A 230,686-nucleotide genomic window follows, 5' to 3' on the forward strand; every position below is an offset into this window, starting at 1 on the left:
TCGAGTTCGGCCGCCAGCTGTTCCAGCGCTGCGGCCAGGCTGCCCGCAGCAGCCAGATCAGGGTAAAGGTCGGAGTCCACCTCCACAGTCTGCCGTCGCGACGTCACCAAGAGAACGGCGATCAGGCGTCGCAGCGAGGGCCGTAGGCACGTGACTCCGAGTGTCCGTTACTCACGGCCCGGGGAGCGTAGCTGCCAGTCGGTGGGGACCGAGAGCGGGGAACAGCCGGCCGCACCTGGGAAAACGATCTCGACCGCTGTCAGACCACATCATCAAGGGAGCCCGAAGCCTTGCGGCAACCCTCGGGACGCAGCCCGGAATCCCGCCGTCCGGTCGCTCCTGCCGCGAGGCGACGTCTCACGCGGCCGTCGGCGCAGGCGCAGGCGGCGGGGCGTACTCGGCGAGCAGGAGGGCGATGTCGTCCGCCTGTCGGCGGACTGGCCGGCATCGCTCAGCAGCCCGTCGGCCAGATCCTCCAGCGAGCCCCCGCCCATGCGGGCCAGCGATGCCCAAAGGCGGTCGATGCCGGAGCCGATGTCCGAGTCGCGCCTCTCGACCAGCCCGTCCGTGTACAGGGCCAGGACCGACCCGGGCACGAGGCGCAGCTCCGACTCCGGATAGTCGGGCGCCGCCTCGACGCCGAGCAGCGGGCCGCACGGCACGTCCGGGATCTCGGTACGGCCGTCGGGCAGGCGCAGCACGGGCGGGCAGTGGCCCGCGCGGACGAAGCGCACGACCCCCGAACGAGGGTGAGGCGGGCGTAGCAGCAGCTGGCGAGCAGCGACGGGTCGAGGTCCAGATGGAGCCGGTTGGTGCCGGCGACGATGTCGCTCGGCTGGTGGCCGGCGGTGGTGAAGGCCCGGATCGCGCTGCGCAGCTGCCCCATGGTGGCCGCGGCGGCGACGTCGTGTCCCTCGACGTCCCCGACGATCAGCGCGACCTCCTCACCGGTGGGGATGACGTCGTACCAGTCGCCGCCGACGTCCATCCCCCTGGTGCCCGGAAGATAACGCCCGGTGACGCGCAGGCCCGGCAGCGTGGGCAGCCGGTGCGGCAGCAGCGCGTTCTGCAGGCCGCGGGCGAGGGCGAACTCGGCGTCGTAGAGCCTCGCGCGTTCGAGCGCCTGGGCGATCAGGCCGCCCAGCGCCGTGAGCACCCCCCGCTCCTCGTCGGTGAACGGGTGGACGTCGTCGAAGGCGAGCATGCAGGCGCCCACCGGACGGTTGGAGGCGATCAACGGCAGGAACGCCCAGGAGCTGGTGTCCTCGCCTGCCGGGATTGCGGGATATGTCTCGTGGAGCTCCTCGCGGGACTCGACGAACAGCGGGGCCCCGGAGGTCAGCGTGTCCGTCACGGGCAGCCGGGCGTGCAGCGGGATGCCTTCCAGCCGGGCGAGAACCTCCTCGGAACAGCCGCGCTGCGCGAACAGCCGCAGACGCCGCTCCTCCACCACGCAGATCGCCAGCTTCTGGCCGCCGAAAGCGGGCTGCTCGTGTCGATCGTCGGCTTCGACGGATCCGGCAAGACCACCCAGATCGAGCGGGTCGCGGAGGCCATCCGCGCGCAGGGCCGGGAAGTGGTGGAGACCCGCCAGCCCGCCGACTGGTACCGGGAACTGGCCGAGGTGCAGGTCTTCCACGACCAGGGCGGCTCCGTGGAGACCGCGCACATCCTCGCCCTGCTGGCCGCCGCCGACCGCCGCCGGCACGTCATGGAGGTGATCAATCCCGCCCTGGAGCGCGGCGCGGTCGTGCTCTGCGACCGCTACGTCTACGCCACGTTCGGCGTCTTCGTGCACCGCGGGGTCGACTTCCGCTTCCTGGCGACGATCAACAGCGGGATCCCCCGCCCCGACCACGCCTTCTACCTCAAGCTGCCCACGGACGAGCTGCTCCGCCGACTGCGTCTGCGCGACGGCGACCGGCTGAAGCACGAGGAGAAGTCGGCGGAGCGGATCGAGTCCATCACCCGCACCTACGAGGAACTCGGCGAGGAACTGGTCCACATCGACGGGCGGGCCTCTCGCGAGGAGGTCACCGCCTCGATCCTGCGCCATATGAAGGACTCCCTGTCGGGCTGAGCCTGCCCGGCCGTGCCGGCCGGTGGAAGAGACCGCAGCAGCAGTGAGTCCCGACGGTCCGGGACCTGAAGTGAGTCCCGGCGCCCCGGACCGCGCGCCGCAGCCGACCGAACACGCCGGCACCCGGAAAACCTCCGGTGGCGAGTGAACCTCACGCGCGATTTGCCGCTCTGATGACACGACAGTGCCGAAGGGCCAACCCCCTTGCCAGGTGCGGTCGTTCGGCGTCCGTTATCAGAAGTGGAGACCAACCCCCATGAGAGTTTCCCCGACCCGTCACCGTGCCCGCCGAATAGCCTCCGTCGGGCTGGTGGCGAGTGCGGCCCTGGCCCTCGTCGCGTCGGCCGTCACCACGGCCGCCGCGCGGACCGCACCGGCGGAGGAGCGGACCAGGCCCAGCATCAGGATCATCGGCGGCGTGGAGCAGCCCGACTCCGCCCACCCGTGGATGGCCGCCCTCCTGAACAAGGGCACCGGAAGCCCGGTCGACCGCCAGTTCTGCGGGGGCAGCCTGATCAGTGCGAACGTGGTTCTGACGGCGGCCCACTGCGTCACGGACACCAAGCCGAAGCAGCTCGAGGTCACCGTCGGCCGGACCGTCCTGTCCGACAAGGACCAGGGGCAGCTGCGCAACGTGCGGAGCATCGTCTCGCACCCCCGCTACGTCAAGGGGGACGGGGCGTACGACCTGGCGCTGCTGGAGCTGGCCAAGCCGGTCACCGGCATCGCCGCCGTGAAGATGCCGACCGCGGGCACGGACGCCCTGCTCCGCCCCGGCGCGCAGGCGACGGTCATCGGCTGGGGCAACACCGACACCGAGCTGCCCAACTACCCCGACCGGCTGCGCGGTGTGCAGGTGCCGCTGCTCTCGCACGCCGAGTGCACGGCGACGTATCCGGAGTACAACAAGGCTGTCAACGTCTGCGCGGGCGTCGAGGGCAAGGACTCCTGCCAGGGCGACAGCGGCGGTCCGCTGTTCCGCAAGGTCGCGGGCCGCACCTACCAGATAGGCATCGTGTCGTACGGCGACGGCTGCGGTGAGCAGGGTGCGCCCGGCGTCTACACGTCCACCAGCTCGAAGAAGCTGTGGGACACCCTCGCCGAGTCCGCCGAGGGCAAGCGGATGAAGCAGCTGCTGCGCCGCTGACGCCACGGCGGTGCCGCCGGCCCCGTCGCCCCGGTGAGCCGCGTCCGGGCACAGGACCCGGACACCTCAACCGGCGGCGGGGCCGGTCCGCCCTGCGCCGACGTGAATCCGTCGCGGCGAGGCGCCGCTGCGAGCGCCCATTGGCCTCGCACAGCTTCGTCGTCCATACTGCCCGCCGTGGAGCAGCAGATAGATCCGAACATCAAGCCGGACTTCGCCGTGAGCACGGACCCGGCCTTCCTCCCCGGACTCGTCGGTGCCCGTCCCGCCCTCGCGGCGGCCGACGGGACGCGGGAGCGCGAGGACGGGAAGCCGGAGGAAGCCGGGGACGACACCCCGCAGGCCGTCTCCGACGACGAGGCCGAGGGCGCGATCGAAGCCGAGGACGAGGCCGAGGCCGAGGCCGAGGCCGGGGGCGACACGGAAGCTGACGACCCGACAGCGGACGAAGCGGCGGCGGACGGTGAGGACGACGCCGAGGGCACCGGGGACGGCGGACCCGTCTTCGAGGTCAGCGACCGCCGCGGCTCGATCACCGCGAACCGCGAGGGCGTCCGCTTCCGCCTCGACGACCAGGAGGCCGACTTCCGCTGGGACGAGATCGGCGCGGTCGAGGTCACGACCCCGCGGTTCGGCCGCCGTTTCACCGTCACGGTCCACATCGCGGCCAACCGCTGGTTCAACGCCGAGGTCGAGGCGGACGCCAGGAGCCGGCTCAAGGAGTGGACGGCGGGCCTGGACGCGGTGCTCGACGCCTACTTCGAGGGGTCCTGAGCACCGCGCCCGTCGCGCACCGCTAGTGCGCGATGCCGTCGATCAGCTCGCGCGCTCCCTGGCGCAGCAGGGCGACGGCCACCGAGGTGCCGAGTGTGGCCGGGTCCAGCCGCCCGGCCCACTCGTGCGCGTTGAGGACGGTCTTGCCGTCCGGGGTGAACACCTTCGCCCGCAGCGACAGGTCGCCGTTCCGCTCCGCCTGCGCGTAACCGGCGATCGGGCTGTTGCAGTGCCCCTGCAGGACGTGCAGGAACATCCGCTCCGCCGTCGTCTCCCGGTGGGCGTCGGGATCGCCGAGTGCGCTCACCACGTCGATCACGGCGTCGTCGTGCTCGCGGCACTGGAGCGCGAGGACCCCGGCGCCGATCGGCGGGCACATCGTCTCGACCGACAGGATCTCGGTGATCACGTCGGTGCGGCCGATGCGCTCGAGGCCGGAGACGGCGAGCAGCAGCGCGTCCGCGTCCCCCGCGTGCAGCTTCTCCAGCCGCCGGTTGGCGTTGCCCCGCATCGGCACGCACTCCAGATGGGGGTGGGAGGCGGCCAGTTGGGCCGTCCGCCGGACGGACGACGTGCCGATCCGCGTACCGGTCGGCAGCTCGTCGAGTCCCAGGCCGCCGGGGTGGATCAGGGCGTCGCGGATGTCGTCCCGCTTGAGGAAGGCCGCGAACGTCGTGCCCGCGGGCAGCGGCCGGTCGGCCGGGATGTCCTTGACGCAGTGCACCGCGAGGTCGGCCTCACCGGCCAGGAGCGCGGCGTCGACCTCCTTGGTGAACGCCCCCTTGCCCTCGACCTGCGCCAGGTCGCCCATCCACCGGTCGCCGGTCGTGGTGACGGGCACGACCTCCGTACGGATGCCCGGATGCAGCGCGGCCAGCTCGGCGCGTACGCGCTCCACCTGGGCGAGGGCCATCGGGGAGGAACGGGAGACGATGCGGATCAGCTCGGGCACAGTCATGACGACCACGATAAGGCGTCGGTGACGGGCCCGGAGACCGTTGCTCCCTCTGGGAGACCCGTTGCGCTGCATGGGGAAGAGTCGCGCGCGACACGACCGCGGACTGCCCGGGTATCTCCCGATTCGTCTGCTCCGGCGCATAGCTTCGGCTTATGACGAAACGACAAATCACCTGCCTCGCCGCCACAGCCATGCTCGCCGCCTCCGGAGTGGCCGCCGCGGCCCCCGCCCAAGCCGACGTCACCCACCATGTGAGCCCCGGCCAGTCGATCCAGGCCGCCGTGGACGCCGCCCGGCCCGGCGACACCGTCGTCATCGCCGCCGGTACGTACCACGAGAGCGTGCTGATCACCAGGTCCGACCTGACGCTGCGCGGGGCGGGCGCCCGTACCGTGATCAAGCCCGCGGCGGCCGCCGCGCGGGCGGGAAACGCCTGCGCCGCCGAGGGGAACGGCATCTGCGTGACCGGCACCGCCAAGCAGACCGCCAATGGCGTGAGCATCGAGGCGCTGTCCCTGTCCGGCTTCGCCAAGAGCGGGGTGTGGGCCTCCTGGACCGACCGGCTGACCGTGCGGGGCGTCACCTCCGAAAAGAACGGCACCTGGGGCATCGCCCAGCAGCGCTCCACCCGCTCCGTCCTGAGCGGCAACATCGTCCGGTCCAACGGCGACGCCGGCATCTTCGTGGCGAACACGGTCTCCGAGGAGGCCGGCGCCACCGACACCCTCGGCACGCGGATCAGCGGCAACGTGATGACGGACAACCGCATCGGCGCCACGGTCCGGCGGGTGCGCAACCTGGCCGTCCAGGGCAACACGATGACGTCCAACTGCGCCGGTCTGTTCCTCGTGGGCGACGAATCCAAGCCGCGCGCGGGTGACCTGACGGTGCGCCACAACATCGTGGCCCGCAACAACAAGGCGTGCGCCGCCACGGCCAGGCTGCCCGAGATCCAGGGAGCGGGCATCGTGCTCACCGGCACCGAGGACGTCGTCGTCGAGCAGAACATGGTGTGGAACAACGTCGGGGCCTCGCCGTTCTCCGGCGGCATCGTCCTCTTCAAGAGCGTCGTCGGCATCCCCGGCACGGACAACGTGATCCGCGACAACCTCGTCGTGAGCAACGGGGCGGCCGACCTGGCCGACCGCGACTCCGGCGGCACCGGCAACCGCTTCGTCGCCAACGTGTGCGGCGTCTCGGAGCCCGCCGGACTGTGCTGAGGGACGCCGTCGGGGACCAACCGGCCGGGCCGCCCGGCCCGGCCCCACTCACGAGAAGCGAGGCGGCATGACCACCACCGCATCCACCACGCCCACCGCGCCCGTCGAATCCACCGCGCCGACCGGATCGCCCGCATCCACCGCTCCCCATGCCTCCATGAAGCTGCGTGAGCTCGTCTTCGGCGCGGCCTGCGCCGCCGCCGTGCGCGCGGCGGCCAAGCTCGGCGTCGCGGACGCCCTGGAGGACACCCCGAGGACCGCCGAGGACCTCGCCGCGGCCGTCCGGACCGACGCGAAAGCGCTGCGGCGCATGCTCCGCGCCCTGACCTGCTACGGCATCTTCACCGAGGACACGGACGGCCGGTTCGCGCACACCGACATGTCCCGCCTGCTGCGCGAGGACGACCCGCACAGCCTGCGCTACATCACGCTGTGGTGCACCGAACCGTGGACCTGGGCCGCCTGGCCCCGGCTCGACGCGGCGGTGCGCACGGGGGGCAGCGTCTTCGGCGAGCTGTACGGCAAGGAGTTCTTCACCTACCTCCACGAGGACGCACAGGATTCGGCCCAGGTGTTCAACCGGGCCATGACCACCTCCAGCGTGCAGTCCGCGCGCGACGTCGCCGAACTCCTCGACCTCACCGGGGCGTCGACGGTCGCCGACATCGGCGGCGGCCAGGGCCACGTGCTGGCCAGCCTGCTGGAGAAGAACGCCGGCCTGAAGGGCACGCTGTTCGACCTGCCCGGCGTCGTCGAGAACGCCGACCCGCGGCTGCGCGACGGCGGCGCGCTCGCCGACCGGGTGACCATCGTGCCCGGCGACTGCCGACGGGCCCTGCCGGTCGACGCCGACGTCTACGTCATCAAGAACATCCTGGAGTGGGACGACGAGAGCACCGCCCGCACCCTGCGCAACGTCGTCTCGGCGGCCCGCCCCGGGGCCCGGGTCGTCGTCATCGAGAACCTCGTCGACGACTCGCCCTCGATGAAGTTCACCACCTCGATGGACCTGCTGCTCCTGCTGAACGTGGGCGGGGCCAAGCACACCAAGGAGAGCATGACCAGCCGGATGGCGGCCGCGGGCCTGGTCGTCGGGGAGGTCCGCCCGGTCAACTCCTACCTGCACGCGTTCGAGAGCGTCGTCCCCGGCTGAGCCGCCGGCCAGGACAGCGCACGACGCAGCAGCCGGCCCCGCGGTGATCCGCGGGGCCGGCTGCTGTGCGGTGCGCGCTCAGGCGCCCTTGCCGCTCTCCCAGCTGTAGAACTGCGTGGCCATCGCGTCCTTCGGACTCCGCCAGGTCTGCGGGTCGTAGGGACTGACGAAGGCCGCCAGGCGTTCGCTGACGTCCCGGAACGCGGCGTGCTCGGTCACCTTGGCGATCGCCGGCCCGGGCGGCCGGTCGGCCTCGATGAGGTGGAGGTACACGTCGCCGAACTGGAACAGGCTGCGCCGTCGGACGCCGACGAGGTGCGGCAGTTCACCGCTGTCGGAGGCCGCGAACACCTCGGCGATGTCCGGCGCCGACCCGGGTGCCATACGGGCGACGATCAGTGCTTGGTGCATCGGGGGCGTCCCTTCGGATGCCGTCGGGGGGGAGTGGGCCGTCAGCCCGGGGTGACCGGAGCGGTCTCGCGGACGCGGGCACGCTGTTCGATGCGGTCCCGGATCAGCGCCATCTGGGTGCGGGAGTTGCGGTTGATGTTGTCGGTCATCCACGCGTCGTCGACGGGGGCGTCCGGCTTCATCGCGAAGTCCTGCGTCCAGTGCATCCGCACGCCCTGGGGCGTCTCGGCGTACGTCCACAGGATCTTCATGTACTCGAACGGCCCCGTCTCCACGCGCTTGGCGCGCACCGTGAGGGCCGCCCGGTCCGCCTCCCGCTCCGAGACCCAGCTCCAGACCTTGCCGTTCTCGTCGGGGTACATGGTCAGCCGGAACACCGTCCGGTTGCCGTCCCGTTCGAGCACCTCCACGGAGGCGTACTCGGTGAACAGCTGCGGCCAGTGGTCCACGTCGTTGGTGACGTCCCAGACCAGGTCCAGGGGCGCGTCGATGATGATCTCGTTCTCGGTGTGCCCGGCCATTTCAGGCTCCTGCCATCAGTGAGTCGTTGACGAGGTCGAGGAACTCGCGCGGTGTCTTGCAGCGGTCGGCTTCGACCGGGAGCGCCCGGCCGTACCGGTTCTCCAGCTCACCGACGATGCCGAGCAGGCCGAGCGAGTCGAGGCCGTACGCCTCGAACGGGGTGTCCGGGTCGCTGGTCATCTGACCCGGGTCGACGGATATGCCGGCGCCCTTCTTCATCAGCGCGGCCAGCTCCTCGACGGTCAGTTGTGCGGTCATGCGGTCCTCCTTCACGAGAGGTTGTCGGCGTCGCGCCGGAGCACGAGCGCCGCGTTGGAACCCATCAGTCCCCGGCTCAGCACCAGTGCCGTGCGCAGCTCGGCGGGCCGTGCCGTGCCCGTCACCAGGGCGATGTCGTGACAGACGTCGAACACGTGGGGGGTGGGCGGGACCAGGCCGTGCTCCAGTGCGAGCACCGCCGCGGCGACGTCGAGCACCGGCGCTCCGCAGTAGGCCCGGCCGGTGCCGGTCTTGGGCGCCGTCACCGGCACCCGGCTGCCGTGCGGGCCGAGGGCGTCGGCGAGGGCCAGCGCCTCGGCGCGGTCCGCGTCGGGCAGCCCCAGCGCGTCCGCGAACACCACGTCGATCTCCTCGGGCGCGCAGCCCGCGTCGTCGAGCGCCCCGCGGATCGCCCGGGCGAGCCCCTCGCGGGACTCCTCCCACCGCGAGGCGCCGGTGAACGTCGCACAGTGCCCGGCCACCTCGGCGCGCGCGACGGCGCCGCGCGCGACGGCGGTGGACTCGTCCTCGACGACGAGCATGGCGCCGCCCTCCGCGGGCACGAACCCGCAGGCGTGCGCCGTGAACGGGCGGTAGGCCCGTTCCGGATCCTCGGACGTGCTCAGCTCCCGGTAACCGAGCTGGCAGACGAGCGAGTACGGCGCGAGCGGCGCCTCGGCCGCGCCGACGACCACGCTGTCGGTACCGCGACGTACGGCGCCCGCGGCGTGCGCCAGGGCGTCGAGACCGCCGGCCTCGTCGTTGGCGACGACACCGCACGGCCCCTTGAAACCGCCGCGGATGGAGATCTGGCCGGTGCTCGCCGCGTAGAACCAGGCGATGGACTGGTACGGGCCCACATACGTCGAGCCCTGGCCCCACAGCCGCTGCAGCTCACGCTGGCCGAACTCGCCGCCGCCCGACCCGGCCGCCGTGACGACCCCGACGGCGAACGGCTCCTCCTGTTCCCCGGGGTTCAGCCGCGCGTCCGCCAGCGCCATGTCGGCGGCCGCCATCGCGAAGTGGGTGAACCGGTCCGTCTGGACCAGGAACCGCTCCTCGACCAGCGCCTGGGGGTCGAAACCCCGGACCTCGCCGGCGACCCTCAGCGGCAGATGGCCGCAGCCCTCGCGGGTGACGCGGTCGAGGGCGCTGATCCCCTCGCGCGTGGCCTTCCAGAAGGCGTCGGTGCCCACGCCGCCGGGGGCGACGACACCTATGCCGCTGATGACCGAGCGACGGCTCTGACGAGGTCTCATGATGTCCTCCCACCTGGCTTGGTGAGCACCACCGCGGACTGGAATCCGCCGAACCCGCTGCCGACCGACAGCACGGTGCGCAGCTTCTTCTCGCGTGCCGTGCGCGGAACGTAGTCCAGGTCGCACTCGGGGTCGGGCGTCTCGTAGTTCGCCGTGGGCGGCACCGTCTGGTGGACGAGCGCCAGGACGCAGGCGACGACCTCGATCGCGCCGATCGCGCCCAGCGAGTGGCCCACCATGGATTTGATGGAGCTCATCGGCACCTTGTACGCGTGCTGCCCGAGCGACCTCTTGACCGCGGCGGTCTCGTGCCGGTCGTTCTGCTGCGTCCCGGAACCGTGGGCGTTGACGTAGTCGATGTCCGACCCGTTCAGCCGGGCGTGGTCCAGGGCGTGGTCGATGGCGCGCGCCATCTCCAGGCCCTCGCGCGTGAGACCGGTCATGTGGTGGGCGTTGCCGAAGGTGGCGTAGCCGCCGATCTCGCAGTAGACACGGGCGCCGCGGGCTCGGGCGTGCTCGAGCTCCTCCAGGATGAGGACCGCGCCGCCCTCGCCCATCACGAATCCGTCGCGGTTGGCGTCGAACGGGCGCGAGGCGTGCGTCGGGTCGTCGTTGTTCGGCGAGGTCGCCTTGATCGCGTCGAAGCACGCCACGGTGATCGGGGAGATCGGCGAGTCCGAGGCGCCGGCGACACAGATGTCGACCCGGCCCTCCTCGATGGCGTGGAACGCGTAACCCACCGCGTCCAGCCCCGACGTGCAGCCCGTGGACACGGTCTGCACCGGCCCGTGCGCGCCCGTCAGCTCGGCTATCTCCGAGGCGAGGGCGCTCGGTGAGAACGCCCGGTGGAGATGCGGCCCCGCCTCGCTGTGGTCGACGTCCCAGCGGCGGCCCGAGCTGCTGACCGCCACGTAGTCGTGCTCCAGCCGGGTAGTGCCGCCGACCGCGGTGCCCATGGACACCCCGATCCGCCACGGATCCTCCCGCGCCATGTCCAGCCCCGCGTCGGCGAGCGCCTCGCGCGTGGCGACCATGGCGAACTGCACGTACCGGTCGGCCCGTTGCGCCTGCTGGGCGTCGAGGCCGTGGACGGCGGGATCGAAGTCGACCTCCGCCGCGATACGGGACCTGAAGCCCGCCGGGTCGAACAGGGTGATGCCCCGCGTCGCGGTCCGGCCGTCCGCGAGCAGACCCCAGAATGCCGGGGCGCCCACGCCACCGGGTGCGACGATGCCGACACCGGTCACCGCCACACGTCTGTTCACGAAACCGCTCCCGTGGGCTCGGAGGGACGGTGCGTCGCGACACCCTCCGCGGCAGGGGTCTCCTCCGTGTCGACGTGCCCGAGCTCCGGGCGCGGGGCCAGCGGCCCCAGGTGGAACACCATGCGGGCCTCGGTGCGGCCCACGTTGCGGAACCGGTGGCGCACGTACGGGGGAATCATCAGACCCTGGTCGGTCCGGATCGGGTGCGTCTCGCCGTCCAGATCGACCTCGAGATCGCCGGCGACCACGTACACGAACTCCTCCGAGTACGGGTGGTAGTGCTCGCCGATGCGGTCTCCGGGCTCGACGATCGCGAGGCCCATGAAGCCGCTCGTCGCCCCCACCACGGTGGGCGTGAGCATGGCGCGCAGGTCACCGCCGCGCCGGCGGTTGGGCTGGGTCTCGCTGAGGTCGACGATGCGGTGCGTTGTGCTCATGACTGTTTCCTCCACAGGGCCGGAAGGCGGGAGCCGCCGTGTGCGGCGCCCGGCTCCGCTCGGACGGGCGCGGTTCAGGAAGCGCGGCGGTCGGTGATCAGACGCATGTCGGCGCTCTCCAGGAGGCGCGCCGCCACCTTGTCCTCGGTGGGCGACCCGTCCACACCGAGAGCTTCGAGATCGAGCAGGCGCGCCAGCACGGCGGCCTTGCGGGAACCGTGCGCGCCGAGGGCGAGCAGGGGGTCGGTGTCCAGCGGACCGCGCGCGTCGACGAGCCGTACCACGATGTCGTCGCGCTGGAAGACGGTGCTGCTGTCGACGACTCCCGCGGGAACGTCCGCGGCGGCCTCGTCGCGCTGGGCCAGGAGTTTGGCCAGCGTCATGCCGCAGCCCTTCTTGGCCGGGTAGAACAGACCGTGCCGCATGACGTCCTGGGGGCGGCCGCCGGTCGTGGCCAGGTGGTGGACGGCCGGGAGAGCCGCACGGGTGAAGAACACGCGCGCCGACTTCGGGTCGTCGAGGTCGCGGTCCTGCTCCAGGTACGGGTTGATGGCCTCTTCCACGGCCCGGACCTCGGGCTGGCGGGCCACGTGCCGCAGCGCCGCCAGCAGGTCGCCCTGCACCTCCACGGTCCGCACGACGCGGTTGCCGTGCATGAACAGGGAGGTGCGGCGCAGCCGGGTGGTGTCGTCGACCCGGGCCTCCGGCGAGGTGTAGCCCGCGAGGATCTGGGCGACCTTGTCCTCGCTGCCCGGCTTGACCGTGAAGGTGAGGGCGTGCCGTACGACGCCGTCGCCGACGCGAGGGGCCGGCTGGATGCCCGTACGGAGCCTCGTGGAGACCGGGGTGCGTGCCCCGTCCGTCTCGCGCAGGACGCTGTAGCGGAAGGACCGCGTGTCCCGCACGCAGTCGTGGAGCGGCTGCACGGTCTCCAGGTGCTCTTCGCTGTTCACCCAGGCGAGGAACGGCGGGGCGCTCTCCCATTCGCTGGTGATCAGCCACTGGGACGGGTTCTCTATGGACTGGCACAGCTGGTCGGAGATGTGGCCGGGGACGGACGCCACCTGGTGCCGCATGTGCTCGTAGGCGGCGAGGAACTGCTGCTGTGCCCCGTCGTAGAGGTCGAGCATCAGTACCACGCGCAGCCGGGAGCCGTCGAAGGCCGACTGGGATATACGTTCGGACAGCGTCGTCATGGTCACGCCTCTCCTTGGACAGTGAGCCCGCCACACCGGCGTACGGCATCGGTCCTCGGAGATCCCGAGATGAGATCCGGTGCGTACGGTCCGTCGATCGCCGTCAACGGCTGTGGCGGTCCGGTCTCGATCCTGACCACGTACCACCGGTGGCGCGAGATGTGTGAACCAGGCGGGTGAAGCGGCGACCCGAAACACCTTCGCGGGGGCATGGAAAACGTCGTCCGCTTTCCGGCGCCGCAGCAGGAGCTGATCCATGCAACAACACGCTGAAGTACGCGTACCCGTCCTCGTCGTGGGCGGCTCCCTGGTGGGCCTGTCCACGTCCCTCTTCCTCGGCCGGCTCGGCATCGAGCACATGCTGGTGGAGCGGCATGCGGGCACCTCGATGCACCCGCGCGGGCGCGGCAACAACGTCCGCACCATGGAGCTGTTCCGCACGGCCGGCGTGGACGATCCCATCCGCGAGGCCGGCCAGGTCCTCGCCGGCAACCACGGCATCCTCCAGACGCCCTCGCTCGTCGGCGGGGGCGGCGAATGGCTGATCAAGGAGGTGCAGCACAGCAGCGGCGCGGCCCGCTTCAGCCCGGCCCCCTGGTGCGTGTGCAGCCAGAACGACCTGGAGCCGGTGCTCCTCGAGTACGCCCAGAAGTACGGCGGCGACCTGCGGTACTCCACCGAGCTGCGCTCCTTCGAACAGGACGACGCCGGAGTGACGGCGGTCGTCGAGGACCGGATGACGGGCCGGCTCGGCACCGTGCGCGCGGACTACCTCGTCGCCGCCGACGGGCCGCGCAGCCCGATCCGCGAACGGCTCGGCATCGGCCGGTCGGGGCCGGGCGACCTGTTCCACAACGTGAGCATCACGTTCCGCTCGCACGGGCTCGCGGCCGTGGTGGGCGACCGCCGCTTCATCGTCTGCTACCTCACCGACCCGGCGGCCGACGGCGCCCTGCTGCCGGTGGACAACGCCGAGAGCTGGGTGTTCCACGCGCCGTGGCAGCCCCAGACCGGCGAGACGCTCGACGACTTCACCGACGAGCGCTGCATCGCGCACATCCGCCGCGCCACCGGCGTCCTCGACCTCGACGTCGAGATCACCGGCAAGGCGCCCTGGCACGCCGCCGAGCGGGTCGCCGAGCGGTACGCCGACGGCCGGGTGTTCCTCGCGGGCGACTCCGCGCACGAGATGTCCCCGACCGGTGCGTTCGGCTCCAACACCGGTATCCAGGACGCTCACAACCTCGCCTGGAAGCTCGCCGCCGTCCTGCGCGGCCACGCGGGCCCCGGCCTGCTGGAGACCTACGACGCCGAACGCAGGCCGGTCGCGGTGGCCACCAGCAAGCGGGCCTCCGCCCGCTCCGAGGAGCACAGCCACCCCGGCTACGCGCCCGCACCCGGCGGCGGCGGAAAGCAGAGCGGGATGCTGACCGTCGCGCTCGGCTACCGCTACCGCAGCGGTGCTGTCCTGGGCGCCGACCCGGAACTGCCCATCGTGCCCCAGGCGTTGCAGCTCACGGGCGAGCCGGGCAGCCGCGCCCCGCACCTGTGGGTGCGCCGCGGCGGCGAGAGCGGCATGGTGTCCACCCTCGACCTGTACGAGCGTTCCTTCGTCCTGCTGACGGACGCGGGCCCCGGCGGCGGCGCCTGGCACGCGGCCGGGGTGGACGCCGCCGCCCGGCTGCGCGTCCCGCTCGACGTGTACCGCATCGGTGAGGGCGCCGGCGCCGACCTGGTGCCCGAGACGGGCGTCGACTGGCGGGCTGCGCACGGCACGACCGGCGAAGGGGCCCTGCTCGTACGGCCGGACGGCTTCGTCGCCTGGCGCTCGCCGGGCTCCGTACCCGACCCCGAAGCCATGCTGTCCGACGTGCTGGAGACGTTGCTCCACCGTTCACCATCGGCTCGCGGCGCAGCCGCGAACGCCTGATAGCGTCCGAGGGGAGGCGGCTCACCGCCTCCCCTCTCCCGTGCCGGAGCCCGGCCGGAAGGGCACCCGGGGAGGAGCCGGGGCTGTCCCGCGGGTCCCGCCCCGCGTGAACACCCGGGGCCGTACGGCCGTACTCCTCGCCGGCAACGACACCGGACCACCGTCCCGGCCGGGCACCGACCGCGCCGGCCGGTCAGGAAGGGACACGCTGTGACAGCTTCACCCGTGAAGGACCGGCAGGCCGCTCTCCGCACCGAACTGGAGCGCCGCAACCCGGGCGAGCCCGAGTTCCACCAGGCGGCCCGTGAGGTCCTGGAGAGCCTGGGTCCCGTGTTCGCCGCGCGTCCCGAGTACGCGGAGCCGGGGCTCGTCGAGCGGCTCTGCGAGCCCGAGCGGCAGATCATGTTCCGGGTGCCCTGGCAGGACGATCACGGCGCGGTCCACGTGAACCGGGGATTCAGGGTGGAGTTCAACAGCGCGCTCGGTCCGTACAAGGGCGGGCTGCGCTTCCACCCCTCGGTCAACCTCGGTGTCGTGAAGTTCCTCGGCTTCGAGCAGATCTTCAAGAACGCCCTCACCGGACTCGGTATCGGTGGCGGCAAGGGCGGCAGCGACTTCGACCCGCACGGCCGCTCGGACGCCGAAGTCATGCGTTTCTGCCAGTCGTTCATGACCGAACTGCACCGGCACATCGGCGAGCACACCGATGTCCCCGCGGGAGACATCGGGGTCGGCACCCGCGAGATCGGCTACCTCTTCGGCCAGTACCGGCGCATCACCAACCGCTGGGAGGCGGGGGTGCTCACCGGCAAGGGACTCGCCTGGGGCGGCTCCGCGATCCGCACGGAGGCGACCGGCTACGGCAGCGTGCTGTTCGCCGCCGAGATGCTGACCCGGCGCGGCGAGGAGCTCGCGGGCCTGACGGCCGTGGTCTCCGGCTCCGGCAACGTCGCCGTCCACACCATCGAGAAGCTGACGAACAGCGGCGCGCACCCCGTCACCTGTTCCGACTCCCAGGGCTGCGTCGTCGACGAGAAGGGCATCGACGTCGAACTCCTCAAGGAGGTCAAGGAGATCGAACGCGGGCGCGTCAGCGACTACGCGGACCGCCGCGGGTCCTCCGCCCGCTATGTGCCGGGCGGCAGCGTGTGGGACGTCCCGGCCGACATCGCGTTCCCCTCGGCCACCCAGAACGAGCTGGACGCGCAGCACGCCCTCACGCTCGTCCGCAACGGTGTGCGCGCGGTCTCCGAAGGCGCCAACATGCCCTGCACGCCCGAGGCCGTGCGCATCTTCCAGGAAGCGGGCGTCGCCTTCGGCCCCGGCAAGGCGGCCAACGCGGGCGGCGTCGCGGTCAGCGCCCTGGAGATGCGCCAGAACGCCTCCCGCGACTCGTGGACGCCCGCGCGGGTGGCGGAGGAACTCGGCCTGATCATGGGCGACATCCACCGCATCTGCTACGAGACGTCCGAGCGTTACGGCGTCCCCGGCGACTACGTGGCCGGTGCCAACATCGCGGGTTTCGAACGCGTCGCGGACGCGATGCTGGCCCAGGGACTCGTCTGACCCATCCGGTGCACGAGGCGGGCACGGGGGGGCGGCTCGGAGGTGGTACGGGCCCGGCAGGGGCTCGGCGCTCCGGTCGCGGGAGGCGGCCTCGACGTCGTCGGCCGACCGGCTCGGCGCCGCCCGGCTGGTGGTCGAACCCCGCGCCCGTCGCCGTGGGACGGGCGCGGGGGCTCCTCGGTCGTGGAGCGCGCGACCAGCAGCAGGCGACGGCTGCCCGCCGGACCGGGGCGGCGGGCGCTTCAGCCCCGGGCTTCGGCGTCCGCGGCCTGCTCGGTGGTCGGCGTCCCCCGTTGCGCGACGAGCGCGAGTACCTCGGCCTCGGCCCGCGCGGCGGGCACTCCCGCCGCGATGAGCGTCGTGATGGCGGTGGCCCGCCCGTCGTCCTTCCAGGCACCGGTGTTGACGCTCTCCAGCAGCGACAGCGTCAGGCACTCGAGAGCCGCGCTCAGCGCGGGCGCGGGGACGGGGGAGCGGAACACCCCGGCCGCCTGGCCCCGTTCCAGGATCGCGTTCACCGCCGTACGCGTGGGGGAGAGGATCTCGCTCACGCGCTCGACACCCAGGTCGCGCCGGGCGAGGGCGATCAGCATGCGGTAGCGGTCGCCGACCGGCCACGTCGTGAGCACGAAACGGGCGAGCGCGCGCTCGGCGGGCTCGTCGGGGGCGCCCGCCGCCGTGAACGTGCCGACCGCGTCCCGCAGTGCCCCGGCGGCCTCGTCGGCGAGCGCCTCCAGGAGCGCCTGACGTCCGGGGAAGTGGCCGTAGACGGTGCGGCGCACAACGCCCGCGGCCCGCGCGATCTCCTCCAGCGTGGTGTCCGGGCTGAAGCCCAACTCGTTCCGTGCGACGGCGAGGATGCGGGCGCGGTTGGAGCGGGAGTTGCGCCTCTGCGGCTCGCGGGCGGCGGGCTTCGTCACAGCAGTACCTCGGGGCCAAGGTCGCGCGGCGGTCTCGCGGACGGATCCTCATGGTGGCACGGGCGGGGCAGCCGCCCAAGAGGCCCGAGGCGAGGCCGGGCGTCTTATGTGCCGTACCGGCGGATCAGCCCGGTGGGTTCCCCGTGCCCGCCAGGGGCGCGTCACTGGTCGGAGCTGGACCTCTTCGTTCCGGACGCGGTCGAGCCGCGGACCACCAGCTCGGGCATGAACACGAACTCGCTGTGGGGGGCCGGCGTCCCGCCGATCTCCTCCAGCAGCGCACGGACCGCGGCCTGCCCCATAGCCTGCACGGGCTGGCGGATCGTGGTCAGCGGGGGATCGGTGAACGCTATGAGCGGCGAGTCGTCGAAGCCGACCACCGAGATGTCCTTCGGCACGTGCAGCCCCTGCTGCCGCGCCGCACGGATCGCGCCGAGCGCCATCATGTCGCTGGCGCACACGATGGCCGTGCACCCGCGGGCGATGAGCCCGGAGGCCGCGGCCTGCCCGCCCTCCAGCGTGTAGAGCGAGTGCTGGATCAGCTCCTGCGACTCCTCGGGCGACAGGCCCAGCCGTTCCTGCATGGCCGCCTGGAAGCCCTCGATCTTGCGCAGCACCGGCACGAACCGCCGGGGCCCGAGGGCCAGGCCGATCCGGGTGTGGCCGAGCGAGACCAGATGGGTGACCGCCAGCTGCATGGCGGCCCGGTCGTCGGGGGAGACGAAAGGCGCCTGCACCTTGGGGGAGAAGCCGTTGACCAGGACGTACGGCACGCCCTGGGCGCGCAGCCGGTCGTAGCGCTCCATGTCGGCGGTGGTGTCGGCGTGCAGGCCGGAGACGAAGATGATCCCGGAGACGCCCCGGTCGACCAGCATTTCGGTGAGCTCGTCCTCGGTGGAGCCGCCGGGCGTCTGGGTGGCGAGGACGGGGGTGTACCCCTGGCGGGTCAGCGCCTGGCCGATCACCTGCGCCAGCGCCGGGAAGATGGGGTTGTCCAGCTCGGGGGTTATCAGGCCGACCAGGCCCGCGCTGCGCTGGCGCAGCCGGACGGGCCGTTCGTAGCCGAGCACGTCGAGTGCGGCCAGGACGGACTCACGGGTGGCCGCGGCCACACCGGGCTTGCCGTTGAGCACGCGGCTGACTGTGGCTTCACTGACCCCCGCCTGGGCTGCGATGTCGGCGAGCCGCGCGGTCATGTCAGTGGACTGTACCGGTCATACGGGGGATTGCCCACCACGTACGGGAATCAGTCGGTTCCGGGCGATGAGGGGAGGGTCCCGTCAGCAGCCTGCAAAGCTTTGCGGCACACTTGCGGAGGCCTTGCACGGGGGCCACCCTGTGTCGGGGCTGGTGTCAAGCGACCCTGCGGCAACTCTCCGGACACGCGAATGTAACGATCACCCGTCCTTGCAGAAATTTGCCGCAAGGTCTTTCCGATGGTTTTCAGCCCTGTTACGTTCCTGGCAACCCGGCGCCGCGAGGGAGCGGTCGGCGGGAGGCACGTCTTCGCCTCCGCCCTTCCGGGCACAGTTGAAGGAGTTCACATGCGGCGTGGCATAGCGGCCACCGCGCTGGCGGCGGCACTGGCCCTCTCGGCGACGGCGTGCGGTGGGGGCAGCGGCGAGGGCAAGGCAGACGGCCCGGTCACCATCACGTGGTGGGACACCTCGAATGCGACGAACGAGGCGCCCAACTACGAGGCGCTCATCAAGGAGTTCGAGGCGGCCAACAAGGACATCACGGTCAAGTACGTGAACGTCCCCTTCGAGCAGGCCCAGAACAAGTTCCAGACCGCCGCCGGCAGCAAGGGCGCCCCCGACGTCATCCGTGCCGACGTCGGCTGGACCGGTGCATGGGCCAAGCAGCAGTTCCTCGCCCCGCTCGACGGCACCGAGGCGCTGAAGAACTCCGAGGACATCACGCCCGCCCTGCTGAAGCAGGCGCAGTACGAGGGCAAGACCTACGGCGCGCCGATCGTCACCGACACCCTCGCGCTCATGTGGAACAAGGACCTCCTGAAGAAGGCCGGCTTCGACGCGCCGCCCACCACGTGGGAGGAGCTGAAGAAGGTCTCCAAGGCCGTCGCCGACAAGACCGACGCCGACGGATTCTTTCTGAACAAGGCCGGTTACTACCAGATGCCGTTCCTCTACGGCGAGGGCACCGACCTGATCGACTCCGACGGCAAGAAGGTCACCGTCAACTCGGACAAGGCCGCCAAGGCGATCGAGACCAGCAAGAGCCTGCTGGCCGCCGACGGAGTCGCGAAGCTGGACGTCTCCGCCGACGCCTACGCCCACATGCAGGACGCCTTCACGACCGGCAAGGTCGCCATGATCGTCCAGGGTCCGTGGGAGCTGACCAACATCTACAAGGGCACCGCGTTCAAGGACGCCAAGAACCTGGGCATCTCCAGGGTTCCGGGCGGCCCGGCCGGCGCCGGCGCCCCGATCGGCGGCCACAACCTGGCGGTCTACGCGGGCTCGGACGCCACGCACCAGAAGGCGGCCCAGAAATTCGTCGGCTTCATGACCTCCGCCGAGACCCAGGCGAAGATCGCGCTCAAGAACAGCACCCTGCCGACCCGTACCTCCGCCTACACCGCCGAGGTCAAGGCGCTGCCCGGCTTCGCCGACATGCAGACCGTGCTGGCCGAGAGCGGCAAGGCGCGCGGCTCGGACCCGAGCTACAGCTCCCTGTACACCGACTTCGAGACCAACGTCACCAAGGTCCTCCAGGGCAAGGTGAGCGTACAGCAGGGCCTGGACGACACCGCCGCGGCCTACAAGAAGCTGCTCCAGGACTACTCCTGAGCACAGCGGCCGGCCCGCCCTCCTGACGGGGCGGGCCGGCCGCACAGCCGCGTCCCGACCGACTCCCGCAGTCAACCGCCTCAACTGCCGAGAAGAACGCCGAGAAGGTGCCGAAGATGACCGTCGCCGCTGAGGGCGCAACCGCCGCCGAGCGCGGGCGCGCCCCGCGCCCCGGGCGCCCCGGGCTCTTTGCCCGGATGAAGCTGTCGTACGAGAAGAACTGGTACGCCTGGGCGATGGTGGCCCCGGTCGTCCTCGTACTGGGCGTACTGGTGCTGTATCCGCTCGTCCGCGGCATCTACCTGTCGATGACGAACGCCGACAGCACGAACATCGGCCGCACCATCGGCGTCAACGAGATCCCGGACTCCTTCTCCTGGGTCGGCCTGGACACCTACACGGAGATCCTCTCGGGCGCCGACGGCCGGTTCTGGCCGCACTTCCTCTGGACGATCGCCTGGACCGTCGTCTGCGTCGCCTTCCACTACGGCATCGGGCTCGGCCTCGCGCTGCTGCTCAACCGCGAGCTGCGCGGCCGCACCTTCTACCGGCTCGTGCTGATCCTGCCGTGGGCCGTGCCCACCTTCGTCACCGTCTTCTCCTGGCGGCTGATCCTCGCCGATGAGGGCGGCATCCTCAACACCGCGCTCGGCTGGCTGCAGTTGCCGCAGCCCGGCTGGCTCAGCGACGTCTTCTGGCAGCGGACCGCCGCCGTCATGGTCAACGTCTGGGTCGGGGTGCCCTTCATGATGGTCTCGCTGCTCGGCGGACTCCAGTCCATCAACGGCGACCTGTACGAGGCGGCCGAGATGGACGGCGCGAGCGCCTGGCAGCGCTTCCGCCACGTCACGCTGCCCGGTCTGCGTACGGTCAGCTCCACCGTGATCCTGCTCGGCGTCATCTGGACCTTCAACCAGTTCGTCGTGATCTTCCTGCTCTTCGGCGGGACCGGCGCCCCCGAGGCGCAGATCCTCGTCACCTGGGCGTACCGCCTCGGCTTCGGTCAGGACCCGCGCGACTACGCCGGCTCGGCCGCGTACGGCGTGATCATCCTGTCGATGCTCATCGTCTTCGCCTCCTTCTACCGGCGCTGGCTCGCGCGCAACGAGCAGTCCGCCGCCTGACGCCGACAAGGACACCACCGACATGAGCACCCTCACCGAACGCCCCACCGCAGCCCCGTCGAAGCGCGCCGCGGACCCCGACCTGCACAAGGTGGTCCGCCGGCGCGGCGAGCGCAGCAGCGGTGCCTCCATCGCCGTCCACGCCACGCTGATCGTCGCGAGCTTCATCGCCTTCTTCCCGGTCGGCTGGATCGCCTGGATCTCGCTCGGCCCGGACAAGACCGACTTCCTCCACCCCGAGGGGATCGCCGGGAAGATCAGCTTCGAGAACTACGCGGCCGTGCTCGCCGACACCCAGTTCCTCACCTGGTTCGGCAACTCGATGATCGTGGCCCTCGGGACCTGCCTGCTGGGCGTGTTCATCGCCGCCAGCTCCGGATACGCCGTGTCCCGGATGCGGTTCCCCGGCCACCGTCAGCTGATGTGGACCTTCCTGATCACCCAGATGTTCCCGGTCGCCATCCTGATGGTGCCGCTCTACAAGATCGTCGCCGACCTGGGCCTGCTGGACACCTACGGGGCGCTCATCCTCGTCTACTGCACCACGGCCGTCCCGTACTGCGCCTGGCTGCTCAAGGGCTACTTCGACACCATCCCGCAGGAGATCGACGAGGCGGGGCGCGTCGACGGCCTCACCCCCTTCGGCACCTTCTACCGGCTGATCCTGCCGCTCGCCCGGCCGGGCCTGGCGGTGGCCGCCTTCTACACCTTCCTCACCGCGTGGGGCGAGGTCGCCTACGCCTCCGTCTTCATGCTCAGCGAGGGCAAGTACACCCTGTCGATCGGCCTGACCACCTTCGTGAGCCAGTACGACACCCAGTGGGACCTGATGGCGGCCACCGCGGTCCTCATCGCCCTGCCCGCTTCACTCGTCTTCTACCTCGTCCAGCGCCATCTGGTCACCGGCCTCACCGCCGGCGCGGCGAAGTCCTGACGCGCCACCGACCTCTCCCGTCCGCCATCTCTTACTCAGGGAAGACATGACCCAGCACCTCACTGCCCCCGCGCACACCCTCGACAGCACCCGGCCGGGCTGGTGGCGCGACGCGGTGATCTACCAGGTCTATCCGCGCAGCTTCGCCGACGGGAACGGCGACGGCATGGGCGACCTCGAAGGCGTGCGCAGCCGGCTGCCCTACCTGAAGGACCTCGGCGTCGACGCCGTCTGGCTCAGCCCCTTCTACGCCTCCCCCCAGGCCGACGCCGGGTACGACGTCGCCGACTACCGTGCCATCGACCCCATGTTCGGCTCGCTCCTCGACGCCGACGGGCTCATCCGCGACGCCCACGCCCTGGGCCTGCGCATCATCGTGGACCTCGTCCCCAACCACTCCTCGGACCGGCACGAATGGTTCAAGCGCGCGCTGCGCGAGGGGCCCGGGTCGCCGCTGCGGGCCCGCTACCACTTCCGCAGCGGCAAGGGGAAGAACGGCGAACTCCCGCCCAACGACTGGGAGTCCATCTTCGGCGGGCCGGCCTGGACGCGCACCGAGGACGGCGAGTGGTACCTCCACCTGTTCGCGCCCGAGCAGCCCGACTTCAACTGGGAGCACCCGGCCGTCGCCGACGAGTTCCGCTCCATCCTGCGCTTCTGGCTCGACATGGGCGTCGACGGCTTCCGCGTCGACGTCGCCCACGGTCTGGTCAAGGCCGACGGCCTGCCCGACCTGGGCAGCCACGACCAGCTCAAGCTGCTCGGCAACGACGTCATGCCCTTCTTCGACCAGGACGGCGTGCACGCCATCTACCGCAGCTGGCGCACGATCCTCGACGAGTACCCCGGCGAGCGGATCGCCGTCGCCGAGGCGTGGACGCCGACCGTGGAGCGCACCGCGAACTACGTGCGCCCCGACGAGCTGCACCAGGCGTTCAACTTCCAGTACCTCGGGACGCCGTGGGACGCCGACGCGCTGCGCGCCGTGATCGACCAGTCGCTGGCGGCCATGCGGCCCGTCGGCGCCCCCGCCACCTGGGTGCTGTCCAACCACGACGTCACCCGGCACGCCACCCGCTTCGCCAATCCGGCGGGCCTCGGCACCCAGATCCGCACGGCCGGCGACCGCGAGCTGGGCCTGCGCCGGGCCCGCGCGGCGACGCTGCTGATGCTGGCGCTGCCCGGCTCCGCGTACCTCTACCAGGGCGAGGAACTGGGTCTGCCCGACGTCACCGACCTGCCCGACGAGGTGCGCCAGGACCCGTCGTTCTTCCGCGCGGCCGGCCAGGACGGTTTCCGCGACGGGTGCCGCGTGCCGATCCCGTGGACGGTCGAGGGCTCCTCGTACGGCTTCGGCAGCGGCGGCAGCTGGCTGCCGCAGCCCGACAGCTGGGCCGCGCTCAGCGTCGAGGCGCAGACCGGTGACCCCGACTCCACGCTGGAGCTGTACCGCAGCGCCCTCGCGGTGCGCCGTGCACGGCCCGAGCTCGGCGCGGGCGACGCGGTGGAGTGGCTGGACGCCCCCGACGGCGTGCTCGTCCTGCGCCGCGGCGGCTTCGTCTGCGTCGCCAACACGACGTCCGCGCCCGTCACCCTGCCGGCCCACGGGCAGCTGCTGCTGGCCAGTTCGCCGGTGCGCATCGTGGACGACGCGGCCGAGGTGCCCGCCGACACCACCGCCTGGTGGGCGGTGTGACGGTCCCTCCGCCTCGGGGCGACGCCGCGCACGCCGTCCCGAGGCTCGCCGACCTCGCCCTCCAGGCAGGGGTCAGCGAAGCCACCGTCAGCCGGGTGCTCAACGGCAAGGCGGGTGTCGCGGCCACGACCAGGCACCGGGTCCTGGCCGCGCTCGACGTGCTCGGCTACGAGCGGCCCGTGCGGCTCAAGCGGCGCAGCGCCGGTCTGGTCGGGCTCGTCATCCCCGAGCTGACCAACCCGATCTTCCCGGCGTTCGCCCAGGTCATCGAGCAGGTGCTGGCCGGGCACGGGTACACGCCCGTGCTGTGCACGCAGATGCCGGGCGGGGCCACCGAGGACGAGCTCGTGGAGCAGCTGGAGGAGCGCGGCGTCACGGGCATCGTGTTCCTGTCCGGGCTGCACGCCGACACCTCGGCCGACCCGTCGCGCTACGTCCATCTCGCCTCGAGGGGCGTGCCGTTCGTCCTCATCAACGGCTTCAACGAGCGGGTCGACGCGCACTTCGTCTCGCCCGACGACCGCTCGGCGGCGCGCATGGCGGTGCGCCATCTCGTGGAGCTGGGGCACGAGCGCATCGGCCTCGCCGTCGGCCCCACCCGCTATGTGCCCTCCCGCCGCAAGGCCGAGGGATTCACCGCGGCCCTCCACTCGCTGCTGGGAGTCCCGCACGAGGAGGCCCAGCACTTCATCCGGCGCACGCTGTTCTCGGTGGAGGGCGGCCAAGTGGCCGCCGGCGCACTGCTCGACGCGGGCTGCACCGGCATCGTGTGCGGCAGCGACCTGATGGCGCTCGGCGCGATCCGCGCCGTGCGCGGGCGCGGCCTCGACGTGCCGCGCGACGTCTCGGTGGTCGGCTTCGACGACTCCCCGCTGATCCCGTTCACGGATCCGCCGCTCACGACGGTGCGTCAGCCCGTCCAGGCGATGGCGACGGCGGCGGTGGACGCGCTGATCGAGGAGATCGACGGGAACCCCGTGCAGCGCACGGAGTTCGTCTTCCAGCCGGAGCTGGTGGTGCGGGGCTCGACGGGGGCACCTTCGGGTCCGCGCGACTGATGCCCGGGCTTCGCGGGCCGTGTACCTGCCTTCGGGAGATCCTCTCCGGTTGCCGGCCGGTCCGGACTACCCGCACGAGACGGTCTTCGAGGACCAGGACCACGTGGCGTTCCTCGACCGGTGGCCCACCGTGCGGGGGAAGGTGCATGTCGCGCCGAAGGCGCACATCGAGCACGTCGTCCGCGACCTGGACGAAGTGGCCTACCTCCGGCTCATGCAGGTCGTCCGCCTCCGCGCGGCCGTTGCCGCCCGTGGCGTCCTTCGCATGCCGAAGGCGCCCCGCAGCGTGTGACCATGCTGGCCGAGGAGGGCTTGAGGGGGCATCCCGCAGCGTGGTTTCGGACGCCGCGGGACGGCTGGGAAGCGGGTCATCAGGGTGTCACCACCGTGAGCCCGTCCGGCGCCACCACGCTTGCTGTGCCGTCAGCCGCGACGGTGATCTCCAGTGGACTGCGGGCGATCTGGAACCCTGTCAGCGTCAGCGGGCCGTACTCCCGAGCGAAGGTGGGTGCCACCGTCACCGTGCCTCCGGGCACGTCCGCGTCGAGGCCCAGGGCCGACTGAAGCACGAGGACCGACGCCGCTGCCGCCCACGCCTGCGGCCGGCAGGACGCCGGGTAGGGCGCGGGCCGCGCGGCTGCTCCGCGGCCGTGGCCTGCGAACAGCTCGGGCAGACGGGCGTCGAAGCCGGCGGATGCGGTGAGCAGGCCTGCCGCCAGCTGGGCCGCCGCTTGCGGGAAACCGGCCCGGACCAGGCCGTGTACGGCGATCGCCGTGTCGTGCGGCCAGATCGAACCGATGCGGTAGCCGTACGGGTTGAAGCCCACCGACTCGCTGCTCAGCGTGCGCAGCCCGTGGCCCGAATCGAGGTCCGGCGCGCTCAGCCGGGCCGCCAGCAGGGCGCTCTCCTCGTGGTTGAGCAGTCCGGTGCCGAGCAGGTGGCCGAAGCCCGAGGTCACGAAGTCCACCGGCCGGCCGTCACGGTCCAGGGCGACGGCCGGGTACGGGCCCCGGGCGTCCTGAACCCAGAACCGCTCACGGAAGCGGCCGGCCAGCCGCTCGGCCCACTCCTCCCACTCGTCGGCCCCCCGGCGGCCGAACGCGCGCAGCAGCGCCGCCCCGCCCAGCGCCGTTCTCCGCACAGCTGCGCGCCTCCTTCACCTACGACGGGAAGCTGGTGTGCCTGCCCAAGGACACCTCCACCCTCGCCCTGGCCATCAACACGGACCTGTGGAAGAAGGCCGGGCTGACCGCGAAGGACTACCCGACCACCTGGGCCCAGCTCAAGACGGTCGCCGCCGAGCTGACCAAGGGCGACGTCACCGGGTTGGTCATCAACGGCGAGTACGCACGGGCCGGCGTCTTCATGAAGCAGGCCGGCGGCTGGATCACGAGCGCCGACCAGACGAAGATGACCGCCGACAGTACGCCGAACGCCGAGGCGCTCGACTATGTACGGTCGCTGCTGAAGTCCGGCTCCCTGAAGTACGCCAAGCAGGTCGACACCAACTGGGGCGGCGAGGCCCTCGGCAAGGGCAAGGCCGCCATGGCAAGGGCACGCTCGCCTTCAGCAACTGCTGGGGGGTGGCCCAGGACAGCGCCCACCGGGCAGCCGCCGTGGAGCTGGTGAAGTACCTCACCACTACCGCGCAGATGCTGAAGAACGCGGACGCCTTCGGCGTGATGCCCTCCCGTACCAGCGGGCTTGCCGAGTACGCGAAGAAGAACCCGTCCGCCAAGGCATGGGCCGACGCACGCGCCTACGCGCAGGGCCCGGTGACCGTCGCGGGCTTCGACAAGGTCCTCACCCAGTTCAACACCGACCTCGCCGCACTGCGCACCGGCGACCCGAAGAAGATCCTCGCCGACCTCCAGCGCAACGGCGAACAAGCCCTGGCGAAGGGCCACTCAGCCGCCATGTCCCCGCGTACGTCACAGCACCCCCGCCCGGCTCCGCGCTCCCGCGCGGGCGGGGGTCCCCGAACGGCCGTCTCGCCGGGCGCACCTGACACGCCCGGCGGGACGGGCCCAGCCGCGGCGCCCTGGATCCCGACAAGCTGCCGGGCCCTCAGCGCTGGGCGCTGCGGGAGCGCGGCGGCCCTGCTGTCGACGCTGCCCGTGGCGGTGCTGTTCTTCTGCTTCCAGCGCTATTTCGTGCAGGGAGCCAACTCGGGGGCGGTAAAGGAGTAGCCGGGGGCGTGTCGTATGGATAGCGTCGCCGCTCGTGACTTCGACTCTGCGTACCGAACGTCTGCTCCTTGAGCCGTACGTCCCTGAGGATGAGGAGAGCTTCGTCGCCTTGTTCCAGGACACAAGGGTGTCTCGATGGTTGGGTGACGGCCCTTCTACTGAAGCGGACGACAGGGCCCTGTTCGGGCGGATCTTCACGAAGGTCTACGCGGAGAATCTGTTCGACGTCTGGGCCGTTCGTCGGGACGGACGTCTGGTCGGGCATGCCGAGATCAAGCCGACTGATGTGGTCGAGGGCCACGAGCTCGTCTATGCCTTGTCTCCTGAGCTCTGGGGATTGGGCCTGGGCCGCGAGTTGGCAGAGGCGATCGTCACCTACGGTTTCAACACCCTTGGACTGACCGAGGTGCACGCCACCGTGGCCGTATCGAACAAGGCCTCACTGGCTGTGCTGGAGAAGGTCGGTTTCGAGCATGTCCGGGACATCACAGAGGACGATGGCAGTACGACCCGGTTGCTGACCCGCTGCCTGGCTGCGACCGACAGGAACCGGCCGCACGGGCCCGGGTGAGCCTCACAACTCACTCAGCCCGTGCGGCCCTTCCCACGTCACGGGCCGATCGCGAGCTGTCGTCATGCGCCCGATCAAGGTGGAATTGACGCTGCCGCTCTCCTCGCAGGCGTGGCAGAGGCCCCGTGCCTGGTGCCCCTCCTCAAGCCTCGCGTGATGGTCTCGCACTCCGCCGCGAACCGGGGCGCAGGGCGAAGAGGGACCACATGGTTGCCGCCGTCAATGCGGCCATGGCCATCGCGCCCAGGACCAGCGGCTCGGGCTGCCATCCGAGCGAGAACCGGGTTCCGAGCAGCGTGAGTACCGCGGCGATCCGGCCCGGTGCGTAGACCGGCACCCGGGCGGCCGTGGCCCTCAGCACGGTGGCCATGGCCAGGCCGGTGCCGGTCCAGGCTGCCAGACAGGGCCACACCGGCCCCGGGGCGGCGCTGGGCAGGCCGTACTCCGCCGGGCCGAATCGGAACAGGGCGGTGGCCCAGCCCAGGCCCACACCGAGGGCGGTGATGCCCAGCACCCACACGGTGTGGCGCCACAGCGGGCCAGGTCTCACGGCCTCGTCGTCGTCGGCGATGGAAGGGTCAAGGAATTCGATCACGCATCAGAGGACGTTGCCTGTCCGCCCCGGGTTGTCCGGTGACCACCTTCGCCTCCTCTGGGCTGCGATCCCGTGGTGCCGCGGCCACGGGATCGCCCCGGTCCGGCGTGTCGTTGACACCGGCGTCCGGTGGGCCGGCCTGCCTTCCCGCCGTACCGACGGGTGCACGCCGTGGCCCGCCGCCAGCAGATGAAGGGGCCGCTCGCCGGGCGAGCCGCTGGGTGGGCGGTGCAGAGGTGCCGGAGATTCAGGTGGTGGCAAGGTGCTCGTCCAGGAACCGGAGAAGGCCGCCCCTCGCCTCGCGTCGAGCATCCGACGGAGCACGTGCGCGCCCCCGGAGCACGGCGGCGAGGCGGCCGAAGTCGCCGGCCCGTCGTGCCTGAACGCCTTCGCCTGACCGCTGCCGTCCATGGGCCTGCCTGGCTTCCGCCTGCGCGCCTTACGTCGCCCAGCCCGGGTCGGCCGGCGGCCCACACCACGGCCGCCGCCGATGAAATCCGTTCTGGGGGCAACACCCAGACCCTACCCGCGACAGCGGCTCCGGATCAGGCGAGCGGCGATGCGCCCCAAACCGCCCTGCCCGGTATGGCCGAACCGGTCCGGCCGGCCGGGCGCGTAAGGGCCCGGCACGGACCGGGACCCCCGGCCGGCCGGACGTCGTGGTTGAACGTAACACCGCTGCAATGACTTGCGAAAGAGTTTGCGGACACGGAACGGCCACGTTTCCCCGTTGTCATCCAGCCCTCCACGAAGCCCGGTCCGGAGGGTTGACCGGGTCGTGGGGTGGGTCGTACGGTCTCGACCGCAACGAGTTTCAGACTTCTTGCACAAGGATTCTCAAAGGCCTTGCGGGCACGGCGCGTTGACCGTACGAGGCTGCCCCCTCGCATCCGCACCTCCCTGAAGAGCAGGAGGGAATCATGGCCCGCAGAACCGTGGCCGCTGCACTCGCCGTCGTGGCGGGAGCCGCTGTGGCCGTCACGGCCCCCACCCCCGCCATGGCCGCACCGCCCGGCGACAAGGACGTCACCGCCGTGATGTTCGAGTGGAACTTCACCTCCGTCGCCAAGGCCTGTACGGACCAGCTCGGTCCGGCCGGCTACGGCTACGTCCAGGTCTCGCCGCCCCAGGAGCACATCCAGGGCCCGCAGTGGTGGACGTCGTACCAGCCCGTCAGTTACCGAATCGCCGGCCGCCTCGGCGACCGGACCGCCTTCAAGACCATGGTCGACACCTGCCACGCCGCGGGCGTGAAGGTCGTCGCCGACACCGTCATCAACCACATGGCCGCGGGCTCCGGGACGGGCACCGGCGGCTCCTCGTACGGGAAGTACGACTACCCGGGTCTGTACTCGTGGTACGACCTGAACAACTGCACCGCGCAGATCAGCAACTACCAGGACCGCTGGAACGTGCAGGAGTGCGAGCTCGTCGGGCTCGCCGACCTCGACACCGGCGAGGAGTACGTCCGCACGAAGATCGCCGGCTACATGAACGACCTGGCGTCGCTCGGTGTCGACGGTTTCCGCATCGACGCCGCCAAGCACATGGCGGCGGCCGACCTCGCGGCCGTCAAGTCCAAGCTGACGAACCCCTCCGTGTACTGGAAGCAGGAGGCCATATACGGCGCGGGGGAGGCCGTCTCGCCCGCCGAGTACCTCGGCAACGGCGACGTGCAGGAGTTCCGCTACGCCCGCGACCTCAAGCGCGTCTTCCAGAACGAGAACCTCGCGTACCTGAAGAACTACGGCGAGGGCTGGGGCTACATGGAGTCCGCCAAGTCCGCCGTCTTCGTCGACAACCACGACACCGAGCGCGGCGGCGACACGCTCAACTACAAGAACGGCGCCGACTACACCCTCGCCAACGTCTTCATGCTGGCCTGGCCCTACGGGTCGCCCGACGTGCACTCCGGCTACGAATGGTCGGACAAGGACGCCGGACCGCCGAACGGCGGGCACGTCAACGCCTGCTGGAGCGACGGCTGGAAGTGCCAGCACGCCTGGCGCGAGATCTCCTCCATGGTCGCCTTCCGCAACGTCTCCCGCGGCCAGTCCGTCACCGACTGGTGGGACAACGGCGGCGACCAGATCGCCTTCGGCCGCGGCTCCAAGGCGTACGTGGCCATCAACCACGAGACCTGGTCGCTCACCCGCACCTTCCAGACCTCGCTGCCGTCCGGCACCTACTGCGACGTCCAGAACAACAGGCCGGTCACGGTGAACGGCTCCGGCCAGTTCACCGCGACCCTCGGCCCCAACACCGCGGTCGCGCTGCACGCCGGCGCACGCTCCTGCGGCTGACGCCCGCCGCTCGCCACGCCGCCCCGCTCCTCCTCCCCGGAGCGGGGCGGCACTCCGTACCCGATCACCACCCTCATCCAGGAGATCCGCTGTGATACGCCCCCGTATCCGCCTGCGCCCGGGCGCGGCCGCCGTCGCCGCCGCGGCGACGGTCGCGGCGCTCGTCCCCGCCCTGCCGGCGGTGGCCGCGCCGAAGCCGCCTCCGCCGCCCTCGGACAGAGCCCTGGCCGCACAGCCGGCCCGCCACGACCTGACCCGCGAGCAGTTCTACTTCGTCCTGCCCGACCGTTTCGCGAACGGCGACATGGGCAACGACCGCGGTGGACTGACGGGATCCCGCCTCGCGACCGGCTACGACCCCACGGACAAGGGCTTCTACCAGGGCGGCGACCTCAAGGGGCTGACCGAGCGGCTCGACTACATCAAGGGGCTCGGCACCACCGCCATCTGGATGGCGCCGGTCTTCAAGAACCAGCCGGTGCAGGGCGAGGGCAAGAACGCCAGCGCCGCCTACCACGGCTACTGGATCACCGACTTCACCCAGGTCGACCCCCACTTCGGCACCAACGCCGACCTGGAGCGGCTGATCGACAAGGCCCACGCCAAGGGCATGAAGGTCTTCTTCGACGTCATCACCAACCACACCGCCGACGTCGTCGACTACCAGGAGAAGTCCTACGACTACCTTTCCAAGGGCGCGTTCCCGTACCTGACCAAGGACGGCGAGCCGTTCGACGACAGCGACTACGCGGACGGGGAGCGCCGCTTCCCCGCGACCGACCGGGACTCCTTCCCGCGCGTCCCCGTCGTGCCCGCCGCCAAGAAGGACGTCAAGGTCCCCGCCTGGCTCAACGACCCGCAGATGTACCACAACCGCGGCGACTCGACCTTCGCGGGCGAGTCAGCCGAGCACGGCGACTTCTCCGGTCTCGACGACCTGTGGACCGAACGGCCCGAGGTCGTCGAGGGCATGACGAAGATCTACCAGCGCTGGGTGCGCGACTTCGACATCGACGGCTTCCGCATCGACACGGTCAAGCACGTCAACATGGACTTCTGGACCCAGTGGGCGACCGCGCTCGACGCGTACGCCGCCCAGCAGGGCCGGGACGACTTCTTCATGTTCGGCGAGGTGTACTCGGGCGACCCGGCGATCACCTCGCCGTACGTCACCCGCGGCCGCCTCGACGCCACCCTGGACTTCCCGTTCCAGGATGCCGCCCGCGCCTACGCCTCGCAGGGCGCCTCCGCGGACAAGCTCGCGAACCTCTTCGCCCAGGACTACCGCTACACGACGGACAAGGCCAACGCCTACGAATCCGTGCCCTTCCTCGGCAACCACGACATGGGTCGCTTCGGGACCTTCCTGCGGCAGGACAACCCGCGAGCCGGCGACGCCGAGCTGCTGCGGCGCTACCGACTCGCCAACGAGCTCATGTTCCTCAGCCGCGGCAACCCGGTGATCTACTACGGCGACGAGCAGGGCTACACCGGCGCGGGCGGCGACAAGGACGCACGCCAGACCCTGTTCGCCTCGCGGACCGCCGACTACCTCGACGACGACCAGCTCGGCACCGACCGCACGCACGCCGAGGACGCGTACGACACCTCGCACCCGCTGTACCGGTCCGTCGCGACGCTGTCGAAGCTCACCAAGGCGCACCCGGCGCTCCGGGACGGTGTGCAGCAGCAGCGCTACGCGGAGGGCTCCGTGTACGCCTTCTCCCGCACGGACGCCAAGGCGAAGACCGAGTACGTCGTGGCCCTGAACAACGCGAACGCCGCGAAGACGGTCCGCATCCCGACCGGTTCGGCCGGCACGGACTTCACCGCGATCCACGGCGGCGACGCCACCGTCCGCAGCGGAGACGACCGGACCGTCGAGGTCACGGTCCCGGCGCTCTCGACGCTCGTGCTCAAGGCGGCGAAGCCGCTCGCCGCGCCCGTCGCCAAGCCTTCCGTCGTCCTGACGGCACCCGGGGCCGGTGCCACCGGCACCGTCGAGATCTCGGCCGACGCCGACGGCGGGCAGCTCGGCCGGGTCGTGTTCGCCGCGCAGGTGGGCAACGCCCCCTGGCAGGTCCTCGGCTCCGCCGACCACGCCCCCTACAAGGTCACCCAGCACATCACCGCCCCCGCGGGAACGGCCCTGCGCTACAAGGCCGTCGTCGTCGACTCCGAGGGCCGCACCGCGAGTGCCACGGCCGCCACGACCAGCGGCGCGCCCGCCGTCGAACAGCCCCCGACGGCGACCCAGCGGGACTACGCGATCGTCCACTACAAGCGCGCCGACGGGGACTACGCCGACTGGGGCCTGTACACCTGGGGCGACATCGCCGAGGGCGAGGGCACGACCTGGCCCGCGGGCAAGCCCTTCACCGGCCGCGACGCGTACGGGGCCTTCGCCTACGTGAAGCTGAAGCCCGGTGCCTCCTCCGTCGGCTTCATCGCCGTGAACAAGGACGGTGTGAAGGACACCGACGCCGACCGCACCATCGACCTGTCGAAGACCGGTGAGGTGTGGATCGAGCAGGGCAGGCCCGGCTTGTCGAACACCGCCCCCGAGGGCGCCTATCCGCCTCAGGACACGTCCAAGGCCGTTCTGCACTACCGGCGCGCCGATGGCGACTACGCCGGCTGGGGACTGCACACCTGGACCGGGGCGGCGAACCCGACCGACTGGTCCAAGCCCCTGGAGCCGGTGCGGACGGACGCGTACGGTGCTGTCTTCGAGGTGCCGCTCGCGCCCGGCGCCACCTCGCTCAGCTACATCCTGCACAAGGGCGACTACAAGGACCTGCCCGCCGACCAGTCCCTCGACCTCAAGGCGAACGGCCACGAGGTGTGGCTCCTGGCCGGCCAGGAGAAGCACCTGCTGCCGCAGCCCAAGGGCGGTGGCGCTGCCCTGGACCTCACCAAGGCGCACGCCGTCTGGATCGACGAGGACACCGTCGCCTGGAACGGCAGCGACGCCGCCGCGTCCAGTGCCCTGCTCTACTCCCGCGAAGGATCCCTCGCGGTCGAGAACGGCGCGCTGACCGGTGACGCGCGCGTGCTGCGGCTGACCAGGGCGTCGCTGACCGACGCACAGAAGGCGAAGTACCCGCACCTGAAGACGTACACGGCCCACCACGTCGACGCACGCGACCGCGACCGGGTGCGCGAAGCGCTGCGCGGCCAGGTCGTGGCCGCCCAGTACCTGGCCAACGGCGCCGTCGTCGCGGCGACCGGCGTACAGGTCGCCGGGGTCCTCGACGACCTGTACGCGCCGGAGGCCACCAAGGCGTCGCTCGGTGCGACATTCGACCACAAGGGCGTGCCCACGCTGCGGCTGTGGGCGCCCACCGCGCAGCACGTCACGCTGGAGATCGACGGGAAGACCGTCGCCATGCGCCGCGACGACGCGAGCGGCGTCTGGTCGGTGCGCGGGAAGAAGGGCTGGAAGGGGGACACGTACCGCTATGCCGTGCGCGTGTGGGCCCCGAGCGTGCAGCAGGTCGTGACCAACAAGGTCACCGACCCCTACTCCGTCGCGCTGACGGCGAACTCCGAACGGAGCATCGTCACCGACCTCTCCGACCCGTCCCTGGCGCCCGCCGGCTGGTCCGCGCTGAAGAAGCCCGCCGCCGTGCCGCTGAAGGACGCCCAGATCCAGGAGCTGCACATCCGCGACTTCTCCGTCGCGGACCCGACGGCCGACCACCGGGGCACGTACCTCGCCTTCACCGACAAGGACAGCAAGGGCTCGAAGCACCTGCGCGCCCTCGCCGGCGCCGGCACCTCCTACGTCCACCTGCTGCCCGCCTTCGACATCGGCACCATCCCCGAGAAGAAGGCCGACCAGCAGCAGCCCGAGTGCGACCTGAAGAGCTATGCGCCCGACTCCGAGGAGCAGCAGGCCTGCGTGGCGAAGGCCGCCGCGAAGGACGCCTATAACTGGGGCTACGACCCCCTGCACTACACGGTCCCCGAGGGCTCGTACGCCACCGACCCGGACGGCACGCGGCGCACGGTCGAGTTCCGGCAGATGGTGAAGTCCCTCAACGAGGACGGCCTGCGGACCGTCATGGACGTCGTCTACAACCACACCGTCGCGAGCGGCCAGGCGGACAAGTCCGTCCTGGACAGGATCGTGCCCGGCTACTACCAGCGGCTGCTCGCCGACGGTTCCGTGGCCACCTCCACCTGCTGCGCCAACACCGCGCCCGAAAACGCCATGATGGGCAAGCTCGTCGTGGACTCGATCGTGACCTGGGCGCGCGACTACAAGGTGGACGGCTTCCGCTTCGACCTGATGGGCCACCACCCGAAGGCCAACATCCTCGCCGTGCGCGAGGCGCTCGACGAGCTCACCGTCGAGCACGACGGCGTCGACGGGGAGAAGATCGTGCTGTACGGGGAGGGCTGGAACTTCGGCGAGATCGCCGACGACGCCCGCTTCGTCCAAGCCACCCAGAAGAACATGGCCGGCACCGGTATCGCGACCTTCTCCGACCGTGCGCGCGACGCGGTGCGCGGCGGCGGTCCGTTCGACGACGACCCGGGCGTGCAGGGCTTCGCCTCGGGCCTGTACACCGACCCGAACTCCTCGAAGGCCAACGGCACCGAGGCGGAGCAGAGGGCGCGGCTGCTGCACTACCAGGACCTGATCAAGGTCGGTCTCTCGGGCAACCTCGCCTCGTACTCCTTCACGGACACCCGAGGCCGTGCCGTCAAGGGCTCCGAGGTCGACTACAACGGCGCCCCGGCCGGATACGCCGCGGTGCCCGGTGACGCGCTCGCCTACGCGGACGCCCACGACAACGAGACGCTGTACGACGCACTCGCCTTCAAGCTCCCGGCCGGCACGTCCGCCGCGGACCGGGCGCGCATGCAGGTGCTCGCGATGGCGACCTCGGCCCTGTCGCAGGGACCCGCGCTCTCCCAGGCGGGCACCGACCTGCTGCGCTCCAAGTCGCTCGACCGCAACTCGTACGACAGCGGCGACTGGTTCAACGCCATTCACTGGGACTGCCGCGACGGCAACGGCTTCGGCCGCGGCCTGCCGCCCGCCGCGGACAACAAGCCCAAGTGGGGGTACGCGAAGCCGCTGCTGACGGGCGTGTCGCTCACTCCCGGCTGCGCGCAGATCGACGGCGCCTCGGCCGCCTACCGTGATCTGCTGCGGATCCGGACGACCGAGCCCGTGTTCGGCCTCGCGACTGCCGAGGACGTCCAGTCCGCACTGTCCTTCCCGCTGTCGGGCACGGACGAGACCCCGGGCGTGATCACCATGCGCCTCGGCGACCTCGTCGTGGTGTTCAACGCCACGCCCGAGCGGCAGACCCAGCGGGTCGCGGACCTCGCGGGCAGCGGCTACGCCCTGCACCCGCTGCAGCGTTCGGGCGCGGACGAGACGGTGAAGTCCTCGTCGTACGAACGGGGTTCGGGCACCTTCACGGTCCCGGCCCGCACCGTCGCCGTCTTCGAGCGCGGCTGACCGATCGCGATCCTCCGCCCCTCACCCGTGTCGCTGTTGGGCCGAAAGGGTGAGGGGCGGGAGGATGGTCCCATGAGTAGGTACGAGAGGTACGACGTCACCGACGAGCAGTGGGAGGGCCTGGCGCAGGTGGTGCCGCTGCGCGGTCGCGACGAGTGGCCGTCGCGGGTGGACCACCGGACCGTCCCGCGGGACTACGCGGCCGCCGAACAGCGTCGTTTCGTCGTGCTGCGGGTGCAGGTCTTCGCCGACGCGCGCGAGGTCGCCGAGTACCTCGTGGGCCGTACGCCCGTCCTGCTGGACCTGACCGCCGCCGACACCGAAGTGGCCAAGCGCATCCTGGACTTCAGCAGCGGTGTCGTCTTCGGACTCGGCAGCGCGATGCACCGGGTCGACCGCAACGTGTTCCTCCTCGCGCCGGTCGGCACCGAGGTGGAAGGGGCCGAGGCGGCCGCCGTACCTCATTCGTAGGACGGCCGGCAGGACGGAACGGTTCGGCGGTGATCACTGTGCGTACCGTCCCGCCCATGGACGCGAACGCAGAGATCACCGGTCCGATGACACTGCCCCAAGGGGCGGGCGCCGCCCGGCCCGCGGTCACCGAACTACGGCTCCCCGCCTTCCGGACGCACCGGGGGACGGTGCTCCGCCTCGGCCCCATGACACTGATCACCGGCGTCAGCGGCAGCGGCAAGTCGAGCGCCGTCGAGGCGTACGAGGCACTCGCGCTGCTCGGCGCCGGACACGATCTCCGGACCGCGTTCCCGCAGGCGGCCGAGTACGTGCCCGAGGGGGCCCGGGCCGACCGCCAGGGACGCCGGGGCTTTCGGATCGGGTGCACGGTGGACGGCCCCGCGGGCCCGGTGAGCCTCGATCTCGCCGTGGAGGCCGTGCCGCGCCTGCGCATCGCCGGAGAACGGCTGACCATCGGCGGACGGACCCTGCTCGCCACGGCCCTGGGCGACCCCGGCCGCACGGACGTGGAGGCCGCCTGGCACACCTCCGGTACGACCGGCGTCACCCGGGGCCGGCTGCCCGGCGACCGGCTCGGCACCGCCCTGCTGCCCCTGCACGTCGCCGGCCGGACGCAGGCGCAGCTGCGTGTGCTGGCCGCGGCCGAGCAGGTGGTCCTCGCTCTGAGATCCGTCTTCGTCTGCGACCCGCGGCCCCACCGGATGCGCGAGCCGGTCCCCGCGGGGACCGGCCGGCTGCGGCGCGGGTGCGACAACCTGGCCGAGGTCCTGCACCGCACGCGCAGCGAATGCGGCAAACGGCACGCGCGGCTCGCGGCGGCGGCGCGCGTGGGGTGCGCGGGGCCGGTGACCGACCTGTGCGTGGAGGAGTTGGGGGACGGCACGGTCCGGGCGCTGCTCGCCCGTGGCGAGGGCCGCGCCGGCACGCCGCTGGGGCGGCTGGGGGAGGGCGAGTTGCGGTATCTGGCCCTGGCCCTGGTGCTGCTCACCGGGCCGGGCGTGCTGTCCGTCGACCAGGTGGCCGAGGTGCCGGCCGCGTACCAGTCGCTCACGGTGCTCGCGGACGGGTTCGACCGGTGTCTGCATCCGGCACAGGCGCGCCGACTGGTGGGCCTCGCGGCCGAGATGTGCGCGCGGGGCCACATCCGGCTGGTGGGGGCCGTGTCCGACCCGTCGTGCGCACAGGGGGCCGACGGGGTGTCGGTGGTAGACCTGGTGCCGTGACGAGAGACGACGGGCTGGACGTGGCGGGACTCCAGCGCAGACTGGCTGAGTTCGCGGCGGCACGCGACTGGCAGCCGTACCACACCCCGAAGAACCTGGCGGTGGCGCTGAGCGTCGAGGCCGCCGAACTGGTCGAGATCTTCCAGTGGCTGACACCGGAGCAGTCGGCCCGTGTGATGGAGGAGGAGGACACGGCGCACCGTGTGCGCGACGAGGCCGCGGACGTGCTCGCCTACCTGCTGCAGTTCTGCGAGGTGCTCGGGATCGACGTGCTGCGGGCTCTGTCCGACAAGATCGACCGCAACGAGCGGCGGTTCCCGGCGGGGTAGCGGCGGGGCGTCGCGCATGGGGGGTGCGGAGGGGCGGGCCGAGGCTGCTTCGACACCCCTTCGTCACTCTTTGGAGTTGTCGAGTTATCCACAACAGCCTTGGTGTCCACAGATTTCCGAATTCCCCTGGCTTTTCTGGTCGATGACCTTCACTCTGGGTAATGAACTGAGTGGGCAGGAAGTCGTACGAACGGGGGTGCGGTCGTGGACGCGTTACGACTCATCGAGATCAGCCGCCACACGCTGGCGGAGAGCCGGTCCGTGCCGGAGATCGTGGCCGAGGCGTGGCAGGCGCAGGCGCTGGCCCAGGCGATCGGCAGCCGGATCGCGGCGAGCGGGCCCGCCGAGCTGAGAGGCGAGGCCCGGGGGCTGGGCGAGATCGGGGGACGGGGGTGCGGGGTGCTGGACCACCCGATGGTGCGCAGCGGCGGGGTGAGGGCCGCGCAGCTGACCGAAGTGGCCGATCCCGAGGCGGCGTTGACCGAGCTGAACGTCCTGCTGGGCGAGGTCGGCATCGCCCTCGTCGGGGTCGCCTGCGCCACGGACGACGAAGGGCTCTACTGGCAGTGCATCGAGACGATAGACGCCGCGGACGAGTCGAGCGACCGGGTGCGCGGCATGCTGCGCCGCCTCGCGGAGCACGAGCCCGAGCGCCCGCCCGAGACGATCCGCGGCCGAGCGGGCCCGGCGCACCCCGCCCCCGCGATGGACCCCGCGACGGGCCCGCCGTGACGGGGGCTTCGGGGTCACCCCGTGGGGCTGGCCTCCTGCAACGAGCGCGGGGTGGTGGTGGTTTGCTGAGTGGGACCCGCTGGGGCCGGCGCGCCCTTGCGTGAACCGCCCTCGGCGCGGTGGCCTCCCGCGCGGCGGGCCGGCTCGGTCGGCCCGGTGCGAGCGGGGCGCGCACGGACCCGCGTGACCGAGCGCCCATCCGCCCCCGCGCGACCGGATTGCCCGGCGGTGAAAGGTGCAGGATGGATGCATGGATCTGCGCATCTTCACCGAGCCCCAGCAAGGGGCGAGCTACGACACCCTTCTGAGCGTCGCCAAGGCCACCGAGGAGCTCGGCTTCGACGCCTTCTTCCGGTCCGACCACTACTTGCGCATGGGTGCCGCCGACGGACTGCCCGGCCCGACCGATGCCTGGATCACCCTGGCCGGCCTGGCCCGCGAGACCAAGCGGATCCGCCTCGGCACACTGATGACGGCCGGCACCTTCCGGCTCCCCGGCGTGCTCGCCATCCAGGTCGCCCAGGTCGACCAGATGTCGGGCGGCCGCGTCGAACTGGGCCTGGGCGCAGGCTGGTTCGAGGAGGAGCACCGGGCGTACGGCATCCCCTTCCCCCAGGAGAAGTTCGCCCGCCTCGAAGAACAACTGGAAATCATCACCGGCCTGTGGGCCACCGAGGTCGGCCAGACCTACAGCTTTGACGGCCGGCACTACCAGCTGACGGACTCCCCGGCCCTGCCCAAGCCCGCCCAGGCCAAGGTCCCCGTGCTGATCGGCGGCCACGGAGCCACCCGTACCCCGCGCCTTGCCGCGCAGTACGCGGACGAGTTCAACCTGCCGTTCGCCTCCGTCGAGGACACCGAGCGCGGGTTCGGCCGCGTCCGTGCCGCCGCCGAGAAGGCCGGCCGCTCCCCGGACGACCTGGTCTACTCGAACGCGCTGGTCGTGTGCGTCGGCAAGAACGACACGGAGGTGGCCCGCCGCGCGGCGGCGATCGGCCGGGAGGTCGACGAGCTGAAGACGAACGGTCTGGCCGGCTCCCCGGCCGAGGTCGTCGACAAGATCGGTCTTTACGCGGCGACCGGCTCGTCCCGGATCTACCTCCAGATGCTCGACCTGGACGACCTGGAGCACCTGGAGCTCATCTCCTCCCAGGTCCAGTCCCAGCTCAGCTGACCCCGGGAGCCGCTGTGAGACCCGCCCGCACACTCGCCGAAGCGCTCGCCCGGGACGTCCTCGTCCTCGACGGCGGCCTGTCCAACCAACTGGAGGCGCAGGGCTGCGACCTGTCCGACTCCCTCTGGTCGGCACGGCTGCTCGCCGACGATCCGCGGCAGATCGAAGCGGCGCACACGGCGTACGTACGGGCGGGTGCCCAGGTGCTCATCACGTCGAGCTACCAGGCCACGTTCGAGGGGTTCGCCCGCAGGGGCGTCCGGCCGGAGGCGGCAGCGGGCCTGCTCGGCCGCAGCGTCGCCCTGGCGCGCGCCGCCGCCGACGCGGCACCCCACGAGGTGTGGGTCGCCGCCTCGATCGGCCCGTACGGGGCGATGCTCGCCGGCGGCAGCGAGTACCGGGGACGGTACGGGCTCGGCACGGCGGAGCTCGAGCGCTTCCACCGGCCGCGTATCGAGGCCCTCGTCGCCGCCGGGCCCGACGTGCTGGCCCTGGAGACCGTGCCGGACGCCGACGAGGCGAAGGCGCTGCTGCGCGCGAGCGAGGGGTGCGGTGTGCCGGTGTGGCTCTCCTACACGGTCGCCGGCGGGCGGACCCGGGCCGGCCAGGACCTGGCGGAGGCATTCGCCCTGGCCGCGGGCCGGGACCACGTGCTCGCGGTGGGTGTGAACTGCTGCGACCCGCGCGACGTGGCCGCGGCGGCCGGGACCGCCGCGGCGGTGACCGGCAAGCCCGTCGTCGCGTACCCCAACAGCGGGGAGGGCTGGGACGCCGCCGAGCGGCGCTGGCAGGGCGGCAGCGCGTACGACCCGGCCGCGGCGCGCACCTGGTGCCGCGCCGGCGCGCGGCTCGTCGGTGGCTGCTGCCGCGTGGGACCGGAGGAGATCGGCGCCCTCGCCCGGCTGCTGGGCGAGGACTGAACCGCCCGTGCGTTCCGGCGCCCGCTTGTGATGAAAACCGCTGGTCGGGGCAGACGAACCGGACGATACTCAAACGCGTGATCCTGACGATCAGTACGACCGGCACCCCAGAGCGTCCCGCGACCGACCTCGGCTTCCTGTTGCACAAGCACCCCGACAAGGCGCAGACGTTCTCCACGTCGCACGGCACCGCGCATGTCTTCTACCCCGAGGCGTCCGCGCAACGGTGCACGGCAGCACTGCTGCTGGAGGTGGATCCGGTGGCGCTCGTACGGCGCGGCAAGGGCAAGGGCCGCGGCGGCGCGCCCGACACCGCGCTCGCGCAGTACGTCAACGACCGCCCCTACGCGGCCTCGTCGCTGCTGGCGGTGGCGCTCAGCACCGTGTTCAAGAGCGCCCTGCGCGGGGTGTGCGCGGCGCTGCCCGGACGGGCCGAGGCCCCGCTGCCGCTGCGCATCGAGGTGCCCGCCGTCGCCGCCCGCGGCGGTGCCGAACTGGTCCGTAAGCTCTTCGGACCGCTCGGCTGGACCTCGGTCGAGGCCCAACCGATCGCCCTGGACGAGCAGTTCCCCGAGTGGGGCGCGTCGCGCTATGTACGGCTGGTGCTCAAAGGGGAGCTGCGGCTCGCCGACGCGCTGCGCCAGCTGTACGTCCTGCTCCCCGTCCTCGACGACGCCAAGCACTACTGGGTCGCTCCCGACGAGGTCGACAAACTGCTGCGCGCGGGCGAGGGCTGGCTCGCCGAGCACCCCGAGCACAAGCTCATCACCAGCCGCTACCTGTCCCGCCGCTGGGGCCTGACCCGGCAGGCCATGGAGCGCCTGGAGCTGGTGCGCCTCGCCGAGACCGACGACCTCCGGGTCGAGGACGTGGACAACGCCGTGGACGAGACCACGGACACCGCGGAGCGCCCCATTCCGCTCGCGGCGCAGCGCCGGGAGGCCATCCTCGACGCGCTGCGTGCCGCCGGCGCGACCCGTGTGCTCGATCTGGGCTGCGGACAGGGCCAGTTGGTGCAGGCGCTGCTGAAGGACGTGCGGTTCACCGAGATCGTCGGCGTCGACGTGTCGGTGCGTGCCCTGACCATCGCGGGACGCCGGCTCAGGCTGGACCGCCTCGGCGAGCGGCAGGCCGCCCGCGTCCAGCTGATCCAGGGCTCGCTCACGTACACCGACAAGCGGCTCACGGGCTACGACGCCGCCGTGCTCAGCGAGGTCGTCGAACACCTCGACCTGCCGCGGCTGCCCGCCCTGGAGTACGCGGTCTTCGGCTCGGCACGCCCCCGGACCGTGCTCGTGACGACGCCCAACGTCGAGTACAACGTGCGCTGGGAGACGCTGCCCGCCGGACATGTGCGCCACGGCGACCACCGGTTCGAATGGACCCGCGAGGAGTTCCGGACCTGGGCCGAAGCCGTCGCCGGACGCCACGGCTACACCGTGCGTTTCGTGCCGGTCGGCCCCGACGACCCCGAGGTGGGCCCGCCGACCCAGATGGCGGTGTTCGAGATGACGACGACCGACACGACCACGACCGACACGACCACGACCGACACGACCACGACCGACACGACCCCGAAGGAGGCGACCGCGGCATGACCAGCACCACGGAGACCACTGTCACCGCCCCCGGCCGCCGGCTCCCCGTGACCGACCTGTCCCTCGTGGTCCTCGTCGGCGCCACCGGGTCGGGCAAGTCCACGTTCGCCCGCAAGCACTTCAAGCCCACCGAGGTCGTCTCCTCGGACTTCTGCCGGGGCCTGGTCGCAGACGACGAGAACGACCAGAGTGCCAGCGGCGACGCGTTCGACGTCCTGCACTACATCGTGGGCAAGCGGCTCGCCGCCGGGCGGCTGACCGTCGTCGACGCCACCAACGTGCAGACCGAGAGCCGCCGGCAGCTCGTACGCCTCGCCCGCGAGCACGACGTCCTGCCCATCGCGATCGTCCTGGACCTCCCCGAGGACGTCTGCGCCGCGCGCAACGCGACCCGCCCCGACCGCGCCGGCATGCCCCGCCACGTCATCGCCCGCCACCGCCGCGAGCTGCGCCGCTCGCTGCGCGGCCTGGAGCGCGAGGGCTTCCGCAAGGTCCACGTCCTGCGCAGCGTGGCGGAGGCGGACGCCGCGGAGGTCGTTCTCGAGCGCCGCTTCAACGACCTGCGCCACCTCACCGGACCGTTCGACATCATCGGCGACATACACGGCTGCAGCTCCGAGCTGGAGACCCTGCTCGCCAAGCTCGGCTACGAGGACGGCGCCCACCCCGAGGGCCGTACCGCCGTCTTCGTCGGCGACCTCGTCGACCGGGGCCCCGACAGCCCCGGAGTGCTGCGCCGCGTCATGGGCATGGTCGCCGCAGGCCACGCCCTGTGCGTCCCGGGCAACCATGAGAACAAGCTGGGCCGCTACCTCAAGGGCCGTAACGTCCAGCCCACGCACGGCCTCGCCGAGACCATCGAGCAGCTGGAGAAGGAGGACGCCCGCGATCCGGCCTTCCGGGAGCGGGTACGGGAGTTCATCGACGGCCTCGTCAGCCACTACGTGCTCGACGAGGGCAGGCTCGTCGTCTGCCACGCCGGCCTGCCCGAGAAGTACCACGGCCGCACCTCCGGCCGCGTCCGCTCGCACGCGCTGTACGGCGAGACGACCGGCGAGACCGACGAGTTCGGGCTGCCCGTCCGCTATCCGTGGGCCGAGGACTACCGGGGCCGTGCGGCCGTCGTCTACGGCCACACGCCCGTGCCCAACACCTCGTGGATCAACAACACCATCTGCCTCGACACGGGCGCCGTCTTCGGCGGCCGGATGACCGCGCTGCGCTGGCCGGAGCGCGAACTGGTCGACGTGCCCGCCGAGAAGGTCTGGTACGAGCCGGTCCGGCCGCTGCTGGTGGAGGCGCCCGGCGGACGCGAGGGGCGCCCGCTGGACCTCGCCGACGTCGCCGGCCGCCGGGTCGTCGAGACGCGGCACATGGCGCGCATCGCCGTCCGGGAGGAGAACGCGGCCGCGGCGCTGGAGGTCATGAGCCGCTTCGCCGTCGATCCCCGCCTGCTGGTCTACCTGCCGCCGACGATGGCCCCCACCGCGACGTCGCGGGAGGAAGCCGGCGGAGCCGCTGACGGACCCTTTCTGGAGCACCCGGCCGAGGCGTTCGCGCAGTACCGGGCCGACGGCATCGGCAGGGTCGTGTGCGAGGAGAAGCACATGGGGTCGCGGGCCGTGGCACTGGTGTGCCGCGACGCGGCGGCGGCCCGGGAACGCTTCGGCGCGGAGGGCGTCACGGGCGCTCTGCACACCCGTACCGGGCGGCCGTTCTTCGACGACGGCGAGGTCGCCGAGGAGATCCTCCAGGGCCTGCGCGCGGCCGTCACCGCGGCCGGCCTCTGGGACGAGCTGGGCACTGACTGGCTGCTGCTGGACGGCGAGTTGATGCCCTGGTCGCTGAAGGCGTCGGGCCTGCTGCGCTCCCAGTACGCGGCGGTCGGCGCCGCGTCCGGCGCGGTGCTGCCCGTGGCGGGCGCGGCACTGGAGGCGGCGGCCGCGCGGGGTGTCGACGTGGCGGGTCTGCTCGCGGCAGCGCGAACGGGCCACCGACGCGTCCGCGTTCACCGACGCCTATCGCCGATACTGCTGGCCGACGGACGGACTCGACGGCGTGCGGCTCGCGCCGTTCCAGATCCTCGCCTCCCAGGGCCGCTCGCTGGCCGCGGTCCCGCACGACGAGCAGCTCGCCTGGCTGGACCGGCTCGTGGAGCACGACCCGACCGGTCTGCTGCAGGTCACGCGGCGGCTCGTCGTCGACACCGGTGACGAGGCGTCCGTGCGCGCGGGCGTGGACTGGTGGCTGGAGCTGACGGGGCGCGGCGGCGAGGGCATGGTCGTCAAGCCGCTGCAGGCGCTCGCCAAGGACGAGAAGGGCCGGCTGGTGCAGCCGGGGATCAAGGTCCGCGGCCGGGAGTACCTGCGCATCATCTACGGCCCGGAGTACACCCGTCCGCACAACCTGGAGCGGCTGCGCCGCAGGTTCCTGAACCACAAGCGCTCGCTCGCCCTGCGCGAGTACGCCCTGGGGCTCGAGGCCCTGGACCGGCTCGCCGACGGGGAACCGCTGTGGCGCGTGCACGAGGCGGTCTTCGCGGTGCTGGCCCTGGAGTCGGAGCCGGTCGACCCCCGCCTGTGACCCGCCGGCGCGGCCCCGCCGGGCGCGGCTCCTTTCCCGGGGGGCCGGCCGCGCCGGGGCGCTGGAGCCCCCAGGAGACGCGGACGTGGCCGTCGGACACGGGCCTCGCTTGACCTCCTGCACGAGATCCGCCATCTCCATCCGGAGGACGCACCACGCGACGGCGCTGTTCGCGCTGCTGCGCGCCTGAGCGAAGGCCGCCGCCAAGCCCGGCGGGCCACGGCCCGGGTGTCGTGGCGGATACCGGAGCTGGGGTACGGGCCCGCCGTCCCGGCCCCGACCGAGGCGCTGCACGCGACGCCCGGCAGGAGGTGCTGCGCCGGCGGGCCCCGTCGACGGACGGTGACGACGTCGTCGTTCTCGCCCGGCGGGCGAGGCTCCGGCGGTTCGTCCGGTGTCGGAGGCGGCAGCGTCTTCGCCTGACGGCGAGGCTCCGGTGAATCACCGGCGGCGGAGGCCGCAGCGTCCTGGCTCGGGGGTCGGAGGCGGCAGTGTTGTCGCCTGGCGGCGAGGCTCCAGTGTCAACCGACGGTGGAGGCCGCGGCGTCGTCGACGGCGGCGTCCTCGCCCGGGGCCAGAGGCCCCACGGTCCTCGCCCGGCGGCGGCAACCCCCGGCGGCATCCTCCCCCGCGGCGGACGCCGCCGTCATCCGGCCGACCCCACCCAGTCGGCCGTTCGCCGGGTGAACGGGCGTCCGGGCGACGAGGATGGAGGCATGGGATTCCATGTCGACTCCGAGACCGGGCGACTGCGCCAGGTCATCCTCCACCGGCCCGATCTGGAGCTGAAGCGGCTCACGCCGAGCAACAAGGACGCGTTGCTCTTCGACGACGTGCTCTGGGTCCGCCGGGCCCGTCACGAACACGACGGCTTCGCCGACGTTCTGCGCGACCGAGGGGTGGAGGTGCATCTCTTCGGCGACCTGCTGCGCGAGTCGCTGGAGATCCCCGAGGCCAGGAAGCTCGTGCTGGACCGCGTCTTCGACGAGAAGGAGTACGGGCCGCTCGCGACCGACCACCTGCGGGTCGCCTTCGACGAGCTGCCCACGTCCGACCTCGTGGAGGCGCTGGTCGGCGGGATGACCAAGCGGGAGTTCCTGGCAGGGCACTCCGAGCCGACGTCGGTCCGCTTCCACGCGATGGACCTGGACGACTTCCTGCTCCAGCCGCTGCCCAACCACATCTTCACCAGGGACACATCGGCCTGGATCTACGACGGCGTCTCCATCAACGCGATGCGCTGGCCCGCCCGTCAGCGGGAGACCGTGCACTTCGAGGCCATCTACAAGCACCACCCGCACTTCGTGGGCCCGGAGGCCGCGTCGTTCCACCACTGGTCGGAGGGGCAGGACGACTACCCGTCCACCATCGAGGGCGGCGACGTGCTGGTGATCGGAAACGGCGCGGTGCTGATCGGGATGAGCGAGCGCACCACACCGCAGGCCGTGGAGATGCTGGCGCGCGGGCTGTTCGCCGCCGGTTCCGCCCGGACGATCGTGGCGCTGGACATGCCCAAGCGCCGGGCGTTCATGCACCTGGACACCGTGATGACCATGGTCGACGGGGACACGTTCACGCAGTACGCGGGGCTCGGGATGCTCCGCTCGTACACCATCGAACCGGCCGACGGCTTCGGTGGGCTCAAGGTCAGCGACCATCCGCCGGAGCAGATGCACGACGCGATCGCGGCGGCGCTCGGGCTGAAGGACATCCGGGTGCTGACCGCGACCCAGGACGTGCACGCGGCGGAGCGCGAGCAGTGGGACGACGGCTGCAACGTGCTCGCCGTCGAGCCGGGCGTCGTCGTGGCCTACGAGCGCAACGTCACGACCAACACCCATCTGCGCAAACAGGGCATCGAGGTGATCGAGATCCCCGGCAGCGAACTGGGCCGGGGCAGGGGTGGTCCGCGCTGCATGAGCTGCCCTGTGGAGCGAGAGTCTGTATAGCGATGCGAATGTTCGTATAGACTTCCATCGTCACCGCCTTTCGCGACCCAGGAGCAGCCGTCATGGCGATACAACTCGAAGGCCGCCACTGCCTCAAGGAGCTGGATTTCACGGCCGAGGAGTTCCGTGGCCTGATCGGCCTGGCCGCCGACCTCAAGGCCGCGAAGCGTGCGGGCACCGAGGTCCAGCGGCTGCGCGGCAAGAACATCGCACTGATCTTCGAGAAGTCGTCGACCCGTACGCGCTGCGCCTTCGAGGTTGCCGCGGCCGACCAGGGCGCGTCCACGACCTACATCGACCCGGCCGGCTCCCACATCGGCAGCAAGGAGTCGGCCAAGGACACCGCCCGGGTGCTGGGCCGGATGTTCGACGCGATCGAGTTCCGCGGTGACGCGCAGGACACCGTGGAGCAGCTCGCCGCGCACGCGGGCGTGCCCGTCTACAACGGGCTCACCGACGACTGGCACCCCACCCAGATGCTCGCCGACGTGCTGACCATGACCGAGCACACCGACAAGCCGCTGGAGGCCGTCTCCTTCGCCTACCTCGGTGACGCCCGCTTCAACATGGGCAACTCCTACCTGGTCACCGGTGCCCTGCTGGGCATGGACGTGCGCATCGTGGCGCCCGAGGCGTACTGGCCGGCCGAGGAGATCGTCGCCACGGCCCGCCGGCTGGCCGAGGAGAGCGGGGCGCGGATCACGCTCACCGAGGACATCGCCGAGGGCGTGCGCGGCGCGGACTTCGTCGCCACCGACGTCTGGGTCTCGATGGGCGAGCCCAAGGAGGTCTGGGACGAGCGGATCAAGGCGCTCGCTCCCTACGCGGTGACCATGGACGTGCTGCGCGCGACGGGCAACGCGGACGTCAGGTTCCTGCACTGCCTGCCCGCCTTCCACGACCTCGGCACCACGGTGGCGCGCGAGATCCACGAGCGCCACGGCCTCGCGGAGCTCGAGGTGACCGACGAGGTCTTCGAGTCAGCCCACTCCGTCGTCTTCGACGAGGCGGAGAACCGTATGCACACGATCAAGGCGGTCATGGTGGCCACGCTGGCCGACGCTGAATAGCATGCGCACGATTGGGTGATCATGCGTGGGCGGCGGTTAGTATGCCGCCATCGATGGGGTCCGGGCTCGTACGTCCGGGCCCCACTTCCTTGTGTGCGGCCGCGCATGACCTGCGCGCCCCCACGACCCGCTCGCCCACCGCACGACAGCACGACGCGTGCCCCAACCTCTTTCCCCGAAGACCTCGACCCCGGTCGCGAACACCTGGATCGTCGCCGCGACCTTCGCCGTCCCCGCCGCCGTCGTGCCCCTCGACGTCGTGATGAACCTGACCACGATCGGCACGCTCGCGATCATGGTCGCCGTCAACGTCGCTCTGATCTCGCTGCGCCGCCGCTATCCGGGTACGGAGACGAAGTTCCGGGTGCCGCTGTACCCGCTGACCCCGGTGTTCGGCGTGCTGTGCTGCCTCTACCTCATCTGGGGCACCTGCCGGCCGACCTGGGTGCAGTTCGCGGTCTTCCTGCTGGTGGGCGCGGTCGTCTACGCGCTCTACGGCCGGCGTCACTCGTGGCTGGCCACCGGCCCGCGGGCGGACGCCGGCACGTCGCACAGCAGGAACGACCTGGTCGGCACCGCCTCCGCGGAGTGAGACCCGGCCGTGCCGGTCAATCAATACCGGGCGGGCAGGGTGAACCGGACCGCCTTGCCGCGGTCCGTCGGGCGGCGCCCTCAGTCCGAGCTCAGCGCACGGACCAACAGCAGTCCGCGGCCGTGCTCCTGCCGGCGGTCGGGTGCTGGAAGCGGTGCCGCCGGTGAGAGATCGCCGGGCGGTGCCGGATCGGCGTCGTGCACCTCCACGTGACAGCCCGTGGGCAGCAGCTCGATCACCAGCTGTATGGGGACGCCGCACGGGGTGTGCTCCACCGCGTTGGCCACCAGCTTCGCCGTGAGCAGCTCGGCCGTGTCGCAGTCCGCGGACGCCTCGATGTCCGCCAGCGCGGCGCGGACCATCGCGCGCGCCATGGGCACGGCTGCCGGGTGGTGCGACAGCGCGATGCGCCAGGAGGCGATCTGGGCGGAGTCGGCGGCTTCGGGCAAGGCGGATGTCCGTTCGGTGGTGATGGTGTGTTCACCCTACGAACAGCCGGAGAACGGACAGCGGCCCCGCGGGCCTGCCGCCGCGACCTGTGCCAGAACCGGGACGGGATCCCAGCACTGTCACAACGCGGGTATAGCGCACTCGTGACGGCAGTCACGGATGGGTGATAACTTCGAGAGGCAGGCAGCAGGCCGACCGCCCGCCGAAGGAGGCCCCACTCCATGAGCCCCTTTTCCGGTTCCGCGACGCGCACCGAGCGCTGGCACCATCTGCGGCTGACACTCCACGACGGCGTGGCGAGCGTCACGCTCGACCGGCCCGACAAGCTGAACGCCCTCACCTTCGGCGCCTACGCCGATCTGCGCGATCTGCTCGCCGAGCTCTCCCGCGAGCGGTCCGTGCGGGCCCTCGTGCTCGGCGGCGAGGGCCGCGGCTTCTGCTCGGGCGGCGACGTCGACGAAATCATCGGCGCGACCCTGTCCATGGACACCGCGCAGCTCCTCGACTTCAACCGGATGACGGGCCAGGTCGTCCGCGCGATCCGCGAATGCCCCTTCCCGGTGATCGCCGCGGTGCACGGCGTCGCCGCCGGGGCGGGAGCGGTGCTGGCGCTGGCCGCCGACTTCCGGATCGCCGACGCGTCGGCGAAGTTCGCCTTCCTGTTCACCAAGGTGGGGCTGTCCGGCGGTGACATGGGAGCGGCCTACCTGCTGCCCCGGGTGGTCGGGCTGGGCCACGCCACGCGGCTCCTCATGCTCGGCGAGCCGGTGCGCGCCCCCGAGGCGGAACGGATCGGCCTCCTGAGCGAGCTCGTCGACGAGGGCCAGGCGGACAAGCGCGCCGCCGAGCTGGCCCGGCGTCTCGCCGACGGACCGGCCCTGGCGTACGCCCAGACGAAGGCCCTGCTCACCGCGGAACTGGACATGCCGCTCGCCGCGGCGGTCGAGATGGACGCGGCTACGCAGGCGCTCCTGATGAACGGCGAGGACTACGCGGAGTTCCACGCGGCGTTCACGGAGAAGCGCCCGCCCAAGTGGCAGGGCCGCTGACATGACTGCCGCCTCCGCCCCGCCCCACGTCGGCGCGCCGGGTGCGCCCGGCGCACCCGCCCCCGGCCCGGCGGCCGTGCCGCTCCGGGCACGCCCGGACTCCGTGTTGTCATCCGACCCGGCGTCGGGCGGGGCGCCCGCCGGCGTGGTCTTCGCCAGGCCCGCAGACGCCGTCGACGCCGTGCCGCTCCGGGCCCCCGGCCCGGCCCCCGTCAGCGCGGCCGATGCCGCTACGCCCGTGCCGCCGTCGGTGTCGGCAGCCGACCCGGCTCCCGCCGAGGCGGCCCCCGGCCCGGCGGCCGTGCCGCTCCGGGCACGCCCCGACTCCGCCGGCATGCCGCCGTCGGCGTCGGCGTCGGAACAGGCTCCCGCCGACGCGTCTGCAAGCCCGACCCCCGCCGGTCCGCCCCGAGCCGACGCACCCGACGCATCCGGCCCGCCCAGCGCCGACGCACCGGGCGCGCCCCGTGGCGATGCGCTCCCCGGGTGCCTCGGGCAGCGGCGGTCCCTGAGCGTCGCCGTCATCGGGGGCGGGCCCGGGGGGCTGTACGCCGCCGCGCTGTTCAAGCGGCTCGATCCGGGCCGCGACGTCACCGTCTACGAACGCAACGCGCCCGACGACACCTTCGGCTTCGGCGTCGTCCTCTCCGACGAGACGCTCGGCGGGATCGAGCACGCCGACCCCGTGGTCTACGGCGCCCTCCAGGACGAGTTCGTCCGCTGGGACGACATCGACATCGTCCACCGCGGACACACGCTCACCTCCGGCGGCCACGGCTTCGCCGCTCTCGGCCGGCGCCGCCTGCTGGAGATCCTCCACGAGCGCTGCGCGGACCTCGGCGTCCGTCTCCGCTTCCGCACTCCCGCCCCGCCCGCCGCCGAACTCGCCGCCGGCCACGACCTCGTGATCGCCGCCGACGGCGTCCACAGCGCGACCCGCGGCGCCCACGCCGACGTCTTCGGGCCCCGGATCACCACGCACCGCTGCCGCTACATCTGGCTCGCCGCCGACTTCGGCTTCCCCTCCTTCCGGTTCGAGGTCGCCGAGACCGAGTACGGCGTCATGCAGCTGCACGGCTACCCGTTCTCAGCCGACGCCTCCACCGTCATCGTCGAGATGCGCGAGGAGGTCTGGCGCGCCGCCGGCTTCGACGAGCTCGACGAGCAGGAATCCGCCGCACGCTGCGCCAAGATCTTCACCGAGGCTCTCGACGGCCGCCCCCTGCGCGGCAACTCCTCCGCCTGGATCGCCTTCCGCACCGTCGTCAACGACCGCTGGTCGCACGGCAACACCGTGCTCCTCGGCGACGCCGCCCACACCGCGCACTTCTCCATCGGCTCCGGCACCAAGCTCGCCGTCGAGGACGCCCTCGCCCTCGCCGCCTGCGTACAGGAGCAGCCCGACCTGCCCGCGGCCCTCGCCGCGTACGAGAGCGAGCGCCGCCCCGTCGTCGAGTCCACCCAGCGGGCGGCGGCCGCGAGCCTGCGCTGGTTCGAGGAGCTCGCGACCTACCTCGACCAGCCGCCCCGGCAGTTCGCCTTCAACCTCCTCACCCGCAGCCGCCGCGTCACCCACGACAACCTGCGACTGCGCGACCCCGCGTTCACCGAGGCCGTCGAGCGGGACTTCGGCTGCCCGCCGGGCACACCGCCCATGTTCACCCCCTTCCGCCTGCGCGGACTGACCCTGCGCAACCGGGTCGTGGTCTCGCCCATGGACCTGTACGTCGCCGAGGACGGACTGCCCGGCGACTTCCACCTCGTCCACCTCGGCGCCCGAACACTGGGCGGCGCGGGCCTGGTGATGACCGAGATGGTGTGCGTGAGCCCCGAGGGCCGGATCACCCCGGGCTGCACCGGGCTCTACACTCCCGAGCAGGCCACCGCCTGGTGCCGCGTCACCGACTTCGTCCACCACCGCGCCCCGGGCACCGCGATCGGCGTCCAACTCGGCCACTCCGGCCGCAAGGGCTCCACCAAACTCATGTGGGAAGGCATCGACCAGCCCCTGGAACAGGGCAACTGGCCCGTGTCGGCCGCGTCCCCGATCCCGTACCGGCAAGGGATCAATCAGATCCCGCACGCACTCGACCGCGCCGGACTGGCCGAGATCAGGGCCCAGTTCGCCGCGGCCGCCCGGCGCGCCGCCCGCAGCGGCTTCGACCTGCTCGAACTCCACTGCGCCCACGGCTACCTGCTCTCCGGCTTCCTCTCGCCGCTGACCAACCACCGCACGGACGCCTACGGCGGCTCCCTGGAAAACCGGCTCCGCTTCCCCCTCGAGGTCTTCGACGCCGTGCGGGAGAGCTGGCCCGAGGAACGGCCCATGACCGTCCGCATCTCCGCCACCGACTGGGCGCACGGCGGCACCACGGCGGAGGACTCCGTGGCCGTGGCCCGCGCCTTCGCCGCCCATGGCGCCGACGCCATCGACGTCTCCACCGGACAGGTCGTACCCGACGAACGCCCCGCGTACGGCCGCTCCTACCAGACCCCGTATGCGGACCGCATCCGCAACGAGGCGGGCGTGCCGGTCATCGCGGTGGGCGCCATCTCCTCATGGGACGACGTCAACTCGATCCTGCTCGCGGGCCGGGCCGATCTCTGCGCCCTGGCCAGGCCCCACCTCTACGACCCCCACTGGACCCTGCATGCGGCGGCCGACCAGGACTACCAGGGCGACGCGGCCCCCTGGCCACTGCCGTACCGCGCGGGCAGCCGCAAGCCCCCGACGGGCCGCACCGACGCGCCCAAGCCCCGGCTCACGCTCGACTGATCAGGCCCGGCGCCGTGCGCGACACGCGGATGAGGCCGGCCGTCGTGCGCGACACGCGGATGAGGCCGGCCGCCGCGCGACACGCGGATCAGGCCCCGCCGCCGTGCGCGACACGCGGATCAGGCCCCGCCGCCGTGCACGAACGCCGCCCCGGCGTCCCGCAGCCGCGCGTGCAGCCGGGTGAACACGTCCGCGGAGCGTCCGCCCGGCCAGCCCTGCGGCAACAGCTCGGCGGGCAGCCCCGGGTCCGCGTACGGCAGCCGGCGCCAGGAGTCCAGAGCCGGTAGGTAGTCCCGGTAGGCGTCCTCGGCCGGGGTGTCGTCCCGGGCCTCCCAGGAGCGCAGCACCGGCTCGTGCAGGTCGAGGAACTCCTCGTGCTGCTTGGCGATCGCCGCCAGGTCCCACCAGCGCGAGACCGCCTCCGCCGTCGGGCTGAAGCCGAGGTGTTCGCCGCGGAACAGGTCCACGTACGTGTCCAGCTGGAGGCGGCGCAGGGTGTGCTGCGTCTCGTCGAAGAGGCGGGCGGGAGCGATCCACACCCCCGGAGCCGCCGCCCCGAAGCCCAGCCTGACCAGCCGGGAGCGCAGCAGATGGCGCTTGTGCCGCTCGGCCTCCGGCACCGAGAACACGGCGATGACCCAGCCGTCGGCGAGGTCGGCCGCTGTGCCCGCGTAGATCCGCCGGTCGCCGTCGTCGAGGAGCTGACGGGCGTCGGCGGACAGGGCGTAACCGGCGGCGCCGTCCGCGGTGCGCTCGGGCACGAGCAGCCCGCGGCGCTTGAGCCGGGACACCGAGGACCGGACCGACGGCGGGTCCACGCCGAGGACGCCCAGCAGCCGGATGAGCTCGGCCACGGCGAGGGAGCCCCTGTGCTCGCGCCCGTAGGCACCGTACAGGGTGACGATCAGGGATCGGGGGGTGTGCTGCTCGGCCACGCGATCACTCTAGAGCGCGCAGGCGGAAGCGCTGCAGCTTGCCGGTCGGTGTACGCGGCAGGGCATCCAGGAAGACGATCTCGCGCGGGCACTTGAACGGCGCGAGGCGCTGCTTGACCGACGCGGTCAGCTCCTCGGCCGTGCCGTCGCCCCGCACCACGCCCTCGCGCAGCACCACGTAGGCGACCACGATCTGGCCGCGCAGCTCGTCCGGGCGTCCGACGACCGCCGCCTCGGCCACGTCCGGGTGGTGCAGCAGGGCGTCCTCCACCTCGGGGCCCGCGATGTTGTAACCGGCCGAGATGATCATGTCGTCGGCGCGGGCGACGTAGCGGAACCAGCCGTCCGCCTCGCGCACGTAGGTGTCGCCCGTGATGTTCCAGCCGCCCCGGACGTACTCGGTCTGCCGCGGGTCGGCCAGGTAGCGGCAGCCGACCGGGCCGCGCACGGCGAGCAGCCCCGGCTCGCCGTCGGGCAGCGGGTCGCCCTGTTCGTCCACCACGCGGGCCTGCCAGCCCGGCACGGGGATCCCGGTGGTGCCCGGCCGGATCGCGTCGTCGGCCGCGGAGATGAAGATGTGCAGCAGTTCGGTGGCGCCGATGCCGTTGATGAGGCGCACTCCGGTCCGCTCATGCCAGGACTGCCAGGTGGCCGCGGGCAGGTTCTCCCCGGCCGACACGCAGCGCCGCAGCGAGCGGACGTCGTGCCCGTCGAGGTGGTCCAGCATCACGCGGTAGGCGGTGGGCGCGGTGAACAGGACCGACACCCGGTGCTCCGCGACGGCCGGCAACAGCTGCAGGGGTCCGGCCTGTTCCAGCAGCAGCGTGGACGCCCCGGCCCGCATGGGGAACACGACGAGCCCGCCGAGGCCGAAGGTGAACCCCAGCGGCGGACTGCCCGCGAACACGTCGTCCGGCTCGGGCCGCAGCACGTGGGCCGAGAAGGTGTCGGCGGTGGCGAGGACGTCCCGGTGGAAGTGCATGCACCCCTTGGGGCGGCCCGTGGTCCCGGAGGTGAAGGCGATCAGCGCCACGTCGTCGGCCGCCGTCGCGACCGCCTCGTACGGCTCCCTGGGGCGCGCCGCGGCCAGCCGCAGCAGGTCGTCGGGCGCTTCCCCGCCGTACGTGGTGATCCGCAGCCCCGGCGCCTCGGCCTTGACCAGGTCGTCGACCGACCGGATGTCGCACAGCGCGTGGCTCACCCGCGCCATCTCGCACACCGTGGCCAGTTCCTTCGCGCGCTGCTGGGCCAGCACGGTGACCGCGACGGCGCCCGCCTTGAGGACGGCGAGCCAGCAGGCCGCGAGATACGGCGTGGTCGGGCCGCGCAGCAGGACCCGGTTGCCGGGAACCACGCTCAGCTCGGAGGTGAGGACGTGCGCGATGCGGTCGACCTGTTCGCGCAGTTCGCCGTACGTCCAGACCTCGCCCTCGCCCGTACGGAAGACGGGCCGGCCCGCGCCGTGGCGTCCGATCATGCCGTCCAGGAGCTCCGCCGCGCAGTTGAGGCGCTGCGGATACCGGAGCGAGGGCAGATCGAAGACGAGGTCCGGCCACTGACCGCGGGGCGGTAGATGGTCGCGCGCGAAGGTGTCCAGGTGGGCCGAGGGTGTCAGCTCCATGGGTTCGCCCCTCTTCTGGTGGTGGGGTCGCGAAACGAGCGTATCGTGATGGTGACGACAGTCAACGGTGCGCGATACTGTGCTTTTCGCCGGGGAACACCCCGTGCCTCCGGCCGTCCGAGGTGGGGAGCGAATGCCCGTATTCTCACTCGATCCGGTACAGACCGCCTGGTGCGCCGAGCTGCGCGCCACGGCTATGACCCGATTGGCCCCGCTCGCCGAGAAGGGCGAACCGGGCCGTGTCAACCGCCCCTTGGTCGCCGCCCTCGGCGAACTCGGCCTGCTGGAACGCCTCTTCACGGCGGGCGCCCTCGAACTGTGCCTGCTGCGTGAGTCCCTGGCGTACGGCTGCACGGAGGCCGAGACCGCCCTCGCGCTCCAGGGGCTCGGCACCTTTCCCCTCCTCCAGGCGGGTGCCGAGGAGCAACGCCGGCGCTGGCTGCCCGAGGTGGTCGCCGGACGGGCGGTCGCGGCCTTCGCGCTGAGCGAGCCCGACGCCGGTTCGGACGCCGCCGCGCTCACCCTGAAGGCGGTGCCCGACGGTCGCGGCTGGCGCCTGAGCGGCGAGAAACGCTGGATCTCCAACGCGCCCGAGGCCGACTTCTACAGTGTCTTCGCGCGGACCACCGAAGGCGCGGGAGCCCGCGGCGTCACCGCGTTCCTCGTCCCCGCCGACCGCCCCGGACTGACCGGCACGCCGCTCGACATGCTCTCCCCGCACCCGATCGGCGCCCTCGCCTTCGACGACGTCCCCGTGACCGCCGACGACCTGCTCGGCGAGCCCGACTGCGGCTTCCGCGTCGCGATGAACACACTCAACCTCTTCCGGCCCAGCGTCGGGGCGTTCGCGGTGGGCATGGCGCGCGCCGCCCTGGACGCGACCCTCACGCACACCGCCCACCGCAAGGCCTTCGGCGGCACGCTGGGGGAACTGCAGTCGGTCGCCCACACGATCGCCGACATGGCCACCCGCACCGAGGCCGCGCGCCTGATGGTGTACGCGGCGGCCTGTGCGTACGACGAGGGGGCAACCGACGTGCCGACGCGGTCCGCGATGGCCAAGCTGCTCGCAACCGAGACCGCCCAGTACGTCGTCGACGCGGCCGTCCAACTGCACGGCGCCCGCGCCCTCCAGCGCGGTCACCTGCTCGAACACCTCTACCGGGAGGTCCGCGCCCCCCGGATCTACGAGGGCGCGACCGAGGTCCAGCGCACGATCATCGCCAAGGAGCTGTACGCCGAGGAGGCCGCCCGATGAGCCTGCAACGGCACAACCCGGCCGAACTGTCCCCGCCGACCGGCTTCTCCCACGCGGTCACCGCGTCCGGTACGCGGCTGGTGTTCCTCGCCGGGCAGACCGCTCTGGACACCGATGGCAAAGTCGTGGGGGTCACGCTGCCCGAGCAGTTCGAGACGGCCCTGACCAACCTGCTCGCCGCTCTCGCCGCGGCCGGCGGCACCCCGCACGACCTGGCCCGCGTCACCGTCTACACCACCGACGTGGCCGACTACCGGGCCCACGCCGTCGAGTTGGGCCGCATCTGGCGCCGGCTGGCGGGGCGCGACTACCCGGCGATGGCCGTGATCGGCGTGGTCAGGCTGTGGGACGACGCCTGCCTGGTCGAGGTGGACGGGACGGCCGTGCTGCCCTGACGACGACCCTCGGCAGGCGGCCGTGCGAAGACCCCGGCACATTCTCGTGCCGGGGCCCTCGATCCAGGGGTTGCGACAGGGCTCAGGTCATCGCAGAGGGACCTCGGCCGCGTCCGCGTACGCGCTCGCCCCGAGCACCGGCTGCCATCGCCAGGGCGCAGAGCAGGGCGACAACGCCGACGATCACGTTGTTGACGACGGTCCGCACGGTGTCGACGTTTCCGGCGACGACCCACGGCGCGATGATCGTGAAGAGGCCTATGGCGCATGCTGCCCACGCCATGGCGTGAGTGCGCTCGTATGCCGATCCCAGGCCGCTCATGCAGACCGCGTAGGCGATGCCGAGGATCAGGTTGGTCACCGCCAGTGCGGTGAGGCCGCTGAATCCGGCTATCCACGGCGACGCCGCGAGGTATACACCGGTCAGCAGTGCGAGTGCTTCGACGGCCTGGGCCGCGGGATTCGTCGTCGCCCGCTCGAAGCGGGAACGCATCTCGGCCAGGTCCGGGTGTTGTGTGATGTCTGAACGGGTGGTCATGGTGGGCCGCCTCCTGTCAGCAGCCTTATCTGTCCTTTATATCCATGGAACGCCTGTCGGTTCCCTAGGTCAATGGGAAATTTCCCGACCCCGACCACCAGCGCCGCTTGGCGGCCGCCCCCTCACCGGAGGGCCGGCGCCGGTCGCGTCGCCGCGCCGACGGGCGAGCGTCGGTGTCGAATGTCACGCTGGGATCCCACGTATCTACGAAGGGTAGTCACCTTGATCACCACCGACTTCGTCCCGGGCTCCCCCTGTTGGCTCGACCTCGGAGCCCCCGACGTCCGTGCCGCCGCGGCCTTCTACGGCGCGGTGCTCGGCTGGGAGTACGAGTCCATGGGGGAGGGGGAGGAGATGGAAGGCGGGATGTTCCGGAGGGACGGCAAGATCGTCGCCGGGCTCGGCAAGCTCACCGAGGAGGGCGCGCGCTCGGCCTGGATGATCTACCACTGCATCACCGACGCGGATGCCACGACCGAGGCCGTGCGGCGCGCGGGCGGCACGGTGCGGGTGGCGCCGATGGACCTCGACGACTGGGGCCGCATGGCGCAGTACAGCGATCCCCTGGGGGGTCAGTTCGCCGTCTGGCAGCCGGGGACGAACAAGGGCGTGGAGCTGGTGGACCAGCCGGGCTCGCTGTCCTGGACCGAGCTGTTCACGAGTGACGCCGCGGCCGCGAAGGACTTCTACGGCGGCATCTTCGGCTGGCAGTTCAGTGACATGGAGCTGCCGGGCGGCGGGGGCACGTATGCCCTCATCACGCCCGCGGGGCTGTCGGAGGACCGCATGCACGGCGGCATCATGGAGCTCCGCACGGAAGACCTCTCGCTGGCGAACGGGCGGCCGTACTGGCACCCGGTCTTCGCCGTCGCCGACTGCGACGCCGCGGTCGCCGAGGTCACCGAGAAGGGCGGCAGCGTGCAGATGGGGCCGGAGGACGTCGAGGGCGTCGGCCGGCTGGCCGTCTGCCTCGACCCCTCGAAGGCCGACTTCGTGGTGCTCACTCCGACCGAGAGCTGAACCGGGGCGACCTGGGAGGTGGCAGCGGTGTGCCCACTGCACCGCTGCCGGATTCCTGGGCGAGGCTCCGTCACCAGTCGTGGTGGGTGACGGAGCCTCAGGCGCCTGGAGCGACACTCTGTCCGGCACATCGGTCATGTGCCGACGTGCCCGGTTCTCAGATGTCGCGGAAGATCTCGATCTGCGCCCCCACCGTGTTCAGCCGCTCCGCCAGGTCCTCGTACCCGCGGTTGATGACGTACACGTTCCGCAGCACCGACGTGCCCTCCGCCGCCATCATCGCGAGGAGGACGACCACCGCGGGGCGCAGTGCCGGCGGGCACATCATCTCCGCCGCGCGCCAGCGCGTGGGGCCCTCCACCAGGACCCGGTGCGGGTCGAGCAACTGGAGCCGGCCGCCCAGGCGGTTGAGGTCCGTGAGATAGATCGCACGGTTGTCGTAGACCCAGTCGTGGATCAGCGTCTGGCCCTGCGCCATGGCCGCGATCGCCGCGAAGAACGGCACGTTGTCGATGTTCAGGCCGGGGAACGGCATGGGGTGGATCTTGTCGATCGGCGCTTCCAGCTTGGACGGCCGCACGGTCAGGTCCACCAGACGGGTGCGGCCGTTGTCCGCCGCGTACTCGCCGGAGCGGTCGTGGTCGAGGCCCATCTCCTCCAGGACCGCCAGCTCGATCTCCAGGAACTCGATGGGCACCCGGCGGATCGTCAGCTCCGACTCGGTCACCACGGCGGCGGCGATCAGGCTCATCGCCTCGACCGGGTCCTCGGAGGGTGAGTAGTCGACGTCCACGTCGATGTTCGGCATGCCGTGCACGGTGAGCGTCGTGGTGCCGATGCCCTCGACCTTGACGCCCAGCGCCTCCAGGAAGAAGCACAGGTCCTGGACCATGTAGTTGGAGGAGGCGTTGCGGATGACGGTCACGCCGTCGTGCCGCGCGGCGGCCAGCAGCGCGTTCTCGGTCACCGTGTCGCCGCGCTCGGTCAGGACGATCGGCCGGTCCGGCGATGTCGAACGGTCCACCCGGGCGTGGTAGATGCCCTCGGTCGCCGTGATGTCCAGTCCGAAGCGGCGCAGGGCGATCATGTGGGGCTCGATGGTCCGCGTCCCGAGGTCGCAGCCGCCGGCGTACGGCAGGCGGAAGGTGTCCATCCGGTGCAGCAGCGGCCCGAGGAACATGATGATGGACCGCGTACGGCGGGCGGCGTCGGCGTCCATGGAGTCCATCTCGAGACCGGCGGGCGGCACGATCTCCAGGTCCATGCCGTCGTTGATCCAACGCGTACGCACGCCGATCGAGTTGAGCACTTCGAGCAGCCGGTAGACCTCTTCGATGCGGGCCACGCGCCGCAGCACGGTCCGCCCCTTGTTGAGCAGCGAGCCGCACAGCAGAGCCACGCACGCGTTCTTGCTCGTCTTGACGTCGATGGAGCCGGAGAGACGGCGTCCGCCGACGACTCGCAGATGCATGGGCCCCGCGTAGCCGAGCGAGACGATTTCACTGTCGAGCGCCTCACCGATGCGCGCGATCATCTCAAGGCTGATGTTCTGATTACCGCGCTCGATACGGTTGACGGCGCTCTGACTGGTGCCGAGCGCCTCGGCAAGCTGACTCTGTGTCCAGCCGCGATGCTGACGGGCGTCACGGATGAGCTTGCCGATGCGTACGAGGTAGTCGTCTGCCATGGCTGGAGGCTATCTCACATATGAGATGTGATCGTGCGGGGGTGGGCTGTTGGAGTGATGTCACCTCCCTGTGGTGGCTGTTCGCCTGTTGGTGTATGTCCAGAGGGAGTTCATCCTCTTGTGCCCGAAATGCGGCACAGTACTCGCGGCCGATCCCTTCGGGGGTCGGATCGGGTCCGCCGGAGGGTCGCCTCGGGTCCACCTCCCGGTTGAAGCGCAGGAGGAAGGTGTCCGGGCATGACCGAGCCGCGGTCATGTACTAGAGTTATCTCGACATCGAGATATCTGCCGAAGGCGTACCGCAAGCCGCCTGTCGGTAAGGGTTACCTAACTAAGCCTTACCTTAGCGGATCGGCGAGGAGCCGTGGCGGCAGCATTGAGGTAGTACGCGCACATTGATGAAGGAGACTGTCGTGTCGGCGAACAGCTTCGACGCCCGCAGCACGCTGCGCGTGGGCGACGAGTCGTACGAGATCTTCAGGCTGGACAAGGTCGAGGGCTCCGCGCGCCTCCCCTACAGCCTCAAGGTCCTCCTGGAGAACCTGCTCCGCACCGAGGACGGCGCGAACATCACCGCCGACCACATCCGGGCGCTCGGCAACTGGGACTCCCAGGCCCAGCCCAGCCAGGAGATCCAGTTCACGCCGGCCCGCGTGATCATGCAGGACTTCACCGGCGTTCCCTGTGTCGTCGACCTCGCCACCATGCGCGAGGCCGTCAAGGAGCTCGGCGGCGACCCGGCGAAGATCAACCCGCTGGCCCCGGCCGAGCTGGTCATCGACCACTCCGTCATCGCCGACAAGTTCGGCACCGCCGACGCCTTCGGCCAGAACGTCGAGCTCGAGTACGGCCGCAACAAGGAGCGCTACCAGTTCCTGCGCTGGGGCCAGACCGCCTTCGACGAGTTCAAGGTCGTCCCGCCGGGCACCGGCATCGTCCACCAGGTGAACATCGAGCACCTGGCCCGTACGGTCATGGTCCGCAACGGCCAGGCCTACCCCGACACCCTCGTCGGCACCGACTCGCACACCACCATGGTCAACGGCCTCGGTGTGCTCGGCTGGGGCGTCGGCGGCATCGAGGCCGAGGCCGCCATGCTCGGCCAGCCGGTCTCCATGCTCATCCCGCGCGTCGTCGGCTTCAAGCTGACCGGCGAGCTGCCCACCGGCACCACTGCCACCGACCTGGTTCTCACCATCACCGAGATGCTGCGCAAGCACGGCGTCGTCGGCAAGTTCGTCGAGTTCTACGGCGAGGGCGTCGCCGCCACCTCCCTCGCGAACCGCGCCACCATCGGCAACATGTCGCCGGAGTTCGGCTCCACCGCCGCGATCTTCCCGATCGACGGCGAGACCCTGAAGTACCTCAAGCTCACCGGCCGCTCCGAGCAGCAGGTCGCGCTCGTCGAGGCGTACGCCAAGGAGCAGGGCCTCTGGCTCGACCCGGCCGCCGAGCCCGACTTCTCCGAGAAGCTCGAGCTCGACCTGTCCACGGTCGTCCCCTCCATCGCCGGCCCGAAGCGCCCGCAGGACCGCATCGTCCTCGCGAACGCCGCCGAGCAGTTCAAGCAGGACGTCCGCAACTACGTCGACTCCGTCGACGAGGCGGGCATGGAGTCCTTCCCGGCCTCCGACTCCCCGGCCATGGGCAACGGCGTACCGTCCAACGCGGTCCCCGTGACCGCCCCCGACGGCTCGACCTACACGCTCGACCACGGCGCCGTCACCGTCGCCGCGATCACCTCCTGCACCAACACCTCGAACCCGTACGTCATGGTCGCCGCCGCGCTGGTGGCCAAGAAAGCGGTCGAGAAGGGCCTGACCCGCAAGCCGTGGGTCAAGACCACCCTCGCCCCGGGCTCCAAGGTCGTCACCGACTACTTCGACAAGGCGGGCCTGACCCCCTACCTCGACAAGGTCGGCTTCAACCTCGTCGGCTACGGCTGCACCACCTGCATCGGCAACTCCGGCCCGCTGCCGGAGGAGGTCTCCAAGGCGGTCAACGACCACGACCTCGCGGTCACCTCGGTGCTGTCCGGCAACCGCAACTTCGAGGGCCGGATCAACCCCGACGTCAAGATGAACTACCTCGCCTCCCCGCCGCTGGTCGTCGCGTACGCCCTCGCCGGCTCGATGAAGGTGGACATCACCAAGGAGGCGCTCGGCACCGACACCGAGGGCAACCCGGTCTACCTCAAGGACATCTGGCCGACCGAGGCCGAGGTCAACGACGTCGTCGCCAACGCCATCGGCGAGGACATGTTCTCCAAGTCCTACTCCGACGTCTTCGCGGGCGACGCCCAGTGGCAGGCGCTGTCGATCCCGACCGGCAACACCTTCGAGTGGGACCCGCAGTCCACCTACGTCCGCAAGCCCCCGTACTTCGAGGGCATGGAGATGGAGCCGGCCCCCGTCCAGGACATCGCCGGTGCGCGCGTCCTGGCCAAGCTCGGCGACTCGGTCACCACCGACCACATCTCCCCGGCCGGCGCCATCAAGGCCGACACCCCGGCCGGCAAGTACCTCACGGAGCACGGCGTCGAGCGCCGCGACTTCAACAGCTACGGCTCCCGCCGCGGCAACCACGAGGTCATGATCCGCGGTACGTTCGCCAACATCCGGCTGCGCAACCAGATCGCGCCGGGGACGGAAGGCGGCTACACCCGCGACTTCACGCAGGAGGGCGGCCCGGTCTCCTTCATCTACGACGCCTCGCAGAACTACCAGGCCGCCGGCGTCCCGCTGGTGATCCTGGCGGGCAAGGAGTACGGCTCCGGCTCGTCCCGTGACTGGGCCGCCAAGGGCACCGCGCTCCTCGGCGTCAAGGCCGTCGTCGCCGAGTCGTACGAGCGCATCCACCGCTCGAACCTCATTGGCATGGGCGTCCTGCCGCTGCAGTTCCCGGAGGGCGCGTCGGCGTCGTCCCTCGGCCTGACCGGTGAGGAGACCTTCTCCATCTCCGGCGTCACCGAGCTCAACGAGGGCACCACGCCGCGCACGGTCAAGGTCACCACCGACACCGGTGTGGAGTTCGACGCGGTCGTCCGCATCGACACCCCCGGTGAGGCGGACTACTACCGCAACGGCGGCATCATGCAGTACGTGCTGCGCAACCTCATTCGCGGATAAGCACCGCCGCGGCTGACGGACCAGGCGCGAAGCAAGAGGGCCGCACCCCCGGCAACGGGAGTGCGGCCCCTTCGCGTGACGGATCAGAACATCAGCCGGTACGTGTTCCAGCCGGCGGTGCCGATCTTGACGCGCGGCTTGAAGGGGAACATGGCGATACCAGTGCCCGAGTAGCGCCACAGCGCGCCCGCGGTGTCGCGTGCGATCAGGTCCGTCGTGCCGTCGAGGTCGATGTCACCGACGGAGACGAGGCTGTTGAACATGTTCCAGCCGGTACCGATCTTGGTGCGCGCGCTGAACGGGGTCGTGCGGCTGCCGGTGCCCTTGTAGAGCCACAGTGTGCCGCCACCGTCACGGGCGACGATGTCGGCCTTGCCGTCACCGGTCAGGTCGCCCTTGCCGGTGATCTGGTTGTAGATCTGCCAGCCGGAGCCGACCTTGGAGCGGCCGGTCAGCTTGCCGTTGCCGTAGCCCAGGTAGAGCCACAGGTTCCCGCTGCCGTCACGGGCGAGCAGGTCGTCGGCGCCCGCGCCGGCGAGGTTGCCCGTGGAGAGCACCCTGTTGTAGATGCCCCAGCCGGTGCCGACGGTCACCGGGTCCTCACCCCAGAAGAGGTGGTACAGGGCGCCGGAGCTCTCGACCGTCCAGATGCCGTCGGACGAGCCGTCCGCGTCGTGGTCGGCCTGCGTCATGTGCCTGCTGCTGGTCCAGCCGTAACCGACGTGTTCCCGGCTGTCGAGACCGCCGGAACCGTTCGGCGCGTAACCGTACATGTTGCCCGCGCTGTTGACGCCGTACAGCGCGTTGACCGGGGCGTCGGCGGCCGTGGACTGGATGCCGAAGGTGTTCCCGCTCGTGGCGGGCGCCTGGGAGGCGGCGGTCGCGGCGGGCGCCGGGTCCGCGGCGGACGCCGATCCGGCGGCCACCCCCGTGACGAGCAGTGCCGCGGCGGTCGCCGCGGCAACGAGGCGGGCACGCGCCCGGCCGCGCTTGGGGCCAGAGAGTTCGGCCACGTAAGTCTCCATGAGAGTGTCTCGATGACGTGGCCCGCCCCGCTCGACGGGGCAGGCCACAGATTCACCCTGATCCTTTCATGCGACCTTCACAGGCTCACTGGTTTTTCGTGTAGCGGAATCGCTACAACCGCTCACCGTGCCACGCTGTTTCAACCAAGCAGCTCCACCTCCGCGAGCGTGCCCTGTTCCGCCAGGACGAGCCGGTAGTGCGCGTACGCCCCCGGCTCGTCGAGCGTGAACACCCGCGTCTGCCGGTCCCAGGCGAACGACTCGCCCGACCGCTTGTCCAGGTCCGTCCACGACCGGCCGTCGGCCGAGCCCTGCAGGACCCAGGACTTCGGCGCCTTCTCCTTCGCCGCCGAGGTCAGCGTGTACTGCACCGCCCGGGTCCCCTGCGCCACCGGCAGGTCGGCCGACGTGACCGCCGCGGATGTGGCCGAGGAGTTGTCGAGGAGCGGGCCGCTGGCCGTGGTCAGGTCGTGCCGCGGAGCGGGGGCCTTGTCGTCCTGCGTGATCGAGACGGGCGCGGCGTCCTTGCCCGTGCCCCACGCGGACGGCCTCGGGCCCATGGCGAACTCCAGCGTGCCGCCCCTGGCGACCACCTCGTGCGGCAGCGACGTGGAGTTCCACTTCTTGCCGTTGACCTTCAGGCCCTGCACGTAGATGTTCCGCGCGCTGTTCCTCGGGGCCTTCACCACCAGCTCACGCCCGTTGTCGAGGTGCACGGTCGCCTTGGTGAACAGAGGCGAGCCGATGGTGTACTCCCCGCTGCCCATCACCAGCGGGTAGAACCCGAGCGCGGAGAACAGGTACCAGGCGGACTGCTCGCCGTTGTCCTCGTCGCCGTGGTAGCCCTGGCCGATCTCGCTGCCCGTGTACAGGCGCGAGAGCACCTCGCGCACCTTCTCCTGCGTCTTCCACGGCTGGGACGCCGCGTTGTACATGTAGGTGACGTGGTGGGCGACCTGGTTAGAGTGGCCGTACATGCCCATCCGCACGTCGCGCGCCTCGGTCATCTCGTGGATGACGGAGCCGTACGAGCCGACGAACTCCGGCGACGCCGTCTCGGGCGTGGCGAAGTAGGTGTCGAGCTTCTTGCCGAGGGCCGAGCGGCCGCCGTAGAGGTTGGCGAGACCGCGCGAGTCCTGGGGCGCCGTGAAGGCGTAGCCCCAGCCGTTGGTCTCCGTGTAGTCGTAGCCCCACACCCGCGGGTCGTACTGGCCCGACGGAACCCGCCAGTCACCCTTGAGGTTGCGGCCCTGGAAGAAGCCGGCCTCGGAGTCGAAGAGCGTGACGTAGTTGCGGGCGCGGTTCAGGAAGTACTCCGCCTCCTCCCGGTAGCGCGCCTTCTTCGTCTTCTCGTACAGCGCCTTGCCCATCTCGGCGAGCCCGTAGTCGTTGAGGTAGCCCTCCAGCGACCAGGACAGGCCCTCGTGGGTCGCGGTGGAGGCGTAGCCGAGGAACGGCGAAATCTCCATGCCCTTGCGGCCCACCCCCGACGACGGCGGGACCACGGTCGCGTTCTTCAGCGCCGCCTCGTACGCCGCCTCCGCGTCGAAGTCCACGCCCTTGACGTAGGCGTCGGCGAAGGCCACGTCCGAACTGGTGCCGGTCATCAGGTCCGCGTAGCCGGGGGAGGACCACCGGGAGATCCAGCCGCCGTCCTTGTACTGCTGGACGAAGCCGTCCACCAGCTCGCCCGCCTTCTTCGGCGTCAGGAAGGAGTACGCCGGCCAGGTCGTGCGGTAGGTGTCCCAGAAGCCGTTGTTGACGTACACCTTGCCGTCGACGATCTTCGCGCCGGTGTGGGTCGGGGTGTCGGGCCCGGGCATCGGCGAGAAGGGGCTCGCGTACTGGTACCGGGGGTTGCGCTTGGTGCCGGTGTTCTCGAAGCCCGAGTTCGGGTAGAGGTAGAGCCGGTACAGGCTGGAGTAGAGCGTGGTCAGCTGGTCCCACGTGGCCCCTTCGACCTCGACCCTGCCCAGCAGGTCGTCCCACGCGTCCTGCGCCTTGCCGCGGACGCGCTCGAAGCCGGTGCCCGCCGGGATCTCGTCGGCGAGGTTCTTCTTCGCCTGCTCCACGCTGATCAGCGAGGTGGCGATGCGCAGGGTCACCGTGCGGTCGTCGCCCGCGTCGAAGCGGAGCCTTCCCTTGACGCCGTCGGCCGCCGAGTCGGTGACCGGCGCGTCGAAGACGCCGTGGACGAACAGCCGCGTGGCACCCGTGGACAGACCGCTCTTGACGTCGGAGAAGCCGGTGAAGGACCGGTTCGCGGGATGGAGGGTGAGACCGCCCTGCTCGGTCACGTTGTCGAAGATGACGCTCGCGTCGTCACCGGGATAGGTGAACCGCATCATCGCCGCGTGGTCGGTCGGCGTCATCTCGGCCTTGAGACCGTTCTCGAACGTCACGCCGTAGTAGTGCGGGCGAGCGGTCTCGTTCTCGTGCCGGAAGGGTAGCGCCCGGCCGGTGCGCGAGGTGTCCGGGGTGCCGGCCGCGGCGGACGGCATCAGCTGGAACGTCTGCCGGTCGCCCATCCACGGGCTCGGCTCGTGGCTGGTGCTGAACGCCTGCACCGTGGGCAGGTTGTCCGCGTTGTTGCCGCGCGCGTACTCGTAGAGCCAGCTCCGGGAGCCCGCGTTGGTGACCGGCGTCCAGAAGTTGAACCCGTGCGGGACGGCGGTGGCGGGGAAGGTGTTGCCGCGGGAGAAGGAACCGCTGGAGTTGGTGCCGCGCGTCGTGGAGGCGTAGTCCGACAGGTGCGTGAGCCGCTTCTCGGGCGCCTTGGGCCGGATCGTGATGTCGTCGATCCAGCCCTGGAACTTCGCCGGGCCCTTGGGGGAGTCGTACGCCACCAGGACGCGGTCGACGGTCTTGCCGGCCGCGACCGTGCCGATGCCGGAGGCGACGGCGTTCCACTGGTTGACGTACAGCCGCTTGGCGGCGCCCTGGCCCTGGGGTGTCAGCAGGCCGCCGTGCGCGTCGACGGCCTTGAGGTCGCTGAGGTACGTGCCGTCGGTGAAGGTGAGGTCCACTGCCACGTTCGTGGCGGGGTAGCCGAGGTCGGTCTCCGCCATGGCGGGGAAGACCTTGTACGACAGCTCGGTGTCGCGCCGCACGGCGATGTCGACGTCGAAGACCTTGTTGTACGAGTAGGCGCGGCCGTCCGGCGTGTGGGTGCCCGCGTACCGCAGCGCCCGCTTTCCGGTGAAGCCGGCCCCGGCCTTGGCGGTGGGGGAGCCGCTGGGGCCGCGGTCGACCTGGGTGCGCATGTCGTCCGGGACGGGTGTGCTCGTGTCGCCGTTGGAGAATTGGACGTCCGCGAGCTGGGTGATCCCGGACGCGCCGTTGTTCTTGGTGATCTCCAGGCGGTAGTGCGCGTACGCCGTCACCTCGGACGGCGAGCCGATGTCGTACGTCCTGGTCTCGAAGCGCTTGGCGAAGGTCTCGCCCGCACGGGTGTCGAGGACAGTCCACGTCTTTCCGTCGGCCGAGCCCTTGAGCGTCCAGTCCCTCGGGTCGCGCTCGGCGAAGTCGTTGGCGGACGTCAGCGCGTAGGTGGCGACCTTGACCGGCTCGTCGGTGTCGAACTCGACCCAGCCGGTGGGCTCGAAGGTAAGCCATTTGCTGCCCGGCAGGAGGTCGACGAGGTTTTCCTTCGTCTCGCCGGCGCCGGTGTTCTCGCCGCTGGCGCGCAGTCCGGTCACCTTGTCGGTGACATTGCCCGGAATTCCGCTCGAGAATCCGCCGTCGACGCCCGAAGACCGCTTCTTTCCGTCCGTGCCGACTTCGACGGTATTACGCCAATTGGGCTGTTTTTCATCCGCTTCGAAGGACGACGTGAATTCCTGGTCGGCAGCGGGTGATTGGGCGGTGTGTGCGGGAAGGGCGACGGCGACGGAAGGGGCCGTCAACATGAGGAGTGAGGCGCTCACCGCCAGGGTGACCGCATGGGCTGGTCTCTGCCAGGGTCGGAGTCTGGGCTGCATCCCGGGTCATTCCTCCAGGGGAAGGCGCGTTGGACAACGTTGTCAGGCGCGAGGCGCAGGATCCAGTAGGGAGCCAAGCTTCCTTCGGTGTCAAGGGTGTTGGCGTTGCAGGCGGGTCGGAATATGGTGTTCCGCGAAGAATGCAGCGGTCGTCGGCGGCCGCACGGGTCCTTTGTGTCCGCGAGGTCTCAACTCGGGAAAGACTGCCGTCCAACCTTGCATTCGATCTTGCTCAGTTGGCGGGAAGTGGACTATACCTGTCGGCGTCCGTAGAGGAGTTACAGATTGCGGGCAGGGGGGACGACCGGCGGTCGGGCCACGTGGACCGGCGGCCGGAAAAGATCCGTTCCCGCTGCCGGCCGGTGCACGATGCGAGCTTCACTGGGTTTCCCTTCGGGAAAACGCAGCAACCGACCGCGGTAACGGGGCCCTTCGCCTGAGGCGAGCAGTACGGGCGACCGGTACACCGCCTGAGTCCTGGAGAAGGCGAGGACTTGAGCATGGGATTCACCTCCGCCCACGACAACAATGAGGGCCTCAGCCGTCGAAATCTGATCAAGCGGTCGGCCGCACTCGGGCTGATTGCCGTCCCGACGATGAGTTTCCTGTCCGCTTGTGCGAGCGGTGACGGCGGCACGGACAATCAGGTCGAGAAGGGCGAGAAGAGCGCTCAGAACCCGCTCGGCGTCAACGAGACGGCCCAGCTGGAGGTCGTCATCTTCGACGGCGGCTTCGGCACGCAGTACGCCAAGGACGCCGTCGCGGTCTACGAGAAGAACTTCCCCAAGGCCCCCAAGGTCAAGTTCTCCGCGACGCAGAAGATCCAGTCCGTCCTGCAGCCGCGCTTCAACCAGGGCAGCCCGCCCGACCTGATCGACAACTCCGGCGCGGAGCAGATGGACATGGGCGTCCTGGTCGGCAAGAAGCAGCTCGCCGACCTCACCCCGCTGCTCGACGCCCCGTCGGTCGACGACCCGAACAAGAAGGTCCGCGACACGCTGCGGCCGGGCATCGTCGAGATGGGCCAGTTCGACGGCGATCCCGTCTGGGTCTTCTACTACGCCTACACCGTGTACGGCGTGTGGTACTCCCAGAAGGCCCTGGACGGCCTGGACGCCACGTACCCGGAGACCTGGGACGACATGCTGGCCCTCTGCGAGAAGGCCAAGAAGAAGGGCATCGCGGGCTGGACGTACGCGGGCAAGCACCCGTACTACATCCCCTTCTCGCTCTACCCGATGATCGCCAAGGTCGGCGGCCGCGAGGTCCTCGACGCCATCGACAACCTCGAGCCCAACGCCTGGAAGCACCCGGCCGTCAAGGCCTGCTTCGAGGCGTACTACGAGCTCTACAAGAAGGGCTACATCCTCAAGGGCACCCCGGGCCTGGACCACATCCAGTCCCAGACCGCCTGGACCGAGGGCAAGGCGCTCTTCATCCCCAACGGCTCGTGGGTGGAGAATGAGGCGGCGAAGACCATGCCGAAGGACTTCGACCTCGCGGTCTCCGCGCCCAGTGGCATCGACAGCTCGGACAGGATGCCGTTCGGCACCATGTGGGCGTCCGGCGGTGAGCCCTTTATCGTCCCGGCGAACGCGAAGAACCCCGACGGCGGCATGGAGCAGCTGCGCATCATGCTCAGCGAGGCGTCGTCCAAGAACTTCACCTCACAGGTCAAGTCGCTGACGGCGTTCAACGGAGGCACCGACGGCATCGAGCTGACGCCGGGTCTGAAGTCCGGTGTCGCCGCGCTCCAGAAGGCCGGCGAGAACGTGGTGAACCCGCGACTCCAGGACTGGTACGTCGCCCTGCAGAAGGAGAAGATCGGCGTGGCCGGTCTCGGCGAGATGATGGCGGGCCGCCTGACCCCGGCCGAGGCGATCAAGAAGATCCAGGGCTTCGCCGACGAGGCCGCCAAGGACGACTCCATCAAGCACTACAAGCACCAGTGAGCACGCGTCACCAGCGGCGGCTGCGACGACAAGATCGGGGTCGGTAGGCATGCAGCACGGCAAGTACCGTTTCATCGTGGGGTTCCTGGCCATGCCCCTGGCGTTGTATGCACTCTTCGTCATCTGGCCGTTCATCCAGTCCATCTACTACTCGTTCACGGACTGGACGGGACTGAGCCCCGACTTCGAGATGGTCGGTTTCGACAACTTCAGCAGGATGCTGGACGACGAGATCTTCTGGAAGTCGCTGCAGCACAGCCTGATCTTCGCACTGCTGCTGCCGCTGGTGACGCTGAGCCTGGCACTGTTCTTCAGCTTCATGCTCAACGTCGGCGGCCGGCACCGCAGGAACGGCAAGGCCGCCGGCGCCGTGAGCGGTGTCCGGGGATCGTCCTTCTACAAGATCGTGTACTTCTTCCCGCAGGTGCTCTCGATCGCGATCGTCGCGCTGCTCTTCCAGTTCGCGTACAACCCCAACAGCGGCGCGATCAACTCGGCCCTCAAGGCCGTCGGCCTCGACAGCGTCCAGCCGGTCTGGCTGGGCGATCCCGATCTGGCCCTGTGGTGCGTGATGGCGGTCCTGGTCTGGAGCACCGTCGGTTTCTTCGTGGTGCTGTTCTCCGCCGGAATGGCTTCGATCCCCAGCGACTTCTACGAGGCCGCGCTGCTCGACGGCGCGAGCCGTGTCACCACGTTCTTCAAGATCACCCTGCCGCTGCTGTGGGACACCGTGCAGTCGGGCTGGGTCTACATGGGCATCCTCGCGCTGGGCGCGGAGTCCTTCGCGGTCGTACAGATCATGACCGTCGGCCCGAACGGAGGCGGCCCCGACTACTCGACCATCGTGATGCCGCTGTACGTGTACCAGAAGGCCTTCCGCGACGGTCAGGCCGCCTATGCAACGACGATCGGTGTCGCCCTCCTCATCGTCACGCTGCTCTTCGCGGCGATCGTGATGCGGCTGGGCCGGCGCGAGCGGCTGGAGTACTGACTATGAAAACCACTCAATCCCCTCCGGTCGGCATCGAGGAGGGCGGCGGCGACGGCCCCGTGGCCACGACGGCCGGTGCCGCCCCGCAGTCGCGCAAGCGCGGCGGTGAGGGCAAGGTTCTCAACGTCTTCTCGCACGGCATGCTGATCCTCTGGGCGTTCATGGTCGTCATGCCGCTGCTGTGGGCCGTGATGACGTCCTTCAAGGACGACCGGTCCATCTTCACCTCGCCCTGGGCGCCGCCGGACAAGCTGCATTTCGAGAACTGGTCGCGCGCCTGGACCGAGGCGCACATGAGCGACTACTTCCTGAACACCGTTCTGGTGGTCGGCGGCTCGCTGGCCGGCACCCTGCTGCTGGGCTCGATGGCGGCCTATGTGCTGGCGCGCTTCGACTTCCCCGGGAACCGCTTCATCTACTTCCTCTTCATCGGAGGGATGAGCTTCCCGATCATCCTGGCCCTGGTCCCGTTGTTCTACGTCCTGAACAACATGGCGCTGCTCAACACGATCCACGGGCTGATCCTGGTCTACATCGCCTATTCGCTGCCGTTCACGGTCTTCTTCCTGACCGCCTTCTTCCGCACCCTGCCGACCTCGGTGGCGGAAGCGGCGTTCATGGACGGAGCCTCGCACACCCGGACCTTCTTCCAGGTGATGCTCCCGATGGCCCGGCCCGGGCTGATCAGCGTCGGCATCTTCAACTTCCTGGGCCAGTGGAACCAGTACATGCTGCCGACGGTGCTCAACACCGACGAGAGCAAGAAGGTCCTGTCCCAGGGGCTGGTCCAGCTGGCGGTGAGCCAGGGCTACAAGGGCGACTGGTCGGGTCTCTTCGCCGGCCTGGTGATGGCGATGCTCCCGGTGCTCGCGGCGTACATCATCTTCCAGCGCCAGGTGGTGGCGGGGCTCACCGCGGGGGCGCTCAAGTAACGGCCGCCGTTCCCCGCCCGCCCGCCGCACAGTTGTGCGGCGGGCGGGCGTTTTCCGTGGTGGCTGTGCGCTCATCGGAGTTTGGCCCCGCTCAAGGTCTTGACGGAATTAGCCCCAAAAGGTTCAGCTTAGGGTTCATAAGTTGGAGAGAAGCCGGGCCCCCTGGGTGCCCGGCCGGGGGCGGTCGTCGTACCGCCCACCGGGGGCAGGAGTGGATGGGTCAATGGAGACTCCGGGGTCGCAGACATCGCTGCACCGGGCCAACCTCGAGCGGGTCGTGCGTGCGGTGCGCATGGCCGGCTCGCTCACACAGGCGGAGATCGCCAGGAGCACCGGCCTCTCCGCGGCCACGGTCTCCAACATCGTCCGTGAGCTCAAGGACGGCGGCACGGTCGAGGTGACGCCCACCTCGGCGGGCGGCAGGCGCGCCCGCAGCGTCTCCCTCAGCGGTGACGCGGGCATCGTGATCGGGGTCGACTTCGGCCACACCCACCTGCGGGTCGCGGTCGGCAACCTCGCCCACCAGGTGCTCGCCGAGCAGGCCGAGCCGCTGGACGTGGACGCCTCGTCGGCCGAGGGCTTCGACCGGGCGGAGGCGCTGGTCAACCGGCTGGTCGAGGCCACCGGCATCGGTCCCGGGAAGATCATCGGCGTCGGTCTCGGCGTGCCCGGTCCCATCGACGTGGAGTCCGGCACGCTCGGCTCCACGTCCATCCTGCCGGGCTGGACCGGCATCAACCCCAGCGACGAGCTCTCCGGGCGCCTGGGCGTCCCCGTCCACGTCGACAACGACGCAAACCTCGGCGCGCTCGGCGAGCTGGTGTGGGGCAGCGGACGCGGGGTCAAGGACCTCGCGTACATCAAGGTGGCCAGCGGTGTGGGCGCCGGGCTGGTCATAGACGGCCAGATCTACCGCGGGCCCGGCGGCACCGCGGGGGAGATCGGGCACATCACGCTCGACGAGTCGGGCCCGGTGTGCCGCTGCGGCAACCGGGGATGCCTGGAGACCTTCGCGGCCGCCCGGTACGTGCTGCCGCTGCTGCAGCCGAGCCACGGCGACGGTCTGACCATGGAGAAGGTGGTGCGGCTCGCCCGCGAGGGGGACCCCGGCTGCCGGCGCGTGGTGGCCGACGTGGGCCGCCACATCGGCAGCGGCGTGGCGAACCTGTGCAACCTGCTGAACCCGAGCCGGGTGGTGCTGGGAGGCGATCTGGCGGACGCTGGAGAGTTGGTACTGGGGCCCATCCGCGAGTCCGTCTCCCGCTACGCGATCCCCAGCGCGGCGCGGCAGCTCTCGGTGGCCCCGGGAGCGCTCGGCGGGCGCGCCGAGGTCCTTGGAGCCCTCGCCCTCGTGCTCAGCGAGATGGGCGATTCGTCCCTTCTGGAGAGTGCGTTGCCGACCAGGACTCCTGCCTTCACTTAGATAACGGATGGCACCGTTGTCATCTCGTTAAGGATTTACTCCTTGACGCTGGCGGCGGGGCCGAGTTGACTTCCAGCCACCTCGGCCGCAGCGACGCGGCCTCGTCAGGGAGGTTTACAACGTGAACGCACATCTGCGTCGTGCCGCTATCGCTGCCGCTGCCGCCGCCATGGCCGTCTCGCTCGCCGCCTGCGGCCAGGCGGGGGAGGCGGGCGACGCCGCCGACGAGACCGGCGCCAAGAAGGGCGACGACCTCACCATCGGTCTGCTGCTGCCCGAGAACCAGACCGCTCGTTACGAGAAGTTCGACAAGCCGCTCATCGAGAAGAAGATCAGCGAGCTCACGGGCGGCAAGGCCAAGGTCGTCTACGCCAACGCCAAGCAGGACGCCACGCTGCAGACGCAGCAGGTCGACACCATGATCACGAACAAGGTCGACGCCCTGATCGTGGACGCGGTCGACGCCAAGGCCATCGCCGGCAGCGTCAAGAAGGCCAAGGACGCGGACATCCCGGTCGTCGCCTTCGACCGCCTGGCCGAGGGCCCGATCGACGCCTACACCTCGTTCGACAACGAAGAGGTCGGCCACGTCCAGGGCAAGGCCCTGCTGGAGGCCCTCGGCGACAAGGCCAAGGACGGTCAGATCGTCATGATGAACGGCGCGATCACGGACCCGAACGCCGCGCTGTTCAAGAAGGGCGCCCACGCCGAGCTCGACGGCAAGGTGAACGTCGGCAAGGAGTACGACACCAAGGAGTGGAAGCCGGAGAACGCCAACGCCAACATGGAGGCCGCGATCTCGGCCCTCGGCAAGGACAAGATCATCGGCGTCTACTCCGCGAACGACGGCATGGCGGGCGGCATCATCACCGCCCTCAAGGCCGGCGGCTTCGCCAAGCTCCCGCCGGTCACCGGCCAGGACGCCGAGCTCGCCGGTGTGCAGCGGATCGTCGCGGGCGAGCAGTTCATGAGCGTCTACAAGCCGTACGCGCCGGAGGCCGCCGCCGCGGCCGAGATGGCCGTGGCGCTCGCCAAGGGCGAGTCGCTCGACTCCATCGCCAAGGAGAAGGTCGACAGCCCCACCAACAAGGACATCCCGTCGGTGCTCGTCCCGGTCGTCTCGCTGACCAAGGACAACATCAAGGACACGGTCATCAAGGACGGCGTCTACACCGTCCAGGAGATCTGCACCCCGAAGTTCAAGGCCGCGTGCGACCAGCTCGGCCTGAAGTAAGGCCCTCTCCCCCGGATCGCGCACGGCACGATCCGGGACGAAGGCCCTGGGGCCGCACGCCGGACCACCGGTCCCCGGCGCTCCGGTCCCTGCCCGGCACGGTCCCGTCCCCGCAGTGACGGACGGTCCCGTCCCCGCAGAAACCTTCCGGTGCCCCCTCCCGCCATCCAGCCCCCGCTGCGGGAGGGGCACCGGTCGGAACACTCACGCATAATCTGCTCTGCTCAGCCTCCGCGCCGCCTACCCCGCGGCGCGGCATCCCCGCCGGTCAGGCGGCGAAGGAGATGGTTCACGTGTCCGCTACGCCCGTGTTGGCGTTGCGCGGGGTCTCCAAGCGGTTCGGTGCCGTCCAGGCGCTCACCGACGTAGAGCTTGAGGTCCACGCCGGTGAGGTGGTCGCCCTGGTCGGCGACAACGGCGCCGGAAAGTCCACGCTGGTCAAGACGATCGCCGGCGTGCATCCCATCGATGAAGGCGTCATCGAGTGGGAGGGCAGGGGCGTGTCGATCAACCGCCCGCACGACGCCCAGAATCTCGGCATCGCGACGGTCTACCAGGACCTCGCGCTGTGCGACAACATCGACGTCGTCGGCAACCTCTACCTCGGCCGCGAGCTCCGCAAGCGCGGTGTGCTCGACGAGGTCGAGATGGAGCGCCGCGCCCTCGAACTGCTGAAGACGCTGTCGATCCGCATCCCCAGCGTCCGCATCCCGATCGCCTCGCTGTCCGGCGGTCAGCGCCAGACCGTGGCCATCGCGCGTTCGATGCTCGGCGAACCCAAGCTCGTCATCCTCGACGAGCCCACCGCCGCCCTGGGCGTCGAGCAGACCGCACAGGTGCTCGACCTCGTGGAGCGGCTGCGGGAGCGCGGCCACGCCGTGATCCTGATCAGCCACAACATGGCCGACGTCAAGGCGGTCGCCGACAAGGTCGCCGTCCTCCGGCTCGGCCGGAACAACGGCGTCTTCGAGGTCAAGTCGACCTCGCAGGAAGACATCATCTCCGCCATCACCGGCGCCACGGACAACGCCGTGACCCGCCGTGCGGCGCGCAACGCGGAGGTTCAGAAGTGAGCACCGAGAAGACCTCCACCCCCGTCGAGGCGCCCGTCGTCAACCCGGACGCGGCGCACGACGCGGTCACCGCGGTCGACCCCCGCCTGCTGGTGCGCGAGCAGGGCCTCAAGGGCTACGTCTCCGAGTTCCGGCGGAAGATGCACGCCGGTGACCTGGGCTCGATCCCGGTCGTCCTGGGCCTGGTGATCATCGCGATCATCTTCCAGAGCCTGAACTCCGCCTTCCTCTCGGCGGAGAACCTGAACAACATCGCCGTCACCATGGTCGGCACAGGCATGATGGCCGTCGGCATCATCTTCGTCCTGCTGCTCGGCGAGATCGACCTGTCGGTCGGCTCCGTCAGCGGTGTCGCGGGCGCCATCGTCGCCGTCATGAGCGTCACCCACGGGATGAACGAGTGGCTCGCCGTCCTCGTCGCCCTCGCCGGGGGCGCGGCCATCGGCGCCCTGCACGGCTTCTTCTTCGCCAGGATCGGCGCCCCCGCGTTCGCCGTCACGCTGGCGGGCCTGCTGTTCTGGCTCGGCTTCATGCTCCAGCTCCTCGGCGACGCCGGAACGATCAACCTCGACTCCGAGGGCGTCGTCGGCAAGCTGACCACGTACTACTTCTCGGACATCGCGGCCGCCTACGGCCTCGCCGCCGTGGCCGTGGCCGTGTTCTTCCTGACGTCGTTCTTCGACAACCGACGCCGGGAGGCCGCGGGCGTGCCGTCCCGGCCGGTGTCCGACATCGTGCTGCGCACGGTGCTCCTCGGGATCGTCGCCTTCGCGGCGGCGGCCATGTTCAACCAGTACAAGGGTCTGCCGCTGGCGCTGGTGCTGTTCCTCGCGGTCCTCGTGATCACGGACTTCGTGCTGCGCCGCACCGGGTACGGCCGCAAGATCTTCGCGCTGGGCGGCAGCGTCGAGGCGTCCCGCCGTGCCGGTATCAACGTCACCGCGGTCCGCATCTCGGTGTTCGCCCTGGCCGGGTTCTTCGCGGCGGTCGGCGGCCTGTTCTGGGCCTCCAAGATCGCCGCCGCCAACCAGAGCGCCGGCACCGGCGACCTGCTGATGAACGTCATCGCGGCGGCCGTCATCGGCGGCACCAGCCTCTTCGGCGGCCGGGGCCGCACCTGGAACGCCCTGCTCGGCGTCATGGTGATCGTCTCGATCCAGTACGGCCTCGCCCTGGAGGGTATCGCGACACCCGTCGTCTACATGATCACCGGCGGTGTGCTGCTCGCCACGGTCGTGATCGACTCCATCACCCGCAAGACCCAGAAGACCGCTGGTCGCGCTTGATACACCCCCCAGTGCCCGGCACCGCACGGCGGTGCCGGGCACTGCCGTGTGCGGCGGCCGGCGTGACCGACAACGCACGGCCGCGCGTCGTAGTTCGCGACCGGAACATTAGACTCGGGCAATCGGCAAGGCTCGATCAGCTCGAACGCAGCTCGAAGCAAGGAGGCAGAGTGACGCAGCCGCGCGAAGCGCGCCCTACAGGGGTGGTGGGCGACGGGTGGGGTCTGCTTTCCCGTATCAAGGGACCGCGCGACCTGGACCGGCTCGGCCCCGAGCAGTTGGAGCAGCTGGCCGCAGAAATCCGGACCTTCCTGGTGGACGCCGTATCCAAGACCGGCGGACACCTCGGCCCGAACCTGGGCGTGGTGGAGCTGACGATCGCGCTCCACCGGGTCTTCGACTCCCCTAAGGACAAGGTCCTTTGGGACACCGGCCACCAGAGCTATGTGCACAAGCTGCTGACCGGCCGCCAGGACTTCTCGAAGCTGAAGATGAAGGGCGGCCTGTCCGGCTACCCCTCCCAGGCGGAGTCCGAGCACGACATCATCGAGAACTCGCACGCCTCCACCGTTCTCGGCTGGGCCGACGGCCTCGCGAAGGCCAACCAGGTCCTGAAGAAGGACGACCACGTCGTGGCCGTCATCGGCGACGGCGCGCTGACCGGCGGCATGGCCTGGGAGGCGCTGAACAACATCGCCGCGGCCAAGGACCGCCCCCTGGTCATCGTCGTCAACGACAACGAGCGCTCCTACGCCCCCACCATCGGGGGCCTCGCCAACCACCTGGCCACCCTGCGCACCACCGACGGTTACGAGCGCTTCCTCGCCCGCGGCAAGGACATCCTGGAGCGCACCCCGGTCGTCGGCAGGCCGCTGTACGAGACGCTGCACGGCGCGAAGAAGGGCCTGAAGGACTTCATCGCCCCGCAGGGCATGTTCGAGGACCTCGGCCTGAAGTACGTCGGCCCGATCGACGGCCACGACATCGAGGCCCTGGAGTCCGCGCTCGCCCGCGCCAAGCGTTTCGGCGGGCCGGTCATCGTGCACTGCCTCACCGAGAAGGGCCGCGGCTACCAGCCCGCCCTGGCGGACGAGGCCGACCGCTTCCACGCCGTCGGCAAGATCCACCCCGACACCGGCCTGCCCATCGCCAGCTCGGGCCTCGACTGGACCTCGGTCTTCGGCGAGGAGATGGTCAAGCTCGGCAGGGAACGCGAGGACATCGTGGCCATCACGGCGGCGATGCTGCAGCCGGTCGGCCTGGACCGGTTCGCCAAGGAGTTCCCGGAGCGGGTCTACGACGTCGGCATCGCCGAGCAGCACGGCGCCGTGTCCGCGGCCGGCCTCGCCACCGGCGGCCTGCACCCGGTCTTCGCCGTCTACGCGACCTTCCTGAACCGCGCCTTCGACCAGGTCCTCATGGACGTGGCCCTGCACAAGTGCGGCGTCACGTTCGTCCTCGACCGGGCCGGCGTCACCGGCACGGACGGCGCCTCCCACAACGGCATGTGGGACATGTCGATCCTCCAGGTCGTCCCCGGCCTGCGCATCGCCGCCCCCCGCGACGCCGACCAGGTCCGCGCCCAGCTGCGCGAGGCCGTCGAGGTCGACGACGCACCGACCGTGGTCCGCTTCTCCAAGGGCGCCGTCGGCCCCGCCGTGCAGGCCGTCGGCACCGTCGGCGGCATGGATGTCCTGCGGTACGCGGACAGCGAGCGCCCGGACGTGCTGCTCGTCTCCGTCGGCGCGCTCGCCCCCATGTGCCTGGAGATCGCCGACCTGCTCGACGCGCAGGGCATCTCCACCACGGTCGTCGACCCCCGCTGGGTCAAGCCCGTCGACGAGGCGCTCGCCCCGCTCGCCGAGCGGCACCGCGTCGTGGTCACTGTCGAGGACAACAGCCGCGTCGGCGGTGTCGGCTCCGCGGTCGCGCAGACCCTGCGCGACGCGGGCGTGGACGTGCCGCTGCGCGACTTCGGCATCCCGCCGCGCTTCCTCGACCACGCCTCCCGCAAGGAGGTCCTCGCGGAGATCGGGCTGACCGCGCCCGACATCGCGCGCCAGGTCACCGGGCTGGTCTCCCGGCTGGACGGCCGCATCGACAGCGAGGCGGTCGAGCCCGCCCGCGACTGAGCTCACCCATCCGGCGCACACGTGGGCCGGTCGGAGCACCCCTCGGGGTTTCCGGCCGGCCCTTTCGTGTGAAACGCACTGGGAGGGCGGGCGCGGTCCCGCACCCCTCTCGATCATGGGTATACGGCCATGGCTACGGAGGTACGCCGGTGAGCACAGAGCAGCAGCACTCCGCGAGCACCGGGGTGTTCCGCACCAAGACTGTGGAACAGTCCATCCGCGACACCGAGGAGCCCGAGCATGCGCTGAAGAAGAGCCTGTCCGCGTGGGATCTCACGATCTTCGGTGTCGGCGTCATCATCGGCACGGGCATCTTCGTCCTCACCGGCATCGCGGCCCGCAACAACGCCGGACCCGCCACCGCACTGTCCTTCGTGGCCGCGGGCGTCGTCTGCGCCCTCGCGGCGCTCTGCTACGCCGAGTTCGCGTCCACCGTGCCCGTGGCCGGCTCGGCGTACACGTTCTCCTACGCCTCGATCGGGGAACTGCCCGCCTGGATCATCGGCTGGGACCTCGTCCTCGAATTCGCTCTCGGCACCGCCGTGGTGGCGGTCGGCTGGTCCGGCTACGTCCGCAGCCTCATCGAAACCAACCTCGGCTGGGACGTACCCCTCGCCCTGTCCGGGCCGGACGAGGGAGGGGCCTTCGACCTGCTGGCCTTCCTGCTCGTCCTGGCGCTGACCGCCATCCTGGTCATCGGCACGAAGCTCTCGGCCCGGATCACCGCGATCGTGGTCGCCGTCAAGGTCACCGTCGTCCTCATGGTCATCGTCGCGGGCCTGTTCTTCATCAAGGCCGACAACTACTCGCCGTTCGTCCCCCCGGCCGAGCCGCAGGAAGCCGGCGGCGGCCTCCACGCGCCGCTGGTCCAGGTGCTCTTCGGCTACGAGCCCACCAACTTCGGCGTCATGGGCATCTTCACCGCGGCCTCTCTCGTCTTCTTCGCCTTCATCGGCTTCGACGTCGTGGCCACCGCCGCCGAGGAGACCAGGAACCCGCAGCGGGACATGCCGCGCGGCATCATCGGCTCGCTGTTCATCTGTACCGTGCTCTACGTGGCCGTGACGGTGGTGGTCACCGGTATGCAGTTCTACCGGGAGATGTCGCCGACCGCCCCGCTCGCCGACGCCTTCAAGTCCGTGGGCCAGCCCTTCTTCGCGGGTGCCATCAGCCTCGGCGCCGCCGTCGGCCTCATCACCGTGTCCATGATCCTGCTGCTCGGCCAGACCCGGGTGTTCTTCGCGATGAGCCGGGACGGGCTGCTGCCGCGCTTCTTCTCCATCACCCACCCGAAGTACCGCACCCCCTACCGGGCGACGCTGCTGCTCGGTGTGGTGATCGCCGTCATCGCGGGTTTCACCAGCCTGGAGAACCTCGCGGAACTGGTGAACATCGGCACGCTCTTCGCCTTCGTCGTCGTGGCGCTCGGCGTCATCATCCTCCGCCGCACACGGCCCGACCTGCACCGAGCCTTCCGCACCCCGTGGGTGCCGCTGATCCCGATCCTGTCGATCGCGGCCTCGCTCTGGCTCATGCTCAACCTGCCGACCGAGACCTGGCTGCGGTTCGGCATCTGGATGGCCGTCGGCGTCGTCGTGTACTTCGTCTACGGACGGTCCCGCAGCCGTCTCGGGCGGCTCGGACGCGACGCCACCTTCTGAGGACGGTTCCCGCCGGTTCCGGCCCCGTACGCCTCCGGGTGGACGGGGCCGGAACAGTCACGTGGTGGGGGCACGGCGTCAGGTGACGCAGGATCAGCTCACCGGTCCGTCAGAAGGCGCCTGCTCCGCCCAGATGATCTTGCCGGTCTTCGTGTAGCGGGTGCCCCATCGCCTGGCGAGCTGCGCGACGATCAGCAGTCCCCGGCCCCCCTCGTCCGTGGTCCGGGCGTGGCGCAGGCGCGGTGAGGTGCTGCTGGCGTCGGAGACCTCGCAGATCAGGGCGTGGTCCCGGATCAGGCGCAGCGAGATCGGTCCGGCCGCGTGGCGGATGGCGTTGGTGACCAGCTCGCTGACGATCAGTTCCGTGGTGAACAGCAGCTGGTCCATGCCCCACTCCGACAGGGTCCGACCGGCGAGGCCGCGGGCATGTGAGACGGCGGCGGGGTCGGAGGGCAGGTCCCAGGAGACGACCCGGTCCGAGCCCAGGAGGCGCGTCCGGGCGAGGAGCAGGGCGACGTCGTCGGACGGCGGACCGGTCAGCAGGGCGTTGACGGCGTTGTCCCCGATCTCCTCCAGCGTCGGCCGCGTCACCGCGAGGGCGTTGCGGAGCCGGGTGAGTCCGACGTCGATGTCGCGATCGCAGGTCTCGATGAGGCCGTCGGTGAAGAGACCGATCAGGCTGCCTTCGGCCAGCTCCAGTGTGACGGATTCGAAGGGCAGGGAGCCGAGACCGAGCGGCGGTCCGGCGGGCAGGTCCAGGAAGTCAACAGCCCCCTCGGGGCCCACGATCACAGGCGGGAGGTGGCCGGCCCGGGCCAGCGTGCACTGTCTGCTGACCGGGTCGTACACGGCGTACAGGCAGGTGGCGCCCATCATCGCGGCGCCGACGCCCTCGTTCTCGGCCGCCGCCGACCGGTCTCGGCCGTGCGCCTCCATGAGGCCGATGACCAGGTCGTCCAGGTGGGCCAGCAACTCGTCGGGAGGCAGGTCGAGATTGGCGAGCGTGCGCACTGCCGTGCGGAGCCGCCCCATGGTGGCCGCGGAATTGATGCCATGTCCGACCACGTCCCCGACGACCAATGCCACCCGGGTCCCGGAAAGGGGGATCACGTCGAACCAGTCACCCCCCACACCGCTCGGCGCGTCCGCCGGGTAGTACCACGACGCCACCTCCAGAGCGGATCCGCCGGTCAGCTCCTGTGGCAGCAGATAGCGCTGCATCGAACGGGCCGCGGTGTGCTCCCGGGTGAACCGGCGTGCGTTGTCGACACACAGCGCCGCACGGGAGACCAGCTCCTCTGCGAGACGTACATCGTCCTCCTCGAAGGGGCCCAGACGCCCGGACCGCACGAATGTCGCCACGCCCAGGGTGACGCCGCGCGCCCGCAGCGGCACCACCATCACCGAGCGGAAGTCGAACTCGCGGATGACGCCACCCAGCGACGGGTCCATGGCCACCCACGAACCGGCGGTGGAGTCCAGGTCCTCCACCAAGGTCCTGCTCTCCAGAAGGCAGCGGGCGACGGGCGAGGACGGGTCGCGCTGGACCGCTTCCCCCACGGCCAGTCGCGCCTCCGGGTTGCCCGCACGCACCGACTTCTGCCCCGCGCGACGAATGACGGGGCCGGTGTCGACCGGTCCGGGGTCCGGCTCCTCGCCTCTGATGACCGAGTCCAGCAGGTCGACGGCGACGAAGTCGGCGACGGACGGCACCGCGTGGTCGGCCAGTTCCTGCGCGGTCAGCGGCACGTCCAGCGCGCTGCCGATCCGGGCACTGGCGTCGTTGAGCAGGGCAAGGCGCTCCTGGGCCCGCCAGCGCTCGGTGACGCTGATGATCATGTACCAGACACCAACGGTCCGCCCGTGGCGGTCCTTCATCCCGAAGAAGGAGGCCGAGTACGCATGCTCCCGGTGGGGATCCGCGTACGTGGGGCCGCGGAACTCGTAGTCCATCACCGGAGCCCCGGTCCGCAGGACCGTCTGCATGTTCTTCTCGAACGCCTCCGCCTCCACCTTCGGCAGCACCTCCTCCACCCGCCGCCCCAGCCGCTTTTCGAGGGGGATCAGGCGCGCCAGGATGTCGTTCACCCAGACGTAGCGCAGATCCGCGTCCAGGACGGCCACACCGACCGGTGCGTGCGCGAGGAACGATTCGAGCCTCAGCTGGCTGACCCCGCCTCCCGGCATCCGCCAGAAGGCACGTTCCGGTGGCCGGCCGACGAACCTGCCGAAGACCAGCGCGGCGACCGTGGCGACCAGCACGCCCGGGACCATCTCGTAGATGCCCGACTCGAACGGCCCGAGCAGCGGATTGATCCTCTTCCACAGGAGCACCGTGGCCGCGCCCGACACGATTCCGGCCATGGCCCCCGCCCATGTCATACGCGGCCAGTACAGCGACAGGAGGACGACCGGCCCGAAGGCCGCTCCGAAACCGGCCCAGGCATAGGCGACGATGTTCAGCACTCCGCCACCCCTGAGGGCGATCAGGCAGGCGACCAGAATCACCACCACCACGGCGCCGCGACCGACCCACACCAGCGACCTGTCCGAGGCCCGGCGGCGGAGGAACGCCCGGTAAAAGTCCTCCGTGAGCGCGACGGACGACACGAGAAGCTGGCTGTCCGCGGTCGACAGGATCGCGGCCAGCACGGCGACCAGCATCACCCCGGCGACCCAGGGGTTGAGCAGCGCCTCGCTCAGGGCGATGTAGACGGTCTCCGGGTTGTCCAGCGGTGCGCCGGGCCGGCCCGCTCCCACGAGGCCGACGAGGATGGCGCCGGCGAGCACGACGAGCACCCAGCCCGTTCCGATGCGCCGGGCCGCCGGGACGGCATGGGTGCTGCGGATGCCCATGAAGCGGGCCAGGATGTGCGGCTGACCGAAGTAGCCGAGGCCCCAGGCAAGCAGCGAGACGATGGCCACAGCGCCCAGGGGGCTGCCTGCCGTCCACTGACCGTCGGCGAAGCGTGCCTCGGCCCCCACGTCCAGCAGGGCCGGCGTCTTGCTGTCGAGGGCGTCCTTCAGCGGTCCGAAGCCACCGAGCGCCCCGATACCGATCGCCGGGAGCACGATGAGGGCGAGGAACATCAGAATGCCCTGCATCACGTGGGTCAGGCTCACCGCGAGGAAGCCGCCGAGGCACGAGTAGACCACGATCACCAGGGCGGTCAGGGACACCGCGAGCGCGAAGTCGACGTCGAAGACCTGCTCGAACAGCAGCCCGCCGGCCACCAGACCGCTGGCGACGTAGACGGTGAAGAACACGATGGTGACCGCCGCCGAGACCAGCCGGAGCATCCGGGTACGGTCCTCGAACCGCTCCTCCAGGTAGGCCGACAGGCTGACGGCGTTTCCGGCGCGCTCGGTGTAGGTGCGCAGTCTCGGTGCGACGAACAGCCAGTTGAGGTAGGTGCCCATCGCCAGGCCGACGGCGATCCAGCCGGCGCCGATGCCCGCCGCGTACACGGCTCCGGGGAGTGCCAGGAACAGCCACCCGGACATGTCGCTGGCACCTGCGGACAGGGCGGCGGCCGGCGGGCTGAGTCGGCGGCCACCGAGGGCGAAGTCGGCGAACGTGCGGGTGCGGGGGTACGCCCAGACACCCACTGCGATCATGGCAAGCACATAAACGACAAATGTGGCCAGGATCGGCGCGCTCAGGTCGGACATGTCTTCCTCGCCTGCGAGGCTGGTGAGCACAAGCACGGCCAGTGGCAGGTCTGCACCTTGCCCTGTCATACAAATCTACAGATTCTGCGCCGGCCGGGCCTGTACGCGGTCCGGAACCGAACTGACGACTTTGGTGCTGTCCACGATCATGACGGTGTCCACGGGGCCGCATCCGAGGGCCGCGGCACAGCGGCCGGAACCGTACTGAGACAATGACCGCGGTATGAACGACTCGGTACGCGATCGGTTGGGACGCACGGGACCTGCCATGACTGCTATGGGTGCGCCGGCGCTCGGAGAGCCGGAGGGGATCAGCCTCGAACGGCTCTCGGGCGACTGGCTGACCCGGGGCAGGGACGGACTGCTCACCGCGTTCGCGCCCGCGGAGGGCGCGGTACTGCGCTGGACGCAGCGGGGAGCGGGCTGGACCGGCCCCGACCGGCTGCCCGCAGCCGGACTGCTGCCCCGGCTCACCGTCGCCCAGGGGGCGGACGGCTACATCCACCTGGTGGGCATGCGCCCGGCCGGCTCCGGCGACGGTGTCGAGCTGGTGCACGCGGTGCAGTTCCAGACCGGGCGTCCCCTGCTCGGCTGGGACGTGATCGGGCACCCCAACAAGGATCCGCGGTGGACGGGCAACCCGGTGGCCGTCGTCGACGGCGAGGGCCGCCTCTGCGTCGCTCTGCGCAACGGCGGCTCCGGCGTCAGCTGCCGGACCCAGGGGCCCCGCGGTGGCTGGGGGCGCTGGCAGGACCTCGGCGGCTACGGAGTCCAGGAGTCCTTGGCCGCGGCCGTCGACAGCGCGGGGCTCGTCGAGCTCTTCGTGCCCGACCACAAGAAGATCACGCGGTACACGCAGGAGAAGCCGGGCGCCCCCTTCGCCCTCGCGGACCGGTTGGAGATGCATGCTGTGCCGGGCACGCTCTCGGCGCTGGCCACAGCGTCCGGCTCTGTCTCTGTGTTCTTCGTCGACGACGACGGAGTGGTCCAGGTCTGGGCCCCGCAGCGGGACCCTCTGCCCCGGCCGCTGACGAGGGCGGTCGGTACCGGTCCGCTCCACCTCGCGCCGTTGTTGATCGAGGGTTACCCCTGCACGGTCCTCGCCCAGGAGACGGGCGAGGGGTCCGAGGTCGCGTTCGCGGCGTACCCGGCGGAGAACGAGGAAGCGGGCGCCTGGTGGACCTCCACCTCCACCGGTGCCGCCACCGGCACGGACGGCCCGATGCCGCTCGCCCTGCAGGAGCACGGTGACGGCGGGCTGATCGCCATGGCGCTCATCGGCGACGGCGTACCGATGGCCACGCGCCAGAAGACGGCGGCCGGCGGATTCGCGCTGGGCCGCTGGAAGCCGCTGGTGTGACCGGGCGGCGGCGACGGGCCGGATGACGCGCGCACTGTGTGGCGCGCCGACCGGGCGGCACGCGGAAGGGGCCGTACACGCGGAACGGGCCGTACGGATACCTCCGTACGGCCCGTTCGTCTGACGGTGACCCCTTACGCGGGGACGCTGGCCACGCCCGGCGCCAGGAACCGCTTGCCGTTCACGCGCTCCGAGACGCCCTCACGGTCCAGGTACGGCGTGATGCCGCCCAGGTGGAAGGGCCAGCCGGCACCCGTGATCAGGCACAGGTCGATGTCCTGCGCCTCGGCCACGACGCCCTCGTCGAGCATGAGCCCGATCTCCTGGGCGACGGCGTCCAGCACCCGGGCGCGCACCTGCTCCTCCGTCAGGACGGTGTCGCCCTGCTGGAGCAGAGCGGCGACCTCGGGGTCGAGCTCCGGCTTGCCGCTGTCGTACACGTAGAAGCCGCGCTTACCGGCCTCGACGACCGCCTTGAGGTTCGGGGAGACCTTGAAGCGGTCCGGGAAGGCCCGGTTGAGGGTCTCCGAGACGTGCAGACCGATCGCGGGGCCGACCAGCTCCAGCAGGACCAGCGGCGACATCGGCAGACCGAGCGGCTCGACGGCCTTCTCCGCCGTGGCGACCGGGGTGCCCTCGTCGATGACGTTCTGGATCTCGCCCATGAAGCGGGTCAGGATGCGGTTCACGACGAACGCCGGGGCGTCCTTGGTGAGGACCGCGGTCTTCTTCAGCTTCTTCGCGACACCGAACGCGGTCGCGAGCGACGCGTCGTCCGTCTTCTCACCGCGGACGATCTCCAGCAGCGGCAGGACCGCGACCGGGTTGAAGAAGTGGAAGCCGACCACGCGCTCCGGGTGCTTGAGCTTGGAGGCCATCTCGCTGACCGACAGCGAGGAGGTGTTCGTGGCGAGGATCGCGTGTGCCGGGGCGACCGCCTCGACCTCGGCGAACACCTTCTGCTTGACGGACATCTCCTCGAATACGGCCTCGATGACGAAGTCCGCGTCCGCGAAGCCCTCGGCCTTGTCGAGCACGCCGGTCACCAGGGCCTTGAGGCGGTTGGCCTTGTCCTGGTTGATGCGGCCCTTGCCGAGCAGCTTCTCGATCTCGGCGTGGACGTAGCCCACGCCCTTGTCGACGCGCTCCTGGTCGATGTCGGTCAGCACGACCGGCACCTCCAGGCGGCGCAGGAACAGCAGCGCCAGCTGAGAGGCCATCAGACCGGCGCCGACGACGCCGACCTTGGTGACCGGGCGGGCCAGGCTCTTGTCGGGTGCGCCGGCCGGGCGCTTGCCGCGCTTCTGGACCAGATTGAAGGCGTAGATGCCGGAGCGCAGTTCGCCGCCCATGATGAGGTCCGCGAGGGCGGTGTCCTCGGCGTCGAAGCCCTTCTGCAGGTCGTCGTCCTTGGCGGCCTCGATGATGTCGAGGGCGCGGTAGGCGGCGGGCGCGGCGCCGTGCACCTTGGAGTCCGCGATGAAGCGGCCGCGGGCGACGGCCTGGTCCCAGGCCTCGCCGCGGTCGACGTCGGCGCGCTCGACCGAGAGCTCACCGGTGAGGACCTTGGCGGTCCACAGCAGGGACTGCTCCAGGAAGTCGGCGCCCTCGAAGATCGCGTCCGCGATGCCGAGCTCGAAGACCTGCGCACCCTTGAGCTGCTTGTTCTGGTTGAGCGAGTTCTCGATGATCACCGAGACCGCGCGGTCCGCGCCGATCAGGTTCGGCAGGATCGTGCAGCCGCCCCAGCCCGGGACGAGACCGAGGAAGACCTCGGGCAGCGAGAAGGCCGGGATCGCCTTGGAGACGGTGCGGTAGGTGCAGTGCAGACCGACCTCGACGCCGCCGCCCATGGCCGCGCCGTTGTAGTACGCGAAGGTCGGCACGGCCAGGCCCGCGAGGCGCTTGAAGACGTCGTGGCCGCCCTTGCCGATGGCGAGGGCGTCCGAGTGCTGCTTGAGCAGCTCGACACCCTTGAGGTCGGCGCCGACGGCGAAGATGAACGGCTTGCCGGTGATGCCGGCGCCGACGATCGCGCCCTCGGCGGCCTCCTTCTCGACCTGGTCGAGGGCGGCGTTGAGGTTCGCCAGCGACTGGGGGCCGAAGGTGGTCGGCTTGGTGTGGTCCAGGCCGTTGTCCAGCGTGATGAGCGCGAAGCGCCCGGCGCCGTACGGCAGGTCGAGGTGGCGGACGTGCGCGGACGTCACGACCTCGTCGGGGAACAGCTCGGCCGCACCCTTCAACAGCTCAGCGGTGGTGCTCACTTGTTGCCTCCGGCGTCCTTGTGGTGCGGGTTCTCCCAGATCACCGTGGCGCCCATGCCGAAGCCGACGCACATGGTGGTGAGGCCGTAACGGACCTCCGGCTGCTCCTCGAACTGCCGCGCGAGCTGCGTCATCAGACGCACGCCGGAGGAGGCCAGCGGGTGGCCGAAGGCGATGGCGCCGCCGTACTGGTTGACGCGCGCGTCGTCGTCCGCGATGCCGTAGTGGTCGAGGAAGGCCAGGACCTGGACGGCGAACGCCTCGTTGATCTCGAAGAGGTTGATGTCCTCGATCGTGAGGCCCGCCTTGGCGAGGGCCTTCTCGGTCGCCGGGATGGGACCGTAGCCCATGACCTCCGGCTCGACGCCGGCGAAGGCGTACGAGACGAGGCGCATCTTGACCGGGAGGTTGTTCTCGCGGGCGAAGTCCTCGGAGGCGATGATCGACGCGGTGGCGCCGTCGTTGAGGCCCGCGGCGTTGCCGGCGGTGACGCGGCCGTGGACGCGGAACGGCGTCTTCAGACCGGCCAGGCTCTCCAGGGTCGTCCCCGGGCGCATCGGCTCGTCGGCGGTGACCAGGCCCCAGCCGGTCTCGCCGGCCTCCGGGTTGGTGCGGCGGACCGAGATCGGCACGAGGTCCTGCTGGATCTTGCCGTCGGCGTACGCCTTGGCGGCCTTCTCCTGCGAACGCACGGCGTACTCGTCGGCGCGCTGCTTGGTGATGTGCGGGTAGCGGTCGTGCAGGTTCTCCGCGGTCATGCCCATGAAGAGGGCCGACTCGTCGACGAGCTTCTCGCTGACGAAGCGCGGGTTCGGGTCGACGCCCTCGCCCATGGGGTGACGCCCCATGTGCTCGACACCGCCGGCGATGACGGCGTCGTACGCGCCGAAGGCGATGGAACCGGCGACGCTCGTCACGGCGGTGAGGGCACCGGCGCACATGCGGTCGATGGAGTAGCCCGGCACGGACTGCGGCAGCCCGGCGAGGATGCCGGCGGTGCGGCCGAGGGTCAGGCCCTGGTCACCGATCTGCGTGGTCGCGGCGATGGCGACCTCGTCGATCTGCTTCGGGTCGAGGGCCGGGTTGCGCCGCAGCAGCTCCCGGATGGCCTTCACGACGAGATCGTCGGCGCGGGTCTCGTGGTAGATGCCCTTCGGGCCCGCCTTGCCGAACGGGGTGCGGACGCCGTCGACGAAGACGACGTCCCTGACGGTACGAGGCACGATGGCTCTCCTCCAGGGTGCGGGGTTGCACTGCTGCGGCGCACACGCCTGAGCGTGCGCTTGCTTCCCCCATGCTACTTGCGGGTAACCAGGCTGCCCAGTCCCCCGGCGGCGGGGCGGTGAAGGTCACACGTCAGGGTGCGTATGCGCGGGCCGCGTGGACGGGACGGGGCGGCGTCGCCGCGCGTCGAGCGCTCGTTCCTGGCCGCCGGATGCGCCCGCCGCCCTCGGCGCGCTGGCCCTGGCCGGCTGCGCCGGGCGGCCTGCCACTGCCGCGCGCACAGCCACGCGCCCCTGCCCAGGCACCGAGCGGGCGGCCCGCACCGGACGAACGGGATGTCGACCACCGGTGCACGGCATGGCGTACCGTCGGCGCACTCCCGCGGAGCCGACTGGGAGAGCGGCTGCCGAACGCGGTGGTGTTGCGGCACCGGGCGGGCCGTGCAGCCCGCCCGGCACGGGGGTGTGGGCCGCTCCGCGCCGGTGCGGTCATCAGCCGGGCCGGACGGCGCGGCCGGGGCGGGCCGACCGGTTCCAGCGGCGTGCGCCGTTCGGTGCGGCGCGCCGGGGCTTGCCGCCGCCCTTGGCCGCGTCGGCGGCCGGTCCCGAACCGGCGCAGCCGGCCAGAGCCAGCGGCGCCTCCGTCGGCGGCCGACCCGGCCATCAGCCGGACCGGGACGGCGCACTTGGGCGGGCCGACCGGCGTCGGTGCGGTCTTCAGCCGGACCGGGACGGCGCGGCCCGGGCGGGCCGACCGGTTCCAGCGCCACGCGCGCCCGCCACGCGCGCCCGCCACGCGCGCCCGCCACGCGCGCCGCTCGGCGCGGCGCGCGGCCGCTCCGCGCCGGTGCGGTCTTCAGCAAGACCTGGATGGCGCGGCCGGGGCCGGCCGACCGGCGCGCGCGGCGCGCCCTCCGGCGCTTGACCCGGCCCGGCGTTACGCCGGGGGCGTCAGGAGCGCGGTCGACAGGAGAGGGGACACCAGGTCGATCTGCCACTGCCTCGCGCCCAGCGAGCGCAGCATCTCCGCCACCGACTCCGGAGTGACCGGCGACGGCGGTTCCCAGCAGGCCCTGCGGACCGTGTCCGGGGAGATCAGGTTCTCCTGGGGCACGTTCAGTTCCTCGGCCAGCGCCGATACCGCCGCGCGCGCGGCCGACAGGCGGGCCGCCGCCGCGGGGTCCTTGTCGGCCCAGGCGCGCGGCGGCGGCGGGCCCGTCACCTGCTGGCCCGGCTGCGGAAGCTCGGAGTCGGCCAGGGCCTTGGCCCGGTCGACGGCCGCCTGCCACTGCTCCAGCTGACGCCGGCCCATCCGGTGCCCGAAACCGGGCAGCGCCGTCAGGGCGTGCACGTTCGCCGGCAGTGCGAGGGCCGCCTCCACGATCGCCGCGTCGCCGAGCACCTTGCCGGGCGACACGTCACGCCTCTGCGCGACCTTGTCGCGGGCCGTCCACAGCTCCCGTACGACCGCCATCTGACGGCGTCGGCGCACCTTGTGCATGCCCGACGTCCGCCGCCACGGGTCCTTCCGCGGGGGCGCCGGCGGGGCCGAGGCGATCGCGGCGAACTCCTGGAGCGCCCACTCCAGCTTCCCCTGGCGCTCCAGCTCCTTCTCCAGCGCGTCGCGCAGGTCGACCAGCAGCTCCACGTCGAGCGCCGCGTAGCGCAGCCACGGCTCGGGCAGCGGGCGGGTGGACCAGTCGACCGCCGAGTGGCCCTTCTCCAACGCGAAGCCGAGGACGCCCTCCACCATGGCGCCGAGCCCGACGCGCGGGAAGCCCGCGAGACGGCCGGCCAGCTCGGTGTCGAACAGCCGCGTCGGCACCATGCCTATTTCGCGCAGGCAGGGCAGGTCCTGGGCGGCGGCGTGCAGGATCCATTCGGCGTCGGCGAGGGCCTCGCCCAGCCCGGACAGATCGGGACAGCCCACCGGGTCGACGAGCGCGGTGCCCGCGCCTTCGCGGCGCAGTTGCACGAGGTAGGCCCGCTGGCCGTAGCGGTAGCCGGAGGCCCGTTCCGCGTCGACAGCCACGGGGCCGGTGCCGGCGGCGAAGGCCGCGATCACCTCGGCGAGCGCGTCCTCGTCGGCGACCACGGGCGGGATGCCGTCACGGGGCTCCAGCAGGGGGATCGGCAGCCCGTCGGCGGGTACGCCGTCGTCCGGAGGAGCGCCCCCGGTGGTTCGCAGTGATGTCTGCGCTGCGGTCTCTTGGGCGTCGGTCACGTGTCAAGGGTATCTGTGAACGGAACGCGCCCGCCGACGGAACGTTCCGTCGACGGGCGCGGAAGAGGTGTCAAGTCGTTCAGTGGATGATGCCGGTCCGCAGGGCCACCGCCACCATGCCGGCCCTGTCACCCGTGCCCAGCTTGCGCGCGATACGGGCAAGGTGGCTCTTGACGGTCAGTGCGGACAGCCCCATCGAGACGCCGATCGCCTTGTTCGACTGGCCCTCCGCCACCAGACGCAACACCTCGACCTCGCGGCCGGACAGCTCGCGGTAGCCGCCCGGGTGGCTCGGGGCACCCGGGGGGCGGCGGTGCATACGGCCGGCCGCGGAGCCGATGGGGGCGGCGCCGGGCCGGGCGGGGTGTCCGATATTGGTACGCGTACCGGTGACGACGTAGCCCTTGACGCCTCCGGCGAGGGCGTTGCGCACGGCGCCGATGTCGTCGGCGGCGGACAGCGCGAGGCCGTTCGGCCAGCCCGCGGCGCGCGTCTCGGACAGGAGGGTCAGCCCGGAACCGTCGGGCAGGTGGACGTCGGCAACGCAGATGTCGCGGGGGTTGCCGACGCGGGGACGGGCCTCCGCGATGGACGACGCCTCGATCACGTCACGGACCCCGAGTGCCCACAGGTGGCGGGTGACGGTGGAACGAACGCGCGGGTCGGCCACGACGACCATGGCCGTCGGCTTGTTGGGGCGGTAGGCGACCAGGCTTGCGGGCTGCTCGAGAAGAACGGACACCAGGCCTCCTGGAAAGGTGCGGGACGGAGCCGGCTCGGGGATGAAGCCGGGGCGAACCGTGCAGTTAGGTCATTGACCTCTTCGGCATCAAACCCGCCCGCCTTTAGAGAATGATCACGATTTGGTGAGCATTTATCGGGGCAATTCGGACAGGCGATCGATCATCCTACTAGCGGGCAGGGGCTACTTCGTCCGCCCCTGTACCGGGCAGGACAGGGGTGGCATGGCCCGTGTCAGTGTCCCGGGGCCGAGTCGCCGCGCTGCTCAGGGCTGCTGCGGTCCGCGCCGCTGCGGAAGGCTCACCACACCCGTCGTGCCGTCCGCCGCTCCGGACGGCGACGGGGGCAGTCCGGCGACCTGGCACAGGAGATCGCACCAGGCCACGAGGTGTGCGGCGGTGTCCGGGACGCCCCCCGCGCCCTCCCGCGGAGTCCACGACGCACGGATTTCGATCTGGGTCGCGGGACGGCGGTCGGCGAGTCCACCGAAATAGTGAGAACCCGCGCGGGTGACGGTGCCGCTCGGTTCCCCGTACGCCAGCCCGCGGGCCTCCAGCGCACCCGTCAGCCAGGACCAGCAGACCTCCGGCAGCAGCGGGTCGGCGGCCATCTCCGGCTCCAGCTCCGCCCGCACCAGCGTGACAAGGCGGAACGTGCCGTGCCATGCCTCGTGGCCCGCGGGCTCGTGGAGCAGGACCAGCCGGCCGTCCGCGAGATCGTCCTCGCCGTCGACGACCGCGGCTTCCAGGGCGTAGGCGTGCGGGGCGAGCTTCTGCGGCGGCCGGGTCGGGTCGATCTCGATCTCCGCCCGCAGCCGGGCGGACCGCAGGGCCTCGACCGCTTGGCGGAACGCACGCGGCACCCCGCCCTGGTCCGTGCCTTCCGACGCTTCGACGCCGTTGGAATGATCGGAAAAATGTCCCTGAGCCGCAGCCATGCGGGGAAGAGTAGGCGGAACGAGGCCGTCGCGCAGGGAGAGACACCCGGCCCGGGGCGGCCACTTCTTCCTCACGTGCGAAGATTCTGGGCGTGAGCGCCAACGACCTTCCCCTGTCTCGAGGCTCAGCCCGGGCCGGGGACACCCCATCCACGGGCCGGCAGACGAAGACGTACGACTCCGCGTTCCTGAAGGCGTGCAGGCGCGAACCCGTGCCGCACACGCCGGTCTGGTTCATGCGGCAGGCCGGGCGCTCGCTTCCCGAGTACCTGAAGGTGCGCGAGGGCATCCCGATGCTCGAGTCGTGCATGCGGCCCGACCTCGTCACCGAGATCACGCTGCAGCCGGTGCGGCGGCACAAGGTCGACGCGGCGATCTTCTTCAGCGACATCGTGGTGCCGCTGAAGGCCATCGGTGTCGACCTGGACATCAAGCCCGGCGTCGGCCCGGTCGTCGCCGAGCCGATCCGCACGCGCGCCGATCTGGCCCGGCTGCGCGACCTGACGCCCGACGACGTCGCGTACGTCACCGAGGCGATCGGCATGCTCACCGAGGAGCTCGGCGCGACCCCGCTGATCGGCTTCGCGGGCGCGCCGTTCACCCTCGCCAGCTATCTGGTGGAGGGCGGGCCCTCCCGCAACCACGAGCACACCAAGGCCCTGATGTACGGCGACCCGCAGCTGTGGGTCGACCTGCTGGACCGGCTCGCGGACATCACCTCCGCCTTCCTGAAGGTCCAGATCGAGGCCGGGGCGTCCGCCGTGCAGCTCTTCGACTCCTGGGTGGGCGCGCTGGCCCCCGCGGACTACCGGCGCTCGGTCATGTCGGCGTCGGCGAAGGTCTTCGCGTCCGTGGCGTCGTACGGCGTCCCGCGCATCCACTTCGGTGTGGGCACCGGGGAGCTGCTGGGGCTGATGGGCGAGGCGGGCGCGGACGTGGTCGGCGTCGACTGGCGCGTCCCCCTCGACGAGGCCGCCCGCCGGGTGGGTCCGGGCAAGGCGCTGCAGGGCAACCTGGACCCGGCCGTGCTGTTCTCCTCTCCCGAGGCGGTGCGCACGAAGACCCGTGAGGTCCTGGAGGCGGCCGCGGGTCTGGAGGGGCACGTGTTCAACCTCGGGCACGGGGTGCTTCCGACGACCGACCCCGACGTGCTGACGCGTCTGGTGGCCGACGTCCACGAGACCACCGCGCGCTGACCGTGCCCGGACACGGTGCTCGCCGCGGGGCCGGCCGGCCCCGCGGCGAGCACCGTCCTCTCTATCCCTGCGCCCGCACCGCCGCCGTCGCCTTGCGCGCGGCCACCAGGACCGGGTCCCACACCGGCGAGAACGGCGGTGCGTACCCCAGGTCCAGCGCCGTCATCTGCTCCACCGTCATCCCCGCGGTCAGCGCCACCGCCGCGATGTCCACGCGCTTCGCCGCGCCCTCGCGGCCCACGATCTGTACGCCGAGCAGCCGGCCGGTGCGGCGTTCCGCGAGCATCTTGACCGTCATCGGCGCCGCTCCCGGGTAGTAGCCCGCGCGGCTCGTCGACTCGATCGTCGAGGTCACGTACTGCAGGCCCACCTCCTGCGCGTCCTTCTCCCGCAGCCCCGTGCGGGCGATCTCCAGCTCGCAGACCTTGCTCACGGCAGTGCCCACCACGCCGGGGAAGGTGCCGTAGCCGCCGCCCGCGTTCGCGCCGATGACCTGGCCGTGCTTGTTGGCATGGGTGCCCAGGGGGACATGGCGCTCGCGGCCCGAGACCAGGTCCAGCACCTCGACGCAGTCCCCGCCCGCCCAGATGTTCTCGTGACCGCGCACCCGCATCGACAGGTCCGTGAGCAGACCGCCGTACCGGCCCAGCGGGAGGCCCGCGGCACGGGCGAGGGCCGTCTCCGGCTCGACTCCTATGCCCAGGACCACCACGTCCGCCGGGTACTCGGCGTCGTCGGTCGCCACCGCACGGACCCGGCCGTCCTCACCCGCGAGGATCTTGGTGACGGCCGAATCCGTCACCGTGGTGATGCCCAGCCCGTCCATCGCCCGGTGCACCAGGGCACCCATGTCGGAGTCCAGCGTCGCCATGGGCTGCCGGCCGCGCGTCACCACGGTCACCTCGTAGCCGTGCTTGAGCAGCGCCTCCGCCATCTCCACACCGATGTACCCGGCGCCCACGACCACCGCGCGCCGGCCATCGGTGCGGTCGAGCGTGTCCAGCAGCGCCTGCCCGTCGTCGAGCGTCTGCACCCCGTGCACGCCGGCCGCGTCGATGCCGGGCAGCGGGGGCCGGACCGGGCGGGCGCCGGTCGCAACGACCAGCTTGTCGTAGCCCGTCCACGCCTCCTCGCCCGTCTCCAGGCCGCGGGCGCGCACCCGGCCGCCCGCCGGGTCGATCTCCGTCACCTCGGTGCGCATGCGCAGATCGATGTCACGGGCGCGGTGCTCCTGCGGCGAGCGGGCGATCAGTTCGTCCCGCTCGGCCACGTCGCCGCTCACCCAGTACGGGATGCCGCACGCCGAGAACGAGCTGAAGTGGCCGCGCTCGAACGCGACGATCTCCAGCTCGTCCGGGCCCTTCATCCTGCGTGCCTGCGATGCGGCGGACATGCCCGCCGCATCGCCCCCCACGACCACCAGTCGCTCCGTTGTCATGAGGAACACGCTACGGCGCAGGGTCCGTTCAGTCCTGTGCCCCGGAAGGAGATGTCACCTCCGCCGCGGTCACCGAAGGGCGCGTCCGCACCCGCAGCCGGGGCCGCACCAGCCACCGCCACACCGCGTACAGCAGGCCCAGCAGCGCGGCGAACGGCGCCACTGCGCCGATCGCCACCGCGATCCACCTGAGCGTCGCCACCAGCGCGTCCCAGCCCCCGCCGAGCGCGTCCAGGAAACCGGGGTCGTCCTCCTTCACCTCCGGCGTCTCGGCCTCGGTCAGCGTCAGCGTGATCGTCGCCAGCGTCGTCCGGTCCTTCAGCGAGGCCTGCCGCGCCAGCAGCGACTCCAGCTCCGCCTGACGGCTGCTCAGCTGCCCCTCCAGGGTGACCACGTCGGACAGTTCCGTCGCCCGCTCCATCAGCTCCCGGACCCTGGCCACACTGGCCCGCTGCGTCGCGATACGGCTCTCCACGTCCACCACCTGGTCGGTGACGTCCTTCGCGTCGGCCTTGCGGGAGAGCAGCTTCCCGGCACCCGCGAGTTCCGTGAGGACCGGACCGTACTGCTCCTGTGGGACGCGCAGGACGACATGCGAGGTCACATGGGTGTCGTCGACGCGCTCGGTGGTCTCGTTCTCGACCCGGCCGCCCGCCCGCTCCGCCACCGCGCGCGCGTTCGCGAGCGCCTTTCCCGCGTCCTTCACCTCCACGCCGAGTTCGGCGGTGCGGATGATGTGCGTCGCGGCCGGCGGCGCCGAGGGCTTCGACGCCTCGTCCCTCGCCGCCCCCTCGGCGGGCCGCTCGGCGGACTCGTCCGCCGTGTAGCCGGATCCGGCGGCCCCCTTGCCGGCGTCCAGCGCGGCCGGCTTGGCGTCGCCGGACGTCGAGTCGTTCGCGCCGCAGCCGACGAGGCCGAGCGACGCGGCGAGCAACAGGACCGCGAGCGTTCGTCGTGCATCCATGAGACCCCCCAGGGTTGGAATGGTGAGCGGTTGCCGGTTCGACGGCTCACCCCTGGTGGCGGGTTGCCCGGATCGGGTCCCGAACCGGTCACGGTCCGGACTCGTTACGGGAGTCGTGCGGGCGTTTGAGAGAGTTGCCTCATGAACGTGGACACAGCGGCGCGTCATGTCGTCGTCATCGGGGGCGGTATCGCCGGTCTGGCCGCCGCCCACCGCCTGGTCGCCGCCGGCGTGCGCGTCACCCTCGTCGAAACCACCGACCGCCTCGGCGGCAAGCTCCAGGGCGGCGAGATCGCGGGCGTCCCGGTGGACCTCGGCGCCGAATCGATGCTCGCGCGCCGCAGCGAGGGCACCGACCTGGCGCGCGCGGTCGGCCTCGGGGACCGGCTCCAGCCGCCCGCTGTCGCGACCTCCGCCGTGTGGACCCGCGGCGCGCTGCGTCCCATGCCCAAGGGCCATGTCATGGGCGTGCCCGGCACGCAGGAGGCCCTCGCCGGACTGATCTCCCCCGAGGGGATCGACCGCATCGGACGCGAGAGGGACCTGCCGCCCGTCGAGGTCGGTGACGACGTCGCCGTCGGCGCGTACGTCGCCGAGCGCATCGGCCGCGAGGTCGTCGACCGGCTCGTCGAACCGCTGCTCGGCGGGGTGTACGCGGGCGACGCCTACCGCATCTCGATGCGCGCCGCGGTCCCCGGCCTCTTCGACGCCCTGCACCGCCACGCCACGCTGCTCGACGGCGTACGCGAGGTCCAGGCCAGGGGAGCGGCGCAGCAGGGCGCCGGGCCCGTCTTCATGGGACTCGACGGCGGCATGGGCACGCTGCCCGCGGCCGTCGCCGCGTCCGTACGCGAGGGCGGCGGCGACATCCGCACCTCCACCGCCGTGCTCGGGCTGACCCGCACCGGCACCGGCTGGCACATCCGCACCGACCGCGAGCCGCTGACCGCCGACGCCGTCGTCCTCGCCACCCCCGCCTGGTCCGCGTCCGCGCTGCTGGCCGCCGAATCCCCGGCCGCGGCGGCGGAACTCGGCCGCGTCGAGTACGCCTCCATGGCCCTGGTCACCCTCGCCTTCCGGCGCGCCGACCTCGGCTCGCCACCACCCGGCAGCGGCTTCCTCGTCCCGCCCGTGGACGGCCGGGCGATCAAGGCGTCCACCTTCTCCTCCAACAAGTGGAGCTGGGTGGCCGAGGGCGGGGGAGACCTGTTCGTCCTGCGCACCTCCGTCGGCCGTTACGGGGAGGAGCAGGCACTGGAGCGCGAGGACTCCGAGCTGGTCGACGTGTCCCTGACCGACCTCGCCGAGGCGATCGGTCTCACGGCCGCGCCGGTGGCCTCGGAGGTCACCCGCTGGACCGGCGGTCTGCCCCAGTACCCCGTCGGGCACCTCGCCCGTGTCGCCCGCATCCGCGACGAGGTCGCCAAGCTGCCCGGCCTGCGGGTCTGCGGAGCGGTCTACGACGGCGTCGGCATCCCCGCCTGCATCGGCAGCGGACAGCGCGCGGCGGACGAGATTCTCGCCACGCCGACCCTGGCGCGGGGCACCGAACCGGACGCGGGACAATAGCCGTATGAGTGCGCCCGAAAAGATCCCGAACGCAGGCAAGAAGGCCAAGGACCTCAACGAGGTCATCCGGTACACGCTGTGGTCCGTCTTCAAGCTGCGCGACGTGCTGCCCGAGGACCGGACCGGCTTCGCCGACGAGGTCCAGGAGCTGTTCGACCAGCTCGCCGCCAAGGACGTCACCGTGCGCGGCACCTACGACGTCTCCGGGCTGCGCGCCGACGCCGACGTGATGATCTGGTGGCACGCGGAGACCGCGGACGAGCTCCAGGACGCGTACAACCGCTTCCGGCGCACGCGTCTGGGCCGCGCACTCGAGCCGGTCTGGTCGAACATGGCGCTGCACCGCCCCGCCGAGTTCAACAAGTCGCACATCCCGGCCTTCCTGGCCGACGAGACGCCCCGCAACTACGTCTCGGTGTACCCCTTCGTGCGCTCCTACGACTGGTACCTGCTCCCCGACGAGGACCGCCGCCGGATGCTCGCCGACCACGGCAAGATGGCCCGCGGCTACCCGGACGTGCGCGCCAACACGGTCGCGTCGTTCTCGCTCGGCGACTACGAGTGGATCCTCGCCTTCGAGGCGGACGAGCTGTACCGGATCGTCGACCTGATGCGCCACCTGCGCGCGTCCGAGGCCCGCATGCACGTGCGCGAGGAGGTCCCCTTCTTCACGGGCCGCCGCAAGAGCGTGGCGGACCTGGTGGCGGGGCTCGCGTAGTCCCGCACGATCCCGACGGCGAGGTTTCGCCGCGTCCCACGCGGAAACCCAGCCGTCCGCGACCGGGCCCACGGCCCGGTCGCCCCGGCCGAGCCCGTGGAAACCGGCCACCGGCGGGACCGTCAACGGCCCCTGCCCTGGTCGGCCACGGACCCGGCGGCACCACGACCCGGAAGATCAGACGGCGTGCCGCAGCCTCCGCTGCTCCGCTTGCCGGTCCAGCGACACCGGGTCCGGCTCCGGGTGCGGCGCGCACGATGCGCGCCGCACCGGCGTCTTCCCGTGCAGCAGGTAGTCCTCCAGGTGCGTGTTGACGCACCGGTTGCTCCCGCCGCCGATGCCGTGCGTGCCCGCGTCATCCTCCGTGATCAGCACCGAGCCGCGCAGCCGCCGGTGCAGCTCCAGCGCGCCCTCGTAGGGCGTCGCCGCGTCCCGCTCCGCCGCCAGGATCAGTGTCGTGGGCAGCGCGCCCCGCTTCGTGCCCACGTCCACCGGCTGCTGCCGGGGCGCCGGCCAGAACGCGCACGGCAGGTTCATCCACGCGTTGTCCCACGTCTCGAACGGCGCGATCCGGGCGAGCAGCGTGTTGTCGCGGTCCCAGGTCTCCCAGTCCTCGGGCCAGGGCGCGTCGTTGCACTCCACCGCCGTGTAGACGGCGTTGGCGTTCTCCGCCGCCTTCTCGGTGCCCGGCCGCGGGGCGGCCTGGGCGATCAGCGGCTTGGGGTCGCCGTTCAGGTACGCCGACAGCGCCTTCGCGCGCAGCGGCCAGTAGTCGTCGTGGTAGCCCACGCTCAGCAGTGCCGCGTGGAGCTGGCCCGGACCGACCTTCCCGCCCGCGGGCTTCTCCGCCAGCGCGGTGCGCACCCGTTCGTAGCTGCCGGCGACCTCCTGTGGGGTGGCGCCCAGTTTGTACGTGGCGTCGTGCTTGGCCACCCACGCACGGAAGTCGGCCCAGCGGCTCTCGAACGCCGCCGACTGAGCGAGGTTGTTGCGGTACCAGATCCTTCCCGGGTCCGGGTTGACCGCCGAGTCGAACACCATGCGGCGCACATGGCCGGGGAACAGGGTGGCGTACAGCGCGCCGAAGTACGTGCCGTACGACGCGCCCATGAACGTGAGCTTCTTCTCGCCGAGCGCCGCGCGCAGCACTTCGAGGTCGCGCGCGTTGTTGAGCGACGTGTAATGGCGCAGCGCCGCACCGGCCTTGCGCGCACACCCCCGCGCGTACGCCTTCGCCTGCGCGATCCGCTCCTGCTTGTACGCGGGGGAGGGGTGTGTCGGGGCGGCCGTCGGTGCCTTCACGAAGTCGGCCGGGTCCTGGCAGGACAACGGCGCGGAGCGGTCCACGCCCCGGGGCGCGTAGCCCACGATGTCGTACGCCCCCGCGATCTTCTTCCACTCGGGCAGCTCGGCGGCCATGGGGAAGTACATGCTGGACGCGCCGGGGCCGCCGGGGTTGTAGACGAGCGCGCCCTGCCGCTCGGCCGGCCGGCCGCTCGCCCGCACGCGGCTGACGGTCAGCGTGATCTGACGGCCCGAGGGCTTCGCGTAGTCCAGCGGGACCTCGACCGTGCCGCACGTGACCGGTTCGGCCAGGGCCTCCTCCTCCGGGCAGGCGCCGAAGGCGATGCCGGCGGCCGCGGCACGCTCGGCGGCCACCGCGGTCCCCTGGGCCTCGGCGGACGCGACAACGGCGCCGTCGGTCGGGTGGACGGCGCCGGCCGGAGGGACGGCGAGCGTCGTGAGGACCAAGGAACCGAGGCCCGCCACGGCCCCGAACTTCGCAACTGCTCTCATCGCGTTCCCTTCGTGCACGTAGGGGGCGGCCCGACAGCCGCGGGACGAATTCTTGAGCAGTTGACTGTGCAAAGCACCGATGTGCGTCGCGTGTCGGCAGCGGTGGCCGGAATCAGCGGATCCGGTCGGCTGTCCGGCCGTTCTCGAACGCCGCCCGCAGTTGCGCGTCGTCGAGTGCGCGGACCCCGTGGACGGCGACCCTGGTGAGCTGAGCCCGTTCACCGGCGCCGGATGCGGCGTGCTCGGCGGCCCGTTCGGCGAGGGCGTCGAGCAGCCGGTTACCGGCGGGGGAGGCCCAGCCGAGGTAGGTGTACACCTCGAACCGGGCCAGGGCCAGACAGCCCAGTGTCATGACGAGCGGCAGCGCGAACCACGCCACGACCGGGCCCGGCCGTTGCCCCTGAGAGAGCGTCAGCACGGCCCCGGCGGCGAGCACCACGGTCAGGACGCTCGCCGCGCGGACGGCGCGGATCGCGGAGACGACGGGATTCCTGGCCGTGTCGGGGACGGCGAGCCCGGCGCGGACGAGCCGGTCGGCGAGGGAGCGTACGGCATCGGCAGCGGACACGGCCGTCCGTACCGCCGCCGTGCGGGCCTGGCCCGATGGACCGATCGCGCCGATGACCGAACGCTCCAGGTCGTTCTCGCCGTCGGGGTCCACGACCGTCGCCCAGCCCGTGTGCGCCAGCAGGAGCCGGCGGCCGTGGTGCATCGACACGAGCGTCAGGTCGGTGACGCGCTCCGGACCGCCGGCCAGGAACGCGGCCTCGGGGAGCGTGAGCTCGTACGCGGTGCGCACCTCGTCGCGCCAGGCCTCCTCGGCTTCCTCGTCCAGGTGGCGGGGTGCGTCGGCCGCGGCCAGGCACAGCCGCAGACAGCTGACCGTCGCGACGGCCCAGGCCAGGAAGACGAGGATGAGCCAGAGCATGGGCGAGTTCTACGCGAGGAGTGGGGCTTGCGCCACCGGCTGTTCGCCATGTGGACGTGCGCCGGTGACGCGTGTCAGGAGCTGCTGGACGATCCGCAGCTCGAACCGGAGGAACTGCCGCAGCTGGAGCCGGAGGAACTCCCACAGCCGGAACCGGACGATCCGCCGCAGCTCGAACCGCCGCCGGATCCGCCGCTGCCGGCCCCGCAGCCCGAGCCGGAGCCCGGACTCGCGCACCACAGGGGCTCGGAACAGGCGGCGGAGTCGGGCCCGCCGTCCGCGTACGCGGTGTGCGACACGGTGGAGCGCGAGCCGCTGCCGAGCCGGGCCGCACCGGTCAACTGGGCCCGCAGCTGTGAATCCGGGAGCGCCCGCACCCCGCGGAGGGCGACGAACGCGACGACGCCCGGAGCGGCGTGGGCGTGCGCGGCGCTGTAGGCGCGCAGGGCCCGGCGGCCCTCGGGGGAGACGCGACGGCCCGCACGGTTGGCCTGGTTGAAGCCGATCACCATGCCCGTCACCAGGGCGGGCAGCGCCGTCAGGAAGAACGGCAGGCCGACCGGCTTGTGACCGGAGCCCATGAACTGCACGACGGTCGCGAAGAACGACAGGGGCAGTCCGATGAGGCAGAGGACGCCCTGGGTCACGCCCCAGGCCGAGTGGCCGCGGTGCTGCCGGGGAGGCGTCATGAGCCCCCGCGCGGCAAGGGCGTGGCCGATCTCCTGCACGGCCGGGCTGCGCATGACGTCCTGCCGCAGGACGGGGAGCGCGCCGCCGGGAGCGGCGGCCAGTGAGCTGAACACCTGGCGTTCCACGGGGTCGTGGGCGACCTGGCGCACTGCCGTGACCACGCCCGGGCCGCCGATGACGACCCGGCCGTCCGTGTGCAGCGCGGCGAGCGCCGCATCGGCGACACGGGCCGGGCCGCCGGCGAGGAACGCGGCCTCGTACGGGGCGTGGATGCGTGCGTCGCAGTGCGAGGCTCCGCGGAGGGCGGCGGAGACCTTGACGACGAGCAGCGTGGAGGAGAGTCCGACGGCGAGGTAGAGGGCGAGGGTGAGAGGGACCACGGGGCTCACCTTCCGATCCCGGCGAGGGCGGTGCGCGCGGCGCGAACGAACCGTACGGTCCGCCGCGGGGGCTCGGGCGCGGCGCGCTCCTGCCACCAGAGCGTGAGCCGCCGCCGGACGGCGGCGTCCTCGGGGCGGCCCGTCGCGAGGAGGTGCCCGACGAAGTCGAGCGCGTCCCGCCGGTAACCGGCCTGCAGGGGACGGTTCCTGGCGTAGGAGAGGAACGCGGGGCGGTAGGCGTCGCCGAGGAGCCGGGGCAGCTCGGGCGCGACCTTGCCGACGACGTCGGCGCGCTTGGCCGCGAGGGCCCTGCTCTGTACGCGCAGCCGGCGCGGGTCGAACCCCTCGGGAACGGGGGCCCCCGCGACGAGCGCGGCCACCAACGCGGCCTGCGCGATCCCCACCCGCTCCCGCACGGCACCGTCGGTCGCGGCCCGCATGGCCGGGGTGGCACGTACGGGCGCGACGGGTGCGGGCCTGGCCTGCTCGGGCACGCCACCATCGGGCATGGTCTGCTCGGGCACGCCACCTGCACCGGCCCGCCCGAGCGCGGCGGCCCGTCCCGGCGCGGCCGGTCCGGGGGTCGCGCGGAGCGTCTCGCGGATCCGGGACAGTTCGGACGACAGGGCCTCCGGCGGAGGGAAGTCGTCGTCCCGTTCCAGCAGGACCCCCGGCGGGCACACCCTCGCGCGGAGGTCCGCGAGCACGTCGAGGACCGGCTGCGTCACGGGGTGCGCGTGGGTGTCGTGCCAGACGCCGTCCCGTTCGACGCCGCCCGCCACATGGACGTACGCGATCGCCTCCACCGGTAGCGCGTCCAGCGCCGCCGACGGGTCCTCGCCCCGGTTCACATGGTTCGTGTGCAGGTTCGCGACGTCGATCAGGAGCCGGACGCCCGTCCGCTCGACCAGCTCCGCCAGGAACTGGCCCTCCGTGAGCTCCTCGTCCGGCCACGCGACCAGCGCCGCGATGTTCTCCAGCGCGAGCGGCACCGGCAGGGAGTCCTGGGCGATGCGCACGTTCTCGCACAGCACGGACAGCGCGTCCCACGTGCGCGGCACCGGCAGCAGGTGGCCCGCCTCCAGCACCGGGGACGCGGTGAGCGCGCCCCCGGCCCGTACGAACGCGATGTGCTCGGTCACCAGCGGCGCGCCCAGCGCCTCGGCCCGCTCCGCCAGGTCGGCGAGGCGGGCCGCCGACGGCCGGTCGGCGCCCCCGAGGCCGAGCGAGACGCCGTGCGGGACGATGCGCGTGCCGCGCTCCCGCAGCCGGGTCAGCGACGCCGGCAGGTGCCCGGGGCAGACGTTCTCCGCGACGACCTCGACCCAGTCCACGCCGGGCAGGCGCTCCACCGTCTCCGCGATCTCCTGCCGCCAGCCGATTCCGATGCCGAGTTCCATGAAGTCCCCCTCCTCTGCCCGACAAGCCTCTTCCCGAGCTGATGTGCAGAGGTCATGGCCCCGTCAGGCACCGGTGAATCCGCAGAGGGGGACGTTCAGAGCTACATCTGAGGTTCCGCCGGGTCCTCACCCGGCCGGCGGCACCTCGGGACGGTTCGTGTTCACCGTGCCCGGCGCCCCGGGCGACGGCTGAGACGTGACGGTCACGTCGCCGGTCGGCTCGGCGGGCGCCGGCGCCGGCGGCAGGTTCCCGTCCGGGGCCGGCGGACCGCTCGGGCTCGCGGTCGCCTGGCCCGCCGCCTCGTTCGCGATCGCGTCGAAATCGACCATCCCGGTCGCCTCCAGCATGGTGATGTGGTCGAGCACCGTCTGGTTGGCGTCGCTCGCGAGCTGGCGTATCAGCGTGTTGCGGGTCGTGTGCCGGACCTCCGCTATGGCCGCGAAGACCTTGCCGTGCGCGTTGCGCAGCAGGTTGGCGAACTTGCGCTCGTACTCCTGCCCGCTCGCCGCCGACAGTTCCTGCAGCCAGCCCTGCTGCTGCTCCGTGGGCTGGTTGGGCAGTTCGACACCCAGCTTCGCCGCCACGTCCCGCGCCCGCCGGTCCAGGTCGGTGTGGCCGACGATGAGGTGGTCGCCCGCCTCCTTGATCGCCTGGCTCGGCGCCCGTTCGATGGCCTGCTGGCCCGCGGGCAGTTCCCACAGGCCGGCCAGCCGCACCTTCACCAGCAGGTCGCGGTCGGCGGCCGAGAGCGGGCCCCACTGTGTCGCGACGGTCGAGGCGTTGAGGTTCGCCTGCCCCGTACCCGAGCGGTCGGCGTAGGACCAGACGGGAAACGCCAGCGCGCCGACCGTGACGACGAGAGCCGCGATGATGAGTGCTGTCCCGTTGATGCGCCGCAACAATGTGCCTCCAGAGCCGATGCGTGACACGGCAGGCGAAACCGCCCCCCAACTGACTGGCCGGTCAGTCACCCGGCCGTTCCGCCGGTCGAACTTAGCCGGTCAACCTACTTGGCGGTACCGGTGAATACGCATCCGGGGGCCGGGTTGTTCAGCCCCGCAGCGACGGATGATCGGCGATCACCGTGCACGAGCCCGGAGCGATCTCCGTGAACCCCGCGTCGCGCACCACGGGCAGTCCGGCGGCAGTGAGCGTCCGCCAGTGTGCCGGATCGGCGGTGCGCACCGACAGGCGGTACCCGGCCGTCCGCCACGCCTTGCGGTCCGTCTCGGAGAGCTCCCACCAGGCGAGTTGGGCACCGTGGCCCGCCTGGGCCATCGCCTTGCCCGCCGACATCTCCACGTCCGGGCTCAGCCACAGCACCGGACCGTCGAGGTCGGGGGCGGCGGGCGGCGCGGAATCGTCGAGATCGGTGCCGGACACCTGCAGCTTGGCGAGTTCCTTCGGCCAGCCGTCGAGCGGGACGGGCGGGAAGACCCGTACCTCCGCCCGCTCGCCGGTCACCGTGATGCCCGGCAGCGTGCAGGCGCGGCGCCACTCCGCGCCGCGCGCCCGGCGCACGACCTTGCGGATACGCGCGTCCTGCCAGTCCCGCATCGCCCGGGCCCACTCGCCCTCGCCCACGGACCGCTCGTCGCCGAGGATCTCCAGGACGGCCCGGGCCGCGGTCTCCAGGGCGTCGGTGCGGGCGGGCGGTTCGGCCTTCTCGATCCGTACGACCAGCGGCAGGACGAACTGCGGCGCCGCGTCGCGCAGGCGGTTCTCGTGCCGGAAGGGACTGTCCGCGGGCCGGGTGGCCTCGGTGCCGGTGTTCTCGCTGCTCACCCGATCAGTGTGCCAGCCGCCGCGCCGGGGCATTCGGGGGGCAGTTGGCGGAACGGGTGGCTCCGGGCGACGATGCCTGCCATGAAGAGCGATCTGTTCAACAGCGACAACATGGCGCAGCAGGCGACGGTGCCGGGGATGACCCTGCAGAACGCCAAGTCGGTCAAGTACGCCGTCAACGGGGAGATGTACGCGCGCCAGGGCTCGATGATCGCCTTCCGCGGCAATCTCCAGTTCGAGCGCAAGGGCCAGGGCATCGGCGGCATGCTCAAGCGCGCCGTCACGGGCGAGGGTCTGCCGTTGATGGCGGTGCGCGGCCAGGGCGAGGCGTGGTTCGCGCACGAGGCGGCCAACTGCTTCATCGTGGACATCGAGCAGGGCGACGCGCTGACCATCAACGGCCGCAACGTGCTGTGCTTCGACGCGACCCTGTCCTACGAGATAAAGACGGTGAAGGGCGCCGGCATGACGGGCGGCGGCATCTTCAACAGCGTCTTCACCGGCTACGGGAAGCTCGGCGTCATCTGCGAGGGCAACCCGATCGTGATCCCCGTCAGCCACCAGCAACCGGTGTACGTGGACACCGACGCGGTCGTCGGCTGGAGCGCCCGCCTGAACACCTCGCTGCACCGCTCGCAGTCCATCGGTTCCATGATCCGCGGCGGTTCGGGCGAGGCGGTCCAGTTGAAGCTGGAGGGCGAGGGCTTCGTGATCGTCAGGCCCAGCGAGGCGACTCCGCACAAGGCGACGCAGGGCTGAGGCCGCAAGCAGGCGCCGCCGTGGCCTGTGCCGGGGTGGCCGTCGCCGACCACGGGGTCGCGGTCCCTGCTGCCCGCCGTGGCCGCCGGGCTGCTCGCGTGCGCGGTGAGCGTCCTCGTCGGCGCTGCGGTCGCCGCACGCGGTGAGGGGCCTGGTCACCGGCTCGCGGACCGGGACGGTCCACCTGCCGGTGCTCGCCCTGCCGGCCGCGATCACCTGCCTGCTGGGTGCTTGCGGGCGGGGCGGACGCGGGGGCCGCGTCCGCCCGGAACAGGGACCGCGGCGTCCCCGGCCGCGGACTACAGTCGTACGTATGGACGAGCACGAGCCGTACTGCGATACCCCGACCGACCCCGGCAACGCCGCCGGACCGGCCGCGGACGCGGCGCCCGACGAGGAGTTCGCCGAGTGCGTGCTGTGCCGCGAGCCGACCGAGTACCCCGCGTCCGTCAAGGGCGCTCCGCTGTGCCCCGTCTGCGAGTGGCGAGAGGCCGAGAAGTGGGCTTGCTCCGGCTGACCCGCGGCGGGCGGACGCCCTACGAGCGGCGCATCAGGTCCGAGACCTTCACGAACCGGTAGCCGCGGCGGCGGAGCTCAGGGACGATCCGGCGCACCGCCTCCTCGGTGACCGGCGCCGCGCTGCGCGTGCAGTGCATGACCACGACCGATCCCGGCCGCACCCCCCTGAGGACCTCCGCCACGACGGCGTCCGCATCGGTCGCGAAGGCGTCGCCGCTGACGACGTCCCACTGCACGGCTGTGACCTGGGTGGGCGCGATCGCGCGCAGCGCGTGGTCGTCGTAGCAGCCGCCGGGGAAGCGGAAGTACGGCACCGCATTGCGCACGCCGGCCTTCTCGAACGCCGTGAAGGCGCGTTCCACGTCCGCCCGCATGTCGTTCGCGGCGACGACCGGGAGCCCGTAGCAGTCCGCCGTGAAGGCGTGGTGGCTGTAGGAGTGGTTGGCGGTCTCGAAGAGCGGGTCCGTGCCGATGGCCTTCGCCTGCGCGGGGTACTCCTCGGCCCAGCGGCCGGTCATGAAGACGGTGGCGGGGATCTTCAGCGCGCGCAGCGCCGCGATGAGCCCGGGGTTGTCGAAGCGCTCGCCCTGTGCGGCGCGCGGCCCCTGATCGGCGGTCATGTCCGCGTCGAAGGTGAGCGCGACGGTCCTGGCGGCCGGCGCCGCGGCACGCCGGAAGAGGGGGGTGAGTCCGTGCGGCCCGGGAGCGAGGGTCGGCGCCTGCGGCAGCTGCCGCCCGCCCGGTCCGCGGGTGTTGCCCGGCTGCGGCGATACGGCGTCCAGCTTGGAGGCGGTGGGGGAGGTAGACGCCCCCAGCACGGCGGCGCGGGGATCGGCTCCCGACGTGGTGCCGGGATCGGCGCCGCATCCGACAAGTACGGCACCCAAGGCAGCGATTGCCGCACATCTTCGTGCAGAAGTGGTCACTGGCGGAAAATATACGATCATCAGCACGGTGAGCCGTCGGGAGGGCTCCTGCGTTCGGGTTGCCTCGCGCGGCAGAGCGTTCTGCCCTGTCCGTTGCACCCTGCAATGATGCCTCCGGTTCGATCCGCGGTCCGCCGCGCGGATCTCGCGTTCAGGAGGAATGGCATGACCCTGCCCCCCACGGCCGGTGTGCTCGCCACCATGGAGGACCTGCTCGCCGGGCCGGAAGGCCGGGGCGGCGCCCTGTGGCGACTGGAACAGGCCGCCCGACAGCTGGACGCCAACGTCGTCCGCGTCGTGCCCGGCGACAGCGTCCCGCGCCATGTCGAGCCCGACCTGGACGTCCTGCTGTGCGTGCTCGGGGGGAGCGGCGAACTCACCGTCGGCGACGAGACCCACTGGCTGGCACCCGGCTGCGTGGCCTGGCTGCCCCACGGCACCGCCCGCGCCCTGGCCGCCGGCCCGGACGGGCTCGTCTACGTGACGGCGCATCGCCGGCGGCCCGGCCTCTCCATCAAGCCGGCCGCCCCGGCCGCCTCCACCACCCCCGCCCACCCGGCCGCGGAGGGCGGGGAGGCCGCCTGCCTGCTCCACCGGATCTGCCCCGGCTGCGACCGTTCCGCCGAGGACATCGGCGCACGGTACTGCAGCCGCTGCGGCACCGAACTGCCCCAGGCCAACGCCTTCTGACGCCTCGTCGGCAGTGCGCAACGCGTTCTTCACGACGGGTGCCGATGAGCACAACGCCCGCCTCCTCCGTATCAAGGGTTCGGACGCGTCCCCCGGTTCCCTCCGGCAACCGGATTCCGTACCCCCCGCAGGAGGCAGCGAGTTGAGTCACAGGCGAATACCCAAGCGAAAGGCCGTGCTTGCAGGAGCCGGGGCGGTGGGCATCGCCGCGGCGGCCGTCCTGCTGCCGCAGGCCAACGCGTCGCAGTCGGATTCCGGCGCCGACGCGTCCCCCCGGGCGATGAGCGCCGCTTCCGCCCAGAACCTGCTGTCGCGGCTGGGCCCCGAACTGGGCGACGCGTACGCAGGCGCGTACTACGACGCGGGAAAGAAGCAGCTCGTCGTCAATGTCGTCGGTGCCGACGACGAGGCGACGGACCGGGTCACCGAGACCGGTGCCGTGGCCAGAAGCGTCGAGAACAGCATGGGCGAGCTGAGGTCCGCGGCGGGCACCCTGGCCGCGAAAGCCACCATTCCCGGCACCGCCTGGGCCGTCGACCCGAGGACCAACCAGATCCTGGTCACGGCCGACCGCACCGTTCGCGGCGAACGCTGGGACAGGCTGGAGGCGGCCGTCGGGTCGCTGGGCTCCGGCACGGCCCGTATCGAGAAGTCGGCGGGCGAGTTCAGGACCTTCCTGGAAGGCGGCGACGCCATCTTCGGTGGTGGAGCGCGCTGTTCCCTCGGCTTCAACGTGACCGCCCAGAACGGTGCGCCGGGCTTCCTCACGGCGGGGCACTGCGGTGTGGCCACCGCGCAGTGGTCCGAGAACCAGGGCGGCGCCCCGATCGGTACGGTCCAGGCCGCGACGTTCCCCGGCGAGGGCGACTTCGCGCTGGTCACGTACGACGACCCGGCGACGCAGGCGCCGAGCACGGTCGACCTCGGGAACGGCCAGACGCTGGACATCGTGGGCGTGGGCGACGCGGCGGTCGGCCAGCAGGTGTTCCGCATGGGAAGCACCACCGGCCTCGACGACGGCCAGGTCACGGGGTTGAACGCGACCGTGAACTACCCCGAGGGCACCGTCACCGGGCTGATCCAGACCGACGTCTGCGCGGAGCCGGGCGACAGCGGCGGCGCGATGTTCACCCGTGAAGGGCTCGCGGTCGGCCTGACATCGGGGGGCAGCGGAGACTGCACCTCGGGCGGCGAGACGTTCTTCCAGCCGGTGACGACGGCGCTGGCCGCGGTCGGCGCACAGATCGGCGCGGGCGCGGGCAACGGCAGCGGCGCCGGCAGCGGCGCGCAGGACGCCGCAGGCGCGCAGGACGCCGCAGGCGCGCAGGACGCCGGAGGCGCGAACGACGCGGGCGCGGTCAACGGCGTCGGCGACGGGCAGGACGGCGGCGACGACGGGTTTGCGCGTCGGCAGGGCTGACCACCACCCGACACAGGGGAGCGCACCCGATACAGGGGGGCGGCGGAGCTCCGGGCGGCCTTCCGGCCCCCGGAGCTCCGCCGTGTCAGTCCGTCTCCGGCCCGTCCGCCGCACAGTCCCCGCCCCCGGCGCCGCTCCCCGCCGTGTCCAGCGTGGCGGTCAGCTCGTCCAGGTCTGCGCGTAGCGCCCGCAGCCGGTCGAGCGACAGACCCGTGGCCGCCGCGATCCTGCGCGGCACGCCCCGCGCCCGGTCACGCAGCGCCTCGCCCTCGGCGGTGGGCCGCGCCGTCACCGAGCGCTCGTCCGCAACGCCGCGCCGGCGCTCCACGTACCCCGTCGCCTCCAGGCGCTTGAGCAGCGGGGACAGCGTGCCCGAGTCGAGGCGCAGATGCTCGCCGATCTGCTTGACGGGCAGTTCCCCGTGCTCCCAGAGGACCAGCATCACCAGGTACTGCGGGTAGGTGAGGCCCAGGTCCCTCAGGGCCGAGCGGTAGACGCCGTTGAACGCGCGCGCCGCCGCGTGCAGCGAGAAGCAGATCTGGCGGTCGAGGCGCAGGAAGTCCTCGTCAGCCACATCGCGCAGTGTCGTGTTCTCCGTGCGTTCGTCGCGTCCGTTCATGGCTCCAGCGTACCAGGCTGTGCGCGATTGAGTTGTGTACAACTTAATCGTGTGCTTTATTGGTGCCCGGCCCGCTCCACGGCGGACCTGCCACCGCACCACCGGACGAAGAGGGATGGACTCATGGACGCGCTCTACACCGCTGTCGCCACCGCCAACGGCCGCGAAGGCCGCGCCGTCAGCTCGGACGGCCAGATCGACCTGCCGCTCGCGTTCCCCGCGGCCCTCGGCGGCAACGGACAGGGCACCAACCCCGAGCAGCTGTTCGCCGGGCTACGCCGCCTGCTTCGCCAGCGCGATGGGCGCCATCGGCCGCCAGGAGAAGATCGACGTCAAGGACGCCTCGGTGACCGCGGAGGTCTCCATCGGCAAGGACACCGACGGCGGCTTCGGCCTCTCCGTGGTCATGCGCGTCGAGCTCCCCGACCACCTTCAGGGCGAAGCGGGCCGCGAGCTGCTGGAGAAGACGCACGCGTACTGCCCGTACTCCAAGGCGACCCGCGGCAACCTGCCGGTCGAGCTCGTCATCGAGTGACCACCGGTCCGCGAGGCGGCGGGGTCAGGCCCCGGCCAGCAGCCACTCGCGGCACTGCGCCGCGTCGAAACCGCCCGGGGGGAACCGCGGGTCCATGGCTTCGAGGTGTTCCAGCAGCAGCTTGCTGACCGCCCAGTTGCGGTACCACTTGTGGTCGGCCGGCACGACGCACCAGGGCGCCGCCTGCGTCGAGCACCGTTCCAGGGCGATCTCGTACGCCTCCTGGTAGGCGGGCCACAGAGCGCGTTCCTCAAGGTCGCCCGGATCGAACTTCCAGTGCTTGTCGGGGTTGTCGATCCGCTTCAGCAGGCGGCGGCGCTGCTCGTCGAAGCCGATGTGCAGGAAGACCTTGACCAGGGTGACGCCGTCCTCGGCGAGCTCGTTCTCGAAGCGGTTGATCTGCTCGTAGCGGCGGGTGAGCTGCTCGCGGGGGACGAGCTCGCGCACACGGGCGATCAGCACGTCCTCGTAGTGCGAGCGGTCGAAGATGCCGATCTCGCCGGGGTGCGGCAGCGCCCGGCTGATACGCCACAGGAAGGTCTGGCCGCGCTCTTCCGGGGTGGGCGCCTTGAACGCCTTGATGCGGCAGCCGACCGGGTTGAACAGACCCACGACGTGTTTGAGCGTGCCGCCCTTGCCGCTGGTGTCCATGCCCTGGAGCACCAGCAGCACGCGGCGTCGGTCGCCGGCCGTGGCCGCCGCGTACAGCCGTTCCTGGAGATCGGCGAGTCGCGGGCCCAACAGGGCGGTGGCCGCCTGGGCGGCCGCCTTGTCGGACGGCCCGCCCGGGGTGGCGGACGGGTCGTGGCGGGACAGGTCGACACGGTCGCCCGGCGGGATCCGCAGCAGCTCGCTCAGAGTGACGGGCTGCCGCGGCTCGTCCCCGTGTCGCTCCTTCGCCTCGCCCTTGCCCACCGCGTGCCCCTTCCGCGTCCGTGCGCCTCCCCCGATGGTGCGCCGCACGGCGCGCCGCCGCGAGCCCGCCGCCCCCCGGGCGCGGGGCGGGCACGCCCGCGGTGAGCGGGGAACCCCCTGGAACCGACGGCCGCCGCCGCGAGCGCTGCGCCTGTGGGGTGCGGCCGACGCGCCTGTGTTGCGGAACGCCCCGCGGCGGGAACGCCCCCAGGGCCGGTGCACGCCGACGGCGAAGGTGACGCCCTGGGGCGGGAACACCCCGGGGCGGTCGACGTGCCCGTGTTGCGGGAACGGCCCCGCCGGCGACCGGCGCCCGCGACGGCGAGGGTGACGCCCCCGGGCGGGAACGCCCCCCGAGGGCGGTCGAGTGCCCGTGTTGTGGGAACGGCCCCCGTCCGGGACCGGCGCCGCGACGGCGAGGGTGACGCCCCCGGGCGGGAACGCCCCCCAAGGGCGGCCGACGTGCCCGTGTTGTGGGAACGGCCCCCGTCCGGGACCGGCGCCCGCCACGGCCAGCGTGACGCCCCGGGACGGGAACGCCCCCGGGGCGGACGCCGCGCCCGCGGGCGCCGGGGCGGGGCGGTCAGCGCCAGGGGCCCGTGACCGCGAACGTCGTGCCGGGCGTGTAGCAGTTCACGTACATCGTCTCGCCGTCCGGCGAGAACGTGACGCCCGCGAACTCACCCCACTCCGGCTCCTCCGGCGTGCCGATGTTCTGCGCGTTCCGTGCCGTCGGATACACCTCGCCGCGCCTGGTGACCCCGTACACGTGCTGCGTGCCGCCGCCGTCCTCGCACACCATCAGGCCGCCGCTCGGCGCGAGGCAGATGTTGTCCGGGGACTCGCCCGGCAGCTGGACGTCCGTGTCCGGGCCGAAGACGATCACCAGGGTGAGGCGCCGCCGCCCCGGCTCGTACCGCCACACCTGTCCGAAGTGGTCCGCCGCCGACCCCTCCGCACTGCGCGCGTAGCTGGACACGAAGTAGACCGACCTGCCGCCCCAGTAGCACCCCTCCAGCTTCTGGGCGTGCGTGATGCCCCGGGGGCCGAAGTCCTGGTGCCTGATCGGCGTCTGCTTCGCCTGACTGTCGGGTACGGGCACCCACTCGATCCCGTCGAAGCGTGCCCCGGTCTCCTGGATCTCCGACAGGTCGGGCACGCCCGGCACCCGCATGGCCTGGAGCTCACCGCCCGCCCGCAGCGAACCGGTGCCGCCCATCGGCTTGTTGGGCAGGAATCGGTAGAACAGCCCGAAGGGGCGCTCGAAGGCGTCCTCCGTCTCGTACACGATCCCGCTCGACGGGTCGACGGCGATCGCCTCGTGCTGGAAGCGGCCCATCGCGGTGAGCGGCACCGCACCCGTGCGCCGAGGGTCGGCGCCGTCGACCTCGAAGATGAAGCCGTGGTCCTTGGTGTACCCGTTGGTGCCGGCCTTGTCCTCGGTCTCCTCGCAGGTGAGCCAGGTCCCCCAGGGGGTGGGTCCGCCCGCGCAGTTGACGGCGGTGCCGGCGATGGCGACCTGCTGCGACAGGACGTTGTTGCGGCTGTCGAGCTCCAGAACCGTACAGCCTCCCTTGCCCATCGGGTCGTAGGTCAGGCCGCTGACGGTCGGCACGGGGATCCGGGCGCTGCGCCGGTTCTCGTGGTTGCGGACGAGGTGGACGCGGCCGCGGCGGCCGGCGAACGCGGCCATGCCGTCGTGGTTGCTCGGCACCCGGCCCTGCCCGTGGCTCAGCGGGTCGCCCTCCCGTGACAGGACCTTGTAGTGGAAGCCTCTCGGCAGATCGAGCAGACCGTTCGGGTCGGGCACGAGCGGGCCGTACCCGCGGGTGCCGCGGGCGGCGGCTGTGCCCGCGAAGAGTTCGGAGAACGCACCGGTGAACGCGATACCCGCGCCGACCGCACCGGCACCGGCCAGAACTTGACGTCGTGAAGCGGTCATGAGGCAGCAACTCTCTGTTGGCGGACAGGAGATGTGACCCGCATGTGTGTATCACGCAGACGGTCGTTGCGTAACCATGCGGGCCACTGTGCCTTGTGGTGCTCCTGCTCAGCCCAGCTCGGCGGTCAGCGTGATCTTCGTGCCCGTCAGGGCCTGGCTGACCGGGCAGTTGGTCTTCGCGTCCTCGGCCGCCTTGACGAAGCCCGCCTCGTCCAGGCCCGGGACCGTGCCCACGACGGTGATGTGGATGCCGGTGATGCCCTCGCCCGGCTGGAAGGTCACGTCGGCCTTCGTCTCCAGACGGGCCGGCGGGGTGCCCGCGCCCGCGAGACCGTGCGAGAGGGCCATCGAGAAGCAGCTGGAGTGGGCGGCCGCGATCAGCTCCTCGGGGCTCGTCCGGCCGCTGGCAGGCGCCTCGGCACGGGCGGCCCAGGTGACCGGGTACTCGCCGATGCCGGAGGAGTCGAGGCTGACGACGCCCTTGCCGTCGAGCAGACTGCCTTCCCAGACGGTGTGGGCCTGACGCGTGGTGGCCATGGTGGTTCCCTTCAGATCGGGTTTTACCGCCCCAACCTACTGCGCCACCAAGGCCTTCGCGTCCCGTGCCAGTGCGGTGAGCCGGGAGATCGCCCGGAAGTACTTCTTCCGGTAGCCCCCGTTCAGCATCTCGTCACTGAACAGCCTGTCGAACGGCAGGCCCGAGGCGAGCACCGGGACCTCCCGGTCGTACAGCCGGTCGGCGAGGACGACGAGCCGCAGCGCGGTCGACTGGTCGGGCACCGGCTGGACGTCGGTGAGGCACACCGCCCGCACGCCTTCGGTCAGCGCGCCGTAGCGGCTCGGGTGGACCCTGGCCAGGTGCTCCAGCAGTTGCGGGAAGTCGTCGAGCGAGGCGCCCTCGGTCGCGTACGCGGCCTTGGTGACCTGCTCGTCGGAGTACGGGGGAGGGGCCTCGGGCAGGCCGCGGTGACGGTAGTCCTCGCCGTCGATCCGCAGCGGGCGGAAGTGCGCGGACAGGCCCTGGATCTCGCGCAGGAAGTCGGCGGCGGCGAACCGGCCCTCGCCGAGCTTGCCGGGCAGGGTGTTCGAGGTGGCGGCGAGCGCGACGCCCGCGTCGACCAGCTTGCCGAGCAGGGTGGAGACGAGGACGGTGTCGCCCGGGTCGTCGAGCTCGAATTCGTCGATGCACAGCAGCCGGTGCCCGCTGAGCGTCCGGACGGTCTGCTGGAAGCCGAGCGCGCCGACCAGGTTCGTGAGCTCGACGAACGTGCCGAACGCCTTGAGCGCGGGCTCCGCGGGAGTGGCGTGCCAGAGCGAGGCGAGGAGGTGGGTCTTGCCGACGCCGTAGCCGCCGTCGAGGTAGACGCCCCGGGGTGCGGTGGGCGCCGTGTTCTTGGGTGCCCTGGAGAACCAGCGCCGCTTGCCGCCGCCCGCGGCGTGCGCACCGCCGAGACCCGACGCGAAGTCGCTCAGCACCTTGACGGCCTCGACCTGGCTCGGCTGCTGGGGATCGGGGACGTACGTGTCGAAGCGCACGGCGTCGAAGCGCGGCGGCGGCACCATCTCGGCGACCAGGCGGTCGGCGGGGACGTGCGGCTCACGGGCACAGAGCGACAGGGGCGCGGCTTCGGTTATCGGGCTGGTCGGCACAGTACCCAACTGTAAGGGGCATGTAAGACTGCACAGCATGCGACGCCTGTTCCCTGTGACCGACCAGACACCGCCCGCCGACGTCCGGGAAGACCGGGAGTGGTCGCTCGACGAGTTGGCCGAGGCCTACGCGTACCCCGCGAGCGAGGAACGGGAGGGTGCCTGGCTGCGGGCGAACATGGTCTCCTCGCTCGACGGCGCGGCTCAGCACGATGGCCGCTCGCAGCCCATCTCCTCCGACGCGGACATGCGGATCTTCGGCACCCTGCGGGGTCTCGCCGACGCCGTGGTCGTCGGCGCGGAGACCGTGCGGCTCGAGGGCTACCGGCCCGCCCGTGCCCGGGCGGCCTTCGCCGACCGCAGGGCCGCCGCCGGTCAGGGGCCCGCGCCCGCGATCGTCGTGGTCAGCGCCTCGCTCGGCCTGGACTTCTCGCTGCCGCTGTTCACGGAGCCCCTGGTGCCCACGCTCGTCCTGACGGGCGCCGCCGCCGCTCCGGACCGGATCAGGGAGGCGGAGAAGGCGGGGGTGGAGGTCGTCGTCGCGGGTGACGGGCCGGGTATCGAGCCCGCGAGGGCCGTACGGGCACTCGCGGAGCGCGGCCTGGTGCGGCTGCTGACCGAGGGCGGACCGCGGATGCTGGGCCAGTTCGCGGCGGCCGGGGTGCTGGACGAGCTGTGCCTGACCGTGTCGCCGACGATGACGGTGGGCGACGCCCAACGCATCGCCGGCGGCCCGCAGCTCCCCGACCCGTCCCGCTTCACCCTGACGTCGGTCCTGGAGGAGGCGGGCTTCCTCTTCACCCGCTACCGGAAGGCGTAGGGGCCGGGCCCCGCCCGGCCCCGACGGGGCGGGTGTGAGGCCGGCCCGGGGCGGGCAGCCGGAGCCTGGGGCGGACAGGCGCGGCGCGGGCGGCCGAACACGCGCCCCTGGCGCGCCCCCGCCGAGGGCAATCACGGAATTTACCGTTCCGCTTAGCTTCGGAAGGGCACAATTATCTCGCAGACCCCGTGCCGCCACGGGGGAAGGATGGTTTCCGCAGAAGGGCTCCTGAACGTGTTCACAAGCGTACTCATGATCGAGAAGCCCCTGACCTCCGAGGACGTGGAGTTCGTCACCACCCTGCACGGGGACGAGGCCGTCTCTTTCATCCTGCTGATGCAGCCGCGCGGTGACCAGGCCGACGTGCTGCTGCGCGCCATCGACGACGTCGCGCTCGGAGAGCTGAAGGAGGCCGTCCGGGAGGGCGAGGAGCCGGCGGGCGAGGCGGCCAAGGCCCCGGCCCAGCGCGGCCTCGAACACTCCCTGACCGCCCTGCGCGCCGCGGGCTGCGAGGCCGTGGGCCAGGTCGTCGAGGACCACCCGCTGGACAAGCTGAAGGCCGTCGTCGACGAGGCCGGCGCGGACGAGGTGATCGTGCTGACCGAGCCGCACTACGTGGAGGAGTTCTTCCACCGCGACTGGGCCTCCCGTGCCCGCCACAAGGTCGGTGTGCCGGTGCTCAAGCTCTTCGCGCACAGCAAGTAGCACGGCACGCAGCGGACCAGGGGCCCGCCCGCAGGCAATAGGGTGGGCCCCTGCACGTGTACGCACACCCCGGGAGACAGACACATGGCACCCGCCGTTCCCAGCGCCATGGAGCGCCCGCACTTCATCGGCATCGGCGGAGCAGGCATGTCGGGGATCGCGAAGATCCTCGCCCAGCGCGGCGCGAAGGTCGCGGGCAGCGACGCCAAGGAGTCCGCGACCGCCGAGTCGCTGCGGGCCCTGGGCGCGACCGTGCACATCGGCCACGCCGCCGAGCACCTGGCGTCCGACGCCAGCTGCGTCGTCGTCTCCAGCGCCATCCGCGCCGACAACCCGGAGCTCGCCCGGGCCGCCGAGCTGTCCGTCCCGGTCGTGCACCGCTCCGACGCGCTCGCGTCCCTGATGACCGGCCTGCGCTCGATCGCCGTCGCGGGCACGCACGGCAAGACCACGACCACGTCCATGCTGGCCGTGGCCCTGACCGAGCTGGGCCTGGACCCCTCGTACGCGATCGGCGGCGACCTCGCGGGCCCGGGCACCAACGCCCGGCACGGCGAGGGCCAGATCTTCGTCGCCGAGGCCGACGAGAGCGACCGCAGCTTCCAGAAGTACGACCCCGAGGTCGCGATCGTCCTCAACGTCGAACTCGACCACCACGCCAACTACGCCTCGATGGACGAGATCTACGAGTCCTTCGAGACGTTCGTCGGCAAGGTCGTCCCGGGCGGCACCCTGGTCGTCGCCGCGGACCAGCCCGGCGCCGTCGAGCTGACCGCCCGCGTCCGCGACCTGTCCTCGCTGAAGGTCGTCACCTACGGGGAGTCCGAGGACGCGGACGTCCGCATCCACAAGGTCACCCCGCGCGGTCTGACCAGCGAGGTCACCGTCCTGCTGGACGGCCGCCTCCTCACCTTCACCGTCTCCGTCCCCGGCCGCCACTACGCGCACAACGCGGTGGCCGCGCTCGCCGCCGGCGTCGCCCTCGGCATCCCGGCGCACAACCTGGCCTCCGCCCTCGGCAAGTACACCGGCGTCAAGCGCCGCCTCCAGCTCAAGGGCGAGGCCGCGGGCGTCCAGGTCATCGACTCCTACGCCCACCACCCGACGGAGATGACCGCCGACCTGGAGGCCATGCGCGGCGCCGCCGCGGACTCGCGCCTGCTCGTCGTCTTCCAGCCCCACCTGTTCTCCCGGACCCAGGAACTGGGCACGGAGATGGGGCAGGCCCTCGCGCTGGCCGACGCCTCGGTGGTCCTCGACATCTACCCGGCCCGCGAGGACCCGATCCCCGGCATCACCAGCGAGCTGATCATCGACGCCGCGCGCAGCGCGGGCGCCGAGGTCACGGCCGTCCACGACAAGGCGGCCGTCCCGGACGTGATCGCGGGAATGGCCAAGCCCGGCGATCTCGTTCTCACGATGGGCGCGGGTGACGTGACGGACCTCGGTCCGCACATCCTGGAGAAACTGCGTCCGGCCCGCCTGTCGAGCTGAGGGAGCGGTTGATGTCGTACGAGGTCGAGAAGCCGGACGAGCAGTGGCGGGCGGAGCTGAGCCCCGCGGAGTACACGGTCCTGCGCCAGGCCGGGACCGAGCCCGCATTCGTCGGTGAGTACACGGACACGAAGACGGCCGGCATCTACTCCTGCCGCGCGTGCGGGGCGGAGCTGTTCCGCTCGGACACGAAGTTCGAGTCCCACTGCGGCTGGCCCTCCTTCTACGACCCGAAGGACACGGACGCGGTCGAGCTGATCGAGGACCGCTCCCACGGCATGGTCCGCACCGAGGTCCGCTGCGCACGCTGCGGCTCGCACCTGGGCCACGTCTTCGAGGGCGAGGGCTACCCGACGCCGACGGACCAGCGGTACTGCATCAACTCGATCTCGCTGCGCCTGGAGCCGGACGCGTCCTGAGGCGCCGGGTGTCCGCCGCCGCCCCCGCCGTGCCGGAGGGCGGTGGACGGCCTTCCCGCGGCGACGGCAGGTGAGCCCCGCCGCCGCGGGTCACAGTTGCCTCTGCGCGGCCCGGTCGAGAGTGATGATGATCCACTCGGCCAGGTCCCGGCCGTCGCGTTCGGCCGCGTCCGCCCACACGCTCTCGCGCTCGGGGGTGGTGCGCAGCTGGAGGCGGACCTCGTCGCGCTTCGGCTCGTCGGCGGTGCCGGAGACCGCTTGCCGCAGGTGCTGGCGGAGGGCGTTCCTGGACCAGCCCTCCTGCGCGGCGCGTTCCAGCCACACCCTGCGCTCCGCGGGCTCCAGAGACGCGACCTCGGCGTGGTGCTGGAAGCTGAGCTGCGGGTGCCGTTCGGGCGCGGGGAACCGCCGGGCGATCCAGGCGTAGTTCCGCAGGGTCTTGTAGTCGAGGCCGGTCTCCTCCATGGCCTGGCGATACCGTCCGGGGTATTTGTCCTGGCCGAAGACGAGCCAGTCGCCGTGCCACCAGGATGAGGAGTCGGATATCAGGAAGAGCTTCCTGCCGAACCGTTTCCATTCCGTCAGGGAGAAGTTCGACGGCAGAGAGAGGCCCGTGCGCCGTGTGAGGGCCGCTCTGTCCAGGGAACGCGCGGACCCGTCGCGAACGGAGGGCGTGCTGAGGGAGTTCTCCATGCTGGTCACTTCTCGTCAAGGGGTGGGGGGTGTGAACGCAACGTCGACGAAGGCGCGCTGCTCCGGTCCGCGGGCACACGCCGGTCCGACGCCGGCGCTGTCCGCCGCGCCCCGGGGAGGAGGTGAGGTGTGGCCTCCGCACCCCAGTGGCGCGAATGAGTCACCGACTCGATCGAGGACGGCCGATGGCCATGCCCTGTTCTGCGCCACAACCGGCCGACGTGCGAAGGCTCATGAAGCTGCCCCGTTCCCCTGGGCGGGAGCAAATGCTCTGGTCAGGAGGGAGTTTGGCATCGGGTTCAGGGTGTGGTCCAGAACCTTCAACTGGCATAAATCAGCCTGGCAGCAGGGTGCCAGCTCCTGGGCGGCGCGCAGGGCGGGCGGCATGGAGTGGTCGCAGTTCTTACGGTCGGACGGCGGCCCCGCGAAGGAACTTGCCGTGACGGCGGCGACAATCTTGATAAGCTGCGCCAGCTTGTTCGGGGGCGATGATGGTGCGAGGCAAGGCGAATGACGTACGGCAGGCCGAAGGGGGCGCTTCGCAACTCGGGCGCCGACCGCGCGAGTCGGGCCCCGACGCGGCGGCCGAGGCGTCACCGGCCGGTCTGAGCGTGCCCATGGCGCTGGGTCAGGAAGCCGCGATGCGCCGGATGATCGAGCAGACCGCCATGGTGCTGCGCGACATGGCCGAGGGGTTCGACAACCTCGGCGACTCCGTCGGCCGCCACTCGGCCCTGCCCGAGGCGGGGCATTCGCCCCGGATGTCCGCGTACACCGTGGAGTTCCTGACCGATCCGGTGGAGATCGCGGCGGCGCTGCTGGACGCCGCGGCCGTCGCCACGAACCTGATCATCAGCATGCACCCGGGCCCGGTCGCGAAGCGCGCGGAGCTCGACGAGGAACTGGAACGCACACGCCACGCACTCTCGCGGGGCGTGGCCGTGCGGAGCATCTACGCGGAATCCTTTCTCAAGTCCCCTGTCGGCGCCAAGCACCTGCGCGCCCTGGCGGAGTCCGGCGTGGACATCCGGCTCCTCGGGTCGGTGCCCTTCCAGCTGATCGTGAGCGACACCCTGACCATGTTCTCGGGGGCGGGGCAGGAGGACGCCCGCTCGCTGGCGGTCCTGCGTCCCGCGTTCGTGGCCAGGGCGGCGCAGCAGGCCCTGGAGCACTGGTGGACCACCGCCACTCCACTGGACGATCTCGCCCGGCATGTGAACGACAGCCCCACCCCTCAGGAACAGGCGATTCTGCGGCTGATGTCGGCCGGTGTACGCGACGAGGCAATCGCGAGGGAAATCGGCGTCTCCATCCGCACGTTCCGCCGGAATCTCGCGAACCTTTTGAACAGGCTCGGCGCCGAGAACCGGTTCCAGGCGGGCGTCAAGGCGTCCGCAAAGGGCTGGTTGTAGCGCCGACGGGCATGGGTGCCCGGTGCTCGGAACGCTTTCACGACGTGCCGTCTGGTGGACGGCCGGCATGTCCGGTCCCTGTGTCGGATGGCGGCAAGCCTGCGGACGGGAAAGTCCTTTGTCAAGGCTGTCTCCGGAACGGTCGGGGAAGTCGCCGGAATTCCGTGCGGGAAATGCGTATCGCGCCTGGACGGCGGGCCGTGGTGTCCCGCCGGCGGGACACCACGGCCCGCCGGCACGGGCCCGTCGACAGCCTTCGGCAGCGGGTGTCGCGGGCCCTCGGGGGCCTGTGGCGGCGAAGTGTTGGCCTGCGGAAGGCTTTCCTCCCGTGCGTCATTGAGATATAGGGCCGGCATTTCCTCGTGCACCAGAATCGCACTCGACAACCGTTACGCCCTGTTGCATGATCCTTCCGTCGAGCGGCACGGGGGGCTGGCGCGATATCGCCGCTGTCTTCCTCTGTGTGAACGCATGAACGCGGGAACGCGTAAAAGCGTGAAGTGAAGCGGAATTTGACGCTCTGTTGAATTCCGTCCTGTGCGGTTCGGCTGCCTGCCCTGCCAAGTCTTCAGTGCCGCCGGCGATTTCCGTCGGCAGGCCGGCGCACGATTCCTCGTGACGGGCCGACCCGTCCTCGTCGAACTTCCTTCACGGAGCCATGAGCCCCATGTCCCATGCCTTGCCCCTCTTGTGCCTGCCCTTTGCCGGAGCCGGTGCCAGCTTCTACATGCCCTGGCGGTCCCTCGGCGTCGAGGGCCTCGACGTCCGGCCCGTCCAACTGCCCGGCCGGGAGCGCCTGGTCGACCAGGCGCCGTACACCGACGTGCAGGCCGCGGCCGACGGACTGCTGCCCTCCGCCCTCGAGGCCGCGGGGGAGGGACCGGTGCTCGTGTTCGGTCACAGCCTCGGCGCGATCCTCGCGTACGAGCTGGCGCACCGGATCGCCGACCACGGCGCGAACGAGGTGGTCCACCTGTTCGTGAGCGGTTCACAGGGGCCGTGGAACGGTCGGACGGAGCGGGCGACCGGACTGGACGACGACGCGTTCCTCGCACGGGTCCAGGAGTTCGCGGGCTACCGTCACCCGGCCTTCGACATCCCGGAGATGCGCGAACTGCTGCTCCCCACGCTCAGGGCGGACGTGGAGATGCACGAGGCCTACGTCCCCACCTCCGACCGCAGGCTCGCCGCCCCCATCACCTCGGTCCGCGGCGTCGACGACCACCTGGTCTCGGCCGAGGCGGCCGACCGCTGGCGCGACGCCACCAGCGAGACGTTCACCGCCGTGGACGTCCCGGGCGGCCACATGTACCTCGACACGGATGCCGCGTCCCTGCTCGAGTTGATCGCCTCGCGGGTCCGGTCCGGACGGACGGGGAACTGACGTGAGACTTTCCCGCAAGACCGTCCTCGTGACCGGCGCGGCCCGCGGTCTCGGCCGTGCCTGCGCCCTGCGGTTCGCCGAGGAAGGCGCCGACCTTGCGCTGCTCGACGTGGCCGCCGACATCGCCGACGTGCCGTACCCGCTCGGCACGGCCGGCCAACTGGAGGCCACCGCACGGCTGTGCCGTGAACGCGGCGCCTCCGTGCTCGCCGCCCGGGCCGACGTGCGCGACCAGAAGGACATCGACACCGCCGTGGCCGCCGCCCTCGACCGGTTCGGCCGCATCGACGTGCTGGTCAACAACGCCGGAATCGCGGCGCCTTCCGGCAAGGCCAGCCACGAGATCACCGAGGACGAGTGGCGCGTCATGCTGGACGTCGACCTGTCCGGCGCCTGGCGCATGATCAAGGCCGTGGCGCCCTCCATGGCCCGGCAGCGCTCCGGCAGCATCGTGAACATCTCGTCCACCGCCGGGCTCGTGGGGTACCGCTACTTCGCCGGCTACGTGGCCGCCAAGCACGGCCTGATCGGACTGACCAAGGCAGCGGCGCTCGACTACGCGGCGCTGCAGATCCGCGTCAACGCCCTGTGCCCGGGACAGGTGCGCGAGGAGCCCGTACTCGAAGGCCGGATGCTCTCGGAGGTCGCCCGCTCCCTCGGCATGGCGCCGGAGGACCAGGAGACCGCGTTCCTGGAGTCCCAGCCGCTGAACGCCCTGGTCGACCCCGAGGACGTCTCCTCGGCCGCCCTGTGGCTCGCTAGTGACGACGCCCGCCAGGTGACCGGCAGCGTCGTCACCGTCGACGGCGGATTCAGTACGCGATGAGGGCCCCGCACCGCACGGCCGTGCCCTCGGCCGGCACCAGCCAGGAGAACAGCATGTCAACCCGGATCAGCCCGCCCACTCCGTCCGCACCCATGGGAAGCGCTGCCGGCTTCTTCGCAGGCGCGCTCTTCGACTCCCGGCCGGCGCGCGCGTGTCACAGCCCTTGTGCGCCGACTGCCCGAGGGGCTCACGGCCGAGCGGGTCGCCGAGCGGCTGGCCGCCGCGCAGGCGTCGGGCGCCCTGCCCACGGACCTCCGGCTGTGGGTCGAGGACGTGATCACCGCGGCCGACGCCCCTGCCTCTCAGGCGCTGCTCGCCCGCGAACGCTCCCGCGCGCTCGGCCACGGCACGTGGCTGCGTACGGTCCTGCTGGCCTACGCCGAGGGCGGGGCGGACCTGGTCCTCGTGGCCCACCGCCGCGCCGTGGACAGCGCCGGGCTCGACCTCGTCGGCGACATCCTGTCCGGCACCGACGACGGCACGGCCCGGCTCGCCGGCCCCGGCGACCTGCCCCGGCACACCGCCGCGGACGCCGAGCCGCCGGCCTGGGGCCTCGGGAACGCCCGCCGCGCCGGGGCCACGGGCGTGGTGCCGATCGGTCCCGTGGAGATCGCTCCGGAACCGGCGACCCCCGTTCTGCTCGCCGCCACCGCCGTGGTCCTTGCCCGCTACGGGGACCAGGGGCAGCCGATCGGTCTGCTCACCGCCGACCGCACGGGCGGTGACCGGTTCGGCACGGTGACGGTGCCCGTCGACGACGGCACACCGGTCGCCGACCTGGTCCTCCACGCCGAGCGCGCCATGGCCTCGGCAGCGCCCGCCGGCGCCGACCGTCCGGTCCCGGCGGTGGGCGTCCTGGAGCGCTCTCGCCAGGACGACGCGTACCTGCCCTTCCTGGAGCTGCCGTTCCCGGTGACGTTCGTCTGGGAGCCGCGCCAGGACGGCACCTTCGCCGGCAGCCTCCACTACGACGAGTCGGCGGTGGACCCGGCGGTGGCCGCGCAACTGGCCCGGCACGTCGGCCGGCTGGTGGCACTGACCGGCTGCAAGCCGTCGGCCCAGAACCTGCCGAGCGCGGACGTCGAGCTGACCGACGCGGAGGAGAACGCGCGTCTGCTGGCCCTCGGACGCCCGCACCCGTCGCCCGCGCTCACGCCGACCACCGTGCACGCCGCCTTCGCGCGGATCGCCGCGGTCCGGCCCGACGCGACGGCGCTCTCGGACGCCGAACGGGAGCTGACATACGCACAGCTCGACGACGCGGCCACGCGGATGTCCGCCGGACTGAGCGAACGGGGCGTCGGCCCGGGATCCTTCGTGGGCGTCTGCCTCGACCGTGAGACCGACCTGGTGGTGACCCTCCTGGCGGTGCTCAGGACGGGGGCGGCGTACGTCCCGATGGACCCCCGCTACCCCGTCGAGCGACTGCGGTACACGACCGAGGACGCGGGACTCGCCCTCGTGGTCACCACCCTCGGCGACTTCCCCGTCGTGCAGGGCACCACCGTGGTCCATCCGCGCACGCTGGCCGGATCCTCCGCCGAGGCGCCCCGGCCCGCGGCCGACCCCGACGCGCCGGCCTACGTCATCTACACGTCCGGATCGACCGGCAGGCCGAAGGGCGTGGTCGTACCGCACCGCAACGTCGGTGCGCTGATCTCGGCGACGGCCGAGGACATGCGGCTGGGGCCGGACGACGTGTGGACGCTGTTCCACTCCAGCGCCTTCGACTTCTCCGTGTGGGAGATCTGGGGTTGCCTGCTCACCGGCGGCCACCTCGTCGTGGTCCCGTACTGGGTGTCCCGTTCCCCCGAGGAGTTCCACGCGCTGCTCGTCCGGCGCGGCGTCACCGTGCTCAGCCAGACGCCCTCCGCCTTCGCCTCGCTGCGGGACGTGCATCTGGACCAGCAGAAGGCGCTCGCTCTGCGGCTGGTGGTCTTCGGCGGCGAGCCGCTGGACGTGCGGGCCCTGGAGCTGTGGTTCCGGCGCGTACCGCACGACCGGTGCCGGCTGGTGAACATGTTCGGCATCACCGAGACCACCGTGCACGTCACCACCCAGACGGTCACGCCGGTCGAGGTGGCCGCCGGCTCGTGCTCGGTGGGAACGGCGCTGCCCGGCTGGTCCCTCTCCGTGCGCGACACGCGGGGCCGTATCCAGCCCATCGGCGTCCCCGGCGAGATCTACGTGGGCGGCGCCGGTGTCGCAGACCGGTACCTGAACCGTCCGGAGCTCACCGCCGAGCGCTTCGTCGACGATCCGCCGACCGGTGAACGGGTCTACCGGAGCGGCGACCTGGGCCGCCTGCGTCCTGATGGACGGCTCGACCACCTGGGCCGGATCGACGACCAGGTGAAGGTGCGGGGCTACCGCATCGAACTCGGCGAGATCAGGTCCGTCCTGCTCGACGATCCCGCGGTCTCCGCGGTGGCCGTCGTGCTGAGCAAGGGCGACGGCGACGCGGCCGATGTACGCCTGGACGCCTACGTGGTGCTGCGGCCCTCCGGATCGGTGACCGAGGTCCGGCGCAGGCTGCGCGGTGTCCTCCCGGAGCACATGGTCCCGGCCACCCTCACCGCGGTGCCCGAGATCCCGCTCACCGTGAACGGCAAGACGGACACGGACAGGCTGCCGAAGCCGGAGCTGCCGTCCGCCGCGGACACCGACACCGACGCCGGCACCGCGCCGGCGGCCGACGTGGCCGTGGCCGAGGAGCAGGAGAGTCTCACCGACCTGATCCTCCGCGCCTGGCGGGCGACGCTCGGCCCCGAGGTGGGGCCGGACGACGACTTCTTCGAGCTGGGCGGCAACTCGCTGCTCGCGGTGCGTCTCTCCGCGGCGCTGCGCCGGGAGGGCCTGCCGCCCGTGCCCCTGCGCGATCTGTATCTGCATCCGACGGCGGCGCGTCTCGTGGAGCACCTGACGGCGCAGCAGCCGGCCGCCGGTACACGGGCGGAGGGCTCGTGACCGGCCACGCACGGCGTACGCCCCGGGTCGCGGTCCTCTACGACCTCGGCTCCGCCACACCGAACGACATCCTGGCCGGCGCCCACCGGCTCTGCGAGATCGTCTTCGTCGCGGACTTCGACCGGCCCGGGGCGGCCGCCGCCCGTGCGGCGATGCTCGACCTCGCCGAGGTCGTCGACGTGACCGGGCTGGACGCGCAGGAGCGGCTGAGGCTCCTCGCGGACGCCGCCGTCGACGGCGTCGTGACCTTCAGCGAGTACCGGCTCGCGGAGACCGCGTGGCTGGCGCAGGGTCTCGGACTGCCGTACCACGACGTCGAACTGATCCCGGCGCTGGTGGACAAGCTGGTGCAGCGCCGGATCCTGGCCGAGGCCGGGGTCCAGGCCACGCGCTGCGCGGTGATCGGTGACGATCCGGCCGAGGCGCTCGAAAGGGTCGGCGTTCCGGCGGTGATCAAGCCGCGGATCGGAGCCGGGAGCCTGCACACCACCCGGGTGGACTCCGCCGAGGAGTTCCTCGCCACGGCGGCCGCCCGCCCGGCGGGCATGGAGTTCGTCGCCGAGGAACTGCTGGAGGGCGATCCCCGGGTGGCCGGCGAGTTCTGGGGCGACTACGTCTCGGTGGAGTCGGTCCACACGCCGGCCGCTTCCCGGCAGGTCTGCATCACGGGGAAGTTCGCCCTCGCCGAGCCCTTCCGGGAGACGGGGATGCTGCTGCCGGCCACGCTGCCGCCGGAGGCGACCGCCGAGGTGCTGACCCTGGAGGCCGCCGCCGTGCGGGCCCTGGACATCGCCCACGGCGTCACCCACACCGAGATCAAGCTGACCTCCGACGGCCCCCGCATCATCGAGGTCAACGGCCGCCTGGGCGGATACGTCCCGGAGATCCTCCGGCGGGCCACCGGGATCAACCTGGTGCGCGTGGCGCTGGAGGTCGCCCTCGGCCGGGAGCCCCGCATCCCGGCCCCGCGCCACCGGGGCGTCACCTACCAGTACTTCCTCACGCCGCCGGCCGTGGCGGGCACGCTCACCTCGGTCAGCGGGGTGGCCGAGCTCGCCGGGCTGCCCGGTGTGCGGAACGTCGAGACACACGCCGAACCGGGGCGGCTCGTGGACTGGCGCGAGGGCACCCAGAGCCACCTGGGCGTGGTCTACGGCTCCGCCCCGGACCACGACGCCCTGCGGACGGTCGCGGAGTCGATCAACGCCACGTTCCGCCCCGCCTTCGCGTCGTCGGTCGGCGCGGGCGCATGAGGCACGAGCGCACGAAGAGATGGAACCGACGATGAAACCTGAGCTGTCCCGCCCGGACGAGCCCGGCGCCGAGCCCGCGCGCACCGCCACCGGAGCGTCACAGGGCTACCGGCGCGACGCCACGATCCACGAGCTGTTCCTCCGGCGCGCCGCCGCAACGCCCGACGCGCCCGCCGTGATCAGTGCCCGGGGCACCCTGACCTACCGCCGGCTGGCCGAGCGCTCGGCCCGGCTCGCCGCCCGTATCACCGCGTACGGAGTGCGCCCCGGCGAACTCGTGGCGGTACGTGCCGAGCGGAGCCCCGAGTGGGTGATCGCCAACCTGGCCGTCCTGCGCGCCGGGGCCGGGTACCTGCCGATCAGCCCCTCCGGGCCGGAGCGGAGGGTCGCGTACCTGCTCGCCGACGGCGGGGTGCGGCTGCTGCTCGGCGACCGTGAGGGCGAACTGCCCGACGGCCGCGGGGCGCAGATGGCGATCGGCGAGGAACCCGCCGTCGGTGCCGGGGAGTTGCCCGCCCAGGCGCCGACCGGTGTGGGAGCCGAGGGCCTCGCCTACGTGATGTACACCTCGGGCAGCACCGGACGGCCCAAGGGTGTCATGGTGTGCCACCGCAATGTGGTGCGCCTGGTCACCGGTACGGACTTCGTCACGTTCTCCGACGGGATGCGGGTCCTGCAGACGGGTGCCGTCTCCTTCGACGCGAGCACGTTCGAGCTGTGGGGCCCGCTGCTGAACGGCGGCGCACTCGTCCTGCCCGAGGAGGACACCATCCTGGACGCGGGCCGGCTCGGCGCCGCGCTGCGCGAGCACGCCGTCACCACGCTGTGGCTCACCTCGCCCCTCTTCAGCCGGATCGCCCGGCAGGACCCGTCGGTGTTCGCCCCGCTGGCCGATCTCGTCGTCGGCGGGGACGTGGTCGCCGGTGAGCACGTGGCCGCCGTCCTGGCCGCCTCCCCCGGGATACGCGTCGTCAACGGCTACGGCCCCACGGAGAACACGACCTTCTCCACCACCCACGCCGTCGGCCCGGAGGAGACCGGCGGGCCGCTGCCCATCGGACGCCCCATCGCCCACTCCACCGCCTACGTGCTGGACACAACGGGCGCTCCCGTCCCCCCGGGCACCGAGGGCGAGCTGTACGTCGGCGGCGACGGGGTGGCGCTCGGCTACCTCAACCGCCCGGACCTCACCGAGCAGGTCTTCCTGCCCGATCCCTTCCTGCCCGGCGGCCGCATGTACCGCACGGGCGACCGGGCGCGTCAGCGCCCGGACGGCGTCATCGAGTTCCTGGGCCGGGCCGACGGTCAGGTGAAGATCCGGGGCTACCGCATCGAGCCCGGCGAGATCGAGGCGGCGCTGCGCGGCCACCCGTCCGTCGGCGAGGCCGTCGTCGTACCGCGGGTCCGCGACGGCGGGGACGCGACCGACCGCTACCTCGCCGCCTACATCACGGAGAGCGAACCGGTCGACGTGCGCGAGGTGCGGGAGTATCTGGCGGAGCGGCTGCCCCGTCATCTGATTCCCGGCCACCTCGTCGTGCTCGACTCCCTGCCGCTGACGGCCCACGGCAAGGTCGACCGGTCGGCGCTGCCCGATCCGGCCGGTCTGCACGACCTGCCGGTGGAGCACGTGCCGCCGCGCGACGGCGTCGAGGAGCGGCTGGTCGCGATCTGGGAGAGCGCCCTGCCGGGCGCCACCGTCGGCGTCCTCGACTCCGCCTTCGACCACGGTGTCGACTCGCTGATGGCCGCCGGTCTCGCGGCCGCCATCGGCGAGGAGTTCGGCCTGCCGGTGACCGTCGCGGACATCTTCCGCAACCCCACCGTCGAGGAGCTCGCCGCGCTGCTCGGCAGCCGGGCGCCCGAGCCGGAGCGGCCCGTCGCGCTGCCCGCCGCACCGCCGGCCGAGCACTACCCGCTCGCACCGCAGCAGTACCCGCTGTTCGTGGCGCAGCGCAAGGACGAGACCTCGGTGCAGTACAACGTGCCGGTGCTGCTGGAGCTTCCGGCCGGGACCGACGAGGAACGGCTCGCGGCGGCCTGGCGGGGACTGATCCGCCGGCACGAGGTCCTGCGCACCTCCTTCGTGCTGAAGGACGAACCGGTGCAGGTGGTGCACGCCGTCGCCGACGCGGAACTGCGCGTCGTCGAAGGGGAGCCCCGTCTCGACGCACTGGTCCGGCCGTTCGAGCTGGGGAACCCGCCGCTGGCGCGGGCCGTCCTCCACCGAACCGGCGACCGGTCCGTGCTGTTCGTGGACCTGCACCACCTGGTGGTCGACGGGCTGTCCCTCACGCACCTGTTCGGCGACCTCGACGCGGTGTACCACGGCAGGGAGCTGCCGCCGGTCGCGCACCCCTACCGCGACTACGCCCACTGGGCCGCCTCCGGGGACGGGAAGGGCGTCACCGAGGAGCAGCGCGCGTACTGGACCTCCGTGTTCCGCGGCCGGCCCGCTCCGGCCGAGCTGCCCACCGACCGGCCCCGGCCCGCCGTCCGGAGCAACGCCGGTGATCTGTTGCCCTTCGGGCTCGGTACGCAGCGCACGGCGGCGCTGCGCACCTTCGCCGCGCAGCGCTCCGTCACGCTCTTCGCACCGCTGGCGGCCGCGTACGCGGTCTTCCTGTCCGCGGTCACCGGGCAGGACGACGTCACCGTCGGGGTGCCGGCGTCCGGCCGGACCGCTCCGGGCCTCGACACGGCCGTGGGCATGTTCGTCAACACCGTGTGCCTGCGTCTGCGGCCCGCGGGGGACAAGGAGTTCGGCGCACTCGTCGACGAGGTCGCCGTCACCGCGCGCGAGGCGTTCGAGCACCAGGACTTCCCGTTCGGCGAACTCGTCCGCGAGGCCGCCGGGGACCCCGTGCCCGGCCGGAACCCGATCTTCGACACCATGCTCGCGCTGCAGGCGGCCGCACTGCAGTCCGTCGACTTCCTGGGGGAGCGGGTCCTGCTGCGGCCCCGCCACACCGGCCAGGGCATGTTCGACCTGAACATGCAGGTCTACGAGGAGCAGGACGACCTGCACATCGAGTGGGAGTACTCGACGGAGCTCTTCGACCGTGCCACGGTCGCCGCGTTCCGCGACACCCTCCTCGGCATCCTCGACCGGGCGCTGGCCCACCCCGGTACGACGGTCGCCGCCCTGGCAGGGGCGGCCGGCCCCGGCGGCACCGAGACCACGGCCGCGCCGGACCTTCCCGGCATCGCATTCGACTTCTGATCCACACGCCGAGGAGCACCTTTTTCATGAGTTCTCACCTGACCGTCGGGCAGCGGAAGATCGCTGCCGCACAGCGGCCCGCCTCGGCTGCGTTCTGGGCCGGCTTCCTGCAGGGCGCCCGTGCCACCGGGTTCCCCGCCGACCGCCCCGCCGCCGCCCGTACCGGACGCACCCGCCCGGCCGCGGTGCTCGATCTCGACACCGCGCTGGCCGAGCGGCTGGCAGCCGTCAGCCGCGACGACGACACCACCCTCCACACGCTGCTCACTGCGGCCGCTTTCGCCCTGCTGAACACGTACAGCGGCGAGAGCGACCTGGTCGTCGGGCAGCCTCCGACCGCGGCCGAGCCGCTGGCCGCGGTCCTTCCGACCCGTCTGGAACTGCGGGCCGACGACACCCTCAAGACCCTCCTGGGCCGGCTGCGCGAGGCCACCCTGGAGGTGCTCGCCCACCAGGACTACCCCGTCGAACTGACCGGCGCCGAGGTCGAGGTGGCCGTCGCGCTGGAGGGCCTGCACAGCGCCGAGGCGGCGGACGCGGTCGCCACCGACGTGCTGTTCCACGTCCGGCGCACCGGGACCGGGCTGGCTGTCGGCGTACGCGTCGAGGCGGAACGATTCTCCCCGGAGAGCGCCACCCGCCTCGCCACGCACTACGCGCGCCTGCTCGCAGCCGCCGTGGCGGCGCCGGACGCCCCGCTCTCGGGCCTGGACCTCGGCGACGAGACGGACGCGGCCGTCGTCGCGGCGGCCAACGACACCGCCGTGCCGTTCCCCGACGACGTGACGCTCCCCGAGCTCTTCGCCCGCACGGTGGCGGCGACGCCCGACGCCGTCGCCGTCGTCTCCGGCGACGTCTCCCTCACCTTCGCCGAACTGGACCGCGCCACCACCCGGCTGGCGCGGACCCTGCGGGAGCAGGGGGTGGGCCGCGAGATCATCGTCGGTGTCCTGGCCGAGCGGTCGGTCGAGATGCTGGTCGGCATCCTCGCCGTCCTGAAGGCCGGCGGGGCCTACCTGCCGCTCGACGTCTCGCTGCCGCCCGCCCGCATGTCGTACATGCTCGAGGACAGCAAGGCGGCGGTCGTCCTGGCCCAGCCCTCGCGCGCCGGGCAGTTGCCGCCGTCCGTCACCGTGCTGGAGCTGTCCCCGGACGCCGCCGGGGACACCGGCCCGCTCGAGCCCCTGGAACCGGGCTCCGCGACCGACGCCGCCTACGTCATCTACACGTCGGGTTCCACGGGCGCGCCCAAGGGCGTGGTGGTGGAGCACCGCAGCGTCGTCAACCGGCTCAACTGGATGCAGCGCGCCTACCCGATCGACGGCGCGGACACGATCCTGCAGAAGACGCCGGTCTCCTTCGACGTGTCGGTGTGGGAGCTGTTCTGGTGGCACATCGACGGTGCGCGCGTCGCCCTGCTGGAGCCGGGCGGCGAGCGTGAGCCGGAGGCCATCGTGGCCGCCGTCGAGCGCCACCGGGTCACCACCCTGCACTTCGTGCCCACCATGCTGGGCGCGTTCCTCGACTACGTGGCGGCCACCGGCGCCGCGGAGCGGCTCTCCTCGCTGCGTCAGGTCTTCGCCAGCGGTGAGGCCCTCGGCGTCCACCACGTCCGCCGCTTCGCCGACGTGCTGGGCCACGCCGAGCTGATCAACCTCTACGGGCCCACCGAGGCGACCGTGGACGTCAGCCACCACCGCACCGCAGCCGACGCCACCGTGGTGCCGATCGGCCTGCCCATCGACAACACCCGGCTCCACGTGCTCGACGAGCAGCGCCGCGAGCGGCCGGTGGGGCTGCCGGGCGAGCTGTACATCGCTGGTGAGGGTCTCGCCCGCGGCTACCTCCACCGCGCGGAACTCACGGCGGAGCGGTTCGTGGCGGACCCCTTCGAGGGCGAATCCCGCGCCTACCGCACCGGAGACCTGGTCCGGCGTCTGGCGGACGGCTCGCTGGAGTACCTGGGCCGCAACGACTCCCAGGTCAAGCTCCGCGGCTACCGCATCGAGCTCGGCGAGATCGAGCGGCAGCTCCTCGACCACCCGCGGGTCAACGACGCCGCGGTCGTGGTGCGCACCGGCGCGGACGGCCGGCAGCAGCTGCTCGGCTACGCCGTGGCCGCCGAAACGGCCGGGGAGCGGCCGACGGAGCAGCAACTGCGCGATCACCTCGCCGGGATGCTGCCCGAGTACATGGTGCCGGTCCGCGTCGTGGTGATGGACGCCTTCCCCCTCTCACCCAACGGGAAGCTCGACCGGGCCGCCCTGCCGGAGCCCGTCACCGAGGCCGCGGGCTATGTGGCGCCCCGCACCGAGAGCGAGAAGGCGCTGGCCGGCCTGATCTCCGAGGTGCTCGGCCACGACCGGATCGGCGTGCACGACAGCTTCTTCGCGCTCGGCGGCACCTCGATCCACTTCGTCACCGTGCTCGCCAAGGCCCGCAAGCTGGGCCTGGCCTTCACCTTCCAGCAGCTCTTCGCCAACCCCACCGTCGCGGCCCTGGCCGCCCTGCTGGACGACGGCGGCACCGAGGAGGGGCTGCGTCACGAGTTCGCCCCGTTCGAGCTCATCAGCGAGGAGGACCGCAGCCGTCTGCCGGAGGACGTCGAGGACGCGTACCCGATGTCGATGCTCTCGGCGGGCACCATCTTCCAGAGCGAGATGACCCGGGGCAGCTCCCAGTACCACGACATCATCGGGTACCTCATCAACAGCAGTTTCGACGCCGAGGCCTTCACCGAGGCCGTACGCATCCTCGTCGACCAGAACCCCATCTTCCGCACCAGCTACCGGCTGACCGGCTTCAGCGACTACCTGCAGCTGGTCCACAAGTCCGTGGACCCGCCGCCGGTGTTCGTCGCCGACATCCGCCACCTCGACGAGGCGGCCCAGGAGAGCTGGTACGAGGAGTGGGAGCGACAGGAGAAGGCCCACGCCTTCGACTGGGAGTACCCCGGCCTCATCAGGCTCCACGTGCACATCCTGCGCGACGACCTGTACCGGTACAGCATCAGCCAGCACAACTCGGCGCTGGACGGCTGGAGCATCAACCTGGTGCACACCAAGCTGTTCGAGATCTACCACGCCCTGTGCACCGACGGCGCCTTCACCGGCGAGCCCGTCCCCAACCACCTGCGCAACTTCATCGGCCTGGAACAGCAGTCGATCAATTCGGAGACCGACCGGGCGTACTGGCTCGACCTCCTGGAGGACCGGCCGCAGACCGTCGTCCCCCGGCTGCGTCCGAGGGACGAGGAGGCCGCGTTCCACGTCGTCCTCCAGGACGTACCGCTCCCGCGCGGGCTGTCCGACCGGATCGTGGCACTGGCGGGGCGCCTCGGCGTGCCGGTGAAGTCCGTTCTGCTCGCCGCCCATATGAAGGTGCACGCCGTGGTGACCGGCGAGCGGGACGTGGTGACCGGCTACGAGCACAGCGGCCGCCCGGAAGCCGCCGACGCCGAAAAGGCGTGCGGTCTCTTCCTCAACTCGGTGCCGCTGCGGGTGGAACTGGCCGACGGCAGCTGGGAGGGGCTGATCCGGCAGATCTACGACGCCGAGACCTCGTTCCTGCCCCACCGCCGCTACCCGATGGCCAAGATGAAGCAGGACCTGCAGACCCAGGCCCCGCTGTTCGAGACCGTCTTCAACTTCACGCACTTCTACTCCTTGAAGAAGCTGCGTGAGCTGCCCGAGTTCTCGCTGCTCGACGTGCGTGCCGTGGCCATCACGGAGTTCCCGCTCCGCTCGGAGTTCTCCCGGCACTTCTACACCGACGAGGTGCAGCTGAGCCTCCACTACCACGCCGACGCGTTCGACAACAGCCACATCGTCCGCATCGGCGGCTACTTCGTCGCCGCACTCGACCGGATGACCGCCGACCCGTCGGAATCGCACACGGCCCGGCCGCTGCTGGAAGACGACGAGCTGGCCGAGCTCGCGGAGTTCGGCTCCCGCCCGCAGCGGGCTGTCCCCGGCACGGAGGGCGTCGCCACCGTGGAGGTCCTCGACCCGGCGGGTCTGCCGGCGCCGATCGGCGCCCCGGGCGACGTCGTCCTGGTCCGCCCGGACGGCACCCGCTCCCCGGCCGGCCGGGGCCGCTGGCTGCCCACCGGCGTACTGGAGCCGGCCGGTGCCGGCGGTGCCGGCGCCGACGCGCCGCAGGTGCCCGCAGCGGCCGGCGACGCCGAGGCGCCGGACGTCGGGGCGACCGACGGCGAGCTGTCCTCGGCGGCGCTGCGCGTGGCGGCCGTCTGGGGCGAGGTCCTCGGCATCGACCCGACGTCGATCAAGCTCACCGACGACTTCTTCGAGCTCGGCGGCAACTCACTGGCGGCGATGCGCGCCGTCATGATGCTGAACGGCCTGGTGACGATCAAGGACGTGATGCGCAACTCCCGTCTCGGCGAGCAGGCCCGGCTCGCGGAGAAGCTCACGCAGGACGAGGGATCCGGCGTCCTGGTGCGGCTCACGCCCCCCGACGACCGGCCGGCTGCGACCCTCGTCTGCTTCCCCTACGGTGCCGGTCACGCGGTGCACTTCCGCCCCGTCGCCGACGCGATGCGGCGCAAGGACCCCTCCTTCGCCGTGCTGGGCGTCGAACTGCCCGGCCACGACCCCAAGTCCGGTGCCGACGAGCTGATGCCGGTCACCGAAACCGCGGCCCTCGTGGTCGAGGAGCTGCTCCGCCAGGAGCGCGGCAGGATCGTCCTGTGGGGCCACTGCGTCGGCTCCGCGCTGGCCATCGAGGTGGCGCGACTGCTGCGGGGGCGGGACGTCGAGGTGGCGCACCTGTTCATCGGGGCCAAGCTGCTGTACGACGCCGACGCCCTGCACGAGTCCATCGACTACGTCTCCTCGATGACGTACGAGGACATCAGGCATTGGCTCACCGTGGAGACCGGCTTCACGGGCTTCGACGAGCTGGGAGCCTCCTACGCCGACCTGCTGGTGCGCACCTTCCGCCACGACTCGACCAGCGCCAACGCCTACTACCTGAACGCGGGCGGGGACGGCGGGACGGCGGCAGGGCCGGTCACAGTGCCGACAACGGCCGTGTACGCCGCTGACGATCCGGTCACCGACGGCTTCGCGGAGCGCTACCGGGACTGGGAGCCGCTCACCGGCGTCCCGCGGCTGCTGGAGATCCCCGGCGGCGGTCACTACTTCACGCGCACCCGGCCGGCCAAGGTCGTCGAGATCGTCCTCGAACAGCTGGAGTCCGCCACCGAGCCGAAGGACGAGACCGATGACCACTGACGCACCGGTCGGCACCGGCCTCACCGACGCCGCGGAGGCCCCCGTGGACCTCGCCTCCGTCGACCTGTCCTCCCCGGCGCAGTTCGTCCCCGATCCGCCCTACCGGGCCTGGGCGGCGATGCGGGACCTGCCGGAGCTCTTCTGGCAGGACCGGCCCGACGCGCCCGGCTTCTACTCCGTGACCCGGCACGACCACACCCGGACCGTCCTGCGCGACGTCGCCACGTACAGCTCCGAGTGGGGCATGACGCTGGACAGCACGCTCGGCGTCCGCGACCCCGCGGCCGGGCTGATGATCGAGCTGACCGACAAGCCGCGCCACGCCCGTCTGCGCAAGCTGGTCACCGGGGCCATCACACCGCAGTTCGTCCACTCGCTCACCCCGGTCATCGAGGGGCACGCCCGGCGGCTGGCCGAAGCGGCCGTACGGGAGGGCGCGGTGGACGCGGTCGCCGCGCTGACCGCCCCGATGCCGCGGCTGACCATCGGCTCCATCCTCGGCATCCCCGAGGAGGACCAGGAGAACGTCGCCTCCATGGCCAGCCGCGCCATCACCGGCACCGAGGCGGCCGGCGCGGCGGCGCCCACCCTGGCCGAGCGCCGCCGGTGCAGCGAGACCGGCAACAACGACCTGCTCATGTACTTCGTGGAGATCATCGAGGGGGAGCCGCACCGGCTCGATCCAGGCGGCATGGTCCGCCGCCTGATGGACATCGAGCTGGAGGGTGCGCGCCTGACCTCCGACGAGGTGCTGCTCAACTGCCTGAACCTCGCCATCGGCGGCTACGAGACCACCAAGAACGCCGTGGCGGCGGGCCTGTTCCGGCTCGCCACCCGGCCGGGTGCCTGGCAGTGGCTGCGCGAGGACCACGAGTGCATCCCGGCGTTGATCGAGGAGATGCTCCGCTTCGACACGCCCGCCATGCACCTCATCCGCACGGTCACCCGGCCGGCCGTGCTCGGCGGTACGGAGCTGAAGGAGGGGGACACGGTCTGCGTCTGGCTCTCGGCGGCCAACCGCGACCCGGAGATGTTCGAGGCGCCGGACGAGTTCCGTATCGACCGGACGCCCAACAACCACCTGTCCTTCACCATCGGACCGCACTTCTGCCTGGGTGCCGTACTGGCCCGGCTGGAGATGCGCTCGCTGTTCACCGAGCTGCTCACGCGCGTGGAGTCGGTGGAGGCCCTGTCCGGTCTGATCCGCAGGCCGTCGAACTTCATCGCCGGAATCGACCGGTTCGACATCGCGCTGCGTCCGGCCTGAGCACCATGCCCCGGAGCGATCGCTCCGGGGCGTCTGGCCCGTCACCCCCCCCGCCACCAACAGAGAGAAGAATTAATGGAAATGGAACTGCCCGCCGGCCGGGTGGTCATGGTCGGCTTCGGCAAGCTGCTGCTCCACCAGATGGACGGGTTCCTGCCGCAGGACAGCGTCGTGGTCGTGGAGGACCCGGACATCGTCCGCAAGCGCGCGGTCCACGACGCCGCGGCCGGTCTGCGCTGTGTCGGGTCCGTCGTCGCCGCCCCGTACCACCAGGACCTCGCGTTCGTCGCGGCCGTCGAGGAGCACCTGGCGGGCGAGCCCGTCGCGCTGGTCGTCGCCGGTCTGGAGTACGGCGTCCACGGCGCGGCCGTCCTGGCCGAGCGGTGGGGGAGGCCCGGTGCGGGCGCGGACGCCGCGGCCGCGCTGACGGACAAGCTCAGGCTGCGCGCCGCCGCGCGGGCGGCCGGGCTGCGCAATCCCGAGTGGACCGAGGTGCACGGGCCCAGGGACGTCGAGAAGTTCGCCGCCGGCGGGCCGGTCGTGCTCAAGCCCGCCAACCGGCACGCCTCCTTGGGGGTCCAACTGCTGGAGCCGGGCGACGACATCGACGCCGCGTGGGAGCTCACCGTCTCCGCCCGCGACGACCTGATGCTGCCCGACAGGGAACTCACCTGGCGCTACATGGCCGAACGGCGGCTGCACGGTCACGAGTACAGCGTCGAGGCCCTGGTGCGCGGCGGACGGATCGTGTTCCTGAACGTGACCGACAAGCTCACCGCCGGCGGCCGGTACCCGGTGGAGCTCGGCCATGTCGTGCCGGCCGCCCTGCCGGACACGGTCCGGGAGGGCTTCGGCGAGGCGATGGCACGGCTGGTGGAGGCCACCGGGTACGACACCGGCATCCTGCACGCCGAGTGGATGCTCGGCGAGGACGGCCCGGTGCTCATCGAGTGCGCGGGACGGGTTCCCGGCGACTCGATCACCTTCCTCCTCGACGCGGCGTACGGCGGCAACGTGATCCGCACCCTGGTGGAGCTGCTGGCCGGCGGCGATCCGCGCCTGCCGGGCGACGCACCGATGGCCGCGGCGATCCGGTTCCTCACGGCGCCCGCGGGCACCGTCACCGACGTGACGGGCGTCGAGGAGGTGGCACAGCGGCCCGGTGTGCTGCGTGCCTCCGTCACCGTGGCCCCGGGAGACCGCGTGGCCGAACTCCGCTCCTCGTGGGACCGGGTCGGCGAGGTCATGCTGCTCGCCGCCGATCCGGCGGCGGCCCGTGCCGCCGCCGAGGAAGCGGCCGCCGCCGTCCGGATCACCGCCGACCGCGAGGCCGCGCTGTGACGGCCGGCGGGACACAGGCACGCGGGATACGCCGCCTGCGGGAGTCACTGCTCGGCCCGGCCGCCGTCAAGGGCGGCGTCGCCTTCCTCGCGATCGGGCTGATCGACGCCGTGGGAACGGGCCTGTATCTGGCGGGCTCGGCGCTGTTCTTCACCACCGTCGTGGGACTGACCGCGGCCCAGGTGGGCATCGGCCTGTCGGTCGCCGGAGTCCTGGGGCTCGCCGCCCAGCCCGTGATCGGATGGCTGGCGGACCGTTGGACACCGCGCCGGCTGCTGGTGATCCTCAACCTCTACCGGGCCGTCGGCTTCACCGCGTACGTCTTCGCCGACGACTTCCTCAGCTTCCTGCTGATCGCGGCCTTCCTCGGCGTCGGCGAGCAGGCGGTCTTCCGATCTACCAGGCCCTCGCCGAGCAGATGGCGGGTGCGGACGGGCGCGTCGCGATGATGGCGCGCATGCGCGTCGTCTTCAACGTGGGATTCACCCTCGGCGGCCTGCTCGCCAGTGTCGCCATCGCGGTGGGCACCCGCGCCGCGTTCAGCGTGATCGTGCTGGGCAACGCGGCGTCGTTCGTCGTCGCGGCACTGCTCCTGAGCAGGCTCCGGCTGCGCCACCCGGCAGCCCCCGCCGAGCCGAAGGCCAAGACCTCGCCGCTGCGGCTGGTCGCCCTGCGCGATCTGCGGTACGTCGCCGTGGCCGCGGTCAACGGCGTACTGGTGCTCCACATGGCGCTGCTCAGCATCGGCGTACCGCTGTGGGTGAGCGAGCACACCAGTGCGCCGAAGGCACTCGTCGGGCTGCTGCTGGTCGTCAACACCGTGCTCGCCGTCGTCTTCCAGGTGCGGGCCTCGGCCGGCACGGAGAACGTCGCGGGCAGCGTCCGGGCGATGCGCAAGGCGGCGGTCGCCCTCGTGGGCGCCTGCGCGTTGTTCGCCGTGGCGGGCTTCGGGATGTCCGTCGTCCTCGTCGTCGCCTCGCTGGTCCTCGGGCTGGTGCTGCTGACCGCCGGTGAGCTGTACCAGTCCGCGGGTGGCTGGGGCCTGTCGTACGCGCTGGCACCGGACCGCTCGCGGTCCGAGTACCTGGCGACGTTCAATCTGGGAACGAGCGCCCAGTTCGTGCTCGGGCCCACCCTGGTCACGGTCGGTGTGATCGGCAACGGCACCGCGGGATGGGCGGTGCTCGGCGGCGTCTTCCTCGTCGCCGGCGCAGCGGTGGGCCCGCTGGCCAGGACGGCCGAGAAGCGGGCCGCGCTGCGCACCGACGCGCAGGCGGCCCCGGTCGCGGCGAGCGGGGCCTGACCGCTCACGAGACGGCCAGGGGCGGAAGGAAACCCCCGACCTTCCGCCCCTGGCGCACCCCGGCCTGTCACTCGGCGGCGACGAGCTCCGCCAGCTGGACCGCGTTGAGAGCGGCGCCCTTGCGCAGGTTGTCCGACGAGCAGAAGAACGCGATGCCGTGGTCCGCGGTCTCGTCACGGCGCAGCCTGCCGACGAAGGTCACGTCGTCGCCCGCGGCCTGCCGCGAGGTCGGCAGGTCGGTCAGCGCGACTCCGGGGGCGGCGGCGAGCAGCTCCCGTACCCGGCCGGGCTCCAGCGGCCGCCGGAACCGGGCGTTGACCTGAATCGAGTGTCCGGTGAAGACCGGCACCCGGACACATGTCCCGGAGACCTTCAGGTCCGGGATTCCCAGGATCTTGCGGCTCTCGTTGCGGAGCTTCTGTTCCTCCTCGGTCTCGCCGAGGCCGTCGTCGACCAGGGCACCGGCGAGCGGCAGGACGTTGAAGGCCATGGGACGCGGGAAGACGCCGGTGCCGGCGCGGGCGGTGCCGCCCCCGGTACGGACCAGCGCGGGCACGTCGCCGAGGGCCTCGCGTGCCTGCTCCTCCAACTCCGTGATGGCCGCGATCCCCGCACCGGACACGGCCTGATAGGTGGCGGCCACGAAGGAGACCAGCTCGGCCTCCTCGTGCAGCGGCCGCAGGACCGGCATGAGCGCCATGGTCGTGCAGTTGGGGTTGGCGATGATGCCCTTGGGCCGGTGGGCCAGTGCCCTTGGGTTGACCTCCGACACCACGAGCGGCACGTCCGGGTCGTGCCGCCAGGCGGAGGAGTTGTCGATGACCACGGCGCCCTGCGCGGCGACCTTCTCGGCGAGCGCCCGCGAGGTGGCACCTCCCGCCGAGAAGATCACTGTGTCGAGGCCCGTGAAGTCCGCGCTCCCCGCGTCCTCCACGACCACGTCACGGTCCCGCCAGCGCAGCGTACGGCCGGCCGAGCGGGCGGAGGCGAACAGCCTGATGTCACCGTCGGCGACATCACGCTCGGCCAGGATGTCGAGCAGCACCGTGCCGACGTTGCCGGTGGCACCGACGATTCCCATTCTCATTGCGGTGATCTCCGATCCGGCGCGCCCGGCGCTGTGACGTGCGGGCGCGCGCAGTGGGTTGACGGCCCATCGGTGATGGGCGGGAAAGTGGTGCGGGCCTACTTCGCGGGGGCCGGCCGCGCCCTGTCGAAGACGACGACGCAGAGGAAGACACCGCCGATCACCAGCAGTCCGCCCCAGAACTCCTGCGGAAGGGGCATGCGCCCCTCCCACAGCAGGTAGAACAGCGCCCCGAACACCGCTTCCATCCCGATGATCGGTCCCATGACCGTCGACGGCAGACGCTTCGACGCGATGTTCCAGAACCAGGTGGCGCACCAGGACCCCAGGACGGCCAGCGCCACGCACCAGGCCAGGAACGGCCACAGGGTGCCGGCATCGGCGAACGGGGACGTGCCCCCGGCGGACGCGGCCGCCGGAAGCAGGACCAGCGAGCCGCAGAACGCCCCGAACCCGATGCAGGCTGTCCATGTCGTGTTGTCGACGACAGAGCCGGCCCGCTTCATGACGATCCGGTTGGCGATGACGAAGTAGGACCACACCAGGCTCGCGGCGAAGCCCAGCAGCGCCCCGGCGAGCCGGTCCCCTCCGCCGCCGTCCGAGGTGAAGGCGGCGACGCCGCCGTTCACCAGGAACAGTCCGACGGAGATGACCGCGATGGGCAGCAGGCTGCTGCGCCACCGGAGCACCTTCTCGATGACGTTGGACGCCAGCGCGACCATGACCGGGATGAGCCCCGTCATGGTCGAGGCGAGGACGCCGCCGCCGGCGGACGCCGACATCGACAGCAGCAGGTAGAAGCCGATGTACCCGACGACGCCCAGGTGCAGCGCCTTGAGGACGTTGCGCGTCCCCAGGGCACGCAGCCGGTCCGTACGGGAGGCCAGCACGGCGACGGACATCAGCCCGAAGACCGCGTACCGGCCGAGCACGAGGTAGTAGATGTTCACGGGGGCGACGGCTGCCGGGCCCAGAAACGTGAATCCCCACAGAGCCGTCGCCGCCAGCGCGGCCGACAGCCCGACGAGGACCGGTGCGGAACGCCGCAGCCGACCCGGTTGCTCCATGTGCCTCTCCCGTCCTCGGTGGTTCGTGCCGCGTACGTGGCCCGTCACCGTGACGACGCGATCAGGTCGTCGCCGATCGACAGGACCTGCTCGACGAGGAAGTCGAAGTCGGAAGCGGCCGACCGGTGATTGTTGTTGGCCACCCGCAGGACGAACTTGCGGTCGATCACCGTATGGGACGGCATGGCCAGTCCCTCCATCTGGAGCCGGGACAGGATGTCCTGGTTGACACGGTCGAGTTCGCCGGGCGTGGCACCCGGCCAGACGTAGCGGAAGCACGCGATGTTGAGGTCGCTCCGGGAGACCAGCTCCAGCCGGTCGCAGCCGTCGACCAGGTGCACCAGGTGCGCGATCTGGCCGATGTTGCCCGCGATCGAGTCGGCGAACGCCCCGATGCCGTGCGTCTTGAGGGCGAACCACACCTTGAGCGCCCGGAACCGCCGGGACTGCTCTACGCCGCGGTCGGAGAACGCGAGGGAGTACGCGGCGGGCCCCTGCGCCGTACTGCTGATGTAGTCGGCGCTGGAACGGAACGCGCTCTCCAGCGCGCCGGACTGCCCAACGAGGACACAGCTGACGTCGAAGGGCATGTACAGCCACTTGTGCAGGTCGAAGACGAGGGAGTCGGCCTCGCCGAGCCCGGCCAGCAGCGGCCGGTGGCTGGGGAGGAGCTGGGCGAAGGCGCCGAAGGCACCGTCGACGTGGAACCAGAGGTCCTCCTCCCGCGCCGTGCGGAGCAGCTCCTCCAGGGGATCGACGGCCCCGGTGTTGACCGTGCCGGCGTTCCCCACCAGACACAGCGGTGTGAGTCCGGCGCCGCGGTCCCGCCGGATGGCGGTCCGCAGGGCGTCGACGTCGATCCGGAACTCCCGGTCGACCGGGATCTGCCGGAAGAACCGCCCCCCGATCCCGAGCAGTTCCACCGCCTTCTCGACCGAGTGGTGTGTCTCCGTCGATCCGTAGACGGTGAACCGGGACGTTCCGTCGCCGGCGCCCAGGCTGCGGATGTCCGCCGTCGCGCTCTTCGCCTCACGCGCGGCGGCCAGGGCGATGACCTGCCCCATCGACGCGCCGCTCGTCAGGATTCCCGAACCGGTGGCGGGCCAGAGCATGGCCTCCTTCATCCACTCGATCACCTGCTGCTCGACCATCATGGCCGCGTTCTCGCCGGAGCCGAGGGTGCAGTTGACGACAGAGGCGAGCAGGTCGGCGTAGGCCGCGACGGGGACGCCGGAGCCGTTCGCCCACCCCCAGAAGCGCGGATGGATGTTGCCGCGCGGGTACGGCAGGACCGAGGCGCGGAACTCCTCGTACACCTCCTCCATCGGTGTGGCGGTCCGGGGGAGAGGGGTGCTCAGCGACTCCCGGACGGCATCGGGAACCGGTTGCCACACCGGCCTGTCACGGATGCCGGCCAGGTAGTCGGCCATGTCGTCGATGATGCGCTTGCCCAGAGCCCTGAACTCGTCCCAGTCCGCGGGCTCGAGGGGGGTGGTTGCTTCGTGCGGGGACACGGTGCGGTGCCTCCATGCTCGTGTCGGCGGCGGTCAGTTGAGGGGAGCGGGAGTGTCCGCCGTGACGGGGGCGGCCTGCGCCTCGTCCGTCATGAAGGCGCTCAGGCGCTCGGGGTGGTACAGCGCGTGCATCGCGTGCGCCTGGCCGCGGAGAGAGGCGAGCACGGCTCGTGCGATCGCGGGGGACTGCGCGAAGCCGCCGGTGTTGTGGCCGCCGTTGATGACGAAGAGGCGGTCGTGTGCGGTCTGTTCGGCGTGGTAGAGACCGAGCGACGTCGCGGTCCACGGCCTGACGCAGTACCGGAAGTCGTCGGCGCCGCCGTGCCCCTGCGGGTCCGGCAGAACGGTCCGGCCGGGGAAGAGCCGCTCGACGGTGTCGAGGATGCCGCGTCTCATGGCGGCGAGCTGCTCCCCGTCGGCGTGGACACCGGCTCCCGTGTAGCCGTAGCCGGAACCGACGATCAGGATTTGCCGGCCCGCGTCGTCCACGGCGACCGTCACATTGGCGTCCTCGGTCACATGCCCCCTGCGGCCGACCTTGAGCGAGTGCGGGAGCCGATCCGTCTCGTTGCCGACCCGCATCCAGCCGCCCAGCACACCGTGGATCCTGCCCGCGCAGGGGGAGCCTTCTAGCAGCGCACGGCCGTCGACACCGGGGGACGCGACGACGTGGGCCGTGTCCGGGATCGGTGTGGCGCAGTCGAAACCGGTCACGGCTCCGGAACCGTCCCGCACGACCCCGAGCACCGGGGTCTCCCAGTGGAACACCACCCCCCGGGCCTGAAGGAACGAGACGATCCGGCGCGAGAACGCGTGGACCGCCAGCGTGAAGCCGGGCACCAGGAATCCGCCGGCCGGCGTCCCCGTCGCGAGGGAGTGGGCCAGTGCCGGGAACTCCTCGGCCAGCTCCGCCGGGGTCGGCTCGCGGGAGACCGCGCCGAGGGCGCGGTGCCGGGCCAGCGCGGCCCGGAGGTGATCGGGGTCGCCGTACAGCCGCAGGATGCCCTCGGTGAGGACGACGTTCTCGAAGAGCCCGGGGTACTGCCGGCGCAGGGAGTTCCACTCGTCGAAGGCCTCGGCGGTGAACGCGAAGATGTCCTCGTTGTAGGTCCGGGCGAGCCAGGACGGGACCCGTTCGAAGTCCTCGATCCATGCGCACTCCTCCTCGGACAGCTGCCGGTCCCCGGTGGCGAGCCAGCCGGTCTTCTCGACCGGAAGCCGGAAGTACTCCGGTGCGCTGCCGTGGAAGTCCCGGTTGTTGTAGCTGTCCATCTCGGTGAAGGTGAACATGCGCGCGTCGTCGCCGGCATGGGTGCAGCCGTACCTGCGCCAGTCGTCGCCGCCCGGCGTGGGGGACCGGTCGAGGACCGTCACGCGGAAGCCGGCCTCCGACAGGTACAGCGCCGTCACGAGGTTGACGATGCCGGCGCCGACCAGGACGACCTCGCGGCTGTCCGCCGCGGGCGGCGCGGGCCGTGGGGACACGGCCCGGTCCAGGGCGAACCGGCGCTCGCAGTGACCCAGGGCCGCCGCGATCTCCTCGATGCCTCCGTCGGCCAGCCGGTGCTCGACGGGGCCGGGGTCCGCCGACGGGCCAAGGACCCCGGTCACGTAGGCGACGAAGAGCGGGCTGGACACGCTTTTCGGCCATCGTCGCAGCAGCGACTCATGAGGCCGTCTCGACGCGATCAGACCCTGCGCGCGATGGGCGAGGAGGGCTTCCAGCACCTCTTCGGCCGGTGCGGTATTCAGCCAGGGTGCGTGGACGACGTTTCCGGAGCGCAGGAAGTCCGAACTCCCCAGATCGGGGTTCGGTATGGTGATCAGTATTTTCAACGCCATGTGCTTTCTGTACGGACGGTGGGGAGGTGGCCAGAACTGCCCGTCACACAAAGGGAAGTGCCTGGCGGCGCATCACCAGCTGTGCGCCCTCGCGCCCGTCCCGGATGACGCGGATTCCGGTCCATCCGTTGTGGAATGCGTCTTCCAGCGCGGTGATGTCGGACAGGTCGACGACCCGGTCCGTCCCGCCGGCGGACGCCGTGGTCCATCCCGTAAGGGCGGGGCGGTAGAAAAGGAACCGGAGTTTTCCGCCGAATTTGCGGACGAGTTCGACGGGCCGGAATCCCGCCTCCAGCAGCGACCTGACGCCATGGGGATTCTTCGGTGAACTGGTCGCGAACAGGTGCCGGATGTCCGTGTCCGTCAGATCGGCCAGCGCTCTGGTGTTCATCAGCCGCGCCAGCCCGTGGCCCCGCCACTCGGGCAGGACCGCGATGGTGTCCCAGTGCCCGACACGGGTGTGTTCGGCAGGCGGGAGCGAGGTGTCCTTCGCGAGGTTGAAATCACGCTCGCGAGGAAAGTAGACCATCCGGTAGGCGACCGTACGGGAGCCGTGGGTCACGCCGTAGCAGTTTCCGCCGTCGGCGAGACAGTACGCGATGAACTCGGGCGTACTCGGCTGGAAGATGTCCTGGTCCGCGAGGGACGACCGGATGCGCTCCTGCAGGTCCAGCACGAGGTCGAGGTCCCCCGGGCCGAGAGGGCGGATGTCGAACATCAGCGTCCTCCCGCCGCTGCCGACACGAATGCGGAGATCAGCGGGTCCGCGAGCCCTTCGGCGGGATCCACGGGCAGTTCCGGATGCCACAGGACACCCACCGCCCATGCGTCGCCCACGTGCTCGATCGCCTCGGCGAGCGTGTCGTCGGAACGGGCCGTCACCTGCCACCGGTAGGCGCCGCTCCCCTGATCGCCGAGGCCCTGATGGTGGTACGAGGTGACCTCGACGGACCGCTCGCCGTACGCGCGGGCGACCTTGCTGCCCTCGGTGAGGGTGACGCGGTGCCGGGAGGTCTCGGAGATCGACGTCCGGTGGGCGACGAGGCCCGCGTTCACGTCCGGAATATGGGGTATGAGCGGGTTGCCCGTGGCGGTGTAGAGGATCTGGCAGCCGCGGCAGATGCCGAGGGTGGGCAGTCCCGCCGCGAGTGCCGCCTCGGCGAGCGCCAGCTCGAACGCATCGCGGGTGGGGTGGTACTGGTATCCGCTCTGCCGGGTGGTGCCCGTGCAGTGGGCGGGATCGATGTCCTCGCCTCCCGTGAGCAAGAGCCCTTCGAGAGACGACAGAAGAGGTGCGCAGAGCGACTCGTCGACGCAGGGAATGACGACCGGTATACCGCCTGCACGGATGACGTGATCGACGTAACCCCGATGCAGACTGTGGCTTTGAATTGCTGTGCGGAATCGCGCGGTGATTCCGATCCGCGGTTTCATGGCTGGTCCTTGTCGGATGCCCGGTATGGCAAGTGCCGGGCATGCTAACCGAGGCGCTCGAGGCGGCGCAAGATCGTCATCGGTGACGGGTGTTGTCCCGCCGGCGGGACACTTTGACGCCATGTCAGGTGCGTTCGCGCCGGTGCGGGCCCTTTCGGTCGCCGGGCAGATTTCTGTTGACAGCCGCAAGGGTCGTGCACAAGATCGATTCGGTGTCGGGCGGCCGTTTGCCGTCGACAGACCGAGGCGGACACAAAGACAGGGGGATGCGAATGCCGGTGCCCGAGCACGGCCGTGTCGCGCCGACGACGCAACAACAGCGAGCGGTATGGGCGGCGCAGAAAATCAACCCCGCCGGCGACGCTTACCACGTTCCTGTGGCCTATCGGCTTTCGGGGAATACCGATGTCGCCGCTCTGCGTTCGTCGCTTCGGCTTCTGCTGCACCGTCATCCCGTTCTCCGGACCTCCTTCGACGACGAGGACGGCGCGCTCGTCCAGCGGGTTCACGGCGTTCCCGAGGACGTGCTCGCCGTGCACGACGTGAGCGACGGGGACTGGGCGGAGCATGTGGAACGGGCCGCCCGCGCGCCGTTCGCGACCGACTCCGGACTCCGGGTGCAGGCCCACCTCTTCCGCCGCGGACCGCAGGACTCGGTGCTCCTGCTCAGCCTCGATCACACCGCTGTGGACGCCCCGTCGATCTCCCTGCTCCTGGCCGACCTGTCGGAGTTCTACGCCGCCGCCCGGGACGGTGGCGCGGCGCTCACGCCGGGTCCCGTGGAATCCGGGTACTTCGACTACGCCCGCCGGCAGGGTGAGTTCGTGTCGTCGCCCGAGGGCGGCGAACACGCCGACTTCTGGGCCGGATACGTGCGCGGTCTCGACGGCATGCCCGGCGGATGGACGGCAGCCACCCCCTCCGGTGCCCCCGGCAGGACCGCGTCGGTGGCGGTGGAGGTGCCGGACAGCTTCGCGGGCGGCTGCGACAGCCTGGGCATCACACCGTTCTGCGCCCTGCTGGCCGCCTGGTCCCTCACGCTCCAGCACTACTTCCGGTCGGACGACCTCCTGATCGGCTATCCGGCCGTCGACTGGCGCAGAAGCCGGTATCCGCGCGTGGTGGGCCTCTACTCGGAGATGCTGCCCTTCCGCCCGCCGCACAGAAAGGGCCTCAGCGCCGGCGACTACGCCGGACAGGTCCAGGACGCGGTCCTGGACTGCCTCGCCCGTCAAGGCGCTTCCCTCTCCTCCATGTGGGCCGCCCTGCGGGCTTCCCAGCCCCCGGGCGCGGCGGCCGGTTTCCCGGCACTCGTGTCGTTCAACGACACGCCGGACGAGGGCCTTCGCCTGCCGGGTGTCGTAACCGAGCGGATCCCGCTGCTGCCCAGGGACGGCAAGGCCGGGCTGCTGCTGTCCGTCAACGCGCGCGGCGGCGGTTTCACGGGCCGGCTGGACTTCGTCGCCGCACAGCACCCGCCGTACGTCGCCGAGCGCCTCGCCCGCGCCTTCGAGCGGGTACTCGGCCAGCTGCTGTCCGAGCCCGCGCGTGCGGTCCTGGAGCTGGAGCTGGCCTGCCCGAGCGACCGGGACAAGGCGCTGGCGGGCGCGGTTGCGGACACCGGCACGCACCCCGCACCGCTCGTCACAGAGGCGTTCCTCGCCCGGGCCGCGGCCCGGCCCCATGCCGTCGCCCTCGTCGAGGACGGGCGGGAGACCACCTACGGCGAGCTGGAGGAGACGAGCCGCCGGCTCGCCGCGCGGATCGGTGCCCTCGGCCTTCCGGCGCGGAGCACCGTGGCGCTGTGCCTGCCGCGCTCCGCCTCCTTCGTGACGGCCGCGCTCGCGGTGCTCCGCAGCGGCATGGCGTATCTGCCGATCGACATGGAGCAGCCCGCGCGCCGCCGTTCCTTCGTGATGTCGGACGCGGGCGCGGCGGCGGCTCTCGTCGTGGACGACGATGCGCGCGCCCAACTGCCCGCGGACCTGCCGGTCGTCGACGTCCGTACGGCAGACGACCCGGACGGTACGGCAGACGGCCCGGACGGCACGGCCGACAACCCGGACGCGGCACCGCGGTTCGCGGAGTCCGTGCCCGACGTCGACGCACCGGCCTACCTCATCACCACGTCCGGCAGCACCGGTCTGCCCAAGGCCGTCGTCGTCCCGCACCGCGCCATCGCCAACAACCTGGCGTGGAAGAGACAGCAGTTCGCGTTCGGGCCGGAAGACCGCTTCTACTTCAAGACCCCGCCGGTCTTCGACGCCTCCCTGTGGGAGTACCTCGCGCCCCTCACCTGCGGCGCCTCGGTCGTCGTCGCGCACCGCACCGCGCACCGGGACCCGTCACGTCTGCTGCACGACATGCGCCACCACTCGGTGACCGTGGCGCAGTTCGTACCGACCCTGCTCAAGGCCCTTCTGGCCGAGGGCACTCTCGGTGAATGCACCGCACTGCGCTGGATTTTCGCGGGCGGGGAACAGCTCGACCGGGCCGTGGTGGAGGCCCTCGGCCGGGTGAGCACGGCCGGGGTGGTCAATCTCTACGGCCCCACCGAGGCCACCATCGATGCCACCTTCCACATCTGTGCGCCCGACGACGCGTCAGGACCCGCGATGCCGATCGGCCGCCCCGTCGACGGCGCACGGGCCCATGTCCTCGGCGCCGGCGGCCAGATACTGCCGCCCGGGTTCGTCGGCGAACTCCACCTGGGCGGAATCGTCCTCGCGGACGGCTACGTCAACCGTGACCAGCTCACCGCGGAGCGGTTCGTCCCCAGCCCGATCCGCGAGGACCGGCCCACCGAGGGGGAGCCGCCGCGGCTGTACCGCACCGGTGACCTCGCCCGCCTCCGCGACGACGGCCTGCTGGAATTCCTGGGACGCGAGGACGGCCAGGTCAAGGTCCGCGGACTGCGGGTCGACCTCGACGGCATCCGGAGCCTGCTGCTGGAGCACCCGCGGGTGTCCGACGCCGCGGTGACGGTGCACCCCGAACAGCGCGACACCCTCGTGGGATATGTCGTGGCCCCGTCGAGCACGGGAACCGGGGACATCCGCGCGCATCTCACCGAACGGCTGCCCGCCGAACAGCTTCCGGCGCATCTGGTCTGCCTCGACAGGCTGCCGGTCACCGCCACGGGCAAGGCCGACATCCGTGCCCTGCCCGTGCCGCAGGCCGGACAGCAGGCCGCGGCGGACGCGCGGCCGCGCACGGCGCTGGAGCACCTGCTCACCCGCCTGTGGGCCGAGGCCCTCGGCGTGCCGGAAGGACGCGTGCCGAGATCAGTGAGCCTGTTCGAGCTGGGCGGCAGTTCGCTGACGCTGATCCGCCTGCACAGCAGCATCAGGAGAGAGGTGTCGGCGGACGTCCCGATCACCGACCTCTTCAAGTACCCGACCGTATCGACCCTGGCCGGTGCGCTGAGCCGCAGCGGCCGGACACAGCACGAAGGGGGACGCACGTGAGCGCGCAGCGCGACCGGCGGTCCGTCGCGGTGATCGGCATGGCCTGCCGCTTCCCGGGAGCCCGCGACATCGACGCGTACTGGAGGAACCTGCTCGACGGCGCCTCCTTCCTGGCCCCGCTCGACGAGGACGACCTCCGGGCCCGGGGCGTCCCGGACGACGTGCTCACGCGCGAGGGCTACGTGCCCGTCTCCGGCGAACTCGACGGCGTGGACGAGTTCGACGCCGCCTGGTTCGGCATAGCGCCGGCCGAGGCCGCCGCCATGGACCCGCAGCACCGGCTCTTCCTCCAGGAGGCGGTCCACGCCCTGGAGCACGCCGGCTGGGCGGGCGGCGCGGCCGGGAGCCGGGTCGGCGTGTTCTGCGGCAGCGGCGAGAACCGCTACGCCCGTCTCCTGCCGGCGCCGGGCAGCGGCGCCGGGAGCCACCGCAGCATGTCGGACGCCCCGGCCATGCTGCCGCTGCGCGTCTCGTACCACCTCGACCTGCGCGGTCCCAGCGTCTTCGTGAGCAGCCTCTGCTCCACCTCCCTCACCGCGGTCCATCTGGCCCGGCAGTCCCTGCTGGCGGGCGACTGCGACATCGCCCTGGCCGGTGCCGTGTCGGTGCAGCTTCCCCAGGACCACGGGTACGTGGCCCAGGACGGCGGCGTCATGTCGCCCGACGGCGGACTGCGGCCCTTCGACGGGTCGGCGCGGGGCACGGTCCCCGGCAGCGGCGTGGGCGTCGTCGTGCTGCGGCGGCTCGAGGACGCCCTCGGCGACGGCGACCACATCCACGCGGTGCTGCACGGCACCGCGCTCAACAACGACGGCGCGGACCGGCAGAGCTTCGCGGCGCCCAGCGTCGGCGGACAGCGCGAGGTCGTCTTGGCCGCGCTCGCCGAGGCCGGGGTCGACCCCGGCACGATCGGCTTCGTGGAGGCGCACGGCACCGGTACCCCGCTGGGTGACCCCGTCGAACTGGCCGCCCTGCGCGAGGCACGCGAACGGCTCGGCGTGACCACTCCCTGCGCGATCGGCACGGTCAAGTCCTCGATCGGCCACCTGGACAGCGCGGCCGGGATGGCCGGGCTGATCAAGGCGGTGCTCGCCGTCCGTGAGGGCGTCGTACCGGCCACGGTCGGGCACCGCGAGCTCAACCCGGCTGCCGACCTGACAGGCAGCGGCCTGTACGTCGCCACGGAGCGGCGGCCCTGGCCCGACGACGCGCACCCGCGGCGTGCCGCGGTGTCCGCGCTCGGCGTGGGCGGTACCAACGCCCATGTCGTCGTGGGCCAGTTCCGCCCCGGCCCCGAGCAGAGCGGAGGCGCGGAGGCCGACCTGCCGGGCCCCGAAGTCTTTCCCCTCTCGGCCCGCACTTCCGCCGCCTTCCACCGGCTGCGCGAGCGGCTCGCCGAAGCGCTCGGCGAGCGGCACGAGGTGTCGGGCGCTGACGTGGCCCGCGCCCTCCAGGACGGCCGTCGGCCCCGCGAGCTGAGGCGCGCCTGGGTCGCCGCCTCGCCGGACGAGCTCGGCACCGCGCTGAAGGAGGACGCCGATCCCACGCCCACGGGCCCCGTGGAACTGGTCGTCGACCTCGCGAAGCCGGTCGACCCCGCACCGTCCGTCACGGAGCGGCTCCCCCTGCTCGGCAAGGCCCTCGGTCATCCGGAGGAGGCGGAGCGCGCGTTCCTCCTCGGGCACGCGGCCCTCGAGTCACTGGCCGCGCTCGGCGTGGCACCCGACGTCCTCCACGCCGCCGGCGCGGGGGAGTACCTGGCGGCGGCGTTCGCCGGAGCGCTGGACCACGACGTGGCCCTGCGGTGCGCGGTCCGTCACGAGCGCATCCGCGAACTCGTCACGAGCAGCGGTGACCTGAGCGCTTGCGAGGCGGAACTCGCCGCCATCGAGCGCGAACTCGACACCAGCCCGCCCGCTCCCGCGGCTGTCGCCCTGCGGTCCGCGGCCCTGGGCATCACGGTCCCCGCCGGATCGGCACTCTCCGCCTCGCACTTCCTGCAGGTGTCGCAGGCGGCCGCGATGGGCGACGACGTCACCGCCGGCCGGCCCGGCCTCCCGGACGTGCTCGACGCCCTCTCCTCCTGGCGGAGCTGGCTGACCCTGGCCGCGTACTGCTGGGAGCGCGGAGCCGACGTCGAATGGGCCGCGCTGCGGGGCCCCGCGGGGCGCAGGGTGCCCCTGCCGCTCTACCCGTTCGAACCCGTACGCCACTGGGCGGCGGCCGAGCCGGCGCGGCCCGCACCGCATGCCGCGCTTCCGGACGAGGCACCCCGCACGGGCACGGGCACAGCCGTCGACGTGGACGCGGACACGGACGTCCTGGCCGAGGTCATCGCCATCTGGGAAGCGGTGCTCGGTGTGTCGGACGTCGACCGGGAGGCCGGCTTCTTCGTTCTCGGCGGGCACTCCCTGGTGGCGGCGCAGATCGTCGCGCGCCTGCGGGAACGGTTCGGGGTCCGTGTCCCCGTCGGCGACCTCCTCGACGCCGAGACGCCCGCCGGCATGGCCGAACTCGTCGCGGAACGCGTGGCCTCGGCGCGTCTGTACGAGGAACTGACCACCACCGGGGACGACGACACCACGGGGACGTTCGAGCTGTGACCACCACCACCTTCGGACTCCTCCAGCGGCTGGCGGACTCGGGGATCCGGCTCGCCCTGCGGGACGGCCGGCTGTCGGTCACCGGTCCGCGGCACGCCCTCACCGACGAGCTCCGCCGCACACTCGGCGAGCACCGCGACGACATCGTGCGCTTCCTGAGGGAACAGGACGGCGAGGCCGACGGCTCCCTGGAGATCCGCCGCGCCGACCGCTCCGGACGCATCCCCGCCTCTCGCGCCCAGCAGCAGCTCTGGCTGAGCGAACAGCTCGCGAGCGGCCTGCCCGTCTACAACATGTACTTCGCGGTGGAGCTGCGCGGCGACCTCGACGTCCCCGCACTGCGCGGCGCCGCCGGTGATCTGATGGAGCGCCACGAGATCCTGCGCACCGCCCTCACCGAGGACCACGCCGGGCTCGTCCAGACGATCGCGGCACGGTGCGAGGTGCCCTTCCGGGAGCACGAGGCGGAGCCCGACGGCGTCGCGGACCTGGTGCGCTCGATCGTGTCGACGCGGTTCGACCTGTCCCGGGCCCCGCTGACCCGGTTCGACCTGATCCGCGTCGGCCCGCGACGCTGGACCTTCGTCGTCACGCAGCACCATGTGGTCTCCGACGGCTGGTCGACCGGCATCCTCAAGCAGGAACTCTCCGAGTTGTACCGCGCCAGGACCGAGAACCGCCCGCCCCGCCTCGCCGAACCAACCCTCCACTATGCCGACTTCGCGTGCTGGGAGGAGCAGTGGCTGGCCGGCGAGGCCGCCGAGCGGCAGCGCGCGTACTGGCGCGGCGCGCTCGCCGACCTCCCGCCGGCCCTCGACCTCGCCCAGCGGACGGCCCGCGAGGCGGCGCCGAGCCACCGGGGAGCGGGGCTGGAATTCCGCTACGACGCGGACCTGCTCGACAAGGTGCGCGCCCTGTGCGCCGAGACCGGATCGACCCTCTACGGGGCCCTGGTCTCCGCGTACGCCCTGCTGCTGGCGCGGACGGCGCGGGAGAAGGACGTCCTGGTGGGCAGCCCGCTGGCGCATCGCCCGCATCCCGACCTGGAGCGCTCCCTCGGGCTCTTCTTCCATTCGATCGCCCTGCGCACGCGCGTCGACGAGCAGCAGACCGTACGGGAATTCCTCGCCGCGAACCGGCGCACGGCGCACGACGCCTTCGCCCATCGCGACCTGCCCTTCGACCAGGTGGTGCAGGCGGCGGCGCCCCGGCGCAGCGGCGCCCACGCACCGGTGTTCCAGACCGTCTTCCTGTTCCAGACCTTCCCGGACACCGAGCTGGAGCTGCCGGGAGTCGACGTGTCGACGGTTCCCGTACCGACGTACTCCGCCCAGTACGACCTCATGTTCCGGCTCCGGGAGACCGACGGTGAGCTGCACGGCCTGCTGACCTACAGCGAGCACCGGTTCGACGAGGACGACGCCCGCCGGCTGGTCACCGCCTACCGCAGCCTCGTGGAGAGCATGTGCGAGGCGCCGGACCGCCCGCTGGCCCGGCTCCGGCTCATCCACGCCGACAGCAGCCGGCAGATCGAGGAGTGGAACTCCGCGACGGCCCGTCAGGTCCCGGCACGCCCGGTGCACGAGGACATCCTCGCCCGCATGGCGCAGGATCCCGGGAGCCCGGCGCTCACCTTCCGCGGCAGGCAGGTGACGCGCGGGGAGGTGGCACGCGGCGCCGCGTCCGTCGCCGGCGGGCTGCGTGCGGCCGGTCTGCGCACCGGTCAGCGCGTCGGAGTGCTCATGCCCCGGTCGCCCGAGCTGGTGGTCGTCCTGCTCGGCATCATGGCGGCGGGACTGGTCTACGTGCCGCTCGACGGCGCCGCTCCGCAGAGCCGCCTGGAGACCATGACCGGTACGGCGGAGTGCGCGGCGCTCGTCCTCGACGACGCCTACGAGGACCGGTGCCCCGGCTTCACGGGACAGCGGCTGCGGGCGACCGGACTGCTCGGCGCACCCGACCGCGCCCCGGCCGGGGACACGGCCGAGTCCGCCTACGTCATCTTCACCTCCGGCTCAACCGGAGTGCCGAAGGGCGTCGAGGTCACCCACGCCAACCTGGCCAACCTCTTCGTCGCCCTGGACGAGACCGTACGGCCCGACGACGGCACGGTATGGCTCTCGGTGACCGCCGCCACCTTCGACATCGCCGTCGTCGAGCTACTGTGGACCCTGGCCCGGGGCATACCCGTGGTCCTGGCGGAGAACATGGAGACCCTGCGCCACGGCGCGGCGGACCCGGACGCGCCCGAACCGGTCACCATCCCCCAGCTCGTCCTCGACGCAGGCGCCACCGCGATGCAGGCCACCCCCACACTGCTGCGCAGCGTCCTGAGCCTGCCCCGCGCCGAGGAGGCCCTGAGCAGGCTGCGTCTGCTGATGGTGGGCGGGGAGGCCCTCGACCTCACCCTGGCGCGCAGGCTCAAGGGACTGGGCATCCCCCGCGTCCTCAACATGTACGGCCCCACGGAGACCACCGTGTGGTCCACCGCGTGGGAGGTCCCCGAGGATCCCGACCGGGTCCTCGTCGGCCGCCCGCTCGCCAACACCTCGGTGCACGTCGTCGACGAACAGCTCGCCCCTCTCCCCGTCGGTATGCGGGGCGAACTCCTCATCGCGGGCGCCGGAGTGGCCCGCGGTTACGTGGGCAGACCGGACCTCACCGCCGAGCGCTTCCCCGAACTCCCGGAGCTGCACGCGCACGGCCCCGTCTACCGGACCGGTGACATGGCGCGCCTCGGGGCCGACGGCACGCTGGAGCTCTCCGGCCGCCTCGACAACCAGATCAAGCTCCGCGGGCACCGGATCGAGCTGGAGGACGTCGAGCAGGCCGTCAACGCCGTCCCCGGCGTGGCCCAGTGCGTCGTCGTCCTGCAGGACGACGACGGCCACCAGGCACTGGTGGCCCACTACGTGCCCCGCCCCGGGGCGACGCCCGACGACGACACGCTGCGCACCGCACTCGCGGGCCGGCTGCCCGCGGTCATGGTGCCCTCCGTCTTCGTGGCGACCGCGAGCCTGCCCACGACCAGCAGCGGCAAGGCGGACCGCAAGGCACTGCCCGCGGTGGCGGCCGGCCGGCCCGCCGCCGCCTCGGCCCGGCCCGCACACGCCCTCGAAGGGCGGCTGCTGGAGGTGTGGCGCAGGGTCCTCGGCGACGACGGCGTGGGTGTCACGGACGACTTATTCGAGGCCGGCGGTACGTCCGTCCTCGTCGCCCGGCTGCTGTCGGAGGTGCGCGAGCACGTCCACCCCACGGCGCGCATCGTCGACTTCTTCAGCTTCCCCAGCGTCCGCGCCTACGCCGCCCACATCGGCGGCCCGGCCGAGGCCGGGCGCACCGCGCCGGAGCGCACCGCACCCGACGCCCCCGCCCCCACCGCCGGCGCCGCCGGCCGGCGGGCGCGGATGCAGCAGGTCGCGCAGCGCCGCAGAGCGCACGCGAACGGCGGACGCGGGGGCGGCGCGGCCTGACCCGCCCCCGGCACCACCACCGCCCCGTGCCACCACCCCACCACCCCACCACCCCACCACCCCCCATCTGTTCACCGGACACACCGGACGGAGTTCGCAGGATGAGCGACGCCGCAGAGCGGTACGACGACGACATGCCCACCATCGCCGTGACCGGACTGGCGTGCCGCTTCCCGGGCGCCGACTCGGCCGAGGAGTTCTGGGAGCTGCTCCGCGAGGGCGTCGATCCGCGCGAGGACGTGCCGCACGAGGACCTGCGCCGTGCGGGCCGCCTGGAACGGGCCCTGTCCGACCCCTCCTACGTCGCCGTCCGGAAGCGCTTCGCGGATCCGTCGCTCTTCGACGCCGCGTACTTCGGGATGACACCGGCCGAGGCGCTGGTCACCGACCCCCAGCAGCGGTTCCTCCTGGAGACGGCCGTGCACGCGCTGGAGGACGCCGGACTCGACCCCGCCTCGCCGCCCGGCCGGACAGGCGTCTACCTCGGCGTCAACATCTCCGACTACCTGCTCCAGAACGTGCTGCCTCACCCGGAGGCGATCGAGCCGCTCGGCTTCCACCGCGTCCTGATGGGCAACGACCGCGGATACACGGCGACCCAGCTGTCCTACCGGCTCGGCCTCACCGGGCCGAGCCTCGCCGTGGACTGCGCCTGCTCCTCCAGCCTGGCCGCCGTGCACCACGCGTGCCGCGCCCTGATGGAGTACGAGGCGGACGCCGTGCTCGCGGGCGGCGCCGCCATCAATCCGACGGACGTCGGCTACGCGCACGTCGAGGGCGGAATCTCCTCACCCGACGGGCACTGCCGTCCCTTCTCCGCGGACGCGAAGGGCACTGTGTTCTCCAGCGGAGTGGGGCTCGTGGTGCTCCGCAGGCTCGACGAGGCCCTGGCCGACGGCGACCGCGTCCTCGCCGTCATCCGGGCCGGCGGGCTCAACAACGACGGCGGACGCAAGAGCGGCTACACGGCGCCCAGTGCGCGCGGCCAGGCCGAACTCATCTCGGAAGTCCATCAGTTGGCGGGCATCACCGCCGACCGCGTCTCCTATGTGGAGGCCCACGCGACCGGCACCCCGCTCGGCGACCCGATCGAGGTGAGCGCCCTGACCCAGGCGTTCCGGGAGACGACGGACGCCGTCGGCCACTGCGCCATCGGCTCGGTGAAGTCCAACATCGGCCACCTGGACTCCGCCTCCGGCATCGCCGGCCTGATCAAGGTCGTCCTCGCGCTCCGGCACCGCGAGATCCCGCCGTCGCTCGGATGCGAACGCACCAACCCGCACATCGACTTCGCCTCCTCACCCTTCCGGGTCGCCACCGGGCTGAGCGCCTGGACCGGCCCGCGGCCCCTCATCGCCGGGGTCAGCTCGCTCGGCGTCGGGGGCACCAATGTGCACCTGCTCGTCGAGGAGCCCCCGGCCGAGGCTGCTCCGACCGCCGGCATCGCCGAGGCTTCTCCCGTGGCCGGCACTGCCGATGCCGCTCCGGTCGCCGGCACCGCCGGGGCGAGCCGCTCCACCGCGTACCTGCTGCCCTTCTCCGCCCGGTCCGCCGCGTCCCTCGACGTCCTGGAGGAACGGCTGCAGGCCCGGGTCGCCGGGAGCGCCGCGGACGACGCCCGGGACGTCGCCTTCACGCTGGCGACGCGCCGCACGACGCACCCCCTGCGGCGCGGGCTGCTCTGGCGGGCCGACGGCGAGCCGATGACGCTGAACGCCCAGGCCCCCGAGCCGGAACTTGCCGAGCGCGCGCCCGCTTTCGTCCTCACCCACGACGCTCTGCCCACCGACGCGGTCGTCTCACTGCTGGAGCACCAGCCGGCGTTCCGGGAAGCGGTGGAACGGCTCACCGGGCGGATCCGGGCCGTGCGCCCCGCGCCGTCCGCCCACGAGACGCTCGCGCGGCTGGAGACCGTGGCACCGGACGCGGCCGCCTCCGTCACGATGCTGGCCTGCGCGGCGGTGTGGGAGGGCCACGGGGTGCGCCCCGGCGCCGTCGTGGCCACGGCCGGAAGCCGGCTCGCCGCCGCCGTGCTCGCCGGGGTCGTGGCGGACGCCGACGTCCCCGCCGTCGTGTCCGCGTTGGCGGATGGGACGGACCTGGGCCGGGCGCTCGCGGGCGTGGCGCTGCATCCCGCCGTGATCCCCTGGTACGACGCCGACGGGGCCGAACTCTGCCCGCCCGGCACACTGCCCGATCCCGCGGTGGCCTTCGGCGGGCGACCGGCCGTGCCGGGACGGCGCACGCTGCCCCCGCGGCTGTCGGCGCTCGTGCGCCTCGCCCCGGTGCCCGGGCTGCCCGACGCGCTGCCCGACGTCTTCCCCGAGGCCGTGCCCCTGGCCGTCCCGAAGGACGCCCGGCCCGGCCAGGAGGCCCTGCTCGCCTCGCTGGGACAGGCATGGGTGACAGGTCTGTCGGCGGACGCGGCGGGCCTCGCGCCCGCGGACGACCGGGCGGCGTTCACCGACGTCCCGCGCTACCCCTTCGACCACCGGCGGTACTGGCTGGAGCCGGGCGGCGCCCAGGACACGCAGGACGCGCAGGTACGGCCCACCGGACCCGAACGGGCCACGGCTGCCGGCCCGGAGAACGCCGACGGGGCTGCCCCCGACGCATCGCACGGCGACTTCGCGCGGACCGCCCTGCGGATCTTCACCGACGCGCTCGGCACCGACGACGTGCGCCCGGACCAGGACCTGTTCTCGCTGGGCGGTGACTCGCTTCTGGCCACCCGCATCGTGGCGCTGGCGCGGGCACGGTGGCTGCGCAGCATTCCGCTCGGCTCCTTCTTGCAGAGCCCGACGCCGGCCCGGCTGGCGGAGCTCGCCGCGCAGGCCCGGCCGGGCGATGCGGACGGCGCCGGACGCCCGGCCGGCGCACACCTGATGCCGCACTCCGCCGTACCGGTGGCGGACGACGCCGACGGGCCGGTCCCCGTCACCGCGATCCAGGAGGGCTTCCTCTTCCTCAGCGAGATCGAGGGTGCCGCCGAGGCGTACAACGTGCCTGTCCTCGCGGACCTGCGGGGTCCGCTCGACACCGGGGCACTGGAGGGCGCCCTCGCCGACCTCGTGGCCCGGCACGAAACGCTGCGCACGGTGTTCCGTACCGGGTCCGGCCGCCCGGTCCAGACGGTGACGGCGCACGCCCCGGCCGACCTGCCGGTCGTGGACGTCGCCGATGAGAGCGCCCTGACGGCCGCGATCGCCTCCCTGCTGGCCACCACCGTCCCCACCGACCGGGCCCCGCTCTTCACCGCCCGGCTGTTCCGCACCGGCCCGCAGCGGCACGTCCTCGCACTCGCGCTGCACCACCTCGTCGCGGATGCCACGTCCAGCGGTCTCCTGCTCCGTGACCTCTACGCCTTCTACAACCACCGCCACCGCGGCGACGCGCCCGCGCTGCCCCCCGTCGAGGGACTGGCGGCACGGCACGCCCGGCACGAGGCGCGCTGGCTGTCGTCCGCCGAGGCCGACCGGCAGCGTGCGTACTGGCACCGGGAGCTGGCGGACCTGCCGGCGCCCCTCGAACTGCCGGGTGACCGGCCGCGGGGAGCACGGCGCGGCTACCGGGGCGACAAGCTGACGTTCACGCTGCCGTCCGGCACCGCGGACCGGGTCCGCGCGCTCGCCGCGGCCGAGTCGACGACTCCCTTCGTCGTCGTCCTCACCGCGTTCTCCGTGCTGCTGTCCACCCTGTCCGACCAGGACGACATCGTGGTGGGCTGCCCGGTCTCCGGCCGTCACCGGCCCGAACTCCGCGGTCTCATCGGCAACTTCGTCAACACGCTGCCGATCCGCTCCCGGATCGCGCCGGACCACACCTTCCGGTCCCTGCTGCGCGACACGGCGCGCCGGGTGACCGGCGCCATGGACCACCAGGACCTGCCGTTCGAGGTCGTCGCCCGCGAGCTCGCGCACGGCGGAGACGGGGAGAACAACGGATCCGCCGTCTTCCGCGTGCTGTTCAACATGCTCGATCCGGGCGGCCTGGCCCCGGTACCGCCCGCCGGACTGGAACAGCGCCCCTTGCCGTTCGAACGCTTCACGAGCCCGTACGAGCTCCAGCTGGACTGGTGGACCGACGCCGAGGGCCGCATCGGCGGCCGGTTCGTCCATGACACCGAGCGCTTCGCACGGGAGACGGTCGCCGACTGGCAGGAGTCGTTCGCGTTCCTGCTCGACGCCCTGACCCGGACGCCCGACACCACGGTGGACACCGTCCCCGCCGAACCCGACGCCACCGCCCGCCGCACGGCCGAGGTCCTGACCGGCCCGTCCGTCGACGTACCGGACCTCCCGGTGCACGCGGTGTTCCTGGAGCAGGCCGCGCGCCACCCGGACCGGGAGGCGGTGGCAGACGACCGGGAGTCCCTGACGTACCGGCAGCTCGCCCGGCTCTCCGCGGGCACGGCCGATCTCCTGGCCTCCCGCGGTGTGCGGGCCGGCGATCCGGTGGGCATCGCCATGCCGCGCGGTGTGCCCCTGGTTGTCGCCCTGCTCGGTGTGCTGCGGGCGGGCGCCACTCCGGTCGTCCTCGACCTGACCTACCCCCGGCAGCGGCTCGTCTCGATCGCCGCCCACTGCGGGGCGGCGGTGACCCTCTGCGGCAGCGCCGAGGACGCGGACTTCCTGCCGGCGGACCGGGTCGTCGTCGTGCCCGGCCCGGCCGAGGCACCCGCACGGGACGGTGCGGCCGCGGGCGACCGTGTCGACCCGGCCGTGGGCGCGTACCTGACGTACACCAGTGGAACGACCGGCAGGCCCAAGGGCATCCACTTCCCGCACCGGGCGCTGGCCAACCTGATCCACTGGGAGACGGACGGACACGCGACGGCCCGCCGCTGGCTCCAGCTCGCGTCGTTCGGCTTCGACGCGGCCTTCCACGAGACGTTCGCGGCGCTGTGCTCCGGCGGTTCACTCCGCATCGCCGACGAGGAGACCAAGCACGACCACGACGCCCTCGCCGCGTTCGTCCGGCGCCACCGGGTGGAGAAGGCGATCCTGCCGGTGTCACTGATGCACGCCCTCGCCGCGCGCTTCGAGAAGGACCCCTCCGCCTTCTCCTCCCTGCGGGAGATCGCGACCACGGGCGAACAGCTCCGGCTCAGCGAACCCATGCGGACGTTCTTCGAGCGGCTCGACGGCTGCCGGCTGATCAACAACTACGGTCCGGCCGAGACCCATGTCGTCACCTCCTACACCTTCACCGGGCCCCCGCGTGACTGGCCGAGGTACGCGCCCATCGGCAGGCCCCTCCAGAACGTGACGCTCCGTGTCGCCGGCTCGCGCGGCCGACGGGCCATGCCCCGTGGCGCCGTCGGCGAGCTGGTCATCGGTGGCTGCTGCGTCGCCACCGGCTACCTGGACGAACCCGCCCTCACCGGCGAGCGGTTCGTCACGTCCGGGGACGGGCTGCGCGAGTACCTCAGCGGCGACCGGACACGGCTGCTGCCGTCGGGCGACCTCGCGTTCCTCGGCCGCCGTGACCAGCAGGTCAAGATCCGCGGACACCGTGTCGAACTCGGCGAGATCGAGGTCGCCGTCCGCAGGAGCCCCGACATTGCCGACGTGGCGCTGGTGGTGCGCGGCGCGGAGGGGGAGCGGCGCATCGACGCGTACCTGGTGCCGTCGCCGGGAGCCGGACCGCTGGTCCGGCCGACCCGCGAACGGCTGTCCGAGGAGCTGCCCGCGGCGCTCGTACCGGCCACGTTCACCGTCGTCGAGCGGCTGCCCGTGAACGCCAACGGCAAAGTCGACCACGCGCGGCTGCCCGCCCCGGACACCCGCGACCGCGAGGCAGGCGCGCCCGAGGAGCCGCGGGAGTACGGCGACGAGATCCTGAGCGGAGTCCTCGACGCCTTCCGGCGCGTCCTCGACCAGCCCGGACTCGGGCCGGCGGACGACTTCTTCCACGCCGGCGGACACTCGCTGCTGGCCACCCGCCTCATCCACACCGTGCGGGAGGAGTTCGGCGTCCGGCTGTCCGTCGCCGACTTCTACGAGTGCGGCACGGCCCACCGCGTCGCCGGCCTCGTCGCGGACCGGCAGGCGCTCGGCACCGCCTACCCCGACGAGGAACTCCCCGCGGCCGATCCCGCTCCGGCCCTGCCGCCGGGACTCGCCGGGTACGCGGACCGCCCCGGCGCGGACCATCAGAAGACCGCCGTCTACGACACTGGGCAGCGACTGGACCCGACGCGGCTGCGGGCCGCCGTCACGGAACTTCTGGAACGTCAGCCGGCGTTGCGGACACGCGTCGTCGGCACGGACGGCACCCGGCAGGCGCGGGCGGAGGAGGCCGCGGACGCCGCGGTGACCGCGTACCGGCTGCCCGCCGGCGTCGCCCCGGACGACGCCGTGGCATGGCTGTACGAGCGGGGCCAGGAAAGCCTGATCGACCCGCGCACGCAGCACCTGGTGCGGGTGGCCGCCCTCGACCTGCCGGACGGACACACCCTCCTCGCCGTCAGCGTCCACCTGCTGGCCCTCGACGGACGCGGACTCGACAATCTGTGCCGGACCCTCGGCGAGGCGTACGCCGGCCCGGCGGCGCACACCGCACCGGACGACGGCTTCCTGCGCTATCTGGCGTGGCGGGGCGCACTTGAGGCCGACGAGCGCTCCACCGAGGCGTCCGCGCTCTGGCACGACCTGCTCGCCGCCATGCCGCACACCGGCACCGCGGCGGCCCCCGTCCCCGCGGCGGAACAGGCCCGGCGGTACTGGACACCCGACGCGGGTCTCCAGGCGGCGCTCCGGGCGCGCTGCGCCCAGCAGCGCACGACCCCGTTCACGCTGCACGTGGCCGCGTTCGGCCTGGCGCTGTCCTGGCTGCGGGGCGAGGAGACGGCCTGTCCGGCGGTACCGCTCGACGGACGCTTCCAGCAGCGGTTCGACACGACGGTCGGCGCCTTCGCCAACATCGTGCCGGTGCCGCTGCGGATGCCGTCGGACCAGCCTCTCGAACGTCTCCTGGACGGTGCCCGGCAGGTCGTCGACCAGGTTCTCTCCGTCAGCGCCGTGCCGTACGGGGACCTTGCCGCGGCGCACCCCCGCCTCGCGGACTTCCTCCAGTCACCTGTGGTGTTCAACTACGTCCGCGACGACGACGATCCGCTGCGGTTCGGGACAGGGGCGCTGCGCGACGTCGGCCCGGACCCGCTCGCCCCCGGACGCCGGCTGCACCTGACGGTCGTCGACACCAAGGAGTCGTTCCGCGCGCTGCTCCGCCACGCGGACGACAGCGCCGGCAGGGACGAGGCCCGCCTGCTGGACCTGTACCGGCAGGCCCTGTACGCGATGGTCTTCGAGCCCGCGGCGACCGCGGCGTCGCTCCAGCCGTACGGACCGCACGCGTGACCGGCCGCCCGTGCCCCGTCGCCGGGGCCGTGTGCCCCGCGCGGTGGGCGCCGCTGTCCGCGGCGCCCACCTGGCGTCCGTCACACGAGGGCTACGTTCAGCTTCTCCACCGCCTGGCCGATCTGCCGTTCGGTGCCCGCCGTCATGGCGGCCACCGCCGGGTGCTCGGCGCGGGCGAGGTTGGTCAGCACCCGTCCGGGACCGGCCTCGACGAACGCCGACACCTCCTCCGCGGCGAGCAGGGCGAGCGTCTCCTGCCAGCGCACGGGGGAGGAGAGCTGACGGCGCAGCAGTTCCCGGGCCTCCTCCCCGGAGTGCACATATCCGGCGGTCGCGTTGGCCACGACCGGGAGGCAGGGTGCCGTGAACGTCACGGCGTCCAGGTGCTCACCGAACTCCGCCGCGATGTCCGCCATGAGGGAACAGTGGAAGGGGGCGCCGACCTTGAGCGCGGCCACATGGCTCGCGCCCTCCTCGCCGGCCCGGCGGGAGACCTCGTCGACCCCGTCGGCGACGCCGGAGACGACGGTCTGCCGCGCCGAGTTGTAGTTGGCGACCTCGACGACCAGCTGCCGCGTGCGGGACACCTCGTCGCACAACTCCCGGACCCGGTCCGCGGGAAGCCCGATGACCGCAGCCATCCGGCCGGGGGTGCGGCGGTTCACCTCGGACATCAGCAGCCCGCGGGCGCGCACCAGTCGGAGGGCGTCCACCCAGTGGAGCACCCCGGCGCACACCAGCGCGGTGTACTCGCCGAGGCTGTGCCCGGCCACCACGGCCGGCCGGACGCCCCTGTCGCGGAGTACGGTCGCGGCGGCCAGACTCGCCAGGTACACGGCCGGCTGGGTGACCGACGTGTCCCTCAGCTCCTCGGGATCACCCTCGAAGCACAGCCTGCTCAACTCGATCCCGAGGGCCTCGTCCGCCTTCTCGAAATAGGGGCGCAAGAGGCCAGGGTATCGGTCCATCAGATCCAAAGCCATTCCGGGTACCTGAGACCCCTGGCCCGGAAAAAGAAACGCAATTCTGCTCACGGCAGCCTCCCGGTCAAGGAAAGTTCAATGCACGCAGGGCAAAGACACGGTCAGTCACCCTACTCACGGCCCGCGTCGGAGGCAATGTTCTCCGTGCCGAGGCTGAGGGATATCAGAAATGGTTCCGAACGGCGCGTCAGGGCGGCGGACGGCGAGGAATTCACGCTCTTCCTCGTGCACCATGCCGGGGGGTCCGCGGTCAGTTTTCTCCCGCTGCGCTCCGTCTTTCCGGACCACTGGCGGGTGCTCGCGACGGAACTCCCGGGCCGGGGCTCATCGATCGGCGAGCCGGCGTGCTCCGGCATGGCGGAGGCCGTCTCCTGGCTGCTTCCCGCCGTGCGCGCCGAGATCAACGGTCCGTACGCGGTGGTCGGGCACAGCATGGGTGCGCTGGTCGCCTGCGAACTCGTGCGGGAACTGGAGGCGGCCGGCACACCGCCGGTGCTGCTCGGCATCTCCGCCAGCCCGGCACCCCACCTGTCGGGCCGGGACGGCAGATACCGCAACCTCCGTACCCGCGATCAGCTCGTCCGTTTCCTGAAGGACCTGGGAGGAACCCCGGACGAGGTTTTCGAGCAGCCCGACCTCATGGACTACCTGATCGAAATACTCCGCTCCGATCTGGCGGTCCTGGAGTCCTACGAAAGAAGTGCGGGATTTGCGGTCTCCGTACCGATAGCCGTCTATTACGGAGAAAGGGACGCCGCGGCGCACCGGGAAATCGTCGAGCCCTGGTCGGAATACTCCACGGCGTCCACGACCGTCACCTCCTGGCCGGGCGGGCATTTCTATCTCTTCGACCATGCCGAGACGTTCGGTGCCCGGCTGGCCCACGATGTCCGGGAGGCCGCCGCGGCCCGGGTCCCGCACCGGGAGACCGTATGGGATTGACGCGGAACCCCCGACAGGCGGGCGCCGCGGCCGCGGAGCGGGACACCCACGGTCCTGTCAGGCGCATCGTGACGGCGGCGCTCCCGCTGTACCTGACGATGATCGCGTCATCGGCCGGGACCCTGGTGGACACCGCCGTGCTGGGCAGACACGCCACGGTCTCCCTGGCCGCCTTCGCCCTCACCATGGCCGTCTACGTGCCGGCCACCGCCACCGTCGCCGGCGCCATGCGCGGCGTGATGCCCTTCGTGGCGGCCAAGGACGACGATCCCGACGCCCTGCTTCCCGTGGTCCGCGACGGCATGTGGCTCGGCGTCGTCACCGGATGCGCGGGTGCCGCGGCGGTCGCCTCGGTGCCGCTCATCGGCAGGCTCTCCGGCGTGCCGGAGAGCACCCTGTCGGAGCTGGACGGGTTCCCCGTGCTGCTCGCCGCCAGCGTGCTCGTCGCCGCCGTGGGCAACAGCGCGACGTCCACCCTCGTGGGGCTCGGCCGGTCGAGGCTGGTCATGCGCGCCGGAACGGCAGGCACCGCCGCCGCCGTCGTGCTCTCCCTCGTCCTGGTCAACGGCGTGGGCTCCTTCGCCGGTCTCGGGCTGCCGGGCGCCGGTGCCGCGATGCTTGCGGCGAGCGTGATCAGCGCCGTGGTCGCGCACGTCGGACTGCGCCGTTCCACCGTCCTGGCGGGGAGGCGGCTGGGCATCGGGCGGCCGCAGGCGCGGGCCGTGCTGCGGCTCGCACGGGTCGGCGTGCCGCTCGCCGCGACCGTGCTCGTCAAGTTCGCCGTCCTCGGTGTACTGTCCCTGGCTGTCGCGCGGGTGGGGACCGGCAGCGCCGCGGCGCACAGCGTCGCCGTCTCGCTGGTCAACCTGATGTTCACCGCGGCCGTGGCCATCGGCCAGGCGACCATTCCGCTGATGGCCCCGCACATCAAGGCCCATGACGTCCCGGGTCTGCGCCGGGGCGTGCGGGCCGGGGCGAAGGTGGCCCTGGGAGCCGTGTTCCTGCTGGGCGGCGTCCTGGTGCTGCTGCGTGACCCCGTGGTGTCCCTCTTCACCCGTGACCGGGCGCTGCACGACCAGGTGACCGGTCTGCTGCTGCTGATCCTGCTGGTAGTCGTCACCGACGCCCTGCAGGCGGTCTTCGGATTCGGGCTGATCGCCCTCAAGGACACCGTCCCCAGCCTCGTCGTCTTCACCGCCTGCTACGGAGCGCTGGCCCTCGCGGCCGTCCCGGTCGCCGCCGGCGGCGGCCTGTCCGCCCTGTGGGCCTCGCTGGCCCTCGCCAACACCCTGCTCGTCGTCGGACAGGCGGCCGTCTTCCACCGGCGCAGCGGTCGGCTGGCGGCCACCGCCCCGGCAGGACAGGCATGAGAACCCAAGGAGAGAACGCACACATGACGCAGACCCAGAGCATCCCGCCGCGCACCGCCGACGAGCTCCGGCCGCTGATCCGCGCCGTCTGGGAACGGACGCTGGGACACGCCGAGTTCACCGACGACGACCCCTTCATGTCCGTCCACGGCGGGCACTCCCTGACCGCCGTGCAGGTCATGGTCGAGCTCAGCCAGGAGCTCGGCACCCGGCTCCCGGTCCGCCTGATCATGCGCCACCGCACCGTCACGGCACTCGCCGCCGCCGTCTCCGAGCAGGCTGCCGCATGACCACCGCACCCGAAGCCCTGACCGGCGGGGCGACGCCACGGCAGCCGCGGGACGACCTGTGCGACGTCCCCTATCGTGCGCCCAGCGGCGAACTCGCCACCACGGTGGCCGCGTTGACGGCCGACGTCCTCGGAGTGGACCGGGTCGGACTCGACGACAGCTTCTACGACTTCGGCGGGACGTCCCTCCAGGCCATGCGGCTGTGCGTCCGCCTCCAGAAGGAGACGGGCCACGCCCCCACCCCGGTCGACATCCTCGAACACGATGTCCTGGCCGATCTCGTCGAACTGCTCACCGCACACGGGGACGGCGGCCGTGACTGAGCCGTCCCGACCCCTCTCCGGCGCGACCGGCTCCCCTCTGGTGCACGAGGCGGTGTCCCGGCACGCGACCGCCACCCCGGCCGCGACCGCGCTGGTGCACCGGGGCCGACGAATCGACTTCCGCACCCTGGACTCCGCCGCCGGGTCGTACGCCGCCGCCCTCGACGCCCATGGCGTGCGCCGCGGGCACATCGTGCCGCTGCTCCTGCCCCGCTCGCCCGAACTCGTCGCGGTCCAGTTGGCGGTGCTCAAGCGCGGTGCCGCCTACGCGAGCCTCGACCCCCGGTGGCCGGCACCCCGGCTGCGCGACGTCCTCGGCACGCTCGGCGGCCCTCCGGTCCTCGTCACGGACGGCGCCGCATCCCCCGACGGCACGACCCCCGTCCTGAGGACGCCGCCCGCCGACCTCCTGAGGGCGGCCGCCCTCCCCGAGCGGGCCGCACCACCCGAACGGCCGGTCCCCTCGGACCCGGCCGCCGTGATCTTCACATCCGGCACCACGGGCAGACCGAAGGGCGTCGTCCTGCCGCACCGGGCCGTCACGCGCATGTTCCGCGCGGTCCCGCCCGCCGGCTTCGGCAAAGGACACGTCATGCCCCAGGCCGCGCCGCCGTGGTGGGACATGTACGCCTACGAGCTCTTCGGACAGCTCATGACGGGCGGCACCTCCGTACTCACCGACGGCGACCACCTGCTCCCGCAGACCGTGCGCGGGCTGATCGAGGACGAGGGCCTGACGACCCTGCGCCTCACGACCACCCTGTTCCACCTCTTCGTCGACGAGGATCCCGGCAGTTTCACCGGCCTCCGGCACGTGTACGTCGGCGGTGAGCGGATGTCGCCGCGCCACGCCCGCGCGTTCCTCACCCGGCACCCCGGGGTGACGCTCGTCAACGGCTACGGGCCCGCGGAGAGTTGCATGCACGCGGCGTCGCACCGGGTGCTGACCGAGGACTGCGACCGCGAGGACGGCATCCCGCTGGGCACCGAGGTGCCGTTCACCTCGGTGGCCGTCCTCGATCCGGAGGGCCGCCCCTGCGCCCCGGGCGACCTGGGCGAGATCCACATCTCCGGAGAAGGGCTCGCTCTGGGCTACCTCGGTGAGCCCGAACTCACCGCCCGCGCCTTCGTCACCGTCGACATCGACGGCGAGCGGGTACGGGCCTACCGCACCGGCGACTTCGGCTACCGGGACGAGACCGGCACCCTGCACTTCCGGGGCCGGACGGACCGCCAGCTGAAGATCCGCGGACACCGGGTGGAGGCCGCCGAGATCGAGACGGCCGCCGCGTCGGTGGCCGGAGTCGGCAGGAGCGTCGTCGTGCCGATGAGCGCCCCCGACGGCTCCGTGACCGGAACCGCGCTGTTCTACACCCTGGCCGGCGCCGATGCCCGCCGCGAGGACGCGGAGAGCAGCGAGACGGATCCGCTGGCGCTCCACGACCAGCTGACCGCCCTGCTCCCCGAGTTCCTCGTCCCGGCCGTCACCTGCGCCGTCGAGGACTTCCCCCTCATGCCCAACGGAAAGCTGGACCGTGCGGCCCTGGGCGGGCTGGCGATCCGGCAGAGGCGCCGCCGGCGCCCCCGCGCCGCCGCATCCGCGGACCGGCGACCCGCACCCGAACGGAGTGAACCGTGACCCGTCAGCCCGGCGAGAGCGCCGCGGCCGCCTCCGGCCCGCCCACCGCGCACCGGCTGACCCGCGAGCAGGAGGCGATCTGGCTCAACGACGCCCTCACCGAGGGCCGTTCGCGCTACACGGCGCTGTGGGCGCACCGGCTCACCGGCGACGTCGACGCGGACGCCGTGGAATGGGCCCTCGACCAGGTGGTCCTCCGGCACGAAGCGCTGCGCAGCCGGTTCCTGCTGGAGGCCGGTGTCCTGACCCAGACCGCCGGCGAGCGGCCCTGCCGTCCCCTGGTACGTGAGGAGTGCGCACCAGCCGGCGTGGCGGACCGGCTGCGGGCCCTCGCGGCCGAGCCCCTCGACCCGGCCGACGGACCACTGCGCCCCACGCTGCTGCGCGTCGCCGCCGACGACTGGGTGCTGGCGGTCCTCATCCACCACCTGGTCATGGACGACTGGTCCCTCTCCCTGCTGGACCGCGAGTTCAGCCACTTCTATCGGGTACGGCGCGCTCCGGACACCGCGGCGCCCGCGCCCCTGCCGCCGGCCCCGCAGCTGGGCCGGTACGCGGACGCCCAGCGCGCGAAGCCCGTGGCCGACGCCGACCTCCGCCACTGGACCACCCGCCTGGAGGGCGCTCCGGAGACGTCGACGATCCCGCCCGACCGCCCCCGCCCCGCCGAGCTCGGCCATGGCGGAGCGCGCGTCCCGTTCCGTGTCCCCACCGATGTGGCCGACGGCGTGCGTCGGTTCGCCCGTGCGGCCCGTACGACACCGTTCACCGTCTTCGCGGCCGCTGCCGCCGCCCTGCTGCACCGGCACGGCTCCGGCGGCGACATCGTGCTGGGCACGCCCGTCTCCCGCCGCGGCGGCGCCGAGCTGGCGGGCGTCATGGGGTGTCTGAGCGACCTGATGCCGCTGCGGCTCGCCGTGGAACCGGCGGTCTGTTTCCGCGACCTGGTGGGGGCGGCCCGGTCCGAGGCGCTGAGCATGATGCGACACCGCGACGTGCCCTTCGGCCGGATCGTGCGGGACACCGTCACCGCCGAGGACCTCGGCAGGTTCCCGCTGTTCCAGACCGTCGTGGCGGTCGACGACACGGATGACCGGGGCCTGGACCTGCCGGGCGTCACCGCGGAGCGCCTGTACGTCCATCCCGGCACCACCAAGTTCGACCTGTGCTTCGACATCGCCGCCGACCGCGGAACGTTCCGCGGCTTCCTCGACTACGCCACGGATCTGTACGAACCGGCCACCGCCCGCCGCATCGCCGACCGGTACACCCGGCTGCTGGCGTCGGCGCTCGACGAGCCGGACCGGCCCCTACGGGAGCTCGCGGTGCTCCCGCCGCAGGAAATGGAGCTGGTGACCGAGGCCTGGGCCCGGGCGCCCGCCCCGGCCGGCGCCGTGCCGCTCGTGCACGAGGCGTTCGAGGCGCAGCGCCGGCGGACCCCGCACGCGCCGGCCGCCGTCTGGCACGACCGGCAGCTGACGTACGAGGAACTGGGCGCCGCCTCCGACCGGCTCGCCCGTCTGCTGGCCGCCTCCGGTGAAGGCCGTCGACCTGTCGGCATCCTGATGGACCGTTGCCTCGACATGGCCGTCGCCGTCCTCGCCGTCCTCAAGTCCGGCGCGCCCTACGTGCCGCTGGACCCCGCCTACCCGCCGGAACGGCTCGCCTACATGATCCGGGACAGCGGGCTGCACACGCTGCTGGCCCAGCCGGCGCTGAGGGACCGGTGCACGGTGCCGGAGACCGTGCGGATCCTCGAACCGGCGGACTGGGAACGGCTCGCGGCCCCGGATGAGGAGGGCGCGCCGCTCCCCGCCACCGGACCGGACGACCTGGCGTACCTGATGTACACGTCGGGATCCACGGGTCATCCGAAGGGCGTGGCCATGCCGCACGGCCCGGTCGCGGGACTGGTGGACTGGCAGTGCCGGGACTCCGCCGCGGGCGTCGGCGACCGTACGCTCCAGTTCTCCGCGCTGAGCTTCGACGCCTCGTTCCTGGAGTTCTTCAGCACCTGGTCCACGGGCGGCACCCTGGTCGTCATCGACGCGGAGGTCCGCACGGACTACGACGCCCTGCTGGACGTCATCGCCGCGCAACGCGTGATGCGCATCTTCCTGCCGTTCGTCGCGCTCCAGAGCATCGCCTACTACGCGACGGCGATGGGCCTGCCCACGCCCGCCCTCAAGGAGTGCGTCACGGCGGGTGAACAGCTCCACGTCACCCCCGCGATCCGGGACTTCTTCCGCGGGCTCGACGGCGCGACCCTGTTCAACCAGTACGGGCCGACGGAGACGCACAGCGTGACGTCACTGCGCCTGGACGGCGACCCGGCCGACTGGCCGCTCATGCCCACCATCGGATACCCCGTCAACGGCGCGCAGGTCGTCGTCCTCGACGAGGACCTGCGTCCGCGGCCCGCCGGGGTGCCCGGCGAACTGTGCGTCGCGGGCCCGCCCGTCTCGCAGGGCTACTGGCAGCGCCCCGATCTGACCGCCGAGAAGTTCGTCCCCCACCCGCTGGACGGCTATGAGGGAACGCTCTACCGGACCGGAGACGTCGCACGCTTCCTCCCGGACGGGAGCATCGAGTTCCTCGGCCGCAAGGACGGCATGGTGAAGATCAGGGGCTACCGGGTCGAACTCGGCGAGGTCGAGGCCCGGTTCCGCTCCCTCGCGGGCGTGGCCGACGCCGTCGTCCTGACCGCGTCGACCGGCGTGGGCGACACCCGCCTTGTCGCCTACTACCGCCCCACGGGCATTCCGGGCCCGGGCCACACCACGTTGCACAAGGAACTCGCCGGCCTGCTCCCCGAGTACATGCTGCCGTCGGCGTACGTGCTGGTGGAGGACGAGTTCCCGCGCACGCCGAGCGGCAAGGTCGACCGGCGCGCCCTTTCCCTCAGGCATTCCTGACCCGCCGTCCGCAACAGACGGCTTCGTGATGACCGATGCAGAGAACAGTTGAGGAGAGACCACGTGTCCGTCGCGATGGACGTGTCCCTGACCGAACTCAGGTCCGCATACGACAAGGACGGCTGGTGCGCGCTGCCCCACCGGTTCACCGATGACACCGTCGAGCTGCTGCGGGAGCGCGTGGCGTCGATCAGCCGGGAGCGCAGGCCCGAGGTCGTGTACGAGGAGGGCACCGGCACGGTACGCGCCATCCACGGCTGTCACACCTTCGACGAGGTGTGCGCCGCGCTCGTGCGGCATCCGCGGCTGGTGGCCCTGGCCGAGGCGCTGACGGGCAAGCCGGTCTACGTCTACCAGTTCAAGGTGAACCTCAAGCAGGCCCATGAAGGGGCTGCCTGGCCGTGGCACCAGGACTACGCGTTCTGGAGCGAGGAGGACGGCATGCCCGGTCTCGACGCCGTCAACATCGCCATAGCCCTGGACGACATCCACGAGGGCAACGGTCCGCTCGTCGTCGTCCCCGGCTCGCACACCCTGGGCCTCCTCGACCTTCCCGAGGACGACGGGGAAGGAGGGACCTCGGACTGGCGCCGGCACGTGTCGGCGGACCTGACGTACACGGTGACCACGGAACGGGCCGAGGCCCTCGCCCGCGACAACGGGAAGAGCCTGATCACGGGTTCGGCCGGCTCGGTGCACGCCTTCCACCCCAGCATCGTCCACTCGTCGTCCAACAACCTGTCGGCGGACCGCAGGGCGCTGCTGCTGATCACCTACAACGCGGTCGACAACGCCCCGCCGAACCCGGCACGGCCCGAGTTCCTCGTGAGCCGTGACACCACACCGGTCGTCGCGGGTGCGGACGCGCGCCTGGAGCTCGTACCCCACCAGGCGGACACGCCGGCGTGAGGCGGGCCGTCGTGCGGACGGCGTGGCACAGGGCCCTGTCACGGCTGCGCGAGGCAGTCGGGGAGGACCTGTGCTGCCCGTCCTGCACCGTGGTGCTCTCCCGGGGGATCGTCCCGCGCAGTCACGAGCGGGAGCACGTCTCCCCGCGCAGGGGCGCCTGAGGCCGCTCCCGGGCCTGCGGACGGCGCACGTCGTCCGCAGGCCCGGGGGAGCCGCCTGCCGCGGCGGTCAGCGCTCCTTCTCGAGTTCCGAGGGAACGGCCTTGCGCAGCGCCGTGACCGCGGCCTCGACCGCGGGATGCCCGGCGGCTCCCCTGCGGTAGGCGACGACGGTGCGCCGCTCGATGGGCAGGCGCGTCAGCGCCACGTTCGGCGGTGGGTCGGCGATCCCCAGGTGCGGCACGATCGCCACGCCCTGGCCGGCCGCCACCAGGAGCAGCACGGTGGCGAACTCGTCGACCTGGTGGCGGATGCGGGGAGTGAATCCCGCGGCCTGGCACGCTCGGATGGTCATCGCGTAACAGAGCGTCTCGGAGGTGGCGGTGATCCAGGAGGCGTCCCTCCAGCGGCTGATCGCGGAAGGGGCGTCCGGGACCTGCTCCCCGGTGACGGGGGAGGCCAGGTACATGGGCTCGGTGAGCAGGGGCTCGGAGCTCAGGCCGGGCTCCGTGGGCGTGGGGACGAAGTCGTACTCGTGGAGCAGCGCGACATCCAGATCTCCCGCCCGCAGCGCGTGGGCGACTCCCGCCGGGTCGATCTCGGAGATCAAGGGCTCCAGACCCGGGTGGTGGTCCGCGAGGGCGGTCAGGACGGGGGGCAGCAGGGCTCTGACCGCGGTGGGGAAGGCGCCGATGCGGACCGGGCCCGTCGGGCCGGTGCGGAGGTCGACGAGTTCGGCGGCGGCCTGTTCCAGCCGCTCCAGCACGGCCTCCGCGTGGGCGACGAGACGGTGGCCCGCCGGGGTGAGGGTGACGCCGCGGCCGGTGCGCTCCAGTAGCGGCACCCCCGCTTCCCGTTCGAGGATGTTGAGCTGCTGCGAGACGGCGGACGGGGTGAAGGAGAGCGCTTGGGCGACTGCCGCGATGGTGCCCCTGTAGGAGAGTTCCCTCAGCAGCCGCAGACGTCGGACATCGAGCATCAGCTCAGCTTATTCCTCGCTTCAGAAAGACGAACTGGACCTGCGTCGCGGGCCGGGGCACGCTCGATCCCATGACAGAGCACGCGTATCCGCAGGGAATCCACGTCCCCCTCATCACCCCGTTCACCGCCGCCGGGGACGTGGCACGGGAAGCCCTCGAAGGGCTCGCGCACACGGTCCTGGACGCCGGTGCCGCCGGCATCGTGGCGCTGGGGACCACGGCCGAGGTCGCCACCCTGGACGGGGAGGAGCGGCGGACCGTGGTGGAGATCTGTCTGCGCGTCTGCGCCGAGCGCGGCGCGCCGCTGACCGTCGGGGCGGGCTCGAACGACACCCGGGCCAGTGAGGCCGCCCTCGCCGAGCTCGGGCAATGGCCTGGGCTGACCGCTGCCCTGGTCACCGTCCCCAGCTTCACCCGCCCGTCCCAGGAGGGCGTGATCGCCCACTTCACCCGGCTGGCGGCGGTCAGCCCGGTGCCGCTGGTCGTGTACGACATCCCGTACCGCACCGCCCTCCCGCTGAGCGCGGCCACCCTGCGGACGCTGGGCGAGGTGCCGGGCATCGTGGCCGTCAAGTACGCCAATGGCCTCATCGGGCAGGACACCGTGGAGCTCCTCGGCGACCTTCCCCCGGGATTCAGCGTGATGGCGGGCGACGACCTGTTCGCCTCTCCCATGCTGGCGATGGGCGCCTCCGGGGGCATCCTGGCCTCCGCGCACCTGGCGACCCGCCGGTTCGCCGGCCTCGTGGACGCCTGGCGCGACGGGGACGTGGAGCAGGCCCGCTCCCTGGGGCACGCGCTGGCCCGGCTGTCGGCAGCCTTGTTCCGTGAGCCCAACCCGACCGTGATCAAGGGCGTCCTCCACGAGCGGGGCCTGATTCCCACACCGGACGTGCGGCTGCCGCTGCTGCCCGCCGGCAAGGCCACGGTGGCGGACGCGCTGGAGCGGCTCAGCCGGCTCGAAGGGTGACGGCCGGCCCGCGGGGCCGGAGCGTCAGGACGTCTCCCGCACCGCGAGAGCCAGGATCTCGAGACCTTCGTCGAGTTCCTCGGCGCTGATGGTGAGCGGCGGCAGCAGCTTGACCACTTCGCCCTGGGGCCCGGACGTCTCCACGAGCAGTCCCCGCTCGAAGGCGCGCCGGGCGACGGAGCCCGCGCGGTTCACGTCGGCGAACTCCAGCCCCCATGCCAGGCCGCGGCCGCGGAGCTGCGGGCCCGCGTCCTGATGTGCGGCCGCGATGTCCCGCAGGGCGCGTTCGACCTGCTCGCCGCGGGCGATGGTCTGCTTCTCCATCTGGCCGTCGGCCCAGTAGGTGTCCAGGGTGGCGGTGGCGGTGACGAAGGCGGGGTTGTTGCCGCGGAAGGTGCCGTTGTGCTCGCCCGGCTCCCAGACGTCGAGTTCGGGCGTGAACAGGCAGAGCGACATGGGCAGTCCGTAGCCGCTGATGGACTTGGACAGGGTGACGATGTCGGGCGTGATGCCGGCTTCCTCGAAGGAGAAGAACGCGCCGGTGCGGCCGCAGCCCATCTGGATGTCGTCGACGATGAGCAGCATGTCCTGGCGCTTGCACAGGTCGGCCAGCGCGCGGAGCCATTCGGGGCGGGCGACGTTGATGCCGCCTTCGCCCTGGACGGTCTCGACGATCACGGCGGCGGGCTTGTTGAGTCCGGAGCCCTGGTCCTCCAGCAGCCGCTCGAACCACAGGAAGTCCGGGAGCCGCCCGCCGAGGTAGTTGTCGTACGGCATGGGGGTGCCGTGGACGAGGGGGATGCCGGCGCCGGCGCGCTTGAAGGCGTTGCCGGTGACGGCGAGGGAGCCGAGCGACATGCCGTGGAAGGCGTTGGTGAAGGAGACGATCGCCTCGCGGCCCTTCACCTTGCGGGCCAGCTTGAGCGCGGCCTCGACCGCGTTGGTGCCCGTCGGGCCGGGGAACATGACCTTGTAGGGCAGGTCGCGCGGGCGCAGCACGATGTTCTGGAAAGACTCCAGGAAGGCACGCTTCGCGGTGGTCGCCATGTCCAGACCGTGCGTGATGCCGTCACGCTCGATGTAGTCGATCAACGCCCGTTTCAGCACAGGGTTGTTGTGCCCGTAATTGAGGGCGCCGGCACCGGCGAAGAAGTCCAGGTAGGCGCGGCCGTCCTCGTCGTACATACGGCTGCCCTGCGCGCGGTCGAACACGGCGGGCCAGCCGCGGCAGTAGCTGCGCACCTCCGACTCGAGGCTGTCGAAGACGCTCAGAGGGGACGGGGCGGTAGTCATCTGATCTCCCGAGGGGGGTGGTCTGAGGGTGTGGGGGCGAGAGCCGCGGACGCGAGGACCGGTGCGGCTCCCGGACGGGCGGGCACCGCTGTTCCCCTGCGGGGGAGCGGTGCCCGGCCCGGTGTACCCGGTTGCTGTCAGCTGCGCGCCCGGACGAAGTCCGCGAGCCGGCGCATGCCTTCTTCGAGTTCCTGCCGGTCGCCGGTGAGCGTCACCCGGACGTGGCCCTCGCCCTGCTGCCCGAAGGAGTCGCCCGGGCACACGCAGACGTGCCTCTCCCGCAGCAGTTCGTAGGCGAAGGCCCGCGAGTCGAGGCCCGTGCAGGAGATGTTCAGGAACACGAAGAACGTCGCGCTGGGCCGGATGTAGCTGAGCCCGTCCACGTCCCCGAGGATCTTCTCCACGAGGGCGACACGCGACGACGTCTCCGTGCGGATCTCGCGCGCGAAGGCCAGCGCGTCGGGACGCGAGATGTACGAGGCGGCCACCTGCTGCATGAGGCCCGGGCCGCACGAGAAGAACAGCGAGCTGTAGTCGACGAGCTTGGCTATCAGTCCGGTGTCCTGGCTGACGGCGCAGCCGACCCGCAGGCCCGGTGCGGCGGCGTCCTTGGAGAGCGAGTAGAGGTACGTGGTGGAGGAACGGTGGGGCAGCGGCTCCAGATCCCCCGCGAAGACGAGGTTCTTGTAGGTCTCGTCGAGCAGGCAGTGCAGCCCGTTCCGCTCCGCGATGTCGAGGAGGGCGTCGAGCCGCTCCGGGTCCATCACCGTGCCCAGGGGGTTGGACGGCGAGTTGACGATCATGGCCCGGATCCCCGGGTCCTCGCTGATGAGCCGCTCCACCTGGGCGGGGTCCGGGTTCCAGCCCGTCTCCGGGTCCAGCGGGTAGGTGACGATCCGCAGCCCGTTGTACCGCGCGGCCAGGAAGTAGGTCGGGAAGCCTGGGTCCGGCAGCAGCACCGCGTCGCCCGGGTCGCAGGTCACGCCGAGGTACTGGCTGATCAGCGCGTTGGCCGGGGCGACGACGACGTTGTCCGCGCCGAACGTGACGCCCTTCTCCTGCGTGTACTGCCGCGCGAAGGCGCCCCGGATCTCCGGCATGCCACCGGAGGCGATGTACCCCAGCGAGGGGTTCTGCGACAGCTCCTGCAGCGTGCTGACGATATGGGGGTTGGTGAATCCCTTGGTGTCGCCGATCTCCAGGTGGAGGACCGGGTGCCCCTGGGCTTCGAGGTCCTGTGCGGCGGCGAGGATCTCGAACATGGGCTGGGGCTGGAACGCCTGGGATCGCTGGGAGAGCGCGGGCATTACTGGGCCTTCCTGGTGTGGAGGTACGTGTAGTTGTCGTCGCCCGCCTGCTTTTCCAGATGGGCGGCGATCGAGGACGCGATCTCCTTGGCCCGCAGGGCGAGCAGGCTGAAGGAACCGGCGTCGCCCATGCCGTGGGAGGACTCGCACAGGCCGTTGAGGTAGACCTGCGGCGCGTCACCGGCGTCCGGTGCCATGGCGAGGCGGTAGTCGCGGGTGACGGCGGCCCGGCCGGACTCGGTGACCTGGGCGCAGTCCTCGAAGGAGTGGAGCAGGGGCGGCAGGAACTCCTGGCCCTCCGCGCGGGATCCGAGGTCGCGGAAGCCCGTGGCCAGGATGACGAGATCCGCCGCCAGCTCCGAGGTGTCACCGGTGTGGCGTTCCGTGAGCGACAGCCGCACGGCGTCGGGCTCGGGCCGGCACGCGGCGATCACCGTGTTGCCGATGACCCGGGTGTGCTCGCGGTTGTCGAGCCGGTCCTCGTGGAGGCGCAGGTAGAGCTCGTGCACGACGTCGATGTCCGCGGCGGAGTAGTTGGTGTACCTCAGATCGGCGTTGAGCTCGCGCTTCGACGACTCGGAGGCCGCGTAGTAGTAGTCGACGAACTCGGGGAAGTAGACGTGGTCCATGAAGGGACTCGTGTCCTTCTGCCGGAATCCGAAGGAACGCAGGATCCCCTGCACCCGGGCGTGCGGGAGGCGGCTGCGGAGGTCCAGCAGCAGTTCCACGGCGCTCTGGCTGCCGCCGACGACGGCGATCCGCGGCTGCTCCACGCCCTCCAGCCGTTCAAGGGCCCGGTTGTAGTGGGTGAAGTGGACCACCCGGGGGTCGTCGGCATCGGCGAAGGGGTCCGGGATGTAGGGCGTCCGGCCGGGCGCGGCGACGACGACGGGCGCGCGGAGTTCGGTGCCGTCCGCCAGCTCGACCACGCCGGTGCCCCCGTGCGAGGCGTCCCGGCGGATGCCGGTCACCTTGGTGCTGTAGCGCACGTCGGCGTCGAGGGTGCGCGCCACCCACTCGACGTAGGCGGCGTACTCCTTGCGGAGCGGGTAGTGCAGTCCGAGGTTCAGGTAGGAGAAGAAGCGCCCGGTCTCGTGGAGGTAGTTGATGAAGCTGAAGCGGCTGCGGGGGTTGGCAGGGGTCACCAGGTCGCGGACCGGGTTGTTCTGGATGTCGGAGCCGTCGATCAGCATGCCGGGCTGCCAGGTGGGTCCGGGCCGGCCTTCCAGGAAGATCGCACGGAGGTGGGGGTATCGCTCCCGCAGGGCGACGGCCAGGGAGATGTTCCCGGGGCCGAACCCCACACCGATGATGTCGGCATCGTGTCGGGACATGTCAGACTCCTCGTCTGTCGGTTCGGAGTGCTTGGCTCAGCTCTGCGGAGTCAGCTGGGCGGCGAACGCCTGCAGCAACTGCCCGGCGGAGTCCGGTGTCATCAAGGCCGACCGGTAGTGGAGTTCCAGCACCAGGCTGTGGGCTTCCGTGCGCACGACGCCCATGAGGTCGTACCGCACGTCGTACGGCAGGGGTCCGGCCGCTTCGGTGGCATCCGCGGGCAGCAGGGGGCTTGCGCCCGGGATCGCGTTGAACAGCACGCTGCTGAGCGGATAGGGATCGTCGGCGGGGTGCATGCCGAGCCGCTCCACGAGGTGGTCCAGCTGCATCCACTGGTGGTCGAGCGAGCGCGCGAGTGCGGCCTGGGCGCCGCGCACGGTGCCGGCCAGGTCGTCGGCACGGCGGACGCGGACGGGAAGGATGTTGTGGAAGTTGCCCACCACGGTCGCGGTCGCCGGTTCCCGGCCGGTCGTGGGGACCAGGAGTACCGCGTCGTCCCGTTCCAGCCGCGCGGTGAGCGCCCGGGTGAACAGCCCCATCAGGACGCCGAAGGACGTGCACTGGTGCCGGACGGCGAGGGCGGCGAGCCGCTCGGGCCCGGCGTCGAGGCGAAGGGCCGTGAAGGCACCCTTGGCCAGCTCCGTGTCCTGGCCCGGCCGGGGCGCGGCGATGCCTTCGCGCGGCAGGCACGTGGGCCGGACACCGGCCAGTTCGTCTCGCCAGAAGTCCCACAGCCGCTCGGACTCCGCCGGCTCGGCCGCGCTCCGGTGCCGCGCGTACTCGGCGTAGGCGGGTGCGGGCGGGACGGCGGGGAGCGGCGCTCCGTCCCACAGGTGGCCGGTGATGTGCGCGAAGTCGGTGCGCAGGATCTCCTGCGAGGTGCCGTCGGTGACCATGTGGTTCAGGACGAGGACGAGCTCGTCGCCCGCCGGATGCCGGACCAGGTGGGTCACGTAGGGGAGGCCGCCGGTCAGGGGCACGGGAACGGCGATGAGTTCGCGCGCCACCGAGGCCGGGTCGGCGTGGCGTTCCACGAGGTCCAGGGGCACGTCGGCGGGTGCCGCGACCGTCTGCCGGACCTCCTCGCCGTCGTGGGCGAACCGGGTCCGCAGGCTCGGGTGCCGGGCGACGAGGAGACGGAGCACCGTACGGACGAGCTCTGTGTCCGATGCCGCCGGCAGGGCCAGTCGCAGCTGGACGTTGGCCCAGCTGCGCGTGGCGTCGGCCAGGTAGAAGGCGGCGAACCGCCGCTGCTGGGGGGAGAGCGGATAAGGCTGTCCGACCCGGGGCACCTGGGGCAGTTCGGGGGCGTCACCGGGCTGTCGGTCGCGGCGCATTCCCCCGTCGCGAAGGGCGTCGGCGAGCGCCCGGGGGGTCGGGGCGGACAGCAGGGTCGTGTGGCCGAGGGGGGCGATCCCTTCCTTCTCCTCGAGGATCGCGGACAGTTCCGCGGCGGCGAGCGAGTCCCCGCCGAGGGTGAAGAAGTTGTCGCCGGGCTGCACCGTGCCCACGTCGAGGGCCGTGGCCATCGCCCAGCGCACCGTGCTCAGGAGGGGGTCGGGGTCCTCGTCGTGCGCCCGTTCCTCGGCGGCCCGGACCCTGCCGCGTTCCGCGAGGAGAGCGAGGGCCTGCTGCCGCAGGCTCGCGCGGTCCACTTTGCCGTTGGACGTGAGCGGCAGTTCCTCGACGGGGTGGAGGAGGGCCGGGACCATGGGCAGGGGCAGGGAGCGTCGCAGCACCTCTACGACGTGCTCGACCGCGTCGGCGCCAAGTCGGCCCTCGACGAAGGCGACCAGGGTCTTCACCCCTGGAGCGCCGGGAGCACCAGGAGCCTCGGAGCCGCCGGCGGCCTCCACGGCCAGGGCGAAGGCATCGCCTCCGCCGAGCGGTCGCGCTGCCGTGCGGACGGCGGCGGCCACTTCGGAGGGTTCGATCCGGACGCCCTGGATCTTCACCTGGTCGTCCATGCGTCCGCGAACGACGTAACGGCCGTCGGGGAGTCGGGTCGCGAGGTCACCGGTGTGGTAGAGCCAGTCGCCCGGCTCCCCTTCCGGGTCCTGCCGGAATCCCCCCGTGGGTTTCCCGTGCCCGTCGAGGTAGCCCAGGCTGCGGTGCGGGGTGCGCAGCACCACCTCGCCCGGGACCCCGCCGCCCACCGGGGAGCCGGCCGGGTCCAGGAGCCGTACCTCGCACTCCGGCAGCGGACTGCCGACCGGCAGGACGCCGGGCTCCTCGTCGCCGCGCAGACGGTAGGCGAACTTCGCGAGGGTGGTCTCGGTGGGCCCGTAGAGGTTCCAGATGTCGCCCCCGCCGGTCCGCTCCTGCCAGCGCGAGGCCAGTTCGCCGGTGAGGGGTTCTCCGGCGAAGCAGGTCGCGCGCAGGGACGGAGAGGTTCCGGGATCCGTGGGCGTCCTCAGCCAACTGCGCACCAAAGAGGGGACGGTGTGCAGGACGGTGATGCCCGCGTTCCGCAGCCATGGCAGGACGGTCCGGCCGTTGAGGCGGCCCGGCTCCTCCGGAAGGACGAGCGTCGCGCCGGAGCACAGCGGCAGGAACAGGTCCCGCAGGACCACGTCGAAGGACAGGCTGGTGAGCTGGCCGACGCGGTCCCCGGGTCCGGCCCGCAGGGCGTCGATCTCCCAGGTGATGAAGTGGGCCAGACCGCGGTGGCTGCCGAGGATGCCCTTGGGCGTGCCGGTGGAGCCCGACGTGAAGAAGACGTACGCGGCCTCGGTGCGCTCCGGCTCCGTCCCGGAGGCGACCGGAGAGGCGGCCTCAGGCGTGGATGGCTCAAGGGCGGTGACCATGAGTTCCCCGGTCCCCGGCTCCGGCACGCCGGTCGTCAGCCTGATCGCCGGCTGCGCCCGGTCCAGCAGGAGAGCGCGTCGCGGTTCGGGCAGGTTCTCGTCGACCAGCAGCAGGACGCCGCCCGCCCACAGGACACCAAGTGCCGCCGCAACCAGGTCCGTTGAGCTTCTGCCGCGTACGGCCACCACCTCGCCCGGGGCCAGGCCGTGGCGCAGCAGCCCGTAGGCGATCAAGTGCATACGTGAACGGAGTTGGCCGTAGGTGAGGGTTGCGCCGCCCGGCCCTTCCACGGCCCGGGCGGCGGGATCACGCAGAGCGGCCGCCTCGAAGAGGGTGACGACCGAGCTGGACGGATCGCCGCCGCCTGCCGACGGTTTCCTGGACGCATTGGCGCCGGTACGCATTGTGGCGACATCTTTCTTGTAAGGAATGAACGACCGATGGAAGGCAGCCAAAAGGATTCGGGCATGCGGGTACCGGGGGAAACGCGAAAGGTATCGGTCAACGGAGGCGGTGAAGTCCGTGAAGCCCCGTTTGCGTCGTGTTTCGCATACCGACCGCTCTTCGGCAGGTGACGCACTCCCCGGCCGCCCGGCGCGACCACCGCTACGGGTGCCGCGACCGGCGTGCCGTGAGCGACTTTGCCATGTCCACCAGCTGAGATGACACCGCATCATACGTGATCATGATCACATCGCCCGCCGCTCGCGAATCGCGTTGACGTCGTCAAACCCCTTGAAGTACTACTGAGTTACTGCATCTCGCCGTGACGGCTCTGTGAACCGGCCTCTACCGCGGCCCATTGGACGCCTAGGAGTCTTCGACGTGGATCAGTCAGCGCATTCCGCCGACCTGTACGAGCCGGCGCGGGTGACCCTGATGGGCGTTCCCCGGGACGACGAGCACCTTTCCCGGGCGTTCGAAGGAATCGTCGAGGCCGGTCCTGTCGTGGAAATGGTCTGGGCGGAGGACGCTGAGGACGCCGCCCGGAATTCCGGACGTGTCGACGTGTCTTTCCTGCTGTCCGCGGCCGATCTCCACCGGGTGCTCGGATCGCTTCGGCACCATGCCCGGGGCTCCGCATGCTCCCGAATCCGTGTCGACCGGCAGGTGACCCGGATCGATTTACGTCTTCCGGGTCGCGGAGCAAGGAGAAGTCTCCTCGCACGCATGCGCTCGACCGGTTGCGATCTGGACCGTGTGAGCCTCGTGTCCCGGCCGGACGGTAATGCCGTCCTCCTCGTGCCGAGAGAGGGTTTCGAGGAAGTCGAGCACGCGGCAATCGTGGAACAAGGGCGGTACGCCCGGAACGGTAACTCCGCATCCGACCCCGAGGAGTGGGTGTGAAAGCGAACAGCGCAACGGCGGATGTGCGGACGGCGCACGACTGGCACGTGTCGGTGTGCGACGACCTGCGGTCCGTCGGGGAATCAGAATGGGACGCCCTGCTCGGTCCCGGAGATTTCTACAGCAGCCACAAATGGCTCCGGGTCGCCGAAGTGCACGACACCTTCCGTGCCCGGTACGTCGTCGTACGCGACAAAGACGGACGGCTGCTGGCAGGGCTTCCCTTCTACACCACGGACGAGGCCCCGCCCGACAAGCCGTACGACCCCTACCTCGCGCTGGAAATCGAAAGCCTGCGGCCGGACATCCCCCGCGACAGCCTTTATCCCGCGGTGCTCCTCGGCGGGCGCGCCGGCTACACCACCCGGATCCCGGTCGCGCCGGACCTCGACGAGGCGACCCGTGCGGATGCCGTGCGATGCCTCGTGCATGCCTGCCGGGAGGCGGTGTCGGACACGGCGCGGAGCTTCTCGCTCCTGTACACGGACACCTCCACCGCCCAGGCGCTCTCCTCGGTCGCCGCCCCCTCCGCGACACCGCAGTTGGCCGCGGGCGACACGGTGCTTCCTGTCGCCTGGGACAGCTTCGACGCCTACCTGGACACGCTGAGCAGCAGCCGCCGCCGGGCGGTCCGCAAGGACCTCGCGGCGTTCGAGGCGTCCGGTCTGGTCGTCGAGAACGGCAGCCTGAGCAGGGACTACTCGCGGATGGCGACCCTCCTCGCCAATCTGAACCGGCGGTACGGGGCCAACAGCTCGGAGCGCAGGCTGCGCGCCCATATCGGCCGGCAGGCGGAGGTCTTCGGTGACGAGCCGCTGTGCCTCACGATCCGCCAGGACTCGGAGATCACCGGCTTCTCCCTGCTCTATTCCTGGAAGGACGAACTGTACTTCCGGATCGTCGGTTTCGACTACGACAGGATCCCCGAAGAAGCCGGCGCCTATTTCACCCTCGCCTTCTACGAGCCCATTCGCCACGCGATCAGGAACGGCGTGAAGGCGATCCGGTTCAGCCTGGAGACGAGTGACGCCAAGGTGCGGCGCGGCGCGATTCTGGAACCCCGTTTCTCGATGATGTCCTTCCCCGACGGCGTCGTGCGGAGTGAGGACGCCCGGCGGCGCAACAGCGAGCAGCTCGCCGAGCTGGAAAGCCGTTTCGGCGGCGTCCAGGGGGCCTTGCCTCTCCCTTACTGGGAACGCACCTCCTGGCGAGGAGTCGGACTGCTCTGAACCGGCCACCGACGTGAAGCCCGGGGCCGTCACGGCTCACCACCCGTATGGAATCGGCACGAAAGAAGCCATGCCCAAGACCTCTCATGTCGTCGTACTCGCCACGAAGCGCCGCGCGCTGCCCCTGCGCCTCTTGCAGAAGTCGAGCGACCTGCGCATAACGGTGATCGTCGACCAGGGACACACCCACGCATTCGGTCCCTCGGTCACGGTCCAGGAGATAGCCACTGTGCGCGATCCGGGGCTGGTCCTGGAAACCGTATCGGAGCTTTCCCGGAAGGACCCTGTCGACCGCATCGTCTCTCCCGTGGAACTCGCCGTACCGTCAGCCGGCTATGTGCGCTCCACCCTGGGTATTCCGGGCGACAGTTACGACATGTCCCTGGCCTTCTCCAACAAGTTCATCATGAAGCAGCGCCTGGCGGCCGCGGGACTTCCCACCGCGGCTTTCCGGCAGGTGATGAAGGTGGACGACGTACCGGACGCGGCCGCGCACACGGGCTGGCCCTGTGTGTCCAAGCCCGTTTTCGGCGGCGGCTGCATGGGCGTGACCGTACTGGACTCTCCCGAGGACCATGTGCGGCTCGTCTCCGGCCCCACCGGGGACGAAATCCGGAACAGCACGATCCCCCTCATCGTGGAACAGTTCATCGAAATGGACCACGAGTATCACTGCGACGCTGTCGTCCGTGACGGAAAGGTGGTATTCGCCGCTCCGTCACGCTATTTCTCCCCCATTCTCGGGCAGATCGACACGTTCAGCGGTTCCTACCTCCTTCCGCAGGATCATGAGGATTTCACCGCCGTCACGGAACTCAACGCCGAGGTCGTCCGCGCGCTCGGGCTGACCGATGGAGTGACCCATCTGGAACTGTTCAAGACCGGTTCCGGATTCGTCGTGGGCGAGATCGCCTGCCGCCCGGGCGGGGGCGGCATCACGGAAGCCGTGCAGCGGCACCACGGTGTCGATCTGTGGGACGCGTTCTGGGAGGCATCGCTCGGCCGGGCCCCCGACATCGCCCCCCGCAGCCCCGAGGGGATCCTGGCGACGGTGATGCTGCCGACCCGGCCCGGCACGATCACCCAGCTCAGCACCGAGGCGGAGCTCGCCGCGTGCCCCGGCGTCGTCGCCGTGAAGATGTCCATGTCCGTCGGCGACGTGGTGCCACCGGATCTGACGTCCGCGACCACGACCGGACTGGTCTTCTTCACCGCCCGCGACGAAGCGGAGATGGACCGACGCCTGAACGAGCTGTCCGACGCCTACGTCCTCGAAGTCGGCGTCTGACGATGCGGGAGACTCTCGCTCTGGTCAGAAACACGCCGGGGTGCACGCTGCTCCTCTTCGGGAACTTCTTCATCACGCTCGGCAGCAGCATCGTCGTCCCCTACCTCGCCGTCTACATGACCGGGCATCAGGGGCTCGCCCCGTGGGTCGCCGGCGTCGCCATGACGGTGAAACTCTGGTCCCAGTTCGGCCTGATGATGGTCGGCGGCGCGCTGGCGGACCGGCTGGGTGCGATCGAGGCAATATGCCTGGGGCTCTCCGTCCGCGTGGCGTCGTTCCTCCTGCTGGCCCACGCCACCTCCGCCCCCGGTGTCATCGTCGCGTGCGGGCTGCTCGGCCTGGGCAGCGCCCTGTACATCCCCGCCGGCAAGGCCGCGATCGTCGCCCTCCTGCGGGACCCGTCGGCGTCGGCACCCGTCTTCTCCCTGCGCAGTGCCGCGAACAACGCCGGTCTCGCCGTGGGCCCGCTGGTCGGCAGTGTGCTCCTGCTGGCCCGGCCCGAGCTCGGCCTGGTGGCGACGGCCGCGGTGTTCGTCCTTCTCGTGCCGGCCTTCTGGCGCCTGCGCCGCCTTGCGCCACACGTTCCGGCGTCACCTCAGGGGCGGCAGCGCTCCCGTGGACACATCGGGAGTTTTCTCTCCCTGCTGCGCCACAACCGGCGCCTCCTGTGGATCGCGGGCGCGGCCACCGCCTTCGGCTTCTGTTACGTCCACATCGAGTACGCCATGCCGGTGCTGGCCGCCGACCACCACGGGCCCGCGTACGCCGGAGTCCTCTTCACCGTCAACGCCGTGTCGGTCGTCGCGCTCCAGGTCCTGGTCAGCGCCCCCATGGGCAAGGTGCCGCACACGCCCGCCGTGGTCGCCGGCGGCATGCTGGTGATGGGGATCGGCTTCGCGCTGCTCGGGTTCGGTTCCCTGGTGCTGCTGATCATCGGCGTCGTGCTGTTCTCACTGGGTGAAGTGATCATCGATCCCCGTCTCGACAGCGAGGTCGCCGCCACCGTGGACGCCTCATTGCGCGGTACAGCCTTCGGGCTGATCGGCGTGTGCATCGCCCTCGGTGGCTCGGCGGCCAACCTCGGCTCCTCCTCCCTCGCACACGAGGGCCGACTCGGGGACGCCTACTGGTTCGTGCTCCTGGCGGTGGTCGCGGTGCTCGCTGTGCTGGCGTTCGCGCTCTTCCCGCGACGCCAGGCGGCCCCGCTCGCCGAGAAGACGCGCCCGCTGGCGGAAGCGGAGTCGGCCTGACGGCGACGGCCGACCGAAGCCGAAGCCCAAGCCATAGATTCCCGTTGCGTTGCCGGGCCGGAGCGCCATAGCGTTGCCCGCCTCATGGCCAGGGCGAACGTGCCCCGTCCACCCTACGAGTCACCAGATCGGAGATGCGGAACGGGATGGCCTCTCACCTCCTCGCGCTCTGCCTCGATGCGAACAACCCGCTCCGCCTCGCGCGCTTCTGGGCCGGCTTCCTGGGTTGGGAGTTGACCGACGATCCCCACGACGGCCTCGCCCTCCTGCCGAGCGATGACACCGGTTTCCGGATCCGATTTCTCCCGACCCAGGAGCAGAAGGCCGTTCAGAACCGGATGCACTTCGATCTGACGAGCACGTCCCTGGAGGACCAGCAGGAGACGGTGGCGAGGGCGCTCGGACTCGGCGCCCGGCACATCGACATCGGTCAGCGCCTGGAGGAGGGTCATGTGGTGCTCGCCGACCCCGAGGGCAATGAGTTCTGCGTCATCGAGCCAGGCAACAAGTTTCTTGCCGACTGCGGATTCATCGGAGCGCTTTCGTGCGACGGTTCGCAGGAGGTCGGGTACTTCTGGAGCGAGGCGCTGGGCTGGCCGTTGGTGTGGGACCAGGACCAGGAGACCGCGATCCGCTCGCCGCACGGCGGTCCGAAGGTCACCTGGGGCGGTCCGCCGCTGATGCCGAGGGCAGGCAGGGACCGGCTGCGTTTCGATCTCGCGCCACCTGCCGACGGTGATCAGCAGGCGGAGGTCGAGCGTCTCGTCTCCCTGGGGGCGAAGCGGATCGACACCGGCCGGGACGAGGGCAGCCGGGTGGTCATGGCCGACCCCGACGGCAATGAGTTCTGTGTCGGGCGCCCCATGCAATCCGCCGGCGGATGAAGCGGGACGGTACGGGAGTTGGGTGGGGTGACAGGGCGGGCCGGTAACTGTCCTGTGCCGACGAAACCGCGGAGGCCATGGAGTGCGCCGCGGCTAGGTGATGCCGCAGCTCACCTGATGCCTTGAGGGAGCCTGTGGCCCGGCGGGCCGACGCCCACACGACATGGACGACGTATTGAAACGAGCCGTCCAAAACCCTGGTAGTGTATGAGCATGGCCCGACCGCGGACGTTCGACGAAGACCGGGCCCTGGACGCGGCGATGCGCGCCTTCTGGGTCAACGGCTACGAGGCCACCTCGACCCAGGACCTGTGCGAAGCCACCGGACTGGGGCGCAGCAGCATCTACAACACGTTCAGCAGCAAGCACGACCTGTTCACGCGGTCGCTCGCCCGCTACATCGACACCATGACCACCGCCCAGCTCGCAATCCTGGAGGACGACGAGCGCCCGGCGGTGGAGCGCATCCGGGCGCTGTTCGCGAAGGTTGTCGACGACGAGTTCGCCAACCGGCGGGACGGGCGCAGCCAGGGCTGCCTCACGGTCAACACGACCGTGGAGCTCGCCGGACGCGACCCGGAGGTCGCCCGCACGCTGGAGCGGGATCTGGAACGGCGGCTGGCCTCGTTCCGGGCCGTCGTCGAGGCCGGGCGGCGCGACGGCGACATCACCTCCACCCGTGACGCCGACTCGCTCGCCCGCTTCCTCAACGCCGTGATCGGCGGCATGCGGGTGTCCGCCCAGGGCGGCGCCGACCGAGCCGCCCTGGAGGCCGTCGTCGACACCGCCATGGACGCACTGGCCCGTTGAGCTCACCCCTCCCGCGAGGAGGGTTTTGCATGCCCAAGTTTTGTACTGATCCATCCAAAATGGAGCCCTGCCCATGCCTCTTGCCGTGTACGTACTCTCGCTCGGCGTCTTCGCCATGGTGACCAGCGAGTTCGCCGTCGCCGGGCTCATGCCCCAGATGGCCGACGGCCTCGACGCCACCATCCCGCAGATCGGCTGCCTCATCACCGCGTACGCCGCCGCCATGGCCCTCGGCGGGCCACCCCTCACCGCCGCGCTCACCAGGGTCAGGCCGAAACCGGCCCTCATGACGGTGTTCGCGATCTTCCTCGGGGGCAACGTCATCGCCGCCACCGCACCCGACTACGCGACCATGGTCGTCGCCCGGCTCGTCACCGGTGTCGCCTCACAGGCCTTCTTCGGCATCGCCCTCTCGCTGTGCGCCCAGCTCACCCGCCCCGAGATCCGTGGCCGCGCCATCGCCGTCGTCATGAACGGGCTGATGCTCGGCACGCTGCTGGGCCTGCCTCTGGCCACCCTCGTCGGTGAACATCTCGGCTGGCGCGCCGCCTTCTGGGCCATCTCCGCGCTCACCGTCGCCGCCGCGTTGTGCACCCTCGCGGGCGTTCCGCGCCTGGAGCGCGGCGGCGGTGACGGGGGCTTCCGGCAGGAGCTGGGCGCCTTCCGCAACCCCCGGCTGTGGCTGGCGCTCTCCACCAGCACGCTGGTCATCGGCGCCACTTTCTCCGCCTTCGCCTACTTCAACCCGATCCTCACGGAGGTCACCGGCTTCGGTGCCGGCGCCGTACCGCTCCTGCTCGTCGCGTACGGCGCCGCCACCGTCGTCGGCAACACGGTCGTCGGACGCCTCGCCGACCGGCACACCGTCACCGTGCTGGTGTGGGGTCTCGCCCTCAACACCCTGTTCCTGACCGGGCTCGCGCTTCTGGCGGACATACCCCTCACGGCCGTGGCGTTCATGATGGGGATCGGGCTGGTCGGCGTGACCATGAACCCGGCGATGATCACCCGGGTTCAGCGCACCGGCAACGCCCGCCCGCTGGTCAACTCCGTCCACTCCTCCTTCATCACCTTCGGCGTCCTCATCGGCTCGTCCGTCGGTGGCCTGGCCATCATCCACTTCGGGCTGCTGGCTCCCGTATGGGTCGGGGCCGGGCTGGCCGTGCTCGGGCTGGTCACGTTGGTGCCCGAGTGGCGCGCGCCGGTGACTGCGCCGGAGGCCGCTCCGTCGGAAGCCGCGCCCGCCATGACGACTCATGCGCCTTGACGTGGCAACTGGCCCAGTGCCGACGGGCTGTGCGAACTCTAGGCCCGGGCGGCGGCGAAGGGGACGAAGGCGGTCCAGGAGGCGGAGGAGAGGGCGAGTTGGGGCCCCTCGGTGTCCTTGGAGTCGCGGACGTGGACGGTGTCGGGGCAGGCGGCGACCTCGACGCAGGAGTCGCCGTCACCACTGCTGTGGCTGGACTTGTGCCAGGAGAGGGCGACTTCGACGCAGTCATCGCCGGAACCGCTGCTGTAGCTGCTCTTGAACCAGGCCAGTTCTGTGGTGCTCATACCGCTCCTCGCATCTGCCGCAACAGGCTCAGGGAGTCTTCCAGGGTAAGAGCCTGTGACCGCATCCTGGCATACCGCATCTGGAGCATGCTGACCACTTTCGCGTCGGAGATGAACTGGCCGCTCTCCTGCCCTTCGCAGTAGCCGAGCCAGCGGTTGTCCGGAGTTTCCAGCAGCCGCATGGGACCGTGCAGACCGGCGTGGTCCTCGCGCACCAGCGGCATGATCTGGACCTCGATGTTGCGTAGTTCGGCGAGCGTGAGGATGTGGTCGATCAGATCCAGCGTCACCTGCTTCCCGCCCGTACGCCGCCGGAACAGGTGCTCCTCCAGGATGAAGCTGTACGCCGTGTTCGGCCGCTCCCGCAGCAACCGCTGGCGCTCCAGCCGGGCCACGAGCTGTGCCTCGATCTGCGCGTCGCCCAAGGGCGGCAGCTGGTTCGTGAACAGCGTCCGCGCGTACGCCTCCGTCTGTAACAGCCCCGGAATCAACCGGCATTCGTACGTGTAGAGGCTCACCGCCTCCGCCTCCAGGCTCGCCCACTGCCTGAACCAGCTCGCCAGTCCCGGCCGCCGCGACAGGTGCCGTGCCGCGCCCCTGATCGTGCCGAAGGCGTCCAGTACCTCCTCCGCCCGGTCGACGAAGTCCGCCGGGGGGAACCGCCTGCCCTGCTCGATCGAGGCGACCGTCGGCAGCGAGTACCGCACCCGGGGTGCGAACTCCTCCTGGGTCAGGCGCGCCCGCTTCCGGAAGGACTTGACCACCTCCCCGAAGGACTTCAGGCTGTCCGAGACCTCCGGCTCCCCGCCCGAACCGCCGCCTGCCGTCTCCGCCGTCATCTACGGCCACCTCCCGCGCGTACCTGTGCTGAGCAACCCCGCAACTGCTCCATGGTCACGGTCGGTTACCCGTACTGTCCACCGCGCGTACCCGTACGCTGACTGAGCGTACGGGTTCCTGATCTGGGGCTATGTCTTCGCGCCCGCCACGGTGAAGGTCATGCACTCACCCCTCACCCCGCAACTGCCGGGCACCGTACGCACGTTCGCCCAGCGCTTCAGTTCCACCCCGCTCGGCGCCCGCCTCGCCCGCCACCTGGCTCTCCATCAACTGCACGCCTGGGGCCTTGCGCATGGCAGCGAGGCGTCCGACACCGCCGCGCTGATCGTCGCCGAACTCGCCGCGAACGCCGTCACGCACGGGCGCGTGCCGGGCCGGGACTTCGAGCTGAGACTGACCCGCTCGCCCGGCACGCTGCGTATCGAGGTCTCGGACACGCGGGGTGAGCGGCGGCCGCCCGGTCCGGGCCGGCTCGCGGTGCCGGGGGCCGTCTCGGACAGCGGGCGCGGGCTGCTGCTGGTGGAGAGCCTGGCCGACCGCTGGGCGGTCCTCGACCGCGTGCCCGTCGGGAAGACCGTCCGGGCGGAACTGGACCTGCCGTCGCACTGACCCCGCGCCGATGCGCCCGTGCCGGCGATCTCTTCGCAGCGCGTCAACGTCTCGTCGTTGAAGACATTCCGCCGGTACTGGGTGACGAGCACCAAGTGTGCGTGCGGGTTGAAAGCGACGTGACGGCCACGCCGCACGTCGGGGTTTGGTTCTCAGTGTGGTGACATGAACCAGCGCTACGATCAAGGCCGATCCGAACCGCGACGGGGGTGGGCTGGATGATCAGGGCGTACAAGTTCCTCATGCGGCCCACCGCCCGCCAGGGACAGGCCCTTCGCGAGATGCTGCGGGATCACTGTTCGCTCTACAACGGGGCCTTGCAGGAGCGTCGCGACGCCTACCGGCACGTTTCCAAGACCACTGTCCGGTACGGGCAACAGTCCGCGCAGCTCAAGGAGGTCCGCGCCTTCGACCCCGAGCGGCAAGGCCGCTGGTCCTTCTCTTCACAGCAGGCCACGCTGCGCCGAAGGGACAAGGCGTTCAACGCGTTCTTTCGCCGGATCAAGGCCGGGGATACGCCGGGCTATCCGCGTTTCCGCTCGGTGTCGCGGTTCGACACGGTGGACTTCCCCAAGGACGGCGACGGGTGCCGCTGGGACTCCACCCCGCACGACCCCGTCACCCGCCTCCGGCTGCAAGGCATCGGGCACGTCAAGGTGCACCAGCACCGTGCGGTGGTCGGCAAGGTCAAGACGATCAGCGTCAAGCGCGAAGGCGCACGCTGGTATGTCATCCTGACCGCCGAGCAAACCCAGCCCGAGCCGCTTGCCACGACCGGCTCGGTAGTCGGTATCGACATGGGGATAGCCAACTTTCTCGCCGATTCCAATGGTGAGTTCGTGCCCAACCCCCGCCACGGCCGGAGGCCGCCAAGAGGCTCGAAGCCGCCCAGCAGGCACTCAGCCGGTGCGAGCGCGGCTCGAAGCGCCGCCGCAAGGCCGTGGAGAAGGTGGCTACGCTGCACCGCAAGGTGCGTCGGCAGCGTCTCGACCACGCACACAAGACCGCGCTGGGTTTCGTGCGTGAGCACGACTTCATCGCGCACGAAGATCTCAAGATCCGCAACATGAGCAAGGCCCCCACACCGAAGTCTGACCCGGATAATCCCGGCGGCTTTCTGCCCAACGGGGCCGCGAGCAAGGCCGGGCTGAACCGCTCGATCGCCGATGCCGGATGGGGGGTGTTCCTCGCGATCCTGAACGCCAAGGCGGAAGGTGCCGGACGGGAAGTGATGGCTGTGGACCCCCGCAACACCTCCCGGCGGTGCCCCGCATGCGGGCACACCGCCAAGGAGAACCGGCCCGCACAGGAGAAGTTCCACTGCGTCTCATGCGGCCACATCGCGCACGCTGACACGGTGGGCGCTACCAATGTTCTACGGGCCGGGCTGGTCCGTCGCAAAGCCCAACGGGCATAGCGAGAAGCCGCCCCGTTCACGGGGTGGAGGAGTCACCTGGATCCGGTAGCCGAGCCGCTTGCGGCCGACGAGCGCGAACTCCCATGCGGCGGCCGCCACTGGGATGGCCAGACCCAGGATGGCGATCGCTGACTCCCAGGGAAAACCGTTCACCGCCGACTCCCGTGCTGACCGGATGCAGATGTGCGCCAAAGTTACGAGCGCGCCGGCGGGGGCTGCGACGGGTGCCGCGACTGTTCGGACGGCATTCACCGGGCTGTCGCCAGGGGCGGGGGGCGTTCACCCGGCGTTGGCCGTGGGCGGGGCCGGGCCGGACCGGGACGTGCGGGAGATGCTGAGGCGGGGGTCGTTCGTGATCCACCGCATCCGACGCCCGGAATCCGACGTCCCGGAATCCGACGTCCCGGACCGGGCCCTCGTGTCACTTGCGCCAGAACAGGTGGTGCGTCACGCCGCTCGGGCTGGGCACGACATCGAGGTGGAAGCGGTCGAGCAGCTCATCGGGCGACTCCCAGAGCCTTACCCCGGATCCGAGCTTCACCTGCGAGACCGCCACGTGCATGGTGTCGACGAGGTCGGCGTCGAGGAACTCCCGGATCGTGGTGGCCCCGCCGCCGAGTCGCACGTCTTTGCCCTGCGCCGCCTCCCGCGCCTGTTCGAGGACGGTAGCCGGGTCGCCGTCGACGAAGTGGAACGTGGTGTCGGAGAGCGTGAACGAAGGACGCTTGTGGTGCGTCATGACGAACACCGGGGTGTGGAACGGAGGCTCCTCACCCCACCAGCCCTGCCACTCGTGGTCCTGCCAGGGACCGCGCTGCGGACCGAACTTGTTGCGGCCCATGATCTCGGCGCCGATGTTGCGGGCGAAGTCCCGGGTGAAGTAGTCGTCGAGACCGCGGCTGCCGCCGGGGTCGGTGCGGCGCGGCCAGCTCGCCGTGGCACCGGCCCAGGCGAACATGTCCCCGGGATCGGCGTGGCCGAACGGTCGCTCCAGGCTCTGGTGCTCGCCGGCACCGAATCCGTCACTCGAGAGACAGAAGTTCTGCACCCTCAGCAGCTGATTCACGTGACTCCTCCTGTGTGGTCGATGACGGTTGGACTGCCGAAGCCGGGGAAACTCATCGCCCCGCCCATGATTCCCGGACAGGGCCTAGGCTGCCGGGCATGGGCAACGTGGGAGAAACAGACCGTCGTCGTTTCCTCCAAGGGCTGTCGGCCGTCGCCGCCGCGGCCGTGCTGCCCGCGTGCGGGGCCGCCGAGGACCCCGGCTCACGGGCGCGGTCCCAGGCGGCGGTGACGCCCACGTCCCGCGCCCGCCGGATCCGGCCGCTGTACCTCGGGACGTACACCTCCGTCGACGGGGGCGGGAGGGGGATCGGCGTCGCCGCATACGACGAGACGACGGGGCGCATCACGGGGGCGGGCGTCGTCGAGGGCGTCGGGGACCCCTCGTACCTGGCCGTGCACCCCTCCGGGCGCACCCTGTACGCCGTGAACGAGCGAGAGGACGGGGCCGTGACCGCCGTGCGGATCGCCGGCGGCGGCAGGCACCAGGTGCTCGGCAGCCGGTCCACGGGCGGGGCCGCGCCCGCCCATCTGTCCGTGCATCCCACCGGGCGCTGGCTGCTCAGCGCCAACTACGGGTCCGGCAGCCTCGCCGTCCACCCCATCGAGGACTCCGGCGCGCTCGGTGAGCGCACGGACCTCGTCCGGCACACCGGGACATCGCCGCACGCCCACCAGATCGTCACCAGCCCCGACCGCGGCCACGTCCTCGCCGTCGACCTCGGCAACGACACCGTGTACACCTACCGCCTCGACACCCGGGCGGGCACGCTGACGGAGGTGTCCCGCGCGACCGTGCGCCCCGGGTCGGGGCCGCGCCACCTGACCTTCCACCCCTCCGGCCGCCACGCGTACCTCGCGAACGAGCTGGACAACACGGTGACCGTCTGTGCCTACGACCCGGCGACCGGCACGCTGCGGCCCGGTGAGCCGCAGTCCACCGGCACCGGCCCCGGCACTAGCTATCCGGCACAGCTCGTGGTCACGCTGAACGGCATGTACGCCTACCACGCCAACCGCGGCCCCAACACGCTCACCCGGTACGCCGTCGAGGCCGGCGGAGCCCGGCTCAGGCTGCTGGACACGGTGCCGGTCGGCGGCGACTTCCCCCGCCAGATCGCCCTGTCGCCGTCCGGCGGCCTCCTCTTCGCGGCGAACCAGCGCTCCGGCACGGTCACCGTGCTCCACGTGGACGCGCGAACGGGCGAACTCCGCCCGGCGGGCGAGGCGTTCAGGTTCCCGGCGGCGGCGTGCGCGCTGCCGCTCTAGAACGTCGCGCAGCGGCTCGCGCGCGCCTTCGTCCGGTAGGCGCACAACTCGGGGGAGTTGCGCCGCACATGGTCCGGCTCGGACGTGCGGCCGAAGCCTACTGGGGCTCCAGCAGGTCCCACTTGTTGCCGTACAGGTCCTCGAAGATCGCCACCGTGCCGTAGGGCTCGTGCCGCGGCTCCTCCAGGAAGCGCACGCCCGCCGCCGTCATCCGGGCGTGGTCGCGGGCGAAGTCGTCGGTGTGCAGGAAGAAGCCGACCCGGCCGCCCGTCTGCGCGCCCACGCTCGCGCGCTCGGCGTCGTTCTTGGCGCGCGCCAGCAGCAGGCCCGTGCCGTCCGGGGCGCCGGGCGGGCGGACCACCACCCAGCGCGAGGAGTCCCCGCGGTCGGTGTCCTCGACGAGGTCGAAGCCGAGGGCGCCGGTGTAGAAGGCGATGGCCTCGTCGTAGTCGCGCACGACGAGGGAGACCAGGGCGATAGCGGGCATGGGAGAACGTTATACGTATCACCAGGGGTGCCACAATGCACGCCATGAGCGTTCCGCCGCACCTCCTGGACCGCGCCCGGGCCCTCGCCGTCCCCGGGCGGCGCCGCCTGCTGGGACTCGCTGGGGCCCCCGGCGCCGGCAAGTCCACCCTCGCCGAGCACCTCGTCGCCGCACTGGACGGCCTCGCCGTGCTCGTCCCCATGGACGGCTTCCACCTCGCCCAGAGCGAACTGCGCTGCCTCGGCCTCGCCCACCGCAAGGGCGCGCCCGAGACCTTCGACGCCGCCGGATACGCCGCGCTGCTCGCCCGTCTGCGCGCACCCGAGCCCGACACCACCGTCTACGCGCCCGCCTTCGACCGCGCGATCGAGGAGCCGGTCGCGGGCAGCATCCCGGTCGGGCCCGAGGTCCCCCTCGTCGTCACCGAGGGCAACTACCTCCTGCACGACCACGGGCCCTGGGCCCGCGTACGCCCCCTGATCGACGAGATCTGGTTCCTGGAACTCGACGAGCCGACCCGCGTGCGCAGGCTCGTCGACCGGCATGTGCGCTTCGGCAAGGAGCGGCCGTACGCCGAGCGGTGGGTCCGCGAGTCCGACGAGGTGAACGCCCGGCTGATCGGCCGGGGACGCGAGCGGGCCGACCTCGTGGTCGCGGTGCACTGACGGCACGCCCCGTACTCGCCGGCTCCCGGGCCTGCCCGCGTGCCCGCCCGGCCCCCGTACCTGGCCACCCCGCCGTTCACCCGTGATCTGTAGGCTCGAACAAGGACACGTGGTGACGAGCACGAAGGGCGGTCGGCGTGGGGTTGTTCCGGCGAGGGCCGAAGCGTGACGGACGTGATGCGCCCCGCGACCCCGAGTTCGCCTTCTTCTCCACCGGTGAAGGCGCGCGCTTCCGCGGCCTCGTGCGCGAGGCGTTCGCCGAACAGGGCCTCGAAGTGACCGTCTACACCGACATGGTGTCCGACAGCGCCGGCCGCCAGTTCGGCCTCGGCAACCTCGCCGCCGTCTGCCACAACGACGAACGCGGGCCGCGCGCCTGGCCCGAACTGGTCCACCAGCACGTCGGCATGGTCCTGCGCACCATGGAGGCGCCGTCCGCCCTGGAGACGCTGCCCAGGGAACAGATCCGCGCCCAGCTCTACCCCCGCGTCGTCGGGGCCGACGGGCTCGACCCCAAGAACTTCGCCTACGCCCGCCCCCTCGCCCCCGGGCTCTTCGAGATCCTCGCCCTCGACCTCCCCGAGAGCGTCATGATGCTTACCGACGAGGCCCTCGAACCGCTCGGGGACCTGCCCTACCTGCGCGACCAGGCGCTCTACAACCTGCGTGGCCTGCCCGTCGAGGCCCACGAGACCGTCGCCGACGACGAGGGCATGCGCTTCGAGGTCGTGCTCGGGGACTCCTTCTACACCGCGAGCCGCGTCCTGGCACTGGAGTCCGTCGTCCGCCAGGTCACCGGCGAGGAGCTGACGGCCGACGGCGCGCTCGTGGCGATGCCGTTCCGCCATCAGCTCGCCTTCCACGCCATCCACGACACCGGCATGATCCCCGCGCTGAACGGCATGGCGGCCTTCGCGGCCACCGGCTACGAGGACACCCCCGGCGCCATCAGCCCGTACGTCTACTGGTGGCGCGCCGGGACCCTGACGCAGCTCAGCGACCGCGACGAGGACGGGGAGGGGCTGCGGATCACGGTCGGCGAGGAGTTCCGCGCGCTGCTGGAACGCCTCGTCGCCGAGGAGAGCGGCCCGACCGGCGACGACGGCTGACCCCGTCCGGGGACCGGCCCGGGCCACACTGGCGCCCGTCGGTGCGCCGAAGGAGGATGGCGGGCAGGACGGTCCGAGGAGACGACCGCAGGCCGGGCAGGAGGCCCCATGACCAGCACGCCGACCCCGTTCACCGCCGACGACTACCGCGCCCGGATGACCCGTGCCGCCGAATCCGCGGCCAACGCCGGGCTCGACGGGGTGCTGGTCGCGCCCGGGCCCGATCTCGTCCACCTGACCGGCTACCGGCCCGTGGGCACCGAGCGGCTCACCGTCCTCGTCCTCACCGCCGGTCAGGACCCGGTCCTGGTGGTCCCCACCCTGGAGGCGCCCGACGCCGAGGCGGCGCCCGGCGCGTCCGCGCTGACCGTGCGGGACTGGACCGACGGCAAGGACCCGTACGCCGCCGTCGCCCCGCTCCTGGACGTGTCGGGCCGCTTCGCCGTCAGCGACAACACGTGGGCCATGCACCTGCTCGGCCTCCAGCGGGAGCTGCCCGGCACCTCCTACGTCTCGCTGACCGGGGCGCTGCCCATGCTCCGCGCGGTGAAGGACGCCCACGAACTGGCGCGCATCGAAGCGGCGGGCGCGGCGGCCGACCAGGCGTACGGCGAGATCCTCAAGGTGCCGTTCGCGGGCCGCAGGGAGACCGACGTGGCCGCCGATCTGGCCGCGCTGCTGCTGCGGTTCGGGCACTCGCAGGTCGACTTCACCGTCGTCGGCTCCGGGCCCAACGGAGCCAACCCGCACCATGAGGCGGGCGACCGCACGATCGTCCACGGCGACATGGTCGTGCTCGACTTCGGCGGTCTCAGGCACGGCTACGGCTCCGACACCACGCGCACCGTCCACGTCGGCGAGCCGACCGTCGCCGAACAGCACGTCCACGACGTCGTGCGCGAGGCGCAGCAGGCCGGGGTCGACGCCGTGCGGCCCGGCGCCGCCTGCCAGGAGGTCGACCGGGCCGCCCGGGAGATCATCGAGGAGGCCGGGTACGGGGACCTGTTCATCCACCGCACCGGCCACGGTATCGGCGTCACCACCCACGAGCCGCCGTACATGATCGAGGGCGAGGAGCAGCCGCTCGTCCCCGGCATGTGCTTCTCCGTGGAGCCCGGCATCTACCTGCCCGGCCGGTTCGGTGTCCGCATCGAGGACATCGTCACCGTCACCGATGACGGGGTCCGCCGCTTCAACAACACCTCGCGCGAGATGGCGATCGTCGAGTAGCGCGCCGCACGGCTCAGGAACCGGCGAGCACCACGCAGCTCTCCGGTCCCAGACGCAGCACGCCGTCACTGCCCGGGACCTCGGCCCTGCCCCAGGCGGCGGCGACGCGTCCGGCCCCGCCCAGCGGGATCTCGGCGGTCTGCCGGCCGAGGTTCACCGCGACCCGCAGATCGCCGCGCCGGTATGCCAGCCAGCGCCCCTGCTCGTCGTACGCGACCTTCACCGACGCGAGGTCCGGGTCCGTCAGGTCCGGCAGCGTACGGCGCAGGGCGAGCAGCTCCCGGTGCCAGACGAGCAGGGCCGCGTGCGGTTCGCGTGCGCGCTCCGAGCGGTCCAGGCACGAGCGCTCCCGGGTGGCCGGTGACTGCGGGTCCGGCACGTCCTCCTCCGCCCAGCCGTGTTCCGCGAACTCCCGGCGCCTGCCCGCCCGTACGGCCTCGGCCAGCTCGGGGTCCGTGTGGTCGGTGAAGTACATCCAGGGGGTGCCCGCGCCCCACTCCTCGCCCATGAACAGCATCGGCGTGAACGGGGACGTCAGCACCAGCGCGGCGGCGCAGGCCAGCAGCCCGGGGGACAGGCTCGCCGAGAGCCGGTCCCCGAGCGCCCTGTTCCCGATCTGGTCGTGGGTCTGCGCGTAGCCGAGGAAGCGGTGGCCGGGCGTGGTGGTGACGTCGACGGGCCTGCCGTGGGTCCGGCCGCGGAAGGTCGAGAACGTGCCGTCATGGAAGAAGACCTGGGTCAGCGTCTTGGCGAGCGCGGCCATCGGGGCGCGCGCGAAGTCGGCGTAGTAGCCCTGGGACTCGCCGGTCAGCGCGGTGTGCAGAGCGTGGTGGAAGTCGTCGTTCCACTGGGCGTGCAGCCCGAGGCCGCCCTCGGCGCGCGGGGTCGTGGTGCGCGGGTCGCACCGGTCGGACTCGGCGATCAGGAACAGCGGGCGGCCGAGGTCGGCGGCCAGGGTGTCGACGGCGGCCGACAGCTCCTCCAGGAAGGACAGCGCTCGGGTGTCGGCCAGCGCGTGCACCGCGTCGAGCCGCAGCCCGTCGATTCGGTAGTCCCGCAGCCAGGCCAGCGCGCTGCCGAGCAGGAAGGCGCGCACCTCGTCCGAGCCCGGGGCGTCCAGGTTGACCGCCGAGCCCCAGGGCGTGTGGTGGGTGTCGGTGAAGTACGGGCCGAAGGCGGGCAGATGGTTGCCCGACGGCCCCAGGTGGTTGTGGACGACGTCGAGCACGACACCCAGACCCAGCCCGTGCGCCGTGTCGACAAAACGTTTCAACGCCTCGGGTCCCCCGTACGGCTCGTGCACCGCCCACAGGTCCACGCCGTCGTAGCCCCAGCCGTGCACGCCGGGGAACGGGCACAGCGGCATCAGCTCGACGTGCGTGACGCCCAGATCGGCCAGTTCGCCGAGGTGCGCCGCCGCCGCGTCGAGGGTGCCCTCGCGGGTGAAGGTGCCGATGTGCAACTCGTACAGGACCGCGCCCTTGAGGCCCCGGCCGGCCCACTCGTGGCGCCATGCGTACGCGTCGTGGTCGACGACCGCGCTCGGGGCGTCCGGCCCGTCCGGCTGCCGGCGCGAGCGCGGGTCCGGCCGCAGCGGGCCCCCGTCCAGCGCGAAGCCGTACCGGTCGCCGTCGCCCGCCTCGGCCTCGGCGATCCACCAGCCCGCCCGGCCCTGGTCGCGCTCCATCGGGCGCTCGGCGCCCCCGAGCCACAGCGTGACCCCCTCCTCGGCCCGCGGTGCCCACACCTCGAACAACAGCACTGGCGAATCCCCTCGTCGTCGATGCCGGTCCCGTCGATCCCGTATGTCCCGTCCATCCTGACAAGAAGGGGGTCTTCAGGCGGGGTGCTTGGGCCATTAAGGTCACTGGCCATGCCGATGCCGACGGAGCCGCTGCCCGCGTTCCCGCCCGGCTTCCTCTGGGGAGCCGCCGCGTCCGCCTTCCAGACCGAGGGAGCCGCCGACGCCGACGGCAAAGGCCCCTCCGGCTGGGACGCCTTCGCGGCCGCCGGACGGATCAAGGACGGCGCCGACGCCGCCCGCGGCACGGGCTTCCACGACCGTTACCGCGAGGACGTCGCCCTGCTCGCCGGCCTCGGCGCCGACGCGTTCCGCTTCTCGGTCTCCTGGCCCCGCGTCGTCCCCGGCGGCAGCGGCCCGGTCAACGCCCGCGGCCTCGACTTCTACGACCGGCTCGTCGACGAACTGTGCGCCCACGGCATCACCCCCGCACCGACGCTCTACCACTGGGACACGCCGCTCCCGCTCGACGAGGCGGGCGGCTGGCTGCGCCGCGACACCGCCGAACGCTTCGCCGAGTACGCCGCGGCCGTCGCGGCACGCCTCACCGACCGCGTACCGCTGTGGATGACCGTCAACGAACCGGCCGAGGTCACCCTCCTCGGCTACGCACTCGGCGAGCACGCCCCCGGCCGGCAGCTCCTCTTCGACGCCCTGCCCGCCGCCCATCACCAACTGCTCGCCCACGGCCTCGCCGTCCAGGCCCTGCGGGCGGCGGGCGCCGACGACATCGGCCTCGCCGTCTCCCACTCGCCCGTGTGGACGGCCGGCGAGAGCGACGAGGACCGGTTCGCCGCCGAGCTGTACGACACGGTCACCAACCGGCTGTTCGCCGACCCGCTGCTCACCGGTGCCTACCCTGACGGCTTCGCCGGCCTGATGCCCGGGCCCGTCGCCGACGACCTCGCCGTGATCGCGCAGCCGCTGAACTTCTACGGCGTGAACTACTACCACCCGATGCTCGTCGGCGCCCCCGCCCCGGACGCTCTCGACGGTTTCGCCGGCGTCGGCATGCCGGCGGAACTTCCCTTCGAGCTGCGGGAGATCGCCACCGACGAGCGAACCGACTTCGGCTGGCCCGTCGTCCCCGACGGACTGCGTGAGCTGCTCGTCTCGCTACAGGACCGCTACGGCGACCGGCTGCCGCCGGTCGTCGTCACCGAGAACGGCTGCTCGTACGACGGCATCGACGACCGGCGCCGTATCGCCTTCATCGACGCCCATCTGCGGTCCCTGCACGAGGCGATGACGTCCGGGGTGGACGTCCGCGGTTACTTCACGTGGTCCCTCACCGACAACATCGAGTGGGTCGAGGGAGCCTCCCAGCGCTTCGGGCTCGTCCATGTCGACTACGCGACCCTGCGGCGCACGCCCAAGGCGTCGTACGCCTGGTACCGGGACACGATCGCCGATCAGAAGCGCCGCTGCGGGCGCTGACGCGGGGTGTCCGGCCCTGACCCCGGACACCGCGCCGGCGCGGGGCGTCCGGGCTGACCCCGGACGCCCCGCCCGCGATCAGCTCCCCGCGGGGGGAACGAAGCTGAGCCGCTCCATGACCACCGGATGGCCCGCCTTGGCGAAGTGCGCCGCCATCGGGACGTTCCCCCGGTCGGTGGCGCCCGCGATGAACTCCGCGCCCCGCTCGGCGAGGAAGTGCGTGCATTCGGCGAGCAGGTCGTACGCGTAGCCGCGGCCGCGCTGCTCGGGGACGACGCCGATGAAGCCGATGCAGGGGCCGCTCGGATTGTGCGCCGGGATGTGCACGCCGGCGAGCTCGCCCTCGGGTGTGTGGGCGAGCTGCCACCAGTCCCGCGGCGAGGGGCACCAGTGGAAGAAGTCCAACTCCTCCTGTGCCGCCCGGTCGAGACCTCCCTCGGTGATCGCCCGCAGCGCATGCCCGTCCAGCGTCACGGAGTGGATGCGCTTGAGCGCTTCGAAGAACACCGCGTCCTCCGGCTCCGGACGGAAGGTCAGGCGGCCCGGCCGGTCGGGCAGACCGCACTCGGGAGTCCAGCGGTAGATGAACCGCTCGACGAGCAGGTCGTACCCGGCCGCCTGCGCGGCGCGGACCCGGGCCTCGCCGGCCGCCCGCGCGACCGGGTCGTCCCGCCGGCCGGCGGGCAGATCGAGCTCCAGCTCGACCGGGAAGGGGGCGGTGCGCAGCAGTTCGGCACCCGCCTCCTCTTCGCCGTCGGCGATGTCGAACCAGTTGATGTTCACCGGCGTTTCGTCACCCGGGCCGCCCCACCAGGCGCCTCGGGCCACGACCTTGCCGTCGCGCAGGGCGATCCGCTTCCAGTCGGGACGGTGAACGGTGCGGGCATGGCGCTCGGCCGCGCCGAGCGGGTCGGGCAGGGTGTCGAAAAGGTAGGCGTCGCTCGCGTCGAGCGCGCGGATGACCAGATCGGTCATGAGGAAGTCCTCCGGGATACGAGGTGCGTGAGGCGCTCCCGGTCAGACACTGAACGCCGGGCGGACGGGGCGGGAGCGCGGGAATCGTGTGAGGTGCACGGCACTCGCCTCCTTCCGTCGTCTCAAGCGTCGGTGATCATCCTAGACGGCGCGCGTGCCCAGGTCCACGCGCTTTTTCCGGTGTCCTGGTGTGCCAAATGGCCTCGGCCGCAGCTCAGTTGGTCCGCACCGGGGCCGGAACGCCATCTTCCGTGCAGGTCAGAGGGGTCGTGCCGAACAGCAGACCACCTTCTCTTCTGGACACCCCGGGCCCTTCGGCCCGACAATCTGCCATGTGACGTCCTCCTACGAGTCCCACACGTATCCCGCACGGCTGTCGGACGCCGAGCGCGAGCGTGTCCTCGATGTGCTCAGAGAGGGTGCGGCCCAGGGCAAGCTGTCGCACGAGACGTTCGTGCACCGGATGGAACTGGTCCTGGCCGCCCGCCGTTCGGAGGAGCTGGACGCGCTCACCGCCGACCTGGTCCACGAGAACAGGTGGGCGCGCCGGATCTACAGGGCGGTCGGCCTGGTCTCGGCGTTCTCCGTCCGGCTGCGCCGGGCCTGGCAGGCGGAGAAGCTGCCGCCGCTGCTGCTGCCCGAGCCGGGGCCGTATCCCCTGCGCATAGGCCGCGACCCGGTCAACGGACTGCGGCTGAGCCACGACACGGTCTCCCGGCTGCACGCCGAACTGAGCCACCAGGGCACCCTGTGGGTCCTGCGCGACCTCGGCTCCACCAACGGCACCACGGTCAACGGCCGCAGGGTGACCGGCGCGATCGTCGTCCAGGACGGCGACATGGTGGGCTTCGGCAGCATGAGCTTCCGCCTCACCGCCCGCTGAACGGCCACCCCAGCGGCGCGGACGCCGCGCGGCGCCGCCCGCGGGGCGGCAGGGCTGCCGGCGCTTTCCCCTGCGGCCACGGTCGCGTCGCCGCCCGGCCGGGGCGGTGGGGGCTTCCGCGTTGTCGCGCGGCGAGCTGCTCGGGGGCCCTCGCGTTGTCGCCCGCCCGGCCGGGACGGCTGGCGCTTCCGAGTGGCAGCCCCGCCAAGGCGGCTGCGGTTTCCCGCCGTCGCGGGGCACGTCGCGTCGCCGGCCGACCACCCAACCTGCCGGGGTGGCGGGGGCTTCGAGTGCCGACCGGTCGGGGCCTCCTGCCGTCGCCGGGCGACGCCGACCGGCCGGGGCTTCCGCCCGTGTTGTCGGCCTCCCACCAGGACGGCGTACCGCCGGGGACTTGGCCCGGGTGGCCGTACGGGGACTGCGGTGGCGACGGCCCGGTGGTCACCTGAAGGGAGCAGCTGATCACTCGGTCTCCCCAGACGCTGCTGGTCCGTCCGCGCGGCTGAGCAGTGCCACAGGGTGCGCCGCGAACAGGTCGGCCACCGGAACGGGCACCTCGCCGACGAACTCACGCTCCCCGTCCAGCAGATCGGTCCACCGGCCCGGCGGAAGCGTCAGAGCCGTGCCCCGCCAGCCACCCTCGGCCTCCAACCGCATCGAGAGCCGGGTGACGGCCGTGACCACCTCCTCGCCCCGGCGGAACGCGACGCAGTGCCCGGCCGCCGGGCCCACGGCGGTCAGCGCCTCGTACACGGCACGGGCGCCGAACAGGTCCGGACGCGACCGGCGGAGTCTGAGCGCCGTGGCCGTCAGGGCCTCCTTCTCCGCGCTGAGGCCGCCCCCCGGATCCGTCGCCGAGCCCGCCGAGCCGGCGCTCAGCGGCTCGGGCAGCGGAGGGCCGAAACGGGCCGGAGCCCGGTTGTCCGGGTCGACCAGGGCCAGGAACTCCCGCTCCGAGCCCTGGTACACGTCGGGCACGCCCGGCATCGTCAGATGCAGCAGCGCCGCCCCCAGCACGTTCGCCCGCACGTACGGGGCCAGCTCCCGCACGAAGCGGGCCACCGAATGCTGCGGCGAACCGGCCGGTCCGCTGCCCACGAACGCCGACACCGCCTTCTCGTACGCCGGGTCCGACTCCGTCCAGCTCGTGTGCACCCCCGCCTCCCGCACCGCCTTGAGCAGTGCGGCCTCCAGCCGGTCCGCGTCCGGGATGCCGAACCCGACGGCCGTCTGCCAGGCCACCCACGCGAGCTGGGCGTCGGGGGCCCTGCCGCCCCCGGCCGGGCTCTCGGCCTCCTGCGTGATCCGCTCCAGGAAACGCGCCCACCGCTCAGGGCACTCGGACAGCACCGCGATCCGCGCCCGCACGTCCGCGCTGCGCTTGGTGTCGTGCGTGGTCAGCACCGTGCCCGTGGCCGCCCAGTCGCGGGCCAGGCGGGCGCAGAAGGTGTGGAAGGCAGCGGGCTCCACCGCGGGGCTGCCGGGATCGCCGCCCACCTCGTTCGCCGAGATCAGCGGCGCGTACCGGTAGAACGCGGTGTCCTCCACCGACTTGGCGCGCAGCGCCGAGGCCGTCTGGGCGAAGCGCGCCCGGAAGCGGACGTGGTCCGGCCCGTCGCCGAGCCGGCCCAGCGCCAGGTCCCGCACCACGTCCACCGCCGCCGCCTCCTCGGCCACGGCGAACGTGTCCCGCGCGGCCCGGGCCGCGTCCTCGGGGAGCGCGGACTCGGCGTCGACCCGGTAGGGCCGGTAGACGGGCACCCGGACCAGCAGCTCACGCACTGCCGCACGCAGCGCCCACGGGGCGTGGTCGCGCAGCCGTATGTCCGCGGCGCAGATCCGCTCGGCGAGCCGGACGAGCGTTGCGGTCTCGGTCGCCAGCTCGTGCGTCACCACCTCGTAGGCCGCGCGCCGCGCCGTCGCCTCCCACCGTCCGCCGAGGCTCTCGTCCACGTCGGTGAAGTCCCGGTAGCAACCGATCAGTTGACGCATGCCGGCCGGGTCGGTGAACAGGCCGTCGACCCGGCGCAGCGCGTCGTACCCCGTCGTGCCCGCGACGGGCCAGCCGGCCGGCAGCCGCTCGTCACCGGTGAGGATCTTCTCGACGACGATCCACGACGCGCCCCCGGTCGCCTCGTCGAGTCTGCGCAGATACCCCTCGGGGTCGGCCACCCCGTCCGGATGGTCCACCCGCAGCCCGTCGACGACGCCGTCCCGCACCAGCTCCAGGATCTTGGCGTGGGTCGCGTCGAAGACCTCGGGGTTCTCCACCCGCACCCCGATGAGGTCCGAGACGGTGAAGAACCGCCGGTAGTTGAGCTCGGTGCGGGCAAGGCGCCACCACGCGAGGCGGTACCACTGGGCGTCGAGCAGCTCGGGCAGCGGCAGGTGCGCGGTCGACGCGCGCAGCGGGAAACACTGCTCGCCGTGGTGCAGCACCTCCCCTTCGACCCGGAACCGCGCCAGCTCGTCGCCGATGCGGCCGGGCAGCACCGGCAGCAGCACCTTGCCGTCCCCGGCGGCCCAGTCGATGTCGAACCAGCGGGCGAACGGCGACCGCGGGCCCTCGCGCAGCACCTCCCACAGCGCGCGGTTGTGGCGCGGGACGGCGGCCATGTGATTGGGCACGATGTCGACGACCAGGCCGAGGCCGTGGTCGCGGGCCGTGCGGGACAGGCGGCGCAGCCCCTCCTCGCCGCCGAGCTCTGCGCGGACACGGCTGTGGTCGACGACGTCGTACCCATGCGTGGACCCGGGCACCGCTTCCAGCACCGGCGACAGGTGCAGGTGGGAGACGCCGAGGGCGGCGAGGTAGGGAACGGCCGCCTCGGCGGCCGCGAACGGGAAGTCCGGCTGCAGCTGGAGCCGGTAGGTGGCCGTGGGTGTCATGCGAACATACGTACCCGCCGTGAACGCTTCTGTGTCGCCGGTCCCGGCCGTTCGGTCGATCGAGTGATCATCCGCCCGGCCGGGAACTTCTGCGGGAGCGGGCCTTTGGCGGCTCCGGCTACGCGGGCCGGCGCAGCACGGTCAGGCTGCGGCCCACCAGCGGCAGCACCTCGCCCGCCGCCACCATCGGCCCCTTGCCGGGCGGAACGCCCTCACGCCGTGCGGTGTCCACGACGACCTGCCACTCCTCGCCGTGGTTGACGGGGACGGTGAACTCCAGCTCGTCCGCGCTCGCGTTGAACATCAGGAGGAAGGAGTCGTCGGAGATCCGTTCGCCCCGCGGCCCCGGCTCGGAGATGGCGTGCCCGTTCAGGAACACGGACAGCGCCTTGGCGTGTGCGGCCTGCCAATCGCGCTGGACCATCTCCTCCCCCTTGGGCGTGAACCAGGCGATGTCCGTCAGCTCGTCGTGGGTGCCCTCGACCGGACGGCCGTGGAAGAAGCGGCGTCGCCGGAAGACGGGGTGGTCGCGCCGCAGCCACACCATCGTCTTGGTGAAGGTCAGCAGCGAGCTCTCCTCGTCCTCGCCCGGATCGGGCCAGTGCACCCAGGAGATCTCGTTGTCCTGGCAGTAGGCGTTGTTGTTGCCGCCCTGCGTGCGGGCGAACTCGTCGCCGTGGCTGAGCATCGGCACGCCCTGGGAGAGCATCAGCGTCGCGATGAAGTTGCGCATCTGCCGCTCGCGCAGCTCCAGCACGCCGGGGTCGTCCGTGTCGCCCTCGGCCCCGCAGTTCCAGGACCGGTTGTGGCTCTCGCCGTCGCGGTTGTTCTCGCCGTTGGCCTCGTTGTGCTTGCCGTTGTAGGAGACGAGGTCGTGCAGGGTGAAGCCGTCGTGGCAGGTCGTGAAGTTGATGGAGGCCAGTGGCCTGCGGCCGTCGTCCTGATAGAGGTCCGACGAGCCCGTCAGCCGGGACGCGAACTCGGCCAGCGTGCGCGGCTCGCCCCGCCACAGGTCCCGGACGCAGTCGCGGTACTTGCCGTTCCACTCGGTCCACAGGGGCGGGAAGTTGCCCACCTGGTAGCCGCCCTCGCCGACGTCCCAGGGCTCCGCGATCAGCTTCACCTGGCTGACCACCGGGTCCTGCTGCACCAGGTCGAAGAACGAGGAGAGCCGGTCGACCTCGTGGAACTGGCGTGCGAGCGTCGCCGCGAGGTCGAAGCGGAAGCCGTCGACGTGCATCTCCGTCACCCAGTACCGCAACGAGTCCATGATCAGCTGCAGCACGTGCGGACTGCGCATCAGCAGGGAGTTCCCGGTGCCGGTGGTGTCCATGTAGTACCGGCGGTCCTCCGTCAGCCGGTAGTAGGAGGCGTTGTCCAGGCCGCGGAAGGAGAGCGTCGGGCCCAGGTGGTTGCCCTCCGCGGTGTGGTTGTAGACCACGTCCAGGATGACCTCGATGCCGGCCTGGTGCAGCGCCCGCACGGCCTGCTTGAACTCCAGCACCTGCTCACCGCGGTCGCCCCAGGAGGCGTAGGAGTTGTGCGGGGCGAAGAAGCCGATGGTGTTGTAACCCCAGTAGTTGTTCAGTCCCGCGTCGACCAGCCGGTGGTCGTTCACGAACTGGTGCACGGGCATCAATTCGAGCGCCGTCACGCCCAGTTCGGTGAGGTGCGAGATGACGGCCGGGTGCGCGAGTCCCGCGTACGTGCCGCGCAGCTCCGGGGGCAGCTCGGGGTGGAGCATGGTCAGGCCCTTCACGTGGGCCTCGTAGATCACGGTGCGGTGGTAGTCCGTGCGCGGCGGGCGGTCGTTGCCCCAGTCGAAGTACGGGTTGACCACGACCGACGACATCGTGTGCGGTGCCGAGTCGAGGTCGTTGCGGGAGTCCGGTCTGCCGAAGTGGTAGCCGTAGACCGATTCGTTCCAGTCGATGGAGCCGCTGATCGCCCGCGCGTACGGGTCGAGCAGCAGCTTGGCGGAATTGCAGCGCTGCCCGCGCGCGGGCTCGTACGGGCCGTGGACCCGGAAGCCGTAGCGCTGCCCGGGCATCACCCCAGGCAGATACGCGTGCCGCACGAACGCGTCGGTCTCGCGCAGCTCGACCGCGGTCTCCGAACCGTCGTCGTGGAGCAGACACAGCTCGATGCGTCGCGCGGCTTCTGAGTGCACCGCGAAATTGGTGCCGGCGCCGTCGTACGTGGCGCCGAGTGGGTACGCCTGTCCCGGCCAGACCTGCATAGACTCGACTCTTCCATTTCTGATGCGGGTACGGGGGACTACTTGGCGAAGATCCTCCCCCAAAGTGGAGCAACCTCCTAGGACTTCGAACCGTCCTACCGGGTGACCAATGGGGATCCTGGGGGAAAGGGGGGACAAGTGCGCCAATTGGTGCGACGTCACCTGGGGAAGCTCTTGGCGGGGACCGCCATGGCGGTAACGGGGACGGCCCTGATGGTGGGCATCACCCTGCCGGGCACGGCGGGTGCCGACGACGCGGACGGGACGGGCGGCCAGGCCCGGGGCGCCGCCGCGGCCGGGGTGGAGGAGGGCGGCGAGGCCGGGAACGGCTCGGCCGCCGAGTCCCGGCCTCCTGCCGTCGCCGTGCCGCGCGAGGGGGAGCGCGGGACCGGCAGGGACCCGCTGACACCGGCCGAGCTGAGCCGCGCGGAACGGATCGCGCTGACGCCGGGAGCCCGGTCGCGGGGCGAGAACGCGGCAGGCGGCCGCGGTCCGCAGCACCTCGCGACCAATCTCGCGGAACCGCCGCCCTCCGGTCCGGACGCGGCCGTGCGTCGCGCCGAGGTCAGCTTCTACGACTACCGGGCCGACGCACTCGTCACGTCGACCGTCAATCTCGACACCGGAAAGGTCGAGCGAACGGGTACGCAGCGGGGCGTCCAGCCCTCGCCGCACCCGGACGAGCTGCGCGAGGCCATCGCGCTGATCCTGGCCGACCCGCTCGGCTCGGATTTGAAGGCCGACTACCGGCACGCGACGGGCCGGTCCCTCACCTCACCCGATCAGCTCTGGTTCAACGGCGACGTCTACCGCACATACCGCGAGAAGAACGTGCCGGACGAGCTCGCCCGCTGCGGCGAGCACCGCTGCGTCCGCCTCGTCGCCAAGGTCGTGGACGGTCCCTGGATCGAGATCCGGGACCTGATCGTCGACCTGAGCGCCCGCACCGTCGCACGCGTCGGCTGACCGTCCGCCGCGGCGCCATTCCGACGGCGCGCCTTTCCGCACCACCTGTGCCACCCGTTCCTGCTGTCCGCGAGTCCCGGTGAGGGAGTACGTCCAGATGCACGTGAACAGACTTGCCCGTGTCCGCAGGCGCGGCGCGCTGCTGGCGGCGGCCGCACTGCTCGGCAGCGTCGGCGCCGCCACCGGCCCGGCGTCCGCCGCACCCGCCGCGGGGGGCGGCGCCCAGGCCGCCCCCAGGCCGCACCCCGGCTGCAGCGTCGCCTACCGCATCGAGCAGAAGCTCGACGGCGGCACGACCTGGCGGATGTGCTGGCGCTACGACACCGGCCACGGCCTGATTCTCGACAAGATCACCTACCAGCCCAAGGGCGAACGACGTCCCATTCAGGTGCTGAACAGCGCCAAGCTCGCCCAGATACACGTGCCGTACGACGACGGCAACGCGGAGTACGACGACCTCACCGGTGCCGGTTTCGGCTGGGGCCTGCAGAATCTGGCGCCCGGCGAGTGCCCGGGCGGCACGGTCACCAAGGTCAGGGTGCCGGACATGGGGACGGTGAACGGCCTGTGCACCACCACCCGTTCCCGCGGCCACGCCTACCGGCTCGCAGCCGACGAGGGATCGAAGGTCTGGCAGGCCCAGGGCAAGGACCTGCTGGTCTACACGGTCAACAAGGTCGCCTGGTACGAGTACATCACCGAGTGGCGGTTCGCCTCCGACGGCACCATCTCCGCGAACGTCGGCGCGACGGGCAGCCTGGCCCCCGACGACTACAACGCCGCCGACGGGCGCGGCTGGCCCATCGGCAAGGGCGCCCGGGACTACGCCACCAGCCACGCCCACAACGTGTTCTGGCGACTCGACTTCGGTCTGGACGGCGGCAACACGAACCGGGTGGAGCAGTACGACTCGAAGGTCACCGCCCCCACGGGCGACGGCAGCCCGACCGTGAAGACGACCCGGATCCCCGTCACCAAGGAGCTCGCCGGAGACGTCCGGACCATGCGCTGGTGGCGCGTGGTCAGCGCGCGCGGCAAGAACAGGGACGGCCACGCCCGCTCGTACGAGATCGTGCCCGGCGCGTCCAGTAAGCACGAGGGCCGCCCCTTCACCAAGCACGACATCTACTTCACCCAGAACAGGGCCTGCGAGCAGTTCGCGAGCGACAACGTGCTCGACTGCGGGAGGAACGCTCCCACGAGTGTGGACAAATGGGTCAATGGTGAGAATCTCGCCAATCCGATCGCCTGGGTCAACATCGGGTTCCACCACATCGCCCGGGACGAGGACCAGCAGCCCATGCCGGTCCACTGGCAGGGCTTCCAGCTCGCCGCACGCGACGTGACGTCCATGAATCCGCTCACTCCGGCCGAACTCGCCGACCAGAACGGCCATCACGGTCAGGGGAGTTGAGAAACAACCGGCTCATCCTGCTGCACCGCCTCCCGCTCGCGGAGTAGGCTTCCTTGATCGTTGAAGACGACGTTCCAGGAAGCAGAAGGCGGTGCGCGGGTGAGCTCGGGAGGGCTGGAGCTGCCCCCAGGTGACGCGGGTCACGAGGGGGGAGACTCCGCCGAGGTCCCGCCGGGAGCGGTTTCGCTCGCGCGGCCCATGGAGATCGGGGCGGAGCTGGACTGGGGCGCGGAGGCCTGGAGCGAGGTGCGCACGCGCGCTCAGCGGGCCGGCCGCGCCTACATCTGGCTGAATCTGGTGGAACAGCGGCTGCGCGCGGTGGTCGCCGCCGTGCTGCGGCCCATCTACGACCCCGTGCACGGGGAGGACTGGGTCGTCGCGGCGGCGGGGCCCGCCGGCCAGGAGTGGGTGCAGCGGGCGGTCGCCGTGCGGGAGGTCTCGCGCCGCAAGGGGTACCTGCTGGACCCGGCGGACGACAACGTCCTGTCCTTCCTCACGCTGCCGCAGCTGCGCGAACTGATGGTGCAGCACTGGCCCTGTTTCGAGCCGTACTTCGACGACCGGCGCGACGTCGAACTCGCCCTGGACGAGCTGGAGGTCGCGCGCAACGTCGTTTCCCGCAACCGGGCCCTCAACGAGGCCGTCCTCGCCCAGGCCGAGCGCGCCTCCGCGCGCCTGCTGGAGATACTCGGCAGCGGCGCCGGAGTCCCCTCCGCCGACCGCCTCCCCGTCGACGCCGTCGAGGACCTGGTCGGCGACCGGTACGCGGACGTCGTATCGGTCCACCCCGACCGGGTCAGGCTCCAGCGCCAGCTGCCCGCCGAGGACCTCTTCGGCGGGGCGCGCCGCCTCGATGCGATCGGCATAGGCCTGAACCTTCTCGTACAGAACTTCTCCGGCCGCCGCCTCGTGCGGCTGGCCGAGTCCGGCTGCCGGATCCGGCTCCTCTTCCTCAACCCGGCGAGCAGCGCGGTCAAACGGCGCGAACGGGAACTCGGCATCAAGAAGGGTGAATTGAGCCGCACCGTGGAGATGAACATCCTCCACATGCGCCGGGTGCGCTCCCGGCTGCGGGACCCGGGTGCCTTCGAGATCCAGGTCTTCGACGAGACCCCCCGCTTCACCGCCTACCTCGTGGACGGCGACGGCCCCGACGGCCTCGCCGTCGTCCAGTCCTACCTGCGCCGCGCCCGCGGCATGGAGGCCCCCGTCCTGGTCCTGCGGGGCGACAGGCGCTCGGTGGTCCGCTCGGGGCAGGACGGCGAGAGCGGACTCTTCCAGACCTACCGCGAGGAGTTCGAGTCGGTGTGGACCGACTCACGACCCGTGTCCTGACCTGCCGGACGACGGTCCCCGGCGGCGTTGTCAGTGGTGCGTGCGAAGGTGGGGATCCAACGGGGGAAGCACCATCGCACCATGGAGGAGGGGGCATCATGTCCTGGCTTGGGGGGCCACTGGCCGGCTTCGATCTGGAGACCACCGGCACCGATCCGCTCGACGCCCGCATCGTGACGGCCGCCGTCGTCGAACTGCACGCGGGGGAGCCGGTGCTGCGCCGCGGCTGGATGGCCGACCCGGGGATAAGGATCCCGGAGCAGGCATCGGCGATCCATGGCATCAGCAACGAGCGCGCGGCGGCGGAGGGCAGGCCGGCCGGCGAGGTGGCCGAGGAGGTCGCCCAGGTGCTGACCGGGTACTGGCAGCGTGGCGTCCCGGTCGTCGCGTACAACGCGGCCTTCGACCTGACGCTGCTCACGGCGGAGTTGCGCCGGCACGGACTCGCGTCGTTGAGCGAGCGACTGGAGGGGCGCCCGATAGGCCCCGTCATCGACCCGTACACGATCGACCGCGCCGTCGACCGCTACCGAAAGGGCAAGCGCAATCTGGAGGCGGTCTGCGCCGAGTACGGCGTCGTCCTCGACCGCGCCCACCGCGCGGACGCGGACGCGCTCGCGGCGGTCCTCGTCGCCCGGGCGATAGCCGAGCGCCACCCGTCGGTGGCGCGCCTCGACCCCGGCCTGCTGCACGAGCGCCAGGTGAGCTGGTACGCGCAATGGGCGGCGGACTTCCAGAGCTTCCTGCGCCGCAAGGGCGGCCCGGAGGCCGTGATCGACACCTCCTGGCCCCTGCGCGCCCTCGCCCCGGCGACGGGTGCCTGATCCACCGCGAAGCCGTCGGGGACGGGAGGGGAGCGGCGCTCGGGCCCGACCCGGGGGGGCGGGGCCGTGGGGGTGTTGGGGCGCCATGGTCCGCAGGGTGACCCCGTAGGGGTGTGCGCTCGGGAGGAACGGGCGGTCGGCAAGGGGGCGGAGCTCGCCCCGGCGTCACGGCGGCAGAGGCCGGCGGGACCGCGCGGGTCAGAAGGGGTACCAGCGCACCTCAGGGGCGTCGTCGCGCAGTGAGGCCACACGGCGGCGGAACTCGGCGAGCGCCTTGGGGTTCGTCGGGGCGTGCTGGGCCACCCACGCGCAGCTCGCCGTCTCGCGCGCGCCGCGCAACACCGCGCAGCCGTCCCACTCGCGCACGTCCCAGCCGTAGGCGGCGGTGAACGCGTCGTAGGCCGCCGGGTCGAGGCCGTAGCGGTCGCGGGACAGCGCCATGACCACGAGGTCGTGCTCGCGCAGGTCGCAGGAGACGGTCTCCAGGTCGACCAGCACCGGGCCCTCCGGGCCCACATGGACGTTGCGGGGCAGGGCGTCGCCGTGGATCGGGCCGGGCGGCAGATGCGGCGTCAGCGCCGCCGCCGCCTCGGCGAAGCCGTCGCGGCGCTCGCGCAGATACGCGGCGTCGGCGGCGTCGATCGCGTCGCCGGCCAGCCGCAGCCACCGTTCGACCCCGTCCAGCAGATCGCGGCGGGGCAGCGCGAAGGAAGGAGAACCGAGGGCATGGACACGGACCAGCAGGTGTGCGAGATCGGCCGGTTCCGCCGCGCGCACTGCATCGGCCAGCCGGTGCCAGAGCGTCACCGGATGGCCGTCCACGAGCCGGGCCTCCGGCTCCGCGGCGCGCACCGCGGGGACGCCCGCGTCGGCCAGCCAGGCCGCCACTGCCAGCTCCCGCTCGGCGCGCGGCAGCAGTTCGGCGTCGCGGCCGACCTTGACGACGATGTCGCCCGCCGCGAAGACCGCGTTCTCGCCGAGCGCCAGCAGCGCGGCGTCGCGGGCGGCGACCGCAAGCCCGGCCGCCGCCAGTACGTCGCGTGCCCGTGTCTCGTCCATCGGTCTCTCCCGGCGCCGTGCCTGTCGTGTATCGGGCAAAGTCTCGCATCCGTGCAGGTGACCTTGACGAACCGACGACCCGTCAGCACGATGACGGGGCCGCCGGGGCGGCGGATCAGGACCCGGTCAGGGCCGGGCCGCCCGAAGGAGTCGAATACATGACATCGGCGACCACAACGGCGCGGTTAGGGAGGAAACCGGCCTTCGGTGCCTGGTTCCTCGTCCTGCCCGCGCTGATCCCCATCCTCGTGCTGAGCGTCGGCCCGCTGCTCTACGGCATCGCGCTGTCCCTCACCGACGCACAGGCCGGCCGCACCGAACCCACACAGTGGATCGGGGCACTCAACTTCCGGGACCTGCTGCACGACACCCTGTTCTGGGAGTCGTTCCGCATCGGCCTGCTGTGGGCGGTCGGTGTCACCGTCCCGCAGTTCCTCCTCGCGCTCGGCCTCGCCCTGCTGCTCGACCAGCGGCTGCGGCTGCGCTGGCTCGCCCGTGCGCTCGCGATCGTCCCCTGGGCCATGCCCGAGGTCGTCGTCGGCATCATGTGGCGGCTGGTCTACAACTCCGACGCCGGCATCCTCAACGAGACCATCCGTGACCTGGGCCTCGGCGACGGACGCGACTGGCTGACCGGCCTCGCCACCGCGCTGCCCGCCGTGATCGTCGTCGGCGTGTGGGCCGGCATGCCGCAGACCACGGTGGCGCTGCTCGCCGGGCTCCAGAACACCCCGCACGAGCTCCACGAGGCGGCCGCGCTCGACGGAGCGGGCGCATGGCGGCGGTTCCGCACCGTCACCTGGCCCGCGCTCAGGCCCGTCGCGCTCGCCATCACGGCACTCAACCTCATCTGGAACTTCAACGCCTTCGCCCTGGTGTACGTGCTGACCAACGGAGGGCCGGGCGGACGGACCCGGCTGCCCATGCTCTTCGCGTACGAAGAGGCCTTCCGTTACGGGCAGTTCGGCTACGCGGCCGCCATGGGCTGCGTCATGGTCGCCGTCATCTCGGTGTTGCTCGCCTGCTACCTCGTGGGTCGGCTCAAGGGAGGCGACGAGACATGAGCGCGCTGCGCACCAGCAGGGCCGGCCGTGCCGGGCAGTACGCCGCGCTGGCCTGTTATCTGGTCTTCCTCGCCTTCCCGTTCCTGTGGCTGGTCTCCACCGCGTTCAAGCCCGCGCGGGAGCTGGGCTCGCTGCATCCCACCTGGATCCCCGAGGAGCCGACCCTCGACAACTTCCGGCAGGCCTTCGACGAACAGCCGCTGCTCCAGGCGGCGGCCAACAGTCTGCTCGCGGCCCTCGCCGCGGCCCTGACGGCCGTCGTCATAGCGACCCCCATGGCCTACGTGATGGCCCGCCACCGCGGGAGGCTGACCACCGCGGCCACCGGTTGGGTCGTGGTCAGCCAGGCGTTCCCGTTCGTCCTGGTGATCATTCCGCTGTTCCTGATCCTCAAGAACCTGCATCTGATCAACACCCTCTTCGGACTGATCATGGTCTATGTGGTCTGGTCGCTGCCGTTCGCGCTGTGGATGCTCGTCGGCTATGTGCGGGCCGTACCGGGAGAGTTGGAGGAGGCCGCCGCCGTGGACGGCGCCGGTCGGTTCCGGACGCTGGTCTCGGTGTCCGCGCCGCTGCTCGCGCCGGGGATCGTCGCCACCGCGCTCTTCGCGTTCATCACCGCGTGGAACGAGTTCTTCTTCGCGCTCGTCCTGCTCAAGACCCCGGAGAAACAGACCCTGCCGGTCGTCCTCACACACTTCCTCGGCGCGGAGGGCGTCGCCGACCTCGGGCCGCTCGCGGCGGCCGCGTTCCTCGCGACGCTCCCCTCGCTCGTCATCTTCGCGATCATCCAGAAGCGGATCACAGGCGGCATGCTGGCCGGGGCGGTGAAGAACTGATGCGCACACGACTGTTGCCGGCGGTCGTCGCCGCCCTCGCCCTGCTGCTCACCGGCTGCGGCGGGGACGGAGACCGCGCCGACGGAAAGATCAGACTCCGCTTCCAGTCCCTGGCGTGGCAGAAGGAGTCCGTCGACGCCAACAAGGAACTGGTCAAGGAGTGGAACGAGGCCCACCCCGACGTCCAGGTCGAATACGTCCAGGGCAGCTGGGACAGCGTGCACGACCAGTTGCTCACCTCGTTCGAGGGAGGCGAGGCGCCGGACATCATCCACGACGCCTCCGACGACCTCGCGGACTTCGCGTACGGGGGCTACCTGGCCGACCTGACCGATCTGCTGCCCGAGCGCCTCAAGGCCGACATCCCGCCGCAGAGCTGGCAGACGACCACCTTCGGCGACGGCGTCTACGGCGTGCCCTTCCTCCAGGAGCCCCGCGTCCTCATCGCCAACAAGAAGATCCTGCACGCGTCCGGGGTCCGCGTCCCGACGGCCGGGCGGCCGTGGAGCTGGGAGGAGTTCCGGCATGTGGCGAAGGACCTGACCGCGCACATGGGGGAGGGGAGGTACGGCATAGCCTGGCCGCTCAAGGAGCCGGTGTCCGTGACGCTCAACCTCGGCCTGTCCGCGGGCGGGCAGCTGTTCCACCGCGGGGCCGACGGCAAGGTCACCGTCCGGTTCACCGAGGGGGACGCGGTGGTGCCCCGGACCGTCCACGACCAGGTCAACGTCGACAGGAGCGCCTCGCGCAGCACGCTGGGCACGGGCGGTTCGGACACCCTGCCCGGCCTCTTCGGCGGCAAGTACGCCATGGTCCCGCTGGGGTTCTCCTACCGGCAGCAGATCGTCCAGCAGGCACCCGAGGGGTTCGAGTGGACAGTGCTGCCGGCTCCCGCGGGGCCGGGGGGACCGGCGCAGGGCGTGAGCCCGCAGACTTTGTCGGTGGCCGAGGACAGCCCGTACAAGGAGGAGGCGGCGCGGTTCATCGACTTCATGCTCCAGCCGCGGAACATGGTGCGGCTGGCGCAGGGCGACTGGATGCTGCCCACGGGGACCGAGGCGCTCGGCGACCCGGCCCTGCACACGGACAAGGACGGCTGGGCCGTGGGCGCCGAACTCGCCCGGCATCTCCGGTCGGCTCCGGCACAGTCGGTGCGCGGGTACCCGGAGTGGAAGGACAAGGTCGCGACCCCGGCGCACCAGGAGTACTACAGCGGAGCGATCGACGCCGGCGAGCTGCGCGAACGGCTGGTGACGGACGGCAATCTGGTGCTGGCGCGGTACCAGCGCTGAGTGCGGCCTGTCGGGGTCTGGTGGGGCTTTCCCCTACCCGCCCCTTCTCGTGAACGGGGCAAGCCCCGGGCCCCGTACCGCCCTTCAGGCGGTGTTCCGGGGCTCCGCCCCGTACCCCGCGCCTCAAACGCCGGCGGGGCTGGGTGGGTCCCGCGCCTCAGACGGCGGCGGGCTTGGGTGGGGTCCCGGGCTCAAACGTCGGCGGGCTGGGTGGGGCCCGCGCCTCAATGCCCAGCGCCTCAGTCGGGGGTGGAGATTGAGGCCGGGTCCGCCTTGGGAAGGCATGGCCGATTTCTTATTGCGAAACCTTGTTGAGTAAGTCACAGGTATGTGAAGGTCTTGATCTGAGCGCGTCAATCGGTCAGGGTTTCGAGTCAGCCCCCGGAGTTTTTACGGCCGCGGGGCAATCCCCCCACAAAAGTTGACGAGGAGACCCCTCTTCATGGCAACTCACAAGCGCTCGAACCGGATCACGCTCGCGGCGGCCGTTGCTGCCGTTGCAGCTGCAGCGGGTGCAACGCTTCTCGGCACGTCCTTCGCCGGCGCCGCGGCGCCCGCCGAGGGCAAGATCTACGGCGCCAACGCCGAAGGCGCCGTCGCGGGCAGCTACATCGTGATGCTCGACGAGAAGACCGACAAGAAGGAGTTGGCCGAGGAGTACGGCGGCACGCTGAAGCGCGACTACCGCTCCGCCATCAACGGCTTCTCCGCCGCCGGACTCTCGGAGACCGAGGCCAAGCGCCTGGCCGCCGACCCGGCGGTCGCCAAGGTCGTGCAGAACAAGAAGTTCACGATCAACGCGGACCAGCAGAACCCGCCGTCCTGGGGCCTGGACCGCATCGACCAGGCCGACACCGCCGGTGACAGCAAGTACACCTACCCGGACACCGCCGGCGAGGGCGTCACCGCGTACGTGATCGACACCGGAGTCCGCATCTCGCACAAGGACTTCGAGGGTCGCGCCACGCACGGCTTCGACGCCGTCGACAACGACGACAGCGCCGACGACGGCAACGGCCACGGCACGCACGTCGCCGGGACCATAGCCGGTGCCGCGCACGGTGTCGCCAAGAAGGCGAAGATCGTCGCCGTCCGCGTTCTCGACGACAACGGCTCCGGCACCACGGAGCAGGTCGTGGCGGGCATCGACTGGGTCACCCAGAACCACCAGGGCCCCTCCGTCGCCAACATGAGCCTCGGCGGCGGCGCCGACGAGGCCCTCGACGCGGCCGTCCGCAAGGCGATCGCCGCCGGTGTCACCTTCGGTGTCGCGGCGGGCAACGAGTCCAGTGACGCGAGCCAGGGCTCCCCGGCCCGCGTCCAGGAGGCCATCACGGTCGCCTCGTCCACGAAGGACGACGCCCAGTCGGACTTCTCCAACTTCGGCCAGATCGTGGACGTCTACGCGCCGGGCTCGGACATCACGTCCGCCTGGAACGACAGCGACGAGGGCACCAAGACCATCTCCGGCACCTCCATGGCGACCCCGCACGTCGTCGGCGCCGCCGCGGTCTACCTCGCCGGGCACCAGGACGCCACCCCGGCGGATGTCGCCAAGGCGCTCACCGACGGCGCCACGCCCGACAAGATCACCAACCCGTCCTCCGGCACGCCGAACAAGCTGCTGAAGGTCGTCGAGTGACCGAGGGCCCTTCCTCCGCTCGCACCTGACGCGGAGGAGGGCCCCTGGGGTGTCGTCCGGGCCGGTCCTCCCGCAGCCCGGCGGCACCCCTGCGGCGCGTGCGCCGCCGAGCCGGCGGCCCCCGTACCCTCCCCCACGGGGCACGGCGGCCGCCTTATCGTGTGGGCCATGACGAAGAGGTATGCGGCCCTGCTGCGCGGAGTCAACGTGGGCGGCAAGAAGAAGGTCCCCATGGCGGAACTACGCGCCGTGCTCGCACAGTTGGGGCACAGCGACATCGCCACCTACCTGCAGAGCGGCAACGTGGTCTTCAGCAGTGCGGCGGGCGACGAGCGGACGCTCGCCGCGGGGATCGAGGAAGCCGTCGAGCAGACCTTCGGCTTCCGGGTCGACACCCTGGTGCGCGGCGGCGCGTACCTGCGAGCGGTCGCCGACGCCTGCCCCTTCCCCGCCCACACGCTCCAGGGCAAGCAGCTGCACGTGACCTTCCTGTCCGAGCAGCTCGCGCCCGAGCGGCTGGAGTCCGTCGACGCCGAGGCCCTTCTGCCGGAGGAGTTCCGGCTCGGCGACCGGGTGGTGTACCTGTACACGCCGGACGGACTCGGCCGCTCCAAACTCGCCGAGGTGCTGGGCAGACCGAGCCTGTGGAGGGGCGTCGTGGCGACCAGCCGCAACTGGAACACCGTCGTCAAGCTGGTGGAGATGACCCGTGACTGACCTCGCGACCGATGCCGTGAACGCCGCGATGGAGGCGGAGTTCCGGCTGCTCGACCCGGCCGTGCGGGCCAGCCCCGATCTGCTCGCGCGGCTGCTCCACCCCGACTACGAGGAGTTCGGCACCTCGGGCCGGCTATGGACCCGTGAGTCGATCCTGTCCGCGCTGCGGGCACGGAGCGCGCCCTCGCCCCGGCCGATCACCACCTCCCGCATGAGGGGCGTGCAACTCGCGGCCGGCACGTGCATTTGACCTTCGACACCGAGGCGGGCGGCCACCGCGCCCACCGCAGCTCGATCTGCCGGCTGACCGGCGGCAACTGGCTGCTCTACTTCCACCAAGGCACACGCTTCGCGGAGACCGGAGACCCCGCGCCCCTCGCGGCGCGGTGACCCGCACTCCCCGCGCCGAAATGGCCCACGGGAACGGATGGCGAATGGCCCGCGGGGACGTGCCAATCCCCCTCTAGAGTCGACGACATGGACACCGCGCAGCACACCGACCGCCCCACCGGCTCCGAGAACACCGTCGTGGACTTCTACTTCGACCCGGTCTGCCCCTTCGCCTGGATCGCCTCCCGCTGGATCCTCGAGGTCGAGCAGGAGCGCGCGCTCGACCTCCGCTTCCGCCTGATGAGCCTGTACCTGCACAACATCGGCAACGAACTCCCCGACTGGTACCGCGATCTCGTGGACCGCTCCGTCGGCCCCGTGCGCGTCCTCGCGGCCGCCGCCCGGCAGCACGGCGACGGAGTGCTCCGCGACCTCTACACCGCACTCGGCACCCGGATCCACCGGGACCGGAACGAGGACTTCGACGCGGTCGTCGCCGAGTCCCTGGCCGAGCTCGGCCTGCCCGCCGCCCTGGCCGATGCGGCCCACGACCCGTCGTACGACGACGAGGTGCGCACGAGCCACGACACGGGCAAGGACCCCACCGCCGACGGGTACGTGGGCACACCCACCCTGCACGTCGACGGCACCGTCTGGTTCGGCCCGGTCCTCAACTCGATCCCCCGGGGCAAGGAGGCCGTCGCGCTCTTCGACAGCTTCCGGGTCCTCGCCGGCCACCCCGACCTCTTCGAGATCAAGCGCGCCCGCACCGGCAGCCTCGTCTTCGACTGACCGCGGCGCTGTCGCGCCTGTTCACCGCGTGATGGCTACGCGGTGAACGCCAGTGCGCCCTCCCGCGCTCGCGCCTCGTCGAAGCGGGTCAGCAGCAGACGGGCCAGCTCCGGCCCGGGGCCCAGCACATCGGCCAGCACGTCCGCGTCCCGCGCGCCCTCCGCGATGCGGTCCGGCAGGCGTCCGGGGGCGATCACGTACGGCGCGACCGCCACCCGGCGCACACCGAGGGCGCGCAGCTCGCGCACGGCGTCCTCGGTGCGGGGGAACCCCCCGGCGGAGACGGCGGAGGCGAACGCAGGTCGCACGGCGCACCAACCGGTGTGCCGCAGCTCCCGCGCTGTTTCGGCGATCACTGCGATCGACTCCGGGTCGGTGGAGCCCGCCGACGCCAGCACCAGGCCGGTCGAGCTCTTGTCGGCGGGGCCGAGCCCCGCCGCGTACAGCCGCCGGTGGACGGCGGACAGCAGCAGCGGCGACGGGCCGAGCACCTCGGCCTGCCGTATGCGCAGCGACGCGGGAGCCTCGCGCAGGACGGCGGGGATGTCGGCCTTCGCGTGGAAGGCACGCGTCAGCAGCAGCGGCAGCGCCACCACCTCGCGGACGTCCTCGGCGGCCAGACGGTCCAGCACGCCCGTCACCGACGGCAGGTTGAAGTCCAGGAAGCCGACCTCGACGCGCAGTCCCGGCCGCAGCGACCGCACGCCCCGGACGAGGGCGTGCACCGTCGCGGCATGGCGCGGGTCGCGGCTGCCGTGGGCGATCACCAGAAGGACGGGTGCGCCGGCGGCACCTCCGGACGGAGTTCGGGGAGGCTTCCCCGCGAGGGCGGCGGCGGGCGAGGGGCGTGCGGAACTGCGCATCGTGGACTCAGCTCCTGACGAGGAGACCGCGGCTGCGCAGCACCCACCGCTCCAGCGGACTGAAGATCAGCAGGTCGATCGCGATGCCGACGATCAGGATCAGGGCGATGGCGAGGAACACGCCGGGCATGTCGGCGTTGTTGCGCCCGTTCTCCAGCAACTGGCCGAGGCCGAGGCCCAGATCGGGGGAGGACGCGATGATCTCCGCGGCCATCAGCGACCGCCAGGAGAACGCCCAGCCCTGCTTCAGGCCCGCGACGTAACCGGGCAGCGCCGCCGGCAGCACGATGTGCCAGGCACCCTTCAGCCCGGTCGCACCGAGTGTGCGGCCCGCCCGCAGGAACAGCGGCGGCACCTGGTCCACGCCCGACACCAGGCCGTTCGCGATCGAGGGGACCGCGCCCAGCAGGATCACGGCGAACATCATCGAGTCGTTCAGACCCAGCCAGATCACGGCGGGCGGCACCCAGGCCACCGACGGCAGCGACTGCAGCCCGGACAGGATCGGCCCGATCGCGGCGCGGACGAACCGCACCCGGGCGACCAGCAGGCCGAGCGGCGTGCCGATCGCCAGTGCCAGCAGGAAGCCCAGCAGACCACGGGACACGCTGGTCCACACGACGTCGAACAGCGTGCCCTGCAGCCACATCTCGGACACGCTGTCCCACACCGCGGACGGCGCGGGCAGCTTGTACGCCTCCGTGACCTCCGCCCAGACCAGCAGCTGCCACACCACGAGCACCAGGGCGACGGCGGTCAGCGGCGGCAGCACCTTCCGCAGCAGCACCTCGCGCACCGGCGTACGGCTGACCTGCACCGCTTCCAGCGCGTCGAGACCGGCCTCGAGACCCGCGAGGTCGTCGTTCTTGACCGTGGCCTTCGCGGTCGTGTCAGTGCTGGCCATGTCGGCGGATCTCCCCACGCAGTTCTTCGGTGATCTCGAGGGACAGCTCCGCCACCGCGGAGTCCTCGATGCGCCGTGGCTGATCGATGTCCACGGTCCACTCCCGGGCGATGCGCCCCGGCCGCGACGACAGCAGCACCACGCGCTGCGCGAGCCGCACCGCCTCACGGACGTTGTGCGTCACGAAGAGCACCGACACGTTCGTCTCCCGCCAGATGCGGGTCAGCTCGTCGTGCAGCACGTCGCGCGTGATGGCGTCCAGCGCCGCGAACGGCTCGTCCATCAGCAGCAGCTGGCTGTCCTGCGCCAGCGCGCGAGCCATCGCGACCCGCTGCCGCATGCCGCCCGACAGCTCGTGCACCCGCTTGCCGTACGCGCCGCCGAGCCGCACCAGCTCCAGCAGCCGCTCGGCCTCCGGGCGGCGTCGCGCCTTCGGCACGCCGCGCAGGCGCAGCGCAAGCTCGATGTTCTTGCCCGCGCTCAGCCACGGGAACAACGCATGCTCCTGGAACATCAACGCGGGCCGGCCCCCGGGGGTCTCGATCGACCCCGCCGTCGGCCGGTCGAGCCCCGCGACCAGGTTGAGCAGCGTCGACTTACCGCAGCCCGAGGCCCCGAGGAGGGTGACGAACTCGCCCGGAGCGACATCGAGCGTGATGTCGTCCAGGACGAGCTGGGTGCCGGCGGGCCCGGCGAAGGACTTGGAGACATGCCCGATCCGGGCCGCGTACTCGGTGCGCACGCGGTCGTCGGCCTTGGCGATGGCAGTGGCCATGGTCGTCACCTCCTGGGAACTCGGCTGGTTGCGGTGCTCAACTGACGCCGAGCCCGGCGTCGGCGACGGCGGGCCGGCCCTCGGCTTCGAGGATCTTGTTCAGCGGCCGCAGGTCGTAGATGCCGGCGAGGTCGGGCTGCTGAAGCAGACCGGCCTTCACCGCGTGGCCCGCCTGCGCGTCGAGCGTCGCGGCCAGCGGGTCGTCGGTGAACTGGATCGACGGCCAGGCGGGGTCGATCACCTTCGCCGGCAGCGCCTTGCCGGTGAGCTCCTGGAGCTTGGCGTTGGCGGAGGCCTTCGCCTTGTCCGGGTTGGCGTTGATCCACTCGTTGGTCTTCACCGTGCCGCGCAGGAAGGCCTCGACGACGGCCGGGTGCTCCGCGAGGAACTTCTGCGACACGATCACGTTCGTGATGACGAACTTCTTGCCGGGCCACAGCGTCGACTCGTCGAGAAGCACCTTCGCGCCGTCGCTGACCAGCTTCGACGCGGTCGGCTCCGGCACCCACGCGCCGTCGACGGAGCCGGACAGATAGGCGTTCGGCGTGACCTTGTTCTCCATGCGGACCACGGAGACATCGCCCTTGCCGCTCTCCGGGTCGACCTTCCAGCCCTTCGCGGCGATCCAGTTGAGGAACGCCACGTCCTGGGTGTTGCCGAGCTGTGGGGTGGCGATCCTCTTGCCCTTGACGTCGTCCAGGGTCTTGATCTTCTTCGGGTTCACGACCAGCTTGACGCCACCGGAGGCCGAGCCCCCGATGATCCGCAGGCTCTTGCCCTGGGACTTCACGTAGCCGTTGACCGCGGGCGAGGGGCCGATGAAACCGATGTCGATCGAGCCGGCGTTGAGCGCCTCGATCTCGGACGGACCCGCGTTGAACGCCGCCGTCGACAGCTGCGTGCCGCCGAGCTCCTGCTGGATGATGCCCTCCTGGTCGCCGACCAGGGCGGTCGCGTGCGTCAGGTTCGGGAAGTACCCGACCCTGACGGTGTCCAGGCCGTCGATCTTCTTGCCCTTGGCGGCGGGAGCGACCTTGTCGGCCTTCGCCTGGGAGCCGTAGCCGCACGCGGTGAGGGCGATGGCGAGGAGCGGCAGGGCGGCCGCGGCGGCGAGGCCGCGGCGGACGGTGGTGCGGGTGGCTGGCACGGGAGGCTGTCCTCTCGTTGGCCCGGTCGGCGCGTCGGTTCAGGTGGGACGCGGCCGGGTCGTCGGCGGTCTTCGTCGGTGCTGGGTGCGGGGAGTGCGGGCGCGCAAGCCGCGGACCTGCGGCAGTTCAGTCATCGCGCACATCGCGCCACCCCGCCTCTGCCCGCGCCGAGGGCCCCGCTGCCGACGCGGCCGCCCTCCTTGGCGAAGGTTCCGAAGACATCGGTCATGTCAGAAGTCCCAGCCGTCGTCGGCCTTGTCCCGGACGGGCTCCGGCGAGGCGAACGACTCGCCGACCATGCCCGCGGTGAGCGTGGTGCCGTCGGCCGGGTCGATCAGGATGAACGCGCCGGTGCGGCGCGAGTCCGCGTACGAGTCGAGCGGCAGCGGCTCGGCCGTACGGATCTTGACGCGGCCGATGTCGTTGGCGACCAGCTGACCCGGGTGCGGGTGCAGGGAGAGGTCGTCGAGGGTCAGCCGCGACGGGATGTCCTTGACGATCGCCTTGACCGTGCGGGTGCCGTGCTTGAGCAGCACGCGGTGGCCGACGGTCAGGGGCTGGTCGGCGACGTGGCAGACGGTCGCCTCGACGTCCTGGGTGGTCGGGGGCGCGTCCTTGCTCGGCACGATCAGGTCGCCGCGCGAGATGTCGACGTCGTCCTCCAGCAGGAGGGTCACCGACTGGGTCGTCCAGGCCACGTCGACCGGCTTGCCCAGCAGGTCGATGCCGGCGATGCGCGTCGTGCGGCCCGAGGGCAGCACGGTCACCTCCTCGCCGACCCGGAAGGTGCCGGCCGCGATCTGGCCCGCGTAGCCCCGGTAGTCCGGGTGCTCGACGGTCTGCGGCCGGATCACGTACTGCACGGGCAGCCGGGCGTGGCAGTGGCTCAGGTCGTGGCTGACCGGCACCGTCTCCAGGTGCTCCAGCACGGTCGGGCCGCCGTACCAGTCCATGTTCGCGGACGCGTCCACGACGTTGTCGCCGGCGAGCGCGGAGATCGGGATCGCGGTGACCTCGGGGACGCCCAGCTCGGTCGCGTACGCCGTGAACTCCTCGGCGATCGCGGCGAACACGGACTCCGCGTAGTCGACGAGGTCCATCTTGTTGACGGCGAGGACCACGTGCGGAACGCGCAGCAGCGCGGCGATCGCCGCGTGGCGGCGGGTCTGCTCGACGACGCCGTTGCGGGCGTCGACCAGGATCACCGTGAGCTCGGCCGTGGACGCGCCGGTCACCATGTTGCGCGTGTACTGCACGTGGCCCGGCGTGTCGGCGAGGATGAACCGGCGGCGCGCGGTGGCGAAGTAACGGTACGCCACGTCGATCGTGATGCCCTGCTCGCGCTCGGCCCGCAGACCGTCGGTGAGCAGCGCCAGGTCGGGCGCCTCCTGGCCGCGGTTACGGGAGGCGTGCTCGACGGCCTCCAGCTGGTCGGTGAGGACCGACTTGGAGTCGTGCAGCAGCCGGCCCACCAGCGTGGACTTGCCGTCGTCGACGGACCCGGCGGTGGCGAAGCGCAGCAGGGTGGTGGCCGAAAGCTGCTCGGCCAGCTGCTCGGTGGTGCTGGTCATGTCTAGAAGTACCCTTCGCGCTTGCGGTCTTCCATCGCGGCCTCGGACAGCTTGTCGTCGGCGCGGGTCGCGCCCCGCTCGGTGAGGCGGGAGGCGGCGATCTCGGCGATCACGGCGTCCAGCGTGGTGGCGTCGGAGTCGACGGCGCCGGTGCAGGACATGTCGCCGACGGTGCGGTAGCGGATGAGCCGCTTCTCGGTCGTCTCCGACTCCTTCGGGCCGCCCCACTCGCCCGCGGTCAGCCACATGCCGGCACGCTTGAACACCTCGCGCTCGTGGGCGAAGTAGATCTCCGGCAGCTCGATCCGCTCCCGCTGGATGTACTGCCACACGTCCAGCTCGGTCCAGTTGGACAGCGGGAAGACGCGGACGTGCTCGCCGGGGGCGTGGCGGCCGTTGTAGAGCTGCCACAGCTCGGGGCGCTGCCGGCGCGGGTCCCACTGCGAGAACTCGTCACGGAGGCTGAACACCCGCTCCTTGGCGCGGGCCTTCTCCTCGTCGCGGCGGCCGCCGCCGAACACCGCGTCGAAGCGGTGCTGCTGGATGGCCTCGGTCAGCGGCACGGTCTGCAGCGGGTTGCGCGTGCCGTCGGGGCGCTCGCGCAGCTTGCCCGCGTCGATGTACTCCTGCACGGACGCGACATGCAGGCGCAGCCCGTGCTTCTTCACCGTGCGGTCGCGGTACTCGATGACCTCGGGGAAGTTGTGCCCGGTGTCCACGTGCAGCAGCGTGAAGGGGATCGCGGCGGGCCGGAACGCCTTCAGCGCGAGGTGCAGCATGACGATGGAGTCCTTGCCGCCGGAGAACAGGATCACCGGCCGCTCGAACTCGCCCGCCACCTCGCGGAAGATGTGCACCGCCTCGGACTCGAGCGCGTCGAGGTGGGAGAGGGCGTACGGGCTGTCGGTGCCCTCGTGGACGGTGGCGACGGTCGTCACAGGAGACCCCTTTCGGTCAGCAGGGCGTGGACCGCCTGGGCGGACTCCTGCACGGTCTGGTTCTGGGACTCGATCCGCAGATCGGGCGACTCGGGCTCCTCGTACGGGTCGTCGACCCCGGTCAGCCCGCTGATCTCGCCGGCCGCCTGCCTGGCGTACAGCCCCTTCACGTCGCGCACCGAGCACACCTCCACCGGAGTGGCGACATGCACCTCGACGTACGCGGTGCCCTCCTGCTGGTGGCGCTTGCGCACGGACTCACGGCTGTCGGCGTACGGGGCGATGACCGGGACGAGCACCTTCACGCCGTTGGACGCGAGCAGTTCGGCGACGAAGCCGATGCGCTGCACGTTGGTGTGCCGGTCCTCGCGGCTGAAGCCGAGGCCCGCCGAGAGGAACTCGCGGATCTCGTCGCCGTCGAGCAGCTCGACCCGGTGGCCCTCCTCGCGCAGCCTGCCCGCGAGCTCGTACGCGATGGTGGTCTTGCCGGCGCTCGGCAAACCCGTGAGCCAGATGGTGGCTCCGGACACGTCGTTCTCCTGGTCGTTCCGAGTGTTCGTCATCAGCCGTGCAACCCGCATTCCGTCTTGCCCCGCCCGGCCCAGCGGCCGGCGCGCGCGTCCTCTCCCGCCAGCACCCGGCGGGTGCAGGGGGCGCAGCCGACGGACGTGTAGCCGTCCATGAGCAGCGGATTTGTCAGGACACCGTGCTCGGCGACGTAGGCGTCCACGTCGTCCTGGTTCCAGCGGGCGATCGGCGAGATCTTGACCTTCTGCCGCTTCTCGTCCCAGCCGACGACGGGGGTGTCCGCCCGGGTCGGGGACTCGTCGCGGCGCAGGCCGGTGGCCCATGCGGCGTAGTGGGTCAGGCCCTCTTCGAGGGGCTTGACCTTGCGCAGGGCGCAGCACAGGTCGGGGTCGCGGTCGTGCAGCCTGGGGCCGTACTCGGCGTCCTGCTCGGCCACGGTCTGGCGCGGCGTGAGCGTGATGACGTTGACGTCCATCACGGCGTCCACGGCGTCCCGCGTGCCGATCGTCTCCTCGAAGTGGTAGCCGGTGTCGAGGAACACGACGTCCACACCGGGGAAGACGCGCGAGGCGAGGTGGGCCACGACCGCGTCCTCCATCGAGGAGGTGACACAGAAGCGCTTGCCGAAGGTGTCGGCGGCCCACTTCAGGATGTCGAGCGCCGAGGCGTCCTCGAGGTCGCGGCCCGCCTGCTCGGCCAGCGTCTTGAGGTCCTGACCGGACTGAACCGTCGTCATGTCGTTTCCCCTCCACCGTCGTCGATCCGAAGCCCGCGGGACAGGAGCCCGAGGAACTTCAGCTGGAAGGCCCGATTGCACGCCGCGCATTCCCAGGCGCCGTGGCCCTGCTCACTGGGCCGAAGGTCCTCGTCCCCGCAGTAGGGGCAGTAGAAGGGGGCGGCGCGCTCGCTCATGAGAGGGCCTCCTCGGAGGCGCGTGCCGCCCACGTCGCGAAGCGCTCGCCGTCCTCGCGCTCCGCCTGGAAGCGCTTGAGGACCCGCTCCACGTAGTCGGGCAGCTCGTCGGAGGTGACCTTCAGGCCGCGCACCTTGCGGCCGAAGGCAGGCTCCAGACCGAGTGCGCCGCCCAGGTGCACCTGGTAGCCCTCGACCTGGTTGCCCTCGTCGTCGAGGACCAGCTGGCCCTTGAGACCGATGTCCGCGACCTGGATGCGCGCGCAGGCGTTGGGGCAGCCGTTGATGTTGATGGTGAGGGGCTGGTCGAACTCCGGGAGGCGCCGCTCCAGTTCGTCGATGAGCGTGGAGCCGCGGCCCTTGGTCTCGACGATCGCCAGCTTGCAGAACTCGATGCCGGTGCAGGCCATGGTGCCCCGCCGGAACGGCGACGGCTTGACCTGGAGGTCCAGCGCCTCCAGACCGGAGACCAGCGAGTCGACCTGGTCCTCGGCGACGTCGAGCACGATCATCTTCTGCTCGACGGTGGTGCGCAGGCGGCCGGAGCCGTGCGCCGCCGCCAGATCGGCGATCTTGGTGAGGGTGGCGCCGTCGACGCGGCCCACACGCGGGGCGAAGCCGACGTAGAACCGGCCGTCCTGCTGGCGGTGGACGCCGACGTGGTCGCGCCAGTGCTCGACCGGCTGCTCCGGAGCGGGGCCGTCGACCAGCTTGCGCTTCAGGTACTCGTCCTCCAGCACCTGGCGGAACTTC

Annotated in this window: 171 protein-coding genes and 9 pseudogenes (2 of these 180 only partly in view); 106 read left to right on the forward strand and 74 right to left on the reverse strand. The window is 71.6% G+C overall.

Going from position 1 to position 230,686, the window contains the following annotated elements:
- Both ACLB9X_RS06090 and ACLB9X_RS06095 read right to left on the reverse strand, forming a co-directional pair.
- Nucleotides 1–80, reverse strand: the 5' portion of a protein-coding gene (locus tag ACLB9X_RS06090; RefSeq protein ID WP_410359203.1) for a DUF6193 family natural product biosynthesis protein. 652 nt of this gene lie to the left of the window's left edge; 80 of the gene's 732 nt are visible here — the first part of the coding sequence; the start codon lies at nt 78–80; the stop codon falls past the left edge of the window.
- A 192-nt stretch (nt 81–272) separates the two neighbouring features.
- Nucleotides 273–1,453, reverse strand: a pseudogene (locus tag ACLB9X_RS06095) (PP2C family protein-serine/threonine phosphatase).
- Nucleotides 1,454–1,492: 39 nt separating this feature from the next.
- On the opposite strand from ACLB9X_RS06095, the gene tmk reads away from it, so the two are divergent.
- The 3 genes from tmk (at nt 1,493) to ACLB9X_RS06110 (ending at nt 4,001) form a co-directional block, all read left to right on the forward strand.
- Entirely contained in the window at nt 1,493–2,080 is a 588-nt protein-coding gene (tmk, locus tag ACLB9X_RS06100) for a dTMP kinase (RefSeq protein WP_410359204.1), read from the forward strand.
- A gap of 256 nt (nt 2,081–2,336) precedes the next feature.
- Nucleotides 2,337–3,227, forward strand: a complete 891-nt coding sequence (locus tag ACLB9X_RS06105; RefSeq protein WP_410359205.1) for a S1 family peptidase — start codon at nt 2,337–2,339, stop codon at nt 3,225–3,227.
- A gap of 177 nt (nt 3,228–3,404) precedes the next feature.
- Nucleotides 3,405–4,001: a hypothetical protein gene (locus ACLB9X_RS06110; protein ID WP_410359206.1), complete on the forward strand. Its 597-nt coding sequence runs from the start codon at nt 3,405–3,407 to the stop codon at nt 3,999–4,001.
- Nucleotides 4,002–4,023: 22 nt separating this feature from the next.
- On the opposite strand, the gene hemC is transcribed toward ACLB9X_RS06110, so the two are convergent.
- Entirely contained in the window at nt 4,024–4,959 is a 936-nt protein-coding gene (hemC, locus tag ACLB9X_RS06115) for a hydroxymethylbilane synthase (protein WP_410359207.1), read from the reverse strand.
- 152 nt (nt 4,960–5,111) lie between these two features.
- Between hemC and ACLB9X_RS06120 the strand changes: the two genes are divergently transcribed.
- Nucleotides 5,112–6,179 carry a nitrous oxide reductase family maturation protein NosD gene (locus ACLB9X_RS06120; RefSeq protein ID WP_410359208.1) on the forward strand — a complete coding sequence of 356 codons (1,068 nt, stop codon included), beginning with the start codon at nt 5,112–5,114 and terminating at the stop codon, nt 6,177–6,179.
- Nucleotides 6,180–6,246: 67 nt separating this feature from the next.
- Nucleotides 6,247–7,332 (forward strand): methyltransferase, encoded by a 1,086-nt coding sequence (locus ACLB9X_RS06125; protein WP_410359209.1) that lies wholly within the window; start codon nt 6,247–6,249, stop codon nt 7,330–7,332.
- Between the two features lie 78 nt (nt 7,333–7,410).
- Here the strand turns inward: ACLB9X_RS06125 and ACLB9X_RS06130 are convergent, their stop codons facing one another.
- From ACLB9X_RS06130 to ACLB9X_RS06160, 7 genes are all read right to left on the reverse strand, one after another.
- Nucleotides 7,411–7,743, reverse strand: coding sequence for a TcmI family type II polyketide cyclase (locus tag ACLB9X_RS06130; protein WP_410359210.1), 333 nt, complete (start codon nt 7,741–7,743; stop codon nt 7,411–7,413).
- Between the two features lie 41 nt (nt 7,744–7,784).
- Nucleotides 7,785–8,264: an SRPBCC family protein gene (locus ACLB9X_RS06135; RefSeq protein ID WP_392326144.1), complete on the reverse strand. Its 480-nt coding sequence runs from the start codon at nt 8,262–8,264 to the stop codon at nt 7,785–7,787.
- Between the two features lies 1 nt (nt 8,265).
- Nucleotides 8,266–8,523 carry an acyl carrier protein gene (locus ACLB9X_RS06140; protein ID WP_410359211.1) on the reverse strand — a complete coding sequence of 86 codons (258 nt, stop codon included), beginning with the start codon at nt 8,521–8,523 and terminating at the stop codon, nt 8,266–8,268.
- An 11-nt stretch (nt 8,524–8,534) separates the two neighbouring features.
- Nucleotides 8,535–9,782: a beta-ketoacyl synthase N-terminal-like domain-containing protein gene (locus ACLB9X_RS06145; RefSeq protein WP_410359212.1), complete on the reverse strand. Its 1,248-nt coding sequence runs from the start codon at nt 9,780–9,782 to the stop codon at nt 8,535–8,537.
- Nucleotides 9,779–11,047, reverse strand: a complete 1,269-nt coding sequence (locus ACLB9X_RS06150) for a beta-ketoacyl-[acyl-carrier-protein] synthase family protein (RefSeq protein WP_410359213.1) — start codon at nt 11,045–11,047, stop codon at nt 9,779–9,781. Before ACLB9X_RS06150 ends, ACLB9X_RS06145 begins: the two co-directional genes overlap by 4 nt.
- Nucleotides 11,044–11,484: a cupin domain-containing protein gene (locus ACLB9X_RS06155; RefSeq protein ID WP_410359214.1), complete on the reverse strand. Its 441-nt coding sequence runs from the start codon at nt 11,482–11,484 to the stop codon at nt 11,044–11,046. The genes ACLB9X_RS06150 and ACLB9X_RS06155 overlap by 4 nt, the downstream gene beginning before the upstream one ends.
- Before the next feature lie 74 nt (nt 11,485–11,558).
- Nucleotides 11,559–12,680: a SchA/CurD-like domain-containing protein gene (locus ACLB9X_RS06160; RefSeq protein WP_410359215.1), complete on the reverse strand. Its 1,122-nt coding sequence runs from the start codon at nt 12,678–12,680 to the stop codon at nt 11,559–11,561.
- Between the two features lie 256 nt (nt 12,681–12,936).
- Here ACLB9X_RS06160 and ACLB9X_RS06165 point away from each other — a divergent pair, with 256 nt between their 5' ends.
- Both ACLB9X_RS06165 and gdhA read left to right on the forward strand, forming a co-directional pair.
- Nucleotides 12,937–14,610 carry an FAD-dependent oxidoreductase gene (locus ACLB9X_RS06165; protein ID WP_410359216.1) on the forward strand — a complete coding sequence of 558 codons (1,674 nt, stop codon included), beginning with the start codon at nt 12,937–12,939 and terminating at the stop codon, nt 14,608–14,610.
- 210 nt (nt 14,611–14,820) lie between these two features.
- The gene (gene gdhA / locus ACLB9X_RS06170) at nt 14,821–16,176 is read left to right on the forward strand and encodes an NADP-specific glutamate dehydrogenase (RefSeq protein ID WP_410359217.1); all 1,356 of its coding nucleotides are present in this window, start codon (nt 14,821–14,823) and stop codon (nt 16,174–16,176) included.
- 242 nt (nt 16,177–16,418) lie between these two features.
- Here gdhA and ACLB9X_RS06175 read toward each other — a convergent pair whose 3' ends face one another.
- Together ACLB9X_RS06175 and ACLB9X_RS06180 are read right to left on the reverse strand one after the other, a co-directional pair.
- The gene (locus ACLB9X_RS06175) at nt 16,419–17,096 is read right to left on the reverse strand and encodes a TetR/AcrR family transcriptional regulator (protein WP_410359218.1); all 678 of its coding nucleotides are present in this window, start codon (nt 17,094–17,096) and stop codon (nt 16,419–16,421) included.
- 161 nt (nt 17,097–17,257) lie between these two features.
- Entirely contained in the window at nt 17,258–18,292 is a 1,035-nt protein-coding gene (locus ACLB9X_RS06180; protein ID WP_410359219.1) for a LacI family DNA-binding transcriptional regulator, read from the reverse strand.
- A 348-nt stretch (nt 18,293–18,640) separates the two neighbouring features.
- Between ACLB9X_RS06180 and ACLB9X_RS06185 the strand changes: the two genes are divergently transcribed.
- The 6 genes from ACLB9X_RS06185 (at nt 18,641) to ACLB9X_RS06210 (ending at nt 25,013) form a co-directional block, all read left to right on the forward strand.
- A complete protein-coding gene (locus tag ACLB9X_RS06185) occupies nt 18,641–19,909 on the forward strand; it encodes an extracellular solute-binding protein (protein ID WP_410359220.1) in 1,269 nt (422 codons plus the stop codon).
- A gap of 116 nt (nt 19,910–20,025) precedes the next feature.
- Complete coding sequence (locus ACLB9X_RS06190) at nt 20,026–21,033, forward strand: carbohydrate ABC transporter permease (protein ID WP_410359221.1); 1,008 nt, start codon at nt 20,026–20,028, stop codon at nt 21,031–21,033.
- 22 nt (nt 21,034–21,055) lie between these two features.
- Nucleotides 21,056–21,967 (forward strand): sugar ABC transporter permease, encoded by a 912-nt coding sequence (locus ACLB9X_RS06195; RefSeq protein ID WP_410359222.1) that lies wholly within the window; start codon nt 21,056–21,058, stop codon nt 21,965–21,967.
- Nucleotides 21,968–22,013: 46 nt separating this feature from the next.
- A complete protein-coding gene (locus ACLB9X_RS06200; protein WP_410359223.1) occupies nt 22,014–23,663 on the forward strand; it encodes a glycoside hydrolase family 13 protein in 1,650 nt (549 codons plus the stop codon).
- Entirely contained in the window at nt 23,651–24,721 is a 1,071-nt protein-coding gene (locus tag ACLB9X_RS06205) for a LacI family DNA-binding transcriptional regulator (protein ID WP_410359224.1), read from the forward strand. Before ACLB9X_RS06200 ends, ACLB9X_RS06205 begins: the two co-directional genes overlap by 13 nt.
- Nucleotides 24,722–24,770: 49 nt before the next feature.
- The gene (locus tag ACLB9X_RS06210; RefSeq protein WP_410359225.1) at nt 24,771–25,013 is read left to right on the forward strand and encodes an HIT domain-containing protein; all 243 of its coding nucleotides are present in this window, start codon (nt 24,771–24,773) and stop codon (nt 25,011–25,013) included.
- Nucleotides 25,014–25,092: 79 nt separating this feature from the next.
- Here ACLB9X_RS06210 and ACLB9X_RS06215 read toward each other — a convergent pair whose 3' ends face one another.
- The gene (locus ACLB9X_RS06215; RefSeq protein ID WP_410359226.1) at nt 25,093–25,863 is read right to left on the reverse strand and encodes an amylo-alpha-1,6-glucosidase; all 771 of its coding nucleotides are present in this window, start codon (nt 25,861–25,863) and stop codon (nt 25,093–25,095) included.
- A gap of 35 nt (nt 25,864–25,898) precedes the next feature.
- Between ACLB9X_RS06215 and ACLB9X_RS06220 the strand changes: the two genes are divergently transcribed.
- Genes ACLB9X_RS06220 through ACLB9X_RS06230 form a run of 3 tightly spaced genes read left to right on the forward strand, consistent with a single transcriptional unit; the run spans nt 25,899 to nt 27,482 of the window.
- Nucleotides 25,899–26,351 carry an extracellular solute-binding protein gene (locus ACLB9X_RS06220; RefSeq protein WP_410359227.1) on the forward strand — a complete coding sequence of 151 codons (453 nt, stop codon included), beginning with the start codon at nt 25,899–25,901 and terminating at the stop codon, nt 26,349–26,351.
- Nucleotides 26,306–26,911 carry a hypothetical protein gene (locus ACLB9X_RS06225; protein ID WP_410359228.1) on the forward strand — a complete coding sequence of 202 codons (606 nt, stop codon included), beginning with the start codon at nt 26,306–26,308 and terminating at the stop codon, nt 26,909–26,911. Before ACLB9X_RS06220 ends, ACLB9X_RS06225 begins: the two co-directional genes overlap by 46 nt.
- A 34-nt stretch (nt 26,912–26,945) precedes the next feature.
- Complete coding sequence (locus ACLB9X_RS06230; protein ID WP_410359229.1) at nt 26,946–27,482, forward strand: GNAT family N-acetyltransferase; 537 nt, start codon at nt 26,946–26,948, stop codon at nt 27,480–27,482.
- A gap of 142 nt (nt 27,483–27,624) precedes the next feature.
- Here ACLB9X_RS06230 and ACLB9X_RS06235 read toward each other — a convergent pair whose 3' ends face one another.
- Entirely contained in the window at nt 27,625–28,077 is a 453-nt protein-coding gene (locus tag ACLB9X_RS06235) for a hypothetical protein (protein WP_410359230.1), read from the reverse strand.
- Between the two features lie 920 nt (nt 28,078–28,997).
- Between ACLB9X_RS06235 and ACLB9X_RS06240 the strand changes: the two are divergent.
- From ACLB9X_RS06240 to ACLB9X_RS06300, 13 genes and pseudogenes are all read left to right on the forward strand, one after another.
- Nucleotides 28,998–30,374, forward strand: a pseudogene (locus ACLB9X_RS06240) (alpha-amylase); the annotation flags it as partial.
- Nucleotides 30,375–30,471: 97 nt separating this feature from the next.
- Nucleotides 30,472–35,859, forward strand: coding sequence for a pullulanase-type alpha-1,6-glucosidase (pulA, locus tag ACLB9X_RS06245; RefSeq protein WP_410359231.1), 5,388 nt, complete (start codon nt 30,472–30,474; stop codon nt 35,857–35,859).
- Between the two features lie 72 nt (nt 35,860–35,931).
- Complete coding sequence (locus ACLB9X_RS06250; protein WP_410359232.1) at nt 35,932–36,330, forward strand: cell division protein SepF; 399 nt, start codon at nt 35,932–35,934, stop codon at nt 36,328–36,330.
- Nucleotides 36,331–36,386: 56 nt separating this feature from the next.
- Entirely contained in the window at nt 36,387–37,556 is a 1,170-nt protein-coding gene (locus ACLB9X_RS06255; RefSeq protein WP_410359233.1) for an AAA family ATPase, read from the forward strand.
- Nucleotides 37,553–37,885: a nucleotide pyrophosphohydrolase gene (locus ACLB9X_RS06260; RefSeq protein WP_410359234.1), complete on the forward strand. Its 333-nt coding sequence runs from the start codon at nt 37,553–37,555 to the stop codon at nt 37,883–37,885. Before ACLB9X_RS06255 ends, ACLB9X_RS06260 begins: the two co-directional genes overlap by 4 nt.
- 204 nt (nt 37,886–38,089) lie before the next feature.
- On the forward strand, nt 38,090–38,617 hold the full coding sequence (locus ACLB9X_RS06265; protein ID WP_410359235.1) for a DUF6099 family protein: 528 nt from the start codon (nt 38,090–38,092) through the stop codon (nt 38,615–38,617).
- Nucleotides 38,618–38,867: 250 nt separating this feature from the next.
- Nucleotides 38,868–39,791: an LLM class F420-dependent oxidoreductase gene (locus ACLB9X_RS06270; RefSeq protein ID WP_410359236.1), complete on the forward strand. Its 924-nt coding sequence runs from the start codon at nt 38,868–38,870 to the stop codon at nt 39,789–39,791.
- Between the two features lie 14 nt (nt 39,792–39,805).
- Nucleotides 39,806–40,711 carry a homocysteine S-methyltransferase gene (gene mmuM, locus ACLB9X_RS06275; RefSeq protein ID WP_410359237.1) on the forward strand — a complete coding sequence of 302 codons (906 nt, stop codon included), beginning with the start codon at nt 39,806–39,808 and terminating at the stop codon, nt 40,709–40,711.
- A 77-nt stretch (nt 40,712–40,788) separates the two neighbouring features.
- A complete protein-coding gene (locus ACLB9X_RS06280; RefSeq protein ID WP_410359238.1) occupies nt 40,789–42,309 on the forward strand; it encodes a 3' terminal RNA ribose 2'-O-methyltransferase Hen1 in 1,521 nt (506 codons plus the stop codon).
- Nucleotides 42,306–44,892, forward strand: a pseudogene (locus ACLB9X_RS06285) (polynucleotide kinase-phosphatase). Before ACLB9X_RS06280 ends, ACLB9X_RS06285 begins: the two are co-directional and overlap by 4 nt.
- 716 nt (nt 44,893–45,608) lie before the next feature.
- Nucleotides 45,609–46,841: an arginine deiminase gene (locus ACLB9X_RS06290; protein WP_410359239.1), complete on the forward strand. Its 1,233-nt coding sequence runs from the start codon at nt 45,609–45,611 to the stop codon at nt 46,839–46,841.
- A 62-nt stretch (nt 46,842–46,903) separates the two neighbouring features.
- On the forward strand, nt 46,904–47,911 hold the full coding sequence (gene argF / locus ACLB9X_RS06295; protein WP_410359240.1) for an ornithine carbamoyltransferase: 1,008 nt from the start codon (nt 46,904–46,906) through the stop codon (nt 47,909–47,911).
- A gap of 154 nt (nt 47,912–48,065) precedes the next feature.
- Nucleotides 48,066–48,503, forward strand: a pseudogene (locus ACLB9X_RS06300) (amino acid permease C-terminal domain-containing protein); the annotation flags it as partial.
- 80 nt (nt 48,504–48,583) lie between these two features.
- Here ACLB9X_RS06300 and ACLB9X_RS06305 read toward each other — a convergent pair.
- Entirely contained in the window at nt 48,584–48,952 is a 369-nt protein-coding gene (locus ACLB9X_RS06305) for an ATP-binding protein (RefSeq protein ID WP_410359241.1), read from the reverse strand.
- Between the two features lie 222 nt (nt 48,953–49,174).
- On the opposite strand from ACLB9X_RS06305, the gene ACLB9X_RS06310 reads away from it, so the two are divergent.
- Together ACLB9X_RS06310 and ACLB9X_RS06315 are read left to right on the forward strand one after the other, a co-directional pair.
- The gene (locus ACLB9X_RS06310) at nt 49,175–50,002 is read left to right on the forward strand and encodes an enoyl-CoA hydratase family protein (RefSeq protein WP_410359242.1); all 828 of its coding nucleotides are present in this window, start codon (nt 49,175–49,177) and stop codon (nt 50,000–50,002) included.
- A 334-nt stretch (nt 50,003–50,336) separates the two neighbouring features.
- A complete protein-coding gene (locus ACLB9X_RS06315) occupies nt 50,337–52,778 on the forward strand; it encodes a bifunctional salicylyl-CoA 5-hydroxylase/oxidoreductase (RefSeq protein ID WP_410359582.1) in 2,442 nt (813 codons plus the stop codon).
- 119 nt (nt 52,779–52,897) lie between these two features.
- On the opposite strand, the gene ACLB9X_RS06320 is transcribed toward ACLB9X_RS06315, so the two are convergent.
- Nucleotides 52,898–53,713 (reverse strand): PaaX family transcriptional regulator C-terminal domain-containing protein, encoded by an 816-nt coding sequence (locus tag ACLB9X_RS06320; RefSeq protein ID WP_410359243.1) that lies wholly within the window; start codon nt 53,711–53,713, stop codon nt 52,898–52,900.
- Nucleotides 53,714–53,717: 4 nt separating this feature from the next.
- Nucleotides 53,718–55,334: an AMP-binding protein gene (locus ACLB9X_RS06325; protein ID WP_410359244.1), complete on the reverse strand. Its 1,617-nt coding sequence runs from the start codon at nt 55,332–55,334 to the stop codon at nt 53,718–53,720.
- A 133-nt stretch (nt 55,335–55,467) separates the two neighbouring features.
- On the opposite strand from ACLB9X_RS06325, the gene ACLB9X_RS06330 reads away from it, so the two are divergent.
- Both ACLB9X_RS06330 and ACLB9X_RS06335 read left to right on the forward strand, forming a co-directional pair.
- Nucleotides 55,468–56,592 (forward strand): acyl-CoA dehydrogenase family protein, encoded by a 1,125-nt coding sequence (locus tag ACLB9X_RS06330; RefSeq protein WP_410359245.1) that lies wholly within the window; start codon nt 55,468–55,470, stop codon nt 56,590–56,592.
- The gene (locus ACLB9X_RS06335; protein WP_410359246.1) at nt 56,589–56,987 is read left to right on the forward strand and encodes a RidA family protein; all 399 of its coding nucleotides are present in this window, start codon (nt 56,589–56,591) and stop codon (nt 56,985–56,987) included. Before ACLB9X_RS06330 ends, ACLB9X_RS06335 begins: the two co-directional genes overlap by 4 nt.
- Before the next feature lie 82 nt (nt 56,988–57,069).
- On the opposite strand, the gene ACLB9X_RS06340 is transcribed toward ACLB9X_RS06335, so the two are convergent.
- Entirely contained in the window at nt 57,070–57,525 is a 456-nt protein-coding gene (locus ACLB9X_RS06340) for an SPW repeat protein (RefSeq protein WP_410359247.1), read from the reverse strand.
- A 222-nt stretch (nt 57,526–57,747) separates the two neighbouring features.
- Here ACLB9X_RS06340 and ACLB9X_RS06345 point away from each other — a divergent pair, with 222 nt between their 5' ends.
- Entirely contained in the window at nt 57,748–58,545 is a 798-nt protein-coding gene (locus ACLB9X_RS06345) for a VOC family protein (RefSeq protein ID WP_410359248.1), read from the forward strand.
- 157 nt (nt 58,546–58,702) lie between these two features.
- Here the strand turns inward: ACLB9X_RS06345 and ACLB9X_RS06350 are convergent, their stop codons facing one another.
- A complete protein-coding gene (locus ACLB9X_RS06350) occupies nt 58,703–60,232 on the reverse strand; it encodes a helix-turn-helix domain-containing protein (protein WP_410359249.1) in 1,530 nt (509 codons plus the stop codon).
- 413 nt (nt 60,233–60,645) lie between these two features.
- Between ACLB9X_RS06350 and acnA the strand changes: the two genes are divergently transcribed.
- Nucleotides 60,646–63,360, forward strand: coding sequence for an aconitate hydratase AcnA (gene acnA / locus ACLB9X_RS06355; RefSeq protein ID WP_410359250.1), 2,715 nt, complete (start codon nt 60,646–60,648; stop codon nt 63,358–63,360).
- A gap of 83 nt (nt 63,361–63,443) precedes the next feature.
- On the opposite strand, the gene ACLB9X_RS06360 is transcribed toward acnA, so the two are convergent.
- Complete coding sequence (locus ACLB9X_RS06360) at nt 63,444–64,373, reverse strand: FG-GAP repeat domain-containing protein (RefSeq protein ID WP_410359251.1); 930 nt, start codon at nt 64,371–64,373, stop codon at nt 63,444–63,446.
- Nucleotides 64,374–64,525: 152 nt separating this feature from the next.
- A complete protein-coding gene (locus tag ACLB9X_RS06365) occupies nt 64,526–68,293 on the reverse strand; it encodes a GH92 family glycosyl hydrolase (RefSeq protein WP_410359583.1) in 3,768 nt (1,255 codons plus the stop codon).
- A 572-nt stretch (nt 68,294–68,865) separates the two neighbouring features.
- Between ACLB9X_RS06365 and ngcE the strand changes: the two genes are divergently transcribed.
- The 9 genes from ngcE (at nt 68,866) to ACLB9X_RS06410 (ending at nt 81,049) form a co-directional block, all read left to right on the forward strand.
- Complete coding sequence (ngcE, locus tag ACLB9X_RS06370; RefSeq protein WP_410359252.1) at nt 68,866–70,317, forward strand: N-acetylglucosamine/diacetylchitobiose ABC transporter substrate-binding protein; 1,452 nt, start codon at nt 68,866–68,868, stop codon at nt 70,315–70,317.
- Between the two features lie 49 nt (nt 70,318–70,366).
- Entirely contained in the window at nt 70,367–71,308 is a 942-nt protein-coding gene (locus ACLB9X_RS06375) for a carbohydrate ABC transporter permease (protein WP_410359253.1), read from the forward strand.
- 2 nt (nt 71,309–71,310) lie between these two features.
- Nucleotides 71,311–72,240, forward strand: a complete 930-nt coding sequence (locus tag ACLB9X_RS06380) for a carbohydrate ABC transporter permease (protein ID WP_410359254.1) — start codon at nt 71,311–71,313, stop codon at nt 72,238–72,240.
- Between the two features lie 223 nt (nt 72,241–72,463).
- Nucleotides 72,464–73,663, forward strand: coding sequence for an ROK family protein (locus tag ACLB9X_RS06385; RefSeq protein WP_410359255.1), 1,200 nt, complete (start codon nt 72,464–72,466; stop codon nt 73,661–73,663).
- A gap of 169 nt (nt 73,664–73,832) precedes the next feature.
- The gene (locus tag ACLB9X_RS06390; protein WP_410359584.1) at nt 73,833–74,897 is read left to right on the forward strand and encodes a sugar ABC transporter substrate-binding protein; all 1,065 of its coding nucleotides are present in this window, start codon (nt 73,833–73,835) and stop codon (nt 74,895–74,897) included.
- A gap of 284 nt (nt 74,898–75,181) precedes the next feature.
- Nucleotides 75,182–75,970 carry an ATP-binding cassette domain-containing protein gene (locus ACLB9X_RS06395; RefSeq protein ID WP_410359256.1) on the forward strand — a complete coding sequence of 263 codons (789 nt, stop codon included), beginning with the start codon at nt 75,182–75,184 and terminating at the stop codon, nt 75,968–75,970.
- A complete protein-coding gene (locus ACLB9X_RS06400) occupies nt 75,967–77,256 on the forward strand; it encodes a sugar ABC transporter permease (RefSeq protein ID WP_410359257.1) in 1,290 nt (429 codons plus the stop codon). The genes ACLB9X_RS06395 and ACLB9X_RS06400 overlap by 4 nt, the downstream gene beginning before the upstream one ends.
- 224 nt (nt 77,257–77,480) lie before the next feature.
- On the forward strand, nt 77,481–79,388 hold the full coding sequence (gene dxs, locus ACLB9X_RS06405) for a 1-deoxy-D-xylulose-5-phosphate synthase (protein WP_410359585.1): 1,908 nt from the start codon (nt 77,481–77,483) through the stop codon (nt 79,386–79,388).
- Between the two features lie 149 nt (nt 79,389–79,537).
- On the forward strand, nt 79,538–81,049 hold the full coding sequence (locus tag ACLB9X_RS06410; RefSeq protein WP_410359258.1) for an amino acid permease: 1,512 nt from the start codon (nt 79,538–79,540) through the stop codon (nt 81,047–81,049).
- A 93-nt stretch (nt 81,050–81,142) separates the two neighbouring features.
- Here ACLB9X_RS06410 and putP read toward each other — a convergent pair whose 3' ends face one another.
- Nucleotides 81,143–84,721, reverse strand: coding sequence for a sodium/proline symporter PutP (putP, locus tag ACLB9X_RS06415; RefSeq protein ID WP_410359259.1), 3,579 nt, complete (start codon nt 84,719–84,721; stop codon nt 81,143–81,145).
- 268 nt (nt 84,722–84,989) lie between these two features.
- Between putP and ACLB9X_RS06420 the strand changes: the two genes are divergently transcribed.
- A complete protein-coding gene (locus ACLB9X_RS06420) occupies nt 84,990–86,081 on the forward strand; it encodes a hypothetical protein (RefSeq protein ID WP_410359260.1) in 1,092 nt (363 codons plus the stop codon).
- A 134-nt stretch (nt 86,082–86,215) separates the two neighbouring features.
- Here ACLB9X_RS06420 and ACLB9X_RS06425 read toward each other — a convergent pair whose 3' ends face one another.
- From ACLB9X_RS06425 to ACLB9X_RS06445, 5 genes are all read right to left on the reverse strand, one after another.
- On the reverse strand, nt 86,216–88,345 hold the full coding sequence (locus ACLB9X_RS06425) for a 3-hydroxyacyl-CoA dehydrogenase NAD-binding domain-containing protein (protein WP_410359261.1): 2,130 nt from the start codon (nt 88,343–88,345) through the stop codon (nt 86,216–86,218).
- Nucleotides 88,342–89,568: a thiolase family protein gene (locus ACLB9X_RS06430; RefSeq protein WP_410359262.1), complete on the reverse strand. Its 1,227-nt coding sequence runs from the start codon at nt 89,566–89,568 to the stop codon at nt 88,342–88,344. The genes ACLB9X_RS06425 and ACLB9X_RS06430 overlap by 4 nt, the downstream gene beginning before the upstream one ends.
- 937 nt (nt 89,569–90,505) lie before the next feature.
- Nucleotides 90,506–91,792: an HRDC domain-containing protein gene (locus tag ACLB9X_RS06435; protein WP_410359263.1), complete on the reverse strand. Its 1,287-nt coding sequence runs from the start codon at nt 91,790–91,792 to the stop codon at nt 90,506–90,508.
- Between the two features lie 79 nt (nt 91,793–91,871).
- On the reverse strand, nt 91,872–92,534 hold the full coding sequence (locus ACLB9X_RS06440) for a response regulator transcription factor (RefSeq protein ID WP_177151815.1): 663 nt from the start codon (nt 92,532–92,534) through the stop codon (nt 91,872–91,874).
- A gap of 264 nt (nt 92,535–92,798) precedes the next feature.
- Nucleotides 92,799–93,470 carry a DUF3000 domain-containing protein gene (locus tag ACLB9X_RS06445; RefSeq protein ID WP_410359264.1) on the reverse strand — a complete coding sequence of 224 codons (672 nt, stop codon included), beginning with the start codon at nt 93,468–93,470 and terminating at the stop codon, nt 92,799–92,801.
- Nucleotides 93,471–93,583: 113 nt separating this feature from the next.
- Between ACLB9X_RS06445 and hemE the strand changes: the two genes are divergently transcribed.
- Complete coding sequence (hemE, locus tag ACLB9X_RS06450; RefSeq protein ID WP_410359586.1) at nt 93,584–94,666, forward strand: uroporphyrinogen decarboxylase; 1,083 nt, start codon at nt 93,584–93,586, stop codon at nt 94,664–94,666.
- Between the two features lie 61 nt (nt 94,667–94,727).
- Here hemE and ACLB9X_RS06455 read toward each other — a convergent pair whose 3' ends face one another.
- Nucleotides 94,728–96,104, reverse strand: a complete 1,377-nt coding sequence (locus ACLB9X_RS06455) for an FAD-dependent oxidoreductase (RefSeq protein WP_410359265.1) — start codon at nt 96,102–96,104, stop codon at nt 94,728–94,730.
- Between the two features lie 28 nt (nt 96,105–96,132).
- Nucleotides 96,133–97,068, reverse strand: coding sequence for a DUF4349 domain-containing protein (locus ACLB9X_RS06460; RefSeq protein WP_410359266.1), 936 nt, complete (start codon nt 97,066–97,068; stop codon nt 96,133–96,135).
- Between the two features lie 141 nt (nt 97,069–97,209).
- On the opposite strand from ACLB9X_RS06460, the gene hemG reads away from it, so the two are divergent.
- Nucleotides 97,210–98,637, forward strand: a complete 1,428-nt coding sequence (gene hemG / locus ACLB9X_RS06465) for a protoporphyrinogen oxidase (protein WP_410359267.1) — start codon at nt 97,210–97,212, stop codon at nt 98,635–98,637.
- Nucleotides 98,638–98,641: 4 nt separating this feature from the next.
- Entirely contained in the window at nt 98,642–99,355 is a 714-nt protein-coding gene (hemQ, locus tag ACLB9X_RS06470; RefSeq protein ID WP_410359268.1) for a hydrogen peroxide-dependent heme synthase, read from the forward strand.
- A gap of 177 nt (nt 99,356–99,532) precedes the next feature.
- Here the strand turns inward: hemQ and ACLB9X_RS06475 are convergent, their stop codons facing one another.
- The 6 genes from ACLB9X_RS06475 to ACLB9X_RS06500 form a co-directional block, all read right to left on the reverse strand.
- Entirely contained in the window at nt 99,533–101,152 is a 1,620-nt protein-coding gene (locus ACLB9X_RS06475) for an alpha/beta hydrolase (RefSeq protein ID WP_410359269.1), read from the reverse strand.
- A gap of 112 nt (nt 101,153–101,264) precedes the next feature.
- Nucleotides 101,265–102,080 (reverse strand): TIGR04222 domain-containing membrane protein, encoded by an 816-nt coding sequence (locus ACLB9X_RS06480; RefSeq protein ID WP_410359270.1) that lies wholly within the window; start codon nt 102,078–102,080, stop codon nt 101,265–101,267.
- A gap of 74 nt (nt 102,081–102,154) precedes the next feature.
- Nucleotides 102,155–103,150 carry a TIGR04222 domain-containing membrane protein gene (locus ACLB9X_RS06485; protein ID WP_410359271.1) on the reverse strand — a complete coding sequence of 332 codons (996 nt, stop codon included), beginning with the start codon at nt 103,148–103,150 and terminating at the stop codon, nt 102,155–102,157.
- A 5-nt stretch (nt 103,151–103,155) separates the two neighbouring features.
- Nucleotides 103,156–104,550, reverse strand: a complete 1,395-nt coding sequence (locus tag ACLB9X_RS06490; RefSeq protein ID WP_410359272.1) for a DUF692 domain-containing protein — start codon at nt 104,548–104,550, stop codon at nt 103,156–103,158.
- Between the two features lie 126 nt (nt 104,551–104,676).
- The gene (locus ACLB9X_RS06495; RefSeq protein ID WP_410359273.1) at nt 104,677–105,450 is read right to left on the reverse strand and encodes a DUF4142 domain-containing protein; all 774 of its coding nucleotides are present in this window, start codon (nt 105,448–105,450) and stop codon (nt 104,677–104,679) included.
- A 151-nt stretch (nt 105,451–105,601) separates the two neighbouring features.
- Nucleotides 105,602–106,369 (reverse strand): aminoacyl-tRNA hydrolase, encoded by a 768-nt coding sequence (locus ACLB9X_RS06500; protein ID WP_410359274.1) that lies wholly within the window; start codon nt 106,367–106,369, stop codon nt 105,602–105,604.
- A 48-nt stretch (nt 106,370–106,417) separates the two neighbouring features.
- Here ACLB9X_RS06500 and ACLB9X_RS06505 point away from each other — a divergent pair, with 48 nt between their 5' ends.
- Complete coding sequence (locus ACLB9X_RS06505; protein ID WP_410359275.1) at nt 106,418–107,095, forward strand: AIM24 family protein; 678 nt, start codon at nt 106,418–106,420, stop codon at nt 107,093–107,095.
- Nucleotides 107,096–107,408: 313 nt separating this feature from the next.
- The gene (locus tag ACLB9X_RS06510) at nt 107,409–107,612 is read left to right on the forward strand and encodes a hypothetical protein (protein WP_410359276.1); all 204 of its coding nucleotides are present in this window, start codon (nt 107,409–107,411) and stop codon (nt 107,610–107,612) included.
- A 19-nt stretch (nt 107,613–107,631) separates the two neighbouring features.
- Here ACLB9X_RS06510 and ACLB9X_RS06515 read toward each other — a convergent pair whose 3' ends face one another.
- Nucleotides 107,632–108,561, reverse strand: a complete 930-nt coding sequence (locus tag ACLB9X_RS06515; protein ID WP_410359587.1) for a polysaccharide deacetylase family protein — start codon at nt 108,559–108,561, stop codon at nt 107,632–107,634.
- Between the two features lie 144 nt (nt 108,562–108,705).
- Here ACLB9X_RS06515 and ACLB9X_RS06520 point away from each other — a divergent pair, with 144 nt between their 5' ends.
- Nucleotides 108,706–109,230 carry a cupin domain-containing protein gene (locus ACLB9X_RS06520; RefSeq protein WP_410359277.1) on the forward strand — a complete coding sequence of 175 codons (525 nt, stop codon included), beginning with the start codon at nt 108,706–108,708 and terminating at the stop codon, nt 109,228–109,230.
- Nucleotides 109,231–109,372: 142 nt separating this feature from the next.
- Nucleotides 109,373–110,650 carry a S1 family peptidase gene (locus tag ACLB9X_RS06525; RefSeq protein ID WP_410359278.1) on the forward strand — a complete coding sequence of 426 codons (1,278 nt, stop codon included), beginning with the start codon at nt 109,373–109,375 and terminating at the stop codon, nt 110,648–110,650.
- A gap of 85 nt (nt 110,651–110,735) precedes the next feature.
- On the opposite strand, the gene ACLB9X_RS06530 is transcribed toward ACLB9X_RS06525, so the two are convergent.
- Nucleotides 110,736–111,269, reverse strand: a complete 534-nt coding sequence (locus ACLB9X_RS06530; RefSeq protein ID WP_410359279.1) for a MarR family winged helix-turn-helix transcriptional regulator — start codon at nt 111,267–111,269, stop codon at nt 110,736–110,738.
- Between the two features lie 123 nt (nt 111,270–111,392).
- Between ACLB9X_RS06530 and ACLB9X_RS06535 the strand changes: the two are divergent.
- Nucleotides 111,393–111,804 (forward strand): annotated as a pseudogene (locus tag ACLB9X_RS06535) (organic hydroperoxide resistance protein).
- Between the two features lie 24 nt (nt 111,805–111,828).
- Here ACLB9X_RS06535 and ACLB9X_RS06540 read toward each other — a convergent pair.
- The 4 genes from ACLB9X_RS06540 to zapE form a co-directional block, all read right to left on the reverse strand.
- Complete coding sequence (locus ACLB9X_RS06540) at nt 111,829–112,719, reverse strand: PPK2 family polyphosphate kinase (RefSeq protein ID WP_410359280.1); 891 nt, start codon at nt 112,717–112,719, stop codon at nt 111,829–111,831.
- A 583-nt stretch (nt 112,720–113,302) separates the two neighbouring features.
- Nucleotides 113,303–114,661: an alkaline phosphatase PhoX gene (locus ACLB9X_RS06545; RefSeq protein ID WP_410359281.1), complete on the reverse strand. Its 1,359-nt coding sequence runs from the start codon at nt 114,659–114,661 to the stop codon at nt 113,303–113,305.
- Between the two features lie 108 nt (nt 114,662–114,769).
- Nucleotides 114,770–115,198, reverse strand: coding sequence for an OsmC family protein (locus ACLB9X_RS06550; RefSeq protein WP_410359282.1), 429 nt, complete (start codon nt 115,196–115,198; stop codon nt 114,770–114,772).
- 36 nt (nt 115,199–115,234) lie between these two features.
- On the reverse strand, nt 115,235–116,350 hold the full coding sequence (gene zapE, locus ACLB9X_RS06555; RefSeq protein WP_410359283.1) for a cell division protein ZapE: 1,116 nt from the start codon (nt 116,348–116,350) through the stop codon (nt 115,235–115,237).
- Here zapE and ACLB9X_RS06560 point away from each other — a divergent pair.
- The 4 genes from ACLB9X_RS06560 to msrB all read left to right on the forward strand — a co-directional run bounded on the left by ACLB9X_RS06560 (nt 116,349) and on the right by msrB (nt 119,749).
- Nucleotides 116,349–117,131, forward strand: coding sequence for a pyrimidine reductase family protein (locus tag ACLB9X_RS06560; RefSeq protein WP_410359284.1), 783 nt, complete (start codon nt 116,349–116,351; stop codon nt 117,129–117,131). The two genes, zapE and ACLB9X_RS06560, sit on opposite strands and share 2 nt — an antisense overlap.
- Before the next feature lie 234 nt (nt 117,132–117,365).
- Nucleotides 117,366–117,836, forward strand: coding sequence for an indole-3-glycerol phosphate synthase (locus tag ACLB9X_RS06565; RefSeq protein ID WP_410359285.1), 471 nt, complete (start codon nt 117,366–117,368; stop codon nt 117,834–117,836).
- 84 nt (nt 117,837–117,920) lie between these two features.
- Nucleotides 117,921–119,330, forward strand: coding sequence for a UDP-N-acetylmuramate--L-alanine ligase (gene murC, locus ACLB9X_RS06570; RefSeq protein ID WP_410359286.1), 1,410 nt, complete (start codon nt 117,921–117,923; stop codon nt 119,328–119,330).
- 11 nt (nt 119,331–119,341) lie between these two features.
- The gene (gene msrB, locus ACLB9X_RS06575) at nt 119,342–119,749 is read left to right on the forward strand and encodes a peptide-methionine (R)-S-oxide reductase MsrB (protein WP_410359287.1); all 408 of its coding nucleotides are present in this window, start codon (nt 119,342–119,344) and stop codon (nt 119,747–119,749) included.
- A 90-nt stretch (nt 119,750–119,839) separates the two neighbouring features.
- Here the strand turns inward: msrB and ACLB9X_RS06580 are convergent, their stop codons facing one another.
- Nucleotides 119,840–120,442 (reverse strand): LmbU family transcriptional regulator, encoded by a 603-nt coding sequence (locus ACLB9X_RS06580; RefSeq protein ID WP_410359288.1) that lies wholly within the window; start codon nt 120,440–120,442, stop codon nt 119,840–119,842.
- Nucleotides 120,443–121,059: 617 nt separating this feature from the next.
- Between ACLB9X_RS06580 and ACLB9X_RS06585 the strand changes: the two genes are divergently transcribed.
- From ACLB9X_RS06585 to ACLB9X_RS06635, 11 genes and pseudogenes are all read left to right on the forward strand, one after another.
- Nucleotides 121,060–121,854, forward strand: coding sequence for a response regulator transcription factor (locus tag ACLB9X_RS06585; protein WP_410359289.1), 795 nt, complete (start codon nt 121,060–121,062; stop codon nt 121,852–121,854).
- A gap of 622 nt (nt 121,855–122,476) precedes the next feature.
- Nucleotides 122,477–123,238, forward strand: a pseudogene (locus ACLB9X_RS06590) (thioesterase II family protein); the annotation flags it as partial.
- A 1-nt stretch (nt 123,239) separates the two neighbouring features.
- Nucleotides 123,240–124,064, forward strand: coding sequence for a mycofactocin-coupled SDR family oxidoreductase (locus tag ACLB9X_RS06595; protein WP_410359290.1), 825 nt, complete (start codon nt 123,240–123,242; stop codon nt 124,062–124,064).
- A 165-nt stretch (nt 124,065–124,229) separates the two neighbouring features.
- The gene (locus ACLB9X_RS06600; RefSeq protein ID WP_410359291.1) at nt 124,230–127,031 is read left to right on the forward strand and encodes a non-ribosomal peptide synthetase; all 2,802 of its coding nucleotides are present in this window, start codon (nt 124,230–124,232) and stop codon (nt 127,029–127,031) included.
- The gene (locus tag ACLB9X_RS06605; protein ID WP_410359292.1) at nt 127,028–128,284 is read left to right on the forward strand and encodes an ATP-grasp domain-containing protein; all 1,257 of its coding nucleotides are present in this window, start codon (nt 127,028–127,030) and stop codon (nt 128,282–128,284) included. Before ACLB9X_RS06600 ends, ACLB9X_RS06605 begins: the two co-directional genes overlap by 4 nt.
- Nucleotides 128,285–128,315: 31 nt before the next feature.
- The gene (locus ACLB9X_RS06610) at nt 128,316–131,507 is read left to right on the forward strand and encodes an amino acid adenylation domain-containing protein (protein WP_410359293.1); all 3,192 of its coding nucleotides are present in this window, start codon (nt 128,316–128,318) and stop codon (nt 131,505–131,507) included.
- A 26-nt stretch (nt 131,508–131,533) separates the two neighbouring features.
- On the forward strand, nt 131,534–136,762 hold the full coding sequence (locus tag ACLB9X_RS06615; RefSeq protein WP_410359294.1) for an amino acid adenylation domain-containing protein: 5,229 nt from the start codon (nt 131,534–131,536) through the stop codon (nt 136,760–136,762).
- Nucleotides 136,752–138,029 (forward strand): cytochrome P450, encoded by a 1,278-nt coding sequence (locus ACLB9X_RS06620; RefSeq protein ID WP_410359295.1) that lies wholly within the window; start codon nt 136,752–136,754, stop codon nt 138,027–138,029. Before ACLB9X_RS06615 ends, ACLB9X_RS06620 begins: the two co-directional genes overlap by 11 nt.
- A gap of 81 nt (nt 138,030–138,110) precedes the next feature.
- Nucleotides 138,111–139,370: an ATP-grasp domain-containing protein gene (locus ACLB9X_RS06625; RefSeq protein ID WP_410359296.1), complete on the forward strand. Its 1,260-nt coding sequence runs from the start codon at nt 138,111–138,113 to the stop codon at nt 139,368–139,370.
- Nucleotides 139,367–139,819 carry an MFS transporter gene (locus tag ACLB9X_RS06630; protein ID WP_410359297.1) on the forward strand — a complete coding sequence of 151 codons (453 nt, stop codon included), beginning with the start codon at nt 139,367–139,369 and terminating at the stop codon, nt 139,817–139,819. The genes ACLB9X_RS06625 and ACLB9X_RS06630 overlap by 4 nt, the downstream gene beginning before the upstream one ends.
- Complete coding sequence (locus tag ACLB9X_RS06635; RefSeq protein WP_410359298.1) at nt 139,789–140,673, forward strand: hypothetical protein; 885 nt, start codon at nt 139,789–139,791, stop codon at nt 140,671–140,673. Before ACLB9X_RS06630 ends, ACLB9X_RS06635 begins: the two co-directional genes overlap by 31 nt.
- Nucleotides 140,674–140,740: 67 nt before the next feature.
- Here the strand turns inward: ACLB9X_RS06635 and ACLB9X_RS06640 are convergent, their stop codons facing one another.
- The 6 genes from ACLB9X_RS06640 to ACLB9X_RS06665 all read right to left on the reverse strand — a co-directional run bounded on the left by ACLB9X_RS06640 (nt 140,741) and on the right by ACLB9X_RS06665 (nt 147,740).
- Nucleotides 140,741–141,760: an aspartate-semialdehyde dehydrogenase gene (locus ACLB9X_RS06640; RefSeq protein ID WP_410359299.1), complete on the reverse strand. Its 1,020-nt coding sequence runs from the start codon at nt 141,758–141,760 to the stop codon at nt 140,741–140,743.
- A 98-nt stretch (nt 141,761–141,858) separates the two neighbouring features.
- A complete protein-coding gene (locus ACLB9X_RS06645) occupies nt 141,859–142,827 on the reverse strand; it encodes a DMT family transporter (protein ID WP_410359300.1) in 969 nt (322 codons plus the stop codon).
- Between the two features lie 44 nt (nt 142,828–142,871).
- The gene (locus tag ACLB9X_RS06650) at nt 142,872–144,341 is read right to left on the reverse strand and encodes a pyridoxal phosphate-dependent decarboxylase family protein (protein WP_410359301.1); all 1,470 of its coding nucleotides are present in this window, start codon (nt 144,339–144,341) and stop codon (nt 142,872–142,874) included.
- Between the two features lie 33 nt (nt 144,342–144,374).
- Nucleotides 144,375–146,183, reverse strand: a complete 1,809-nt coding sequence (locus tag ACLB9X_RS06655; protein WP_410359302.1) for an NAD(P)/FAD-dependent oxidoreductase — start codon at nt 146,181–146,183, stop codon at nt 144,375–144,377.
- Between the two features lie 43 nt (nt 146,184–146,226).
- Nucleotides 146,227–146,901, reverse strand: a complete 675-nt coding sequence (locus tag ACLB9X_RS06660; protein ID WP_410359303.1) for an N-acetyltransferase family protein — start codon at nt 146,899–146,901, stop codon at nt 146,227–146,229.
- Nucleotides 146,901–147,740, reverse strand: coding sequence for a gamma-glutamyl-gamma-aminobutyrate hydrolase family protein (locus ACLB9X_RS06665; RefSeq protein WP_410359304.1), 840 nt, complete (start codon nt 147,738–147,740; stop codon nt 146,901–146,903). The genes ACLB9X_RS06660 and ACLB9X_RS06665 overlap by 1 nt, the downstream gene beginning before the upstream one ends.
- 149 nt (nt 147,741–147,889) lie before the next feature.
- Here ACLB9X_RS06665 and ACLB9X_RS06670 point away from each other — a divergent pair, with 149 nt between their 5' ends.
- The 4 genes from ACLB9X_RS06670 (at nt 147,890) to ACLB9X_RS06685 (ending at nt 164,521) form a co-directional block, all read left to right on the forward strand.
- The gene (locus ACLB9X_RS06670; RefSeq protein WP_410359588.1) at nt 147,890–151,084 is read left to right on the forward strand and encodes a non-ribosomal peptide synthetase; all 3,195 of its coding nucleotides are present in this window, start codon (nt 147,890–147,892) and stop codon (nt 151,082–151,084) included.
- Complete coding sequence (locus ACLB9X_RS06675) at nt 151,081–153,687, forward strand: beta-ketoacyl synthase N-terminal-like domain-containing protein (RefSeq protein WP_410359305.1); 2,607 nt, start codon at nt 151,081–151,083, stop codon at nt 153,685–153,687. Before ACLB9X_RS06670 ends, ACLB9X_RS06675 begins: the two co-directional genes overlap by 4 nt.
- The gene (locus ACLB9X_RS06680) at nt 153,684–157,160 is read left to right on the forward strand and encodes an amino acid adenylation domain-containing protein (RefSeq protein ID WP_410359306.1); all 3,477 of its coding nucleotides are present in this window, start codon (nt 153,684–153,686) and stop codon (nt 157,158–157,160) included. Before ACLB9X_RS06675 ends, ACLB9X_RS06680 begins: the two co-directional genes overlap by 4 nt.
- A 101-nt stretch (nt 157,161–157,261) precedes the next feature.
- Entirely contained in the window at nt 157,262–164,521 is a 7,260-nt protein-coding gene (locus ACLB9X_RS06685) for an amino acid adenylation domain-containing protein (protein WP_410359307.1), read from the forward strand.
- 80 nt (nt 164,522–164,601) lie between these two features.
- Here the strand turns inward: ACLB9X_RS06685 and fabD are convergent, their stop codons facing one another.
- Nucleotides 164,602–165,555, reverse strand: coding sequence for an ACP S-malonyltransferase (gene fabD, locus ACLB9X_RS06690; RefSeq protein WP_410359308.1), 954 nt, complete (start codon nt 165,553–165,555; stop codon nt 164,602–164,604).
- 174 nt (nt 165,556–165,729) lie between these two features.
- Between fabD and ACLB9X_RS06695 the strand changes: the two genes are divergently transcribed.
- The 7 genes from ACLB9X_RS06695 (at nt 165,730) to ACLB9X_RS06725 (ending at nt 173,892) form a co-directional block, all read left to right on the forward strand.
- The gene (locus ACLB9X_RS06695; RefSeq protein WP_410359309.1) at nt 165,730–166,446 is read left to right on the forward strand and encodes a thioesterase II family protein; all 717 of its coding nucleotides are present in this window, start codon (nt 165,730–165,732) and stop codon (nt 166,444–166,446) included.
- Nucleotides 166,437–167,816 (forward strand): MATE family efflux transporter, encoded by a 1,380-nt coding sequence (locus tag ACLB9X_RS06700; RefSeq protein ID WP_410359310.1) that lies wholly within the window; start codon nt 166,437–166,439, stop codon nt 167,814–167,816. The genes ACLB9X_RS06695 and ACLB9X_RS06700 overlap by 10 nt, the downstream gene beginning before the upstream one ends.
- Before the next feature lie 23 nt (nt 167,817–167,839).
- Nucleotides 167,840–168,106, forward strand: a complete 267-nt coding sequence (locus tag ACLB9X_RS06705; RefSeq protein ID WP_410359311.1) for an acyl carrier protein — start codon at nt 167,840–167,842, stop codon at nt 168,104–168,106.
- The gene (locus ACLB9X_RS06710; RefSeq protein ID WP_410359312.1) at nt 168,103–168,429 is read left to right on the forward strand and encodes a phosphopantetheine-binding protein; all 327 of its coding nucleotides are present in this window, start codon (nt 168,103–168,105) and stop codon (nt 168,427–168,429) included. Before ACLB9X_RS06705 ends, ACLB9X_RS06710 begins: the two co-directional genes overlap by 4 nt.
- The gene (locus ACLB9X_RS06715; protein ID WP_410359313.1) at nt 168,422–170,068 is read left to right on the forward strand and encodes an amino acid adenylation domain-containing protein; all 1,647 of its coding nucleotides are present in this window, start codon (nt 168,422–168,424) and stop codon (nt 170,066–170,068) included. The genes ACLB9X_RS06710 and ACLB9X_RS06715 overlap by 8 nt, the downstream gene beginning before the upstream one ends.
- Nucleotides 170,065–172,983 (forward strand): non-ribosomal peptide synthetase, encoded by a 2,919-nt coding sequence (locus tag ACLB9X_RS06720; RefSeq protein ID WP_410359314.1) that lies wholly within the window; start codon nt 170,065–170,067, stop codon nt 172,981–172,983. Before ACLB9X_RS06715 ends, ACLB9X_RS06720 begins: the two co-directional genes overlap by 4 nt.
- 63 nt (nt 172,984–173,046) lie before the next feature.
- Nucleotides 173,047–173,892: a phytanoyl-CoA dioxygenase family protein gene (locus ACLB9X_RS06725; protein WP_410359316.1), complete on the forward strand. Its 846-nt coding sequence runs from the start codon at nt 173,047–173,049 to the stop codon at nt 173,890–173,892.
- 228 nt (nt 173,893–174,120) lie between these two features.
- Here ACLB9X_RS06725 and ACLB9X_RS06730 read toward each other — a convergent pair whose 3' ends face one another.
- Nucleotides 174,121–175,029, reverse strand: a complete 909-nt coding sequence (locus tag ACLB9X_RS06730) for a LysR substrate-binding domain-containing protein (RefSeq protein WP_410359317.1) — start codon at nt 175,027–175,029, stop codon at nt 174,121–174,123.
- Between the two features lie 71 nt (nt 175,030–175,100).
- On the opposite strand from ACLB9X_RS06730, the gene ACLB9X_RS06735 reads away from it, so the two are divergent.
- Nucleotides 175,101–176,000, forward strand: a complete 900-nt coding sequence (locus tag ACLB9X_RS06735) for a 4-hydroxy-tetrahydrodipicolinate synthase family protein (protein WP_410359318.1) — start codon at nt 175,101–175,103, stop codon at nt 175,998–176,000.
- A 24-nt stretch (nt 176,001–176,024) separates the two neighbouring features.
- Here the strand turns inward: ACLB9X_RS06735 and ectB are convergent, their stop codons facing one another.
- The 5 genes and pseudogenes from ectB to ACLB9X_RS06760 all read right to left on the reverse strand — a co-directional run.
- The gene (ectB, locus tag ACLB9X_RS06740; RefSeq protein WP_410359319.1) at nt 176,025–177,293 is read right to left on the reverse strand and encodes a diaminobutyrate--2-oxoglutarate transaminase; all 1,269 of its coding nucleotides are present in this window, start codon (nt 177,291–177,293) and stop codon (nt 176,025–176,027) included.
- 137 nt (nt 177,294–177,430) lie between these two features.
- Entirely contained in the window at nt 177,431–178,600 is a 1,170-nt protein-coding gene (locus ACLB9X_RS06745) for a pyridoxal phosphate-dependent aminotransferase (protein ID WP_410359320.1), read from the reverse strand.
- Complete coding sequence (locus tag ACLB9X_RS06750) at nt 178,600–179,934, reverse strand: lysine N(6)-hydroxylase/L-ornithine N(5)-oxygenase family protein (RefSeq protein ID WP_410359321.1); 1,335 nt, start codon at nt 179,932–179,934, stop codon at nt 178,600–178,602. Before ACLB9X_RS06750 ends, ACLB9X_RS06745 begins: the two co-directional genes overlap by 1 nt.
- Nucleotides 179,935–179,970: 36 nt before the next feature.
- A complete protein-coding gene (locus ACLB9X_RS06755) occupies nt 179,971–181,902 on the reverse strand; it encodes a condensation domain-containing protein (protein WP_410359589.1) in 1,932 nt (643 codons plus the stop codon).
- Nucleotides 181,903–182,040: 138 nt separating this feature from the next.
- Nucleotides 182,041–183,060 (reverse strand): annotated as a pseudogene (locus tag ACLB9X_RS06760) (AMP-binding protein); the annotation flags it as partial.
- Nucleotides 183,061–183,568: 508 nt separating this feature from the next.
- On the opposite strand from ACLB9X_RS06760, the gene ACLB9X_RS06765 reads away from it, so the two are divergent.
- From ACLB9X_RS06765 to ACLB9X_RS06795, 7 genes are all read left to right on the forward strand, one after another.
- Nucleotides 183,569–184,090 (forward strand): hypothetical protein, encoded by a 522-nt coding sequence (locus tag ACLB9X_RS06765; protein WP_410359322.1) that lies wholly within the window; start codon nt 183,569–183,571, stop codon nt 184,088–184,090.
- Nucleotides 184,087–185,319: a peptidogalycan biosysnthesis protein gene (locus ACLB9X_RS06770; RefSeq protein ID WP_410359323.1), complete on the forward strand. Its 1,233-nt coding sequence runs from the start codon at nt 184,087–184,089 to the stop codon at nt 185,317–185,319. The genes ACLB9X_RS06765 and ACLB9X_RS06770 overlap by 4 nt, the downstream gene beginning before the upstream one ends.
- A gap of 70 nt (nt 185,320–185,389) precedes the next feature.
- Complete coding sequence (locus ACLB9X_RS06775; protein WP_410359324.1) at nt 185,390–186,607, forward strand: ATP-grasp domain-containing protein; 1,218 nt, start codon at nt 185,390–185,392, stop codon at nt 186,605–186,607.
- A 2-nt stretch (nt 186,608–186,609) separates the two neighbouring features.
- Entirely contained in the window at nt 186,610–187,857 is a 1,248-nt protein-coding gene (locus ACLB9X_RS06780; protein WP_410359325.1) for an MFS transporter, read from the forward strand.
- 146 nt (nt 187,858–188,003) lie between these two features.
- Complete coding sequence (locus tag ACLB9X_RS06785) at nt 188,004–188,741, forward strand: VOC family protein (protein ID WP_410359326.1); 738 nt, start codon at nt 188,004–188,006, stop codon at nt 188,739–188,741.
- A gap of 213 nt (nt 188,742–188,954) precedes the next feature.
- Nucleotides 188,955–189,551 (forward strand): TetR/AcrR family transcriptional regulator, encoded by a 597-nt coding sequence (locus ACLB9X_RS06790; protein WP_410359327.1) that lies wholly within the window; start codon nt 188,955–188,957, stop codon nt 189,549–189,551.
- 73 nt (nt 189,552–189,624) lie between these two features.
- Entirely contained in the window at nt 189,625–190,818 is a 1,194-nt protein-coding gene (locus ACLB9X_RS06795; RefSeq protein ID WP_410359328.1) for an MFS transporter, read from the forward strand.
- A gap of 38 nt (nt 190,819–190,856) precedes the next feature.
- On the opposite strand, the gene ACLB9X_RS06800 is transcribed toward ACLB9X_RS06795, so the two are convergent.
- Together ACLB9X_RS06800 and ACLB9X_RS06805 are read right to left on the reverse strand one after the other, a co-directional pair.
- Nucleotides 190,857–191,105 carry a DUF397 domain-containing protein gene (locus tag ACLB9X_RS06800; protein WP_410359329.1) on the reverse strand — a complete coding sequence of 83 codons (249 nt, stop codon included), beginning with the start codon at nt 191,103–191,105 and terminating at the stop codon, nt 190,857–190,859.
- Entirely contained in the window at nt 191,102–191,944 is an 843-nt protein-coding gene (locus ACLB9X_RS06805; protein ID WP_410359330.1) for a Scr1 family TA system antitoxin-like transcriptional regulator, read from the reverse strand. Before ACLB9X_RS06805 ends, ACLB9X_RS06800 begins: the two co-directional genes overlap by 4 nt.
- 160 nt (nt 191,945–192,104) lie before the next feature.
- On the opposite strand from ACLB9X_RS06805, the gene ACLB9X_RS06810 reads away from it, so the two are divergent.
- Both ACLB9X_RS06810 and ACLB9X_RS06815 read left to right on the forward strand, forming a co-directional pair.
- Nucleotides 192,105–192,554 carry an ATP-binding protein gene (locus tag ACLB9X_RS06810; protein ID WP_410359331.1) on the forward strand — a complete coding sequence of 150 codons (450 nt, stop codon included), beginning with the start codon at nt 192,105–192,107 and terminating at the stop codon, nt 192,552–192,554.
- A gap of 218 nt (nt 192,555–192,772) precedes the next feature.
- Nucleotides 192,773–193,971 (forward strand): annotated as a pseudogene (locus tag ACLB9X_RS06815) (RNA-guided endonuclease InsQ/TnpB family protein).
- A 421-nt stretch (nt 193,972–194,392) separates the two neighbouring features.
- On the opposite strand, the gene ACLB9X_RS06820 reads toward ACLB9X_RS06815, so the two are convergent.
- Nucleotides 194,393–195,037, reverse strand: coding sequence for a dihydrofolate reductase family protein (locus ACLB9X_RS06820; protein ID WP_410359332.1), 645 nt, complete (start codon nt 195,035–195,037; stop codon nt 194,393–194,395).
- A gap of 98 nt (nt 195,038–195,135) precedes the next feature.
- Between ACLB9X_RS06820 and ACLB9X_RS06825 the strand changes: the two genes are divergently transcribed.
- Nucleotides 195,136–196,305 (forward strand): lactonase family protein, encoded by a 1,170-nt coding sequence (locus tag ACLB9X_RS06825; RefSeq protein ID WP_410359333.1) that lies wholly within the window; start codon nt 195,136–195,138, stop codon nt 196,303–196,305.
- Between the two features lie 97 nt (nt 196,306–196,402).
- Here the strand turns inward: ACLB9X_RS06825 and ACLB9X_RS06830 are convergent, their stop codons facing one another.
- Nucleotides 196,403–196,792, reverse strand: a complete 390-nt coding sequence (locus tag ACLB9X_RS06830) for a VOC family protein (protein ID WP_410359334.1) — start codon at nt 196,790–196,792, stop codon at nt 196,403–196,405.
- 44 nt (nt 196,793–196,836) lie between these two features.
- Here ACLB9X_RS06830 and ACLB9X_RS06835 point away from each other — a divergent pair, with 44 nt between their 5' ends.
- From ACLB9X_RS06835 to ACLB9X_RS06845, 3 genes are all read left to right on the forward strand, one after another.
- Nucleotides 196,837–197,457, forward strand: coding sequence for a nucleoside/nucleotide kinase family protein (locus ACLB9X_RS06835; protein ID WP_410359335.1), 621 nt, complete (start codon nt 196,837–196,839; stop codon nt 197,455–197,457).
- Nucleotides 197,458–197,594: 137 nt separating this feature from the next.
- Entirely contained in the window at nt 197,595–198,566 is a 972-nt protein-coding gene (locus ACLB9X_RS06840; protein ID WP_410359336.1) for a hypothetical protein, read from the forward strand.
- Nucleotides 198,567–198,674: 108 nt separating this feature from the next.
- Nucleotides 198,675–199,796: a M24 family metallopeptidase gene (locus ACLB9X_RS06845; RefSeq protein WP_410359337.1), complete on the forward strand. Its 1,122-nt coding sequence runs from the start codon at nt 198,675–198,677 to the stop codon at nt 199,794–199,796.
- Nucleotides 199,797–199,809: 13 nt separating this feature from the next.
- Here the strand turns inward: ACLB9X_RS06845 and treZ are convergent, their stop codons facing one another.
- Nucleotides 199,810–201,555 carry a malto-oligosyltrehalose trehalohydrolase gene (treZ, locus tag ACLB9X_RS06850; protein ID WP_410359590.1) on the reverse strand — a complete coding sequence of 582 codons (1,746 nt, stop codon included), beginning with the start codon at nt 201,553–201,555 and terminating at the stop codon, nt 199,810–199,812.
- A gap of 114 nt (nt 201,556–201,669) precedes the next feature.
- On the opposite strand from treZ, the gene ACLB9X_RS06855 reads away from it, so the two are divergent.
- A complete protein-coding gene (locus ACLB9X_RS06855) occupies nt 201,670–203,034 on the forward strand; it encodes a GH1 family beta-glucosidase (RefSeq protein ID WP_410359338.1) in 1,365 nt (454 codons plus the stop codon).
- Nucleotides 203,035–203,112: 78 nt separating this feature from the next.
- Here ACLB9X_RS06855 and ACLB9X_RS06860 read toward each other — a convergent pair whose 3' ends face one another.
- Nucleotides 203,113–204,009 carry a GNAT family N-acetyltransferase gene (locus ACLB9X_RS06860; protein ID WP_410359339.1) on the reverse strand — a complete coding sequence of 299 codons (897 nt, stop codon included), beginning with the start codon at nt 204,007–204,009 and terminating at the stop codon, nt 203,113–203,115.
- A 334-nt stretch (nt 204,010–204,343) separates the two neighbouring features.
- On the opposite strand from ACLB9X_RS06860, the gene ACLB9X_RS06865 reads away from it, so the two are divergent.
- Nucleotides 204,344–204,892: an FHA domain-containing protein gene (locus ACLB9X_RS06865; protein ID WP_410359340.1), complete on the forward strand. Its 549-nt coding sequence runs from the start codon at nt 204,344–204,346 to the stop codon at nt 204,890–204,892.
- Between the two features lie 462 nt (nt 204,893–205,354).
- On the opposite strand, the gene treY is transcribed toward ACLB9X_RS06865, so the two are convergent.
- Together treY and glgX are read right to left on the reverse strand one after the other, a co-directional pair.
- Nucleotides 205,355–207,781: a malto-oligosyltrehalose synthase gene (gene treY, locus ACLB9X_RS06870; RefSeq protein ID WP_410359341.1), complete on the reverse strand. Its 2,427-nt coding sequence runs from the start codon at nt 207,779–207,781 to the stop codon at nt 205,355–205,357.
- Nucleotides 207,782–207,899: 118 nt separating this feature from the next.
- Entirely contained in the window at nt 207,900–210,020 is a 2,121-nt protein-coding gene (gene glgX, locus ACLB9X_RS06875) for a glycogen debranching protein GlgX (protein WP_410359342.1), read from the reverse strand.
- A gap of 189 nt (nt 210,021–210,209) precedes the next feature.
- Here glgX and ACLB9X_RS06880 point away from each other — a divergent pair, with 189 nt between their 5' ends.
- The 4 genes from ACLB9X_RS06880 to ACLB9X_RS06895 all read left to right on the forward strand — a co-directional run bounded on the left by ACLB9X_RS06880 (nt 210,210) and on the right by ACLB9X_RS06895 (nt 214,559).
- Nucleotides 210,210–210,986 (forward strand): Tat pathway signal sequence domain protein, encoded by a 777-nt coding sequence (locus ACLB9X_RS06880; protein ID WP_410359343.1) that lies wholly within the window; start codon nt 210,210–210,212, stop codon nt 210,984–210,986.
- A gap of 97 nt (nt 210,987–211,083) precedes the next feature.
- The gene (locus ACLB9X_RS06885; protein WP_410359344.1) at nt 211,084–212,400 is read left to right on the forward strand and encodes a copper amine oxidase; all 1,317 of its coding nucleotides are present in this window, start codon (nt 211,084–211,086) and stop codon (nt 212,398–212,400) included.
- Between the two features lie 99 nt (nt 212,401–212,499).
- The gene (locus ACLB9X_RS06890) at nt 212,500–213,735 is read left to right on the forward strand and encodes an SAV2148 family HEPN domain-containing protein (RefSeq protein ID WP_410359345.1); all 1,236 of its coding nucleotides are present in this window, start codon (nt 212,500–212,502) and stop codon (nt 213,733–213,735) included.
- 98 nt (nt 213,736–213,833) lie between these two features.
- On the forward strand, nt 213,834–214,559 hold the full coding sequence (locus ACLB9X_RS06895) for a 3'-5' exonuclease (protein ID WP_410359346.1): 726 nt from the start codon (nt 213,834–213,836) through the stop codon (nt 214,557–214,559).
- A 198-nt stretch (nt 214,560–214,757) separates the two neighbouring features.
- Here the strand turns inward: ACLB9X_RS06895 and ACLB9X_RS06900 are convergent, their stop codons facing one another.
- Nucleotides 214,758–215,618, reverse strand: coding sequence for a phosphotransferase enzyme family protein (locus tag ACLB9X_RS06900; protein ID WP_410359347.1), 861 nt, complete (start codon nt 215,616–215,618; stop codon nt 214,758–214,760).
- Nucleotides 215,619–215,776: 158 nt separating this feature from the next.
- On the opposite strand from ACLB9X_RS06900, the gene ACLB9X_RS06905 reads away from it, so the two are divergent.
- From ACLB9X_RS06905 to ACLB9X_RS06935, 7 genes and pseudogenes are all read left to right on the forward strand, one after another.
- Complete coding sequence (locus ACLB9X_RS06905) at nt 215,777–216,682, forward strand: carbohydrate ABC transporter permease (protein ID WP_410359348.1); 906 nt, start codon at nt 215,777–215,779, stop codon at nt 216,680–216,682.
- Nucleotides 216,679–217,521, forward strand: coding sequence for a carbohydrate ABC transporter permease (locus ACLB9X_RS06910; protein WP_410359349.1), 843 nt, complete (start codon nt 216,679–216,681; stop codon nt 217,519–217,521). The genes ACLB9X_RS06905 and ACLB9X_RS06910 overlap by 4 nt, the downstream gene beginning before the upstream one ends.
- Complete coding sequence (locus ACLB9X_RS06915; protein WP_410359350.1) at nt 217,521–218,813, forward strand: ABC transporter substrate-binding protein; 1,293 nt, start codon at nt 217,521–217,523, stop codon at nt 218,811–218,813. Before ACLB9X_RS06910 ends, ACLB9X_RS06915 begins: the two co-directional genes overlap by 1 nt.
- A 442-nt stretch (nt 218,814–219,255) precedes the next feature.
- Nucleotides 219,256–220,455, forward strand: a complete 1,200-nt coding sequence (locus ACLB9X_RS06920) for a S8 family serine peptidase (RefSeq protein ID WP_410359351.1) — start codon at nt 219,256–219,258, stop codon at nt 220,453–220,455.
- Between the two features lie 168 nt (nt 220,456–220,623).
- Nucleotides 220,624–221,172 (forward strand): DUF1697 domain-containing protein, encoded by a 549-nt coding sequence (locus tag ACLB9X_RS06925; RefSeq protein ID WP_410359352.1) that lies wholly within the window; start codon nt 220,624–220,626, stop codon nt 221,170–221,172.
- 28 nt (nt 221,173–221,200) lie between these two features.
- Nucleotides 221,201–221,562 (forward strand): annotated as a pseudogene (locus ACLB9X_RS06930) (DUF4440 domain-containing protein).
- An 87-nt stretch (nt 221,563–221,649) separates the two neighbouring features.
- Entirely contained in the window at nt 221,650–222,294 is a 645-nt protein-coding gene (locus tag ACLB9X_RS06935; protein ID WP_410359353.1) for a DsbA family protein, read from the forward strand.
- Nucleotides 222,295–222,329: 35 nt separating this feature from the next.
- On the opposite strand, the gene ACLB9X_RS06940 is transcribed toward ACLB9X_RS06935, so the two are convergent.
- The 10 genes from ACLB9X_RS06940 to ACLB9X_RS06985 form a co-directional block, all read right to left on the reverse strand.
- Nucleotides 222,330–223,157, reverse strand: coding sequence for a sirohydrochlorin chelatase (locus ACLB9X_RS06940; RefSeq protein WP_410359354.1), 828 nt, complete (start codon nt 223,155–223,157; stop codon nt 222,330–222,332).
- Nucleotides 223,158–223,164: 7 nt separating this feature from the next.
- A complete protein-coding gene (locus tag ACLB9X_RS06945; RefSeq protein ID WP_410359355.1) occupies nt 223,165–224,061 on the reverse strand; it encodes an ABC transporter permease in 897 nt (298 codons plus the stop codon).
- Nucleotides 224,048–224,836: an ABC transporter ATP-binding protein gene (locus tag ACLB9X_RS06950; RefSeq protein ID WP_410359356.1), complete on the reverse strand. Its 789-nt coding sequence runs from the start codon at nt 224,834–224,836 to the stop codon at nt 224,048–224,050. The genes ACLB9X_RS06945 and ACLB9X_RS06950 overlap by 14 nt, the downstream gene beginning before the upstream one ends.
- A 37-nt stretch (nt 224,837–224,873) precedes the next feature.
- Complete coding sequence (locus tag ACLB9X_RS06955; protein ID WP_410359357.1) at nt 224,874–225,983, reverse strand: aliphatic sulfonate ABC transporter substrate-binding protein; 1,110 nt, start codon at nt 225,981–225,983, stop codon at nt 224,874–224,876.
- Nucleotides 225,984–226,214: 231 nt separating this feature from the next.
- On the reverse strand, nt 226,215–227,555 hold the full coding sequence (locus ACLB9X_RS06960) for a sulfate adenylyltransferase subunit 1 (RefSeq protein WP_410359358.1): 1,341 nt from the start codon (nt 227,553–227,555) through the stop codon (nt 226,215–226,217).
- Nucleotides 227,556–227,557: 2 nt separating this feature from the next.
- Complete coding sequence (gene cysD, locus ACLB9X_RS06965) at nt 227,558–228,493, reverse strand: sulfate adenylyltransferase subunit CysD (protein WP_410359359.1); 936 nt, start codon at nt 228,491–228,493, stop codon at nt 227,558–227,560.
- Entirely contained in the window at nt 228,490–229,056 is a 567-nt protein-coding gene (gene cysC / locus ACLB9X_RS06970) for an adenylyl-sulfate kinase (RefSeq protein ID WP_410359360.1), read from the reverse strand. Before cysC ends, cysD begins: the two co-directional genes overlap by 4 nt.
- Nucleotides 229,056–229,757: a phosphoadenylyl-sulfate reductase gene (locus tag ACLB9X_RS06975; RefSeq protein ID WP_410359361.1), complete on the reverse strand. Its 702-nt coding sequence runs from the start codon at nt 229,755–229,757 to the stop codon at nt 229,056–229,058. Before ACLB9X_RS06975 ends, cysC begins: the two co-directional genes overlap by 1 nt.
- Nucleotides 229,754–229,933: a hypothetical protein gene (locus ACLB9X_RS06980; protein ID WP_410359362.1), complete on the reverse strand. Its 180-nt coding sequence runs from the start codon at nt 229,931–229,933 to the stop codon at nt 229,754–229,756. The genes ACLB9X_RS06975 and ACLB9X_RS06980 overlap by 4 nt, the downstream gene beginning before the upstream one ends.
- A protein-coding gene (locus tag ACLB9X_RS06985; protein ID WP_410359363.1) for a nitrite/sulfite reductase crosses the window boundary here: on the reverse strand, nt 229,930–230,686 show its 3' portion. It continues 941 nt past the right edge of the window; the window shows 757 of its 1,698 coding nt (coding positions 942–1,698); the start codon falls outside the window, past its right edge; it ends in the stop codon at nt 229,930–229,932. Before ACLB9X_RS06985 ends, ACLB9X_RS06980 begins: the two co-directional genes overlap by 4 nt.

Source organism: Streptomyces sp. 5K101 (genome assembly GCF_046506645.1).
Taxonomy (GTDB): Bacteria; Actinomycetota; Actinomycetes; order Streptomycetales; family Streptomycetaceae; genus Streptomyces.

Coding starts and splice junctions, on each gene's coding strand:
- ACLB9X_RS06105 (WP_410359205.1), top strand. CDS start 2,337: ATGAGAGTTTCCCCGACCCGTCACCGTGCCCGCCGAATAGCCTCCGTC.
- hemC (WP_410359207.1), bottom strand. CDS start 4,959: ATGACTGTGCCCGAGCTGATCCGCATCGTCTCCCGTTCCTCCCCGATG.
- ACLB9X_RS06120 (WP_410359208.1), top strand. CDS start 5,112: ATGACGAAACGACAAATCACCTGCCTCGCCGCCACAGCCATGCTCGCC.
- ACLB9X_RS06125 (WP_410359209.1), top strand. CDS start 6,247: ATGACCACCACCGCATCCACCACGCCCACCGCGCCCGTCGAATCCACC.
- ACLB9X_RS06130 (WP_410359210.1), bottom strand. CDS start 7,743: ATGCACCAAGCACTGATCGTCGCCCGTATGGCACCCGGGTCGGCGCCG.
- ACLB9X_RS06135 (WP_392326144.1), bottom strand. CDS start 8,264: ATGGCCGGGCACACCGAGAACGAGATCATCATCGACGCGCCCCTGGAC.
- ACLB9X_RS06140 (WP_410359211.1), bottom strand. CDS start 8,523: ATGACCGCACAACTGACCGTCGAGGAGCTGGCCGCGCTGATGAAGAAG.
- ACLB9X_RS06145 (WP_410359212.1), bottom strand. CDS start 9,782: ATGAGACCTCGTCAGAGCCGTCGCTCGGTCATCAGCGGCATAGGTGTC.
- ACLB9X_RS06155 (WP_410359214.1), bottom strand. CDS start 11,484: ATGAGCACAACGCACCGCATCGTCGACCTCAGCGAGACCCAGCCCAAC.
- ACLB9X_RS06160 (WP_410359215.1), bottom strand. CDS start 12,680: ATGACGACGCTGTCCGAACGTATATCCCAGTCGGCCTTCGACGGCTCC.
- ACLB9X_RS06165 (WP_410359216.1), top strand. CDS start 12,937: ATGCAACAACACGCTGAAGTACGCGTACCCGTCCTCGTCGTGGGCGGC.
- ACLB9X_RS06180 (WP_410359219.1), bottom strand. CDS start 18,292: ATGACCGCGCGGCTCGCCGACATCGCAGCCCAGGCGGGGGTCAGTGAA.
- ACLB9X_RS06185 (WP_410359220.1), top strand. CDS start 18,641: ATGCGGCGTGGCATAGCGGCCACCGCGCTGGCGGCGGCACTGGCCCTC.
- ACLB9X_RS06190 (WP_410359221.1), top strand. CDS start 20,026: ATGACCGTCGCCGCTGAGGGCGCAACCGCCGCCGAGCGCGGGCGCGCC.
- ACLB9X_RS06195 (WP_410359222.1), top strand. CDS start 21,056: ATGAGCACCCTCACCGAACGCCCCACCGCAGCCCCGTCGAAGCGCGCC.
- ACLB9X_RS06200 (WP_410359223.1), top strand. CDS start 22,014: ATGACCCAGCACCTCACTGCCCCCGCGCACACCCTCGACAGCACCCGG.
- ACLB9X_RS06250 (WP_410359232.1), top strand. CDS start 35,932: ATGAGTAGGTACGAGAGGTACGACGTCACCGACGAGCAGTGGGAGGGC.
- ACLB9X_RS06255 (WP_410359233.1), top strand. CDS start 36,387: ATGGACGCGAACGCAGAGATCACCGGTCCGATGACACTGCCCCAAGGG.
- ACLB9X_RS06270 (WP_410359236.1), top strand. CDS start 38,868: ATGGATCTGCGCATCTTCACCGAGCCCCAGCAAGGGGCGAGCTACGAC.
- ACLB9X_RS06290 (WP_410359239.1), top strand. CDS start 45,609: ATGGGATTCCATGTCGACTCCGAGACCGGGCGACTGCGCCAGGTCATC.
- argF (WP_410359240.1), top strand. CDS start 46,904: ATGGCGATACAACTCGAAGGCCGCCACTGCCTCAAGGAGCTGGATTTC.
- ACLB9X_RS06310 (WP_410359242.1), top strand. CDS start 49,175: ATGAGCCCCTTTTCCGGTTCCGCGACGCGCACCGAGCGCTGGCACCAT.
- ACLB9X_RS06315 (WP_410359582.1), top strand. CDS start 50,337: ATGCCGCCGTCGGCGTCGGCGTCGGAACAGGCTCCCGCCGACGCGTCT.
- ACLB9X_RS06325 (WP_410359244.1), bottom strand. CDS start 55,334: ATGGAGCTGACACCCTCGGCCCACCTGGACACCTTCGCGCGCGACCAT.
- ACLB9X_RS06330 (WP_410359245.1), top strand. CDS start 55,468: ATGCCCGTATTCTCACTCGATCCGGTACAGACCGCCTGGTGCGCCGAG.
- ACLB9X_RS06335 (WP_410359246.1), top strand. CDS start 56,589: ATGAGCCTGCAACGGCACAACCCGGCCGAACTGTCCCCGCCGACCGGC.
- ACLB9X_RS06340 (WP_410359247.1), bottom strand. CDS start 57,525: ATGACCACCCGTTCAGACATCACACAACACCCGGACCTGGCCGAGATG.
- ACLB9X_RS06350 (WP_410359249.1), bottom strand. CDS start 60,232: ATGGCAGACGACTACCTCGTACGCATCGGCAAGCTCATCCGTGACGCC.
- ACLB9X_RS06365 (WP_410359583.1), bottom strand. CDS start 68,293: ATGTTGACGGCCCCTTCCGTCGCCGTCGCCCTTCCCGCACACACCGCC.
- ngcE (WP_410359252.1), top strand. CDS start 68,866: ATGGGATTCACCTCCGCCCACGACAACAATGAGGGCCTCAGCCGTCGA.
- ACLB9X_RS06375 (WP_410359253.1), top strand. CDS start 70,367: ATGCAGCACGGCAAGTACCGTTTCATCGTGGGGTTCCTGGCCATGCCC.
- ACLB9X_RS06380 (WP_410359254.1), top strand. CDS start 71,311: ATGAAAACCACTCAATCCCCTCCGGTCGGCATCGAGGAGGGCGGCGGC.
- ACLB9X_RS06385 (WP_410359255.1), top strand. CDS start 72,464: ATGGAGACTCCGGGGTCGCAGACATCGCTGCACCGGGCCAACCTCGAG.
- ACLB9X_RS06390 (WP_410359584.1), top strand. CDS start 73,833: ATGGCCGTCTCGCTCGCCGCCTGCGGCCAGGCGGGGGAGGCGGGCGAC.
- ACLB9X_RS06395 (WP_410359256.1), top strand. CDS start 75,182: ATGGTTCACGTGTCCGCTACGCCCGTGTTGGCGTTGCGCGGGGTCTCC.
- putP (WP_410359259.1), bottom strand. CDS start 84,721: ATGTCCGACCTGAGCGCGCCGATCCTGGCCACATTTGTCGTTTATGTG.
- ACLB9X_RS06420 (WP_410359260.1), top strand. CDS start 84,990: ATGACTGCTATGGGTGCGCCGGCGCTCGGAGAGCCGGAGGGGATCAGC.
- ACLB9X_RS06445 (WP_410359264.1), bottom strand. CDS start 93,470: ATGGCTGCGGCTCAGGGACATTTTTCCGATCATTCCAACGGCGTCGAA.
- ACLB9X_RS06455 (WP_410359265.1), bottom strand. CDS start 96,104: ATGACAACGGAGCGACTGGTGGTCGTGGGGGGCGATGCGGCGGGCATG.
- ACLB9X_RS06460 (WP_410359266.1), bottom strand. CDS start 97,068: ATGGATGCACGACGAACGCTCGCGGTCCTGTTGCTCGCCGCGTCGCTC.
- hemG (WP_410359267.1), top strand. CDS start 97,210: ATGAACGTGGACACAGCGGCGCGTCATGTCGTCGTCATCGGGGGCGGT.
- hemQ (WP_410359268.1), top strand. CDS start 98,642: ATGAGTGCGCCCGAAAAGATCCCGAACGCAGGCAAGAAGGCCAAGGAC.
- ACLB9X_RS06475 (WP_410359269.1), bottom strand. CDS start 101,152: ATGAGAGCAGTTGCGAAGTTCGGGGCCGTGGCGGGCCTCGGTTCCTTG.
- ACLB9X_RS06480 (WP_410359270.1), bottom strand. CDS start 102,080: ATGCTCTGGCTCATCCTCGTCTTCCTGGCCTGGGCCGTCGCGACGGTC.
- ACLB9X_RS06490 (WP_410359272.1), bottom strand. CDS start 104,550: ATGGAACTCGGCATCGGAATCGGCTGGCGGCAGGAGATCGCGGAGACG.
- ACLB9X_RS06500 (WP_410359274.1), bottom strand. CDS start 106,369: ATGCCCCGGCGCGGCGGCTGGCACACTGATCGGGTGAGCAGCGAGAAC.
- ACLB9X_RS06505 (WP_410359275.1), top strand. CDS start 106,418: ATGAAGAGCGATCTGTTCAACAGCGACAACATGGCGCAGCAGGCGACG.
- ACLB9X_RS06510 (WP_410359276.1), top strand. CDS start 107,409: ATGGACGAGCACGAGCCGTACTGCGATACCCCGACCGACCCCGGCAAC.
- ACLB9X_RS06515 (WP_410359587.1), bottom strand. CDS start 108,561: ATGATCGTATATTTTCCGCCAGTGACCACTTCTGCACGAAGATGTGCG.
- ACLB9X_RS06520 (WP_410359277.1), top strand. CDS start 108,706: ATGACCCTGCCCCCCACGGCCGGTGTGCTCGCCACCATGGAGGACCTG.
- ACLB9X_RS06530 (WP_410359279.1), bottom strand. CDS start 111,269: ATGAACGGACGCGACGAACGCACGGAGAACACGACACTGCGCGATGTG.
- ACLB9X_RS06545 (WP_410359281.1), bottom strand. CDS start 114,661: ATGACCGCTTCACGACGTCAAGTTCTGGCCGGTGCCGGTGCGGTCGGC.
- ACLB9X_RS06550 (WP_410359282.1), bottom strand. CDS start 115,198: ATGGCCACCACGCGTCAGGCCCACACCGTCTGGGAAGGCAGTCTGCTC.
- ACLB9X_RS06560 (WP_410359284.1), top strand. CDS start 116,349: ATGCGACGCCTGTTCCCTGTGACCGACCAGACACCGCCCGCCGACGTC.
- zapE (WP_410359283.1), bottom strand. CDS start 116,350: ATGCTGTGCAGTCTTACATGCCCCTTACAGTTGGGTACTGTGCCGACC.
- murC (WP_410359286.1), top strand. CDS start 117,921: ATGGCACCCGCCGTTCCCAGCGCCATGGAGCGCCCGCACTTCATCGGC.
- msrB (WP_410359287.1), top strand. CDS start 119,342: ATGTCGTACGAGGTCGAGAAGCCGGACGAGCAGTGGCGGGCGGAGCTG.
- ACLB9X_RS06580 (WP_410359288.1), bottom strand. CDS start 120,442: ATGGAGAACTCCCTCAGCACGCCCTCCGTTCGCGACGGGTCCGCGCGT.
- ACLB9X_RS06585 (WP_410359289.1), top strand. CDS start 121,060: ATGGCGCTGGGTCAGGAAGCCGCGATGCGCCGGATGATCGAGCAGACC.
- ACLB9X_RS06610 (WP_410359293.1), top strand. CDS start 128,316: ATGAAACCTGAGCTGTCCCGCCCGGACGAGCCCGGCGCCGAGCCCGCG.
- ACLB9X_RS06615 (WP_410359294.1), top strand. CDS start 131,534: ATGAGTTCTCACCTGACCGTCGGGCAGCGGAAGATCGCTGCCGCACAG.
- ACLB9X_RS06620 (WP_410359295.1), top strand. CDS start 136,752: ATGACCACTGACGCACCGGTCGGCACCGGCCTCACCGACGCCGCGGAG.
- ACLB9X_RS06625 (WP_410359296.1), top strand. CDS start 138,111: ATGGAACTGCCCGCCGGCCGGGTGGTCATGGTCGGCTTCGGCAAGCTG.
- ACLB9X_RS06635 (WP_410359298.1), top strand. CDS start 139,789: ATGGCGGGTGCGGACGGGCGCGTCGCGATGATGGCGCGCATGCGCGTC.
- ACLB9X_RS06640 (WP_410359299.1), bottom strand. CDS start 141,760: ATGAGAATGGGAATCGTCGGTGCCACCGGCAACGTCGGCACGGTGCTG.
- ACLB9X_RS06645 (WP_410359300.1), bottom strand. CDS start 142,827: ATGGAGCAACCGGGTCGGCTGCGGCGTTCCGCACCGGTCCTCGTCGGG.
- ACLB9X_RS06655 (WP_410359302.1), bottom strand. CDS start 146,183: ATGGCGTTGAAAATACTGATCACCATACCGAACCCCGATCTGGGGAGT.
- ACLB9X_RS06660 (WP_410359303.1), bottom strand. CDS start 146,901: ATGTTCGACATCCGCCCTCTCGGCCCGGGGGACCTCGACCTCGTGCTG.
- ACLB9X_RS06665 (WP_410359304.1), bottom strand. CDS start 147,740: ATGGCGTCAAAGTGTCCCGCCGGCGGGACAACACCCGTCACCGATGAC.
- ACLB9X_RS06670 (WP_410359588.1), top strand. CDS start 147,890: ATGCCGGTGCCCGAGCACGGCCGTGTCGCGCCGACGACGCAACAACAG.
- ACLB9X_RS06685 (WP_410359307.1), top strand. CDS start 157,262: ATGAGCGACGCCGCAGAGCGGTACGACGACGACATGCCCACCATCGCC.
- ACLB9X_RS06700 (WP_410359310.1), top strand. CDS start 166,437: ATGGGATTGACGCGGAACCCCCGACAGGCGGGCGCCGCGGCCGCGGAG.
- ACLB9X_RS06705 (WP_410359311.1), top strand. CDS start 167,840: ATGACGCAGACCCAGAGCATCCCGCCGCGCACCGCCGACGAGCTCCGG.
- ACLB9X_RS06710 (WP_410359312.1), top strand. CDS start 168,103: ATGACCACCGCACCCGAAGCCCTGACCGGCGGGGCGACGCCACGGCAG.
- ACLB9X_RS06730 (WP_410359317.1), bottom strand. CDS start 175,029: ATGCTCGATGTCCGACGTCTGCGGCTGCTGAGGGAACTCTCCTACAGG.
- ACLB9X_RS06735 (WP_410359318.1), top strand. CDS start 175,101: ATGACAGAGCACGCGTATCCGCAGGGAATCCACGTCCCCCTCATCACC.
- ectB (WP_410359319.1), bottom strand. CDS start 177,293: ATGACTACCGCCCCGTCCCCTCTGAGCGTCTTCGACAGCCTCGAGTCG.
- ACLB9X_RS06745 (WP_410359320.1), bottom strand. CDS start 178,600: ATGCCCGCGCTCTCCCAGCGATCCCAGGCGTTCCAGCCCCAGCCCATG.
- ACLB9X_RS06750 (WP_410359321.1), bottom strand. CDS start 179,934: ATGTCCCGACACGATGCCGACATCATCGGTGTGGGGTTCGGCCCCGGG.
- ACLB9X_RS06755 (WP_410359589.1), bottom strand. CDS start 181,902: ATGGACGACCAGGTGAAGATCCAGGGCGTCCGGATCGAACCCTCCGAA.
- ACLB9X_RS06775 (WP_410359324.1), top strand. CDS start 185,390: ATGCCCAAGACCTCTCATGTCGTCGTACTCGCCACGAAGCGCCGCGCG.
- ACLB9X_RS06780 (WP_410359325.1), top strand. CDS start 186,610: ATGCGGGAGACTCTCGCTCTGGTCAGAAACACGCCGGGGTGCACGCTG.
- ACLB9X_RS06785 (WP_410359326.1), top strand. CDS start 188,004: ATGGCCTCTCACCTCCTCGCGCTCTGCCTCGATGCGAACAACCCGCTC.
- ACLB9X_RS06790 (WP_410359327.1), top strand. CDS start 188,955: ATGGCCCGACCGCGGACGTTCGACGAAGACCGGGCCCTGGACGCGGCG.
- ACLB9X_RS06795 (WP_410359328.1), top strand. CDS start 189,625: ATGCCTCTTGCCGTGTACGTACTCTCGCTCGGCGTCTTCGCCATGGTG.
- ACLB9X_RS06800 (WP_410359329.1), bottom strand. CDS start 191,105: ATGAGCACCACAGAACTGGCCTGGTTCAAGAGCAGCTACAGCAGCGGT.
- ACLB9X_RS06805 (WP_410359330.1), bottom strand. CDS start 191,944: ATGACGGCGGAGACGGCAGGCGGCGGTTCGGGCGGGGAGCCGGAGGTC.
- ACLB9X_RS06810 (WP_410359331.1), top strand. CDS start 192,105: ATGCACTCACCCCTCACCCCGCAACTGCCGGGCACCGTACGCACGTTC.
- ACLB9X_RS06825 (WP_410359333.1), top strand. CDS start 195,136: ATGGGCAACGTGGGAGAAACAGACCGTCGTCGTTTCCTCCAAGGGCTG.
- ACLB9X_RS06830 (WP_410359334.1), bottom strand. CDS start 196,792: ATGCCCGCTATCGCCCTGGTCTCCCTCGTCGTGCGCGACTACGACGAG.
- ACLB9X_RS06835 (WP_410359335.1), top strand. CDS start 196,837: ATGAGCGTTCCGCCGCACCTCCTGGACCGCGCCCGGGCCCTCGCCGTC.
- ACLB9X_RS06845 (WP_410359337.1), top strand. CDS start 198,675: ATGACCAGCACGCCGACCCCGTTCACCGCCGACGACTACCGCGCCCGG.
- ACLB9X_RS06855 (WP_410359338.1), top strand. CDS start 201,670: ATGCCGATGCCGACGGAGCCGCTGCCCGCGTTCCCGCCCGGCTTCCTC.
- ACLB9X_RS06860 (WP_410359339.1), bottom strand. CDS start 204,009: ATGACCGATCTGGTCATCCGCGCGCTCGACGCGAGCGACGCCTACCTT.
- treY (WP_410359341.1), bottom strand. CDS start 207,781: ATGACACCCACGGCCACCTACCGGCTCCAGCTGCAGCCGGACTTCCCG.
- glgX (WP_410359342.1), bottom strand. CDS start 210,020: ATGCAGGTCTGGCCGGGACAGGCGTACCCACTCGGCGCCACGTACGAC.
- ACLB9X_RS06880 (WP_410359343.1), top strand. CDS start 210,210: ATGGCGGTAACGGGGACGGCCCTGATGGTGGGCATCACCCTGCCGGGC.
- ACLB9X_RS06885 (WP_410359344.1), top strand. CDS start 211,084: ATGCACGTGAACAGACTTGCCCGTGTCCGCAGGCGCGGCGCGCTGCTG.
- ACLB9X_RS06895 (WP_410359346.1), top strand. CDS start 213,834: ATGTCCTGGCTTGGGGGGCCACTGGCCGGCTTCGATCTGGAGACCACC.
- ACLB9X_RS06900 (WP_410359347.1), bottom strand. CDS start 215,618: ATGGACGAGACACGGGCACGCGACGTACTGGCGGCGGCCGGGCTTGCG.
- ACLB9X_RS06905 (WP_410359348.1), top strand. CDS start 215,777: ATGACATCGGCGACCACAACGGCGCGGTTAGGGAGGAAACCGGCCTTC.
- ACLB9X_RS06910 (WP_410359349.1), top strand. CDS start 216,679: ATGAGCGCGCTGCGCACCAGCAGGGCCGGCCGTGCCGGGCAGTACGCC.
- ACLB9X_RS06915 (WP_410359350.1), top strand. CDS start 217,521: ATGCGCACACGACTGTTGCCGGCGGTCGTCGCCGCCCTCGCCCTGCTG.
- ACLB9X_RS06920 (WP_410359351.1), top strand. CDS start 219,256: ATGGCAACTCACAAGCGCTCGAACCGGATCACGCTCGCGGCGGCCGTT.
- ACLB9X_RS06925 (WP_410359352.1), top strand. CDS start 220,624: ATGACGAAGAGGTATGCGGCCCTGCTGCGCGGAGTCAACGTGGGCGGC.
- ACLB9X_RS06935 (WP_410359353.1), top strand. CDS start 221,650: ATGGACACCGCGCAGCACACCGACCGCCCCACCGGCTCCGAGAACACC.
- ACLB9X_RS06940 (WP_410359354.1), bottom strand. CDS start 223,157: ATGCGCAGTTCCGCACGCCCCTCGCCCGCCGCCGCCCTCGCGGGGAAG.
- ACLB9X_RS06945 (WP_410359355.1), bottom strand. CDS start 224,061: ATGGCCAGCACTGACACGACCGCGAAGGCCACGGTCAAGAACGACGAC.
- ACLB9X_RS06950 (WP_410359356.1), bottom strand. CDS start 224,836: ATGGCCACTGCCATCGCCAAGGCCGACGACCGCGTGCGCACCGAGTAC.
- ACLB9X_RS06960 (WP_410359358.1), bottom strand. CDS start 227,555: ATGACCAGCACCACCGAGCAGCTGGCCGAGCAGCTTTCGGCCACCACC.
- cysC (WP_410359360.1), bottom strand. CDS start 229,056: ATGACGAACACTCGGAACGACCAGGAGAACGACGTGTCCGGAGCCACC.
- ACLB9X_RS06975 (WP_410359361.1), bottom strand. CDS start 229,757: ATGACGACGGTTCAGTCCGGTCAGGACCTCAAGACGCTGGCCGAGCAG.
- ACLB9X_RS06980 (WP_410359362.1), bottom strand. CDS start 229,933: ATGAGCGAGCGCGCCGCCCCCTTCTACTGCCCCTACTGCGGGGACGAG.